This window comes from Citrobacter pasteurii (assembly GCF_019047765.1).
GTDB lineage: Bacteria > Pseudomonadota > Gammaproteobacteria > Enterobacterales > Enterobacteriaceae > Citrobacter > Citrobacter pasteurii.
In genome coordinates this window covers 4,366,669-4,597,354 of sequence record NZ_CP077262.1, presented here as the reverse complement: position 1 = coordinate 4,597,354, position 230,686 = coordinate 4,366,669, and the positions used below count along the sequence as shown (strand labels likewise).

The window sequence follows — 230,686 nt, the reverse complement described above, 5'->3', positions numbered from 1 at the left end:
GTGCGGTTCTTTGGCGAAGTAGAAGCCGCGCTGATTACTTCTCCCGACGATGAATTCCGTTTTCACAGCGGCGTGCCCGCTTAGCCTCCCTCTCTGACGCGCGGCAGACATTGCCGTGCGGTTTAACCCCCCTGTCCCCGTTAGCAAAATCTGGTGGCTGGCAATCGCTCGCTGCTGCCGTAATAATCAAAATACACGAAGGGGAAATATATCCCCGCAATAGCAACTGTTTGGCATAAGGATGGTTAATGAACTGGACACACGTATTGTTGGCGGGTTATATCGGGGCGGTGATTGCTATCGTCGTGGGAATGTTTCGCAAAAAAGGCTGGCTGGGCAAGCTCTCCGGCGTGGTGGTCTTTGTGGTGGCGATTATCGCGTGGAATCTGTTTGATGTGCACTACCTGATCCCACGCGAAAGCCCGGATTATGGTCTGACTGATGCGCAGAAATTTGAAAACGCGATGCTGTCCATGCCCGTTTATCAGGTGCTTAAGGAGCAGGAGCCAGCGCTGTGGCAGAACATCCTCACCCAGGCAACGCAGCTGAAAGAGGCGGGGAAAAGCGAGCAACAGATTATCGACGCTATTCAGCCGCAGATCCTGCAGGTACAGATGGCACGTTTGCAGCAGGCGCCTGATGCCAACGTGATCGAGTATATGAAGATTAATCTCGAACAGATTGCCGCGGTGGCAAAAGTGGGCAATGACGAATGTTTTCGCTTTTTGTTCCCGGCGGTGAAAGGCGGGATTAACCCGGTGCGTATTATTCCGCGCGAGCTCATGAACCGTCGTATGGCCAGCGATATGAGTATGATGCACGCGGCCTATGGCCCGAACAAACATACGGTTACGGCGGAAGAAAAACAGTTGGCGCTTCAGGATCTGCAATCCATCAGTCCGGGGCTGGTACAGCGCTTTGGACCGGATATCCAAATCATGGCCGATCCGAGTAAAGGCGTGGGCAAAGAGAAAGTCGTCTGTGAAATGGTGCAAGATTTATGGTCACAGGTGCTGAAACTGCCAACCGCGCGCGCGGCCGGCGTTATTCGACTAATGCTCTCAGCCGAGATGCAGTAACGCGGCTAAAGCCTCTCGGCGTAAGGTCAGAGGGGCTTTAACATCCGCACTTCACAATCTACGTGCCCGGTACAGCCCAGCGCTTCGCTGATGTGCTCAAAGCCTAAATGCTCATACAAGCGGATTGCCTCAGTCAGAAACGCCGTGGTTTCCAGATAGCACTGCTTAAAACCTTGCTCACGGGCATGTTCAAGCGCCATCAGCGCCAGTTTTTTCGCCAGCCCCTGACCGCGCGCGCTCGACAGGAAGTACATCTTTTGCAGCTCGCAAATGTCTGGTTCACTACATCCTAACGGTGCCACGCCACCGCCGCCCACGACTTCACCGTTTTGCTCAACCACCCAGTAGGCCGCGCCCGGCTGGCTGTAAACCTGGAACAATTCATCCAGATTAGGGTCGGCAACGGTGTAGCCTTTATCGGCGGTCAGGCCGTATTCAGCGGAAACTTTGCGGATAACGCGGGCAATTGCGGCGTTATCATCGGCAGAAATTCGGCGCAGCGTTGCCGCGACGGAGGTAATGGCACTCATAGCGAACTCATGACATAAAAGTGAGACATATGCAGTTAATACCACTGCGGTGAGGGGAAGCGCAAGCGAGGATAATTCAATAAAAAGCCTCTGAGCATATGCGTCAGAGGCTTTTATTGTCTGTGGTGTCGGATGCGCTACGCTTATCCGACCTACGTTGACGGTGCCTGTAGGCCGGATAAGCGCAAGCGCCATCCGGCAAACGGCTTTACAGCGCGGCGATGACCGCCTGCTGCTCAATCAGCTTCGCTTTCGCTTCCGCATAGCCGTCCAGCTTCTCACGTTCTTTGGCGATCACCGCTTCCGGGGCGCGAGCAACGAAACCTTCGTTGGAGAGCTTGCCTTCGATACGGGCAATCTCACCTTCGATTTTCGCCACTTCTTTCGCCAGACGCGCCAGTTCATCTTCTTTGTTGATGAGGCCCGCCATCGGGATCAGCAGCTCGGCGCCGTCGATGATTTTGGTTACGGAAACCGGACCTTTATCATCGGCTGGCAGCACGGTGATGCTTTCCAGACGCGCCAGGTTCAGCAGGAAGCTCTTGTTGTCGTTTACACGACGCATCGCATCCGCGCTGCAACCACGCAGCAACAGCTCCAGCGGTTTGCCTGGGGCAATGTTCATTTCCGCGCGGATATTACGTACGGCAACGATCGCCTGCTTCAGCCATTCGGTATCGGCCAGCGCCGCTTCGTCTACCTGCGCCGCGTTATATTCCGGGAACGGCTGCAGCATGATGGTATCTGCGGTGTTGCCACAAATCACTTTCACGCGCTGCCAGATGGTTTCGGTGATGAACGGAATGATCGGATGCGCCAGGCGCAGCAGACCTTCCAGCACGGTCACCAGCGTATTGCGGGTGCCGCGCAGTTCAGCATCAGTTCCTCCGGTCATCACCGGCTTGGTCAGCTCCAGATACCAGTCGCAGAACTGGTTCCAGGTGAACTCGTACAGGATGCCCGCGGCGATATCGAAGCGGAAGTTATCCAGCGCTTCGCGGTACGCTTTGATGGTCTGATTGAATTCAGCGAGGATCCAGCGGTCTGCCAGAGACAGGGTCATTTCGCCGCCGTTGAAGCCGCAGTCCTGATCTTCGGTGTTCATCAGCACAAAGCGGCTCGCGTTCCACAGCTTGTTACAGAAGTTACGATAACCTTCCAGACGCTTCATATCCCAGTTGATGTCGCGACCGGTAGAAGCCAGCGCCGCCAGGGTGAAACGCAGGGCGTCGGTACCGTGCGGTTCGATGCCGTTCGGGAACTGCTTCTCGGTACGTTTGGCAATCTTCTCAGCCAACTGCGGTTGCATCATGTTGCCGGTACGTTTTTCCAGCAGCTCCGGCAGCGAGATACCGTCGACCATATCCAGCGGGTCAATCACGTTGCCCTTGGATTTGGACATCTTCTGGCCTTCGTCGTCACGGATCAGACCGGTCATGTAGACGGTATGGAACGGAACCTGCGGCTTGCCGTTTTCATCTTTGATGAAGTGCATGGTCATCATGATCATGCGGGCAATCCAGAAGAAGATGATATCGAAGCCGGAAACCATCACGCTGGTTGGGTGGAACTGACGCAGCGCATCGGTGTTTTCCGGCCAGCCGAGGGTAGAGAAGGTCCACAGCGCGGAGGAGAACCAGGTATCCAGAACGTCTTCGTCCTGACGAAGCTGAACGTCAGCGCCGAGGTTGTTTTCCTGACGCACTTCGTCTTCGGTACGGCCAACGTAGACGTTGCCCGCTTCGTCGTACCATGCCGGGATACGGTGACCCCACCACAGTTGACGGGAAATACACCAGTCCTGAATATCGCGCATCCAGGAGAAGTACATGTTTTCGTACTGTTTCGGTACGAACTGAATGTCGCCGTTTTCAACCGCTTCAACCGCCGGTTTTGCCAGCACGTCGGCACGGACGTACCACTGGTCGGTCAGCATTGGCTCGATAACCACGCCGCCACGGTCGCCGTAAGGCACGGTCAGGTCGTGCGGTTTAATTTCTTCCAGCAGGCCGAGCGCATCAACGGCGGCAACCACCGCTTTACGCGCGGCAAAGCGTTCCAGCTTCTGGAACTCAGCCGGGATTTCATTGGAGTAGACGTCGGACTCTTCGCCTTTGGTATCGTACACTTCCGCGGTTTCGCGGATGTCGCCGTCAAAGGTCAGAATGTTGATCATCGGCAGGCCGTGACGTTTCCCGACTTCATAGTCGTTAAAGTCGTGCGCCGGGGTGATCTTCACGCAGCCGGTGCCTTTTTCCATATCGGCGTGTTCATCACCGACAATCGGAATACGGCGGTTGACCAGCGGCAGCACCACGAATTTGCCAATCAGGTCTTTATAACGCGGATCTTCCGGGTTGACCGCCACGCCGGTATCGCCCAACAGGGTTTCCGGACGAGTGGTCGCCACCACCAGGTAATCTTTACCGTCTGCGGTTTTCGCGCCGTCGGCCAGCGGATAACGGATGTGCCACATGGAGCCTTTAGACTCGCGGTTTTCCACTTCCAGGTCAGAGATGGCGGTGCGCAGTTTCGGGTCCCAGTTTACCAGGCGCTTGCCACGGTAAATCAGGTCTTCTTTATACAGGCGAACGAAGACTTCTTTCACGGCATTGGAAAGACCTTCGTCCATGGTGAAGCGCTCGCGCTCCCAGTCAACGGAGTTGCCGAGACGGCGCATCTGACGGGTAATGGTGCCGCCGGATTCCGCTTTCCACTGCCAGATTTTGTCGATAAACGCTTCGCGACCGTAGTCGTGACGGGTTTTACCTTCTTCAGCGGCAATCTTACGCTCAACCACCATTTGGGTGGCGATACCCGCGTGGTCGGTTCCCGCCTGCCACAGGGTGTTTTTACCCTGCATGCGCTGGTAGCGAATCATGGTATCCATGATGGTTTGCTGGAAAGCATGACCCATATGCAAACTGCCGGTGACGTTCGGCGGCGGGATCATGATGCAGAAGGACTCTTTGCTTTCATCGCCGTTAGGTTTGAAATAGCCCTGCTTTTCCCAGTGCTCGTAAAGCGGCTGTTCGATATCTTGTGGGTTGTATGTCTTTTCCATTATTTCCAGGTTGCCGTATTCAGGTTAAAACCAGCCACGCGGTAAGCTTTGTAGCGATCGCGTGCCGATTGTTTCAAAGAATCTTCGTAAGGAACGAAGTCTATCACTTCTGTGAAAGCGGTGGCAAAATCTGCAAAGCCAACGCGCAAACTGATGAGCAGGTCGCGCGGGCTGCTGTTGCGTTTTTCCGGCCAGGCAATCTCTACCGGGGCGCCGCCTCTGGGGCCTTCACCCGCCAGATTATGTGGAACAAAGCTTTCTGCTGGTCTTGCCCACAGGGCTTCATCCAGTCGAAGAGCCTGCTTTTCGTTTTCACAGGCGATCAGCACGCGCTTGCCAGCCCGCCAACGTTCTGCGGCAATTTCACACACCAGTTGTTCAACGGCGCTTAAGCCATCTTGTTGCGTGTCATTGTCCAGAAGATAGAACGTTGCGTTTCTCATATATGGGGCTTCTTGTGATGAATTTAAATGCAGAGCCCGGCGAGCCGGGCCTGCAATTTATTGCCGTATGTAGGCCGGATAAGGCGTTTACGCCGCCATCCGGCGATTGTGCGTCAACGCCTGATGGCGCTGCGCTTATCAGGCCTACATGTTGCAGGCTCGATAGCGTATTACTCTTCGCCGTTAAACCCGGCGCGATTGAGCAGGAACTGCGACAGCAGTGCCACCGGACGACCGGTTGCGCCTTTGGCTTTCCCGGAACGCCATGCGGTACCGGCGATGTCGAGGTGCGCCCAGTTGTATTTACGGGTAAAGCGCGACAGGAAGCAGCCTGCGGTAATGGCTCCGCCAGGGCGCCCGCCAATGTTTGCCATATCCGCAAAGTTGGACTCCAGCTGTTCCTGGAACTCATCACCCAACGGCAGACGCCATGCGCGATCGCCAGCCTGCTCGGACGCGCCGATCAGCTCATGCGCCAGCGGGTTATGGTTCGACATCAGGCCGGTGATGTGATGGCCCAGTGCAATCACGCACGCGCCGGTCAGGGTCGCGACATCAATCACTGCTTCCGGCTCAAAGCGCTCGACGTAGGTTAACACGTCGCACAGCACCAGACGGCCTTCGGCGTCGGTATTGAGCACTTCAACGGTCTGCCCGGACATGGTGGTCAGCACATCGCCTGGGCGATACGCGCGGCCACCCGGCATGTTTTCGCAGCCCGCCAGTACGCCGACGACATTGATGGGCAGTTGAAGCTCGGCCACCATGCGCATCACGCCGTACACTGCCGCCGCACCGCACATGTCGTACTTCATCTCATCCATGCCTTCGGCTGGTTTGATGGAGATACCGCCGGAGTCGAAGGTTAACCCTTTACCGACCAGCACAATCGGACGCGCGTCTTCGGACGGATTGCCTTTGTACTCGATGACCGACATCAGCGACTCATTTTGCGAACCGTGGCCGACGGCGAGGTAAGAGTGCATACCCAGCTCTTTCATCTGCTGTTCGCCGATCACGCGGGTCACAACATTCTTGCTGTAGCTGTCTGCCAGTTGACGCGCCTGGGAAGCCAGATAGGCGGCGTTACAAATATTTGGCGGCATGTTGCCGAGATCTTTCGCTGCTTTAATACCGGCGGCGATCGCCAGACCGTGCTGGATAGCACGCTCGCCGCTGGTCAGTTCACGGCGGGTAGGTACGTTGAAGACCATTTTACGCAGCGGGCGACGCGGCTCGCTTTTGTTGGTCTTCAACTGGTCAAAGCTGTACAGCGTTTCCTGGGCCGTCTCAACGGCCTGACGCACTTTCCAGTAGTTATTGCGCCCTTTGACGTGCAGCTCAGTCAGGAAGCAGACGGCTTCCATTGAGCCAGTATCATTCAGCGTATTGATGGTTTTCTGAATGACCTGCTTGTACTGGCGCTCATCAAGTTCACGCTCTTTGCCACAACCAATGAGGAGAATTCGCTCAGACAGAACGTTAGGAACATGGTGCAGCAACAGGGTTTGCCCCGGTTTGCCTTCCAGTTCGCCACGACGCAGCAGTGCGCTGATGTACCCGTCGCTGATCTTGTCGAGCTGCTCTGCAATCGGAGAGAGGCGGCGTGGTTCAAAGACACCCACGACGATGCACGCACTCCGCTGTTTCTCCGGGCTACCGCTTTTTACACTGAACTCCATGCACTACGCTCCTGAATCTTAAAGACAACAGCGGTGGCTACGGATAGAATTGCAAGCTTTCGTAACTCATACCCGCTGTTGCGGTGACTTCGTGTTAATCTTAACGTTATTACGGCATTGGCACGTCAGAACAATTTCTGAGAGGTGGATCCGTTGAGTATAATGATCTTAGCGACGATTTCGACGACTCAAGAGAATAAATGACGTTTAAGCCATGAAACAAGCTAAATTCCGGCAAAAGACGGGTTTTTACGGGCGTATTTAAAGTGATAATCATAAGATATCTGGTTCGGGAAACGCTCAAAAGCCAACTTGCGATCCTATTCATCCTGCTTTTGATCTTCTTTTGTCAAAAGTTAGTCAGGATCCTGGGTGCGGCTGTTGACGGTGATATCCCGGCGAATCTGGTGCTCTCGCTGCTGGGGCTGGGCGTGCCAGAAATGGCGCAACTAATCTTGCCCTTAAGCCTGTTCCTTGGGCTGCTGATGACGCTGGGCAAACTGTATACCGAAAGTGAAATTACGGTCATGCATGCCTGTGGGCTGAGCAAGGCTGTGCTTGTTAAAGCGGCGATGGTGCTGGCGTTGTTTACCAGTATTATTGCGGCGGTCAACGTGATGTGGGCCGGGCCATGGTCCTCCCGGCATCAGGACGAAGTGCTGGCGGAAGCGAAAGCGAACCCCGGCATGGCGGCGCTCGCTCAGGGGCAATTCCAGCAGGCAACGAACGGCAGTTCGGTGTTGTTTATCGAAAGCGTTGACGGTAGCAGCTTCAAAGATGTGTTCCTCGCGCAAATCCGCCCGAAAGGCAACGCCCGTCCTTCGGTGGTGGTGGCTGATTCCGGACATCTGACTCAGTTGCGTGACGGCTCTCAGGTCGTGACGCTGAACCAGGGGACGCGCTTTGAAGGGACCGCGCTGCTGCGCGATTTCCGCATTACCGATTTCCAGGACTACCAGGCGATTATCGGCCATCAGGCCGTGGCGCTGGACCCCAACGATACCGACCAGATGACCATGCGTACGCTGTGGACGACCGACACCGCTCGCGCCCGCGCGGAGCTGCACTGGCGTATCACATTGGTATTCACCGTATTTATGATGGCGCTGATGGTTGTGCCGCTGAGCGTGGTTAACCCGCGTCAGGGTCGCGTACTGTCCATGCTGCCAGCCATGCTGCTTTATTTGCTGTTCTTCCTGGTGCAGACGTCGCTGAAGTCGAACGGTGGCAAAGGTAAGCTGGATCCGGTGTTCTGGATGTGGGTGGTAAACCTGGCTTATCTGGCGCTGGCGATTGTGCTTAACCTCTGGGATACGGTGCCGATGCGCCGCTTGCGTGCCCGTTTTATGCGTAAAGGAGCGGTATAATGCAGCCTTTTGGTGTACTTGACCGCTATATCGGTAAAACCATTTTTACCACCATCATGATGACGTTGTTCATGCTGGTGTCGCTCTCCGGGATCATCAAGTTTGTCGACCAGCTGAAAAAAGCCGGGCAGGGGAGCTACGACGCGATGGGCGCCGGGCTGTATACCCTGCTCAGCGCGCCGAAAGATATCCAAATCTTCTTCCCGATGGCGGCGCTGCTGGGTGCTTTGTTGGGGCTGGGCATGTTGGCCCAGCGCAGTGAACTGGTGGTGATGCAAGCTTCCGGCTTTACCCGTATGCAGGTAGCGTTGTCGGTGATGAAAACCGCGATTCCGCTGGTGCTGCTGACGATGGCCATCGGCGAATGGGTGGCACCGCAGGGTGAACAGATGGCGCGTAATTACCGTGCGCAGCAGATGTACGGCGGTTCGCTGCTCTCTACCCAGCAAGGGCTGTGGGCGAAAGACGGTGACAGCTTTGTTTACATCGAGCGGGTGAAAGGCGACGCTGAGCTAGGTGGAATCAGCATCTACGCCTTTAACGACAAGCGTCGTTTGCAGTCCGTTCGCTATGCCGCCAGCGCGACGTTTGACCCGGAGCAGAAGGTCTGGCGTTTGTCGCAGGTGGATGAGTCCAACCTGACCGACCCGAAACAAATCACCGGTTCGCAGACCGTGAGCGGCACCTGGAAAACCAACCTTACGCCCGACAAGCTCGGCGTCGTGGCGTTGGATCCTGACGCGCTGTCGATTAGTGGTCTGCATAATTACGTGAAGTACCTGAAGTCGAGCGGACAGGACGCCGGACGCTACCAGCTCAATATGTGGAGCAAAGTGTTCCAGCCGCTGTCAGTGGCGGTCATGATGCTGATGGCGCTGTCGTTTATCTTTGGTCCGCTGCGTAGCGTGCCGATGGGCGTGCGTGTGGTGACGGGGATTAGCTTCGGTTTTGTGTTCTATGTGCTGGACCAAATCTTTGGCCCGCTGACGCTGGTGTATGGTATTCCGCCGATTATCGGCGCGCTGCTGCCAAGCGCCAGCTTCTTCCTGATAAGTCTGTGGCTGATGCTGCGTAAGTCGTAATCACAGTAATCGTAGGCCTGATAGCGCTGCGCTTATCAGGCCTGCCCATGACCCGTAGGCCGGATAAGGCGTTCACGCCGCCATCCGGCAACGTAACGCGGGTGCTAGCTTTTTCTCCCGCCCATCAAGCTTCCCAACATTCCGCGGATTATCTGATTAGTGACCTGTCTCGCCGCGCTTTTCGCCACGCTCTGTACCACGCCATCGCGCTTGCCGCCGCGCGGCCCTGTGCTGCCAAACAAAATATCCTTCAACCCACCGAGAATACCGTCGTCAACCTCGACCGCTTTACCGTTGGCGGGAGGCGTATTTTGCTGCCCGGTGCTGGCCTGAACGCCTTGCTGTAAGCGCTCATAGGCGGACTCACGATCTACCTCTTCCTCATATTTTCCGTACAGCGAAGAGTGATTAATCAGCCCGTTGCGCTCATCGTCCGTCACCGGTCCCATGCGGGAGCAGGGCGCAATCACCATTGCCCGCTCCACCACCGACGGGCTGCCTTTGGCATCCAGAAATGAAACCAGTGCTTCGCCGGTGCCCAGCTCCTGAATGGCTTTCTCGGTATCAAACGCCGGGTTGGCGCGCATGGTTTGCGCCGCGCTTTTCACTGCTTTCTGATCTTTCGGCGTGAACGCGCGCAGGGCGTGCTGCACGCGGTTACCCAACTGGCCAAGCACGTTGTCCGGAATATCCGACGGATTTTGCGAGACGAACCACACGCCGACCCCTTTCGAGCGAATCAGACGGATCACCTGCTCGATTTTATCCAGCAGCACCTGCGGGGCATCGTTGAACAGCAGGTGCGCTTCATCGAAGAAGAACACCAGTTTTGGCTTCTCCAGATCGCCCGCTTCCGGCAATTGTTCGTACAGTTCGGAGAGCATCCACAGCAGGCTGGCAGCGTACAGTTTGGGCATCTGGTAGAGCTTCTCGGCGCTGAGGATATTAATCATCCCTTTGCCGCTGGCGTCGGTACGCATCCAGTCTTTGATGTCCAGCATCGGTTCGCCAAAAAAGTGCGCCGCACCCTGTCGCTCCAGCGACAGCAGTCCGCGCTGGATAGCCCCGACCGAGGCGCTACTGATATTGCCGTACTGATTCTGGAAGGATTTGGCGTTATCGCCAATATACTGAGTGATGGCCCGCAGGTCTTTGAAATCGAGCAGCAGCAGACCCTGGTCATCGGCAATGCGGAAGATAATATCCAGTACGCCGGACTGCACATCGTTAAGGTTCAGCAAACGGGCCAGCAGCAGCGGACCGAGGTCAGATACCGTGGCTCGCACCGGGTGACCTTTTTCGCCGAAGATATCCCACACCGTGACCGGATTAGCATGCGGTTGCCAGTCGGTAATGCCGATATTTTTCAGGCGGGCGAGCAGCTTTTCAGAGGCCTGTCCTTCCTCGGCCACGCCGGTTAAGTCACCTTTCACATCGGCCATAAATACCGGTACGCCAATCTCGGACAACGATTCGGCCAGCTTTTGTAGTGTGACGGTTTTACCGGTCCCGGTCGCGCCGGTAATCAGCCCGTGACGGTTGGCCATGCCTGGCAGTAAAAACAGTTCGGTGTCCGACGTGCGGGCAATTAGCAGGGGTGCGCTCATTGAGATTTCCTCCATTTATCCTGCCTGGAGTATAGGCAATGTCCATCAAAGAGAGTATGCGATGGCGAGAGAAAATGACTTAAAGCGTATTGCCGTGATAAATCTGATACCCGAGATCGACGGTGTTGTGGTTATGGTCGTTGTTCTTGATTTTGCTCAGCAACATCTGCGCCGCCATACGGCCAATGTCAAAACGCGGGGTGATCACGCTGGCGAGACTTGGGATCATCTGCCTGCCCATTTCCAGCCCGTGAAAACCGGCAATTGAGATCTGTTCCGGAACGGCCAGCTCGCGCTCGCGGCACAGCAGCAGCGCGCCCATCGCAATATCGTCGTTAGTGCAAAACACGCCGTCTAAATCCGGATGCGCAGCCAGCGCGTCCCGCATCATCTGGGTGCCGAGATGAATGGACGAAATAGCGCGCGGATTGACGCGCAGCGGCACCAGACCACGACGCGTCATGGCATCGCAGTAGCCGCGATAGCGTTGTTCATCGCGGACATCATCTTTTGAACCAAGGTAGAGGATTTTGCGGCGCTGGCGTTTGTCCAGCATGGTGCTGACCATATCAAATGCCGCCTGACGGTTATCGAACCCTACTTCCATGTCCAGACGATCGCCCTGAATATCCATCAGTTCTACCACCGGTATGTTGGCTGAACGCAGAAATTTAACCGTGCGCAGAGTGTGATATTTCTCGGACAGGATAATGCCGTCGATATTATACGACAGCAGGTTGATCACCGACTCTTCCTCGGATTCCCGGTCATAATTGTAGTTGGCGATCAGCGTCTGATAGTTATGGTCCGAGGTGACTGACTCGATACCGGCCAGAATGTCAGCGAACAGCTGGTTTTGAAACGAGGGGATCAGCACGCCGAGCGTGTAGCTTTGCGCGTTAAGCAGCATCGCGGGCGCGCGGTTGGGGATGTAATTAATTTCCTCCATAATCTGCGCGATGCGTTCACCGGTTTCCTTTGCGACCTTTTTCGGCGAGCGAATGTAGCGGCTCACCGTCATTTTGGTCACGCCCGCCAGCGTGGCGATGTCTTGCAAAGAAATTCTGTGGTTCCTCATTTTCTCTCCAGTGCCGGGGAGCGCAGACCTGTGCTCCCCGGTAATACCGTCTTAATGCAGGATGGCGTTCAGCGCCAGAACCCCCAGCAGACCCATAATGGAAATCAGCGTTTCCATTACCGTCCATGTGCGCAACGTTTCGCCCACGCTGAGATTAAAATAGCCTTTAAACAGCCAGAATCCCGGATCGTTAACGTGGGACGCAATCACGCTGCCCGCGCCGGTAGCCAGCACCATCAGCGCCGGGTCAGCATGGGTGACGTTGATAATCGGCAGCACCACGCCTGCGGTGGTGATCGCCGCCACGGTGGCTGAACCGAGCGCGATGCGCAGCAAGGCGGCAACCGTCCAGCACATCAGCAACGGAGAAAGCGACGTGCCGGTCATCAGGTGCGAGATATATTGCCCCACGCCGCTGTCGACCAGAACCTGCTTAAACGCGCCGCCCCCGGCGATGATAAACACAATCATCGCAATTGCGCCGATAGAGTCGCCAATGATATCCATAATTTGCTCGATCGTACGTCCGTTACGTCGACCAAGGGTAAAAATGGCGAGTACGATAGCGATAAACAACGCGACCGCAGGGTTGCCGATAAACTCAAAGAACACCCGCACGCTGTTGGTTTTCGGCAGCGTAATTTCGCACACGGCGGCGACCGCCATCAGTATGACCGGGATTACCGCCGCAAAGATACTGTTCCAGAACGATGGCATCTCTTCTTCGGTGAACAGATGCGGGTTGAACAACCCTTCCGGCGGTGCTTTCTCAAAGCGGGTCAGCAGCTTAGAAAACAGCGGCCCGGCAACAATCACCGTCGGGATAGTAATAATAAATCCGTACAACAGGGTGGTACCGAGATTGGCCTCGAAAATGGTAGCAATCGCGGTCGGCCCTGGATGCGGCGGCAGAAAACAGTGGGTCACGGATAGCGCGGCGACCATCGGCACGCCGACATACAGCAGCGGCAGGCCGGACGAGGCCACCACCGTAAACACCAGCGGCAGCAGCAGAACAAAGCCGACTTCAAAAAACATTGCCAGACCGACCACCAGACCGGTGATCACCAGCGCCCACTGCACGCGTTTTTTACCGAACGTGCCAATCAGCGTGGTGGCGATGCGCTGGGCCGCACCGGTATCGGAAATCAGTTTGCCGAGCATTGCGCCGAAGCCGAGGATCATCGCCAGCCCGCCGAGCGTGCCACCGATCCCGTTTTGTATTGAGTGCAGAACGGCCTGTGCATCCATCCCTTCGGCAAAACCAACGACCGCCGCCACCAGAACCAGAGCAATAAAGCCGTTAACTTTAAAGCCAATCATCAGAACCAGGAGCAGCGCGACGCCTGCCGCAATTATTATTAATGGCATAATCGTTTCTCTTATATCCCCGTCATCCTGCAACTCGAATGATTTAGGGTGTCTGTGCCAAAAAGGCAGCGCCTGGGCGCTGCGTGATGTTGCGTTGTGTGGTATCAGACGGCGACCAGCATGCCGCCATCGACAAACAACAGGTGCCCGTTTACAAAATCGGATGCTTTAGAAGAGAGGAATACCGCCGCGCCGATCAGCTCCTGCGGATCGCCCCAGCGCGCGGCTGGCGTACGTTTGCACAGCCAGGAGGTGAAGGCTTCATCCTCGACCAGCGCTTTGGTCATCTCGGTTTTGAAGTAGCCCGGTGCGATCCCGTTGACCTGGATATTGTGGCGCGCCAGCTCAACGCACATTCCGCGGGTAAGCATTTTTACCGCGCCTTTCGAGGCGGCATACGGCGTGATGGTGTCGCGGCCCAGTTCGCTCTGCATGGAGCAGATGTTGATGACCTTCCCGGCCTGACGTTCCACCATGCGACGCGTTACCGCCTGCGAGACCAGGAATACCGCCGTCTGGTTAACGGCAATCACATCGTTCCAGTCCTGCTCCGGGAACTCGGTAAACGGATGGCGACGCTGGATACCGGCGTTATTCACCAGCACATCGATCGGGCCAATGTCTTTTTCGATATGGTCGATGGCGGCATCGATATCCTGTTTATGCGTAACATTGAACGGCGCGGCCACGGCGCGGATCCCTTCCTGCTGCAATTTGGCGACGGCGGCCTCCGCACGCTCCGGCGTAATGTCATTAACGATAATCTGTGCGCCATATTTACCCAGCCCGGTCGCCAGTAAATAACCAATACCCTGGGCTGAACCGGTGATCAGAATGTTTTTGCCGTCCAGTGAAAAAAGATCGTTCATCATGTTATTCCTTATTTTATGTCTTCGAAAACGAGCTGGACTTTCGCCGCCTGGGTTTTATCCCCGGCGAATATCAGCGCCTGTTCAAGCTCGGTAAACGGATATTCAGCGCTGAGTAACGGCAGCGGATCGATAACGTTATTCGCCAGCCACGACACCGCGGTGTTGAACTCGGTGGTAAAGCGGAACGAGCCTTTGAGCGCGATCTCTTTGCCGATCAGCATCATCATCGGGAAGTCCGGCACCGCGCCGCCCATGCCGACCTGCACCATCACGCCTCTCGCGCGGGTCACTTCCAGACAGGTGGTGATTGAGGACGGATGACCAGAGACTTCAAAGCTGACGTCGAAGTAGCCTTTCTCTTTTTTCCACGCGTCGAGCGAGTCCTGCTGCGGGTTAATCAGCGTATCGGCACCCATCTGTTGCGCCAGCGAGAGCGAGCGCGGGCTGATATCCGCACAGACGATTTCTGCCGCGCCGAGCGTTTTTACCGCGCTGACGATGAGGCAGCCGATAGGCCCGACGCCGGAGATAAACACGCGCTTGCCCTGCAGGTCGCCCGCTTCATGCGCGGCGTGGATCGCGACCGCCAACGGTTCGGCAAAGGCCATGACTTTTTCATCGGCCTCTTGAGGGTAGGGGATGCACTGCGCAGTATCGACGGTTTTAAACTGAGTGAAGCCGCCGTCGACGTGGGGAAAATACATGGCGCTGCCAAAAAAGCGCATTTCCGTGCACTGGTTTTCTTCATGCTGCAGACAGTATTTACAGTGGCCGCAGGGCTTCGACGGATTAATCGCCACCGACTGACCTTCATGTAATTCTGTTGAATCGCTGTGCACTACTTTACCAATAACTTCATGGCCTAAAATCATCGGCGCTTTAACGGTAAAATTACCGACTTTGCCTTCCTGATAATAATGTAAATCGGAACCACAAATTCCCCCGCGGGTAATTTGTACCAACGTTCCTTTATTATTCCATTCTATATTTTGGTCGGTAATGGCAACAGTTTTCTTACCCGCGACAACGCAGGATTGGGTTTTGACTTGCATAAATGCCTCACTGGTCAGGTAGTAACCTCGGCAGCATTTAAACGGTTTTAATTGTTATTATTTGTGATACAGATCACGCTGAGAAATTGTTACACTACAATGTTACGCATAACGTGATGCGCCCTGTAAATCTGCTCAGTCGCGGCAAAAAAAGGTGAGTTCTGCAATGTGGAAGGCGTAGTATCGCGCCATAGAATATGAATCTGGAGTTTTTTCAATGGCTGGGGAAAGTTATATTTTAATGGGCGTTTCGGGTAGCGGTAAATCTTTAATTGGCAGTAAAATTGCCGCTGTATTATCGGCTAAATTCATTGATGGCGACGATCTCCATCCCGCTAAAAATATTGATAAAATGTCTGAAGGTATTCCATTAACCGATGAAGACCGACTGCCGTGGCTGGCGCGATTAAATGACGCGTCATACAGTTTATTTAAAAAGAATGAGACCGGATTTATTGTCTGCTCGTCATTAAAAAAACAGTATCGCGATATATTGCGTCAGGGTAGCCCGAATGTGCATTTTCTGTGGCTGGACGGCGACTACGAGACCATTCTGGCACGCATGCAGCGTCGGGCAGGCCATTTTATGCCGGTGGGACTACTCAAAAGTCAGTTCGACGCGCTGGAATGTCCGCAGGACGATGAGAAAGATATTGCCCGCATCGACGTGAACCATGATATTGAGCATGTGACGGAACAGTGCCGCCAGGCGGTGCTCGCGTTTCGTAACGGGCAATAAGCCCAGCCCCTTGCGGGACTGAGCCCGGCATCAGAAGTCGGCTTTCAGCACCACGCGGTAGCGGGCCTTGCCATCACGCACGTGCTGGATTGCTTCGTTTATTTGCGACATCGGGTACAGCTCAGTGGTAGGCGACACCTTGCTGCGCCCGGCAAACTTCATCAGCTTGCGCAGCTCGAATGGCGTCCCGGTCGCCGAACCGGAGATGCTGCGATCCCCGACAATTAAGGTAAATGCCGGTACCGGCAGCGGCTTCAGCACTGCGCCGACGGTATGGAAGTTACCGCCGTAGGCCAACGCTTCAAAATAGGGCTGCCAGTCGAGATCGACGTTAACCGTGTTAATGATGAGATCGAACTGGCCCGCCAGCGCTTTTAGCGCATCCGGATCGCGGCTGTTGACCACCTTATCCGCTCCCATCGCCAGCACCTCCTGTTCTTTCGCCGGGTTGGAACTGAATGCGGTCACTTCACAACCCATCGCGTGTAACAGCTTAATGGCGATATGTCCCAGGCCGCCGATACCGATCACCCCGACGCGGCTGGTGGCGGTGATATGGTGCATCAGCAGCGGTTTGAACACGGTGATACCGCCGCACAGCAAGGGGCCAGCTGCCGCCAGATCGATACTCTCCGGCAGCGGGATCACCCACTGCCAGTCGGCTCGCAGCTTCTCGGCAAAGCCGCCGCGATTGAGAATAGTGGGAACGGAGCCTTCCAGGCAGTTAATCTGATTGCCGCTGATACAGGCGTCGCAATGCCCGCAACTGCGCGCCGTCCAGCCAATGCCGACGCGCTGACCAACCTTCAGACCCTTATCCTGCGCCGCGCTGCCGAGCGCTGCCACGCGACCAATCACCTCATGCCCGGCAACCAGCGGATACTGAGAGAATCCCCATTCGTTGTCGATCATCGACAAATCGGAATGGCAGATACCGCAGTAATCGACCTGGACTTCGACATCTTCCGGCTTAAGCTCGCCCGCATCATATTCATAGAGTTCGAGCTCGCTGCCCGCCGCTTTTGCGGCGTAGCTTTTTATCATCGACATCGTGTTTCCCTCAGTGTGGTGTTGAACTGGAAGTGTAGAGCATGGGGAAACGGGATGCTTCGCAGAAGGGGGGATTAAGGTGGTTGTTGCGGGGGATAAACTGTGATGGTGATTGCACGTGTGCAAGGTAATGCTGAAATTTTCAACACTTAGCAGGCCAGACACACGCTGGCGCTTGCATGGCGGCGCACGACAGGTATAATCCACAACGTTTTCCGCATCCCTTCCGTGCCGGAGTGGCGAAATCGGTAGACGCAGTTGATTCAAAATCAACCGTAGAAATACGTGCCGGTTCGAGTCCGGCCTTCGGCACCAAGTGATGCAATAATTAGCTACCTAATGGTGGCTTTTTTTGTGTCCATTTCCGTCCAAATTCGTCCATATCCATCTGTAATTCAAAGATAATTTATTTTTTGGTAATAGCCATATTTATTTTGTAGTCTTTCCGTGTTGGTCGTTTTTCATCCATTGACATCCACACGATTTGGGGGCCAAATTGGGGGCTTAGACGTAGTTCGATAATAGTGAGGCCCCCAAATGGCACTAACAGATCGCGCTATAGTCCACGCCAAGCCTTGTGGCAAGCCGTATAAGCTCAGTGACTCGCATGGACTTTACCTGCTGGTTAACCCTAACGGTTCAAAACGCTGGTACATCAAGTACCGCTTTGTAAACAAAGAGAAAAAGCTCGCTTTAGGACCTTATCCGCTTTTGACGCTTGCACAGGCAAGACGCATGCGTGAAGAGGCCCAATTACTGCTGATTTCCGGCATCGATCCGAGCGCACACCGAAAGGCTGAACGCCTTGCTATAACGCCGGAACATACGTTTGAGTCTGTGGCACGCGAATGGGTCACCAGTAATGTGAACTGGTCGGCAGAACATAAGAAGCGGGTGTTGCGTTATTTCGAGCTTTACGTCTTTCCCACGAATGGTAGCTGCGACATTACCAAAATGAAGGTCAAAGACCTGCTGGTACCCATCAAAGAGGTGGAGAAAGCGGGCAAACTGGATGTTGCTTCCCGGCTTCAGCAGCGCACTGCCTGCGTGATGCGCTACGCCGTCCAGAACGGCATTATCGATCATAACCCTGCATCGGATTTAACCGGCGCGGTCTCCACGCCCAAAGTGCGTCACCACCCTGCACTGGATCTTAATCTTATCCCTGATTTCCTGGAAAGGATCGACGATTACAAAGGCCGTCAACTGACTCAACTGGCGATAAAGCTGGCCCTGCTGCTGTTTATCCGCTCCAGCGAACTGCGCTTTGCCCGCTGGGATGAGATTGATCTGCGTAACGCCATGTGGACCATCCCCGCTGAGCGTGAGCCGATCCCCGGCGTTAAATATTCAGCGCGTGGTGCGAAGATGCACTCCCCACACCTGGTCCCATTATCACGTCAGGCCATCGAACTGCTGCACGAGGTGAGGCAGCATTGCAGACCGGGAACTGAATTGGTGTTCCCCGGCGATCATAACTACCGCAAACCGATGAGTGAAAACACCATTAACAAAGCGCTGCGTGTGATGGGCTACGACACCCAGAAAGATGTCTGCGGCCACGGTTTTCGCACTATGGCCTGTAGCGCGCTGGTGGAGTCAGGCCTGTGGTCAAGCGACGCGGTAGAGCGCCAGATGAGCCATCAGGAACGTAAGCGCGTGCGGGCAGCGTATATCCATAAGGCGCAGCACCTGGAAGAGCGCCGGGAGATGATGCAGTGGTGGGCGGATTATCTGGATGCAAACCGCTTCAGGCATGTGGTGCCGTATGGATTCAAAAAGTCGCCGGGAAGCACACTAGACCATATGAGCTTTCAGGAGCGCAATGACCGGCAACTGGAGGAGCTGAAAGTTAGAATACTGGCTGACTCGGAATGGCTGACGGCGTCTGAGTTATCGGCAAAAGCGGGTTTCCGTTCTGCCGATCCTGAGGCAGGCCCGAAAGGCTGGAAAGCCGCCGGGAAGATATTCTCGCTGAAGGTCGATGGGGAGGATTTGTACCCGGATTATGTTCTTGATGAGAAAATGCGGCCTCTTAAGGTTGTGAGGTTGATACTCTCGCTGTTCAAAGAACGCAAAACGCCGTGGGGGCTGGCAATTTGGTTTAGCTCCGCAAACCGCAGGTTGAGAGGTGGGAAGCCGAAAGATTTGCTGATTTCAAAGTCAGAATTGGTGCTGATGGCGGCGCAGGATGAGGTGGAGTTGGGGGAGTAGGAATGATGGTGGTATTTAGTTATTACTAGATTTGGGCTGTTTTTGCTGGGGGGTTGACAACAGGAACAATTGAATGAGTTCGAATTCTTTGATTTGAAAATCATTAAACGTTGCAAAAGATTTGGCCTAATTGTTTCTGTTGTTGGATTATTTTTACAGATTAATAAAAGTCGAGAATTCATTTTGTTGAAGCAAATCTTTCTTTAAGAATAAATACTTATTAAATAAGAGTGAATAAATATTTAGAATATTCGGTGTATTTATTATTAGGATGCTTGTATGGCCCTCTAAGGATCTCTGGTAATATTATATTTGCCGAAGTTTTTTATTCTGAGGCAGTATCAAAAAAATATTTAGATAAAAGCATTTGAAATATTTCTATTAAATTCTTGGCGCTTTTTTATACATATGATATTATTTGGTTTTAGTGTCGTTACAATCACCTTTGGATATTGATTTCTGCACTATTATGAAGAGGGTATTTTAGTTCAAATTGTACAAGGCTTATTGGCGTGGTTAATTTATGGACAATAAAATGGAAATCTTTTCGTGGGCAAATTTCGGAAATGTTCTAACTTGGTTGTCAGTATTTGCATCGATTGTTGGTGGCATATACACAATCTTGGTATATATCAGAGTGGCAGATATAGAAAATAAATATCTCGTTAAAGTTAGACTTCCTGAACTGATTTCAAAGCTTCAGGATCAAAATAAAGATTTACCAAAACTTCTTTCTGAATTTGAACAAGACAATACTAGTAATAAGAAAAAAAGCGCAGTATCCGCTTCTGTTCACTCAACAATAATAATATTGGAAGATGTTAAACGGAAGTTGGAACTTGATAAAAATCAGTTTAAATATTCAAGCCCTCCAATATCAAAATGGTTACTTTCAGTAACAGATGAAAAATTATCTAGAATGCTTAGCTCCAGACATCTCGACATTGAAGGATTATGGGGAATCCAATCAGAGTTAAGCAGTGTAATTATGCACTTAGAACAAATAAATTTAGATTTAGGATGGACGAGATCATGAGTGATAATATTATACAGTTGATCACGCAATTAAATAGATACACCTTGAATGGAAGTATATCTTGGAGGAGGGATGATGCTCCTTATAATATCACTCATGGTTCGGATTCATATATACCTCTATTTTTTAGCGTTAATTTCAATGGAACTAAGTTTGGGATCTATGAAGAGAAGTATAGATATTACACAGATGTCGATGAGTTTTACTGGACGTCTCAAATCGTTCTTTGCATCCTTGATGATAATAATCTTGAGGTATGGAAGTATAAAGAAAGATTTTCTGTCCTTAATGACCTTTTTGATAATGTTAGGTATAAGCAATCAGGGATTGAAGATATTTTAAGCAAGCTCCCAAAAAACTAAGTGTATAAAGCAGCTTTGAAAGGAGCTGCTTTTATATAAATTTCTTATTGGTTCCTAGAATATAAATTTCTATGGATTTCATTCATATATCATCTAATGTTAATATGGTTTTCAATCTAATTGACTTAGCTTTGTATGATAAAATGATTATCAATATAATAAGATATTAATCATGCCTGCTTCAGCTATCACATCGCCATTAATGTCAGGTTTTGCTAAGGTCATCATTAGTTCTGGAAAAATCTGAGCTAACACTAATTAATACACTTTACTGATTCAATTCCTGAACCAACCTGGTGTTGATATACAGCTTTTCTCGACCAACGCTCATTTCTTCCAGCACGCCTATCTCGACTAACTGTTTGAGATACGCTGATGCCGTCTGGCGTTTAGCGATACCTCGTTCAACAAGGTTATCGATCCGGCAATACGGTTGCGCATAGAGCACCTGGATGAGTTCATAGGTATATATTTTTGGTAGCTTCTCACGTACATACTCGGTCGTTTCTGCCATCAATGCCCGAACAACCGCAATCTTGTCAGTCGTCCATCGGGACGTGTTTTCTACGGCCTCCAGCATAAATAATATCCACGATTCCCAGTCTCCTTCATCTGTTACCCTACGCAAGAGCATGTAGTAATCACTACGTCTCTCCAGAATAAAGCGGGACAGGTACAGGATAGGCAGTGAAAGTAATTCATTTTGAATCAGGTAAAGAATATTCAGGATACGACCTGTTCGCCCATTCCCGTCCGGAAAAGGGTGGATGCACTCAAATTGATAGTGTGCAATAGCCATTTTCACCAATGGATCTAAATCATCATCGCCATGTATGAACTGCTCCCAGTTCGCCAATAAGTTACGGATAGTATCTTCACCCACCGGGGGCGTATACACCACGCTGTTATTCTGATCGCGCAGTACCGTGCCCGGTGTTTTTCTTATATCGGTCTGAACTGCGCGTAATTTGGTGCAGATAGCGATTGCTGTGTTTGTGCAAAGTGGATAGGTCTCAAGATGGGTATAACCATCATAAAGCGCCGTACGATAGCGCAATGCTTCTTTGGTTGCTGGATCTGCTCCGTCTGCACGATCAGCATACTGAAAGAGCTGATCGCTGGTCGTTACGATGTTCTCAATGCGTGAGGAATCTTTCGCTTCCAGCATCGGAAGAATGTTAATCAACAATCCCTGGTCGGGGATCAACTCACCCGCTGTTTTCAGCTCTGCAATTGCCGCACGCGCATTTATACACGCTTTTAGTACATTGCGAGTTTCAATTTGCTGCAGATCAGGCGGCAGTTTTGGCAGATCGTTGTAAGGGGCTTCGGGATTCCAGTTCATATATTTATAAAAACCGATTTCATCGACATATAGACATCATATGTCGATGCTATAAGCATGTCACGGCATCATGTTTAAAAAATCGTGTTTTATCGACATATCGCCGCAACGTGTCGATGGCATAAACATGTTTTGGCTATATGTTTAAAAAAATGCTTTTTATCGACATATCCTCAGACGCTTGGTGCAGACTGTCTGGATTTGTCTAGGAAGAGACTTCACTACCTGAGACTTATCGACCTTTAAATGGGTCTCTCGGCAAAACTTGCAAATGTGAAAAACGCCCCTATTTCATGGCCAATTAACCGCGAAATTCTAGCCATGGAGGATATTACCGATGTTACCCCGGACACACCGCCAGCTTGTGAGCGTTGAAGTGATGTGGCCTGCTCAGACGCTACCACTTCCTCTGCAACAGGTAGTCGAAGCATTGAATCAGGGCGAAACGCCTGATCAGATTATTATCCGCATGAATCAACAGGGTCTGCTGGCGTGGCGCGAAGGCGCATCAGAGCAGGATGCACACGATGTTTTTCAGGTGTGGCTGGACAACCAGCATGAGGCGCGGTTTCTCTGCCGCTACGTTACGTTGCCGCTGCACTGATACCCGTATTCCGGTAAGGCGAAATTGAAGAATGCTGTTTATCTCCGGATAAATTAATATGGTATAAAATAAAGAGTTAGCATATGTCGTTTCAGGGATGATGAGTTGTAAATGAAGAAGAAACTACCAGACCACCTTTCCAGGGAATGCATTATTGCGGCTATGCGCGCCTATGATGAAGGTGTACGCCACCAGTTCAGCGAGTCCCGGCTGTATGATGTGGTCTTTGAAGGGCGCAGTTATCCACCGAAAGCGATAGTCGGTATTGCTGCTTCAAATCTGAGAGGCGTTGAGTTTTCCCCTGAAGATTTTAGTGGTGGTATCAAGTCGAAATGCGTCAAGTTGCTTACCGATCAAGGGTTCCAGATCGTTGAGAAAAATGTGGGTAACGAGCAGCCCGCCAACAGCATTTTTCCTGATGAACTACCACCGCAGAGCGTATTTACTGAAGGTGCCGCTACGCAGGTAACGGTTAACCGCTACGAACGTGATCGTAAGGCCCGACAGGCCGCATTAGCCTGGCATGGTTGTCTGTGTAAAGTATGTGGTATTGATATGATGAAGGTGTATGGCGAGATAGCGAAAGGTTTTATCCATATACATCACCTGATTCCGCTATCAGACATCAAAGAGAATTACTCTCTGGATCCCAAAAAAGATCTTATTCCCGTCTGCCCTAATTGCCATGCCATGTTACATCGACGGAGCCCCCCATTTTCTCCAGAGGAGCTGGCAACAATCATACAAAAATATATGATCTCATAGACTCTATAACGGATCTCCTTTAAATTAGTGTGTTATTTGTGGAGGAATAAAGATTGAATGATGTATATGCTTTTGATCTAAAATTGGTCTGTGGTGGGTACGCTTATTTCTCGACAGATACTTTAGGTTCTGCTCCTGATGATCAAGGCCTGGAGTTCCGTACTCCATCGCCTGTAATAAGTGAGCGATTTTCTCGTGCATTGGAAGAGCTAGGCCAAACTTACACAATAATTAATGATACAAAGTCTCTTTATGAGTGGACATGTTTTCAGGGCTGGGCTCTTGTCGATATTTCTTTTGCTTATGAGCACATGCCTCATTGGTTGAGAAAAAAGAAATGCTTAATATCTCCTTTTGGTTCGTTTACAGATATTGCGTTGGCATCAGATTCCGTTAGGAAACGAACATTCCGAGGTAAATTTAAAAAAAGAATTCTTGATAGAGATAATAATCAATGTGTGATTTGTTCAAGCACAGAAAATCTTACTCTTCAACATGTTGTTCCTTATTCAAAAGGCGGGGAAACAAGCTACAGAAATTTAGTTACCCTATGTGAACCCTGTAATCAAAAACTTGGATCTGATTGTTATCGAGAGTTGTTCAGATTGGCGGGTTTAAAGGGCGATTACGAACCTTCACTTGTAAACAAAGCTATGCCGGATGATAAAGCACTTATTCGTGCAGTTCAATTCTCAAGTAATATTATGCATACACGTTGCGATCTTTATTGACCGATTAGCTATTAATCAAACTATTAAATCGGTAATAACTTCAGCCACGGGTTATTCACCGGTATTTTCTCTCCAAGCACCAGCCCAGGATCCTCCATCAGAAACCCTTTCAACTGACTACTTTTCTTTTGTGGAACCCGAACCTCGCAGGTCCAGATAAAACTGTCATCATTACAGCGCAGGGCCAGCCCTGACTCCTGAAACATTCGCTGTGCCAGTTTCCAGCCGTCGCCGCTATCGCCTGTCGTTTCTGCTGCATATATCTTAAAGATCCCCGGTGTGACCAAAAAAAGATGGTTTTCCACCACATGTACCTTGCCGTTCCGGGTATTCACCGTGGCTGAAGAACTGGTGTGGTTCTTCAGCCACTGCAGGAAGTTGTTATTGTCACCAAGCCTCGGGTCGTCTGCTATTTCCGGCAGCGGTTGAGTGGGCGCGCTAAGTTCAGGGACGGGTTCAGCTTCGCTTACCGGCGTCACATCACCGGCAAAACAGGCGGGACGTTGTTCGCCTGGCTCCCATATTGCAGACGGCGTCAGGCGCAGCAGCGTCAGCGGTTCAACGGGCGACCAGCCCTTATCTGATCGGATAATGCAGCGCCAGATCGCTTTATCCTCATTGGCAACGATAAGCTGATGTGCCAGCAGTTCGTCAAACAGGCGGTTATTATTTTCCGGTACGCTGGCTACGCCATGCTGGAGCAGCCAGGCCCGCACCCGGTCGGCGGTGGTTTTGCTGATAAGCCACAGCGCATCCTCCGTCAGCCAGCCATCCGATCCGCATTCGGGATTATTCAGCCAATAATCGTTCTGTACCAGCGACCGCAAGGCTGTAAGAAGCTGCTGGGGGAAGGACGAGGGCTTTTGCGCCAGCGCGGTTTTGATATCGCCGCCGAGGTATCGGGCAACGGAGGCTTTATCGGCCAACTGTACCAGTTCAGTCAGTGCGCCAGCCCGTTCGTAGTGTCCGGTAAGCTGATAAATCAGGGACGCAAAAGCCGTGGGGTATCCGGCCAGCCATTCCAGTAATGGCGAGGGTATCAACTGATTAATCAGCATTGCGCCAGCCGCAGGGTGCAGATGATAGTCGCGACCGTGGCTCTGGTACTGCCAGCGATAAGGCTGTGCCAGATTACCCTGCCACGGATGCCAGCGGGTGCCATCACGTTGATGAATCTCCATATCCACGGCGATTTTTCCCGTATCGTGCAGCAATGCCGCGCAGACTACCGTGACCGTCCATGCGCTGGCCTGCCGGGCCTGTTCTTCCGCCCCCGTTTCTGGTGGCAGCAGGTAACCCTGGCGAAGCCGGATGGCGTTGCAGGCAACTTCCAGCGAATGATCCAGTAGCCCCCGGCAATGGAATGATGATGACTTTGTGAGGCGGGCAGCAGTTGCACCAGTGCGGCGAAGTGGTGAATCGCAGTGAGGATCCAGCTATCAAACAGGGTATCCGGCAGCGGGGTCAGTTGCCGTAACTGCTGCAAACAGGACTGGCGTAACGGTGTCGCCAGCAATCGCTCTGCGGATTGCGGCGCAAACCAGCCCTCCGGCAGCGAAGCGTCTGGCGCAGGTGGGTGGCTCCGGGATGGTCTTTGTAGCCACTTCAGCATAATTCTCCTTTTCGGGCAGGCCCCTTTGCCCTTGTCGCCCTTCCTTTGCAGTGTCTTACTTGAAAATTTTTTGTACAGTATGTTTTTCCTATTTTAAATGATAATTTATAGATTGAATTATTCAATTCTTATATTTTTTTCCAAAAGAGTTGAGCTTTGTTTTATGAAAATGCTCGATCAATATATGGGGAGAGTTTGTCTATCCCAAATATATTTTCAAATTTCAATCTTCTTTCATTGAAGATGGAGTTAAGTTCAAGTTTGCAATATCCACCTCCCCAATCTTTTAAAATATACATAGAATCATCTGCTCTTTTCTCAAATTTCTTGTATACTCCGTTTGAAGGTAGAATCAATACTGTATCAAGTTGCCTAATTGTGAGCCTTGAAATTACTATTTCTTGCGGCAATATAGTTTTACTATTGTAATGAATTTGAGGTAGAACAGGGTGAGAGTGTTTTGTTTCCACATCACCCCATACTTCCGGGGTGTTATCTAAGTTTCTTGCTAGGATAATGAAGGAGTCGGTAGGTATTTTTTTGTGTTTTATTAGAGCATTTTTAATTCTTTGTTGAACTTTGAATGGTTTATTATCCAAACTGTTTTTTATAACTCTAAAAAAGTTAAAGTGACTCTTAAGCAACCATCCTAGATGCGCTTCCGTAAAAGGGATATTTAGAGGCTCATTTGACGTGGAGTTAATTAAATTTATAACTAGTTCTTTACCCGCATTGTCATAAATAGATAAGCTTATGTTATTGCATTTTTTGCAAACATCCCTAATGACTTGTTCATGGTTAAATAATATCTTATTATTATACACATCGGCTTGAGTTATACTTCCAGATTCTCTTTTGTTTAATTGTTTCAGAACGGAATTGGATATAACATGCTCTTTTGTTAATTGTTCTACACAGTGATGTCTCTGATTATAAAAACACTTCATTCTATTTCTCCCGAGGGTAATTCATACAGCGTTGACTATCACACGCACTATAATAATGTATAAATTTATTATGATAAGTTGTAAGATGTCTGTCAATAAAATAATAGGTTTGGATGTATAAACGATTGTTGTTAATTGTTGTTTGTTATGTGTCGCTTTTAAATTGTATCCATAGTCAATTTATTCTTGTTTTAACTTGTGTGGGAATATAAATCTGGAGTGATTTTTTGTATTGTAAGCATCGATGAATATAAAACATTAATTTATTTGAGTGTATTTGTTTTTTTTACACACACTTTGGTGCTCAGGCCCTAATTAGTATTTTAAATGAAAGGTTAATTGTATTCATATAGAGTTTATCTATTTGATTCTGCCTAATTGAATCTCGTAGCATGTTTATGTTTGCGAGGATTCACTGTGTCGCCACAGTTCTGTAATTCGAGTGATTGTGAGGGAATATTTAGAGATTGCTTCTCAATTGGTAACATATTTTACGGATAATTGATGGACATTAAATTAACTGGATTATGTTTAGATGTTGGGCAATCAGACTAAATAGCTTCGCAAAATAGTAGATCACTATGATGGAACTCAGTCCGAATTGAGCGATCTGATCAATCGCCAAATCAAAAAAATCACCAACCGGACTGAGCGATGCAGATCATAACAGCAATTCCTGATGAAGAACGACAACTGATGCGCAAAGAGGCCCAGCAAACCCACGACAAAAACCATTCCCGACGGCTTATCGCCATGCTGATGCTGCATCAGGGAATGACTGTCACCGACGTCGCCAGACTGCTCTGTGCTGCCCGCTCATCTGTCGGCAGATGGATAAACTGGTTTACTTTACATGGTGTTGAAGGATTAAAAAGCCTCAGACCCGGACGCGCTCCACGCTGGCCGGTCGCCGATATCCTTCAGGTTCTGCCACTGTTGGTACAGCGTTCCCCGAAGGATTTTTGCTGGCTGCGTTCCCGCTGGAGTACGGAGTTGCTGGCCCGCATCGTTAACCGGATTTTTAACGTAACGCTGCACAGCGCCACCCTGCACCGATACCTGAAACGGGCGGGTATTGTCTGGCGCAGGGCAGCACCAACGCTGAAAATCCAGGACCCGCTGTATGAAGAAAAACAGCGAGTCATCAGGCAGGCACTGGAACAGGAGCAGGCGGAACATCCGGTATTTTATCAGGATGAAGTCGATATCGACCTGAACCCTAAAATCGGTGCGGACTGGATGTCCAGAGGGCAGCAGAAACGTGTCGCCACGCCGGGACAGAACCGGAAGCATTATCTGGCAGGCACACTACACTCAGGGACCGGAAAAACTCACTATGTCAGTGGCATCAGCAAAAGTTCTGATTTATTTATCAACCTGTTAGAGACATTACGGCGCACATACCGACGAGCGAAAACCATTACGCTGGTACTTGATAACTACGTCATTCATAAAAGCCGCAAAGTGGAACGCTGGCTGGAAAAGAACACAAAGTTCCGGTTGTTGTTCCTGCCGACATATTCACCGTGGCTGAATCCGATAGAACTGTTGTGGTTATCCCTGCACGAAACTGTAACGCGAAACCATCAGTGCCGATATATGTGGCAGTTACTGAGACAGGTAAATCAGTTTATGACGGCTGCCTCGCCATTCCCCGGTAACCAACACGGACTGGCTAAAGTGGAGCGGTAATAGGCGAAGCTATTTAGCCCAAGCATGTTGCAGAATGGTTCGTATTTGGATTTCAAATTTTAATCCGGAAAATGATCTATATTCTTCCATTCCAGAACGAACATTACCTACATCACATATGAAATGTGTTGAACGATAGCCAATTCTATCTGTTGATAATCGTTGCATATTGTCTAAGCTATTTTCACGATCTATCTGAAAAATACTTTTGAGAATATCACACACCTTTATGACGCCATCTTCGACATAAAGTATTATTCTTATTCCAGATATGTCAGTAAGCTCATTTTGTGGATCTTTGTAATTTTTTCTTTTTATTTTTTCCATAATTCCATTAATGTCTTTTGTTCTGGAATCGACGGAAAAATAATCTATGTTGTTTTGCTTGAGTACATTTTCAATAACGGATGCAAGCTGAGAACTCATCAATTTAAAATAGGGTAGTTTTTCTACAATCCATTCTTCGAAATCAGTGGACATGATTTTCTCATCAAAAAGTTAAAATAGTATATTAATATTAATTTTTATAATTGGCTATGGCTGATGCCGCATCCACCTCACTGCACCCCGTCTCCTTCATAATCCGCATCCTTTCCGCCTTCTCATGCTTCTCGGTCATCGCCAGTGCCAGATACAACGCTGGCGGTACCACCCGAAACAGCGCCTCAACGCGCGGCGAGAGCACCACGCCCTCGGTATACTGCCCCGGCGATTTCACCGCTGAGCGCAGCAGTTGCCGCTGTTCTTCCGTCAGTGCCTTAAACCGGCAAACCTGTTCAATCTCTTCCGGCGGCATGACCAGCAGTTCCCACCACTCGATCATGTTGAGCAGCTTCTTCACCTCATCGGGAAAATCTGCCAGGTTCTGGGTGGCGAGCCACAGCCAGATGCCGAGCTTGCGCCACATCTTCGAGCCCTTGGTGAGAAAGCGCGCCAATAAGGGATTAACAGTGATGATATGCGCTTCATCGGTGATATTGACGATGGGTCGCGCCAGATGCTGGTCGCGTTCACCGAGGTTGTTGATATGGTTAATCAGCGAGATATAGCTGATGGCAAGCTGCGCTTCATAGCCTTCGCGGGCAAAGGTGGCGAGATCCACCAGGGTGATGTCTGCCTCCGGCCACATCTGGCCCTCGCGGTTAAACAGTTCGCCTTCAAACCCGGCGCAGAACAGGTTGATGGATTCCGCCATCTCATACGCCCGCTGGCGGCGGGCTTCCGGCAGGCTGCTGTCGCGGGAAAGGCCAAACAGCGCATCGCGGATATCCTGGGTCAGCGTCTGGCGTTTTTCCTCGTAGCAGGTATGCGCGGCGGCGATAATCGCCTGGCGGATCATCGCCCGGTCCGGGCGGGTGAGGCGTACATCTTCTTTCGCCTCGCCCCCGGTGATCATCAGCCTGGCGGTGATCTCCATCTCGCCGAGCACATCGCGCTGGTCATCGCTGTCGCTTTCTTCGTCCTCCGGCGGTTCGGCGTCGGTAACTGCCTGTTCCACCAGTCGCCACGCATCGGCGAACAGGGGCAGCGTCACGCTGGAACCGGGGCGCAGGCTGATTTTGTTTACCGTCAGACCGTGGGCGGCGGCATAGTCGGCCATCAGGCCAAATGAGTTTCCGGCCTCGATGATGAACAGGCGCGGGCGATGAAGAGCCATCAGTTGCGCGATTTTCGCGTTAAGGGTGGCGGATTTGCCCGCTCCGGTCGGGCCGAGCAGCAGCAGGTGGCCATTCTGCGCACGGTCAAGCTTGTTCAGCGGATCGAAGCATAGCGGCGCGCCGCCGCGGTTGAAGTAGCAAATCCCCGGATGCCCGGTGCCGGTTTCCCGCCCGTACACCGGCATCAGCCCAGCGATGTGCTGGACGAAGTTGAGCCGGGTATACAGCCCACGCGGATCGCGCAGGGGATCGAAACACATCGGTAACCAGCGGAGCCAGTGGCTGAGTGGGGCCACTTCGTGCTGCTCCTTCACTGGCACCAGCCCGGCGTTGAGCAACAGGCTGTGCAACTGACGCTGCTGGCGAAACAGGGCGTCGGTGTCGGGCGCATGCAGGTAAAACGCCAGCGTGCTGCGGTAGAGTTTATGGCCGTCTTTCAGATAGCTGCGCACTTCGTGGCAGTCGCTGCGGGTGTATTCCGAATCGGTGTTGTCGCCAATCGCGCGTTCGGAAAGGTGGCTGATGTGCTGCTCCAGTTTGTCCTGCGGATACACCACCACCGTCAGGTTCATGATGGTTCCCGATGGCAGCAGATCAAACAGGGCGTTGATGCCGTCGCCGCGCGCGGTTTCCCCGGTCAGCAGGCCCGGCGGAGGGGCTTTGCGCAGGCGGTCGACCACCACGACTTTATGCGGACGGTTATCCAGCCACCAGACGCCTTTCTCCGCATCCGAGAGAGGTTCGCTCGTCAGCAGTCGTTCAGCGAAATCGGTGATGACGGGCAGGGATTCTTCTTCCGGTAAATCCAGTTGTCGCCAGAAGGCTTTTTTATCTTCAACGGGCGGCGCGGGATTAAACCAGCGCACCAGCCAGCGGTGAATGTCCTGCTCATTCTGACGGACTGCGCTGATGCCCGCTGCTTTTAGCCCGGCGGTGAGACGCTCGCAGATGTGGTTCAGCGTCTCTTCTGGGGACGGTTCATCCGGTGAAAGGGCGGGAAGCCAGCGGTACACCACCATCCGCGTGCGCCGCCACGTCGCCCGCCAGCGGGTTCGGGTGACGGTGTTATCGAGAAACGGCCCCTCATCGCGGGTGAGGCTCGCCATATGGTTTGCCATCTGCGTGAGCCACTCGCGGGTAAAAGCGGAGTCGCGGATTTCCGGTGCGGCGTAAGCGGCAAGAGTCTCCAGCCACGTCTCGCTGTCGTCCTCGTCCTGACAGAAAAACTGCACCACCCACGGCGCGCGTACGTGCTCGTCAAAGGCATCCTGCAATGCGTCAGTGACGGTATCGCGGACCTGTTCCAGAAACGCCATCGAGCGGCCTTCGGTGCCAACAGGCGTTAGTTCGAATACTGCTCCCACCGAACGGCCATCCTCCAGCAGCAGCGTCTGCGACTCCGGAAAAAACTCCACCCACGGCAGCCAGTCGACAAATGATGGGCCCTTGCGGTAGCTGGCATTCAGTGCCTGTTCGGTCAGGCCGCGCCGTTCACTCATGGCGGCGTCAGGCGTTCGCCCGGCAGCGCATACTGCGGACGGGTATAGAAGGGGAAGACGGTGCTGTAACCAGGCACCGGCATGTTGCCATTGAGGTGCGGGAAAACGTACAACACCATATCCGGGTTGGGCAGGCGCGGAAACTGGCTGCGGATAGTGTCTGCCTCAGGCTGCGCCACCGGGCCATCTGGCGGGCGGCGTAGCTGGGCGCGGGCATCCAGTAGAGCCGCGTTGCCGCTGCTTTGCTGCTGCCACAGCGAGAGCATGCTGGCATCGGGGTCGACCGACATCAGTTCTTCCTGCGAGGTGCTGCATCCGGCCAGCAAAAACAGCAACATCAATATAGCGCGTATCATTCCAGTCCCCCCGGTGTGCTGGCCTGCTGGTATTTCACTTTGCGGCCTTCCGGCTCGTAGTCGATGGCCAGCGGTTCGGTGAGATGTAGCGCCACCTTATGGCCCGGCGGCACATACACGGCGTCGAACATCTGGCCGTAGTGCTGTTTCATCCAGTCGGCGGTCTCTTTTAATCCGCCGCCAATGGCCTGGCCGAGGACGTACTGGCCGTTGTTGCCTGTTACCGCGCTGGTGATGCTGCCGTCTTCCACCACGGTGGTGCTTTCGCCATTGGCGAAGGCCTGTGCCGCCGCGCCGGAACCCGCCAGCAGGAACTGCGAGGTCAGGTACTCCTTCGCATTGCTTTTACGCTCGCCGGGAATACATGGCAGCCCCTGGTTATCCGAGAGCCAGCCGATCTCCTGCTGCTTGTTGCCGGATTTGCCGCCCTGTGGGACGGTGCGGATTGTGCCGTCGTGAAACACAAAGGTCATCGAGGTGATTTGCCCGCGCACGCAGGAGAGTGTCCAGTCACCCGAGGCGATGCCGGAGACCACCGCGCCCGCCACGTCCGGCAGCTCAACGCCATTGGCGGTGAGGTTGTCCTCGCCAATCAGCAGCTTAAACGGGTAGGGATCGCTGACGGTGCCGTTGAGCGGTACGCGGCCAATCAGCGCCGTCATCGCGACCGATCCGGTCAGTGTGGCGTTCTGCGGCAGGGTATAGATCTTTACGTCAGGTTTCATCGGCGATTTGTCCGCCGCTTTCAGGGGGACACGCAGCAGCTTTTCATCTACAGGAGGGGGCGCATCCAGCGGCTCCAGCCAGCGGATATCCGGCTGTACGTCGGCGGGCAGTTCGCCGGGCGTCAGCCCCAGACCGGGCGGGATATCATCCGGGCGTTTCGCCATCAGACGGTCGAGTTTATCCAGCAACCCACGCTGGCTTTTCAGCAACTCATCGCGCATCTGATCCTGCTGTCTGCGCATATCGCCGCGTAACTCCGATACCAGCGTCGCCTGCTGGGCTTTCAGCCGCTTTTCGCGCGCCTGCTGGCTTTCATTATCGCTCTGGATTGACTGGAGTTCGCGGCGGTACTGCTTCATCTGGCCGACCAGCGTGGCGACGGTATCGGCAGGCGTGTCGCCATCGATGCCCAGATCGCGCAGTTCCTGCGGCGTTAAGGCTGCCACGGTGCGGGACGGGGATTTCTCAGTGGTGTTTTTGCTGGCCGGGCGCAGCAGTAACCAGACAGTGAGAAAGACAATCACAGGCAGCAGGATTTTCAGCAGGAGGCTCTGGCGCGGCATCATGGTTTCGCCTCCGACAGCAGGGCGCGGGAAACCGGGCCTTCCGTCACCAGGTACACCACGGTGGTATCTTCTGCCAGACCACGCGGGCCGAGCCAGTCATGCTGGAACGTGGCGGCGGTGAACTGCCCCTGAAGTTCGCGCGGATCGAGCGTGATGCGCTGTCCGCTCTGGTTTTGCAGGCGGATGGCGGTGACGGTGGTGGCGTTGACCTGCCATGACGCCAGCGGGGTGGCGGTAACAGGTTGCTCAGGCAGTAAGGTGGTGATGCGTTTCGCCAGTCGGACGGGGGCAGGCGTGACGCCGGGCAGGGCTTCGACGGTACGCAGCGGCGCATACAGGCTCTGCGCGGCATAGCGCACCAGCAGGACGGGCAGGGGCTCGGTTGATGCTGTTATTGGAACGGATGCTTTGGCTGTGGCAGGCGTTTGTGGCGCATAGCTAATTTGCACTGGTTCAAGTGTCGAAGTGCCTTGGGTGGCATGAATATCCAGCAGGATCAGCTCACCGTTGCCGGTATCACGTAACTGGATGCGGGTGGCTGGGAACGCCGTGTTCGCCAGCAGGAAGACCTTGCCGCCTGCGCTTTGCAGACGCACTTTGCCTTCCAGCGTGTCGGGATAGCCGATGCGCACCGGTTTACCCACGTCGACAATTCGCTCCTGCCCGACATGCAGCGTGACGGGCAGCGGGATGTTTTCCCACTGCACCACTTCCGTGGCGAAGGCGGGGAAACTGAACAATAAAGTAAAGAGGACTGGCCTCATGGTTTCTCCTCCGCCACCAGACGCTGCGGCGCGGCATCGGTACAGTCGATCGCCAGTCCCCACGGATTTTTCTCCGCATCAATGGCGTAACGCACCACCTGCAACGGGTAGCGCACCAGTGCTTTTTTCACCGGCTCGTTCTGGTAATACTCCTCAACCGCTACATCAAGTGTCACCCGCCAGGCATCCCGGCTTAAGGTCTCGACGCGGGGGAAGGGGCGTTTATCGCCGTCATGCACCAGGCTGCTGTAGCCGTGGCCGGGAAGCTCATACACGCCGCGTGTGCGTTCGCGCAGTTCACCGCCGTTGCGCCGCACCTGGAAATCGTGCTCCAGCCGGGTGTAACAGGCGGGCGTCAGGTAGGCGCGCAGCGAGCGGAGGTTGCGGGAATAGTCCTCCTCGCCGTTGTCCGGCCAGCGGTTCAGTTGCTGGAAAATATAAAAGGTGAAGGCGTAGACGCTGGCGGGAGGCACTTCCCACCACGGGCGGGTGCTGCCGCTGCGCAGGTCCGGCGGGAACCAGAGGGTGAGCTTTTGCGGCGCGCGGTACCAGCCGTAGCCGATGCCCGCCAGACACAGACACAACAGAATAATCACCGCCCGCAGCGTCAGAATATGGTTATCGCGCTCGGCCAGCGCATGGCGAAAGCGGCTCATCGCGGACTCCTGCGCACTACCCATACGGCGCTGTGCTGGATCAGTTGCGTACCCCGAAGATGATGGCGTTCCTGCCAGGCAAAGATTGCCTGTGGTAGCCAGGTGTCTGGCTTACCGCGTTTGGCGCGCGCCAGAATGCGCCCACCACCCTGAATCAACAATGCCGCGCCTGCCAGCGCCGAGCCGGGGATCAACGGCCAGTAACCGCTGAGCAGGGCCAGCAGAATGCCGGATATGCAACCGCCACCAAGACCGAGAGCCAGCGCCAGAAACAACTCGCTGGTGGTCAGACCGCGCCAGATCACAGGCTCGCGGTTGAGGCGGTCGGGGAGAAAGGGGATGCTCTCCATATCACAGGACGTCCGAAGCCTGGTTGAGCAGCCAGATGATAACCACCAACAGAATGCTGCCGACGCCCGCCATCGAGCCCAGATCTTTCCACTGCTTGCGTCCGCTCTGGATCTCCGAGTAGGTGGCAATGCAGTTGTTCGCCACCACCAGAAAACCGACGGCGCAGATGGCCAGCGCCAGCAGCACCACGATGTCAAAGCCGTAGTTTTGCAGCGTCTCCATAATGCCCTGACCCTGGCCGCGCGACGGATCTTCCATCGTTGGCAGGTCGGCGAAGGCGTTGAATGCAGCAAATAACAGTAACAACAGCCAGCGCATGATTCCTCCTCAGCTCAGTACCAGCCAGAAACTGACCAGCACCAGTAACAGTGAACGGGCCGCCACCGCGCCAAAACTCTGCCAGCTCAGACGCTGGCGGCAGACGCCCTGCCAGGCGACCATTAGCGTCCAGGCGCACCACAGCAGCAGGACGCTGGTAAACATGCCGAGCACCAGCAGGCTGACGGTCTCCGGTTTGCTCAGGCTTGCGGCCTGAAAGGCGGCGAGTTGGGAGTCAGTCATCGGGGTTCTCCCGCTGGTAGCTGGTGCTTAGGGGCTGGATGGCGCGTGGCTGCGCTCTTGCCGGGGTAAGGTAGCGGCGAATGCCCTGTTCAACGGCAGAGATGTCCTGCTGCGCCTGTAAGTAGTCGAAGAAGTAGCGCGATTGTGGATTGGTGCTGGAGCTGGTTTGGGCACGCTCCAGCGAGGTTTTCACGCCGTCGAGTTGTTTCAGCGCGAGGGCGAGCTGGGTGGATTCCGGGGAGGCCCAGGCCTGTTGTCCTATGAGCAAAACCAGAAACAAAAATAGCGGACTATGGCACATAGCAGCGTTCTCTGGGTTGTGTGTTCAGTGCAGGGTAGATGAGAGGCGTGAAACGTATCAGCGAAGAATTGTTTATATCGAGTAAAAGTTTTCAGGAGTGTCCGATATTTAACGTCACTCTCGAAGATGGTCATATATTCTATGACGTTTATAGACTAGGCTTCATCTGGCCACGTTCTATGTCAAACTTGATTGTCAGCTATGGGCTGATTAGCAGACATTTTAGTCTTATGAAATAGTTTCACAGCAATGACATTCCTAACAAAATGTGTATTAATTAATGGGGGGCAGACCCTCAAAAACACAGAGCAGACTTCAGCCTAATTGCACATAGAGTTGTCTAATTGATATTCAGATTACTAACATCATTGATATAAGAAATTATGGCCGTGATAACGGCCATGTGAGGTTATTGTTGTATATCTAAAATCAGCAAAAGCTGGCGCACCCACTGGGAAAACTTTAATACGCTCTTCAGTTATCCGCCAGATATCCGCAAGGCCATCTAAACCACAAACGCAATCGAATCGCTGAACAGCTTGATCCGGGCCGCGATTAAGAAACTTAAAGTGTTCTCCACGGATGACTCGGTGCGGAAAGTTGTTTATCGGGCGATCAAAGATGCGTCAAAAAAATGGAGTATGCCGATCCGGAACTGGCGACTGGCAATGAGTCGTTTTATAATTGAGTTCGGTGACCGCCTGAGCGACCACCTTTAATGAGTGGGTAGTTATACAGAATTACTGACAGGATCCAAATTTGTGGTGCGCCATTTGATATTTGCTAAAATTGTTACATAAGAATCAAGAGATTAGGTTTTTTATCACCCATCTCGCTTGGTTCTATCTGGTCAAGCATTATATTAAAGACATTAATGAGTTTTTCGTTTGCTTTTTTTTCTTCACTTGACATTAGGCTTATAACATCGTCAAAGTTCCGTTTGCAATCTGAAATGTTTTTAGGAATAGGTAGAATGTCCTCATCGATTTTCTCCTGAATAAGAGAGAGTTTTTCCTTCCAAAAACTCACGCAATTCTCATCTATTTGATTATTTTTCCTTAGTTTCTCTAATATTCTTAATGCCTTGGAAATTTCACCATTTTTAGTCAACGCCAACACTAATTTATCTAAATGATACATGTCATCATCAGAACGATAATTTATATCATTCAAATTTATTATTTTTCTCAAGACCCTTACTCTTACCGATGGAAGAAATGTTGAGAATAATGTACCTGTTACCTCTGTGGCTCTAAGGCCACCATCTTTCAAAAGATCAATTAATGCAAAATCAAATAACAAAAGAGATTTTTCGACGATATTATTAACTTCTTCTTCTTTAATAGTGCGACCGGGTTTATAATGGGATGCAATATCACCAAATTGCTTTATATGATTCAATGAATTGATCAGTTCAATAGAAACATAAGGCTTAATTATTTTTATTTTATCGCCTAAGGAAAGACTATTGAACTTATCCTCACCTAATTCCTCTTTACCTTTTTCACTGAAGAATAAATCAATCATCATTTCAGCGTACCACCTTGCAGTGCTAGCTTTAGTTTCTAGTGATGTTTTTTCAGAAAAGAGATCGTATAACCTATGCTCACCAACTTTGGGAACTAAATGTTCGCTCATAAACACTCCTTAATGATTGTTCATATATTAAAAACGTTACGGTAATGGACTTTGTATATCTATATCGATAACTGACTCTGATATCCTTAAACTAATACTGAAATTTTTTTATTTCAATGGATTAATTTCTATTCGCTATTCCAAATCACAAAATATTTATAAAATCAGTACAAAAATTATACTGAAATTTAATCTTCCATTGGCTCATAAAACCTCACTTGTATAGGATTTGAACGCGACCTGGTTACCGCTTCTGGCACCAGACTGCCTGCCAGATTAGCTCAGATCTGAGCTAATTCAGATGATGTATTTACAATGGTATCTGCTGATGGAAAGAGTATTACTAAGGTAACTGAAAGAAGTTGTCCATGCAGCGAACCTTACCTCTCGAAACGAGGAGGAGTAAAATTGAGTGAATAATTATAGCCACCTCTTAAAACTCCCTGCTGCCATCCATACCGTTATCCCAAACCATAAGGCGGCAGGCAGTAAAACCAGCATCGCAGGCAGAAACAGCGGCTGTGCCAGATAAAACACCCACAGCGTGGAGGCGACTGAACTGCCTGACCTGATGACATAACGGTGGAGAAAAACCGATTCCAGCCCGGAGCCAAACCGCCTCAAATCCCGCAGGACCAGTCCGTCTGTCAGTCCGATTAATACGCACAGACAGACCAGGGGGAGTATGGAGACGAGCCATACCAGGCGCTGCATAAAACTCACCAGCGTATGAGCCACGGCGGTGAACGGTTTTTGCAGGAGCCTGTTGGCCATAAGTACACGAGTTGTCCCTTTTTCCAACAGCACCAGAATTTCATTCCCCAGCGGATGCGATTGCAACGCAATAACCAGTTCCGCCCGCTCTTGTCTCATCACCTGAAAAACATGCCTGCCCCCCTCCTGCGGCCACCAGAAATACAGCCCCGCCAGCTCTAGTACGATCCTTAGAACCAGCGCGCCAATAACCAGCCCAATAAGCCGTCCGGCCAGCGACAGAAGCCAGCCAATCGGTCCTTGTGGCGGAAGTGATGGAGGCGGTTGCTGTTCACTCATTCCGGCTGTCCCCGCTGGCGCGCCTGCATCCAGGCCACCAGTTGTGCGACGGACTCCGGTAGTGGGCTGTGCTTATCTGCTACGGGCAGTGGCAGACGAATTTTCCACAGCTGCCCGCCCTCAAGCAGGGCAAAGGCCTGGCCTTTAGGAAGTTGAATCAACGCGGCGGTATCCAGCAGCGGTACATTGCGGGTGACCACCTGCTCGCGGGTGTTGCTGGTAAAGCTGTTGATGCCGCCCGGCGTGTCGGTGACACCGGAACTGACCTGGCGGCTGCGCACTTCTACCTGCGGCAGTTGCTTCGTCAGCAGTTCAGCTGTGGCGGTTTCACGGACCCGCAGCATAATCAGGTTATTAAAGTTGCCCACAACCTGGCCCGCTTTGGGCGCGCTGCCGATGCGGGCCTGAATATCACTCAGCGTCTGGGTGTAGGCGGTGACCTGAATACCCGCGCCGCCGCCCTTGTTGACCAGCGGGATAAACTCCTCGCCCATCAGTTCGTTAAACTCATCACAGTGCAGATTGACAGGCGGCGGTTTTTCACTGTTGCCGGGCAGTCCTTCATTGAGGCCAAATTTGTAGAGATGCCCGGCGACGCTCACCAGGTCGGCAAACATCGAATTGCCGACAGCGGCAGCAACCACTGCATCGGAGAGTGCATCCAGCCCGATATAGACCACTGCCTTCTGGCGGATCGCCTGTTGCCAGTCGAGGATCGATCGCATGTCGTCCAGATCGTGGTAATCCGGGGCGAGCAGGGCAGCGAGCGTGCCGGTGGTCAGCTTTTCCAGCAGCGGCAGCAGCGAGGCGACAATCTTGTCGAAGTAGGTTTTGTCATAGCGCACCGCCGAGAGCAGGCCGTCGAGGATCGGATCGTATAATTTCTCCGCGTTGAGGTACTGCTCCAGCGCCACCACGTGAGGATCGCGGCCCAGCATATGGCGTGATGTGTTTTTGTCGTTAACGCGCTCCGCCAGTTGCGCCACCACTTCCCACGCCCGCGGGTTGTGGCGTGGCAGCACGATGCGGGCATAGTCAATAAACAGGGCGTCGATATTGACGACGTGGCGGGATATCAACTGATAGTCGGGGCGCTGGCCGAGCGCTACCAGAGCGCGGGCGATGATGTTGACAAAGCGCCAGGCGAACTCGCGGAAGGCTGCCGAGTTACCTTCGCCGGAAAGCTGTCCGGTGAGGCGTGACGCCACCTCCGAAATGCGGCCAAAGCGCCCGATCGCGTTGTAGCGGGCAGAGATCTCCGGATACGCTAGGTGAAACAGGATAAAGCGGTTGCCGCGTCCGGCGCGCTGCGTCTCTGTCCACAGACGCTTCAGCAGATCCGCGTCGCCTTTCGGATCGAAAACGATCACCACTTCGCCACGGCGGATGTCCTGAGTGGCAAGCAGTTCCGCCAGCCGGGTTTTGCCGACGCGGGTGGTACCGAGCACCAGCGTATGGCCGGGGCGTTCACTGAGCGGCAGGGTGACGTCGCACTCTTTCAGCTCCACGCCGTGCAACCACGGATTGCCGCCGACGGGCGGCAGCGGACGTACTGGGTTCAGCCAGCGATCGGCGCTGAGCAGGCGGGCAAGACTGGGCAGGGTATGTTCACCGCGTTTTTCGATATGCCTTGCCAGGCGGTAACACCATCCCGGGCGCAGCCTGCGTGCGGCTTCCGGTTGCAGGCAGTCGTACAGACGCTGGGTGTGGATGGGCTGCCAGCGAAAGCCCTTACCGAGAAACAGCCTCTGGCGGCTGACCGGGATTTTCCGGCTGGTCAGCGCGTAGCGCGGCAGGCGCAGGAGGTTACGCTGGTAGCGTATGATTTGCCATCCCTGCCAGCCGCGTCGTAGGGCCAGCAGCATAAGGGCGCAGGCCATCAGGCGGGCTTGCCACGGCGTCAGCATCAGCAGCGGGGCTTGCGTCAGGCAGATTAATGCACCACAGCCAGCGGTGACGGTGCTGTAAAACTCCACAGGCGGGCGCAGCAGCGCTTCCAGCGCGTAGCGGCTCATGGTGATGTGGCCCGTTGCAGATGGCGACTGACCAGCTTGCGGTAGCGTGTGGCAGGCGCGCCGCCAGCAGGACGGTGATAGCGGGCGGCGGCATTGAGCCAGCTTCCGGGACGTTCGTCGTAGCGCTGACGCAGCAGTTGTGCGGTGAGCGACAGGTTCTGCAGGGGATGCAGGGCGTCGCAGGGAGAGTCAAAATACGCCCGGTGCCAGCCGATATTGATTTGCCCGAGCCCCACATCAATGCGCTTCGGGCTGGTGCGGCGGATGGCGGCCAGCAGTGCCTGACAGGCCTGCTCCCGGCTGGCGTAGCGGTAGCCGATGCCTTTGATATTGAGCGTCCACGGCCACGGGCGATGTCTGCCGTTCAGGTTTGCGCCGCTTTCGGTCTGTGTGACGGCCCACAGCAGTTCCGGCGGCACGCGGAAATGCTCCGCGGCGCGCAGGTACGCTTCCGGCAGAGGCTGTGCCAGCGCCAGACAGGGCAGTAGCAGGATCAGGGCAGGACCTCGCGCCATTGCTCCCCCTTACGTTCCAGCGCTACCGGGATTTTGCTCTGCCCTAAAAGCAGCCAGCGGCCCGCGTCGTGGTTAAGCGTGATGCTGTGTTCACTCACCAGCTTTGCGTCAATACCGTGCGCCATCGCCCAGCGGCGGACCCGGTTATCATCACCTTCGCTGTTGACCAGCCAGATATCCAGCGGACGCTGCTGCGCCAGCAGGGTACGTAGCAGGCTGTCGCAGGGCGGGCAGTCATCCTGGACAAACAGCGAAACGCGGGAAGTGCTGGTGGAGGTGGTTTTCAGCGGCGTCAGGCCCGGATAGAGGCGTTGCCAGGCGGCGTCATAGGCGCGCTGGAAGGCGAGTTCTTTCTCCAGCCGCTGGTATTCCTGCCTGACCAGCAGTTCGGCGAAGCGTTGACGTTCGTGGTCAGTGTCGGCTTCAACGCCCAGAGTGGTCAGCGGATCGAGCCCCGGCGACCAAACGCCGCGCACCTGTTGTTTCAGCATGAGATAGCGCTGCCACTCTTCCGGCGTGATACCCCAGGCGGTGGCCTGCTGTCGCGTGGTCAGCGGCCTGAGAGCGGAGTCCGCATTCTGGCTGGTCTGCACCTGAAGCGGTTGCGCCCACGCGCTGGCGGTGAACAGTAACAGAAGAACCAGGCGTTTCATCGCTTACTCCGGCATCTTCAGCGTTAGCTGGCGTTTGCCGTGACGGAATACCGCCCGGCGCTCATCAAACCGCTCCAGCCGCCAGCTACGCCACTGTTCTCCGCTGCGCAGCCACACCACCTGATGGAGGTAAACGGCTTCCGGCGGCACGATTACGGCCAGTCGGATATCGCCACGCTGTACGGTTCCGGCGAGAAAAAACGGGGCCGTTAACGGCCCCAAAGGGTGGAGGGACACGGGATGACGGTAAGCCACCGTCGGGGAGAGGGAATGGTCGCTGGCGAAACAGACTTCGCGGCGGTTTTCGTCGGTGGTTATTCGCCACGCCGGGCCCACCAGTAGTTGCAGGGCGGCCTTCAGGCGCAGCGGGCCGGTGTTGTACTGGCTCAGCGGTAACGGGAGGCTATAAAGCTGCGCCCGGCGCGCATCGGCGAGACACAAAGACCAGCCGCTGTCGCGCAGGAGGTACTGCAACGTTTCCCCTACCGTCGGATGAAAACCGGGCGGAACGGCCAGGGCGGTAAGCTGTTCGAGTGGCGGCTGTTGCGGTGACGTGCTGACCAGCAGATAGCGGTCGTAGCGGACGACTTCTGGCGTGGCAGGGGAGGCTGCGGCCACGCCGTTGAAAATAAACAGGAGCAGAGCTGTCAGTAGTCGTTTCATCACATCCTCCACAGTGCTTTGACAGGAGCGTGCAGGATGAGAGGACAAGGAACTACCGACAACTGTTTGCGGCGTCAAAAAATAGCGCCCGTTATTTCGGGCGCGAAATCAGTTCAGTAAGGGGATCTTTCCCCCATCAGCCCCAGAGTGGCGGCGATGGGGATGCCTTGCTCAGAAAAATGAACGCGTAATGTCAGCCTGACGGTTTGCTGCTGCGTGCTGCCGTTGGTTTTCTGCGTCAGCACCGAGCGGTAATCGATACGAATGGTGCGTTGCGGCGGTTGGTGGGAGATAAAGGCCACTACTACTGCCATTTCAACACCTTTCAGCAGGTCCCTGATGGCGTTGTCATTCCGGTCTTCAAGACAGTGCTTGTGGGCCGAAAGAGTTATGGCCAGATCCAGCGTCCAGCGCCTCGTCATCAAGGTTAATCAGTTTGCCTCGGTTAAGGGCTTCTTCGCGTGAGTTCAATACGGTATTCATCGTGCGTCTCTCCGGTAAAAGGCCTGGGAAACGCCCCGACGGGGAATTTCCCCGGCAGGGTGAATGCTGTGCGTCAGAACTGCGGTACAGGCTCTGTTGGCGGTGTGGCAGGCGCTGACTGTGAATCAGCTTCGCGCTCTGCCCGGTAAACTTCTTCACCGTCAATTTTGATGAGCCCGATATGCAGCAGATGGGCTTTCAGGCTGACGCCGGTTTCGCCTTTACGGTCGCCTTTGCTGTAGACAAAGGTGTCGGCATACAGATCGCCGAGGCGGAACTGGATCAGCACCTTGCGTTTCTGCTCGCAGGCGTCGATACAGCGACGCACCAGTTTCTGCGCTTCCTTGCCGCTGACGCGGCAGTCGAACTAGGTGTGCTCCGCGTTGCTGGCTTCGCCCCGTAGTGCGGCAATGTCGCAACACAGGAACGGTTCGCCTTTTTTCGGGGTCACTTCCCGGATCCGGTTTAGGTAGCCCAGACCGCTGGTGTACAGGTTAAAGTAATGGGTATCGTTCATGGTGGTGTCTCCGTGTTGAAGATACGGAGCTCCCCATGCGCGGGGATGCCCCGCTTCGGGTTTGGCTCATGGGCTGCAAGACCTCTGAGTTACTGGCAGTACGGGCATTCCGCGCTGTGCGCCTCCGCGTTTCAGGAATGCATGGCGGACTTTGGGTTGACCCGTTTAGTTGAATCTTTGGCAGGGGGAAGCGAAAGGGGGAATTGTTTTTAAGGCGTGAAAGTTGGTGGGGTTGGTAGCATAAAGGTCTTAGCTACTAAAATGCTGAAAGATCATAATACGTTATGGAATATGCTTTTATTGAAATGTTGACGTTCAATTTGTAAGGTTAATTGGGTTAACTTATGGAGAACAACAATGACGACTGAACAAGAAAAAAGAATTTCTGAAGAAGAGTTTGAAACGATGTACCCCCGTAGCAAGTATGATTACATTCGCACTCATCATCGAGAAAAAGGACATTTAGGACAAACCGAAATCGATAGCTATGATATCAAAGATAAAACAACTGGTGAGACGGTCTTAAAAGCCACCTATACCGATCACACCAATGTTAAAGGTTTACAATCTATAAGATACTGGGAGATTTAACTGGCAGGTTATTACTTTACCCATTTAGTAACGACTTAATCAGATCCGTGACGTTTTGCTCCTGCTGCGCGAGAAACGCCTCCAGCCCCATTTTCCCCGTCGCGATGTCATCCAGCATTTGCTCCCATAGCGCAGTGGTGCCCGGATCTTTCAGCGCTTCCGGCAGGGCGTCAATCAGCGTGCTGGCGGTATCCGTTGCCAGCAGAAAGCGTCGCTGCTTAATCAGATAACCGCGCTTAAGGAGCGTCTGGATAATCCCGGCGCGGGTGGCTTCGGTGCCGATGCCCGCGTTCTCTTTCAGCCGCAGCTTCAGGCGTTCATCGCTGACAAAACGGGCGGCATTTTTCATCGCGGCAATCAGCGTCCCTTCGGTGTAGTGCTCCGGTGGCTGGGTCTGGCGGGCGCGAACGTCCACCTGTTCTACCTGGCAGGTCTGTCCCTGTTGCAGAGCGGGAAGTGACTGCGTTTCTTCCGGTGAATGTGTTGCCACCTCGCGTAAAAACAGTTGCCGCCAGCCGCTGACAATCACGACTGAGCCACGGGCAGACAGCGTTTCCCCGGCGCAGTTCAGGCGCAACTCCGTTTTATCCACCTCATGCTCCGGCAGAAACTGCGCCAGAAAATGGCTGCGCACCAGGCCGTAAACCTTGCGCTCGCTGTCGTTCATCTGCGTCAGATCTACCGTTTTACGGGTCGGGATGATGCCGTGGTGGGCGGTGATTTTACTGTCGTCCCACAACCGGGAGCGTTGCTGCAGATTCAGTAGCGTGGCGAGGGGCTGGAGTGAGGCGTCGCTGGCGACCAGCGCGGCCAGCACCTGCGGTGCTTCAGCATGCATTGAGAGCGGCAAATAGCCGCAGTCGGTGCGTGGATAGGTGGTGGCCTTATGGGTTTCATACAGGCGCTGGGCGATATCCAGTACCTCCTGCGCGCCCATGCCCCACTGTTTTGAGCAGGCCTGCTGCAGGGCGCAGAGGGTGAAGGCCAGCGGTGGCGGCGTTTTCTCCCGCCGGGTGGTCACATCTAGTACCAGCGCGGTTCCGGCCTGTTGCAGACGCGCGGCGGCCTCGCGGGCGGCAGATTCGCGGATACAGCGTCCTTCATCGTCATTGTACGCACTATCCGGCTGCCACTGCGCCAGAAAGGAACAACCCTCAACATGCAAGCGGGCATCCACCCGCCACCAGGGGCGGGGCGCGAAACTGGCGATCTCCCGGTCGCGTTCCACCACCAGACGCAGGGTCGGCGTCTGCACCCGGCCGACGGAGAGCACGCCCTTGTGCCGCCGGTTCATCAGCGTGCAGGCACGGGTCATGTTGATGCCGACCAGCCAGTCGGCGCGGGCGCGCGCCAGTCCAGCCTGATACAGCGGATACGTACTGTCACCGGATCGCATCGCAGCAAGCGCCTTGTGGATACTGGCGTCATCCAGTGCCGACAGCCACAGCCGCTGGACCGGACCACGCCAGCGACATTGCTCCAGAATTTCACGGGCGATGGTTTCGCCTTCGCGGTCGGCGTCGGTGGCAATCACCACTGCATCCGCCTGTTTCAGCAGCTTTTCGATGATACGGAACTGCTTGCGCACCTCCGGGCGGATCACCAGCCGCCATGCCGGGGGAATAAACGGCAGATGCTCTGCCCGCCAGTGTTTCAGCGCCGGATCGTAATCCTCCGGCGCGGCCATGCTCAGCAGATGGCCGAAGCACCAGGTGATGGCCACGGTGGCGTTATGCAGGTAGCCGTCGCTGCGGTTACGGGCGTCAAGTACGCGGGCGATATCGCGCGCCTGAGAGGGTTTTTCGCATAGGTAAAGTTGCATGGGCTGTCTCCGGTGAAAGGGAGTTCAGCATGGTGTGCCGGAGGGATCAGGCGACAGGGGAAATTGGAGGGAGAAGGTAAAAATTGCATCTTAAAACGCGCATTAAACGGATAGTGCCTGTTTTAAGGTGCATGAGGTGAGTTTAAAATTTTCGCTAAAGTGACACTCAGGGTTTAACTTTGCACAAAATTTTAAACCAGCGTGGTTAAGGGCTGTATCCGGCGCAGCATAAACATCACCACCGAAAGCTGCGTATTCAGCACCTGCCGCCGCCATTCGAGCGCCATCAGCGCATCGCGCAGTTCATCGCTCGCGTCCGGCTGTTGAATGGCCTCCTGCAACGCCACGCCTCCCGAACGGTTGTTGTCCAGATTACGCCAGCGCAGATAGCTGACGCCGGAGCGCGCCGGGTTGCTGCACAGGATCAGTGGTACGTTGCGTCCCGGCAGTTCATACACCGCCTGTTTCAGCATCGGCTGGCGTTGTTGCAGTTGCGCGCGCAGCGCCTGTAATTCCCGCACCAGCGCTCGCAGCTCTCCCTTACCCTTAAAGGCCTTTAAAAGGCCCTTTAGCGAGCTTTTGCGGGCGGAGCGTTCATCATCATCGTCATTAAACATCGCGCTGGATCTCCGCAAGCATCTTTTTGGGCAGATTGCCGAGCTTATGCGTCATCGTCTGCGCCAGCGGACTGTTCACCCGCACGTCAGCGCGGGTTACGCCGGTGGTGCGAAAGCGGTTCACAAAGCTGAACGCCTGGAGCATCAGGCGTGGGATCATCGCAATGAAATCGCGCTTCTCCGCCTGGGTGATAAGGCCGAGGTGCCAGGCAAGCAGGGTGCGGCGGACCAGCAGATCGTAATCAATCAACTGTTGCAGCAGGCGTGAACCTGGCGGTGAGAACAGCGCCAGCGGCAGGATGAATTCGGTCGGGGACGGATTACTGACCTGCGTGGTGTGGATAGCGCTCGGCAGGCTGGCGAAGGCCTGGTCCAGCCGACGATTTTTTTGCTTCAGCAGGTGCGCGATCAGATTCAGGCGGATGCGCAGTTGCTTCAGCCAGTGGGCGGCCCACGGATCGTCGGCCTCTTCGGCGCGTAGCAGACGCCTGAGTAACGCCAGACAGAGCAGTATGCCAGTGGGATGCGCCTGCCATAGCCGGGCGGCGACGCGGGTGTGCAGGGTGATGCGGATATCGCTGAACAGGGTTGTGCCAGGCATCGGAAATTCTCCATGGATTCAGATGCCCGCAGTGTCGGTCCGCGCAATGAGTCAGGCGACGGGAAACCCATCTGGTCCGCAGAAAGTTGATTTCGTCGATGAATGAGGTTTGATTGATAGCTGGTACACCGGCTTTATGCGGTGCGCATAAAATCAGGGCTATCTGCGCCTGCGCCGAAGCTGATTGAACTCGCCCCGTCTGGCCTTCTCCAGCGTTGCCAGCAGATAGGCGAGGGGGCGGTGAATATCGTGGGCGGCGATCCGCCACAGGCAGTCGTCCAGCACCTGCTGGCAGAGGGCGGGATCCAGATTACGCATCGCGCGTTCGGCGGCGTGGCGCTCGCTGGCGCTGAAGGGATTATCCACAGGCCAGTGCAGCAGTTGCGTACGCTTTTGATGTTTATTGTTTAAATCTGTACCAGTATGTACGCAATGCGGCTCAGGTTGCCCGCCAGCCCCCGCCACATCACTGAGTCTTAATTGAAGACTAGGGCATTTTTTACTGAGTCTTCGATTAAGACCAGGGGCGGTCTTCAATGGAGACTCAGTGCAGGTTCGTCCACTGTCCACAGGTTGTTGCAGAGAGAGCAGTAACCCGATGGCAGTGGTGCGGATACGCCGGTTGCGGTGGTGGGAGCTGGCGGTGAGCAGCGCCAGATATTCGCTGTCCATCCGACAGGCATCGGCATGAGTCAGTGGCGCATCATGCAGGGCGTAGAGGTTGCCGGTGATCCTACCGCTTTGTTCGTCCCGTAGTCGCTGGCACAGGCTCAGCCAGCGGGTGATCCGCAGCATCATCAGCGCGTTGCTGACGGTACTGCGTGAGGCCTTCTCATCCTCAGGCTGGTCGGAGAGCCAGCCCTGCAGTTCGTTGTATGACGGGAAGACGCCGCTACCGTCGTCGCGGGCGTACAGACGCAGCAGTTGCCACGCGAACTTGTCGCGCGGGGAGAGGTTGCGCGCCAGCAGCAGGCGCTTCGGCACGCTCTGCTGCGGGTTGCCGAGAAACAGCAGCCGATCGTCACTCTTCATGCAGTAGTTTCTCCTGAGTCCACTGGCGCAGCAGGTTCCAGATAACCGTCAGCGACAGGTCGTGCTCACGGGCCATCGCCATCATGGTGGTCAGCGCTTCGGGTGAGTCGAGCTTGTTCACGCCTGTTTTCTGCCACTCGTTCCATACCAGTGTCTCCATCTGCTCATCCGGAGCATTGTTGCGCCCTTGCCGGACAAACAGGCCAATCAGACGTCGCCGGGCACAGACCTCCGGCGTGGAAAGGCCAAAATAGTGGTTGATGAATTCGATGGACGCGCCGAGCGACAGCGCTTCCTCCAGACGCTGTTGGAACAGCCGCTCCTGCTCCATCCTCGCCAGCATCCGGCCCAGCATATTGTGGTCAATGTGGGTGGTGATGAACTGCACCGCGCTGTTGCTGAGAAACAGGATGTCATCGGCGGTAAGGCGCGTCAGTTCGCACAGCTCCTGCGGGCTGAAGCCGAGCGATTCGCAGTAGCGGATCTGCCCCTCCTTCAGCGCCTGGACAATGTGGGTGAGCACGGCCTGGTTAACTGAGGGCGTCATGGTGAACCTCCCGCAGCCGTCGCTGGCGGCACAGGCTGATAAGCTGCATCAGTTGCTGGATCTGGGCGTTGTCGTAGTCCGGCGACAGTAACAATTCGAGGGCGGGCATCGGCGTGCTGGTGTCACCGTTCAGGGCGGCCAGCACCTGGTAACAGCGCTGTGCCGCCGGATGGGGAAAATCGTCGCAGGGCGCGAGGGTGAAACCGGCCGGAGCGCTATCGTCCGGCTGGATACAGGCGTCGAGTCCCCAGCAGGCAAACAGCGACCGTGCCGTATGCACCAGCGGCGAGGGCTTTGGCTCGCCGGGCGCGGCGGGTACAGTCGGTAGCTCTGTCTCTGGAAGCGGTGCTTTTTCTGGTTCGGGCGGTGGCGGCCAGAGGACCTTTTCGGCTGGCGGTCCCAGCAGCGCCTGCCGCTTGCTCTGACCATCGGTCAGTTCTGCTAGAAGCGTATTCCAGCTCATGCCGCTGCGACAGCTCATCTCGCCGAGCAGTTCGTCCTGCACCAGTTGCGGTACCACGGCTTCCGGCTCGCTGTTGAAGGTGGCGAGGGCGGTGCTGAACAGGTCGGCAAATTCCGGCTGGCGTTCCAGCGGCATCAGCTTTGCCCAGACCTGTTCCGCTGCGCAGCGTAGCGCCAGCAGGCGATCAATAACCTTTCGGGTCAGGCCGCCATACAATGCGTTAGGGATGCAGGGCAGCAGCCAGTCCACGGTCTGTAGCATCCGGCTGATTTGCGACTGGCTGACGGGATAGCCGTCGCGGGTGAGTTGTTCCGCCAGCGCCTGTTGCGTCACGCATTCAATACCTGCCTCGTGGTAAAGATCGCGCAGGTGCAGGATCCCTTCCGCGCGTTCGATAAACATCAATCCGTTATGCAGGTCGCTTTCCGCCAGATGGCCGATCAGGCACTGGACTTCGCCCTGCTGCGGTGACAGCGTTTCCGGCCACGGTCTGAACGGCCAGCAGACGCGGTGGTAACGCTCATCCTGCGTCTCCCGCCACAATTCATTGAGGATGGCGAGGCGCGTGTTCCCACCGCTGGCGAGCATATATTTTTCATCACCAGGACGGCGGGTCAGTACCGGCGGGTTATCCAGCCCGCGGGCGAGAATTGACGCTTTCAGTATGTCATAGCCGGGGTTGCGGGTGACGCGGGGATTGAGGGAGAACGGCTGGATTTGCTCCAGACTGACCTGGACCATCTCCTGTTCTCCGTTATTGCTGGCACCGTGAAGCCAGCGGTTGAGCAGGTGTGAAGCGCACATAATCTTCCTCCGGCATTCAGACATCGCGGGTAAGCCGGATGCGTTGGTGGATCCAGGCATCCACCTCGCTTTCCAGCCAGGCGACGTGGCGGCTGTTGAGTCGGATGGATGGCGGAAACTGTTGCAGCTGTATTTGCTGATAAATCCAGGATTTACCAAAGCCGATTTTGTCTTCCACCTGGCGTAAGCGTAAAAATCTGTCGCTATTCATAACCATTCCTCCTGTGTCCAGATTCGTTCACATCAGCACGTTGGGCGTGGGTATCAAAGCAGCAGCGTCCCTGCGAGGCAGTAAAAATCCTTATCTGGGTTAGTGAGAGTTGTTAGTTGAAAGGGTTAGTTGATCGCGTTAAGGCGGTGCGCCGCGCTGGAGTGCGGTTTTCAATGTTTCACCGCTCAGCGGCAGGTGCATACCTTCCTCACGCGCCCAGCATTCGAAAATGTTCAGCAGTTTATAAGGATGCTCCAGCATTTCATCGTCCAGTTGCGGGTTGCGCTTGCAGGCCAGCCACAGCAAACGGGAAAGCGCGGAGGTGATCCGCTCCTTTGATTCTGGCTGATGACGGGTCAGGAAGGCTTCGAGATGCGTGCGGCGGATGACGAACAGTGCGTCAGGAGGTAGCGTGTCCTGCAGATAGCAGACGGACAGACTGAGCCGGGATTTCAGGTCATTGCGGCCATTGCCATATAGCTGGCCAATCAGCAGATGAAGCTCTTCCTGGAGATTGTTTTGCGTGGCGAGCAATTCCAGTAAAAGCTCCCGCAACGATTTGCGGCAACAGAGTTGGTAATAGCTGTCGTTCTCATCGCAGACCACGATGCCAATCTGGTTGCAGCAGTGGGTATCTTTGGGGCAAGGACGATTCAACGTTTTCGCCAGTTGCTGGTGGAGCAGCAGGCGCTCAAGGCCGATTAACGGCAAATTCCACAGATGGCTGGAGGTCAGTTGCAGAGTCGGGTCGCGTCTGCATGGTGGAGAGTTCGCCATCACTTTGCGGTTGCCGGGTTTGTTGCACTGCGAAGGTGGAAAGGGCGGCTTGCTGGATCGGCAGGCAAAGCGGCAAGGAGGATTGAGTGGTCTCAGCAGAACGGGCGAAGGGAAGTAGACCGAGAGCGACAGATCGCCGTGCAGGGCATGGCGGATCAGGTCGGCGGGCAGCAACGTGATGTTGTGCTGCCGGATGACTTCTGCGGCCTCATCCAGCGTCAGCCACTCCTGGCGGATTTTGTGTGGGGGCATGGGGCGTTCCTTTTTGTGTTGTGGGTTGCGTGTCGTGCTTGTTGATGGTGAAAACCGGTGTGAGATATTTTTGCTAAAACAACTAACCTGATCAGTTTAGTTAACGATCTTTTCAGACATAATCTGGTGATGAATTACGCTGGAAAAACAGTGCATATCACGAAGATTCGGTATATCAGAGGGAGGAAGGGCTTAATTGGTTTTGTCATGATGGTTGATTTCAGGGCATGCGTTTCTAAAACGTGGACTGAACCCACGCCTGTAGACATATTCTGTCTTCATGACGAGGTCTGTCGAAAGGGCACCAGGATAAGGTCATACCGCAGCGTAACAGGCTGGTTGGAAATTCACTGACGAGATGATGGGAGCTAGGCAGAATTTTTGACAGGTTTTGTTTAACTACTTAGCAATACTGCTAAGATAAATATCTACCTAGCTCTGCAAACAGAAACTATTACTAGAAGATGAACTCTCAATCATTTAAGCAACTAATCAAACAGATTCAAATTGGAAAACAACTCCCTGATGCGGTTTATTTGCATAGAGACGCCATGCATGAGCTTCCATCTGAATTGCAAAAATTTATACCAGCTGTGGCCCGAGCAGTGAACTTACCGGATGAACAATGGAACCTAATCAAGTTGTTTAAGAACGAATTTCGCTTATCATTACTCAACTACCCCAACTTTTATAGCGACTCGTACCCTGTCTTGGAACAAAGTCTCAACGTAGATTTGAGCAAACTCAGTCATAAAGTAACTTGCTACCGTTCTTCTGATAATCCACCTATTTTACACCGAAAGGAAACCATGATTTTGCCGGGGAGTGACTACTATGAACACTTCACTACATTGACAGAAGAAGGGGAGAAGGCCGGGTTGTACGAAAACACCCGTACTATAGGATTCAAACGTTCTTGGCTAAATTTGATTCACAAAAAAGGTTACCAGCTAGTTGAAGGGCGGTTACTCAGAGCAGATAGCGCACCTCCGAGTATTGGCGCTTCGGAACCTGGCATCGATCGCTACAAGACTGCTATTGTCCGCTATGAGTTATCCGGGCCGATGAAAACGTTAGCTAAGCAAGGCTATCTAGATGGCCGTTTTTCTATTTTTGACTATGGGTGCGGTCGAGGAGATGACCTAAGGGAGCTTGAGGCAAATGGTCTTGATGCTTTAGGTTGGGACCCTGTATTTTCTCCTGATAACGACAAAGTAAAGTCTGATATTGTGAACTTAGGTTTTGTTCTAAATGTTATCGAAGATCAAGATGAACGCCTCGAAGCTCTCTTGAGTGCTTGGGATCTAGCGGACAAAATACTTGTCGTATCAGTAATGTTAGCTAACGAGGCGTATATCGAGCAGTTTCAGCCTTATAAAGATGGCGTAATTACTTCTCGAAATACCTTCCAAAAGTATTATGCGCAATCGGAGTTCAAAGAGTACTTAGAACGTTCCTTGCAAGATGATGCTATTGCAGTCGCGCCTGGTATTTTTTACTTGTTCAAAGATAAGTTAGAAGAACAACGTTATCTTCAGAGTAAGTATCAAAGACGTTATAATTGGCAACAACTCACTTCTCCTCAACCCATTGAGAGTAAAGATCGAGCAAAACTTGTTATTACCCAAAATAGGGAGATCTTTGATAATTTTTGGAATGTTTGTCTAGAGCTTGGTCGTATACCGGCAAACGATGAGTTCAAGAGTTCTGAAGAGGTGAGAAACTTGATTGGATCTCACAAAAAAGTCTTTGGCCTGCTTCAGGAAATGTTTGGTGCTCATGAATTTGCTAATGCACAAAAATCCCATAAGGAAGATCTACTAGTATATTTTGCTATGGGATTATTTGAGAAAAGGAAACCATATACTCATCACCCTGAAAATCTAAAACGTGACATCAAAGCTTTATTTGGTGATTACCGAACGGCGAATAATCTTGCGAAAGAATTACTTTTTGCGATTGCAGATACGCATTTAATTGAAGAAGAATGCATAAAAGCACACGAGCAATTGCCTGCAAGTATTCTTAATAATGGACACTCTTTGATTCTCCATAAAGACTATATTGAGGCGCTGCCACTCTTATTGCGTGTTTATGTCGGTGCTGCATTGCAACTTTACGGAGAACTAGACGACACCGTTGAACTAGTTAAAATACATATTAACTCTGGTAAACTCACGTTGACACGCTACGATGATTTCAGCAAATCTGTTCCTTATTTGATAGAGAGAACCAAAATAAAAATGGTTAATCAAAATATAGATTTCTTTGACTATCTAGATGAAAGTCGCCGCCCGCCACTGCTCAATAAGCATTTGCTACTAAGTAATAAACACGAACAATATGAAAAACAAAAGAACTTTGATGAACGATTGTCAAAGCTCTTGGGAACAACAGCCACGGGCGAGGTTATCTTGAACAGGCAGATATTTGAGGAACGGTTAGCGCTAACCGGAAAGCACGTGGCTGGCTTTAGGCTAATTTGTCATTAATCTTATACGGCGGAAGACTAATGCGGTAAGTGCGACGCGCTACTTGTTCCGACATCCCCATTGCTGTTAAAACATGGGAAGCTACATTTGAAAGAGCATTGCACGCTGAACCTTGAGATATGAACCATGGACAATCATTCGTAAAACGTTTTACCTCCTCATCGGAGGGAAAGGTTACACTCCAGATTGTCGGTACCACTGCCTCGCTACCGTTTCTTATGAAATCATATTGCACCATAAGATCTAGAAACTGCTTTTCGATTGGGCTTGCTTGAGTAGGGTAGCACTCTACTGCAGCTGCAAGCCCTACTATCAAGGGAGTAGGCGATGTGCCGCCACGTAACCCAGCCTCTTGTCCCCCGCCATGAATAAGGGGAACTAATTCTGCGTTTCTAGCATTACGCACGTAAAGTGCGCCAATCCCTTTAGGTCCATAAATTTTATGGCCAGACAGTGAAAGCATATCGATATCCATATCATCGACATTAATATCGCATTTGCAGAAGCTCTGTGCTGCATCAGTGTGAAAAGGAATGTTGTGCTCAAAAGCTATCGCACCAAAGTCTTTAATGGGCTGAATTGTCCCTAGCTCATTATTTACATGATGGATTGAAATAAGGATAGTATTTTCTCTTATCTCCGCAGCGAGTGAGGATGGCGATATGCAGCCTCTCCTGTCAGGGGGGAGATAAGTCACTTCGAAGCCAATCGACTCCAGAAATGCACAAGTATTGAGAATACATTTGTGCTCTATAGCTGAGGTAATAATGTGGCCTTTGGTATTAAGATGTTTGAAAGCTACTCCTTTTAAAGCCAAGTTGTTAGCTTCACTAGCGCCACTGGTAAAAATAATCTCACTAGGAAGTGAACCTATTTTATCTGCAATTAGCTCTCTTGCTTGTTGGATTGCTTGAGAGCTCAGCCTTCCTGCTTGATGCGCAGAAGAAGCATTCGCAAAATTTTCGGTCCCCCAAGGTCTCATCGCCTCTAGAACTCGCGGAGAAACTGGTGTAGATGCAGCATAGTCGTAGTAATTATTCATTTTCAACTAAGTACTCTAATGTTTGATTAAATATAATATTAGTCACTAGTGGCTCACCAATATTATTCATTATCCAACTATCAATGATTTTGAGACCACTATTGCAATATCCCTCAAAAATATCAATTGCTTGTCTTAAATTTTCATCTTTGAGAATGTCTAGAGATGACGCTTTTGTTAACGCAAGAAGATAGATATAAGCATCATGTCCTGTTGTTGCATAAGTATCCAACAGGATCGGCGTGGTTTTAATCTTAGGCTCAAGTGGTTGATATGCATCTAGTTGATATCCCACTAACGCAGCAAAAACCATTAGTTCTTTGACTGTACTAAACATCCGGGAGTCATTGTTAGCTCCTTTTGTCGAGCAAAATCGTTCTTCTAAAGATTCGAAACGAGAATCCCGGTGAACCTGTAACTTACGCCAGTCTAAAATTTCAGCCATAGGTAGGAATCTCCTCGATAGTTACTTTGTCAAAATCACTACCAAAACGAACAACTTCGTAATTAACGCCATTCACCGTAAGTTGCGTCGGATACTGGCCTTTAAATTCTTCCTTGGTAAGCACTGTATGTTGAACAAGATTATACTCCTTACCTATTTTATGCCGTATTCCTTTGTCGGTATGTGTTTCAGTCCACTGAGCTTGAGAAAACAAAAAGATTGACTGTTCAACTTTTTCCGCGATGTAACGAACAAGCTCTCGACCGTTATCTGGGCCGATAAAGGCAAGAATAGAGTCTGCAATAAATGGGGCAATAGTACCAGGGGTAAGAAGATGCTGCTTGTTATATGCGCGAACCTTCGAGAACTCAATTAATGCGACGATAAAAGATATCGCAAGCATAGCTTGATATCCGTTACCAGCGGCTGCACGTTTGCCTTTATTATCAACAATTGCCCATGTAAAGCTCCCTGATTTTCCGTTGGTGTCCTTTTGAACCGTGTAGCCATTAAAAGCAACTTGACTAAACAATGATTGCATCTTTTTCAATAATAATTGCTCAACTCCATTTTGCGAGGAATTCATAGCTTCCTCATATAACTCGATTATCTTGTCTGTCGCTAGAATCAGGTTGCGGACTTTCTGGGCCTTGGGCTGAGTCGATGACAAACTGCTCACTCGGCGATCAATTTCTTTAATATCGATATCTTTTTTACGGATATTCTGCTCTAACTGAGGAATCTGTCCTTTAAGTTGGTCACACTGAGATTTAGCCAAATCTTTGGCACGTTCGATAATCTTAATATCATCAATGTCAGACTCGACAATCGTAAAACTTAACTCTTTTATACTGTGTTCAAGTTCCTGCATACCAACTTCGTAGTCATCAATATCAGCTAATAATTTTTCCATACTAGCTTTTGGTAGCTGCTGACTGCTAATTCTTTGTTGTAGCTTGGTCGCTCTCACCCAACGGTGCTTAAGATCAGGGTCAACGGCATGTTTACCGAGTTCCTCTAAAAGCCGTGCCGCTGAGCTGTCTTTTTCAATATGAGTGCCGCAAATACATTCGTTATTGTGTACAATCTCACGTAACAATTGCCTGTCTACGGTATAACGTAATGACTTATTGAGCTCTTCAGTATTAATTGCTGAAACATCGAACGAAGCAAGCTTTTGGCTAAATGTCGTCAATGCCCAGTCAGGTGTTTTTGAGATTTTTTCAGACAGGAACTGCTTATGCTGCCGTGCGTAGTCACTAAGTAACTCTGTTTTCTGTTTGCGAAGCTTAAGTTGTTCATCAATTGTTGTCTTATCAAAACGAGCAAGTTTACCTACTTGAGTTTCATATTCTTTTTCCGCAATCTCTAGCTCACGTTGCTTTTTTTCCAGTAGCATCTTGTCACGTTCTAAACTTGAAACTAAAGTATCTTTGTTTGTCAATAAAATATCAATTTCATTGTTTGTATCATATTGCTTGAGATCTTTTTGATAACTTATCTTAACGGCAGACAAGTGTCTTAGTGTTGTTTTAGCAACCGTTAGGCCTAAAACTTTTTCGATAGCATCTTTGATGTGAGAGAAATCATTTTGACTACTTAAAGTACCGGTTCCTTCACCTTGATAGAAAAAGTACTGAGACATTTCTTTTGGTAAAAAAGTATTGATTAACGTATTCGGGTTTTCTTCAGCTTTTTCTGCATAGCAACCATCAATAATTTCATAAACATGTAAGTTACTGCTACCACTATTCTTATCTTGAATCCTTCGAACGTCAAGTAAGCGATTCTCATGTTCTAGTTGAACAGAAACACTGAAAGTATTCTTACCTTGAGATTCTGCATGCTTATTGAGAAGATTTTTAGGGTCGAGTAAGTTTTCAGTGGTTTCCTCATAAAGGCACCAACGAAGCGCATTAAGCAACGCTGTTTTGCCACCATTATTCTCACCATGAATTAGTGTAACTCCGTGATCAGGATCTACAGCGAAATCTATAGACTGCTTTCCATAAAATTGACGGAAATTATTTATCTCAAGTCTTATTAGTTTCATTTATGATATCTTCCACATTAGCCTCAATAATATCTTTGATCTTCTGAAGATGACGACTTTGCACTAAATCTCCATAGTAAAGCTCTTTCTCAAATTGCATAACCTGCAGTGCTGCTTTATGCACAGCAGATTTCTTTGAGTAATCCAGATGAGCGATCTGGGTATCTTTATCGACTTGCTTTAACAAAGCTTTAAAGGCATCAAGGTCCATTAATAGAGTCCTAATTCGATGATTTTTTTATCAATCTCTTCGGGGTTTATAGCGGTTAACTTGAAGTCATCTATTCTTTTCAACTCCGCACGTCGTAAATTTTGACTAATATTATTCACTACTCCCGGTAATGGAAGAACAACAAAATCCACAATTAAGGCTTCATTTTTATCCAAAGATTTTCGAAGAACACGACCTCTTCTCTGGATATATTGTCTGGGATTACGGGTGCTTGCCAAAATAAAAGCGCTTCGACATACCGGCACATCAATCCCTTCATCCAATACCTTCATGGCCACTAAAGAATCAATGCGTTGTTCTTTGAAACTTTCCATAATCATACGTCGCTCCGACGATGTCTCTTGGGAAGTAAATTTTGAAACTTTATAGCCATGTTCATGTAGGCAATTAGTGACCTTAGTTATATATGGTATACTTTCCCCCGGTGCAAAACCTTCTCCGACATAGATTAACGAGTGTGTTAACGACAAAGTCGGATGATCTTTTAAATAATAGAGTAATGCCGGTAATTTTCCTGAACTAGTGGCCAGTAGCCTTGATCTTGCACCACACAAATTGGTCAACATTGACTGCTCATCAGTTGATAATTTCGTTGATTGAGCTCTTAAAATTAGCTTCTGAATCTTTGCAGAATAGTCTTCATAGGCCTCTTGCTCTTGCATATCAAGATAAACTGGAACAAGATCATACCGATAAGGAGAAAGTATTCCATCTTTAATAGCATCACTCAGTGAGTATTCACTTATAATGCCTTTAAAGTATGAAAGCAAATTCTGTCTGATTTTATCAGGGAATGGTGCGCCCTCAACCTCATCATCATCGGTGCGAAAAGGCGTAGCGGATAATCCTATTCGATAACGAGCTGGGGGCAGCGCATCGAAATAACCTTGGCTACCAAGGTGGTGACATTCATCGCCGATTAACAACATATCCTCAAATGGTATTTTGGCTATCTTTGATTGAAATAACTCTGATGACAGGGTCTTATTAACAGCAATGACACAGATAAAATCTAAAGTTCCGCTTCGAAAACGTAGTATTTTCTTATCTAATGCAGCAGCCCAATTATTAGAGCTATCGTAACATTGAATAGGGATGACATTAAAAGGGGCTAGCTCTTTTACCCATTGATTAGCCAATTCGATATAAGGGACACTAATAATAACAAAGGTTGCGTTACCATTCTTATGACGTTCTTCATACAATTCAACCATCGCAGAGATGGATGTGAATGTCTTACCTGAACCTGTGGCTAATTTAAATAGACCGTTATAATCTGCCTTTCGCCAGCTTTCTATCGCTTCGACTTGATGTGGAAACAACTCAAACGCTCTATCTTTCACTACCAATGGCTTACGAGGTATTTTCACTTCAATATTTAGTTTTGTTAACTCTTGTTCTGATTTAGGGAAGCTATACGAGAAGAAAGGTTTGGTCTTATTGGGATGAGGGGATGCCGGAAATAATTCTTTACTTAACACGTCCAGATCAACACCAGCTCGGATTTTTTGGTAAGCATCTGAATCAATTGCAACAACTTTCACTCGCTTCTTGTTATTATTCCAAAGAGCATTGAAATTGTCTACTTCGACTTGGCCATAATCAGCAAAAGATTCACGCCAACTGAAAAATAGAGAAATTTCCTCAGAATTATACTTCGATAACCCAGCTATAGTTTCATTCGCGGAGCCGCTGAAAACAACGGTTTCATTTTGTTGATAAAAGATCCCAATTTTTTTGTGGAACATACCTTGATGCGTGAAAGCGAACTTAATCTCAAGTAGCCCTTTAGCCACTAAATACGTTAGCAGCTTTAGGTTTCGTTCTGTGCTTTCAAGCAACAAATCTGCTAGTTGAAGTGATAGAGCTCTAACAGGATTTGATACCCCTTCCATCACCGCCTCAAACTCATCGTCAGATAGTGGATCTCCAATGATAAGGCGCATTTTGCCTTCTGAATGGATAAACTTATCCAGACCTTGCGCTGCAGAAACCAATACATCGGACGAAAAGTATCCCACGGCCCTATCATAGCGATCTGCGCGAGCAAGCAAGGGGATATGTACACATTCAAGTATACTTTCTTCATCTGAGTCATACTTAGCTTTGAGTTCAAGGTCTGAGAACCGCATTTTTACTCCCAATCAAGCCATTTAGTAAGATTGCGCCATGCGTTACTCAGGAGTAATGAACTGCGTTCATCAATCTGCTGCTTTCCCCATTTATCGGCGAACGTTATATCACCAAATTTTTTCTCTAGCATCAAGACTGAAGCATGACTTTTAGCATGCTCAGAAATATGGCACTCTGATGATAAGATATCTTCAATATCGTTAATTGAATCGTTAGCTAAGGCCTGAAGTAAATGTTGCTTTAGATTATACCAAGACGGTGAATTGGAGCTGGAAACTCCGTCCCTGACATCAATTAATACGTTACCAATCTTGTTATAAATTTCTGGGTTTGCAATCTCCTCATCCCCCCAGCCTTCTGTAGAACCACCATTGAAGACCTTCTTAATAGCGTTTTTCCGAGAAATTAATTCCCACATCGTGGTTGTTAGGAAGTCAGTACTCAATTTATTTGAGATCTGGTGATCAACGCCTTCAAGTTCAACACCATGCAAACCAGCTAAGAGCAACATCTTGATACTCTTCGGTTTGGTTAGAATTTGCTGTTTCGAACAGATATCAAGCCATTTTTCATCTACTGTATCTTTTGGAGAACCTTTTGTAATAATTTTATTTACAAGTTCTTCTCTGAAAAACTGATTGATAATATCTGGATTAAATCGATCCGACGTCAGAGAGCCGTGACCTAATGTGAACCCTTTTTGATCTGCATTCACACCGCGTTCATGTAATTTTTTGTAAACCGCATCAATACCATCAGCTCCGCCACTCATTGCTCGCCAAAGTACACTAAACGCTGTTACAGACTTAAGCACTTTTGCGAAGTCAGAATGTTCTGTCCCTGTTGCTTCAAATTTCTCATCAATTAATACAAATTGTATCAATAGACTTTGAACAATATCATGCTTCATATCCACAAGGTATCGAAGACATAAATTAGAAATATCTAAAACGCTAGAGTCAACTAATTTCCCAACATTTGGTACTACTACTTGCCAATGATCGAACAAAAAGTTGGCAGATGTTGCCAGCTGGCTTAAGTAAACGCCTTTGAGATCATAGTCGCAATTTTCATAACTCTTAAGCATTGCATCTCGCTGATCTCTTAAACTCGTAACTTTTACTTTTCCTTCAAAAGCTCGTACAAATGCCAGTATTAACGCTTTAGTTTTAAGGTTTTTTTCTTTACTATCGATGATATTTTCAAAACGCTCAGTTATGGAATTGAGAACATCCATTGCTGCTTCCAGTTCTTCTTCTGGAGCCCCCTCTTTACGCTTTTTACCTATGAATTCAATAGCTTTTGGTACAAATGTTTCAATCGCTGTGAGTGGTTCGCCCGTAGTATTCAAAGCTTCAAACATATCGAATGCATACGATTCATTGTTAACTTCAACGTATGTAAGGCAAACGCGATGAAGCAAAAATTTCGCAAATACGGCGATGTAAATAACTTCTGCAACTTTAGGATACGATTCAGCAACCAATGCCAAATTTTTATCAACAGGGAAATCTAAACACACATCCAATGTTTCAACATCGACTAAGTCACTAATATTAATTTTTTCTTCAGTTTCGCTATCAGGAAATTGAAATTGAAAGCCTTTTTGTACACAGTCAAGCTGTTTTCTAATTTCTTTAACGTTATTAACGACACGTTTTGCAGAAGTACTCATCAATGATAAGTCTAAAGGCTTAAACACTGAATTATCACGTTGCTCCATAATGTGACGCTGATACACATACAACAATTCAGCTATTGGACTGTCATATAGAGCGTTTTTCTCACTTCTACCCCAACAATCGACCTGTGAACGAATAATTTTAGGGAGATATTTGTATACTTCATGTTCTGCAGTTGTCTCTACAACCGTATTCGAAGTGTCGATCTCTAGCTGGGAAACTACTTGGCGTAATTCATCAAGGACGTCTTTTATTTCTTCATCTTGTTCTGAGTTAATTGCTTTTTTCAAACTCGGTAAAAGTATTCTTAATCTTTCGTTAATACAGAGTATTATCAACATCAAAGTCGAAAGGCGCTGTTGTCCATCGATGATAAGTTTGATTTCTTCCGGTTTATCCCTTTTTACTAAAGGGTAAATGGTTAGGGCAATGCTATCGTCTACACTGAGTATGGAACCGAGGAAAATAATCGCATCATGAGAATCAAGAAGATTTCTAAATACGTTTTCACAATCAGAAAACAAATCTCTAATATGACTTTCTTCCCATGAATATGGTCTCTGATAAGCAGGCATATAAAAGCCTGTTGTTTTACGTTTGCAGATGACATCAAATACTGATTGAGGTTCAGCTTTAAATATATCCAGAGACTTTTGCATCAATGTTTTCCTAGGTTACTGATATGCTTCGAAAATACCCTATTTATATCATTAAATCTAAGGATATTCTATGATCTTGACCGGGCATTTAAGTATAGTGAGCCTGGCGTTTCACTGGCCGCAGAGATTCCAGTCACAAAAGACAGCTAGTTGAGTGGTTCGATGAGCTGAACATTGTTCTGAAAGCCACAATATGCTAGGAAAAGCACATGAAATCAAGGTCATTTTTAGAGACAAGCATCACGCTGGATTGAACATCAAGCTTTGCACAGGGCATAGTTTTCATTTCCCATGAAACAAGCACGGTACAACAACTTTACGATTCATGTTGTCAGTAGCTGGGCAGGGCAATGATGCACTATCATTGATGCCTTTAGTTTATGCCGTTTATATGATGTGTTTTGATTTTATGTTTTTTTAGTGATATATTCTTACATTCTTGATTTTCATGGTGTAATGAACTTCTGAATACAATGAACTTCTAGATGCAATGGCCTTCTGATACAATGTTGTTTCCGTTTGGATAAAATCTCCAATTCAGCAGTAAGGTAACTACATTGAGCATCGAATCTACGATACTAAAATTCTCCGGACATCAAACTTTTCCTATCCGTTACGGCTGGATTTATAAAATAATTCAAGAAATTGTAAAAGGTGAGTCCATCTCGAGTAAGTTGAATATAGAGAAGCAGATGCAGTCAATGGGGATGGGAAAGAACATGGTACTTTCTGTCCGGCACTGGATTCGTGCACTGAATTTGGTGATATGCGTTGATAACAAAGAACAAATTTATCAACTGACACCGCTTGCTGAACAGTTATTTACTCATAAAAACGGTAGAGCAGCGTATGATGAATACCTTGATAAGATCGGGACGATCTGGTTACTACATTGGCTATTGCAATCCATTGATACAAGAAATGCTGAATTAAATGCGTCTCGTTTTTTATTTAATTATTTCAATGGGATAAAAGTAAAGAAAGAATTTTTAGCAAATGAAATCAAAGATGCACTAACTAATCACGAGAAAGAGCTTACTGAAGAAACTCTAAACAAAGATATCGACTGTCTGTTGCAGATGTATGCACATAAGTCATTGCAATCCAAAAAAATTAATGAGGACAGCTTTGCTTCACCTTTCACAGAGCTAGGTTTGTTGAAGCAAGAAGATGCCAGGAGCTACCTGGCAGAACTTTCTCGGCGTCCTTCACTGCCCGTAGAGGTCTTTACCTATGCCCTCATTGACTATATGCAGAGAAAACACCAAGAGAGTAAGGTAAACACGTTGTCTTTTGAAGCATTACTGAATGACGTAGGCTCTCCTGGTCGAGTATTTCGTTTATCTGCTGCCGGGCTTAGTGACAAACTTGATCAAGTTGAAACATTAACCGAAGGCAAAATAGCCTGGACAGATACCCAAGGTTTAAGGCAAGTACAGCACTGTTTCGAAGATATCAATAATATTAAAGCTGATCAGTACCTTAAGCATTACTATCAACCAGAAGGAAAATAAGAGTGACTCTTAGTAAACTTTACTCTATCGCTACACGCCATCAACGTTCTACCCGTATCGATAGTGATTTGAGCGCCGATTTCTTTCCTGGTTTGGTTTACCATGGAACTGCACAATCTTCCTTAGAAACGCTCTTCCGGCAGTACAAACAAACCGGACAGAGCGCCTATACACTTACTGGTGCTTATGGTTCGGGTAAGTCGACGGTTGCGTTGCTTGTAGCTGGTTTACTGCATGCTGATATTAATATTCGTAGTGAAGCACTCATTACTATAAATGATGAGTCTAAAATTCTATTAGAAGAAAGTGTCCCTTACCAGGAAGGGTGGTTACAAATACGCTCCGTAGGTGGAGTGAGAGGTCCTATAGAATCATTTTGGAATGCAACTCTTAGAGCACTCGAAGAACATCCAAAGACATGCAAATCCAGCATACTCAATAAGTATAGCAAAGTGAGCGTAGAGAGTGACAGTGAGCTCCTTAACTCATGGAAAACCCTGTTTGAAGACATTGCTCCATACGTTGATGGTGTACTTATCATCGCAGATGAAATGGGCAAAAGCCTAGAGTACATTAACCGAAATGGTGGTGATTTACATTTATTTCAGGATATCGCAGAAGAGCTATCTAGGATTAACACTCCAGTTATTTTTTTAGGATTGTTACATCAGGCATTTAGTGAATATGCTAAAGAACGTGGCACCAAGTTACAGGATGAATGGGGTAAGATTCAAGGACGCTATAGCGATATTCTTTATAACGTATCAACTGATGAAACGGTTGCATTAATTAGTAGCTCGATAAAAACAATATTACCGAAAAACGATGGTGATCAGCTCGTTAAACGTGTACTTGCAGCCCTTGAAGATAAGCGACAGCGTAAAGAGCTGCTACTTACACGATTGGAGCAATGTATTCCACTTCATCCATTAACCGCATTGCTATTAGGGCCTATTGCCAAGCGAAGATTTAGTCAAAACGAACGCAGTACGTTTAGTTTTTTGAATTCTCATGAACAGTTCAGTTTTCAACTTTTCTTACAGCAAACAAGTGACCAAAACGCTCGATATGATCTTAGTCATCTTTGGGATTATTTAGAAGCCAATATGGAACATGCTATTTTGGGATCCCCTGATGGTCATGGTTGGGCGACAGCAGCTGATGCAATAAGAAAAGCCTTGAAACAAGACTTTTCACCGCAATGCATCAAGCTGCTTAAAAGCATAGCTTTGATTACCCTGTTTGGTAAATCTGCCAACCTCACCGGCACTGAGAAGATACTGCTTACCGCAACCGAGATTACACAGCAAGAACAGCTTAATGCGTGTCTACAACAACTAAAAGACGCTTCCTGTATTGTATTTAGAAAATATTTATCCTCTTGGGTGGTGTTTGAGGGGTCTGATCTCGATATTGCTGGTTTAGTTGAAGAAAAACTTGACCAACTTCATAATAGTCATGAAGCGATTGAACGTATTAATTTTAGCTCCCAAGTTATTGCGAAAGGCCATTATCATGAATTTGGTACATTACGATGGGCTGCTCAATCGGTAGCAATGCAACTTAGTAGTATCGAAATTGGTTCGTTACTTACATCTCGAAATGGTGAATTCGCGAATTTCTTACTATTACTAAAAGAAGAATCGGAAGCGCGATTGAAGGAGTTGACACGAAACAACAAGTCACTAATGCTTGCTTGTGCACCAAATGCTAATGAAATTATTAACCTTGCGAATGAAAAATACGCGTTAGATCTTATCCAGAGTGATAAAATAACTGGAGCTGCGCTTACTCATGACAAAGTAGCTCGCGAAGAACACAATGCTCGTACTTTTAATGCACAATCAGCCCTTGAAACCGCTTTAACCTATGCATTCAACAACGCGGTTTGGTTTCACAACGGAGTTGCTTATGACAAAGAGACCATTAGTGAAATAGCAACCTTCGCTGCCGACAACATATTTTTCCAAACACCTAAAATCCTCAACGAGCTTGTTAATCGTAATAAGTTGTCTGGTACCGCAGTTTCTGCTTTAAAAAAGCTTCTCGAAGCCATGCTTGATAAAGAAGACTGTGAAGATTTAGGTATTGAGGGGTTTCCTCCAGAGAAATCCATGTATATAAGCTGCTTAAAAAATACATCTATTCACTCGGCCGAAGGTGAAAAAGGGCAGCATTGGTTCAGAGATTATTTGGATACAAATCTCAGTGCCGTGTTTGCCGCGGCTGAACAACTATTGAAAGATCGCAAAGGTAGTGAAGTTGGTTTGTCTGAAATCGCCGAATTATGGGGTAGTGCACCCTTTGGTTTAACGAAAGGTGTTATTCCGATTTTCATACTCGCTTTTTTGAAATCAATGGGTGAACAAATCGCATATTATGAAAAAGATATGTCTGGCGAATTTGCCTTTATCGCAGAGCCAGACAGTGACTATGTTCATAAACTGATCAAGAACCCAGGCGATCTTGCCGCGAAATATATCGTATTAGCAACTGACGAAAAAGAGTGGTTGCAAAACCTTGCGATTTTCGCTGCAGCGGAAACCAACCGTAATATTTCAAATAATATATTATCAGTTGCGACACCATTAGTTACCACAATACATAATCTACCGCAGTGGGTAAAAAATGCACACCATATTGTGCCAGATAATGATGCACGTAATAAAACCTATTTGAGAGTGCGAGATCTTTTTTTGCAAGCAAATGATCCACATACTCTACTTATTAAGAAGTTACGGAAAGAGCTGGTAGATTTTGGTGCTAATGATTTTACGAGTCAAATTGATCTCTTGGAAGACTGTTTTAAAACTCTCAGGCAAAAGCACGAGCAAATGTTAGTTTCGATCAAGACCAGAGTAAAAAATATTTTTCCAGAAAATGGTGAAGAATTAGCTCAAATGTGCCGGTACGTTGAGACAAATTCAGGTGACTTGCGCTTAAAAGCTTTTGCTAGAGAGCTCGCCAAAAGTGATACTGGATTATTACAGTGGCTAGAGAGCATAATTCAAATTGTCACTGGGCGCGGAAAACAAAACTGGAACGAAGGAATTCTTCAAACAGCATCAAACAAAATCAGTGACTACGCACAAGATTTTTTGAGTGTGGTAAAGTCGCAGCATAATGACGAAGCTAACTCTAGCTCTGGTAAAACAAAATTGGTCTCCTTAGTATTAGAAGGCGATGATGGTAAGTTAACCTCATTTAAGCGAGAAATTAGAGTTGTTGAAATGGATGAATTGCAAAACACAATGAATACTATTGAAGGTCATCTTTCTGGGCTTGATGAATTCCATAAAATCAATGTGTTGCAGCAATTGCTGAGAAAGTCCCTTGAAGCAAAAAGTTAAATAAACAGGTATTACTCATGAGTGATGAACGCAAGGTGAAACATGTTCTTGGCCTATCAGGAGGTAAGGACAGTGCTGCTCTCTCGGTGTATATGGCTAGGAACTATCCTGAGCTCGACATTGAGTATTTCTTTACTGATACGGGCAAAGAATTACCTGAAGTTTATGAATACTTGGAGCAACTAGAAATTGTTCTAGGTAAACCTATTCTGCACATAAACGACAAAAAAGGATTTGATTATTGGTTAGAGCAACACAATAATTTTCTTCCTGCAGGACAACAACGGTGGTGTACCATCCGTATGAAACTCGAGCCATTTGAGAAATGGATTCGCCCTTTCCTCAACGATGGCTATGAAGTTATTTCTTATGTGGGTATTCGCGCTGATGAACCTTGGCGCGATGGTTATCGTCCCAATGAGAACCAAAAATATCTCACAATCAAAATGCCGTTTGCTGAGGACGGCATTAAAAAGCAGGGTGTACTCGATATATTAGATAGTGCAGGGCTTGGTTTACCGAAATACTACGAATGGCGTTCTCGTTCTGGTTGTACCTTCTGCTTCTTCCAGAGAAAAATTGAATGGGTACGGCTACGTGAAGAGCATCCTGAGGCTTTTGAAGAAGCTAAGTCTTATGAAAAAAGAGCTGAGACTAGTGAGAATGGCGAAACTTTTTTCTGGATGGGGCCAAATGAACCATTAGAAACACTGGAGGACCCAGAGCGTGTCAAGCAGATTAAGGAAAACCACGAGAAGGTAAAAGCTCGTTTCGAGAAGAAAAAACAGCGCGAGAGAAAACGTCGATTAGGTATGCATGCAATGGTGGATGAAAGCATGATTATTGACACGTTAGATATGGACGCGATGTATGATCTTGAAGAGGGTGGCGGCGCTTGTATTACATGTTATAAGTAGCACTGTTGTGTATGATGCATAAACATCAGTTTACTATAAATGGTAGAAGCACTCCGAAGAGAGTGCTAACTGGAGCTGATTATTTTGCGGGCTTGCCTGTCAGTATTTCTGTGTATATGCCCACTTTTTAAGGCAATCGCTTAGATTGCTATGGCTACCGGACCTGACAATAAAATAACTAATTGTCAATTGTAACTCCCAAAAGGTAATTTTTCAGGCTTGATCCGGACAATGCTATGTGAGCGTCGGTTGCTGCTCTAGAGGCCTGTGCAATTGTAAGTGTCTGCGTAAAATCGCCTAGAGGCCTTCCATCCATAATGTTTATGTCATCTGAGGAGATCTCTAAGCGTAACATCCAATTCATCGAGCACCAGATTGACGCCGTTATGAACCCTGTCGAAGCTGGATATAGTGATAGATCATGAGTTCGTCAGCTATCTGACGACGCAGTTTACGATAAGAATACGGCAATCATACAAGATATTATCGCTGAGTAGGGCAGTATTTTGTTATCAACCGGATACGCAACGTGATGAACGTGTTAATCAGATGGACACAAGCTGGAGCTGCATGCGGGAGATTTAGCATCTAGACTGGCGCAATGCCGTGAGAAGCCTTACTCTGGAATGCGTTTCGGATCTGGAAAATAATCACGCAACTTTGTGATCTTCCACGCAGTATTCAATTTTAAGTCCCATTCTGGGGGCGAATCCCCAAACTAAAATCTCACAACCCATTAATTTTCAATAAATTAAAAGAAAAGGCGAGTCCGGCCTTCGCACTCACCCTCTAAACACCTCCTTCCTGTGCCATTCCACAAAGCCTTCTTTTGGATAATTCTCGTGCATCATCGGTAGCGCTATCGATTTACCTTCGAAACCCCAGAATAGTCTGCCCACTATGCCGCTGCCATTCACTGCGGGGGACACCTGAACCCGCATACTTTCATCCAGCCCAATCGAACCTTTATCAAAGGCTTTATGGTGAATTGCACACAGCGCCAGACCGTTTGAAATCTCGCACGGGCCGCCGTGCTGTTTCCATTTGATATGGGCGGCTTCCAGGGCGACTGAGGTGCTGTCGTGGCGCATATTGAAGCCACAAATGGCGCATTCATAGTTATACGCACGCAGAACCTGCTGGCGGAACAACGGGTCTCGCTGTTTACGGATTTGCAGGATATCAAATCCCAGTTCATCCGCGATCTCTTCCTGAATGCTTTCGGTGAAGTGCGCCTCGAGGATTTGCTGGGCCAGGGAATTAATGAGGTTTTTGTTCTTTTTCAGCAGGGCAAAATGTTGTTCACCAAAGCCTCCGGCAACGTTGTGCGTTACCAGTTCCCCGGCAGGGGGCTGTTTGCTGCTACCGGATGTTGAACAATGCTCGGCGTTTTGTAGCTCCCAGAATCCGTCTCCCTGTAAGCGCCAGAAAGGCATATCCGGGCGATACTGTGCGCGCTGTGGTCCAAATCGCTCCAGCAGGCTATGCAACGAGTCGCGAACTTCCGAACCGTAGTCAAACAGGCGACCATGACCCTGCTGATAACCCGCCAGCACATGAAGCAGCAGCAGAGGCTTATGCGGCGCACGCTGCTCGCCTTTACGCCAGATGGTGATGTCGGCAATCGCCTGTTGCAGGGTTTTACTGGAATTCATTGATTTCATTATCAGGTAAATAATTGCGATGATGCTCGCAAAATATCACCTGATCAAGCAAAGACGGGTTGATGCGCTACCGACATCACTTTTATGTTTTCTGAAAAACACATACGCCATGGCGTTTACCGTTCCCCAAACTGGAGACGCAGGAGTACAATAAGTAAGCAAATTATTGCATATCGAAGGATCTTTGATGGTGAAGGATAACGAGGTATTGGAATTTTTTCGGGGGGAGTTATCTCTCGCGGTAACGTTTACTTTCAAGCTTATCCCGATTGAACTTGATACGCCGCTGCAAGGTTACGCTGAATGGGATGAATTACCGTATGCCATTGAAGATTTTGGAGAGAAATATAACGTTGAGGTTTCAGTCATTGATTTCGAAGCCTATTACCCCAGGGAAAGAGAATCGGTCTATCGAAAGTGGTTTACGAAAGAACCCATCAAACAAGTGTCAAAACCGCTTACTGTGCGTATGTTCGCAGAATCAGCCAGAGCAGGTCACTGGTTATATGATTGACTGTATGCTTACAGAGGATACTGACGCAATTAGATGTTGATTGCATTGACAAAATCTGGGAAATAATTATACGAAGAATAATGGCAGTATCAGTTTACTCAAAAGTTTTGGTGGTGTATCTCGCTGTTTATTAGAGAGGAATGACCTCGTTTGTTCATAAAACGTATGCTTTCACCACCAGCACATTCTTTCTGTGCTGGTGAGGTACTCAATGGCAGTGACGAAATTACTCTGTGATTCCAGGCATCCTTATAAATGATATTTCCATCGCAGTGCTTCCATGTAATAGCCTCATATCTTAGCTGAATAGTTTCATTGTGGGTTCCTGTTCCCGAACCGGGGAATAAGTTTGGTGTGATTCCTGTCACTTTTACATTTTCTAAAATGATATTGAAATATTCACTTTCAATACCAACCTCCAGAATTTGATACATTTTTATTGTGGCTGATTTTAATGTCTGGCTTTCACTTAACGCTTTATACAAAAGGGGCGTTGTTTTATCAAACTCCTTCTGTATTGTAATCGGCGCGTGCACACGCGTTCCTGTCAGTCTACCTGTATTTCCATCTACAGGGACAGACAGGTGATGAGTGACTGCTTTCAGTTCAATAGCACCAATGCGTCCAGCGACTTGTGAGCTTCCCATTACGGGGGGAGCCATTTGCATCGGTTAACCACAGATAGGCTGGGTTTGACATGATTAGTCCTTATCTATATTTATACGGGAAGGGAAATAAAGCATGATGAGAATCCAAACGAATGTTCCAATAATTTTTATGGGCCAGGGTTCAATAAAAGCGAAACAGGCGAGGACCCCTGCGATTAGCAATGGACCGGATAATAGTTCAAGAACTCCACCCATCAGGTGTATCTTTGTTGGTAAGAACCTATTGGCTATAAAGGCGATAATATAAGCACTTCCAACGATGATAATAATGGCAAGGATTTTATCCTGCCATGAATCGAATTCGATGAGAGAAATTAAAGAAAGAGTGGCAATATAACCACAAAACAATAAATTTATTATTGGGGTGATAAGTTTTTTCATGTTACCAGTCCTTTGATTTACCGTTTAAATGTTCTCCCACTAACTCAATAATTTTTATAAAAAAAGCTTGTCTTCTGTATGTCCAGTATGTATAGAATCAACAAAAGATTGTACTGTATCAGGTAGAATGATAATATTATAGATCCTTCTCGCAATACCTTCTATATCGGCCATGGCAATCCTTTAATAAAATAAGATGCCTAGAAATGAAAGCATGTAAATAACAAAAATTGATGGTGAAATAGTTGACCTGAGTAACAGTTTCTCAAATAACATTAAGAATATAGATATGGATTATTAATTAGAGATATTCATCATTGAAATAAATATTATTGTGCTGATATAAATAATCACATGAAAATTCGTCACCAATAAAGGCGCCCGCAGGCGCCTCAATTATAATGACAATCACACACTCACCCCTTCAACGCTTTCCCCGCAATCACCCCGATAAACTCCAGTACCTGCTTTTGCTTACGCGCGGAGAGCTTTTCCACGGCGCGCAGGGATTTCATCAGTTCTGACTCTTCGGGTTCGGCGGTGCGGGCGGTTAATACGATGCAGCCTTGCATCACCCGCACATCAACGTCGGTGCCGGTGTCGAATCCGGCGGCTTTCAGCCACTGGCCCTTCATCACAATGGACGGAAACCGGACGTACTTCACCGGAATACGACTGTAATCAGGATAACGGCTCGCATAACCCACCTTCAGGCGACGGTTATCTGCGGCGTGGACTTCTGGATCAAATGAAACTGCAATACAATGCGTATCAGTCATGGCTGCTATTCTCTATTAATAGTTGCTGTGATTAGCGACGCGGAGGTGTTGGCGCACCTTCGCATCGCGCTAAAAAAACCCCTGTAAATGACCCCAGTGTCCTGGGGGAAGTCCAGATGTAAATAAGATGAAATAAGCGCGAATAGCACGCTTTCGGAATAAATAGAAAACTCCGCCATCCCAATAAATCCGGTATTATTCACCGTATAAATTCATTCCCATCCAGTCCGCCAAACACCTGCCATTTCCAGAAAATAACGCTCCTCTGCGTCAGGCCAAAAATGCGATCTCACTCACTGAAGCAAATAGCAAACTCTGAAACAACACCGTTTTGTACACTTTGCTTTACACTTTTGGTGATGTGAATCACAAATATAAGCCCGTGAAGTGATCCGACTCTCACAAAATGGCGTGTACTCATTCACGAATACATTATGAGAACAGCCTGGAAAGTTATGTTTTCAGTATTTCCACTCTCCGCAGACACACTACGACGAATGGCAAATCGAAACGCAAAAAAAAACTTGTTGAATATTAACGGGTAAAAAAATGACGTGTGATTTGCATCACCCACATTTACAGCTTTTTAAATTATTGCCAGTGATTAATGTTGACCGGGCTATTTCCATAATCAATCAAATCTTGCATAGTGCCTCCACATTATTTCTCCCCCTGACTCAGGAGGCGAATAGTTATATTTCATCAGGATTTGTTGATGAACCAGGTATGATTTACTTCACATTAATACGTACATGACCACTGTTACTGGAGAAACAAAATGAATTATCCGGCAGAACCCTTCCGTATTAAAAGCGTTGAAACTGTATCTATGATCCCGCGTGATGAACGCCTCAAGAAAATGCAGGAAGCGGGTTACAATACTTTCCTGTTAAATTCGAAAGATATTTATATTGACCTGCTGACAGACAGTGGCACTAACGCAATGAGCGACAAGCAGTGGGCCGGAATGATGATGGGTGATGAAGCTTACGCGGGTAGCGAAAACTTCTATCATCTGGAAAGAACCGTACAGGAACTGTTTGGCTTTAAACATATTGTTCCTACTCACCAGGGGCGCGGCGCAGAAAACCTGTTATCGCAACTGGCTATTAAACCGGGGCAATATGTTGCCGGGAATATGTATTTCACCACCACCCGTTATCATCAGGAAAAGAATGGCGCGGTGTTTGTCGATATCGTTCGTGACGAAGCACACGATGCCGGTCTGAATATTGCTTTTAAAGGTGATATCGATCTTAAAAAATTACAAAAGCTGATTGATGAAAAAGGCGCAGAGAATATTGCGTATATCTGCCTGGCAGTCACGGTTAACCTCGCAGGTGGGCAGCCGGTCTCGATGGCCAACATGCGTGCAGTACGTGAACTGACGGAAGCGCACGGCATTAAAGTGTTCTACGACGCCACCCGCTGCGTTGAAAACGCCTACTTTATCAAAGAGCAAGAGCAGGGCTTTGAGAACAAGAACATCGCCGAGATCGTGCATGAGATGTTCAGCTACGCCGACGGTTGTACCATGAGTGGTAAAAAAGACTGTCTGGTGAACATCGGTGGCTTCCTGTGCATGAACGATGACGAAATGTTCTCTTCTGCCAAAGAGTTAGTCGTGGTGTACGAAGGTATGCCATCCTACGGCGGCCTGGCCGGACGTGATATGGAAGCGATGGCGATTGGCCTGCGCGAAGCCATGCAGTATGAGTACATTGAGCACCGCGTGAAGCAAGTTCGCTACCTGGGCGACAAACTGAAGGCCGCTGGCGTGCCGATTGTTGAACCGGTAGGTGGTCACGCGGTATTCCTCGATGCGCGTCGCTTCTGCGAGCATCTGACACAGGACGAGTTCCCGGCGCAAAGCCTGGCGGCGAGCATCTATGTGGAAACTGGCGTGCGCAGTATGGAACGCGGAATTATCTCTGCGGGCCGTAATAACGTGACCGGTGAACACCACCGACCGAAACTGGAAACCGTGCGTCTGACTATTCCACGCCGCGTTTATACCTACGCGCATATGGATGTTGTGGCTGACGGTATTATTAAACTTTACCAGCACAAAGAAGATATTCGCGGGCTGAAGTTTATTTACGAGCCGAAGCAGTTGCGTTTCTTTACTGCACGCTTTGATTACATCTAAACAATCATTATGGCCCCATCTCAGGATGGGGCTTTTTTGTATTCCTTTTCTATGAACAGGAAGCCTTTGCGGTGCCCGTTACCGTGACATAACTAAAAAAGAGTAAACCCTGACTCCGACATTTTTATTATCCGCATGATGTACAAATGACAGCTGTAATTATAACGAATAGTCTACAGGAACATTTATCATGGATATTAATGCCATTGAGCGACAGAGTAGTACCCCCGGACTGATTAGCGGAACCATGCTGGTTATCGCAACCGTCGTGGGCGGCGGAATGTTTTCCCTGCCGATTGCGATGGCCGGTGTATGGTTTCCCGGTGCCTCTGTTATTCTGCTTTTTGTTGCCATCATGATGTTATTAACCGGCCTGATGCTGGTTGAAGTGAACCTGCATTACGGTGCCGGTGCCAGTTTTAATACCTTTACTCAGGATTTATTAGGCCGAAAGTGGAATATCGTGGTCGGTATCGCTTTTGGTTTTGTGCTGTATATTCTGACCTATGCCTATATCTCCGGTTCGTCGGCGGTAATGGCACAAACGGTATTCAAATATAGCGGCGTGCGCTTTCCGGCGAATATCTCGGTGGTGATCGTCAGTATGCTGGTTGGGGCGATTGCCTGGTACAGCTCCCTGCTGGTTGGACGCATCACTACCGTGTTGATTATTGGCAAATTTATCGCGTTCTTTGCCACGTTCTCCGGGCTGATTGGCCATATCGAAGTGGCAAAACTCATCGACAGCGTGGCGGTGGCGTTGCCCAATTCGCAGTATCTGCCGTACATCCTGATGACGCTGCCGTTCTGTATTATCTCGTTTGGTTTTCACGGTAACGTGCCGAGCCTGGTCAAACTGTATGGCACAAGCGGAGTCTCGAATATTACGCGTTCGATTATCATCGGTACGCTGTTTGCTCTGCTGCTGTATATTTTCTGGCTGGGCGTGACGATGGGTAACATCAGCCGTTCCTCATTCCCGCCGATTATCGCCAAAGGCGGCAATATCGATGTGTTTGTCGAGGCCATCAGCGGGCTGTTCACCAGCCGATATATGGATCTGATCCTCACCTTTTTCGGCAACTTCGCAGTAGCCAGTTCCCTGCTGGCGGCGACGCTTGGCCTGTTCGATTACATCGCTGACCTGTTTCACTTCCCGGACGACGGCATGGGTCGCCTGAAAACCGCGCTGGTGACCTACTTCCCGCCAGCCGCCGTGTGCTTCTTCTTCCCGAACGGTTTTGTGCACGCGATTGGTTACGCCGGTCTGGCCTTTACCATCTGGAGCGTGATCCTGCCGCCGTTCCTGGTGAAAGCCGCGCGGAAACGTTTTCCGACCAGCAACTATACCGCGCCCTGTAATAACACCGTGCTCAATCTGGTGATCGTCTGCGGGGCGGTTGTCTATCTGACGGTTGTTCTGGACGTATTTGGTCTGCTGCCGACGTTTCGTTAGACGGAGTCAAAATGAAAAACGTGTTGTCTGTTCAGTCGTCGGTTGTTTATGGCTATGCCGGAAATAAAGCCGCTGTGTTGCCGATGCAGCTCTCGGGGATCGATGTCTGGCCGTTTTACACCGTACAGTTTTCCAACCACACCCAATATGGGATGTGGCAGGGCATGGCGATGCCGCATGGCGAGCTGAGCGCGATCATCAGCGGGCTGGATGACCTGCAAAAGCTGGCGCAATGCGATGCCGTATTGTCCGGGTATCTTGGAGATAAACGCCATTGTGAAGAGGTGAAGCACGCGGTCACCACCATTCGTCAGCGTAATCCGCAGGCGCTCTATTTTTGCGATCCGGTAATGGGCGACCCGCAAAAAGGCTGCATTGTCGCGCAGGGCGTGGAGTCATTTTTTGTCGATGACGCCATTCAACTGGCCGACATGATGGGACCGAATCTCTATGAGCTGGGCGTGCTGACGGGCAGACAACTGCGTAGTTTTGACGAGGTGGTGGAAGCGGCGCGGCAGCTGGTGTCGTGGGGCGTAAAGAAGGTGCTGGTGAAGCATCTCGGCGACTGTTCGCGGGACAAACAGGCGTTTGAAATGCTGCTGGTGACGCCGGAACAGACGTTACACATTGCCCGGCCGCTGTATACCTTTGCCAAAATGCCGGTCGGCGTTGGGGATCTGATTTGCAGCGTGATGCTGGCCTCACTGCTCAATGGTTATGAGGACAAGCAGGCACTGGAGCGGACCACCAGTGTTGTTGACGCGGTAATGCGGCTGACGAAAGAGCATGATTCGTATGAACTGCGGCTGATAGACGCGCGCCACCAGATTATGGACCCACAGGTTCGCTATCAGGCAACGGTGATCTGACGCCGCAAGGGGGCTCTGTGTTTCTGACATTGCTGAGGTTTCAGCATCCGCTGGTCTACCGTTTTGCGTGGCTTCGTATTTGGGTTGTGATGTTAAGAGCGTGCGGACTGCGTAAGAGAAAGGGGTGAACATTTTACGCTGCTGCCGGATGCGGCTAGCGCCTTATCCGGCCTACAAATGAGCGTGAAACGCAGGCCTACAAATGAATGCGAAACGTAGGCCTGATAAGCGAAGCGCCATCAGGCATAAGTGCCCAGTATTACACGCGGAAGTAGCGTGGTGGAATCAACGCGGAAAAGGCGTCGAACTTCTTCACCATCTTTTTCCAGAACAACATAACAACAATCCTCGATTTGAAACATCGGCGCTATTGTAGTCAGCGCCGACAAATCGTAAAGTCTGTCGCCTCGTTCCGTTCCCGGGGAGGTGTAAACCTTTTTGGTCACCGCGTCGTCAAATACGGTTGCCGCAAATTTGACGGGGTTGACAATGGTTTACGCCATAAACCAGTAATAAAAGAGGCCAACCTTTAAGCCGAGGATCACGATATAGGCGCAGCAGTATTTCATGGTGCCAGACATAATCTGGTTGGCCTGACCGTCCATTTTAGTGGCTGAAACCGCAATGGCGATACTCTGCGGCGAAATCATTTTTCCCCCCGTTGCGCCAGAGGTGTTGGCCGCCGCCAGCCAGTTGGGATCGATATGCAGTTTGCTGGCGGCAATGGTTTGCAGTTTTCCGAACAAAATGTTCGAGTTGGTATCGCTGCCGGTAACAAACGTGCCCAGCGCGCCAATCACCGGGGCGAGGAAGACGTACGAGCTGCCGGTCAGATCGACAATCGACTGCGCCAGCGTGGAGATAATCCCGCTGAGATCCATCACCGTGGCCAGCGCGACGATCGCCATAATTGCGACGATAGAGTTTTTAAGCTGGAAAATGGTTTTGATAAACACTTCCAGCATCCCGCGCGCGGACGCTCCCTGAATAAAACCACCGATAATGGTCGCAAAGATGATCAGCATCCCCGGCGTGGTCACCCATTCAACCTTCAGCGCCAGCGTTTTGCCGTCGGCAAGCGTGAAATGCAGCACCGAGGCCAGTTGCGAGGCTGCGCCTTTTATCGTCGGGAACAGCGGCGAACACATCAGGATAAAGACAAAAATGAACAGATAGATAGAACCCACGCGGAACAACACTTTTGCCGAACGCGGCGTGGTTTCGCGGTTATGGCTGACTTCAATGCGCCACTCGGGATCTGTTTTCCCTTTGCGCAGGCGGCTGACCATCGCCACGGCAAACAGGCTGACCAGGCTACCGGCAAAGGCGGGTAATTCAGCACCGAGATGAATAGCGACAAAATACTGCGGAACCAGCGTGGTAATACCGCAAATCAACGTGATCAGAAATACGCCGCGAATGGCTTTCAGGCCACCGCCAATAATGCAGATAATCACAAATGGCAGCAGAATATTAAACAGCGCAAGCTGCAGAATAATGGTTCCGCCCAGGGTATAAACCGGCAGGTTAACCTGTTCCGCCAGAATTGAAACCGGGATCCCGACTGCGCCGAATGCGGTAGGAACGGTATTTGCCACCAGAGAGGCTATTGCCGCCTTCAGCGGGTTGAAACCCAGTGCGATAAGAATACCGATCGGAATGGCGACTGCTGTACCATAACCCGCCGCGGCTTCAAGAAATCCACCGAAACACCATGAAATCAGCAGCACCTGAATACGCTTATCTTCGCTAATGCTGGCGAGAATATCGCGCAGAATATCCAGCGCTTTGGTCGCCTGCATGACGTTATAACTGAAGATAGCGCCGAGGATCACAATCACAATCGGCCATAATCCCTTCAGTGCGCCATAGCCTATCGCGGCTTTTAGATTCTGTACGGGCATCTCCCAGAACACAGCCGACAGCGCCGCGGTGAATACTAAAGAGATCAGCACGGAATAATGGATAGGCATTTTCAATTTCAATATTAAAAATACCATCAGTAGTAACGGAGAGAGTGCCAGGGCAAACATAAAATATTCGTTCATTGCTATTCCTGATTGGTTTATTAAACCTGATTTATATTTATGGTGGGAAGGCTATATTGCCGGGTAAATAAAAGATGCAAACTGAATCGCTTCAGTGAATAAAGTAATTATGATTAATAGTTTTGTAACTATTGTAATCTTTTAATTAAAAATCAATGCCAGGTAAATATACTTAAGAGCAGGCTAAGTACCTATAAATAGTTATTTAATAACCTTTTTATTAATGGTAGTGACAGGAATGGTTATCACCTGAAACTATTTTTGACCGACTCATAACGCGGTGGTTTTCAATATAAAAATGTGAGCGAGGCCGAAAGAAATAAACCAGGGTATTGCATGTACGAGTTGATTGGAGGATTATTTGATTTTGTCATACAAATGAAAATACAGGCATTTAGGATGGTCCTGATATAAGAAGCGGAAATCGGCCATCTCAGGAGCATGATCCAACAAACACCATGAACCCAGACATCGGCAAAACCAGCAAACAGAAGACTGGGCGTGATATAGCGGTATCAAGCGCAATAAACAGAAATGAAGCAATGGAGTAGTTATTGTGAATGTAAATTTCTTTGTTACCTGTATTGGTGACGCCCTGAAATCACGGATGGCAAGAGACTCCGTATTGCTGCTGGAAAAACTGGGCTGTCACGTTAATTTCCCCGAGAAGCAAGGGTGTTGCGGTCAGCCAGCCATCAACAGCGGTTACATCAAAGAGGCGATCCCCGGAATGAAAAACCTGATCGCCGCCCTGGAAGACAACGACGATCCGATTATCTCCCCGGCAGGCTCCTGCACCTACGCGGTAAAAAGCTACCCGACGTATCTGGCGGATGAGCCTGAATGGGCGCTGCGCGCTGAGAAGGTTGCCGGACGCATGCAGGATCTCACCTCTTTTATCGTCAACAAACTGGGCGTGGTGGATGTCGGCGCCAGCCTGCAGGGCCGCGCGGTATATCATCCTTCCTGTAGCCTGACCCGCAAGCTGGGAGTGAAGGAAGAGCCGCTGACGCTGCTGAAAAACGTGCGCGGGCTGGAACTGATGACGTTTGCCGATCAGGACACCTGCTGCGGCTTTGGCGGGACGTTCTCGGTCAAGATGGCCGAGATATCTGGTGAGATGGTGAAAGAGAAAGTCTTACATCTGATGGATGCGAAGCCGGAGTTTTTGATCGGCGCTGACGTCAGCTGCCTGTTGAACATTGGCGGCCGACTGCAACGCGAAGGCCAGCCGGTCAAAGTGATGCATATTGCTGAAGTGCTGATGAGCCGCTGAGGGGAAAGAGATGTCGATAAAAACCAGCGATGTAGAGTTTAAACTGCGCATTCGTCAGCAGATCGAAGATCCGATCATGCGCAAAGCCGTGGCCAACGCGCAGGAGCGTATAGGTGCGAATCGGCAGAAAATGGTTGATGAGCTAGGCCACTGGGAAGACTGGCGCGATCGTGCCAGTCAGATCCGCGATCACGTTCTGAGCAACCTCGATGCTTACCTGTATCAACTCTCCGAGAAAGTGACGCAAAACGGCGGCCACGTTTATTTCGCAAAGACCAAAGAAGACGCTACCCGCTACATTTTGCAGGTCGCGCAGCGTAAAAATGCGAAGAAGGTGGTGAAGTCCAAGTCGATGGTGACCGAAGAGATCGGCGTCAACCATGTGCTGCAGGATGCCGGAATTCAGGTGATCGAAACCGATCTCGGCGAATATATCCTGCAGCTGGATCAGGATCCGCCTTCGCACGTTGTGGTCCCGGCGATTCATAAAGATCGCTATCAGATCCGCCGCGTGCTGCACGAGCGTCTGGGTTACGACGGCCCGGAAACCCCGGAGGCGATGACCTTATTCATCCGCCAGAAGATCCGCGAGGATTTCCTCAGTGCCGAAATCGGTATTACCGGCTGTAACTTCGCGGTGGCGGAAACCGGCTCTGTATGCCTGGTGACCAACGAAGGCAATGCGCGGATGTGCACCACGCTGCCGAAAACGCACATTGCGGTGATGGGCATGGAACGTATCGCGCCGACCTTTGCCGATGTGGATGTGCTGATCACCATGCTGGCGCGCAGCGCCGTGGGCGCGCGTCTGACGGGCTACAACACCTGGCTGACCGGCCCACGCGAGGCGGATAACGTCGACGGACCGGAAGAGTTCCACCTGGTGATTGTCGATAATGGCCGCTCGCAAGTGCTGGGTTCGGCGTTTCGCGATGTGCTGCGCTGCATCCGCTGCGGGGCCTGTATGAACACCTGCCCGGCGTACCGTCACATTGGCGGACACGGCTATGGTTCTATCTACCCCGGCCCTATCGGCGCGGTGATCTCTCCGCTGCTCGGCGGCTATAAAGATTTTAAAGATCTGCCATACGCCTGTTCATTATGCACGGCCTGCGACAGCGTTTGTCCGGTTAAGATCCCGCTGTCAAAACTGATCCTGCGGCATCGCCGGGTGATGGCCGAGGAGGGCATTACCCCGAAAGCCGAGCGGCGAGCGATAAAAATGTTCGCGTATGCCAATAGTCATCCGGGGCTGTGGAAAGTCGGGATGATGGCGGGCGCACATGCGGCGAGCTGGTTTATCAACGGCGGCAAAACCCCGCTCAAGGTTGGCGCGATTGGCGACTGGATGGAGGCGCGCGATCTTCCTGATGCCGACGGCGAGAGCTTCCGCAGCTGGTTTAAGAAACATCAGGCGCAGGAGAAAAAGAATGGATAACCGTACCGCGTTTTTAAACACCATCGCCCAGGCGCTGGGGCGCCCGCTGCGTTTTGAGCCGCAAGCGGATGCCGCGCCGGTGAACAACTATGCCAACGAGCGCCTGACCGAGCTTAGCCCGCAGCAGCGCTGCGATGCGTTTATCCAGTTTGCCAGCGAGGTGATGCTGGCCCGCTGCGAACTGACCCGCGAGGAACAGGCCGCAGAAGCCGCGCAACGCCTGTGCGAAGAGTTGGGGCAGCCGGTGGTCATCAGCGGCGACGGTCGGCTGGTGGAACTGGGCATCACCGAACGTCTGCAGCAGGAATGTAACGCCGTGGTCTGGGACCCGGCGCGAGGCAGCGAAAATATTACCCAGGCCGAGCAGGCGAAAGTGGGCGTGGTGTATGCCGAGTATGGCCTGACCGAGTCCGGCGGTGTGGTGCTGTTTTCCGCGCCGGAACGCGGGCGTTCAATCAGCCTGCTGCCGGAGTCCTCGATTTTCGTGCTGCGCAAAAGCACTATCCTGCCGCGCGTGGCGCAACTGGCAGAAAAACTGCATCAGAAGGCGCAGGCCGGTGAGCGTATGCCATCGTGCATTAACATCATCAGTGGACCCAGCTCGACGGCGGATATTGAGCTTATTAAGGTGGTTGGGGTGCATGGCCCGGTGAAGGCGGTGTATCTGATTATTGAGGATTGTTGAGGCAGGATGGAAAACCGCTCTGGCGCTGCGGGCCAGAGCGGTATCGACGTTATGCAATCATGCTGATGATCAATACGATAATCAGGCCAACCACGGAGTTCACCAGCTCCAGCAGACCCCAGGTTTTCAGCGTATCCTTCACCGACAGATCAAAGTAGCCTTTGAACAGCCAGAACGAGGCATCGTTGATATGGGTCAGGGTGTTGGAGCCCGCCGCCGTTGCCAGTACCAGTAACGCCGGATCGACGCCCACCAGTTGACCGGTTGCCGGGTCGAGGATGGCGGCGCTGATAATCCCTGCCGCCGTCATGGCGGAGACCACGCCCTGTCCGGTTGCCAGACGAATAAGCACGGTTATCAACCACGCCATGATGTACGGAGAGATATTACCGTGCGACATCAGCATGCCGATGGTATCGCCAATGCCGGTATCAATAATGGTCTGCTTCAGCACGCCACCTGCGCCGATGATCAGGATCACCATGGCGATGCTTTTCACCGCATTTTCAAAGGCGTTCATCACCCACTGCATGTCGTGACCACGCGCGGTACCAAACAGCACGAAGGCGACAACCATGGCGATAAACATCGCAATCGGCGATGAGCCTAAGAAGTTGACCACTTCCCACGCCTGCGTCCCTTTCACCAGCCAGATGTTGGCGATGGTGGTGGAGATCATGATGATTGCCGGGATCAGCGGCACCAGAATAGACACGCCGAAGGAGGGCAGATTGTTCTGGTCAACCGGTACGTCGGCCTTCATGAATGACGGTGTAGGGCGATCGAGGTTGCCGAGGAACTTCGGCAGGATAAGCCCGGCGCAGATCACGCTCGGAATGGTCACCAGAATACCGTAGATGTAGACCATGCCCATGTCTGCGCCGTAAGCGTTAACCAGCGCAACAGGACCCGGCTGTGGTGGGAACAGCGAGTGAGCGGTGGTGGCGGCGGCAACGGCAGGGATCGCCAGCTTGAGGAACGGGATCTTCGCCTCCGCGGCAATGACGATCACCAGCGGCGCCAGCATAATAAATGCCACTTCATAGAACATCGCCAGGCCGAAGATCAGACCAATAATGATCACTGACAGTTGCACATAACGCAGGCCGAGTCGCGCCAGCAGCGTATGGGCAATCTGGTGCGCCGCCCCGGAATCAACCATCAGCTTACCGATGACCGCCCCGAATACCACGATAATCGCCAGCTCACCCAGCGTGCTGCCAAAACCGGATTTCATGGTGTGCAGCAGCTCCATTAAATCCATACCCGCCAGCATGCCGACCGAGAGCGCCGCCAGCAGCAGGGCGACCATCGAGTTTATTTTGAATCTTAGATTGAGCACCAGCATCAGACCGATGCCGAATACGACCCACAGAATATTGAGAACGTGCATATAACGTCTACCTTTATTGGTTGAACCATTATGATTTTGGTTGAGATGTTACATGTATTGGTTAACCATTGATGCGATGAATGTCACATTGCGTTACATGTTTACAGTCTTACCGGGCTGCATGGCCGTAAAATGGCGATCTCATCAGCATAAATCGTGATGTGGTTAACCAATTTTAAGCCTTAGGTTGACATGTCATACCAAAAGGAGGAATTTATGTGCCATATCGTCGAGTCCATAACGTAACGAGGAATAAAACATGGAACAGACATGGCGCTGGTATGGTCCTAACGATCCGGTCACCTTAGCGGATGTACGTCAGGCGGGTGCCACAGGCGTTGTCACCGCCTTGCACCATATCCCGAACGGGGAAGTGTGGACAGTTGATGAGATCCAAAAGCGCAAAGCCATTGTCGAGCAGGCGGGCCTGGTCTGGTCGGTCGTCGAAAGCGTACCGATCCACGAAGACATTAAAACCCGTTCCGGCAACTATCTGCGGTGGATCGCCAACTACCAGCAAAGCCTGCGTAACCTGGCTCAGTGCGGTATTCGTACCGTGTGCTACAACTTCATGCCGGTTCTCGACTGGACCCGTACCGACCTGGAATACGTCCTGCCGGACGGCTCCAAAGCGCTGCGTTTTGACCAGATCGAGTTTGCCGCCTTTGAGCTGCATATCCTCCAGCGTCCGGGCGCGGAAGCGGATTACACCGCCGAAGAGATTGCTCAGGCGAATGAACGCTTCGCCACCATGAGCGATGAAGACAAAGCACGTCTGACCCGCAACATCATCGCCGGTCTGCCGGGCGCGGAAGAGGGCTACACCCTCGACCAGTTCCGCCAGCATCTGGCGCGCTATAAAGATATCGATAAAGCCGCGCTGCGTGAGAATTTCGCCGTCTTCCTGAAGGCGATTATTCCGGTGGCGGAAGAAGCTGGCGTACGTATGGCGGTACACCCGGACGATCCGCCGCGCCCGATCCTTGGCCTGCCGCGCATTGTTTCCACCGTGGAAGATATGCAGTGGATGGTCGATACGGTCAACAGCATGGCGAACGGTTTCACCATGTGTACCGGCTCCTACGGCGTTCGGGCGGATAACGATCTGGTCGACATGATCAAACAATTTGGCCCCCGCATTTACTTCACCCATCTGCGCTCCACGCTGCGTGAAGATAACCCGAAAACCTTCCATGAGGCGGCGCATCTGAATGGCGATGTCGACATGTACGAAGTGGTGAAAGCGATCGTTGAAGAAGAGCAACGCCGTAAGGCCGAGGGTAAAGAGGATCTGATCCCGATGCGTCCGGACCATGGCCACCAGATGCTGGACGATCTGAAAAAGAAAACCAACCCAGGCTACTCCGCGATTGGTCGCCTGAAAGGGCTGGCGGAAGTGCGCGGCGTTGAGATGGCTATCCAGCGCGCTTTCTTCAGCCGCTAAAGCGAGTTGCCGGCCACCTGTCTGGCCGGCGTTTTTCTTTTCTCATCCGTTGGCCTTTCAACGGGTTCTGGAGTTCACGATGACAACGACAATTGCCAATAGCGACCTGCCGGTTGCGCGCCCTGCATGGGACAGCTCGCGCCTGCAATCCCGCATTGTTCACCTGGGATGCGGCGCTTTTCACCGCGCGCATCAGGCGCTGTACACCCATCATTTGCTGGAAACCACCGACAGCGACTGGGGGATCTGTGAAGTTAACCTGATGCCGGGTAACGACTGCGTACTGATTGAAAATCTGCGCAAGCAGCAACTGCTGTATACCGTGGCGGAAAAAGGCGCGGACAACACCGTGCTGAAAGTGATCGGCTCAATGAAAGAAGCGCTGCACCCGGATCTTGACGGCTGTGACGGTATTTTACAGGCGATGGCGCGCCCGCAGACGGCAATTGTTTCGCTGACGGTCACCGAAAAAGGCTACTGCACCGATGCGGCCAGCGGTCAGTTAGATCTCAATAACCCGCTGATTAAACACGATCTGGCGAACCCGACCGCGCCGAAATCGGCGATTGGTTACATCGTACAAGCGCTGTACCTGCGCCGTGAGCAGGGGCTGGCGGCCTTTACCGTGATGTCCTGCGATAACGTGCGTGAAAATGGGCATGTGGCGAAAGTCGCGGTACTGGGGCTGGCGCAGGCGCGCGACCCGCAACTGGCGCAGTGGATTGAAGCTAATGCGACTTTCCCGTGCACTATGGTCGACCGCATTGTTCCGGCGGCAACGCCGGAAACGTTGCAGGAGATTGCCGACCAGTTGGGCGTTTACGATCCATGCGCTATCGCCTGTGAACCGTTCCGTCAGTGGGTAATTGAAGACAATTTTGTCAACGGTCGTCCTGACTGGGACAAGGTTGGCGCCCAGTTCGTGGCCGACGTGGTGCCGTTTGAAATGATGAAACTGCGCATGCTCAACGGCAGCCACTCTTTCCTCGCGTATCTGGGCTATCTCGGCGGCTATGAAACTATCGCCGATACCATGACCAATCCGGCGTACCGCAAAGCGGCGTTTGCGCTGATGATGCAGGAGCAGGCGCCGACGCTCTCGATGCCAGAAGGCACCGATCTCAACGCCTACGCGACGCTGCTGATCGAGCGATTCAGCAACCCGTCTCTGCGCCATCGTACATGGCAGATTGCGATGGACGGCAGCCAGAAACTGCCGCAGCGCCTGCTGGACCCGGTACGTCTGCATCTGCAAAACGCCAGCGGCTGGCGTCACCTGGCGCTGGGCGTGGCGGGCTGGATGCGCTACACCCACGGTGTGGATGAGCAGGGGCAGGCCATTGATGTTGTCGACCCAATGCTGGCTGAATTCCAGTGCATTAACCAACAGTACCAGGGAGCCGAGCGTGTGACGGCGCTGCTGGGGCTGTCTGGCATTTTTGGTCATGATCTGGCGGAAAACACCGACTTTGTGGAGACCATTATTGCGGCGTATCAACAGCTATGTGAACACGGCGCACGTGAGTGCGTTGCGGCATTAAGCGCTGACGCATAACCTCCGAACTATGACGGGTCAATCAAAATAGTGGTTTGGTTGACCCGTTTTCTGTTTTTGCCCTCCCGCTAATGCTATAGTTCAGGCGAAAAAACGTTATTTGTAGGCCTGATAAGCCGCGTCAGCGTCGCCATCAGGCAATGGCGCAGATGCCGGATGGCAGTGCTCGCGCCTTATCCGGCCTACGGATCTGAATTGACGCATCTGACGGACGTAACACGATGAAATCGAACACTTCTCAGCAAAGACCCTACCAGGAAGTGGGTGCCATGATCCGCGATCTGATTGTTCAGACGCCGTACCAGCCCGGTGAACGCTTGCCGCCAGAGCGTGAAATTGCCGAGATGCTCAATGTCACTCGCACGGTGGTTCGCGAAGCGTTAATCATGCTGGAAATTAAAGGCCTGGTGGACGTGCGCCGCGGCGCCGGGATCTACGTGCTCGACAATGCGGATGCGCAGACTATCGACAGTACGGATGCAAATCATTGCAATGATGCAGGTCCGTTTGAGCTGCTGCAGGCGCGACAACTGCTGGAAAGCAATATTGCCGAATTTGCCGCGCTGCAGGCTACCCGCGAAGATATCGTCAAAATGCGCCAGGCGTTGCAACTGGAAGAGCGGGAGCTGGCTTCCAGCGAGCCGAACGGTTCTGAAAGCGGCGACATGCAGTTCCATCTCGCCATCGCCGAAGCCACGCATAACAGCATGCTGGTGGAGCTGTTTCGCCAGTCATGGCAGTGGCGTGAGAACAACCCGATGTGGATCCAGCTCCATAGCCACCTCGACGATACCCATTACCGCAAAGAGTGGATGGGCGACCATAAACAGATCCTCGCGGCATTAATCAAAAAAGATGCTCGCGCGGCCAAGTTGGCCATGTGGCAGCATCTGGAAAACGTCAAACAGCGCTTGCTGGAGTTTTCAAATGTTGATGATATTGATTTTGATGGTTATCTGTTTGATTCCTGGCCGCTGGATAAAGTTAACGCCTGATTTTCCTTCCTTTTATACGCGGGCTATTGCGGCCCGCACCGCACTTTTCCGCATCCTTATTCATTGTCCAACCCGGCCGCTAGTCACGTTTTCAACGACACGTAAAAAATTGTTTCCATCGCCTCGGATGCCATGTTGATAACAAAAACAGAAGCAATAGTACTGGCCAGTAAAATAATAATGATCTGTATTTGGGCTACCTCCGGGAACTTTTCGGAAGCCCACTGCCACAAGAAAACGGTTGTTAGCATAAATAAAATAAACAATCCTGCTGCACCAGGTAGACCAAAGTTTTTATAATCGCCCACCGTACTAATTAAACCAACCAGAATAATCAACCCAGGTATGAATTTTTAACCTCGACATGTACTCTTCCCGGAAGTGTTGTTGCAATGTAATTAATATGTCCATTTTTACGCATGTGCTATCAGCAAAAATATATACGTAAAAGTGAATTTCAAAATTTTTAGAGAAGTGTTCGACCGTTATTTACAGGTTATTAAATGCTGACATTTAATTGCAGAACAAGCTGATGAAGATATACTTATGGCGTTAGCGAAGTGATGGTCTTTACAGACTATAAGCTGTTGTTTAAACCCTGGATAATTCGAGTATATATCAGCGTTTCGCGCTAATCAGGCGTGTTCAGGAGGCGGGGAACGCGGCTATACAGCGCCAGTCTCCGTTTTCCTGGCGGTAGATAGATTCGGTATGACCTGGGATCACCCATTCTTCTTCCATGCCAGTAGCACAGTCGATGTAGATACAGAGTCCGCAGCCACCGCGTAGCTCGCGGGGAATATCCGCCACCCGAAAGCAGACCCCTGCGGCCTGCAGCGTCTTGCGCATTTTGATGACACCGACGGTGGAATGAAACAAGAACAGCGTTTCCTTCACTGACGTTTCCCCTGACGCTGGCCTATCAACGCCGCTCCGATTGCACCGGCAAACTGTGCGTCGGGATGCGTGTGTACGGGAATGCCTACATGGTCTTCAAGCATACGGGCAAAGGCGTGGCAGTGGCTGACTCCGCCGGTAAATAGCAGCGGCGCCTGGGCTGAAAGCCGCCCGATGAAGTTCGCGCTGCGTCTGGCCATCGCGTTGATCACGCCAGCCAGAATCGCCTCTGGCGCGATGCCCGCAGAGCGCAGGCTAATGACTTCTGACTCGGCAAATACTGTACACATGCTGGTGATAGCATGTGGTTCGACGCCAGCAGTAATCGTATCCAACTGCTCTACGCTGGCTCCGAGGGTGCGTGAGATGACGTCCAGAAACCGCCCGGTTCCGGCAGCGCACTTGTCATTCATTAAGAAATCGCTGAGATTGCCATCGTCATCCAACTGGATGACTTTACTGTCCTGGCCACCGATATCAATGACTGTGCGGGTGCCGGGAGCCAGCAATCGCGCACCAAGTCCGTGGCAGGAAATTTCAGTGACCTGTTTGTCGGCATAATCGACGAGCTGCCGCCCGTATCCGGTGAGAGTTAAAAATGGTCTGTTCTCCAGCCCGTCCTGCAACGTTTCCCATGCCTGCGCGATTGCGTCTGCGGGGCGAAAAGGCGTTGGGCAAAGGAAGCGGCGTCTGATGACGTTACCTTCCAGCAAAACGCCTTTTGTCGCCGTGGATCCAGAATCAATCCCTATTGAGTATGTCATCCGCGTTCCTCACAACATTTCAATGAATGCGGCGACGCGGGTACTGAGCTGGCCGATATCTGCGCTGGAATAGTCGGTTTCAATCGCGATATAAGGAATGTTGTGCTGTTGGCGTACGTGACGCTTAATAGCGAGCGATTCAACGGCGTAGGTGTGGCAAGCCTGCAAAATGACATCGACGACGCCGTCAGCCTGGTACTCTTCAACCATTTGACTGAGCATTTTCAGTCGTTGATCGTTAGGAGAAATACAGGAGCAGCCGATGGCGAGGTATTTATCAGTCAGCGCGTCGTAGACATCGCCGGTTTCCGCCACGCATTGTTCGGTGGCCTTTGCGCCGGTGCAGTTTTCATAACCCACGACCCAACCACCGTTTTCTTCAATGGCACGAACGACTTTCTCTGCCGCGCCGCCAATGGGGCAGCCGGTTATCAGGATGCGCGGACGTGACGCCAGACGTTTTCCTGCCTGCCATTCCAGATGTACGCGCTCGGCCATGCTATTAAGCTCGTCGATCAACGCTTCTTTATCAAAGCGGAAGGTGGCGCCGTAGACGACTTTCAGAATGTCACTGCCGCTAAGTGCGGGTGGGTTAAGTTGACCAACGCGGTAGAAATTCGCCAGCGCCCGACGTTCCTGGTTTTTGAGAATAACGGCTTCACGCAGCGCAGCTTCGGTAATGGCTGTGCCAAAACGGGCTTCGATGGCCTGCTGTAGACGCCGGATCTCGGCTTTCCATAGTGCACGGGAAGCTGCATCGCTGGCGCTGTTGGGCAGTTGCATTACATGTACCGCTTTAAATTCGGCCATGTACTCGTACATTTTCTTTTTACCATCGCAGGTGGTTTCGCCCACCACCAGGTCTGAGAAATAGAAGTAGGGGCATTTGTCGGTTTTGCCAAACCCGTAGCTGCTTTTTATTAGCGGACACAGGTTCCGCGGCAGATCTTTTTCGGCCTCTTCAATGGTTTCATCAGAGGTTGAGCATAGGGAAACGACGACCGCGCCCGCCGCCATCGCAATCTCCTGCGGCATAAAGGTGCAATAGGTCCCAACGAGCGGAATACCTTGCTCTTTAAGATCCATTACGGTGAGAAAACCTTTCTGACGGGCGTCGGAGAATTGATTGAAAATAGCGGGTAAATCGGTGATTAGCGACATGATTTTCCTACTCCGTAACACGGGAGACAGTAAAAAGACGCCGCATTATAACCCTGTAATATGTCAGGTTATATTGATGTGCAACAATTGCGCGTTTACAGGTTACGGCTGTAGACCCGCGAGGCTTCTCCCCACGGATGATAGCCCTGCCCGTTGAAGTAAAACCCTGCTTTCTCGTATAAACCTTCCAGGTCAGTACACAGATGGAGCTGCGTAAAACCCAGCTGTCTGGCCTGCTGTGCAATATGTTCGATCAGGCGAAACGCCAAACCGTGACCACGATAACGAGGATCGATATAGAGCGCGCATAGCCACGGCCACAATTCGCCGCGACTAATAAAATCATTGGTGATCAATCCGGCGCAGCCAACAATGCTGTCGCCATCCTGCAACCAATACCACTGCGGTAGCGGGTTCTTTGCGCCAATGCAACGATGCAGCGCATCCTCGTAAACCTTCATTGAATCTTCTGAGGCCCATTGTTGTTGAAAGTAAGCGGTGACTTCGTGCCGCTTTTCCGGCGTCTCGCGCAGGGAAAAAATGCGGATGTTCATCGTCATTGAATTTTTCTCCTTAAAAATTCGCCAGCGTCAGCAGGGACGGAATTTGCGACAACAGATATAACACCAGCCCGATTGAACCGCCAACCAACGTGCCGTTGACGCGAATAAACTGCAAATCTTTACCGATGTTTAACTCAATTTGCTGCGACATATCGCGTGCATCCCAACTTTTCACCGTGTCGCTAATATGGCGCGTCAGGAAGCTGGCGAACTCTGGCGCTACCTTATGCGCGGCCTGCTCCAGATGCCCATTCAGTGAGGCACGCAGGGCGCTGTCGGCTACCAGCGTTTCGCCGAACCACTGCCCGGCGCTGGCGATGCGCTGCTTCACGCGGGAATCGTCGGCGTTAATGTCAGTTTTTACCCACTGGCGTAGATCCGACCACAGTTCGCCGAGATAACAGTTAAAGGCTTCGTCTCCCTTCAGATAGCTTTTGAGGCTCTCTGCCCGCATGGCCATTTCCGGATCATGTTTGAGCCTCTCGATAAGCTTAAACGTGGCGCGATCGAACGCGTGGCGGATCTGATGCGCCCGATCGCGGCTGATGTCATCCAGTAAGGCGTTAACGGCATCTGACACCAGCTCGGCGCTGTGTTCGCCCAGCCATTCGGTCGGCAGGATCTTCGCTTTCAGCGGATGTTCGGTCTCCAGCCAGTGCACTACTTGTCTGGCGATAAACGCTCGTGAGCTGTCGCGCTGGAGCAGGGCGATCAGTTGGGCGATCAGCGTATCGAGCAGCACCTGATGGCGATTGTTTTTGGTCATGCTTTCCAGCATCAGCGCGCTGGTTCCGGAGAGATCGACCTTGTCTATAGCCTTGTGCACCGCCCGCTTGATCAGCCGCTGAATGCGCGAGTCGTCGGTCAGTTCGAGAAAACCGCTCATGATCTGCAACAGATGCTGGCCGATGCGCTGGGCGTTTTCCGGCTGGCTGAACCAGTTGCCGATCAACAACGCCGGTTCATGGCGGCGGATCAGGGCTATCAGCGACTGGGTATCGAGGAATTTCTCTTGTACAAACTGACCAAGATTTTCGCCGATCCGATCCTTATTGCGCGGGATAATAGCCGTGTGTTGCGAGATAAACGGGATCGGCACCCGGCGAAAAAGCGCCACCACGGCAAACCAGTCCGCCAGCGCGCCGACCATCGCCGCTTCGGCGATTGCTTTGAGCCCGAGTACCCAGAAGTTAGGTGGCAGAAACAGCGTGATGACGAACGTCGCGGCAGCGATCAGCAGCAGAGAGAGCGCCAGTCGCTTGGCACGTTTGAGTTCAGCAATTTTATTCATAGGCTTAAGGATAGAGCCAGACGGGGGGATCGCGCAAAAAATGTGGTGCGCCTCCCATTTTCAGGTGGGCTGGGTTTACTCCGGGATCCAGTTATCCCACGCCGGTAAGGGACCAAGTTCTGCGACCAGAAAATCGATAAACGATCGCACCTTCGGATTGCTGTACTTGCTGGGAAAGTACAGCGCATACAGGGCATGAGTTTCACAGGTGATGGTGCCGTCGAGCATCAGCGGCGTGATCTCCTCTTTTTGAATATGATCGCCAATCAAATAAGTGGGCAAATATGCCACCCCCTGATCTTCTAACACCGACTTCAACAGCACCAGACTGCTGTTGGCCTGGATCGGCATATGCAGTTTCAACTGATGCAGTCGATCCTGTTCATCTGCCACCTTCAGTACCGGCGTGAGGCCCGGGTAAACCAGGCAATCATGATCTACCAGATCGCTGCGACGCTGGGGCATGCCTTTTTTGGCGAGGTAGCCGGGTGAGGCACAGTACGCCCAGCGAACGGGCACCAGCTTGCGCATCGCATAGTTTTGCGGCGGCGCGGTGGAAATCCGCAGGGCAATGTCGAAATCCGTTTCGTTCAGATTAACGAAGTTATCGTTGAGATCGATATACAGATTCACATCCGGGAACTGGGAGCGATATTTATCCACCAGGTTCACCAGCCGGGAATAACCAAACGCAATGGAGCAGGTTATACGTAATTCACCCTGCGGGTTATGGTAATAACCGGAGGTAGTGTTCAGCGTTTCATCGAATTCTTTCAACAGCTTGTTGGCGCGATTAAAGAGATATTGCCCGGCATCGGTCAGGGTAATACTGCGGGTGGTGCGTTTAATTAATGTTGTGCCTAACGTATCTTCCATCGCCGCCAGGCTTTTACTGACCGCAGACGGCGAGACGTTGAGCTGCGCCGCGGCTTCTGACAATCCCCCGCAGTCGACAATTTTAGTAAAAAACTCCAGATGCTTGAGTGAAATCGGCGTACTCATAATTTCCTTAAATTCACAAGTGATTTGCAAAAACGGTACGAATAAGCCGTTACATTCGACTTTTAAACATGCAACTATTGAATCACAGGAAACAACTTGCTGGCAAAATGAAAAAATAACAACTTAGGTGAGTTACGTCACAAAATAAAAGGAGGCGAAACGGAAACTCATCACATTGTGAATTTAATCTCATTAATTATTATTCTAAAGGTACCGATTATGTGGTCACGACTCGAACCCTACAGATCGTCGATTATTTTATTAGTTGCTCTGGTGATTGGCGGCTTATTAGGTATTTATGCCCCATCGTTTGCAGGTAAACTTCAGCCAATAGGTCAGATTTTTCTAAACCTGTTATTCATGATTATTGTGCCGCTGGTGGGGATCAGCGTCATGTCTTCCATCGCCAGTATGACCGACCTGAAAAGGCTAGGGCGCATCATGGCGATTATCTTCATTGTTTCGATCGCAATGGCCTTTATTCCGGCGGCTGGGATTGTGGCACTAGCGTTATGGTATAACCCGGCACAGGGCGTCACTATCGATCTCTCGCAGTCGGTGCAGGCGGGCAGCGGAAAGATGGATTTTGTCAGCATGATCACCACCAGCGACTTTATTGGGTTGTTCTCTAAGTCCAATATTCTGGCGCTGATCGTAATGGCGATTATCGCCGGTGTGGCGATTGGGCAATCGGATCAGGCGGGTAAACGCATTGCGTCGCTGCTGGAAGATGCCAATACCGTGATCATGAAGATCGTTTCGATCATTATGAAGGTGGCGCCGGTTGGTCTGGGCTGCTATTTCGCGGCCACCATGGCCAGCCAGGACTCTGCACTACTGTTAACCTTTGCCCGCGCCATCGGCCTGTTTATGGTCGCCACGCTGGTCTACTTCGTTTTTGGCTCGATTCTCTATTCGTATATTGGCGGTGGCATTCCGGCGGTCAGAGCCTTCTGGCGTAATGCGATTGAACCTTCAGCCACCGCGCTGGGGACCTGCTCTTCACTGGGGACGCTCCCGGTGACGCTGCGTGCCGGTAAGGCGATGGGGATTAACCCGGAAATCGTTGATGTGTCCATTCCGCTGTTGGTTAACCTGAACAAAGGCGGCGTGGCGATGATTGCCGCGCTGAAAATTGTCTTTATCTATTCCGTGCTCGGCATGGAGTTCACCACCGAAACCTTCTTCCTGACGATGCTGATTGCGGTGCTCTCCGCCATTATCGTTGGCGGCGTGCCGGGTGGGGCGTTCCTCGGTGAAATCTTTATCGTCACCACGCTGGGCCTGCCAATGGAAGCGATTCCGATGCTGGTGGTGCTGGGCACCATTACCGATGCGCCAGCCACGCTGATTAACGTAATCCATGATTTGAATGCGGCGCAGATTGTTGAACGGTTCGCTGGAAAAAAGCAGACCAACACTGAAATAAACTCTACTGCTGCGGTGGTATAGGTTTCACACGGATTAAGAACAGGAGATGTTATGAAAGACGCAATGAAGCTTGAAACGCACCTGATTGTTGCGGGTCGCGACAAACGTTATACCCAGGGAGCGGTGAATCCGGTGATCCAACGCGCCTCTTCGCTGGTGTTTGATACCGTGAAAGATAAGAAATTTGCCACCGCCAATCGTGCGAACGGCGAACTGTTTTACGGTCGTCGAGGGACTTACACTCACTTTGCTTTCCAGAAGGCCATGAGCGAACTGGAAGGCGGTGTTGGCTGCGCGCTGTACCCGTGCGGCGCGGCGGCGGTCACTAATGCGATTCTGGCGTTCGTCCAAAGCGGCGATCATATTCTGATGACGGGTGCGGCCTACGAGCCAACCCAGGATTTTTGCAATAAGATCCTGAGTAAATTTAATGTGGAAACAACGTATTACGATCCGCTGATTGGCGCGGGTATCGTCGATCTTCTGCGTCCGGAAACGAAGGTTGTATTCCTTGAGTCACCAAGTTCTATTACCATGGAAGTGCAGGACGTGCCGGGAATGGTGAAGGCTATCCGCGCGGTGAACCCGGAGATTGTCATTATGATCGATAACACCTGGGCGGCGGGCGTGCTGTTCAAAGCGCTGGATTATGGCGTGGATATTTCCGTTCAGGCGGGAACGAAGTACACCATCGGTCATTCGGACGGCATGCTGGGCACGGCGGTGTCTAACGCCCGTTGTTGGGATCGTCTGCGTGAGAACTCTTATCTGATGGGGCAAACGCTGGATGCCGATACGGCCTACAACGGTAGCCGCGGGCTGCGTACGCTGGCGGTACGTCTGAAGCAGCATCAGGAGAGCAGTATCCATATTGCTCGCTGGCTGTCGGCCAGACCGGAGGTGGCGCGGGTAAATCACCCGGCATTAGCGGAATGCCCGGGGCACGAGTATTTTCAGCGTGACTTTTCCGGAAGCTCGGGTCTGTTCTCGTTTGTGCTGAAAAAGAGACTCACCGACGAGCAGATGGCGAATTTCCTCGATAATTTCTCGCTGTTCCATATGGCCTATTCGTGGGGCGGATTTGAGTCGCTCATTCTGGCGAATCAGCCGGAGGAACTGAACAGCATTCGCCCGGCCGGGAATGTCGATTTCAGCGGCACGCTGGTCAGGGTGCATATTGGCCTTGAGGATATTGGCGACCTGATTGCCGATCTCGATGCGGGATTTGCACGCATCGCATAACGTAATGTGATTAATGCCGGATGACGTTGATGAACGTTTATCCGGCAAGTTTTAACGCAGATCCTCATCAATATCAGTTTTCACCTCATACAAATAGTCAAAACGCATCACGAAAAATCAAATTAAATCATTTTTTGTCAAAAATAATCTTTGTCACAATTTTTATCCTCTCTCACGGGTAGCATAAACGCGGATTTTCAGTGTTACTTTCATATGTAAGGGATGATGAATTTATGAAGTTGAATGAGCTGTTCACAAGAACCCCACCGGATCGTCGTCACTATGGTGTCGCCGTCTTAATTGGCATCGTTTCAGGCGTACTTTCTGCATTTGTTAAGTGGGGAGCCGAAGTTCCCCTTCCGCCCAGAACGTTTTCTTTGGGGCGAAATGAGTTTAATCCGCCGTATCTTTTTCTCAGAGACTATTTAGGTATCGACCCCACGCAAACGGTCTATACCTTTTCTGAACATGTGATTAATCCTGTTATGGTCACACACATCATATTTTCATTAGTGTTTGCAGTGGGATATTGCGTCATCGCTGAAATTTTTCCGAAAGTTAAACTTTGGCAGGGGATCATGGCTGGTTTGATTGTGACGGTGGCGGTTCATGGTGTATTCATTCCTGCATTGCATCTCTCTCCGCCATTAACTCAGCTCCCCTTCGATGAATACGTTTCTGAAATTGTGGGACATATTTTTTGGTTTTGGGTGATTGAAATGATTCGTCGCGACCTGCGTAATCGGATAACACATGAACCTGATGCTGAAATCCCGTTACATTCCGCCAGGTGACTAAAAGCAGATGTGCTGTTTTGGATTGCCCCCGAACGTTAAACACGCATTTGGGGGCTGTTCATAAAGATTTAGCTCTCAGTGGCTAACGTCGTTGCCTCATGCTGGCGCACCCGTTTGAGCAAGGCTGCCAGCGTGAACACGACAGCGATCCCCGCCGCAACCGCCAGCAGATGAAAAGAAATCCGGCCGCCGTTAAACCACAGCCAGCGCCCTACTTCGACAGAAACGGCCATCACCGTCAGGATCACCATGTTCAGTGATGCGGAGACCGTACCTTTCGGCAAATTGTTGGAAAACAGCGTAAAACGAAACAACGTTGGGAAGATCATTCCAATGCCAAACGCATACAGGCTGGTTCCCAGCACCGACCACAGCCAGATGTGCGGCCACAGCAAATTACCAGCGATCAGCACCGCTAACCCACTCAGTTGAACAGGTGCAGCCCGCCAGATAAAGCGCGGTCGGGTCGGATCTTTCACAAAACGTACGACGACCATGTTGGCGACGATCACGGCGCCAAACACCGGCGCCTGCGCCCAGGCAAACTGCGATGTAGTCATGCCGCCCGCATCAATCAGGATCACCGGTGAGACCGCCACCCAGCTCATCATCGGGATATAGCTTAGCGATAGCGTGGCTGCGCCAAACAGGAATACCCGGTTGCGGAAAACGTCGCGGAAATCGCGCAGTACGCTGCACGCGCTGAACGGCACTGCGCCGCGCTGGACGGTTTCCGGCATGGCTAACGCTAATCCAATCAGGGCGATAAGCCCCATGGCGGCAATGATGGCAAACAGGATCTTCCAGTGGACAAAGTGCATCAGCGCAGCCCCGGATAGCGGGCCGATAACCGGCGCAACCAGCACAATGGAGGTGATTATCGCCATCAGCTTAATGGCCTTCGTTTGCCCAAACGCCTCCTGTACCGTGACATAACCCACAGTGGCGATAAAGCAGATGCTGGTGCCCTGCACGAAACGCGCAACCAGAAATTGCGTCATCGAAGTGGTGAACAGCGTGGCCGCGCAGGCGAGCGTAAAGATTAACGCCCCCGCGATCAGCACCGGTCGGCGGCCAATCCGGTCGGAAAGCGGGCCTAACAGCCACTGCAGCGCCATGCCGCCTGCCAGATACAGACTGACTGCAGCGGGGGCCAGGCTGACATCGGCGTTGAAATCGCGCACGACATTAATGATGCCGGGCTGGATCAGATCCGTCGACAGATAGGCGGCGAAGTCGTACAGAATCAGCGCGATGGGGAAAAATAGCGTCGTGGCGCGTTGGGAGAAAAACGCGAAAATCCGTTGCATAAAACAGCTCCTTGTCGGGAGAAAACCCTCAACGGGAATAGCGAAATTCAATACCGTCTTTGAGACGTCAGGCCGATGGCAGAAAACAGCAGACTGCAAATGTACTGAATTTCATGTAATCAAAAACGCTGCCCGCGCGAGGCGCAAACAGGAGAAACGTTTTCAGACTCGGGTCAGAAAACGTAACGATTACAGGTAACAATCAGCACATCGCACCTCGGGAAGAATTGGTTGAATGGATAATAGCCACCCAAAGTGTAATGCGGATTGGATATTAATTAAACGAGTTTAGCGGGTTAGTGTGTAGAAATTAAAGGAAGTTAACGCGGGAATGTACATTGAAGCCGCGTTTCTGCGTGATGTTTTCCAGACAAATGCAGACGTTGCAACGGGACGTTTTTATCTCTGATAACGCTTCGCAAAGAGAGGATATCGCAGGTGAGAGTGTGATTTTCTGACGCTAAAGTCATGGCATCTTATTTCCAGGTGACGGGCCGCCATGAATACAGCAGCGACTTCCACACCGCATGATGCGGTCTTTAAAACATTTTTACGTCATCCTGAGACTGCCCGGGATTTTCTACAAATACATCTTCCCGCTTCGCTGCGCGAACTTTGCAATTTTCAAACCCTGAAACTTGAGCCTGACAGTTTTATTGAAGAGGATTTACATGCGTATTACTCCGATGTGCTGTGGTCGGTGAAAACGACTGAAGGGGATGGATATATTTATGTGGTGATTGAACACCAAAGTACACCGGATGCGCACATGGCATTCAGATTGATGCGCTATGCGATAGCGGCTATGCAGAAACATTTAGATGCCGGGCATCAGCAATTGCCACTGGTGGTGCCGATGCTTTTTTATCATGGTGCTAAAAGCCCGTATCCCTGGTCATTGTGCTGGCTGGACGAGTTTGCTAACCCGAAGCTGGCTCGTCAGTTGTATGCTGCCGCGTTTCCGCTGGTAGATATTACCGTTATTCCGGATGACGAAATTGTGCAGCATCGACGCATGGCGCTGCTGGAGTTAATCCAAAAACATATCCGTCAGCGCGACCTTATGGGACTGGTAGAGCAAATTGTTTCCCTGTTGGTTACTGGACTGACTAATGACAGCCAGCTAAAGACGCTGTTTAATTATATTTTGCGAACCGGCGATGCGCCCCGCTTCAATGCGTTTATCAGGGAGATTGCCGAACGTTCACCGCAGCATAAGGAGCATTTGATGACGATCGCAGACAGATTACATGAGGCAGGTTTTCAAAAAGGATGGCTCAAAGGTCAGCAGAAAGGCAAACAGGAAGGCAAACAGGAAGGGCTGATAGAGGGGCAACGAACTGAGGCGCTCCGTATTGCCTGCACCATGCTGGCAGACGGTATTGATATCAGCACGGTACAAAAAATTACCCGACTTTCCGCTGAGGATATCCAGGGGTTAAGCCACCAGGCAGAGGTTTAGCCGGGTGTAGCGATTTACTCCATCGCCACCTTCACTGCTTCACCGAGTTTTTGCATCACTTCCTGATGCTTCTCGTTTGGCGGTAACGCACAGTTAATACGCACGCAGTTGCGATACTTTCCGGATGCGGAGAACAGCGAGCCAGGCGCGACCTGGATTTTCAGGCGACAGAGCTGTTTAGCCACGCAGACCATATCGACCTGCTGCGGCAATTCCACCCACAGCATAAAGCCGCCTTTTGGTCGGGTGACGCAGATCCCGCAGGGGAAGTACTCCCGTACCCAGCAGGTGTAGATCTCCATATTGCGCTGATAAATCTGGCGCATGCGTCGGATATGACGATGGTAATGCCCCTCGCGCACGAAGGTGGCGGCCGCCAGTTGCGTGGCAGGAACGTTGGTGCCAATGACGGCGTATTTCATATGCAGCAGTTTGTCATAATAGCGACCGGGAATGACCCAACCGACGCGCAAACCTGGTGCTACGGATTTGGTAAACGAACTGCACAGCATAACCCGACCGTCACTGTCCCAGGAGTGAATGGTGCGTGGGCGCGGGTACTCCGTTGCCAGTTCGCCATACACATCATCTTCAAAAATCACGATATCGTGGCGTTGGGCGAGGGCGAGTACCGCCCGCTTCCGCGCATCCGGCATAATAAATCCGAGCGGGTTGTTGCAGTTGGGAACCAGCAGCACGCCTTTGATCGGCCATTGATCCAGTGCCAGTTCCAGTGCTTCAATGCTGATCCCGGTATCCGGATCGGTCGGGATCTCAATGACTTTGATCCCTAAGCCGCGCAGCAGCTGCATTGTGCCGTAGTAGGCGGGGGATTCAACGGCAACAATGTCTCCAGGCTGGCAGACCGTCAGCAGCGCCAGCGACATTCCGCTCTGGCTGCCGCTGGTGATGACAATATCATCCGCATTGACGACAGAGCCGCTGTCCAGCATCAGGCGCGCAATCTGGTGACGCAGCTCACGGCACCCGGAGATTTCATCGTAGCCCAAAATTGCCTTGAGATTATGCTGCGCCACGCGGCTTAACTCGCGCCACAGTGGCTTCAGGCTGGGTTGATTAATATCGGGCACGCCGCTGCTGAAAGGTGTGATGGATTTGTCCGCGTTGCCTTTCAGCATATCCAGCACCTGATCCCACTGGGTTATCTCCACTGGACGCTGTACCGGGCGCGACATCAGCGGCACGGGCGGCTTTGCTTTTTGCGGCGCGACAAAATAACCGGAACGTGGCTGGGGGGTGATCAGCTGTCGCTGTTCCAGCGTCTGATAGGCCTGCTGTACGGTGCTGATGCTGACCCCGTGCTCCTGACTCAGGCTGCGTACCGAAGGCAGTTTTTCGCCATGGCGATACAGCCCTTGCTCAATGCGTTCGGCCAGCAGATTGGCCAGATGTTGGTAACGCGTCATGCTGTATCCCTCATGGGTACCATACAGATTAAAAAACCAGTACAGATTGGCGTGAAAAAAGCGATGCAGAGCTCTTTTTAACCAATCTGTATGTTAAAGAAAAGTACTTTGTGAGTCTGTATTGTACCTGGCCAAATCCGTGAAGATAAAGTCTCTGGCAAGACGGGGAGGCAAGGTATGGAATTTCACGAGAACCACGCAAAACAGCCGTTTGTTGGGTTTGTGCAGATCTGGCAGGTGATAAAACGGTGGCAACTTCGGGCGCAAACGCGACGTGTATTGCAACAGATGAGCGATGAACGGCTGCGGGACGTCGGGTTGCGACGTGATCAGGTGGAGTGATTTTTTTTTCACCAACAAAGGCCGGGGACTACTGCCCCGGCCTCTTTTATATTCGCGGTATTTATCAATTTATGCTTCTGGTTAGTCCGTTTCTTGATACTTACCCTGATAAGTATTATTTTCTTCTCAGCGATGAGGGGAAGGAAACATGACTGAAGATGAACGGTTTGCCCGCCGCCCGATGGGGATGCGCATGGCAATGGTGGTGCGCCAGTGGCGGGCCATTATTGACGCAGCCATTACTGATACTGGCCTGACGCAGTCAAGCTGGACGGTACTGATGCAACTGTATCAACTGGGAGACAACGTCTCGGTCAGTGAACTGGCGGAGGTGCAGGGTATTGAACTGCCGCCGCTGATGCGTACCCTCTCACAGCTGGAAAAGCACGGCTATCTGCTGCGTTCCACATCGCCTTATGACAAACGCATTCGCCTGCTCACGCTGACCGCGCAAGGCCGCTTAAGGCTGGAAGAACTCAACCGGGTGATAGAGACATACCAACATCGCGTCACGTGTACTATCCCAGAAGCGGAGCTTGCCGCCTTCAGCGCAACCTTAAATCAACTCGCCTGCAATTTGCGGACAATCCGCGAAGAAGACAATCAACACTAAAAAACTATGATGACCCCAGAACAAAAATTTGCCCGTTGGGTAAGGGTGAGTATTGCCGCTTTCCTGGTCATATTCGCCTGGTTTATCGTTGCCGATATCTGGATCCCGCTGACGCCGGACTCCACGGTGATGCGCGTGGTAACGCCGGTTTCCTCACGCGTATCCGGCTACGTCTCGCAGGTGCATGTACACAATAACAGCCCGGTGAAGAAGGGCGATTTGCTGTACGAACTGGATCCGACGCCGTTTATCAATAAGGTCGAGGCCGCGCAAATCGCCCTTGAGCAGGCGAAGCTGAGCAACCAACAGCTGGATGCGCAGATCGCTTCTGCGCGCGCCAACCTGCGCACCGCGCAATTCAACGCCTGGAACGACAAGACCACCTTTGACCGTTATCAGCGCCTGAGCGCCATGCAGAACGTGTCGCAAGCCGATCTCGACAAGGTGCGCACCACCTGGCAAACCAGCGAGCAGTCGGTGTCGGCGCTTAATGCCAGTATTCAGAACCTGCTGATCCAACGCGGCGAGCGCGATGAAAACCGCAACGTGACGCTGCAAAAATACCGTAATGCGCTGGAAGAGGCGCAACTGAACCTCGGCTGGAGCAAAGTCTATGCACAGACCGACGGCACGGTGAGCAACCTCCAGCTTAGCCCCGGACTTTACGCCACTGCCGCCACGCCATTGCTGGCGTTGGTCAGCCACCAGACCGACATTGTGGCTGACTTTCGCGAGAAAAGCCTGCGCCACACCCGGGTGGATACCGATGCCGCCGTGGTGTTCGACGCCATGCCGGGCAAGGTTTTCTCTGCCCGCGTTACCAGCAGTGATGCCGGTATTCTGGCAGGACAGGAGCAGGTTAACGGCCAGCTGTCGCAACCGGAACAGTCCACCCGCTGGGTGCGCGATGCCCAGCGTATGCGTATTCACGTCGCGCTGAACGAACCGCTCGACACGCCGTTGCCGACCGGGGCGCGCGCCACGGTACAGCTGTACAACAGCGAGGGGATGTTCGCCCGCACCTTTGCCGGGGCGCAGATCCACCTTGTCAGCTGGCTGCACTATGTCTATTAACACCCTGGCCCACGTCTTTACGCCGCACGGGAATATTGTCTACACCGCCAATGATTTTCGCCAGACCCTGCGTATCTCGGTTGCCGGCACAATCGCGCTGAGTATCTCGACCTTCTACAACGTGCAGTACGGCGTGTTCTTTGTGGTTTATCCGCTGATGCTGCTGTCGCTGGTACCAGTGTTCAACCGCCATGTGGCAAAACAGTTTGTGTTCAGCGCGGCGGTGAACTGCGTCGAAATGGTACTGATTGTCGGCTATCTCTCACAATGGCCGCTGATTATGACGCTGGTGGTATTTGGCCTGTACGTGATGCGTTTTCGGTTGATGAGCAAAGGACCGCTGTTTCTGTTCGGCTCAATGGGCGTGGTGTGCCAGAGCACGATGCTCAACTTTATGAGCTATCCCACCACCAACTGGCATACGCTGATGTTCTCCAATATGGAAGCCTGCGTCATGGCGGTGGCGCTGAGCGCGCTGCTGCATTATCTGATCCCAGATGCGGATCCCCGCCATCCGCCGCCGCGTATTGAGAAAGATGCCGCCCGGGTTCGCCACGAGTCGCTGCTTTCCGGTTCGGTGGCGACAATGATTTTTGTGGTCTTTCAGGTTTGTGACCTGAGCGATTCGCTGTCGGCGCTGATGGCGGGCATTTTGATCCTGTTTCCGATGCATTATCGCGGCGCGGTGTTGAGTTCTGTCTGGCGCGTGGTCGGCGTGGTACTGGCTTGTCTGTACATTCTGCTGGTGCAGCTGCTTATTTATGATTTCAGCAACCATATGCTGCTGATGATGCCGCTGATTGGCCTCGGGCTGGCGTTCAGCGCCCGCCTGCACGTAATGGAAAAAGTCGGCGCGGGCGTGGGTTTTGCCAGTATCACCACCATCGGCATTATGTTTGGCCAGAACCTGCACCCGGATCAGGATCTGGTGTTCAGCGATCTCTACCGCATCACCTCCGTTACCGTCGCGCTGGTAGCTACGCTCACCATGGTATTTCTGGTGCACCGGATATTGAACTGCTTTGCGGCGACACGATTTGTGATCACCGAGTGAGTGGGGCTGTGAGTGCAGGATGGCAGCTGAGCCTTATCCGGCCTACGGGAAGCAGAATTTCCAGGCCCGGTAAGTGTAGCGCCACCGGACATCTGCGAGGTTATTTCTGCTGCGGTTCTCCGCTAAAATAACCGCGGCTGTCAAATTAGTGGAACACCTGCGGCATCAGGCCGGGATGCCAAACCGGTTACCACCAGTGAACAGTGGGTTGTAACGCAGCAGGGAGTGTTGAAATAGGATTCACCCCTCTCCGCTGTAGGGAGAGGGGAATGTTTACGGATTCCTGGCGTGGCTCCGTTAGAAAGCCTTCGCGCTATTTTCGTAGGTGTTGAGAAGATGGTCGCGCAAGCTCCCTGTTCCGTGCATTGTCACCAAAAGATTCTGGCGCGCGCGGGTAAATCCGACATACAGACGCTTGATGTCGTCACTCAGATCTTCCTCATCCCTTTCCTTTGCGGCATCCATAATAGCCACTGAGTGAAATTCAAGCCCCTTACTGCTTGGTAAAGGCATTACACAAAGGAAATCATTTTGCGGCGACCAGTGCTTTTTGTCATCGCTGGTCACAATCATTTGGTAGGGGATGCTACGCGCCGCGAGACGTGGCCCCAGCATCCCCGAAATGCTGTATGTTGAAGGGCACAGTATGGCGATCTCTGACCATGCAATACCTTGTTGTCGCTGCTTTGTCACCCAATCGAGCACGTGAGTAATCTCCTCGTCCTGATTATCAAAGCTGGCCAGTGCCGGATAAGTGCCGGACAAGCCTCCGGCATCGGGTTGCTGGTACTTGAGCGCCTCTTCAATGTGATTATTGAGATAATTAAAGGCAATGTTGCTGGCAAAATGGAGTATTTGCCGGGTATTACGATAGTTGGTATTCAGGATCGTAGTACGGCCGAGGGCCTTAATATTGACACTAGAGAGTGTGAAGTCGAGGGCTTTCTTTTTCTGGTAGATAGACTGGGCGTCATCGTAGAGGAAAAGAAGGGAGTTATCTTTGTTGTCTGGCATACGTGCGAGTATTCTCAGCCACTCCGGTTTGAAATCGTGTCCCTCGTCTATTAGGACTGCGCTGTATTGCTCCGGTTTTATAATCCCCTCTTCAAATGCCACCGTCAGCGCATTTTCCATCAGCTCAATAAAGTTTTTGCTTTTCGGCGGAAGACAATGATGTGCATTTAGCTGTTGATAACACCAGGCATGAAAATGGATGACTTCGACGGGAAGTCTTAAAGTGTGCTGCTCAAGCTGTGATTTGAGTTTTTTGGCCAGCGTGATGTTGTAGCAAATCACCAGGATCGGCTTGGTGTTTTCAATATTGTTGGCAAGCTCAATACAACGGTGGTGCAAAATGAGCGTTTTACCGGATCCTGCCACGCCATGAATAACGCGGTGCCCTGCACCCATGCTTCTGGCGAGTTGTTCCTGGTTCCTGTCCATCATGCAAACCACATCGGGGGTGTGGAACGTAAAATTGTCCAGATCAACATGCGTAACGGATGCGTTAATGCGTACATCGGGATATAGATGCCATCGGATACGGTCGAGTTGCTGTGGTGTTGTATGATGAGTGAAGTTATGTCTGAGAAGGGATTCGAGCCGGGCAGAGATTTGTTCCCTGGTCATAAACTCGCTGAGCTCGTCTTTGCAAATAACCTGACTGGCTGGGAATAGTTCATTTATCGCTTCGGGTGGAAAACTCTTTTCTAGCTGTGCTCGGGTGATATTGCTTAAATAAACACCAAATCCATACGGCATAATAAAGCTGCCTTCATAATCTCCTTGTTGCTGACGGAGCAGCGGATCTTTTTTTAGGCTATCGATAGTGTGAAAGGTATATTGACGAACCTGTTCGAGTGGATTCTTGAACGGTTGAATGCCGTCTTTAGTTTCATAATGAATATGTAATTTGTTGGCGGATTTAATTTTTGTAATAAACCAGTCTTTCACTTCTATAAATAACAAACCTTTTTCGGGGGTTAGAATTACAAAATCCGGATGCTCTTGCTTGTCTCCCATTCGGGTGTCATACCAGCAGGTACACTGTTCGCTGAGTCCCCCCTCAAGAAGTCTTGCCAGTCTTTTTTCGCCGGCAGTAATTTTCTCGCTACAACTGCTTATTGTGGGAATAATGATTGCCATGTTACACCTACCAATTCATGAAAATTATATAAATATGTTAAATTAATATTCTGAGGGATATTAATAAAAACATGAATTCATCATGGTTAATGACATTAACAGACAATATTACAAACAGAAAGCGTGATGCGAGATATTTGCTTCAGAGATATTTGCTCCCTTTCACAAATAAAAGGGAGCGGCTGTTTACTTCTTCAACCCCGCAAACGCTGCTCGGATCTCGTCTTCCGGCAGGTTAATGCCGATAAACACCAGCAGGCTGTGCGGTTGTTCGTCGCCCCACGGGCGGTCCCAGTCGGCGCTGTACAGGCGCTGGACGCCCTGGAACAGCAGGCGGTTCGGTTCGCCTTCAATCCACAGCATTCCTTTATAGCGCAGCAGCTTCTCGGCGGATTCCAGCAGCAGGTTTTCCATCACCCTGGACACGTCGCTGATATTGACCGGGTAATCCAGCTCGACGACGATCGAGGAGATATCGTTTTGCTTGTCGGCGATAAAGTGGAAGCGCGGTTTGGCGCTGACCACGTTTTCTTCCAGCATAAAACCGTTGGTGTCGAACAGCAGCGAGAGATCGATATCGCCATGCGTGACGGTATACACCGGGGCGCGGGCGTTGATGCGCGCCAGGCGCTCACGCAGTTTTTCGCTTTCACCGGCTACGTCGGTTTTGGTCAGCAGAATACGGTCGGCATAGCCTACCTGCGACTGGGCGATGGTGAATTGGTTCATCTGTTCGTCGGCATGCACCGCGTCAACCAGCGCAATTACGCCGTCCAGCAGGTAGCGTTCGCAAATTACTTCATGGGAGAAAAAGGTCTGAATAATCGGGCCAGGATCGGCCATGCCGGTGCATTCGATCACCAGACGATCAAAATTGATGGCGCCTTTGTCGAGGTTGTCGAGCAGATCGAGCAGCGCGTCTTCCAGCTCACTGGAGCGGGTACAGCAGATGCAGCCGTTGGTCAGGGTTTTGATCTGCGTGGCACGGTCGCCAATCAGCTGATCGTCTACCGAGACTTCGCCGAATTCGTTTTCGATAACGGCAATCTTGAAACCGTGCTGCTCGTTGAGAATATGGCGCAGCAGGGTGGTTTTTCCCGCGCCAAGAAAACCGGTGAGTAGGGTAACTGCAATCGGGGTCATTCACTTCTCCTTCTAACAGCAACTGCTTCCGCCGCTACCGTAGCGGGCTTCCTGGCGCTCGCGGAAGAATTCTTCGTAGGTCATGTACGGCTTATCGGGATGGTTGGTCTTCATGTGCTCGACGTAGTTGTCGTAGTCCGGAATGCCAATCAGCATCTTCGCCGCCTGACCGAGATATTTTTTTGCCTGACCTAAAGTACCAAACATTCTGCCGTCCTGTTAATGAATAAAGCCGGATGGCGGCTTGCGCCTTATCCGGCCTACATACTGCACATTTTGTAGGCCGGATAAGCGCAGCGTCATCCGGCAATTACGGCTTAATGATGTGAAGAGGTTTTCACGCCACCTTCTGGCACCGGTACATACGGTGTCTCTTTATCAGAGCGACCGTTGATGGTGCGGGCTTTCTGCCAGGTACGGAACCCGTAGAAAATGATGCTGTACACCACCACCAGGAACAGAATACTTAAGCCTGCGTTGGTGTAGTTGTTGATGACAATATGGTTCATATTGGCAATCTGCTGTGCGGTCAGTTCGCCGCCGTTAGCAATCTTCTCTTTGTACTGATTCGCCATGAAGAAGAAGCCTTCCATCTGCGGGTTGGTGCTGAACAGTTTCAGACCCAGCGCCCAGGTGGTACAGATCAGCAGCCATACTGCCGGAATCACGGTCACCCAGATGTATTTGGTACGCTGCATTTTAACCAGTACCACGGTGCCCAGAACCAGCGCCACAGCCGCCAGCATCTGGTTAGAGATACCGAACAGCGGCCACAGGCTCTTCACGCCGCCCAGCGGGTCAACCACGCCTTGATACAGCAGGTAGCCCCACAGGCCTACGCAGCCCGCAGTACCGACGACACCGGCAACCAGGGAGTCGGTTTTCTTCAGGAACGGGACGAAGTTACCCAGTAAATCCTGCAGCATAAAGCGGCCAGAACGGGTACCCGCATCCAGTGCGGTCAGGATGAACAGTGCTTCGAACAGAATACCGAAGTGGTACCAGAAGCCCATGTCCGCCATCGGCAGGACTTTGTGGAACACGTGGGCGATACCGACAGCCAGCGTTGGTGCGCCACCTGCGCGGTTCAGAACGGACGGTTCACCGATGTCTTTCGCGGTTTGCAGGATCTGCTCAGGCGAAATCACGAAGCCCCAGGAACTGACGGTTGCCGCCGCGTGTGCGGTGACGTCTTTCAGTTGCGCCATAATCAGCGGCGCGTTCTCTCCACCCATTTCATGCAGGTTCGGCATGGTGATGCCAAGGCCCGCAGGCGGGGTGTTCATTGCGAAGTACAGACCCGGTTCGATGATGGACGCAGCAACCAGCGCCATAATCGCCACGAAGGATTCCATCAGCATCGCGCCATAACCAATGAAACGCGCGTCGGTTTCACAGGCCAGCAGCTTCGGTGTAGTACCGGAGGCGATCAGCGCGTGGAAGCCAGATACCGCACCACAGGCGATGGTAATGAACAGGAACGGGAACAGAGCGCCTTTCCACAGCGGGCCAGTACCATCAACGTACTGGGTCATCGCCGGCATTTTCAGTTCCGGGTTGAGGATAACAATCCCCACCGCCAGACCAACGATAACGCCGATTTTCAGGAAGGTCGCCAGATAGTCGCGCGGGGCGAGGATCAGCCATACCGGCAGCAGCGCAGAGATAAACGCGTAACCGATCAGGGTGAAGGTAATGGTGGTGTCTTTAAAGGTCAGCGCCGGGCCCCAGTACGGGTCGTGCGCAATCACGCCACCGAAGTAGATAGAAGCAACCAGCAGCACAATACCAATCACCGACACTTCGCCCACGCGTCCTGGGCGCAGGAATCGCATGTAGATCCCCATGAACAGCGCGATAGGTACGGTTGAGCAGACGGTGAACACACCCCACGGGCTTTCAGCCAGTGCTTTCACCACGATCAGTGCCAGCACCGCGAGGATAATGATCATGATTAAGAAGCAGCCGAACAGCGCAATGGTTCCCGGCACCGGGCCCATCTCTTCTTTGATCATCTCACCCAGAGATGCGCCGTTACGGCGAGAAGAGATAAACAGCACCATGAAGTCCTGCACCGCACCGGCCAGCACCACGCCGGCCAGCAGCCACAGCGTGCCGGGCAGGTAGCCCATCTGCGCAGCCAGTACCGGCCCAACCAGCGGACCTGCACCGGCGATAGCAGCAAAGTGGTGACCAAACAATACGTTACGGTTGGTTGGGACGTAGTTCAGACCATCATTGTTGATGACCGCTGGCGTGGCACGCGTTGGGTCAAGTTTCATCACCTTTTGAGCGATGTAGAGACTGTAGTAACGATAGGCCACCAGATAAACGGAGACAGAGGCGACCACGATCCACAGGGCGCTGATGTGTTCACCCCGACGTAATGCCACTACCGAGAGGCAGAATGCACCGATGATTCCGAGAATGACCCAGGGTATGTGCTTGAATATCTTTTTCGTATCCATAGTAAAACCTAATAATTGGCCGAGGCCGCTGGGGGGTTGATTGTGTGTTTGAGGAGATAAGTTGACTGCTATGTTGGGAGGATCTTGCCAGAGAGTTACGCGCGTAAAGTAAGGTAAATAAGTGAGTGGTTGTATGTCAGCTTAAGCGGTTCCAAGTGTCAGTGAGCGGTTCCAGGTGCCGGTGAGTGGGGATAATTATGTGATTGAGATCACTGATAAACGCCTTTAGATCCTTGGTTGATTGCGGGGATCGACGAATCGTCGATGCTGAGATCGATTCAGTTAGCACGAATTCCATAAAGTTTTCCCTTTCCAGGCCGAAAATTCTGACATCTGTCTAGCGGAAAGAGAAAACATGTTAAAACGAATGAAGATTGTTACCAGCTTACTGCTGGTATTGGCGCTATTTGGCGTTTTACAACTGGCCTCGGGCGGGTTGTTCTTTAACTCACTGAAGAATGACAAAGAGAACTTTACCGTTCTGCAAACCATTCGCCAGCAACAGTCTGCGCTGAATGGGACCTGGGTTGAACTGCTGCAAACGCGTAATACCCTTAACCGGGCGGGTATTCGTTACATGATGGATCAGAGCAATATCGGCAGCGGCGCGACCGTTGCTGAGCTGATGCAGGTGGCGAGCAATGCGCTGAAACTGACGGAAAAAAACTGGGCGATTTACGAGTCGCTGCCACGCGATCCGCGTCAAAGCGAAGCCGCATTCCAGGAGATCAACCGCACCTATGACATCTACCACGGCGCGCTGGCGGAACTGATCCAGTTGCTGGGTGACGGGAAGATCAACGCGTTCTTTGATCAACCGACTCAAAGCTATCAGGATGGTTTTGAGAAAGCCTATGTCAACTACATGCAGCAAAACGATCGCCTGTATGACATCGCGGTGGCCGATAACAACAGTTCTTACAGCCAGGCGATGTGGGTGCTGGTGATTGTGCTGATTACCGTACTGGCAGCGATTATTGCGGTCTGGTTTGGTATCAAACTGACCCTTATCTCTCCAATGAACCGTCTGATTGACAGCATTCGTCATATCGCCAGCGGCGATCTGGTGAAGCGTATTGAGGTGGAAGGTTCCAACGAGATTGGGCAACTGGCAGAAAGCCTGCGTCACATGCAGGGTGAACTGATGAACACCGTGGGTGATGTGCGTAATGGTGCTAACGCTATCTATAGCGGTGCCAGCGAGATTGCGATGGGCAATAACGATCTCTCCTCGCGTACCGAACAGCAAGCGGCCTCTCTGGAAGAAACCGCGGCCAGCATGGAACAGCTGACGGCGACCGTGAAGCAGAACGCCGAAAACGCCCGTCAGGCCAGCCATCTGGCGCTGAGTGCCTCAGAAACGGCGCAGAAAGGCGGAAAAGTGGTGGATAATGTGGTGCAAACCATGCGTGATATCGCTTCCAGCTCGCAGAAAATTGCCGATATTATCAGCGTGATCGACGGCATTGCCTTCCAGACTAACATTCTGGCGCTCAACGCCGCGGTAGAAGCCGCGCGTGCGGGTGAACAGGGTCGTGGTTTTGCGGTAGTGGCGGGTGAAGTTCGTAACCTGGCCCAGCGTAGTGCGCAGGCCGCGCGCGAGATCAAGAGCCTGATTGAAGACTCGGTCAGCCGCGTGGACGTCGGTTCAACGCTGGTTGAAAGCGCCGGTGAAACCATGGATGAGATCGTCAATGCGGTGACCCGCGTGACCGATATTATGGGTGAAATCGCCTCCGCTTCTGACGAGCAGAGCCGCGGGATCGACCAGGTGGGTCTGGCAGTCGCCGAGATGGATCGCGTGACGCAGCAGAACGCCTCGCTGGTGGAAGAATCCGCTGCTGCCGCTGCGGCGTTGGAAGAACAGGCCAGCCGTCTGACTCAGGCCGTTGCGGTGTTCCGTATTCAGCATGAGCAACAACGTGCTCGTGATGTTGCGACCGCAAAACCCGCTTCAGCAACCGTACAACCACGTAAAGCCGCGGCAACGGATGCCGGTGATAACTGGGAAACGTTCTAAGCCTGTGCTGCCGGATGGCGCTGTCGCTTATCTGGCCTACGGGAATGTTACGTGATGCCGGATGGCGCTATCGCTTATCCGGCCTACGGGAAAGTTATGTGGTTGCTGGATGGTGCTATCGCTTATCGGGCCTACGGGAATGTTACGTAGGCCCGATAAGGCGTAGCCGCCATCGGGCAATCAACGTAACATCAGGCGCATGGCGCAGCGTGACTCATACGCCAGCCCGTGCGCCGCTTCTTCTTCTCTTTTCTGGCGCAGTGGTGTAGAAAGCGCCTCATCAGTCAGCATCTCAAACCCCAGACCGGCATAGAAGGGCGCGTTCCATGGCACATCGCGAAAGGTGGTCAGCGTGAGTGATGCATACCCTTTTTCCCGCGCCTGTTCAGCGACGTAGCGAATCAACCCCCGACCAATCCCTTTCCCCTGCCAGTCCAGATGCAGAGAAACTTCAGCAATAAACAGCGATGATGCAATCGGTTCTGCCAGCAAAAAGCCAACGGGCGAGTTATCTGCCAGTGCCAGCCAGCTCATCTCGCTGTCAACATAGTGCTGATGTTGGGAGAGCGTAACGGTGTGACCATCGGCGAGCCATGCCAGCGAAGGAATGTGCAGGAAGCGCTGACCTGCGGAGCGTTCGATGCCCGGCAGGATAGGGGTATCGACCTGGGTTGTGGAGCGGAAAGTGATTTTCATGGAGGCAGTATAGCGGGGTTTCACGCAGGTCCGGTAATGTACGATTACCGGACCCTTACAGAGCATCACTCCTGACGTGGGTCGCTGATTGGCTGACGAACCAGGAAGATATAGGCGAGTGCGCCTACCATGGTGACGCAACCGCAGATGATCAGCGCCAGGCGGAAAGAGTTGGTGGTATCAACAATAAATCCGGTGACGATCGGCGCGAATGATGCGCAGATAAAACTGGCAAAGTTCTGAATACTGCCCACAGAGGCGGTCATACGTGAAGCCACTGCAACGTGGATCAGACCCCAGCAGGACGTTCCGGCGAAGTGGATGCAGAACAGCGCCATACCGATCAGGAGTACCGCAGCCATTGATGTTGTTGCCTGTGGCACGACAAACGTGAAGGCTGCAGAGCAGAACATCCCGGCGATAATACAAATTTTACGGCTCTTAATCGGCGCCATACCGCGTTTCACCAACCCGTCGGTGACAAAACCGTTGATCAGCATGCCTGCTGCGCCAAACAGGAACGGGATGGCGGCCATTAATCCGGTGCTTTTTAAATCCAGGTTGTAGGAGGTTTGCAGGTAGCCCGGCAGCCAGGCCAGATATAACCATGCGGTGTAGTTGATGCCGCTAAAGCCCAGCATCATGCCCCACATGGTACGGTTGCGGAACAGGCTGCGCCATTCGGCAAAGCTCAAAGGATCGCGACGCGCATTGACACTGCCGGCGTTCAGATACGCCTGTTCGGTAGCGCTCAGCGCAATCTGTTCGCGGTTGCGGTACAGCATATACCAGCCGATAGCGAGGAAAATACCCAGCACGCCGATGGTAATAAACATCCAGCGCCAGCCCATGACCAGCATCATGGCAGCCAGAATCGGCGGGCTAATGGCCACACCGATGGTGGACGCTGCGTTGAATAACCCCATCGGGCGGCCGCGCTCTTTGATGTTAAACCAGTCGTTGATGACCTTTACGCCACAAGGGTTCATTGGCGCTTCGCCGATCCCCATCCCGATACGTACCAGTACAAACTGGGTGAAGCTGTGCACCATGCCAGACATCGCCTGGAACAGCGACCAGAAGAACATCCCCAGTCCCAGCATGATGCGCGGACCTTTACGATCCAGCAGCGGGCCGCAGGGAAGTTGTGCAATACCGTAAGCGAGAGAAAAAACCGACAGCAGTACGCCGATTTGTGTGGCGCTGAGTCCCAGTTCTTCGCGAATGGTTAAGTTAGCGACCGACAGTGAACTGCGGTCGAGGTAATTAATCACCGCAGCCAAAAATAATAAAATCATTGCTGTGGTCTGAATGCGCTTTATTCGACTACTGCGTTGCACCATGCCTTCTGGCGGAACATTAATATCCGCAGATGACGAGGTGCCAAACGAAGAACTCGGGTCGAGGGTAATATTATTTTTTTCCACGCCGGACTCCTGAACCTCAATAATTTATTTTTACACAGCGGCAGGCTGTGCTGTATTGAAAAAGTACCGGTGATAAATCAACTTTTTTCATCACCGCTCACGAAAGTTTTTAATGCAGTCGACTTAGCGTGAGCATAGGCAAGAGGTATTTTTCCGGCGTTTTTATTTTTATAAAATCGTGCTCCCGGTAATGGTTTGCTGTTTTTAATCTGTTCTTAATAAACATTATGGCGACGTTGGGTGATGGAGCGAATCATCGATTGTTTGGCTGAATTCAAATGGTTACACAGCGCCAGGGTGGCATCCAGGTCACTGCGGCAAATCAGCGCGCTGAGGATGGTCATATGTTCATCAATAGCAATGATGTTGCGCTGCTTAAGGTCGCTTTCATCCCATTGATAGTGGAAGTGGAAAATTACAGAAATAATCTCAAGTGATTGATTAAAAAATATATTATCGGCTGCGGAAAGCAGTAAAGCATGAAATTCACGATCCAGCTGCGAAAACATGCGAAAGCTACTGCCGATGCTGTCACGCAGTATCCGGTGGCGCTCCAGCAGCGTTTTGGCCTGCAGCCAGCGAGGATCATCGTCAGGCAGGTTGAGGAAATGCTGCAGAGAGTGAGTCTCCAGCATTTCTCGTAGTTCGAACAACTGCTCGGCGTAGGCCTGATCGAACTGCTTCATGCTCCACTGACCGCGCTTTTCATTTTTAATCAGATTGTAACGCTCGAATTTTAAAAGATATTCCCGTACCACGACCGGGCTGACACCCGCAGCTCTGGCCAGTTGCAGTTCAGAGAAGCTTTCACCCGCACGCAGCTGGCGCTGGTTAATCATGGTGAAAAAGGCTTGCTCAAAAATTCGATTTTGCTCAGCCATGGACGCCGTGGTACACGAAAAACCATCATCATGGTTTGGTTTGCGTACGATAACGTAGTGACTACCGACCTGCGTCAGTACGCCGCATTCACCTAAGTGGCTCAGCATATGGCGCACGGTGGTGCGGCTGATGTTGTACATTTCTGCCAGCGCGCTTTGCGAAGGCAGCGGGGAAGGGATATGACCCCGCGCCATATCATCAATTATCTGGTTAATCACATTGTGGCGTAAGTTCTGCGAACGGCTCATGGCTTCTCCTTTTTGCCTATTAAAACCCGATTTAAAACATTTTTATGCGTTGAGATTCACAGATTATGTTTCCGCTTTCTCCAGCGTTTTTATTTTCGTTGATATCTGAGGCAACAAAAAAACAGGAGAGCAGAATCATGTCTACGATGAATACGTTGATTTGCCAGGAACCTAAAAAATTAGTCTGGAAAGAACGCGAAATACCTATTCCGGGTGAGGGCGAAGCATTAATTAAAATTAAATCCGTAGGGATTTGTGGAACTGATATCCATGCCTGGGGCGGCAATCAACCTTTTTTCAGCTATCCACGTGTGCTAGGCCATGAAATATGTGGTGAAATTGTCGGGCTGGGGAAAAATATACAAGACCTGAAAAATGGTCAGCAGGTAGCCGTTATTCCTTACGTGGCCTGCCAACAGTGTCCGGCGTGCCAGAGCGGACGTACTAACTGCTGCGAGAAGATTTCGGTGATTGGTGTGCACCAGGATGGTGGCTTTAGCGAGTACTTATCCGTTCCGGTGACGAATCTACTGGATGCACAGGGGATTGACCCGCATGCCGCGGCATTGATCGAACCTTATGCCATCAGCGCCCATGCGGTGCGTCGGGCGGCGGTGGTACCTGGCGAGCATGTTCTTGTTGTCGGTGCCGGCCCGATTGGGCTCGGTGCCGCGGCGATAGCCAAAGCGGACGGTGCACAGGTGGTTGTCGCGGATACCAGCCTGGCACGCAGAGAGCATGTGGTTTCCCGATTAGGGCTCCCGGTTATCGATCCGTCCGCTGAAGATTTTGACGCGCAACTGCGTGACCAGTTTGGCGGTTCGCTGGCGCAAAAAGTCATTGATGCTACGGGGAATCAGCACGCGATGAACAACACGGTGAATTTGATTCGCCACGGCGGCAGCATCGTTTTTGTCGGGCTGTTCAAAGGTGATTTACAGTTCTCCGATCCGGAGTTCCACAAGAAAGAAACCACCATGATGGGCAGTCGCAACGCCACGCCGGAAGATTTTGCCAAAGTCGGGCGTCTGATGTCGGAAGGCAAACTGACGGCTGACATGATGCTCACGCACCGCTATGCGTTTGACACTCTGGCAGAAATATACGAGCGGGATGTGATTAACAACCGTGAACTGATTAAAGGCGTGATCACGTTCTGAGAGGTTAATGCGATGAACACATTGAATCGACTTGATTTTCCGGGGGCCAGCTACCCAACGCGCGTGATCCAGTTTGGAGAAGGTAACTTTCTGCGGGCGTTTGTCGACTGGCAACTGGATATCCTCAACGAGCATACCGATCTGAACGCGGGCGTGACCATCGTTCGGCCAATTAATACCGATTTTCCGCCGTCGCTGAATACCCAGGACGGGCTGTATACCACGCTGATTCGTGGCCTGAACGAACAGGGTGATGCCGTGAGCGAAGCGCGGCTGATCCGCTCGGTCAATAACGAGATCAATCCGTATCAGGACTTCGCCGCGTATCTGGCGCTGGCGCACAATGCGGATATCCGTTTTGTATTTTCGAATACCACCGAAGCCGGAATAAGCTATCACCCGGCAGACTGCGTGGATGATACGCCACCGGTGAGCTTTCCGGCCAAACTGACGCGCCTGCTGCTCGAACGCTTTAATCACTTTGAGGGCGCGGCAGATAAGGGCTGGGTGATTATCCCGTGCGAGCTTATCGACTATAACGGTGAGGCGCTTAAAGCTCTGGTGTTGCAATATGCGCAGGCCTGGCAGCTTCCTCCGGCGTTTGCCGATTGGGTGGAAACAGCCAATACCTTCTGTTCCACGCTGGTCGACCGCATTGTGACCGGCTACCCACGTGAGGAAGCCGCTACGCTGGAGGAAACGCTGGGCTATCACGATGCGTTTCTCGATACTGCGGAGCATTTTTATCTGTTTGTGATTCAGGGGCCGCAGTGGCTGGCAGAGGAACTGAAGTTAACGCAGTGCCCGCTGAACATCCGCGTGGTGAGCGATATCAAGCCATACAAAGAGCGTAAGGTGGCCATTCTTAACGGCGCACATACGGCGCTGGTGCCGGTGGCCTGGCTGTGCGGGCTGGAAACCGTCGGCGAGGCGATGCAGGATGCCGATGTCCGCCACTTTGTCGAGCGGGCGATTGGCGAGGAAATTATCCCGGTGCTGGATCTTCCGGCTGATGAGCTACGTGAATTTGCTGGCGCCGTGAGCGGGCGTTTTCAGAATCCCTACATTCGTCACCAGTTGCTTTCCATTGCGCTTAACGGGATGACCAAATTCCGCACCCGAATTTTGCCGCAACTGCTGGCGGGTGAGCAAAATGGGCGCTGGCCCGTACGGTTAACGTTTGCCCTTGCTGCATTGTTGGCATTTTATCGCGGGGAACGCGCGGGCGAACGCTACCCACTACAGGATGATGAGCAGTGGATAAGCCTGTATGCCAGTCTGTGGCCGCGAGTCGGCAGCGATCTGACGCTGCGTGAACTGGTGGACACTGCGCTCGGCGATGCGGCGCACTGGGGAGACGATTTGACGTTGCTGCCCGGGCTTGCCGGGCAGGTAACGGCCAACCTGGAGATGATTCTGGTGCAGGGTATGCGTCAGGCGGTGAAAAGTCTGGAATAAGGTTGCCATGCAGCGCCCGGTGTGGTGTTGGGCGCTGTTTTTTTTATCCCTGAGCAGCCACTACTTTGATTTCAACCATCCCGATCCCCAGCTTACGCGGCGAGTGGCCGAGAATATTGCCCTCGTTGGTGGCAACCGGATCGGGTGGGACAATCACCAGCGTATCGGCGTCCGCCGGATTATCAAAATGCAAGGTGGTGGTGGTGACATCATGGCCTAACACCAGCATCTGTTCCTCGTTGCCAACGCGCACGGGAATAGGGCGATTTGCGTTGTCGCCGAAGGCTTTCGCGGTGATGACCAGATCGAATTTCTTCGGCAGCGGGGCCTTGTATTCGATGGTTACCTCTTTGCTGAGCTGCGCATTGGACCAGCGTCCCCAGGATTCAGGGCGTGAAATTCCGCTAAACTGTTTCACCTCTTCCGGTGCGCCCGCCACGTTGAAGACGAAGCTGTCGGCTTTGTAGCGAATGTTGTTATCGACAATTTTCAGCGAATCGATGTTTCCTTTGTAGCGCTCCATGTCGATCACCGTGTCTTTAAATACGGTTTTACTTTTCCAGTTGGCTTTATCGACAAGCTGCACGATCTGCTGCCCGCCCAGTTGCCCCTGTGAAACGCACCAGTCGGTAGAAAGCGCCAACTCCGGCGCCCACAGCTGCGCCATTTTGTAACAGCGGTCTATCCAGACAAAGTTGTCACGCGGGGCAAAATCAGCCAGCTGGAAGCGCAGCGGGGCTGAATATTCACTTTCCGGCAGCGGTTCGACGCGTTGATCCGACACTCGGAGCAGCAGCGGCAGACGGAAATGGCTGCCGGAGAAAGCGATCATCTCTTTGTCCCGATCGATGGTGAATGCTTTCATCTCTTTCGGGAAATTCCATAAACGGATGATGTTGGGCTTCCACGCCAGCATTTTCTCTTTTATGTTCAGGAACACTTCCGATACTGATTCGCTGGACAAGCTGCTGCGTCCAAGGCCGATAAAGTTATCGCCGCCCAGAATATCCAGTACAGTAGCACCGTTATCCATGGTATTACGTTTCACCGCCAGCGTCTCCTGCTGGGGCTGATCGCCGCGTAGTACGAAGAACAGGTTGTTACGATCTTGCTTGTTGAGATACTTCCATGCGGTGTTGTTCATTGCCAGATGATCGGAAGAGACGACGATCACGGTATCTTTAAACCACGGTGAGGCTTTAATTTTATGAATAAACTCGGCGATATTTTCCTGGCTGCAGCTGACCGCGCTGAACGACTGGTTGGTTTTACCGTCAATATCATAACGCTTACGGTTACAACTGCGTGAGATGAAACCGTCCGGGTGGTGAGTATCCACGGTCAGGGTAAACAGTGAAAAACGCTGCCCTGAACGTGACAGTTCTTCGAATTTTTTCCATGCTTCATCCAGTACGGTGTCATCATAAAAGCCCCAGTCGTTGCGATAAGCAGGGTCTGCAACGACGCCCTTTAACTCTTCAGCGCCGTACAGATAATCAAATCCGTGAGATTTCAGGAATACATCTTTCCCGGCAAAGCGCAGGTTGGCACCCTGCACAAAATAGTTCTGATAACCGGAGTTCTTCAGGATATCGCCCAGACAGATGTTGTTGGGGAAGAAGCTGGAAACCGATGCTGAGGCGTTGCCTTCAAATGGCGCAAACAGCGGAATGCCACACTGTGAGGCGACCATGCCGGCGATGGTGTAATCTGTACCCGGCAGCTGCATGGTGTTGCTGAAATCCAGACCTTCGTTTTGCAACGCGCCGAGTTCCGGGGTCAGATCCGGGAAGGCGTCGTTGTTAAAATAAGTACGCTCCAGACTTTCACCGTAGATATAAACCAGATTCAGCTTCGGATTGGGGATCGTTTTTGATGGCTCTTTGTAATAGGCCGCAAAATCGGGATCGCCATCGCGTGACTGGGATTTGACCAGCTCAGTTATCTGGTGGAACGCCGGGCTGGCATCAACGGAAGCCAGCGCCAGCAGCAGGGCCAGTAGACTGTAACCGACATGATGCGGATGATGGCGACGGCGACGCAGTATCCAACCCAGCGTGACAAAAACGGTCGTCAGCGCCAGAGCTATCCCAACGCCCGGCAGGATATATTTTCCGATACCCGCGCCAGTCAGGCTGCTGGTCAGGGTGTACAGAACCGCATCGTTGATGCCGTCACCCGTGAAATAGTCACTGGCATACAGCGTGATGTTTAAGACAATAAAGATCCCCAGCACCGTTAACGTGGCGGCGAACCACCAGGTGTTGCGACCCGCTTTCCAGGCATAAATCAGTACCGAAGCGAGAAACAGAGTAATGGAGAGCAATTCTGACAACGGTCTATCCTCAGTAACACCGGGCAATTGCCTGGCAGGCTAATCATTTTTTGAGAGTACAATGTAATAGCGTTGTTATATTGCTGCAATTGTAGTGACATTAAATGGGATTGTTATTCAGAATTGGTTTAGATATACGGGGTTTTGCGGGCAATTACTCCGCATTTGGTAGGTAAATATCTTCGTGGGATTGATTGCTGCCGCGCCAATGGTGAAATGGTCGGGCGCGGCATTTGTTGCATCAGGAAATGAAGTTTATTCCCTGTTTTAATACCAGATCGCAGGCCTTGGTTTTGACCTTCTCGGCCAGCGGGGTGCTGCCAATGTTGCTCAGGTTAAGCTGCTGACCATCTTTGGTATTGAGCATTCCCTGAATACCATCCAGATAGTTGGTATCTTTTTTCTGTTCAGCCGTGCTCAGACCCAGTTTATCCAGCACCTGGTTTTTGACGTTTTGCGCGTCAGTGACCGAAGCCAGTTTCTGTTTTGCACAGTATTCCAGAATCCCTGCTGCGTTATTCATGCTGCTGGACGTCAGAGACTGATTGCTGCCGTTCAGCAGGCTGGTCAGGGAAGAAATTGAGGCGCTGCCCTGCGAGGTGGAACTTTGTTTGCTCAGTTCGCTGGCCGCGCTGGAGAGCGAATCTTGCCAGGACGCGGCAAATACGCTGGTGGAGATGAGCGTGCTGGCGACAACCGCGCAGCACAGCAGACGTTTGGTAGTTTTCATCATTATGTGTAACTCGTGTTATGCATTTTCAGCGCAGTATAGCGCTGGCTGCCTTAGGAGTGTTCCCAATACGCTAATACTCTTTGCCGGTGACCCGACTCCGGTAGCTTTCCCAGTTAAAGATCACCCACAGACTCTTGCCCAGACGCATACGGTCCATCACCCGCTCACCCAGCAGTTTGTTCATTTCATCCATATTGCTGTTGGTCAACATACCGGTCGGGCGTTTTGAAGACGAACGGCGATCGACGATCTGGTTGATGATCACTTTTTCGTAGCGGGATTCGGTCTGCATGCCGATCTCGTCGATCACCAGTAGATCCACATTGCTGAGATCGTTGAGCAGTTGCTCTTCACTGGTCTCACGATTGCTGAACGTTTCTTTCATCGCCGACATGATATCGGCCACGGTAATAATCAATACCGACTTGCCGCGCAGTAGCAGTTCGTTGCAGATGGCGGCGGCAAGATGGTTTTTACCTGTGCCGGGTTTGCCAGAGAAGATAAAACTGGCGATGTTGCCGTCAAACTCTTCAACATACTGGCGGGCTTTGCTCAGGGCGTTCATCTGACCTTCGCACTCGACGCGATAGTTCTCGAACGAGCAGTTCTGGTGTAGTGGACGGATACCGGAACGGTTGAAGGTTCTTTGCATTTTCATGGCCCGATTTTCACGCGCCAATGCAGCGGCACGAATTTCACCTTGCTCCTTTTGCCACGCCAGCAGCTCCTCGCTTGTTTTGAAGGCTGGCTCAACATTGGGCGGCATCATTTTTTGCAAACGTTTCATCAGGTCGCCAACGTTTTTCATCGTTATCCCCTAAAACCTGGTGGAATATGGCTGTCAGGTTCGCTGACACTGTTAACATCGCGCTTGGGCATCCCGCCATTGCTGGCCCGGCCTATTTGTATGCTGCGTGCCAGTTTTTGCTGCCACTGGATATGGTGAAAGACTTTGCCTTCGGCTTGCCAGTAGGCAACAAATGAAGCCAGTTCTTCAGCGGTGACGGGCTCTCTTAGCGCCACTCCCCATAACGCCGCCTGACGCTGGAAGTCAGCATCGGGCTGCCAGTCAGCGTACATCGCAAATTTACCCATTGGCACGGCAACCGGTGCCACTTGCGGCTCTTCATAGAATTGGGCATCTAAGGTTACATCGCTTCCCGGGCGTGACAGCTTCTCTTCAAGCGCCAGCAACTCTGCCAGCCGTGCTGGGGTTACTGCGTAAAAAGCAGGCGCATTATTGGCAAAAACAGCCACTGCGCCAGCCGTCGACTTCGCCAGCACCGCGTTGTGATCGTGTAATAAGGCGTCAATACTGATGACGTCCGGAGTCAAAATTTTGCAGGACATAATGTTTCTCAATACTGAACAACAACCGAGAAGGGACTGCTTTTATAGTAACACAGAGAAAGAGGAGAGCAGCAGATGAGGGAAGGTTCCCCCATCTGCGAAGGGGTAAACAGGTTCACTCGTTACACGCGCGGACGTTTGCGATACAGCCATAATCCTGGCACGGAAAGCCCAATTGAGAGTGCGCCCACAATCGATGATGCTTTCAGGAAGTTGGTCAGCAGGGTGATCATCAGCGCTTCGCTATAGCCGAAATGACCGATCTTTACGGCGGATATCATGGCAGTGTAGGCGGAGATCCCAGGAAACATAGGGATCACTGCCGCAACGGTGAAGACTTTCGGGTGTGCCAGATACCAGCGCGACCACTGGATCCCAATGCAGCCGACCAGCAGCGAGGCCATAAAGGTGGACCATTCGATGTTGAGTCCAGCGGTCATCATAACCATTCGGGAACCGTGTCCCAGGGCACCCAACAACGCACACCAGGGAAGCGCCCGATGTGGCACATTAAAAACCATGGCAAATCCTACTGCCGGAATGGCAGAAAGGAGCATGTCCTGTATGAGTGCAAAAATAAAATCGATTACGCCCATCCGCGAAGCCCCCATAAGGTCATAGACATCACCACGCCAATGCAGGTTGCCAGCGTAAGCAGACTGGCAATCGCCCAGCGAGCGAGGCCGGTGTTAATGTGCCCTTTAAACATATCCGCAACCGAATTGATTAACGGAAAACCGGGGACCAATAACAGCACGCTGGCGGCCATGGCTACGGTAGGCGTGTGATTAAACGTCGGTAGCGTAAGCAGCAGGCCGGATATGGTGGTCGCGACAAAAGCGGTAATACAAAAGTTGATTTGTGGATGCAAATGCCGGGACGCCAGAATCTGGCGGATATACATGGCGATCATGCTGGCGAAAAAGGTGATCATCGCGCCATCCCAGCCGCCGTTATTGAGTTTACAAAAGCAGGCGCAGGACAATCCTACCATGAAAGCAACCAGCCATCTGGGATAGCGCAGCGGTTTGATTTGGTTAAACCGTTTCTCTACCCCTTTTTCATCCAGCAGATTATGCTCTGCCAAAATAACGATGTGTTGCACTTCCGTCACAACATGCATGTTGATGCCACGATCCTGATTTTTTCGGGTCGATGTCAGGCATTGTCCGTCTTTGATCGTCGTCAGGACGATGGCATTGGATGATATGGCACTTTCTACACTGTCCATCCCAAGCGCCAGACCCAGGCGGGTGGCGAGTTCATCGACCAACGCGCTTTCTGCGCCATGTTGCAGTAAAAAAAGTCCGCATTGTATACATAACCGTGTAACCGTTCTTTGTGACGACTGCTCTGTTTGCATAGCTCGCTCTGACTAAAAGATGCTCTCTTAATGAATAATATCTTCTTTTTATCATGAAGCGTGAGTCCGTTGGCTCTGGCTAAGATCAATCTTTGTGTTGAAAAAAGAAACAGGTCACTTGGTGGTTGTAGGAAATCGTATCGTGGGAGTCCCTCTTGAATCAGGGCTAAATTTTTCGAGATGAACAGTAATTACGTAAGGAATGCTAATAATTTAATGTAGTTATTTTAATTGTACAATGAATGTACATGTGCGTGATTATGACATGATAGATTTATAGTGTGATGCTATTGGGAACGTAGCATCGCCATTTTCTATTTAGAATAAGGATAAATAATTCATCCTGTCTATTGTTTAACGCATGCCTATTTATTAATTATTTTATTTGATTGTAGGTGATACTTGCGCGCACAAGATTTAAGACATGTGAATATGGAGGAGTTATGTTGCCAGGACGCTGCAAGAACGCAATTATTATTAGTAAATTACCTATCATACAAATTGGGCTTAAAGGGGTAATGCAAGCGCATTTCTCCGATTACAAACTGACCTACTGCCGCGCCGTAGAAGAACTGACATTGATGCAACTGCGACGTTCAGATCTGGTTATCGCTGATTTAACCGGAGACTGCAGTCATCCGCGTGCGATCTGCGAACAATATTATTCTTTGTTACATCAATACCGTGATATTCACTGGGTCTTTCTCGTTTCTCGAAATTATTATCCTGTGGCCGTTGAGCTGCTGATGTGCCCAATCAGTACGCTGCTATCTGATGCCGAACCGATCGATAGTTTAGTAAATGTTATTGATGCAGGGAATGTTTATGCCGACAGAATTAGCCCGGTATTGCTCTCTCCGGTAATAGCACCAGAAAGACAGAATCATAGCGTACACTCAATTATTCTGACGCTATCTGAACGGAAAGTGCTACGGCTTCTGGGAAAGGGCTGGGGGATTAATCAGATTGCCACATTACTTAAAAAAAGTAATAAGACAATCAGCGCTCAAAAAAATAGTGCGATGCGTCGTCTGTCAATACACAGCAATGCGGAGATGTATGCCTGGATAAATAGTTCTCAAGGAGCACGAGAATTGAATCTACCTTCAGTTTATGGAGCGACCACGGAATGGAAGACAGAAGTATCAAAAGAAATGTCGCACTGGTAGAAAAGTGTGTAATGAGCAGTGTGGGTATTTATAATTTATTTAATGCCAGACCGAACAACCAATACCAACTTCATCTCTTTTCAGGACTGCCAGCCTTAAGCCAGGCTATGTCACAGACGTCATTTTCCGCGGTTATTTTTTCACTTTCCGCGAAAAGAACCGATCGCCGCACCGGATTGGCTTACATGACGGAGCTGGCGGTGAAAAACCCTCGCATCAAGCGGGTGGTCATTGCCGATGATGATGGCGAGGCGCGGCTAATTGGCTCGCTGTCACCGTCACCACTGGATGCCGTGATTAGCAAAGCATCCACGCTGAGTGTGTTACAGGAAGAATTATTTGCAGTGCTGGATTGCGCCAGAGGGGAAACAGAAGACACGAAGAAACTCTGGTATATCAATCAATGCCGTATGCTTAGCCCAACCGAGCGCGAAATTCTGCGCTATATGTCGAATGGTTATTCGATGCTGCAGATCGCGATTGAGCTTGAGCGAAACATTAAAACGATTCGCGCGCATAAATTTAATGTGATGTCCAAACTGGGCGTTAGTTCAGATGCCGGATTACTGGATGCTGCCGATATCCTGCTACATGTACGCTCTGCAGAACCGTCATCTTTTCGTCGTACTGCCCCGTTATGGCGTGCTTGAAAAGATGCGTATCGGCGTAGTCATTGGTATGGAAAGGTAAATCGATCACTGGCACACATCAACCCAGGTTGCCGCAGTCAGTTCTGCAATTCTCTCTGGCGCAATGCGAACTGCGCTGTGAGTAGCTCCAGCCGCAGGGAGCACTTCAGTATAGTGTTTCAACGAGACATCACAGTACACCGATATAGGTGTCTCCAACCCGAAAGGACATACGCCTCCTACGGGATGACCTGTTGCGTTGATCACTTCATCGCTACTCAGCATGCGTGCTTTGGCGCCAAACGTATTTTTCAGTTTTTTATTATCGAGGCGAGCATCGCCTCTGGCGACGACCAGGATAATGTCGTTTTTCACCTTTAGTGACAGCGTTTTTGCTATCTGCCCTGGTTCGACGTTATGGGCCCTGGCTGCCAGATCGACGGTGGCGGTGCTTTGATCTAATTCGATGATTTCAATATCTGGCGCATGTTGTGCTAAAAACTGCCGTACTGATTGTAAACTCATTCTTCTCTCCCTCTCGCTTATCCGCAGTCCTGCATAGCAGAAAACCGCCTGGCGTAATTTGTCATAGGGGCAGCGTTACTGTAAATATTTTATTGTAACAACACAGCAACATTGGCAGTTTTTCGATCACCTTCACAATCAAAGAAACCGGTTACAGTAACCGGTTGCAGAATGCTGAAATGGCGATTAATACTGATGTTGTCACTTCCTCTGTATCACATAATAAGAGCCATCTATGAAACTTAACTCAAAAAGCGGTAAGGCTGGTTTTTCTCCCGGCATGGTTGTGAATAGTTGGAATGGGTTTTACGTGGTGGTGTTGATACCAGCACGGTTGCAGGGTTTCGCACAACGGGAGAACAGCTATGTCTACTAACCATGCTGTATTTAATGCGATTTTCCGCTTTGTTGAAAATTACGTCAGCCCCGTGGCCGGGCGTATTTCTTCACAGCGTCATGTCATGGCAATTCGTGATGGTTTTATCTCGGCGATGCCTTTTATGATTGTAGGCTCGTTTCTGCTGGTTTTTGCCTACCCGCCTTTTTCTCCGGATACCACCTGGGGATTCGCCCGTACGTGGCTGGATCTGGCAAAACAGTTCGAAGGCCAGATACTCACACCGTTTGATATGACGATGGGGATCATGTCGGTCTACATCTGTGCCGCCATTGCTTATAACCTGGGTAAACACTATGTGAAGTCGCATCAGGTGGATCCATTTATGTGCGCGATGCTTTCCATCATGGCGTTTTTGCTGATTGCCGCACCGAAAACCAAAGGTACGATGCCGGTTGATAGCCTGGGAGGGACGGGGATCTTCACCGCCATCCTCGTGGCGATTTATTGCGTTGAAATGATGCGCTTCCTGAAGGCGCACAACATCGGGATCCGCTTACCTGATCAAGTGCCGCCAATGATCAAAAACTCCTTCGATCTGCTGATCCCGGTGCTGGTGGTGGTGCTGACGCTGTACCCGCTGAGCCTGGTCATACAGTCCCAGTTTGATATGCTAATCCCGCAGGCCATCATGGCCATCTTTAAACCACTGGTGTCCGCTGCGGATTCTCTGCCGGCGATACTGTTGGCAGTACTGATCGGCCATCTGCTGTGGTTTGCCGGTATTCACGGTGCGGCGATTGTGTCGGGAATGCTGCAAATGTTCTGGCTGACCAACCTCGGCATGAACCAGTCGGCGCTGGCGCAGGGCGCGCCTTTGCCGCATATCTTTATGGAAGCATTCTGGACGTTCTTCATCGTCGTGGGGGGATCGGGGGCGACGATGGGGCTGGTGATTTGCTACCTGCGTAGCCGCTCGGCCCATCTACGATCGATTGGGCGTTTGAGCGTGGTCCCCAGCATTTTCAACATTAACGAGCCGGTGATTTTCGGTACGCCGATTGTCATGAATCCGGTGTTCTTTATTCCCTTCCTGCTGGCCCCAATGGTGAACGCGGTGCTGGCCTGGGCTGCGATGAAACTGGATCTAATTGGGCGGGTGATTTCAGTGGTTCCCTGGACCGCACCGGCACCCGTTGGCGCCGCATGGGCGTTAGGTTGGGATTATCGCGCGGCGATCCTGGTGGTTCTGCTGGCGCTGGTGTCGGCTGTTATCTACTTCCCGTTCTTTAAGGTTTACGAAAAGCAGCTATTAGCGCAGGAAAACGAAGAAGCACAGCGTATAGAAGAGGAAAATCAGCAGGTTGCATAAAGTGTTGGCGGGGGGGTTACGACTCCTCGCTTACTTCAGCGTGCAGTCGCCGCATTGCTGAACATCGGGCAGACGATAGCGCTGGCAGCAGGTTCTGCGTACTAACAGTCCCTCGCGTGGAACAACGGTACGCCACAGAGGGTTATCCTGGCCGCAGGAGAGTTGTTTTTCAAAAAAGCAGGTCTGGCGCAGCGTGTTCAGCAATTCTTCACCTAACAGCGGCTTCATTTCCGTTAAGTACCAGTGAATTAAGTACCCCGTGTTGCTCCAGATAAGCTTCGCGTTGATCTCGCCTGTCGCTTCCAGCGCCTGCACAACCGGCGTCAGAGCTGAGAGAATCAGTGTTTCCATACGTTGTTGAGGAGACAGGGCTGTGGCCTGCTGATCCTGATGCACGTCGATCCAGAAGCAGGCTGCGCGACCCGTTTCGTGGAATTCTACGTGCATGTGTTCAGGAGAGACGTCGATGGCCTCTTTTTGCGTCAGTAGGGCCACCATCAGCGGAGGCATCATCAGACCGATATACCACTGCGCCCAGAGAGAAATCAGCGGCTTATTTTCGCGTGGCAGCGTGGGCTGATTGCGATAAATATGGTCTGAATAAACAGCCAGCAATGAACTTAGTGTCGTCGGTTGCGTCCATTCATGCAACGTCATTGCACCAGGCACAGGCGTTTCGTCCAGACGAATGAAGTCCAGCAGGTGTTCACGGGTTTTGGCTATCGTTGCACGCACGGAAGCCGCCAGCGAGGGCATCTTTGCAGGGAGATGACTACGCCAGATGACATCTTCAACGATCGGTGCGGAACGATAGGCCATGTTGATATAAGGATGTTAATCTAAATGATAATGATTGCTAATCCTATAAGCGAGGGCAAACGATGGCAAGATCTTTGTTGCAATACCGGGCAGTTCTGCACGGAAAACTCAGGAAGAGGTGTAGTTTATCCGCAGCTCATCGCTGACCAGGGTGTTGTTTCGACCCATATTCTTGGCCTCATAAAGCGCTTTGTCTGCCCTGGTAATAGCGGAGTCAATATCCTGTTCCACTAAAGGCGCAATACCGATGCTGACCGTCACATTGGTTGCTACGCTCTCATTAAACATATGAGGAATCTTAAGGTCGTATACTTTCTGGCGGATGCGCTCGGCTGCGGCCTGCGCCTGTTGTGGATCGACGGCGGTCAGTAACACCATAAATTCTTCGCCACCAAAACGTGCGACCACATCCCGGGAGCGTACGGAATCACGAATCGCGGCAGAAACGCGAATCAGCGCCTGATCGCCCATCATGTGTCCGTAATGGTCGTTATAGGCTTTGAAATGATCGATATCCAGCAATAAGACGTAATGCTTCGCGTTGCTCAGTGCCAGTAACGTATCGAGCCGGTGTTGCAGCCCTCGACGGTTATACAGCCCCGTCAGCGGATCGAGCATACTGAGGCCGTTCAGGGTTTCCCGTTCTTCCAGCAGTTTGTACATCAGCTGTTGGGCGAAGCCGTCGTAGCGCTTTTGGATCACGTGTTGAATGGCAATACCGGCCATGGGCAGCGCCATAAAATAGAAAATTCGCAGACCATGCTCGCTACCGTTAAGCCATAAACAGACGACGACTGAGGGTAACGAATGTAGCGTAAAGGCGATGATATTGTTGGCAAAAGCGATAGAGCCAATAAACAGCACGCTGAGAAGTGCAATTAACAGAAAATAATAATCATTATTACCCAGTGTTGTGAATTTCAACACAATATGAGCTGCCCACAACAAGCCGAAAATGATTGAAATAAAAGGAAGATTAATTCTTTTATTCGCATATTTTCCATGCCATACAAACAGCAATGTACTGGCGGCCAGGATGAGCAACGCCGGGACAGATACGGATTTGACGGCAAAAAGTGGGAAAACAAGCGTAAACAGCGCGGAGACTGCATTGAGAAGCAGAAACAGACGTAAAGAGAGTTGATATTTCTTAGTGCGCAGAGTTCGCCAGGATTGTACTGTCATAGGTAAATATTATTATTTATCTGCAATATACGAAGGTGTGTTTGTAAGGAAAAATGATGAGCGAAAAATCATTCGTTCTGGTCATTATTGTTTTTTGATGAAAAGCTAACCGGCGAGCAATTTATCACCTTAAACTATTTATGTCATCAATCGTTAAGTAAAACTCATATAATTGATAGTGCCTCACGGCTGACAAATGAGAAAATTTATCATATGATATTGGTTATCATTATCAATGTCATAGGTGGTACCATGTTGCAACGTACGCTGGGCAGTGGATGGGGAGTTCTGCTGCCGGGAATACTTATTGCCGGGCTGGCATTTACTGACCTGTCACTCGACGCATGGAAGGCGATGATTGTATTAGGATTACTACTGACTTCACTCATGTTATACCACAAGCGTTTACGGCACTTTGTTTTATTACCTTCATGCGCGGCGCTGATCGGCGGCATTGTTCTGGTGATGATGAACTGGAATCAGGGATGAGCAAAACAGGGAAGAAAATCGAGAGGGAAATAAGATAATTGGTGCGAGGGGGGGGACTCGAACCCCCACATCCTAAGGACACTAACACCTGAAGCTAGCGCGTCTACCAATTCCGCCACCTTCGCACAGTCATCTTATTTTTTTGATATCGCCTCGTTGGTGCGAGGGGGGGGACTCGAACCCCCACATCCTGAGGACACTAACACCTGAAGCTAGCGCGTCTACCAATTCCGCCACCTTCGCCCAGTGCGAGCAATATCAACGTGGATTATGGTGCGAGGGGGGGGACTTGAACCCCCACGTCCGAAAGGACACTAACACCTGAAGCTAGCGCGTCTACCAATTCCGCCACCTTCGCATACCATCGACACTCAAAAAGTATCGTTACCACGGAGGCGCATTCTAGTTGTTTTCAACTTTTCGTCAATAGTTAATTGTACAGGCCGGGCCGATTGATGCAAAAACGGCCATGTGAATGGCCGTTCACTGCGAGACAATTACGCTTTTTTCGCCTGACGCGTCATGACGGTGCGATAGACCTTGAAGCGCCCGGTCTGCGCGATAACTTCGTGGAAGCCAAACACTTCATCCAGTACTTTCGGATAAGGCAGGAAGGCGTTGGCTACAATACGCAGTTCGCCACCGCTGTTAAGGTGACGCACTGCGCCGCGAATCAGCGTTTGCGCGGCATCCAGGCTAGTCTGCATGCCATCGTGGAACGGCGGGTTGGAGATGATCATATCAAAGCGACCCGTCACGTCAGAAAAGACGTTACTGGCGATGACGTCACCTTCAATACCGTTGGCGGCAAGCGTTGCGCGGCTGGCTTCAACAGCGGCTGCGCTAACATCGCACAGGGTTAAGCGCACTTTTGGCGAGTGGCTGGCAAGCGCGACGGAGAGAACCCCTGCGCCACAACCGACATCCAGAACTTTGCCTTTGGTGTGCGGCGTCAGCGTAGAGAGCAGCAGTTGGCTACCAACATCCAGGCCGTCACGGCTGAATACGCCCGGCAGCGTTTTGATGGTCAGATTGTCGGTCTGGTATTCGTCCCAGTATTTTTCAGCATCAAAAACCGGCTGCTTTTCCAGACGACCGTGGTACAGGCCACAGCGGCGTGCGCTGTCGACTTTGTTCAGCGGTGCGTATTCGGCCAGCATCTGCTCTGCGCTACGTACGCCGCTGCGGTTCTCACCAACAACAAAAATATCGGTACCCACCGGCAACAGCGAAAGAAGGTTCATCAACTGGAACTGGGCTTCAGGTTTATTCTTCGGCCAGTAGTAAATCAGCGTATCGCTATCGCCGACGTCATCGGCTTGAGCGACGAGGCTGAAGCGGACGTTGTCGCCCATCTGGCGGTTAAGCACCTGCCAGTGGTGAAGTTGCTGAGTGTGCGCACGGCTGGCGGCGCTTTCAAAATGGGCAGGCAGGTCATCCTGCAAATCACCGGCAAACAGAATACGGCTTTGTTCGAAATCATCACTGTGGCGCAGCAAGACTTCACTTGCCGGGGTAAAAGCAGACATGGAGTGCTCCTTAAATTGTACAGCGGGGGATTATAGTTGTTTGATGGCACGGATTCGACAAATTTGCTATATTTGCGCCCCTGATTACAGGAGCGTTTCGCTATGACATCCCGACGAGACTGGCAGTTACAGCAACTGGGCATTACGCAGTGGTCGTTGCGTCGTCCTGGCGCACTGCAGGGCGAAATCGCGATTTCCATTCCTGCGCATGTCCGTTTGGTGATGGTTGCTGCACAGTTACCCGCGCTAACCGAACCATTGATGAGCGATATTTTACGCGCATTAACCGTCAGCCCGGATCAGGTTTTACAACTGACGCCTGACCGTGTCGCCATGCTGCCGCAGGGCAGCCGCTGTAATAGCTGGCGGCTGGGAACCGAAGAGCCGCTGCTGCTGGAGGGCGCTCAGGTCGCGAGTCCTGCGTTTAATGAATTACGGGAAAACCCCGCGGCCCGCGCCGCGTTATGGCAACAAATCTGCGCATATGAACACGATTTCTTCCCTCGAACCGACTGATTTACCTGCAGCATTTCAGATTGAAAAACGCGCCCACGCTTTCCCGTGGAGTGAAAAAACCTTTGCCAGCAACCAGGGCGATCGTTACCTCAATTTTCAGTTGAGGGTTGATGACGTGATGGCGGCCTTTGCGATTACGCAGGTCGTGCTGGATGAAGCTACGCTGTTCAATATTGCCGTCGATCCTGACTTTCAGCGCCGGGGCCTGGGGCGTGAGCTGTTGGAGTATTTGATCGATGAGCTGGAAAAACGTGGAATTTTGACGCTGTGGCTTGAGGTTCGCGCCTCGAATGCTGCGGCAATCGCATTGTATGAAAGCCTTGGCTTTAACGAGGCGACGATTCGGCGCAATTACTATCCGACAGCCGATGGTCACGAAGATGCCATCATAATGGCATTGCCAATCAGTATGTAAGACAAGGTGTAATGATGATGAAGTGGGACTGGATTTTCTTTGATGCCGACGAAACGCTGTTTACGTTTGACTCGTTTACTGGCTTACAGCGGATGTTTCTCGACTATAGCATTACCTTTACCGCTGAAGATTTTCAGGACTACCAGGCCGTGAATAAACCGCTGTGGGTGGATTATCAAAACGGTGCGATTACCTCATTACAGCTGCAGCACGCCCGTTTCCAGAGCTGGGCTGAGCGCCTGAAGGTCGAGCCAGGTCAGCTAAACGATGCATTTATTAATGCAATGGCGGAGATCTGCTCGCCGTTGCCAGGGGCGGTTTCGCTGCTCAATGCGATTCGTGATAAAGCGAAAATCGGCATTATTACTAACGGCTTCACGGCGTTGCAGCAAATCCGCCTTGAACGGACGGGACTGCGCGATTATTTCGATCTGCTGGTGATTTCTGAGCAGGTTGGCGTGGCAAAACCTGACTCCCGCATTTTTGACCATGCGCTGGAGCAGGCGGGCAATCCTGACCGTTCCCGCGTGCTGATGGTGGGCGACACCGCAGAGTCCGATATCCTTGGCGGCATTAACGCCGGGCTCTCCACCTGCTGGCTCAATACGCATCATCGCGAGCAGCCTGCGGGCATTCAGCCGACCTGGACGGTCACGTCATTAAGCGAACTGGAGCAGCTCCTGTGTAAACACTGATTGCCTCCCCCCCGTTGATGGGTAAAATAGCCGCAATTTTTCGTATTCAACTTGCACGGCCCGTTGCCGTGCTTACCTAAGAAGATTTGACTATGACGTTGTCTCCTTATTTGCAAGAGGTGGCCAAACGCCGCACTTTTGCCATTATTTCTCACCCGGATGCCGGTAAAACGACAATTACTGAAAAGGTACTGTTATTCGGACAGGCGATTCAGACCGCCGGCACGGTAAAAGGCCGTGGCTCCAGCCAGCATGCGAAGTCTGACTGGATGGAAATGGAAAAGCAGCGTGGGATCTCCATTACCACCTCCGTGATGCAGTTCCCGTATCATGACTGCCTGGTGAACCTGCTGGACACCCCGGGGCACGAAGACTTCTCCGAAGATACCTATCGTACCCTGACGGCGGTGGACTGCTGTCTGATGGTCATTGATGCCGCGAAAGGCGTTGAGGACAGAACCCGTAAGCTGATGGAAGTTACCCGTCTGCGCGATACGCCGATCCTGACCTTTATGAACAAACTCGACCGTGACATCCGCGACCCGATGGAGCTGCTGGATGAAGTCGAGAACGAACTGAAAATCGGCTGTGCGCCGATCACCTGGCCGATTGGCTGCGGGAAGTTGTTCAAGGGCGTCTATCACCTTTATAAAGACGAAACTTACCTGTATCAGACAGGTAAAGGCCACACCATTCAGGAAGTTCGCATTGTTAAAGGTTTGAACAACCCGGAACTTGATACTGCCGTGGGTGAAGACCTGGCGCAGCAGCTGCGCGACGAGCTGGAACTGGTGCAGGGCGCGTCCAATGAGTTCGACCATGAGCTGTTCCTCGCGGGCGAAATCACTCCGGTCTTCTTTGGTACTGCGCTGGGTAACTTCGGCGTTGATCATATGCTGGATGGCTTAGTGGAGTGGGCGCCTGCGCCGATGCCGCGTAAAACCGACACCCGCGTTGTGGAAGCCTCTGAAGAGAAGTTCACCGGATTCGTGTTTAAAATTCAGGCTAACATGGACCCGAAACACCGTGACCGCGTGGCGTTCATGCGTGTGGTGTCCGGCAAGTATGAGAAAGGCATGAAAATGCGCCAGGTGCGCATTGGTAAAGACGTGGTGATCTCCGATGCGCTGACCTTTATGGCCGGTGACCGTTCTCATGTGGAAGAAGCGTATCCTGGCGATATTCTTGGTTTGCATAACCACGGCACGATCCAGATCGGCGATACCTTTACTCAGGGTGAAATGATGAAGTTCACCGGTATTCCGAACTTTGCACCGGAACTGTTCCGCCGTATCCGTCTGAAAGATCCGTTGAAGCAGAAGCAGTTGCTGAAAGGGCTGGTTCAGCTGTCAGAAGAGGGCGCAGTGCAGGTCTTCCGTCCGATTGCCAACAACGATCTGATTGTAGGTGCCGTCGGTGTGCTGCAGTTCGACGTGGTGGTTTCTCGTCTGAAGAGCGAATACAACGTCGAAGCGATCTACGAGTCGGTCAACGTGGCGACTGCGCGCTGGGTAGAGTGTTCTGACGTGAAAAAATTCGAAGAATTTAAGCGTAAAAACGAAATTCAGTTGGCGCTGGATGGCGGTGATAACCTCACCTATATCGCGCCGACCATGGTTAACCTGAATCTCACCCAGGAACGTTACCCGGACGTTCAGTTCCGTAAAACACGCGAACACTAATCGACCTTCCAGGGCACGGTATCCGCCGTGCCCTGCAACTTTCCCTGTCTTTTAAATCCCTTGCGGAATGTTCTTAAAACCTCGCGTTTTTCTTTTTTCTGCCTGTTTTTTAGCCAGTTTGGGCTGCGATCACGAAATCCTGAACTATATTTAACAATGTGGTGACATAAATATCGGCGTTAAATGCTTTTTAGGCTGCCTGTTGCAGCTTCTATTGCTGATATTTATTCCACTTACAAAATTAGTTGCTGGTTCAGGCCGTATAACGGCAGAGCTTGGCTTTTAGCAAAACATACAGGAATACATCGATGACAATGACAGGACTTAAGATTTCTAAAACGCTGCTGGCCGTGATGCTGACCTCCGCTGTTGCAACGGGTTCTGCTTATGCAGAAAACGCCACAATGGATAAAGCGCAATCCGGGCTCGAAAGTGCGGGGCAGAAAGTCGATAGCTCTATGAACAAAGTCGGTAATTTCATGGATGACAGCACCCTCACCGCCAAAGTAAAAGCCGCGCTGGTGGATCACGAAAGCATTAAGAGCACCGATATCTCCGTCAAAACGGACCAGAAAGTGGTGACGTTAAGTGGCTTCGTTGAAAGCCAGGCTCAGGCCGAAGAGGCCGTTAAAGTCGCGAAAGGCGTTGAGGGTGTGACCTCCGTTAGCGACAAACTGCACGTGCGTGACAGCAAAAATACCTCCGTAAAAGGCTATGCCGGTGATACGGCCATCACCAGCGAAGTGAAAGCCAAGCTGCTGGCCGATGACATTGTCCCTTCTCGTAAAGTGAAAGTAGAGACGACCGATGGTGTGGTCCAGCTTTCAGGAACCGTTGAATCACAGGCTCAAAGCGATCGCGCTGAGAGTATTGCTAAAGCAATTGATGGCGTGAAAAGCGTCAAAAACGACCTCAAAACTCAGTAATTCGACTTAATTCGTCCTCCTGACGTTTGTCGGGAGGCGTATTGTGCACCACACTAAAAATATCGCCGATGAGCTGCCTGAGCGCTCATATCAAGCGGTCGACATTAACTATGGTAAAGGAGAAGCATATGTTTCGATGGGGCATCATATTTCTGGTTATCGCGTTAATTGCCGCCGCTCTGGGATTTGGTGGACTGGCGGGTACCGCAGCAGGTGCTGCAAAAATTGTTTTTGTGGTAGGGATCATTCTGTTTCTGGTCAGCCTGTTTACCGGTCGTAAACGACCCTAGCATGCAACTGCAAAGAAAACCGTAAAGATAACTTGCTACTAAGCCAGTCAACCGGACTGGCTTTTACGGTTTTAGCGCCAGGCAATTTGCGTTACCTTGTTGCTCTATTACAAAAAACAGGAAGGCAGAGGTGGGGCAGAGAATACCCGTCACGCTCGGTAATATAGCGCCGTTATCGTTACGTCCATTTCAACCAGGCAGTATGGCGCTGGTATGCGAAGGTGGAGGGCAGCGGGGGATCTTTACTGCCGGCGTACTGGATGAGTTCATGCGCGCTCAGTTCAATCCTTTCGATCTCTTCTACGGGACATCTGCTGGCGCGCAAAATCTGTCGGCCTATCTCTGTAACCAACCCGGCTACGGGCGCAAAGTGATCATGCGCTACACCACCCGACGTGAGTTTTTTGACCCGGTACGCTTTGTGCGCGGGGGGAACTTAATCGACCTCGACTGGCTGGTGGATTCGACCTCGTCCCAAATGCCGCTGGCAATGGATAACGCCGAACGCCTGTTTGCCGCAGGGAAAACGTTTTATATGTGCGCCTGTCGGGGTGATGACTACACGCCAGGCTATTTTTCGCCGAACCGGCACAATTGGCTGGATCTCATTCGCGCATCCAGTGCGATTCCCGGGTTCTATCGCACTGGGGTTGCGCTGGATGGGGTGAATTACCTGGATGGGGGAGTCAGTGACGCCATACCCGTTCAGGAGGCGGCGAAGCAAGGGGCGAAAACGCTGGTGGTGATCCGCACCGTGCCTTCGCAAATGTACTACACCCCACAATGGTTCAAACGTATGGAGCGTTGGCTGGGGGAGAGCAGTCTGCAGCCGCTGGTGAATCTGGTTCAACATCATGAAGCCAGCTACCGCGCTATTCAGCGCTTTATCGAAAAACCGCCGGGCAAGCTGCGTATTTTTGAGATCTACCCACCAAAGCCACTCCATAGTATGGCACTGGGGAGTCGCATTCCGGCATTGCGTGAAGACTACAAAACCGGACGCCTGTGTGGGCGCTATTTTTTGGCAACGATTGGTAAACTGCTGGCGAAAAACGCGCCACTGCCTCGTCAGGCGCCGAAGATTGTGGTGCCCAGCCCGGTGGTGGTTCCACCTGCCCCCGTTGCCAACGATGCCCATGCGTCCGTTGCGAGCAGCGCGCCCCAGGCCAACGATACGACGTTTAATAATGAGGATCTGGCGTGAGTCTCCGGTTTATCGATACGCATTGTCATTTTGATTTTCCCCCCTTTACCGGCGATGAGCCAGCCAGTCTTCAGCGTGCGGCTGACGTCGGTGTGCACCATATTATTGTTCCGGCAACGCAGGCGATGAACTTTTCACGCGTATTGGCGTTAGCGGAAAGTTATCCTTCGTTGTATGCCGCGCTGGGCCTGCATCCCATTGTTATTGAAGATCACGATGATGACGGTCTGGACAGGTTGCAACAGGAATTGGAGCAACGACCGCAGAAGCTGGTGGCGGTCGGTGAGATCGGGCTGGATCTCTGGCGTGACGATCCGCAGTTTGATAAGCAGGAAAGGGTGCTGGAAGCACAGCTTAAGCTGGCGAAGCGGTACGATCTTCCGGTGATCCTGCATTCGCGACGCACGCATGACAAGCTGGCGATGTACCTTAAACGCCATGCTTTGCCACGAACAGGCGTGGTGCATGGATTTTCCGGGAGTTTTCAGCAGGCTGAGCGCTTTGTGCAACTGGGCTACAAAATTGGCGTGGGTGGCACCATTACCTATCCCCGCGCCAGTAAAACCCGCGAAGTGATGGCGCGATTGCCGCTGGAGTCGCTGTTGCTGGAAACCGACGCGCCGGATATGCCGCTCAACGGCTTTCAGGGACAGCCCAACCGTCCTGAACAGGTCGTCAGAGTATTTGACGCCTTATGCGAGCTGCGCCCTGAACCTGCGGAGGTGATAGCCGAGGCGCTATACCGCAATACAAGGGCGTTGTTTAATGTGTGATTGTTGAGTGCCGGATGCGATGCAAAAGCGTCTTATCCGGCCTACGGGTCGAAGGCATGGGTAGGCCAGATAAGGCATAGCCGCCATCCGGCATTTCACAGATACAAAGCCGGGAAAATCAAATTATCCACCCCGCGCTCGCGCAATCTTTGTGCCAGGTGCTCCACATCCTCCGGCGTGGCGCTCGGCCAGTCTTTTGCTTCGCCGTAAACCCCGTGCGCATGAAAGGCATTTAGCCGCACCGGCACGTCACCTGAACGCTTGATAAACGCCGCCAGCGCATCGATGTGCTGGAGATAATCCACCTGACCAGGAATTATCAGCAGGCGCAGTTCCGCCAGTTTCCCTTGTGCGGATAAAAAGGTAATGCTTTGTTTAATCAGCGTGTTATCGCGGCCTGTCAACTGACGATGGCATGCGCTATCCCAGGCTTTTAAGTCGAGCATCACGCCGTCGCACACCGGTAGCAGCTTCTGCCAGCCGGTTTCGCTCAGCATGCCATTGCTGTCGACCATACAGGTCAGGTGTTGCAACTGCGGATCGGTTTTGATCGCACTAAACAGCGCCACAATAAATGGTAACTGGGTCGTCGCTTCGCCGCCGCTGACCGTCATTCCCTCAATAAACAGTGCTGCTTTGCGAATAGGCTGCAGTACTTCATCAATGCTCATGGTCTGCGCCATCGGCGTAGCCTGCTGTGGGCACATGTGCAGGCAGGTGTCACATTGCTGGCACTCCTCGGACTGCCACCACACTTTTCCCGCACTCAGGCTGAGCGCCTCATGCGGGCAATGCAGGACACACTCCCCGCAATCGTTGCAGCGTCCCATCGTCCACGGGTTGTGGCAATTTTTACAGCGCAGATTGCACCCCTGCAGAAACAGAGCCAGGCGACTGCCCGGCCCGTCGACGCAGGAGAAAGGGATAATCTTACTTACCGAAGCGCATCTGCTGTTCATGGCTAATCACACGAGGTTGTCGTTCCAGAATGCGCGTATTGCGCGCGGCTTCTTCGCCCAGCCAGGTGGTGTTGGTGCGAGAACCTGCGGCACGATATTTTTCCAGATCCGACAGACGCACCATATAACCGGTGACGCGAACCAGATCGTTGCCGCTCACGTTGGCGGTAAACTCACGCATCCCGGCTTTAAATGCGCCGAGGCACAATTGCACCAGCGCCTGAGGATTACGTTTGATGGTTTCGTCCAGCGTGAGAATGTCGCTGATACCGGCGTGATAATACGCGTGATGCGGCGCAACGGTCTGCAGGTGGGTGATCGGGTCCGGTTCATCACCATAAGGCAGGCGAGCGCCCGGCGTGGTGCCGATGTCAGAACTGATCCCCGACTGTGCATGCAGCATCGCGCGCTGCTTCCAGCCATATTTCACCGGCGTGCTTTCTACAAATTCCGCCAGTTGGGCGCTAATGCGATAGCCGAGCTGATTGGCAAACTCATCTTTGCCGTAGCGCGCGTTGCGTCCTGCTTGCTCACACAGCAGGTTTACGGCTTCTGCCAGGCCGTACATGCCAAACATAGGCACAAAACGTTCGGGATCGATCAACCCTTCCTGCACCAGGAAGCTATTCTCAAAGAAATGTGATTTCTCGTAGAGGAATTCACATCGTGAATCAATGATGGCGATTTGCTGTTGGCAATAGTGCGGTAGGGTGCGCGTAAAGAAGTCATCGACAGAGGTGCTGCGCTCTGCGATGGCTTTCAGATTCAACCTGACCAGCGTACTTCCGCCGCCAGCCAGCGGCAGTGAGTTGTAACAACTGACAACCCCATAATGGCCTTTTGTGAAAATTTTATCATTTTCAGGGCCGTTAGAAATATGCGGTTTACTGCATTCACAAATATTTTGCGCCACGTTGAGCAGCAGATCGTCAGGGGTGATTTGCGGATCATAAATAAAGGTAAGATTAGGTGAAACCTGCTTTAACTCTGCGTCTGCGCGTAAAATCGCGCGTGTAATCGGCGTGTCGGCCGGGCCAATGTTGGCATGCATAAACGCGTCTGGCAGCGTTCTGTCGAGATAACGCCAGAAACGTTTTATTCGAATATCGATCTCATCTTGTGTTAGAATTCTAACATACGGTTGCAGTAGAGCATCGAGCTGACCGAGATAGACCGGCATCGACGTCACTGACGGAACGTGATGGTACAGGATGGTGAGTAAGGATAATGCGTCATCGAGATCCTTTGCGCCTTCCAGTTCCAGCCATGATGAACCGTTGGCCAGAAAACGCGCGTAATCGGGTAAAACGTAGCGCGGTTTGAACGGGGCATGACCTTCGTACATATCGCAGATTACCCCATCATCCAGCGCCTGACGTGCCTGTGCAGGTAGTTGCGGATAAGGCAGCGCGTTTTCAGCTTCCAGCGCCAGAAAGTGGCGTTTCTGCTCAGGGCTGAGCACCGGGCTGGTCACGATTTGTTGGCAACGCTGTTGCAGCGCGAGTTCGCTTGAAGTGGGCATCGTTGATTCCTTTTTGTCCCGAAGGTGTAACGCCATTGTAGAAAGCAACGCAGTGCCAACCTTTGATCCGGATGCGCCTGATGCCACCGGATGCCACCAGTAAAGGTCATTTATTTGAAGTAGATCTCATTAGAGTAATGCAAATCTGTATGTGGTTTTCATTAACTGTGATGTATATCGAAGTGTAATAGCGAGCGGATGTTAGAATACTAACAAACTCGCGAGGTGAAATTTTATACGGCGATGCCGTTGGAGAATGTTATGACCGATTTAACAGCAAGCAGCCTGCGTGCACTGAAACTGATGGACCTGACCACCCTGAATGACGACGACACCAATGAAAAAGTGATCGCGCTGTGTCATCAGGCGAAGACCCCGGTTGGCAACACTGCCGCAATCTGTATCTATCCGCGTTTCATCCCTATTGCGCGTAAGACTCTGAAAGAGCAGGGTACGCCGGACATCCGCATTGCAACCGTCACCAACTTCCCGCACGGCAACGACGACATCGAGATTGCGTTGGCGGAAACCCGCGCGGCGATCGCCTACGGTGCTGATGAAGTTGACGTGGTGTTCCCGTACCGTGCGCTGATCGCCGGTAACGAGCAGATTGGTTTTGATCTGGTTAAAGCTTGCAAAGACGCGTGTGCGGCGGCAAACGTGCTGCTGAAAGTGATCATCGAAACCGGTGAGCTGAAAGAAGAAGCACTGATTCGCAAAGCGTCTGAAATCTCCATCAAAGCCGGTGCTGATTTCATCAAAACTTCTACCGGTAAAGTGCCGGTCAATGCGACGCCGGAAAGCGCACGCATCATGATGGAAGTGATCCGCGATATGGGCGTACAGAAAACCGTGGGCTTTAAACCGGCGGGCGGCGTGCGTACTGCAGAAGATGCACAGCAGTTCCTGGCGATTGCCGATGAACTGTTTGGCGCTGACTGGGCTGATTCTCGTCACTACCGTTTTGGCGCATCCAGCCTGCTGGCTAGCTTGCTGAAAGCGCTGGGTCACGGCGACGGTAAGAGCGCAAGCAGCTACTAAGCCCGTAGGCCGGATAAGGCGCAGCCGCCATCCGGCATCAATACGACTGCCGGGTGGCGCGTTGCTTACCCGGCTTACAACGGCCTTCTACTCTTTTCCCCTGGGGGTTACCGTGTTTCTCGCACAAGAAATTATTCGTAAAAAACGTGATGGTCATGCGCTGAGCGATGAAGAGATTCGTTTCTTTATCAATGGGATCCGTGACAACACCATCTCTGAAGGGCAAATCGCCGCCCTGGCGATGACCATTTTCTTCCACGATATGACAATGCCTGAGCGTGTTTCACTGACCATGGCAATGCGTGATTCAGGAACCGTGCTGGACTGGAAAAACCTGCAGTTGAACGGCCCGATTGTGGATAAACACTCTACCGGTGGCGTGGGTGACGTGACGTCACTGATGTTAGGCCCGATGGTTGCAGCCTGCGGTGGCTTTATTCCGATGATTTCCGGGCGTGGCCTGGGACATACCGGCGGCACGCTGGATAAACTGGAAGCGATCCCGGGATTTGACATCTTCCCGGACGACGCCCGTTTCCGTGAAATTATTAAAGACGTGGGTGTGGCGATTATTGGGCAAACCAGTTCGCTCGCACCGGCGGATAAACGTTTTTATGCCACCCGCGATATTACCGCGACGGTGGATTCCATTCCGCTGATTACGGGTTCCATTCTGGCGAAAAAGCTGGCGGAAGGGCTGGATGCGCTGGTGATGGATGTGAAAGTCGGCAGCGGCGCCTTTATGCCGACCTACGAGCTCTCTGAAGCCCTTGCCGAAGCGATAGTTGGCGTGGCGAACGGCGCGGGTGTACGTACCACCGCGCTGTTAACCGATATGAACCAGGTGCTGGCTTCCAGCGCGGGTAACGCGGTCGAAGTCCGCGAAGCTGTGCAGTTCCTGACCGGTGAATACCGCAACCCACGTCTGTTAGACGTCACCATGGCGCTGTGCGTGGAAATGCTGATCTCCGGCAAGCTGGCGAAAGACGATGCCGAAGCGCGTGCGAAATTGCAGGCGGTGCTGGATAACGGTAAAGCGGCAGAGATTTTTGGTCGCATGGTTGCGGCGCAGAAAGGCCCGACCGATTTCGTCGAGAATTATGCGAAGTACCTGCCGACGGCAATGCTCAGCAAAGCGGTATATGCTGATACCGAAGGCTTTGTCAGCGCGATGGATACCCGTGCGCTCGGAATGGCGGTTGTTTCCATGGGCGGCGGTCGTCGTCAGGCATCGGACACCATTGATTACAGCGTTGGCTTTAGCGATATGGCGCGTCTGGGCGACAGCGTAGACGGACAGCGCCCACTGGCGGTGATCCACGCCAAAGACGAAGCCAGCTGGCAGGACGCGGCGAAAGCGGTCAAAGCGGCAATTAGCCTTGACGATAAAGCGCCAGAAATTACACCGACAGTCTATCGTCGTATTACCGAATAACTGTATACTGATCTGATCGCTTTTTTGCGGCGCAGATGTATGGAGAACAAGATGAAACGTGCATTTATTATGGTGCTGGACTCCTTTGGTATTGGTGCGACTGAAGATGCGGATCGCTTTGGCGACGTAGGCTCAGACACTATGGGACACATTGCAGAAGCCTGTTCGAAAGGTGAAGCTGACAATGGTCGCAAAGGCCCACTGAATCTGCCTAACCTGACCCGTCTGGGCCTGGTGAAAGCTCACGAAGGTTCTACCGGCAAAATTGCTGCCGGCATGGACGGTAATGCGGAAGTGATTGGTGCCTACGCCTGGGCGCATGAACTCTCTTCCGGGAAAGATACGCCGTCTGGTCACTGGGAAATCGCGGGTGTGCCGGTTCTGTTTGACTGGGGTTACTTCTCCGATCATGAAAACAGCTTCCCGCAGGAACTGCTGGATAAGCTGGTAAAACGTGCCAACCTGCCGGGCTACCTCGGTAACTGCCACTCTTCCGGTACCGTGATTCTGGATCAGTTGGGTGAAGAGCATATGAAAACCGGCAAGCCGATTTTCTATACCTCCGCTGACTCCGTGTTCCAGATTGCCTGTCACGAAGAGACTTTTGGCCTGGATAAGCTCTATGAGCTGTGCGAAATCGCCCGTGAAGAGCTGACCGAAGGTGGTTACAACATCGGTCGTGTTATCGCCCGTCCGTTTATCGGTGATAAAGCCGGTAACTTCCAGCGTACCGGTAACCGTCACGACCTGGCCGTTGAGCCGCCAGCACCGACCGTGCTGCAGAAACTGGTCGACGAGAAAGATGGCCACGTGGTTTCCGTTGGTAAAATCGCGGATATCTACGCTAACTGCGGCATCACCAAAAAAGTGAAAGCCACCGGTCTGGACGCGCTGTTCGATGCCACCATCAAAGAGATGAAAGAAGCGGGTGATAAGACCATCGTCTTTACTAACTTCGTTGATTTCGACTCTTCCTGGGGCCACCGTCGCGATATCGCCGGTTATGCCGCCGGTCTGGAGCTGTTCGACCGCCGTCTGCCTGAGCTGATGGAGCTGGTGGGTGAAGATGACATTCTGATCCTGACCGCTGACCACGGCTGCGACCCGAGCTGGACCGGCACTGATCATACCCGTGAACACATTCCGGTACTGGTTTACGGCCCGAAAGTGAAACCGGGTTCTTTAGGCCACCGTGAAACCTTCGCGGATATCGGCCAGACGCTGGCGAGCTACTTTGGTACGTCGCCGATGGACTACGGTAAAAACATGCTCTGATGCAATTGCCCGGTGGCGCTTCGCTTACCGGGCCTACGGTTTTGTAGGCCGGGTAAGGCGCAGCCGCCACCCGGCAAAAACAACAATATAAAAGGAACTGAAGATGGCAACTCCACATATTAATGCAGAAATGGGTGATTTCGCTGACGTCGTATTGATGCCGGGCGACCCGTTGCGTGCGAAGCATATTGCTGAAACTTTCCTCGAAGATGTCCGTGAAGTGAACAACGTTCGCGGCATGTTAGGTTTCACCGGTACCTACAAAGGCCGTAAGATCTCCGTGATGGGCCACGGTATGGGTATCCCGTCTTGCTCCATCTACACCAAAGAGTTGATCACCGATTTCGGCGTGAAGAAAATCATTCGCGTAGGCTCCTGTGGCGCCGTGCGTATGGACGTCAAACTGCGTGACGTGGTTATCGGCATGGGTGCCTGCACCGATTCCAAAGTTAACCGTATCCGCTTTAAAGATCATGATTTCGCTGCCATTGCTGACTTCGACATGGTGCGTAACGCCGTTGATGCGGCAAAAGCGCTGGGCGTAGACGCGCGCGTGGGTAACCTGTTCTCCGCTGACCTGTTCTACTCTCCGGACGGCGAAATGTTCGACGTCATGGAAAAATACGGCGTGCTGGGCGTGGAAATGGAAGCGGCGGGCATCTATGGCGTTGCGGCTGAATTTGGTGCGAAAGCGCTGACCATCTGCACCGTGTCCGACCATATCCGTACTCACGAACAGACCACTGCCGCTGAACGTCAGACGACCTTCAACGACATGATCAAAATCGCACTGGAATCCGTTCTGCTGGGCGATAAAGAGTAAGTGTTGTGTTGCCCGGTGGCGCTGCGCTTACCGGGCCTACAGCAGTATGTAGGCCGGATAAGGCGCAGCTGCCATCCGGCAATTTTTCGCACTAACTGCGAGCCTCCTTCCTGAATTATCCTCTTCGTATTGCCATTGACTATTAACCCGTTATGTTCGAGCTTTGTTTAAGGAATAAACAAAATGTCGAACTATCGTCGTTATTACATCAACGGTGGAACCTGGTTTTTCACCGTGAATCTGAAAAACCGGAAAAGCGATTTGCTTGTCCGCCAGATTACGGAATTACGCTCTGCTATTCGCCGAGTGCAAGAGACAAAGCCTTTTCAGATAGATGCGTTTGTCGTGTTACCTGAGCATTTGCATTGCATATGGACGCTTCCTGAGCACGATTGTGACTTCTCGTCCCGTTGGCGAGAGCTTAAAAAATTTTTTACCAAATCGATAATGTGCCATGAGATGTGGCAACCTCGCTTCTGGGAACACGCAATTCGTGATGACGAAGATTATCGTCGCCATAAAGATTACATCTACATCAATCCAGTGAAACATGGCTGGGTGACACGTGTGCAGGATTGGCCGCTTTCGACGTTTCATCGCGATGTTCGGGAAGGGATTTACCCCATTGATTGGGCGGGGGAAATGAGCGATTTTGAGGCCGGGGAGCGTCGGTAATGCCCGGTGGCGCTGCGCTTACCGGGTCTACGGGAATGCCGCTATTAATGCCTGATGGCGCTTCGCTTATCAGGCCTACGGGAGCGGTCTTGTAGGCCGGATAAGGCGCAGCCGCCATCCGGCAATTCGCCACCAATCGCTTAACGCACGGCCTTCGTTACCCACGCTGCCAGCTCACGCAACTCGCTTTCCTGATCCGGATATTCCGCAACCAACGCTTCACAAGTCTGCTGTAAAACATCGGCACGATACTGGCAACCCTGTAGCCGCTCTGCCAGTACTTCCAGCGGCGCGGGATTGAGGCTATCGGTGTAGACCTGGGTGCGGGTAATCACGCCTTTTTCAACGTCGAAATGCAGCTCAACGCCGCCCCAGGTGAAACGCTCGTCCAACAGGTGCGAGAAGGCAGGCGCCTGACCAAAATTCCACTCCCAACTGCTCTGGCGGGCAAAGGTTTCGGCAAAGTTCGGCAGATCCGGCGCTTTGTCCGGGGAGATAATCTCGGCTTCTACGCGTTCGCCGTAGTGGGCGAAAAAGGCTTCCGTAATGGCCTGACAGACCTGTTGATGAGTGATGCCCGGTAACAGCTCGGTCAAATTCGCCACGCGCGAGCGAACCGAGGTGATGCCTTTAGCGGCAAGTTTCTTTTTATCGGGATTGAGATAGTTTGCCAGGCGGCTGAGATCGGCATTCAGCAATAGCGTACCGTGGTGGAATCCGCGATCTTTCGTTTCGCGATAGGCAGAACCAGAGACTTTACGATCGCCGTCCGGCGTTTTCACCACCAGATCGTTACGCCCGGAGGCATCAGCCTCTACGCCCAGCGTATTCAGCGCATTGAGGACTATTGCCGTGGAGATGGTTTTGTCGTATTCCGGTTTACCGGCCATAAAGGTAAAGCAGGTATTACCTAAGTCATGGAACACCGCGCCGCCGCCGCTGCTGCGACGGGCGAGCCGCACGTTGTCCTCTTCCATTCGGCGGGTATTACACTCTTTCCACGGGTTTTGCGCCCGGCCAATCACCACCGTATCGGCGTTACGCCACAAGAACAGGACGCGCTGCGTGGCGGGCATCTGGCGGAAAATGCACTCTTCAACGGCCAGGTTAAACCAGGGATCGTGAGAGTCAGAGATAAGCAGGCGTAGTGTGGTCATGGTCGATTTCCTTTCTTTGAATTACTCTTTTTTCTCGTTGTCTTCTTCCTGTACCGGTTTGTTGGCGGTCAGCAGGAAAGGGGATTGCTGCCAGCGGGTACGCTTGCCTTGCAATAATGTACGTGTGAGGACTACACCAATAGCCAGTGACAGAAGCAGCATCAGGCGTAAGATGTTGGTGGTGTTGTCTACCTGCTTCGCTTCGGTGGCAAGCGTGTGGGTATCCAACGTCAGGCGCAGATAACCCAGCGGGCCGTTTCTCCCCTGAATGGGCTCAACGATTTGCTGATTAAAATAGCCCCCGGCTTTTTTGCCATCGAGTGCCAGCCGGTCACGGACATCGACACTCTCACCAGTGCGGGTAATCAGATCGCCCTGCTCATCGTACACGCCCGCATCCAGAATACGGCTACTCTCCGTCAACTGTGTGAGCACCGTTTTAATGCGCTTTTCATCCGGCGTTTCGGTACGCATCAGCGGGGCGACGTTTAACGCAACCTGGCGAGCCAGCGTGCGGGCCAGCTCTTCGAGCTGCGGATTACGCTGCTGCTGGTGGCTTTGACTGAACCAGGATGCGCCCTGCATCAGCGCGACGAGCAGCGCAAGGCAGGACAATACAATCACTGCACGATGAAGTCGGAATTTCAGTTTTGTGCGAGCCATATTCCACCTGCTGAAAATTTGAGACTTAATGTTGCCAGAAGCGCTGGTTACAGGGTAGCCTCATGCGTTATTTTCCCCTGATGATTCCGACCCGAACGATTTTACAGGAGCTTTAATGCCTAACATTACCTGGTGCGATCTACCTGAAGATGTCTCTCTGTGGCCAGGTCTGCCCCTCTCTTTAAGCGGTGATGAAGTCATGCCGCTGGATTACCACGCGGGCCGCAGTGGCTGGCTGCTGTACGGTCGTGGGCTGGATAAACAACGTTTAACGCAATACCAGAGCAAACTGGGCGCGGCGATGGTGATCGTGGCGGCGTGGTGCGTTGAGGATTATCAGGTGATTCGTCTGGCGGGCTCGTTAACGCCGCGTGCGGCAAAACTGGCGCATGATGCCAAACTGGATGTTGCCCCGTTGGGTAAAATTCCGCATTTGCGCACGCCGGGTTTGCTGGTGATGGACATGGATTCAACGGCTATCCAGATCGAATGCATTGATGAAATTGCCAAACTGGCCGGGACCGGTGAAATGGTTGCCGAAGTCACCGAACGTGCGATGCGCGGCGAGCTGGATTTTACCGCCAGCCTGCGCAGCCGCGTGGCGACGCTGAAGGGGGCTGATGCCAACATTCTGCACCAGGTACGCGAAACATTGCCGCTGATGCCTGGCCTGACTCAGCTGGTGTTAAAACTGGAAACGCTCGGCTGGAAAGTGGCTATCGCTTCCGGCGGGTTTACCTTCTTTGCCGATTATCTGCGTAACAAACTGCGCCTGACGGCAGCTGTAGCGAATGAGCTGGAGATCATGGACGGTAAATTCACCGGCAACGTGATCGGCGATATTGTTGATGCGCAGTACAAAGCCAGTACTCTGACCCGCCTGGCGCAAGAATATGAGATCCCGATGGCGCAGACGGTGGCGATCGGCGACGGTGCCAACGATCTGCCGATGATCAAAACGGCCGGGCTGGGCATTGCGTATCATGCGAAACCGAAAGTGAATGAAAAGACGGAGATTACTATCCGTCACGCTGACCTGATGGGCGTGTTCTGCATTCTCTCCGGCAGCATGAACCAGAAATAATGAGGTAAAACGTGGCAAAAGCTCCTAAACGCGCCTTTGTTTGTAATGAATGTGGGGCCGATTACCCGCGCTGGCAGGGGCAATGCAGCGCCTGTCAGGCCTGGAACACCATAACCGAGGTGCGCCTTGCCGCGTCGCCAACGGTGGCGCGCAACGAGCGACTCAGCGGTTATGCCGGAAATGCGGGCGTCGCAAAAGTGCAGAAGCTCTCTGACATCAGCCTTGAGGAACTGCCGCGTTTTTCCACCGGATTTAAAGAGTTCGACCGCGTGCTGGGCGGTGGTGTGGTACCCGGCAGCGCCATACTGATTGGCGGTAACCCCGGCGCGGGTAAATCAACGCTGCTGTTGCAAACGCTGTGCAGGCTCGCCGAGCAGATGAAAACCCTGTACGTCACCGGCGAAGAGTCGCTGCAACAGGTGGCGATGCGCGCGCATCGACTTGGCCTGCCGACGGCAAACCTGAACATGCTGTCTGAAACCAGTATCGAACAAATTTGCCTGATTGCGGAAGAAGAACAGCCGAAGCTGATGGTGATCGACTCCATTCAGGTGATGCATATGGCGGACATTCAGTCTTCGCCGGGCAGCGTGGCGCAGGTGCGTGAAACCGCGGCTTACCTGACGCGCTTTGCCAAAACGCGCGGCGTAGCGATTGTGATGGTCGGCCACGTTACCAAAGACGGCTCGTTGGCCGGGCCGAAGGTGCTGGAGCACTGTATTGACTGCTCGGTGTTGCTCGACGGTGACGCCGATTCCCGATTTCGCACTCTGCGTAGCCATAAAAACCGCTTTGGCGCGGTGAATGAGCTGGGCGTCTTCGCTATGACCGAACAGGGGCTACGCGAAGTCAGCAACCCGTCTGCAATCTTCTTAAGCCGTGGTGATGAAGTCACTTCCGGTAGTTCGGTGATGGTGGTCTGGGAAGGTACGCGCCCGCTGCTGGTAGAGATTCAGGCGCTGGTCGACCACTCAATGATGGCGAACCCACGTCGCGTGGCGGTTGGTCTGGAACAAAACCGTCTGGCGATTCTGCTGGCGGTGTTACATCGCCATGGCGGTTTGCAGATGGCGGATCAGGACGTGTTCGTCAATGTGGTGGGTGGCGTAAAAGTCACTGAAACCAGCGCCGACCTGGCGTTGCTGCTGGCGATGGTTTCCAGCTTACGCGACAGACCGCTACCGCAGGATCTGGTGGTCTTTGGTGAAGTGGGGCTGGCGGGAGAAATCCGCCCAGTGCCCAGCGGTCAGGAGCGTATTTCGGAAGCGGCGAAGCACGGCTTTCGCCGGGCGATTGTTCCTGCCGCCAACGTACCGAAAAAAGTGCCGGAAGGGATGCAGGTCTTTGGCGTTAAGAAGCTTGCTGATGCGTTAAGCGTGTTTGATGACTTATAATTCTCTGTATGCACTGATGTTGTATAATTTCCAGGATGGCGACGCAATGCGTCTTATCCGGCCTACGGATTGATGTTGTAGGCCTGATAAGCGCAGCGCCATCAGGCATTGTTACATGTTTTTTCAGCAGGAGGCTCTTGTGTCATTTGATTATCTGAAAACCGCCATTAAGCAAAAGGGCTGTACCCTGCAACAGGTGGCGGATGCCAGTGGCATGACCAAGGGATATCTAAGCCAACTGCTGAATGCCAAAATCAAAAGCCCCAGCGCGCAAAAGCTGGAGGCGTTGCACCGTTTTCTCGGACTGGAGTTTCCGCGTCAGCAGAAAAATATCGGTGTGGTATTCGGTAAGTTTTATCCGCTGCATACCGGCCATATCTATCTTATCCAGCGCGCCTGTAGCCAGGTAGATGAACTGCATATCATTATGGGCTATGACGACACGCGCGATAGAAGCCTGTTTGAAGACAGCGCCATGTCACAACAACCCACGGTTCCCGATCGTCTGCGTTGGCTGTTGCAGACCTTCAAATATCAGAAAAACATCCGTATCCATGCCTTCAATGAGGAAGGCATGGAGCCTTATCCGCACGGTTGGGATGTGTGGAGCAACGGCATCAAAACGTTTATGCAGGAGAAAGGGATCCAGCCAAACTGGATCTACACCTCTGAAGAATCTGATGCTCCGCAATATCTTGAACATCTGGGCATTGAAACGGTACTGGTTGATCCCAAACGGACGTTTATGAGCATCAGCGGCGGGCAAATCCGTGAGAACCCGTTTCGCTACTGGGAATATATCCCGACTGAAGTGAAGCCGTTTTTCGTGCGCACCGTGGCGATCCTCGGCGGGGAGTCGAGCGGTAAATCGACGCTGGTGAATAAGCTCGCCAATATCTTCAACACCACCAGTGCGTGGGAATATGGGCGTGATTACGTCTTTTCCCATTTGGGTGGTGATGAGATGGCGTTACAATATTCCGACTACGATAAAATCGCTCTGGGACAAGCGCAATACATTGATTTTGCAGTTAAGTATGCAAATAAAGTGGCGTTCATCGACACCGATTTCGTGACCACTCAGGCTTTCTGCAAAAAATATGAAGGGCGTGAACACCCGTTTGTGCAGGCGTTGATTGATGAGTATCGCTTTGACCTGGTGATCCTGCTGGAAAACAACACCCCGTGGGTGGCAGATGGCTTGCGCAGCCTTGGCAGCTCAGTTGACAGAAAAGCGTTTCAGACGCTGCTGGTCGAGATGCTGCAGGAGAACAATATCAATTTTGTGCACGTTCAGGACCCGGACTACGATGGTCGCTTCCTGCGCTGCGTGGAGTTGGTGAAAGAGTTGATGGGCGAACAGAGATAGTTTAAATGCCGGATGGCGCTGCGATTATCCGGCCTACAAGTCGCACTAACCTCGTAGGCCAGATAAAGCATCACGCCAGCATCCGGCGCTTAGCGCTAATTACTTAGAAATACGCTTGTACTTGATACGCTTCGGCTCCAGCGCATCCGCACCCAGCGTGCGTTTCTTGTACTCTTCGTATTCGGTAAAGTTACCTTCGAAGAATTCCACCTTACCTTCATCCTGATAATCCAGGATGTGGGTCGCGATACGGTCAAGGAACCAACGGTCGTGCGAGATAACCATCGCGCAGCCCGGGAACTCCAGCAGGGCGTTTTCCAGCGCGCGCAGGGTTTCGATATCCAGGTCGTTGGTCGGTTCATCGAGCAGCAGCATGTTGCCGCCAACCTGCAGCAGCTTCGCCAGGTGCAGACGACCACGCTCACCGCCGGACAGTTCGCCGACGCGTTTGCCCTGATCCACACCTTTGAAGTTAAAGCGGCCTACGTAGGCGCGGCTTGGCATTTCGGTGTTGCCGATACGCATGATATCCAGCCCGCCGGACACTTCTTCCCACACGGTTTTGCTGTTGTCCATGGCATCACGGAACTGGTCAACAGACGCCAGCTTCACGGTTTCACCCAGCTCAATGGTGCCGCTATCAGGCTGTTCCTGACCGGACATCATGCGGAACAGGGTGGATTTACCTGCACCGTTCGGGCCGATGATACCGACAATTGCCCCTTTTGGTACTGAGAAGCTCAAATCGTCAATCAGTACGCGATCGCCGTAGGATTTACGTAGATTGGTCACTTCAACGACTTTATCACCCAGACGAGGTCCTGGCGGAATAAACAGTTCGTTGGTTTCGTTACGTTTCTGGTATTCGGTGTTGTTCAGCTCTTCAAAGCGTGCCAGACGGGCTTTGCCCTTAGACTGACGGCCTTTCGCGCCCTGACGAACCCACTCCAGCTCTTTCTCAATGGATTTACGGCGAGCCGCTTCCTGAGAGGCTTCCTGGGCCAGACGCTGATCTTTCTGCTCCAGCCAGGAGGAGTAATTGCCTTCCCACGGAATGCCTTCGCCGCGGTCAAGTTCCAGGATCCAGCCGGCAACGTTGTCGAGGAAGTAACGGTCGTGGGTAATCGCCACCACGGTGCCTTCAAAGTCATGCAGGAAGCGTTCCAGCCACGCGACGGATTCGGCATCCAGGTGGTTAGTCGGTTCGTCGAGCAGCAGCATGTCTGGTTTTTCCAGCAGCAGGCGGCACAGCGCGACGCGGCGGCGTTCACCACCGGAGAGCTTCTCAATTTTGGCATCCCAGTCCGGTAGACGCAGGGCATCGGCGGCGCGTTCGAGCTGTACATTCAGATTATGACCGTCGTGCGCCTGAATGATCTCTTCAAACTTGCCCTGTTGCGCGGCCAGCTTATCGAAGTCAGCGTCCGGTTCGGCGTACTTCGCGTACACTTCATCCAGGCCTTTCAGCGCGTTAACCACTTCGGCAACCGCTTCTTCAACGGATTCGCGAACGGTATGTTCCGGGTTCAGTTTCGGTTCCTGCGGCAGGTAACCGATTTTAATGCCAGGCTGTGGGCGAGCTTCCCCTTCGATATCGGTATCAATACCAGCCATGATGCGCAGCAGGGTAGATTTACCCGCACCGTTCAGACCGAGTACACCGATTTTGGCGCCAGGGAAGAAGCTCAGTGAGATGTTTTTAAGAATATGACGTTTCGGCGGAACGACTTTGCCGACACGATGCATGGTATAAACGAATTGAGCCACGTGGACTTCGCCTCTTTTATAGTGATGAGTAGAGTTTTCAAAGGCGAAGTGTAGCCTTTTTCATTGCTCAATCCCAGCCAGCAGATCTCACTCGCAACAAAAGTAAAAAAGTGTCCGTGACGTGGCGCATTCTGCAATGTCTGGTTAGCATGAATGAATTAAGCGGCACGATGCTGCACAGACGTAAACGACAAGAGGAAGAGCTTGTGGACAAAGCCAAACAATTTACCTGGCGCCTGCTGGCTGCCAGCGTATGTCTGCTGACGGTCAGTCAAGTAGCGCGAGCGGATTCCCTGGATGAGCAGCGCAATCGCTATGCGCAAATTAAGCAGGCCTGGGATAACCGACAGATGGATGTCGTCGAGCAGATGATGCCTGGCCTGAAGAACTATCCTCTGTATCCGTATCTGGAATATCGCCAGATTACTGACGATCTGATGAATCAGCCGACCATTACCGTCACCAATTTTGTGCGCGCCAACCCGACGCTGCCGCCCGCGCGTACTTTGCAATCGCGTTTCGTGAATGAACTGGCGCGCCGCGAAGACTGGCGTGGGCTGCTGGCGTTCAGTCCGGAAAAACCGGGCACCACCGAAGCGCAATGTAACTATTACTTCGCGAAATGGAGTACCGGACAAACTGAAGAAGCCTGGCAGGGGGCGAAAGAACTGTGGCTGAGCGGAAAAAGTCAGCCGAACGCCTGTGACAAATTATTCGGCGTATGGCGGGCTTCAGGCACCCAGGATCCGCTGGCGTATCTGGAGCGTATTCGTCTGGCGATGAAAGCCGGGAATACCGGGCTGGTCACGGCGTTGGCCGGACAGATGCCCGCAGAATATCAAACCATCGCTTCAGCGATCATCGCGCTGGCCAACGATCCGAATTCGGTAATGACCTTTGCGCGGACAACCGGAGCAACAGATTTTACGCGCCAGATGGCGGCGGTGGCTTTTGCCAGCGTGGCGCGTCAGGATGCGGAAAACGCCCGCCTGATGATCCCCTCGCTGGTGCAGGCGCAGCAGCTGAATGACGAGCAAACCCAGGAGCTGCGCGATATTGTTGCCTGGCGCCTGATGGGTAATGATGTGACCGACGAGCAGGCCAAATGGCGCGATGATGCCATTATGCGCTCGAATTCCACAACGCTTGTGGAGCGGCGTGTGCGCATGGCGCTGGGAACCGGCGATCGCCGTGGCCTGAATACCTGGCTGGCGCGTCTGCCAATGGAAGCCAAAGAAAAAGATGAGTGGCGCTACTGGCAAGCGGATCTGCTGCTGGAGCGCGGACGCGATGCGGAAGCCAAAGAGATCCTGCACCAACTCATGCAGCAGCGCGGTTTCTATCCGATGGTGGCGGCACAGCGCCTGGGCGAAGAGTACGTGCTGAAAGTGGATAAAGCGCCGGACAACGTTGACTCTACGCTAACTCAGGGGCCAGAAATGGCGCGCGTACGCGAGCTAATGTACTGGAACATGGACAATACCGCGCGCAGTGAGTGGGCGAATCTGGTCACCAGCCGTACCAAGTCCGAGCAGGCTCAGTTGGCGCGTTACGCGTTCAACAATCACTGGTGGGATCTAAGCGTACAGGCGACGATCGCCGGTAAGCTGTGGGATCATCTGGAAGAGCGTTTCCCTCTGGCCTACAAGGATCTGTTTACCCGCTATACCAGCGGCAAGGATATTCCGCCAAGCTATGCGATGGCGATAGCACGTCAGGAAAGCGCCTGGAATCCAAAGGTGAAATCGCCGGTTGGCGCCAGCGGACTGATGCAGATTATGCCGGGCACGGCGACGCATACGGTGAAAATGTTCTCGATTCCAGGTTACAGCAGCCCGAGCCAGCTACTGGATCCTGATACCAACATCAACATTGGTACCAGCTATTTACAGTATGTGTATCAGCAATTCGGCAATAACCGCATTTTTGCATCGGCGGCTTATAACGCCGGACCGGGGCGCGTTCGTACCTGGCTTGGCAATAGCGCGGGCCGTATCGATGCCGTCGCGTTTGTCGAGAGCATTCCGTTCTCAGAAACGCGGGGCTATGTGAAGAACGTGCTGGCTTACGATGCGTACTATCGCTATTTCCTCGGCGATCAACCGGAATTGATGAGCGACGCAGAATGGCAACGTCGTTACTGATCGTGTCGGTTGTGTTATGCTATTGTACTCGTTAAAGAGTACAAAGGGGGAAGCAAGCACGCTTCCCCCCGCAACGATGGCGATAACTTATGACTCAGCAATCACCCTATTCAGCAGAGATGGCAGAACAGCGTCACCAGGAGTGGTTACGTTTTGTCGATCTGCTTAAACACGCCTATGAACAAGACTTACACCTGCCGCTGCTCAACTTGATGTTAACGCCGGATGAGCGCGAAGCGTTGGGCACGCGCGTGCGGATCATAGAAGAGCTGCTGCGCGGCGAGATGAGCCAGCGCGAGCTGAAAAATGAGCTTGGGGCGGGGATTGCCACCATTACGCGGGGTTCAAACAGCCTCAAATCCGCACCGGTGGATCTGCGTCATTGGCTGGAGCAGGTGTTGCTCGGGAAAAATTGATCCGCCGGATGTGGCTTTGCCTTATCCGGCCTACGATTGAACATCCGGCACAATGCTATAAATACACCGCGTTATGAAACGGACTGAGCGCCAGAATCACCGCCTGGTGGTAGACGCTTGAGCGCGTCAGCTTGCCCGCGGTAAAGACACCGATTGCGCCCTCTTTACGGCCGATCTCGTCAATGCCCGTGTACTGCGACATTACCGGGCCGAGCGCTTCACCCAGGCGTACTCTGTCGAGAATGACAGCAGGCAATGGCAACGTGGCTGAACGGGCTTCACCGCGCTGGACGCCGTTATCAATCACCACCCAACTGAAGGTGGCGTCATCGTCGATTCCCGCTTCAATCGCGACCCAGAAATCAGCCTGCGGGTGCAGACGACGCGCGTTATCAACGCGATTTCGTGCGCCAGTGCGCGTTTCCTGGCTTCCGAAAGGCTGTTCCGGCACGCCACTCTCGACGGCGACGGGTTCAATATGGCAGGATCCTTCCCCGAAAATCTCTTCAAATGCCCGCAGAATTGCCTGAATTTTGGCAGGATTGGTGGTCGCAGAGATAACCTTGTGCATAATTAAGCTCAGTTTGAAAATTCATCGCAGAGTCTACTCAAAGTACGACGAGTATATAACGGAAAAAAAGCATGTTACAGGTATACCTTGTTCGCCATGGCGAAACGCAGTGGAACGCCGAGCGACGTATTCAAGGCCAGTCAGACAGCCCACTGACCGCTAAAGGTGAGCAGCAAGCCATGCAGGTGGGTGAACGCGCCCGCTCGTTTGGTATTACGCATGTCATCAGTAGCGATTTAGGTCGTACACGACGCACCGCAGAAATCATCGCCCAGGCCTGCGGCTGTGATATCACCTATGACTCTCGTTTGCGCGAACTGAATATGGGCGTGCTGGAGCAACGCCATATCGATACGTTGACGCCGGAGGAAGAGGGCTGGCGTCGCCAGTTGGTGAACGGTACGGTGGATGGTCGTATTCCTGAAGGGGAATCGATGCAGGAACTGAGCGATCGCGTTAACGCGGCGCTGGCATCCTGTCTGGAACTGCCGCCGGGGAGTCGTCCGCTGCTGGTCAGTCATGGTATCGCGCTGGGTTGCCTGGTGAGTACGATTCTGGGATTACCAGCATGGGCTGAACGTCGCCTGCGTCTGCGCAACTGTTCTATTTCTCGCGTCGATTATCAGGAAAGTTTGTGGCTGGCGCCGGGATGGGTCGTTGAAACGGCAGGGGACATCTCTCATCTGGACGCCCCTGCGTTGGATGAACTGCAGCGTTAGCGGCGAATCGGAATCAGGAATTCGCAGCGCAGGTTGATCGGGCGATCTCCCGCTTTGGCATCTTCTGCCGGGTAGTATCGCTCGATATCCTGCCCTTTACGGCGCGTCAGGTTCAGCATTGGCATGCATGTGCCGTAAACCGTCAGGATAAACTCCTGCACGCCCGTCCCCAGACCCTCATAGGTAAACATCACATATTCGCCGCCCTGTAACAGGATGGGTTGCGCCGACTGCACGTATCCGTTGGCCTGCTCTGGTGTGAGCGCGGTGGTATAAAACACTTCCTGTTCGTCATCTTTCTCAATGCTGGGGCGCGTTTCATTGAGTCCGTACAGAACCTGCGGGATCGCAGGAGCATGAGCAAGGAAGTCGCGCCAGAACTGGATCCGCATTTCATGACGGAAATCTGAAATCTGCTCAAGCGAGCAGGAATAACTCTGCGTGGTACCCAGCAGTGGTGTATCTTCCAGCGTTACGAATTCATGCGCTGGCATGGCAAATTCCCCGAGGCGCATCGGCGGGCGAATACCGAAAGCGCTCCATTCCGGTGAACGACGATACAGCGCAGGCGTCTGAGAAAACTGTTTCTTGAACGCGCGGGTAAAGGTTTGTTGAGAGTCAAAGCGATACTGCAGGGCGATGTCCAGTATTGGACGCGCAGTCAGGCGTAGCGCCACTGCGGACTTCGATAAACGACGGGCGCGGATATAGGCGCCAATAGCATGGCCCGTCACGTCCTTGAACATTCTCTGCAGATGCCACTTGGAATAGCCTGCTTTTGCCGCCACATTGTCAAGCGACAAAGGCTGATCCAGATGGCCTTCCAGCCAGATTAAGAGGTCGCGAATAATGCCAGCCTGATCCATAAAATATCCTCATCCTTTCAACAACGAGTACCTGACGTCAGGTATGAGGATAATAGCATTTTTTGCTGTTTTAGCATTCAGTGTTTTTTTTGCTCATAAATGCTTTTTTCGAACATACGAAAGCGTGATTATTGTAATCCTGTGATCTGTATACGTTTTATCTTAGAATGTCGAATAATTGCACAGAGTAACTTTTAAAAATGGTAACAATATGAAATATAAGAGCTTAATCATTTCCTCAATTCTGCTGATGATGGCGCAGGTTGCCCATGCGGAGCAGATTGGATCTGTCGATACCGTGTTCAAAATGTTTGGACCGGATCATAAAATTGTGGTCGAGGCATTTGATGATCCTGATGTCACCAATGTGACCTGCTACGTGAGTCGGGCGAAGACCGGCGGCATCAAAGGTGGGCTGGGGCTGGCGGAAGATACCTCCGATGCCGCCATTTCCTGTCAGCAGGTGGGGCCAGTAGAACTGAGCGACAGAATCAAGAACGGCAAAGCGCAGGGCGAAGTGGTCTTTAAGAAACGGACATCGCTGGTGTTTAAATCTTTACAGGTCGTGCGTTTTTACGATGCGAAACGCAACACGCTGGCCTATCTGGCCTATTCCGATAAGGTGGTTGATGGATCGCCCAAAAATGCTATCAGCGCGGTACCCATCATGCCGTGGCAGCGATAACAGGTAGGCAAAATGCAACAGGCGCTGATTTGGTTGGTTGAGGACGAGCAGGGGATTGCGGATACGCTTATCTACATGCTGCAGCAGGAAGGTTTTAGCGTCGAAGCGTTTGAGCGCGGGTTACCCGTGTTGGAAAAATCTCGCCAGCGATGCCCTGATGCGATCGTTCTGGATGTCGGGCTGCCGGATATCAGTGGTTTTGAACTGTGTCGACGCTTGCTGGAACGCCACCCGGCATTACCGATCCTCTTTCTGACCGCACGCAGCGATGAGGTGGATCGCCTGCTGGGACTGGAAATTGGCGCGGATGACTATGTTGCCAAGCCTTTCTCGCCGCGCGAGGTGTGCGCCCGCGTGCGTACGCTGCTGCGGCGGGTGCAAAAATTCTCCGCGCCTTCATCAACGACGCGCTGTGGGGATTTCGAACTTAATGAGCTGGCCGCGCAGATTACCTGGTTCGGTACGTCGTTAAACCTGACGCGCTATGAATTTCTGTTGCTGAAAACGCTGCTGATGTCGCCGGGGCGCATTTACTCTCGCCAGCAGTTGATGGATTCGGTCTGGGCCGATGCGCAGGACACCTTTGACAGAACGGTTGATACCCACATCAAAACGCTGCGCGCCAAGCTGCGGGCGATCAATCCTGAGCTTTCCCCCATCAATACGCATCGCGGTATGGGATATAGCCTGAGGAGCGTCTGATGCGCATTGGCATGCGTTTGCTGCTCGGCTATTTTCTGATTGTTGCCGTCGCTGCCTGGTTCGTTCTGTCGATCTTTGTGCAGGAAATTAAGCCAGGCGTCCGTCGAGCGACTGAAGGCACATTGATTGATACCGCCACGCTGCTGGCTGCGCTGGCGCGTGATGACTTACTCTCTGACACCCCCGCCAACGGCAAGCTGGCGCAGGCCTTTTCGCAACTGAATAACCGCCCATTCCGCGCCAATATCAGCGGCATTAACAAAGTCCGTAATGAATACCATGTCTACATGACGGACGCGCAGGGCAAGGTGGTGTTTGATTCCGCTAATAAAGCCGTTGGCGAAGATTATTCCCGTTGGAACGACGTATGGTTAACGTTACGCGGGCAATACGGCGCTCGTAGCACGCCGCAAACCCCGGACGATCCGGAAAGTTCGGTGATGTACGTTGCCGCGCCGATCGTTGACGGTGGGCGTATTATCGGGGTGCTGAGCGTCGGTAAGCCGAATGCAGCGATGGCGCCGGTAATTAAACGCAGTGAACGGCGGATGCTGTGGGCCAGCGCCGTATTGCTGGGCATCGCCTTAGTGATTGGCGTCGGGATGGTATGGTGGATAAATCGCTCGATTGCCCGGCTGGCACGTTATGCCGACTCCGTTACCGAGAATCGCCCCGTCCCATTGCCCGATTTAGGCAGCAGCGAGCTGCGTAAACTGGCGCAGGCGCTGGAAAGTATGCGTCTGAAGCTGGAGGGCAAGAATTATATTGAGCAATATGTGTATGCGTTAACGCATGAACTGAAAAGCCCGTTGGCGGCCATTCGCGGTGCAGCTGAAATTTTGCGCGAAGGGCCTCCGCCTGACGTAGTGGCACGTTTCACCGAGAATATTTTGACGCAGAATGCCCGCATGCAGGCGCTGGTCGAAACTCTGCTACGCCAGGCGCGACTGGAGAATCGACAGGACATTACGTTGACGCCCGTGGCGGTAGATGCACTTTTTACCCAGCTTAACGAGGCGCGTAGCGTGCAACTGGTCGCAAAAAACATCACGCTTACCATTGTACCTTCATCGCTGACGGTTGCCGCCGATGCCGCACTGTTGGAGCAAGCGTTGGGTAATCTACTGGATAACGCCATCGATTTTACGCCGGAGAACGGGGCAATTGTATTGAGCGCGCATCCGCAGGAGGACCGCGTCACAATTCAGGTCAGTGATAACGGCAGTGGCATACCTGACTTTGCGTTGCCGCGCATTTTTGATCGCTTCTATTCGCTGCCCCGCGAGAATGGGCATAAGAGTAGTGGGCTGGGGCTGGCGTTTGTCAGTGAGGTTGCGCGATTGCATCGAGGTGACGTGACGTTATGCAACCGACCAGAAGGCGGGGCGCAGGCCTCGTTTACACTTCACCGTTACTTCACATAACTTCAAATTCCCCGCACATAGCTGTTTTACCTTGCTGATATTGCAAAGGAGAACGCTATGTTTAAATCCCCCCTGTTTTGGAAAATCGTCACCTTAGGTGGCGCTATGCTGCTGCTGTTAATTCCACTGACGATGGTCAGGCAGATTATTGTTGAGAGGTCGGACTATCGTAGTGAGGTAGAAGATGCTATCCGACAGAGCACCAGCGGACCGCAAAAGGTGGTAGGCCCGCTGATTGCCGTCCCGGTGACGGAACTGTATACCGAGCTGGAAGGTGACAAACAGATCCCGCGAAAGCGGAGCTACATCCACTTCTGGTTGCCGGAATCGCTGGTTGTTGAGGGTAACCAGAACGTTGAAGCGCGTAAGATAGGTATTTATGAAGGACAGGTCTGGCACAACGATTTATCGGTGAAGGCCGAGTTTAATGCTGAACGGTTGAGCGATTTAAACCATCCCAATGTCAGCGTCGGCAAACCGTTTATTGTGGTTGGCGTGGGCGATGCGCGCGGGATTGGCGTGGTAAATACGCCACAGGTCAATGGAACGTCGTTGGCGGTTGAGCCGGGGACGGGGCTGGATGGACGTGCTCAGGGGATCCACATTCCGCTACCGGATGCCGGCTGGGCGGAAAAAAATCTCAGCGTCGTGTTGTCGCTTAATCTGAGTGGAACCGGTGATTTTTCTGTCGTCCCGGTTGGTCGTAATAGCGAAATGACTGTAACCAGCAACTGGCCACATCCTAATTTCCTCGGTGATTTTCTTCCGGCTAAGCGTGAAGTCAGTGAATCTGGGTTTAAGGCGCAATGGCAAAGTAGCTGGTTCGCGAATAATCTGGGAGAACGCTTCGGCGATGAGAAGATTGGATGGCTGGGGATGCCCGCATTTAGCGTCGCTGTGGCTACGCCTGCGGATCAGTATCAACTGACAGATCGGGCGACAAAGTATGCCATTTTATTGATTACACTGACTTTCATGTCTTTCTTTGTGCTCGAGAGTATGACCAGCCTGCGTCTGCACCCGATGCAATATCTGTTGGTGGGATTATCACTGGTGATGTTCTATTTGTTGTTATTGGCGCTGTCGGAGCATGTGGGTTTTACTGCCGCGTGGATTGTCGCCAGCCTGGTTGGCGCGCTGATGAACGGCGTGTATTTACAGGCGATACTACAGGGATGGCGTAACAGTCTGTTTTTTACCGCAGCATTGCTGGGATTGGATGGCGTGATGTGGGTGCTGCTGCGTTCACAGGACAGCGCGTTACTGCTGGGAACGGGTGTGCTGTTACTGGCGCTTTGTGGGGTCATGTTCCTGACGCGTCATCTTGACTGGCACGCGCTTGCACAGCCAAAGCCCAAAAAGGAGAACGCAACTGAGGATGATGAATTACGGTTGTGGAAATAGGGGCGTAGTGAAATGAAAAACGGCGCATAAGGCGCCGTTTTTATACCAGTCAGGATGACATTAATCCTGCAGGTCGCCGCAGAAACGGTAACCTTCACCGTGAATGGTAGCGATGATTTCTGGTGTATCCGGCGTGGATTCGAAGTGCTTACGAATACGGCGGATTGTTACGTCAACGGTACGGTCATGCGGCTTCAGTTCGCGACCGGTCATTTTTTTCAGCAGTTCTGCGCGAGACTGGATCTTGCCCGGATTCTCGCAGAAGTGAAGCATGGCACGGAATTCGCTACGTGGCAGTTTATACTGCTCGCCGTCAGGGCCAATCAGAGAGCGGCTATTGATGTCCAGCTCCCAGCCATTGAACTTGTAGCTTTCGACGCTACGACGCTCTTCGCTCACTGTGCCCAGATTCATGGTACGGGACAGCAGGTTACGAGCACGGATAGTCAGTTCGCGTGGGTTAAACGGCTTGGTGATGTAATCGTCAGCGCCGATTTCGAGGCCGAGAATTTTATCGACTTCGTTATCACGGCCCGTCAGGAACATCAGTGCAACGTTAGCTTGTTCGCGAAGTTCGCGCGCTAACAGCAGGCCATTTTTACCTGGCAGATTGATATCCATAATCACAAGGTTGATGTCATATTCAGAGAGGATCTGATGCATTTCCGCGCCATCTGTCGCCTCGAATACATCATAGCCTTCCGCTTCGAAAATGCTTTTCAACGTGTTACGTGTTACTAACTCGTCTTCAACGATAAGAATGTGCGGGGTCTGCATGTTTGCTACCTAAATTGCCAACTAAATCGAAACAGGAAGTACAAAAGTCCCTGACCTGCCTGATGCATGTCGTAAATTAACATGATCGGCGTAACATGACTAAAGTACGTAATTGCGTTCTTGATGCACTTTCCATCAACGTCAACAACATCATTAGCTTGGTCGTGGGCACTTTCCCTCTGGACCCGACAGTGTCAAAAACGGCTGTCATCCTAACCATTTTAACAGCAACATAACAGGCTAAGACGTACCGGACACCCAATAAAACTACGCTTCGTTGACATATATCAAGTTCAATTGTAGCACGTTAACAGTTTGATGAAATCAACGTATCTAAATGGTAGCTTTCATCACAAAATTGCAATATTACAACTAGTTGCACGCGCTAATTAATAAATGTAATGAATCCAATCTATGAGAACCATTCTAAATCAAATTATCATGGATAAACAGAAGGATATGCAACTTCTGTTAACATAAAAAGCAATAGTACATGCAGGAAATAGTTTAGCATTTTTTACTGAATGTGAAATGCTTTTTCAGTGATTTCTGTTAAAAATATGTAAATTCGCGCTGCGTAATATGTTGATGCACATCACATAATTATCTACAGGCCGGTTAAAAAGAGTATCAAAATGCGTTTAACAATTATTCTGGTTGCTCCAGCCAGAGCCGAAAATATTGGCGCGGCAGCTCGTGCTATGAAAACCATGGGATTCACGCAATTGCGGATCGTTGATAGCGAGGCTCATCTGGCGCCTGCGACGCGATGGGTGGCACATGGTTCAGGTGACATTATTGATAATATTAACGTTTTTCCAACGTTAGCCGATGCGTTGCACGACGTTGATTTTACCATTGCCACCACGGCGCGTAGTCGCGCGAAGTTCCATTATTACGCCACTCCGGTCGAGCTGGTTCCCCTGTTGCAGGAAAAATCAACGTGGATGGATCACGCCGCGTTGGTGTTCGGTCGTGAAGATTCAGGCCTGACAAACGAAGAGTTGGCGCTAGCGGATGTGCTAACCGGCGTGCCGATGGTGGCTGACTATCCTTCACTCAATTTGGGTCAGGCGGTGATGGTGTATTGCTATCAATTAGCAGGTTTAATACAACAACCGGCAAAAAACATTGAGGTGACGGATGAGCTTCAGCTGCAGGCGTTACGTGCCCGGGTTTTGCAATTATTAGCCACGTTGAACGTTTCTGACGACATTAAGTTGACGGACTGGCTGCAACAGCGAATGGGTCTGTTAGGACAGCGAGACACGGCAATGTTGCACCGTTTTTTACATGATATAGAAAAAAAACTAACAAAATAAAGTGTTGGTCTGTTTTTGTTGTGTGGTGTTTTATTCTGGTTTCAAGTGGGCGGGACACGCTGTATTGGTTGAAAGTAAAAGGGCAAGCAGTCGCTCGTGAACAAGTTTCGGAATGTGATCAATTTAAAAATTTATTGACTTAGGTCAGCAGATACTTTAACCCTAAAAGAATACAAGACAGGTCATAAATAATTACAGAGCACACAACATCATGAAACGCATCAGCATCACTATTACCACAACCATCACCATTACCACAGGTAACGGTGCGGGCTGACGCGTACAGGAAACACAAGAAAAAGCCCGCACCTAAACAGTGCGGGCTTTTTTTTCGACCAAAGGCAATGAGGTAAACCATGCGAGTGTTGAAGTTCGGCGGTACATCAGTGGCAAATGCAGAACGCTTTCTGCGGGTAGCCGATATTCTGGAAAGCAATGCCAGACAGGGGCAGGTCGCGACGGTTCTTTCTGCCCCCGCAAAAATTACCAACCATCTGGTGGCGATGATTGAGAAGACCATCGGTGGTCAGGATGCTTTAGCCAATATCAGCGACGCCGAACGTATTTTCTCTGAGCTGTTGGCGGGTTTGGCCGCCGCGCAGCCGGGTTTTCCGCTGGCTCCGCTCAAAGCCTTTGTTGAACAAGAATTCGCCCAGATTAAACATGTCCTGCATGGCATCAGCCTGCTGGGACAGTGCCCGGACAGCATTAACGCTGCGCTTATTTGCCGTGGCGAAAAAATGTCGATCGCTATCATGGCAGGCCTGTTGGAAGCACGCGGTCATCACGTTACCGTTATCGATCCGGTCGAGAAATTGCTGGCGGTAGGCCATTACCTCGAATCTACCGTTGATATCGCCGAATCTACGCGCCGCATTGCCGCCAGTCGTATTCCAGCAGATCATATGATTTTGATGGCAGGCTTTACTGCCGGGAATGAAAAAGGTGAGTTGGTGGTGTTGGGGCGCAATGGCTCTGACTACTCTGCCGCTGTGCTGGCTGCCTGTTTACGCGCGGACTGTTGTGAGATCTGGACCGATGTCGACGGCGTATATACCTGCGATCCGCGCCAGGTACCCGATGCCCGACTGCTGAAGTCGATGTCTTATCAGGAAGCGATGGAGCTTTCTTACTTCGGCGCCAAAGTTCTGCATCCGCGCACCATTACCCCAATTGCCCAGTTCCAGATCCCGTGCCTGATTAAAAATACCGGCAATCCACAAGCGCCTGGCACGTTGATCGGCGCCAGCAGTGATGAAGACGATTTGCCGGTAAAAGGTATTTCTAACCTCAATAACATGGCGATGTTTAGCGTCTCCGGCCCTGGAATGAAAGGCATGGTAGGCATGGCGGCGCGCGTTTTTGCCGCGATGTCGCGTGCGGGCATCTCGGTGGTGCTGATCACGCAGTCTTCTTCTGAATACAGCATCAGCTTCTGCGTTCCGCAGGGCGACTGCGCGCGTGCGCAACGCGCGATGCAGGATGAATTCTATCTCGAACTGAAAGAAGGCCTGCTGGAGCCGCTGGCGGTGACTGAGCGTCTGGCGATCATCTCGGTTGTGGGTGATGGCATGCGCACGCTGCGCGGCATCTCGGCGAAATTCTTTGCCGCGCTGGCCCGCGCCAACATCAATATCGTGGCCATCGCCCAGGGGTCGTCTGAGCGTTCTATTTCGGTGGTGGTGAATAACGACGATGCCACCACTGGCGTACGCGTCACCCATCAGATGCTGTTCAACACCGACCAGGTGATTGAAGTGTTTGTCATTGGCGTAGGCGGGGTGGGTTCAGCACTGCTTGAGCAGCTCAAGCGCCAGCAAAGCTGGTTGAAGGGCAAACATATCGATCTGCGCGTGTGCGGTGTGGCGAACTCGAAGGCCTTGCTGACCAACGTCCATGGTTTGAATCTGGAAAACTGGCAGGCGGAACTGGAAAGCGCGAAAGAGCCATTCAACCTTGGGCGCTTAATTCGCCTGGTGAAAGAATATCATTTGCTTAATCCGGTGATCGTCGACTGTACGTCTAGCCAGGCGGTGGCGGATCAATATGCTGATTTTCTGCGCGAAGGCTTCCATGTGGTTACGCCGAACAAAAAGGCCAACACCTCGTCGATGGATTACTACCATCAGTTGCGTTTTGCCGCCGCGAAGTCCCGGCGTAAATTCCTCTACGACACCAACGTGGGCGCGGGCTTGCCGGTAATTGAAAACCTGCAAAACCTGCTCAGCGCAGGTGATGAACTACAGCGTTTCTCCGGCATTCTTTCCGGCTCGCTGTCATTTATTTTCGGCAAGCTGGATGAGGGGATGAGCTTCTCTCAGGCCACCACCCTGGCGCGTGAACTGGGTTACACCGAACCCGATCCGCGTGACGATCTTTCCGGCATGGATGTGGCACGTAAGCTGCTGATCCTCGCCCGTGAGACCGGTCGTGAGCTGGAGCTTTCAGACGTGGTCATTGAGCCAGTTCTGCCAAAAGAGTTTGATGATTCCGGTGATGTATCCGCGTTTATGGCGAAATTGCCGCAGCTGGATGACGTCTTTGCCGCGCGCGTGGCGAAAGCTCGTGATGAGGGAAAAGTATTGCGCTATGTTGGCAATATTGAAGAAGACGGCGTCTGTCGCGTGAAAATAGAGGCAGTAGACGGCAACGATCCGCTGTTCAAAGTGAAAAATGGTGAAAATGCGCTGGCGTTCTACAGCCATTACTATCAGCCATTACCGCTGGTGCTGCGCGGATACGGTGCGGGTAATGATGTCACCGCGGCAGGTGTATTTGCCGATCTTCTTCGCACCCTTTCATGGAAGTTAGGAGTCTGACATGGTGAGAGTTTATGCCCCGGCTTCCAGTGCCAATATGAGCGTCGGGTTTGATGTGCTCGGGGCGGCGGTAACCCCGGTAGACGGTTCGCTGTTGGGAGATGTGGTGTCCGTCGAGGCGGCAGACCAGTTCAGCCTGAACAACCTTGGGCGCTTTGCGAATAAGCTTCCGTCAGCGCCGCGGGAAAATATCGTCTACCAGTGCTGGGAGCGTTTTTGTCAGGAGCTGGGTAAAAGCGTTCCGGTGGCAATGACGCTGGAAAAAAATATGCCGATTGGTTCCGGGTTAGGCTCCAGCGCCTGTTCCGTTGTGGCCGCACTGGTGGCGATGAACGAATATTGCGGTAAACCGCTCAACGATACGCGACTGTTGGCGATTATGGGTGAACTGGAAGGGCGTATCTCCGGCAGTATTCACTACGATAATGTCGCCCCGTGCTTTTTGGGCGGCATGCAGTTAATGATCGAAGAAAACGGCATTATCAGCCAGCAGGTGCCAGGCTTTGATGAGTGGCTGTGGGTACTGGCGTATCCGGGGATTAAAGTGTCGACGGCAGAAGCGCGGGCGATTTTACCTGCGCAATATCGTCGTCAGGACTGTATTGCCCACGGGCGGCATCTGGCTGGGTTTATCCACGCCTGCTATTCCCGTCAGCCGGGGCTTGCCGCGAAGCTGATGAAAGATGTTATTGCTGAGCCGTACCGTACCCGCTTGCTGCCTGGCTTTAGTCAGGCGCGTCAGGCGGTAGCGGAAATCGGCGCGCTGGCCAGCGGCATTTCCGGATCAGGTCCGACGCTGTTCGCCTTATGCGATAAGCCGGATACGGCACAGCGCGTAGCAGACTGGCTGGGTAAAAATTACCTACAAAATCAGGAAGGCTTTGTTCATATTTGCCGGCTGGACACGGCGGGCGCACGGGTACTGGGATAATCAATGAAACTCTATAATCTGAAAGATCACAACGAACAGGTCAGCTTTGCGCAGGCCGTCACGCAAGGGCTTGGCAAGAATCAGGGATTGTTTTTTCCGCACGATCTGCCGGAATTTAGTCTGACAGAAGTGGATGAGATGCTGAACCAGGACTTCGTTAGCCGCAGCGCTAAGATCCTTTCCGCATTTATTGGCACGGAGATCCCACAAGAGATCCTGGAAGAGCGTGTGCGTGCGGCGTTTACCTTCCCGGCACCTGTCGCTCAGGTCGAAGGTGATGTCGGCTGTCTGGAGCTGTTCCATGGTCCGACACTGGCGTTTAAAGATTTTGGCGGGCGCTTTATGGCGCAAATGCTGACGCATATCAGCGGCGACAAACCGGTGACTATCCTGACTGCGACATCCGGAGACACCGGGGCAGCAGTTGCACATGCTTTTTATGGCCTGAAAAATGTGCGTGTGGTGATCCTCTACCCAAATGGCAAGATCAGTCCATTACAAGAAAAACTGTTTTGTACGCTGGGTGGCAATATTCAAACCGTTGCGATTGATGGTGACTTTGATGCCTGCCAGGCTCTGGTGAAACAGGCGTTTGATGATGAAGAGCTGAAGATGGCTCTGGGGCTGAATTCGGCTAACTCAATCAACATCAGCCGTCTGCTGGCGCAAATCTGTTACTACTTCGAGGCCGTGGCTCAACTGCCGCAGGAAGCGCGTAACCAACTGGTTATTTCTGTTCCCAGCGGTAACTTTGGCGACCTGACAGCCGGTCTGCTGGCGAAATCACTGGGCTTGCCGGTGAAGCGCTTTATTGCGGCAACTAACGTTAACGATACGGTTCCGCGCTTTCTTGCCGAAGGCGAGTGGGCGCCGAAAGCGACCCAGGCAACGTTGTCGAATGCGATGGATGTCAGCCAGCCAAACAACTGGCCGCGAGTGGAGGAACTGTTCCGCCGTAAAATATGGCGTCTGAATGAGCTGGGTTACGCCGCCGTTGACGATGCCACGACGCAGGACACGATGCGTGAGCTGCATGAGTTAGGCTACACCTCTGAACCGCATGCTGCGGTGGCATATCGTGTACTGCGTGACCAGTTGAACCCGGGCGAATATGGCCTGTTCCTTGGCACCGCACATCCGGCGAAATTTAAAGAAAGCGTTGAACAGATTCTGAATGTCACGCTGGATCTACCAAAAGAGCTGGCGGAACGTGCAGACTTACCGCTGCTCTCTCATCATTTGCCTGCTGATTTTGCGCAACTGCGTAAGCTGATGATGACCCGCAGTTAACGGTGGTGCCCGCTGGCGCTTTGCTTAGCGGGCCTACAAAACCTGTAGGCCGGATAAGGCGTTAGCCGCCATCCGGCATGTACACTACTGCTCGTGACGCTTGAACACCAGTTCACCTTTCCGTGATGCCTCTTCATCAAAGAAATAGCCTTCGCTGTTAAAAGCGGTCAACTGTTCTGGCTGTGTTAAGCGGTTTTCAATGATGTAGCGACTCATCAGGCCGCGCGCTTTCTTGGCATAGAAGCTGATGACTTTGAACTTGCCGTTCTTCTCGTCAAGGAAGACAGGCTTAATCAGCTCGGCATTGAGCTTTTTCGGCTTCACGGATTTAAAATACTCATCCGAAGCGAGATTAATCACCACGCTGTCGCCTTGCGCTTCCAGCGCTTCGTTAAGTTTATCGGTGATGGTATCTCCCCAGAACTGGTAGAGATCTTTACCCTTCGCATTGGCCAGACGAATGCCCATCTCCAGACGGTAGGGTTGCATCAAATCCAGCGGGCGCAGAACACCATACAGCCCGGACAGCATGCGTAAGTGCTGCTGAGCAAAATCGAAATCCGCCTCGCTGAAGGTTTCAGCCTGCAGTCCGGTATACACGTCGCCCTTGAATGCCAGAATAGCCTGGCGCGCATTTTCCGGGGTGAAGTCAGGCTGCCAGTCATGGAAACGGGTCGCGTTGAGATCCGCCAGCTTATCGCTAATTCCCATCAGCTTGCCGATCTGCGGCGCAGAGAGCTGACGCGCCACGTGGATTAACTGCTGGGAGTGGTCCAGCAGTTCAGGCTGCGTATGGCGTGTGGTAGCCAGCGGACTTTGGTAGTCGAGCGTTTTTGCAGGTGAAATCAGAATCAGCATATCCAGTCCTTGCAGGAAATTTACTGCGACTTTAGCAAAAAAAACGACAGAATTGATCGATGGTTGCGATTGCCGCGCTATCCGCGCGGCGTTTCATCCCAGCTTTCGGGCGCAAGCTGTTGTCTGATATCAGGATAACGACGCGGATCAAATTCCGGTCTTACGCCAAGTTTACGCTGGCGCAGATAGTCGCTGGCGATGGTATGGACAACCGGAGAAAGCAGCAGAATCGCTGTCAGGTTAGTGATGGCCATACAAGCCATAATGATATCGGCCAACTGCCAGACCAGCGGGAAGCTGACTAACGTTCCGCCGATAACGGTGCTAACGGTGGCGATGCGCAACAGCCAGATGACGCGCATATTGTCCAGTTTCAGGAAGACGAGATTGTTTTCCGCATAGATGTAGTTGGCGACGATCGAGCTAAAGGCAAACAGAATCACAATAAAAGCCACAAATCCGGCTCCCCATTCTCCCGTCAGCGTTACCATTGCTTTCTGGAGTAACTGGATGCCTTCCATGGGCACATAGCTGGCGCCACTGCCTGCCAGCAGAATAATCATCGCGCTGGCCGTACAGACAACGAGAGTGTCGCCTAATACCCCAATCATTTGCACAATGCCTTGTGCCGCCGGATGCGGTGGCCAGGAGGCGGCTGCAGCTGCTGCGTTAGGGGTTGAGCCCATCCCCGCTTCATTAGAGAACATACCGCGTTGAAAACCGCTGGCAATGGCCTGACTCAGCGTATACCCGGCCGCACCCGCTGCGGCTTCTTGCCAGCCAAAGGCGCTTTTTATAATGATGACGATAATGTCGGGAAGCTGCCCGATATGCCACAGACTGATGATGATGCTACATCCAACCCACAGCAGTGCCATCATCGGCACAAACCATTGCATCAGACGGGCAACACCTTTAATACCGCCAATGATCACCAGGAATGACAGTATCGCCAAAGTGATGCCGGAAGTGAGGGGAGGGATGTCGAACGCAAATGCCAATGCGCGGGAGACAGAGTTTGCCTGTACGCTGTTAAAAATCAGGCCGTATGCGATAAGCAAAAAGAGGGCAAAAAGGACGCCCATCCAGCGCATGCCCAACCCACGTGCCATATACCACGCAGGGCCACCGCGGAACTGTCCTTTGCTATCGCGTTCTTTATACAGTTGCGCGAGTGAGCACTCGGCGAATGACGTTGCCATACCAATGACCGCTGAAACCCACATCCAGAAAACGGCTCCAGGGCCGCCAGCGGCGATCGCCAGGGCAACACCGGCGAGGTTTCCGCTACCGATACGCGCGGCAAGACTGGTACACAATGCCTGAAACGAGGTTAAGCCACCCGGCTGCGGGCTAATGCTGTTTTTAAGACTTTTGCCAAAATGGCGAATGTAGCGGAACTGCACGAACCCGGTACGCCAGGTGAACCAACATCCTGCGCCAAGCAGGAGGTAGATCATCACCGATCCCCAGAGTATTTCATTAATAAATGAGAAAAAATCAGGCATTAACATCCCTCTTGTTGATGCCGGTACGCGCTAATATTCCCATGTAAGCGCTACCAATTATCGAACAGTATATACCTTGTCAGGAGATTGATTGCGGGAGTTTACCATAACAATGGGGATAACCCTTAATTGCGCATCAGGGGCTTTAAGATGCGTAATCGGGAATGAGCAGTGAGTTGGACAATCCCGGCGGTTGCGCTGAGAGTGCGTCGTGCTATCATCAGGGAAGATCGGTTACATCCCCCTAACAAGCTGTTTAAAGAGAATCGCTATCATGACGGACAAATTGACCTCCCTTCGTCAGTTCACCACAGTAGTGGCCGACACCGGAGACATCGCGGCAATGAAGCTGTATCAGCCTCAGGATGCCACAACTAACCCTTCTCTCATTCTTAACGCAGCGCAGATCCCGGAATACCGCAAGCTGATCGATGACGCTGTGGCATGGGCTAAGCAGCAGAGCAACGACCGCGCACAACAGGTCGTCGACGCGACTGACAAACTGGCAGTCAATATCGGTCTGGAGATCCTGAAACTGGTCCCGGGTCGTATCTCTACTGAAGTTGATGCTCGCCTGTCCTACGACACCGACGCGTCTATCGCGAAAGCAAAACGCCTGATCAAACTGTACAACGATGCTGGCATCAGCAACGATCGCATTCTGATTAAACTGGCTTCAACCTGGCAGGGTATCCGTGCCGCTGAGCAGCTGGAAAAAGAAGGCATCAACTGTAACCTGACTCTGCTGTTCTCCTTCGCGCAGGCGCGTGCATGTGCTGAAGCTGGCGTATACCTGATTTCTCCGTTCGTTGGCCGTATTCTTGACTGGTACAAAGCCAATACTGACAAGAAAGAGTACGCACCGGCAGAAGATCCGGGTGTGGTTTCCGTAACGGAAATTTACGAGTACTACAAACAGCACGGTTACGAAACCGTAGTCATGGGCGCGAGCTTCCGTAACATCGGCGAAATTATTGAGCTGGCAGGCTGTGATCGTCTGACGATTGCTCCGGCACTGCTGAAAGAGCTGGCGGAAAGCGAAGGCGCTATCGAACGTAAACTGTCCTTCTCCGGTGAAGTGAAAGCGCGTCCTGCACGCATCACCGAAGCTGAGTTCCTGTGGCAGCACAACCAGGATCCGATGGCTGTAGACAAACTGGCGGACGGTATCCGTAAGTTTGCTGTAGACCAGGGTAAACTGGAAAAAATGATCGGCGATCTGCTGTAATCATTAGAGCGTGGCCCTGATAGGGGTCACGCTACCTCTTCTGAAACCTGTCTGTCCTTCCTTTCGCAGTGTATCATTCTGTTTAACGAGACTGTTTAAACGGAATAATCATGAATACTTTACGCATTGGCCTGGTGTCCATTTCTGACCGTGCTTCCAGCGGCGTTTACCAGGATAAAGGTATCCCGGCCCTGGAAGAGTGGCTGGCGTCTGCCCTTACCACCCCCTTTGAACTGCAAACGCGGTTGATCCCGGATGAACAGGCGATCATCGAACAGACCTTATGCGAACTGGTGGATGAAATGAGCTGCCATCTGGTGCTGACAACCGGCGGAACGGGTCCGGCACGTCGCGACGTGACACCCGATGCTACGCTTGCCGTCGCTGACCGTCAGATGCCGGGCTTTGGCGAACAGATGCGCCAGATAAGTCTGCACTTTGTGCCAACAGCGATCCTCTCTCGTCAGGTCGGCGTGATTCGTAAACAGGCGCTGATCCTGAACCTGCCAGGGCAGCCGAAATCGATCAAAGAAACGCTGGAAGGCGTAAAAGATGCTGACGGTAAGGTTATCGTGCCGGGCATTTTTGCAAGTGTACCGTATTGTATACAGCTATTGGATGGGCCGTATGTCGAAACCGCACCGGCTGTCGTAGCATCTTTTCGTCCGAAAAGCGCAATACGCGATACAAACGCCTGAAAGTAGCCCGATCGTGGCATAAGTGCCAATGACAGTGGAGTATTGAATTGTTTACGATATAGTAATTTTTGCTTTACATATATCGACAGACAGATTCAATAACTCCACTGACTGATGGTTTGCTATGTCACAACACACTCGACCGCTGAATCGCCAGGATTATAAAACCCTTACGCTTGCTGCCCTCGGTGGGGCGCTTGAGTTTTATGATTTCATTATCTTTGTCTTCTTTGCCGCTGTTGTTGGCGAGCTCTTCTTCCCCGCTGACATACCGGAATGGCTACGTCAGGTGCAAACCTTCGGTATTTTTGCCGCGGGCTATCTGGCGCGTCCGCTGGGCGGCATTATCATGGCGCACTTTGGCGATCTGGTCGGGCGCAAGAAAATGTTCACCCTGAGCATTTTACTGATGGCGATACCGACACTGGCAATTGGTTTGCTACCCACTTACGCCTCAATGGGGATCGTCGCGCCGTTGCTATTACTGCTGATGCGTATTTTGCAAGGCGCAGCCATTGGGGGCGAAGTGCCGGGCGCGTGGGTGTTCGTGGCGGAACATGTACCGGAGCGTCGCATCGGCATCGCCTGCGGAACGCTGACCGCCGGGCTAACGGTGGGAATTCTGCTGGGGTCGGTAGTCGCGACGTTGGTGAACACCAGCTTTACGCAGCAGGCGGTGCATGACTATGGTTGGCGTATCCCTTTCCTGTTGGGGGGCGCGTTTGGGCTGGTGGCAATGTATCTGCGCCGCTGGCTGCAGGAGACGCCCATTTTTCTTGAAATGCAGCAGCGTAAAGCCCTGGCGCAAGAGCTGCCGGTGAAGTCGGTGGTGAGCAAACATAAAAAAGCGGTGGTGGTGTCAATGCTACTGACCTGGCTGCTCTCAGCCGGGATTGTGGTGGTGATCCTGATGTCCCCCGTTTGGCTGCAAAAACAGTATGGTTTTGCCCCTGCGCTGACGTTACAGGCGAACAGCGTCGCCACCATTATGCTGTGCGTCGGTTGTTTGCTGGCTGGGTTTATTGTCGACCGGGTCGGTGCCAGCAAAATCTTTATTGTCGGCAGCCTGTTGCTGGCCTGTTCGAGCTGGTTTTTCTATCACCTGACCGGCAGCCATCCTCAGCACTTGTTCCTGTTATACGGGCTGGTGGGGTTATGCGTTGGCGTGGTCGGCGCAGTGCCTTACGTGATGGTGCGGGCGTTTCCGGCGGAAGTCCGTTTTACCGGTATCTCCTTTTCCTATAACGTCTCGTATGCCATTTTCGGTGGTTTGACACCAATCGCAGTAACGGTGTTGATGAGTGTGTCGCCAATGGCTCCGGCCTGGTACGTACTGGCGCTTTCGCTGGTAGGATTAGGGCTGGGGATTTGGCTGCGTCAGGATATTTATCATCGCGATTCGAACGTACAGGCAGCGTTACAGCGTCTGTAAGGATTATCCCCCCTTGCGGGGGGATAAAGGCAGATTAGTGCGCTTCACCAATCGGCAGGATGGTGCGGCCAAACTGTTCGTTCAGCACTTCACCCATCGCCAGGTAAATGGCGCTTGCGCCACACACTAAGCCAACCCAACCCGCTACGTGAATGATTGCTTCGTTACCTGCAATGTTGCCAACGGCCAGCAGGGCGAACAGCACGGTCAGGCTCAGGAATACGAACTGCAGCATGCGCGCGGCTTTCAGCGTACCGAAGAACATGAACAGAGTGAACACGCCCCACAGACCCAGGTAAGCGCCCAGGAACTGACCATTTGTTGCATCTGCCAGGCCCATTTTCGGCATCAGCAGGATCGCAACCAGCGTCAGCCAGAACGAACCGTAGGAGGTAAAGGCGGTTAAACCGAAGGTGTTGCCTTTTTTATATTCCAGCAGACCGGCAAAAATTTGCGCGATACCGCCGTAGAAAATGCCCATCGCCAGAATAATAACATCTAAAGCGAAGAAACCCGCGTTGTGCAGGTTAAGCAGAATGGTGGTCATGCCAAAGCCCATCAGGCCCAGCGGTGCCGGATTAGCCAACTTAGTGTTGCCCATAATTCCTCAAAATCATCATTGATTGAATGGTGAAATAGTTTCCCCGAATAACGATCGCTGTCTTCGGGGCGCGGCATAATAATCAGGGGAGAGGGCACTGTCTATGATCTAACGAAGGGAAAACGAATTATTTTCCCTGTGATGGTCATCACGCTTGTGTGTGGTTGAGCATTCTGCGCAGGCAGGCGATGTGGAGTACCGCTGGGATCGTCACGCGATAGGCGCTGCCGCTTACCGCTTTAACCCCGTTTAAGGCCGCACCTACCGGGCCGCCAAGTCCGGCCCCGCGCAGTAACCCGTGCCCGATTACGCTGACGGCGGCGTGGGTTCGCAGAATTTTGGTTAACTGGCCGGAGAGCAGGTGAGAAACGCCTTTTGCCAGGTGACGATCCTTCAATAATAACGGTAGCAGTTCTTCCAGTTCATAAACTTTTGCATCGACCGCCTGCAGAAATTCTTGCTTGTGCTCTGCATCCATTTTTTGCCAGGCATTGCGTAAAAAGTGCTCCAGCAGAGACTGTTCAATTTCGAACGTGGACATCTCTTTATCAGCTTTAATCTTCAGACGCTTCGAAACGTCCAGCAAAATCGCCCGATACAGTTTTCCATGTCCACGGAGTTTATTGGCAATGCTGTCGCCCCCATAATGCTGCAGTTCGCCAGCGATCAGTTGCCAGTTGCGGCGGTGCTGTTCCGGATGTCCTTCCATCGATTTAAATAAATCGTTGTGGTTGAGAACGCTCGACAGACGGGCTTTCCCCTTTTCATTATGTGTAAGCAGGCGGGTAATATTGGCGAGCTGTTCCTCACTGCAATGCTGAAGAAAGTCGAGATCGTCGTCATTCAAATAGGTGACATTCATGTTTCTATGGCTTCTGAATAAAAGTATACGGAATTAGTCGTCGCCGATGATTTTCAGCGTCGCCATATCAGAAGAGTTCACCGTATGGCCGGAGAAGGTAATTTTTTTCACGCAGCGCTTATTGTCGTTGTCGCTATTGATGTTGATCCAACTGGTCGTTTGCCCTTCTTTGATGGACGAAGGCACGTTCAGACTCTGGTTGGACATGCGGGCAGCCTTGAAATAAACCGATGCACCACTGAGCTGTAAATCACCATGATCGGCCGTAAGTTGAATGCGTTTCACCACGCGGCAAACGGGAAGTTTCAGCGTCAGATCGTTGGTTTCATTACGGGGCATGGCGATCACGCCGAGGACTTTATGATCGTTCGCTTGTGCGGCGCCGCTTAGCAGCAGGCCCATAAGCAGGCTGGCGGAAAGGGTTAATACGGATTTCATGGAATTTCTCTTTGACGGCTGTAAAAGTGTGTCGTTTCAGACCATCTTACCGCTGTCAGAATCACGATTCATGCTTGTAATCTTTTCTTTTTATTACAATTTTATCGTGAATGATTTTGTCAATTTAATTGGTTTTATGAATTAATTTTAATTGGCGACTATTCATTTTTTTCGGCTTTTTGCCTTTTTTATACGATTTTATCGCCACGACGCTAAAAAAAATTTTCATGCCCCCCTTGATGACGTGGGTTACGACCCCATCTTGTAAGCAACCGCAGTGGTGAGTCTGAAAAAAAACGATTCAGGGTAGTTGAAACCGCACGTTTCGCCCTTATTACAGATTCACAACCACATGATGACCGAATTTTTAGTGGAGACGTTTAGATGGGTAAAATTATTGGTATCGACCTGGGTACTACCAACTCTTGTGTAGCGATTATGGATGGCACTACTGCACGTGTGCTGGAGAACGCCGAGGGCGATCGCACCACGCCTTCTATCATTGCTTATACCCAGGATGGTGAAACTCTGGTTGGTCAGCCGGCTAAACGTCAGGCAGTGACAAACCCGCAAAACACCCTGTTTGCGATTAAACGCCTGATTGGCCGCCGCTTCCAGGACGAAGAAGTACAGCGTGATGAAGCCATCATGCCGTACAAAATCATCGGTGCTGACAACGGTGATGCATGGATTGACGTAAAAGGTCAGAAACTGGCACCGCCGCAGATTTCTGCTGAAGTGCTGAAAAAAATGAAGAAAACCGCTGAAGATTACCTGGGTGAACCGGTAACTGAAGCCGTTATCACCGTTCCTGCATACTTTAACGATGCTCAGCGTCAGGCAACCAAAGACGCCGGTCGTATCGCAGGTCTGGAAGTAAAACGTATCATCAACGAACCAACCGCAGCTGCGCTGGCTTACGGTCTGGATAAAGAAGTCGGCAACCGTACTATCGCGGTATATGACCTCGGTGGTGGTACTTTCGATATCTCTATTATCGAAATCGACGAAGTTGACGGCGAAAAAACCTTCGAAGTTCTGGCAACCAACGGTGATACCCACCTGGGTGGTGAAGACTTCGACAGCCGTATGATCAACTACCTGGTTGACGAGTTTAAGAAAGATCAGGGTATCGACCTGCGTAATGACCCGCTGGCGATGCAGCGTCTGAAAGAAGCCGCTGAGAAAGCGAAGATCGAGCTGTCTTCCGCTCAGCAGACCGACGTAAACCTGCCGTACATCACTGCAGATGCGACCGGTCCGAAACACATGAACATCAAAGTGACTCGTGCAAAACTGGAAAGCCTGGTTGAAGACCTGGTTAACCGTTCTATCGAGCCGCTGAAAGTTGCTCTGCAGGATGCTGGCCTGTCCGTATCTGATATCAACGACGTTATCCTCGTTGGTGGTCAGACGCGTATGCCGATGGTGCAGAAAAAAGTCGCTGAGTTCTTCGGTAAAGAGCCGCGTAAAGACGTTAACCCGGACGAAGCCGTAGCAATCGGTGCTGCTGTTCAGGGTGGTGTATTGACCGGTGATGTTAAAGACGTGCTGCTGCTGGACGTTACCCCGCTGTCTCTGGGTATCGAAACCATGGGCGGCGTGATGACTCCGCTGATCGCGAAAAACACCACCATCCCGACCAAGCACAGCCAGGTGTTCTCTACCGCTGAAGACAACCAGTCTGCGGTAACCATCCATGTGCTGCAGGGTGAACGTAAACGTGCTGCTGATAACAAAGATCTGGGGCAGTTTAACCTGGATGGTATCAGCCCGGCTCCACGCGGTATGCCGCAGATCGAAGTTACTTTTGACATCGATGCCGACGGTATTCTGCACGTTTCAGCGAAAGACAAAAATAGCGGTAAAGAGCAGAAGATCACCATCAAGGCTTCTTCTGGTCTGAACGAAGAAGAAATTCAGAAAATGGTTCGCGAAGCAGAAGCGAACGCAGAATCTGACCGTAAGTTTGAAGAGCTGGTTCAGACCCGCAACCAGGGTGACCATCTGCTGCACAGCACTCGCAAGCAGGTTGAAGAAGCAGGCGACAAACTGCCGGCTGACGACAAAACTGCCATCGAGTCTGCACTGACCGCGCTGGAAACTTCTCTGAAAGGTGAGGACAAAGCGGATATCGAAGCGAAAATGCAGGCGCTGGCACAGGTTTCCCAGAAACTGATGGAAATCGCTCAGCAGCAGCACGCACAGCAACAGGCTGGTGCAGCAGGCGCTGATGCTTCTGCAAATAACGCGAAAGATGACGACGTTGTCGACGCCGAGTTTGAAGAAGTGAAAGACAAAAAATAATCGCCCTTTGAACGGGTAATTACTGGCACGGGCGAAGAGGTTTCCTCTCCGCCCGTGCACGCATGTTAGGGGCAGATAAAAAGAGATGGCTAAGCAAGACTATTACGAGATTTTAGGCGTTTCCAAATCAGCGGAAGAGCGTGAAATCAAAAAGGCCTACAAGCGCCTGGCCATGAAATATCACCCGGACCGCAACCAGGGTGATAAAGAGGCCGAAGCCAAGTTTAAAGAGATCAAAGAAGCGTACGAGATCCTGACCGATGCACAAAAACGTGCGGCTTACGATCAGTACGGCCATGCAGCCTTTGAGCAAGGCGGTATGGGCGGCGGCGGCGGTTTTGGCGGCGGGGCTGACTTCAGCGATATCTTTGGTGACGTGTTTGGCGATATCTTTGGCGGCGGTCGTGGTCGTCAGCGCGCCTCACGTGGTGCTGATTTACGTTACAACATGGATCTCACTCTGGAAGAAGCCGTGCGTGGCGTCACCAAAGAGATCCGTATTCCTACGCTGGAAGAGTGTGACGTTTGCCACGGCAGCGGCGCGAAATCAGGCACTCAGCCGCAGACTTGTCCAACCTGTCACGGTTCCGGTCAGGTGCAGATGCGCCAGGGCTTCTTTGCCGTACAGCAGACCTGTCCACACTGTCAGGGCCGCGGTACGCTGATCAAAGACCCATGCAACAAATGCCACGGGCATGGCCGCGTTGAGAAGAGCAAAACGCTGTCCGTTAAAATCCCGGCAGGGGTTGATACCGGCGACCGTATCCGTTTGTCTGGTGAAGGCGAAGCGGGTGAGCATGGCGCACCGGCAGGCGATTTGTACGTTCAGGTGCAGGTTAAACAGCACCCAATCTTCGAGCGTGAAGGCAATAACCTGTACTGTGAAGTGCCGATTAACTTTGCAATGGCAGCCCTGGGTGGCGAGATTGAAGTCCCGACGCTGGATGGCCGTGTGAAGTTAAAAATTCCGGGTGAAACGCAAACGGGCAAACTATTCCGCATGCGTGGCAAGGGCGTTAAATCTGTTCGCGGCGGCGCACAGGGCGACCTGCTGTGCCGTGTGGTTGTTGAAACCCCGGTGGGCCTCAACGACAAGCAGAAACAGCTGCTGAAAGATCTGCAGGATAGCTTTGGTGGCCCGACGGGTGAACAAAACAGCCCACGTTCCAAAAGCTTCTTCGATGGCGTGAAGAAATTCTTTGACGATTTGACGCGCTAAAATAAAAGTAGAGAAAAGGCCATTTCAGCGATGAGATGGCCTTTTTGTTACCAGGCAGACGGATATCCAGACCCTTATTGGCATCGGAAATATTATCTTACCTTATTGGGATAGTATGATGTGTGGAGTAGTGCTACGGTTTTAGAACTAACATCTTTTTTGGTTATTCACCGCCGCATACCTGGTTGATGTGATTGTTTTAACATCAATAAATAATCACGATCCACCTAATTTAAAAGGCAACTACAGTTATATTTCTGGCGAAATAATTACTTATCTCCTCTCAAACAACATATTCTGACACTCTTCCAGTAATAACGATCTACCTTCCTTGATGTGAGATTTACATCACTATCCTGTCATTATATTCCATTATTATTTTTCACCGCAGCAATACAATATTTATTGATGGATTAATTATAATTGTGGGGAATACATTCAATGCCTCGGATAAAAAATGGACTATTAACTTGTCTTATACTTACAGTGCCCTCTCTTTTTAGCCATGCAGCACAAGCTCTGGAGTATAAAAATTCTTTTGGATCGATTAATGCCGGTTATGCCGACTGGAATAGCGGATTTGTCAATGTACATCGTGGCGAGGTTTGGAAAGCAACAGCTGATTTTGGTGTCAATTTCCGAGAAGCCGAGTTTTACTCATTTATTGAAAGTAATGTTTTAAATCATGCTGTTGCCGGTCGAAATCATACAGTGTCGGCGATAACCCATGTGCGTCTTTTTGATTCTGATTATACCTTCTTTGGCAAGATTTATGGCCAGTGGGATAACGCATGGGGCGACGATCTGGATATGTTTTATGGGCTGGGTTATCTCGGCTGGAGCGGAGATTGGGGGTTTTTAAAACCTTATATAGGTTTGCATAATCAATCTGGCGATTATGTCTCGCAACGATACGGACAAACCAGCGGCTGGAATGGCTACGTTATTGGCTGGACTGCGGCTTACAACTTTACCTTATTTGGCGAGAAATTTGTTTTATCTGACTGGAATGAAATTGAGCTTGATAGGAATGATGCTTATGCGGAGCAGCAATTTGGCCGGAGTGGATTAAATGGCGGTTTAACACTGGCGTGGAAATTTTATCCACGATGGAAAGCTACGATGACGTATCGTTATTTTGAAAACAAATTGGGTTATGACGGTTACGGGGATCAGATGATTTATATGATTGGGTATTCATTTTAAATAAAACCAAAGGATCGGAAATGAAAAAAACAGTCGTGGCGAGTTTGGTTGGACTGGCATTATGTGCCGGGAGCACATTACAAACAACATATGCAGCTTCAGCAAAACAGCCTAATTTAGTGATTATTATGGCTGATGATTTGGGTTATGGCGATCTCGCGACTTATGGCCATCAAATCGTCAAAACGCCTAATATCGACAAGCTGGCGCAGGAAGGGGTGAAATTTACCGACTACTATGCGCCCGCGCCACTGTGCTCTCCTTCTCGTGCTGGTTTATTAACGGGACGTATGCCATTCCGTACAGGGATCCGTTCCTGGATCCCTGAAGGCAAAGATGTCGCGTTGGGACGGAATGAACTGACGATTGCCAACCTGTTAAAGCAACAGGGGTATGACACGGCGATGATGGGGAAATTGCACCTGAATGCCGGGGGGCACTGATCAACCGCAGGCGAAGGACATGGGGTTTGACTACACCCTGGTAAACCCGGCGGGATTCGTCACGGATGCTACGCTTGGTAACGCAAAAGAGCGTCCCCGCTATGGCATGGTGCATCCTACTGGCTGGATTCGTAATGGACAGCATATTGGTCGTGCGGACACCATGAGCGGCGAGCTTGTCAGTTCTGAAGTCGTCAACTGGCTGGATAACAAGAAAGACGACAAACCGTTCTTCTTATATGTCGCGTTCACGGAAGTTCACAGCCCGCTGGCCTCGCCGAAAAAGTACCTCGATATGTATTCGCAATATATGAGCGCTTACCAGAAACAGCATCCGGATCTGTTTTATGGCGACTGGGCGGATAAGCCGTGGCGAGGAACGGGTGAATACTACGCGAACATCAGCTATATGGATGCTCAGGTCGGTAAAGTAATGGATAAGATCAGGGCAATGGGGGAAGAAGATAACACCATTGTCATTTTCACCAGTGATAACGGCCCAGTGACACGCGAGGCTCGCAAAGTGTATGAACTGAACATGGCGGGTGAAACGGATGGGCTTCGCGGTCGTAAAGATAACCTTTGGGAAGGCGGTATACGTGTTCCGGCAATCATCAAGTACGGTAAACATATTCCGCAGGGGATGGTAACGGATACGCCAGTTTATGGTCTTGACTGGGTGCCGACGTTAGCAAACATGATGAATTTTAAACTGCCAACAGATCGTACCTACGATGGGCAGTCTCTGGTTCCATTACTGGAACAGAAAACGTTAGCACGTCAGAAGCCACTCATCTTTGGCATTGATATGCCGTTCCAGGATGATCCTACTGACGAATGGGCGATCCGTGATGGTGACTGGAAGATGATTATCGATCGTGAAAATAAACCCAAATACCTCTACAACCTGAAAAAAGATCGCTTTGAAACTCTTAATCAGATTGGGAAACAACCTGAAATCGAGAAACAACTGTATGGCAAGTTCCTGAAATACAAACAGGATATTGACAACGATTCGCTGATGAAAGCTCGCGGTGACAAGCCAACGCCAGTCACCTGGGGCTAATTGAATAATTACAAGAAACATAAGGTATGCCACTTAGGGCTATGCCCGCCTGGTTCAGCGCTTTTGTGTTGAGCCAGGTTCTTTTGTTTATGGAACTATCGCGATGCAAACAAAAAGTTGTCAGGTCATGATTAAACCGACAGGCTCGGTATGTAATCTGGACTGTAAATACTGTTTTTATCTGGAAAAGGAGATGCTTTATCCGGATAGAAAAGCGAATTACAGAATGTCAGATGACATGCTCGAGTTATTCATCAAACAGCATATTGCCGCGCAGGATGTGAATGACGTGATTTTTGCGTGGCAGGGGGGAGAACCTACGCTGATGGGGCTGGTATTTTATCGGCGAGCGCTAGCATTGCAGCAGCGTTATTCTGGCGGTAAAACGATTATAAATACCTTCCAGACTAACGGCATATTGATTGACGACGAATGGGCTATTTTTTTTAAGCAGCATGCCTTCCTGGTGGGCGTTTCTATTGATGGTGATGCCGCGTTACATGATGAATGGCGGGTTACTCGTTCGGGTAAACCGACGCATGGGAAAGTTGAACAGGCCGTTAAATGCCTGGTACGCCACGGTGTAGAATTTAATACGCTGACGGTGGTGAATCGCACGAATATGCTTCACCCGGTGCGGGTCTATAACTATCTGAAAAGCATTGGCAGCCGCTATATGCAGTTTATTCCGCTCATCGAAAGAAGCGCTGAAGAGGGCTATGTTGGTCTGGCACATCCTGAAGGCGGACAAACAAGAATGATGCCGTGGTCGGTTGCTTCATTGCAATTTGGCCATTTTCTCAACGCTATTTTTGATGTCTGGGTCCGTAACGATATTGGTGATATCGGCATACAAATGTTTGAGCAGACGCTCGCGGCGTGGTGTGGGTTACCGCCACAGGTATGCGTGTTTGCGCCAACCTGCGGTAGCGCATTCGCAATGGAAATGAACGGTGATGTGTATAACTGCGATCACTTTGTGTATCCACAATATAAGTTGGGGAACATTCAAGATTCGACGCTGCGCGCGATGAACAATAGCGAAAAAAACCGGCAGTTTGGCGAGGATAAGCGACGCACAATGGCACAAGAGTGTGACGCCTGCTCATGGCAGTTCGCCTGTTATGGCGGTTGTCCTAAGCACCGTTTTTTGCCGTCAATATCAGGTAAAAGAAATCACAACTATTTGTGCGCGGGATATAAGGCGTTTTTCTCTCATACCGCAATGACGATGAGTGCCATGAAAACACTCTACGAAAATGGTTTTTCACCTGTAGAGATAAAATCAGTATTTGCTTGAACTTATCGTATTCGCAGGGAGTGAATATGTTTTCTTGGATTAATGTCGATAGTTGTAAAACGCTCGGTTGCAAAAATATGGGTATGTTGAACAGCCCGGATTACCAAAACCAAGGGAAAAATATACTATGCCGGGCCTGCGGTTTTCTCTTCCCCATTATTTCGGAACGGTCGCTCAACCGTTTTTGTCAGTCGGTCAATCAGGCATGGAAAGGGCTGATAAAATCCTGCCCTCATTGCGGGGGGATTTCACTCAAAAAGTACGGTTTTTCTGCGCAAGGAGAACCGCGTATTTACTGTCAGCGTTGTCATAAAACATTTATTTCTCCTGTCAGGCAGAAAACAGATGCACGTCAGGATTATCTCGCTACGCTGATTCAGGAAGGTGCGACGCTTTCGGATATTCGCAGCGCGCTCGTGCTGGATAGCACCGGGTTGAATCGGGAGTTACAGAAACTCTCTCGCAGCGCAAATCTGGCAGAACGCGAATTTACTTTTCCTACATTTGATATCGCCATGAGCACGCGCGCTTTTCGGATCAAATTTAACGGTGGTGATAGTTTTCTGTATGTGTTGGTCACTGCAGAAGAGAATACTGGTCGAATTGTTGCCGTGACCACAAATTACTCAGCTCATCCCGTAGAAGCTGAGTATCAGTATTATTCTAACTATGAAGAACGCCTTCCCCCCGGTACGTTGGTGCATATTGTGCAACGTAAAGAAGTGATAACGATGCGGCGGGAGACGCTTTTTGATGTGGATTACGGCCCCGCAATATTGCACAAAAATGATCCGGGGATGTTAGTTAAACCCGTTTTACCAGCTTATCGCCATTTCGAGTTGGTTAAAATGCTCACGGATGAACGCTCTCTCAATATTCAGCATTACCTCGATCAGGAATGCTTTATCCTGGGAGGATGCATGATGGCGAATATACAGCATGTTCAGCAAGGGCGTTGCCATATTGCTTTTGTGAGAGAACGCGGAGAATCAGCACCGCAAAAAGATATTCCGCCAAGGTTGTTTCTGGGGGGCGGCATCCGTAATAACGTTTGGCGAACATTCTCCACGCGTGACTACGCGCTGGCAGTGTGTAACCTAACGCAGAACCGAAAAACGAGTATGCAGCGCAGCGCCACGCTTGTGAGTGCGACCCGCTTTATCCATTTTATCGATACACATCCTTTTCTGGCACACCTCAACCGTATGTCTCCGGCAAATGTGACGGCAACACTGAACCATCTAAGATACGCGTTTAATGCGAGGCATCACTCAGATGCAGACTAACTAATACTGTGCTCTCTCATTAGATAATGCTCGGAAAAACCGATTCATACATCATAAATAATCTAATTTTAACGAGCTTTTTGGGGGTGTAAGATAGTAATTACGAAGTATTCACCCAATAGAGAGAATAAAAGTGAAACATCTGCATCGTTTTTTTAGTAGCGACGCCTCGGGAGGCATCATTCTGATCATCGCTGCCGTGGTCGCTATGCTGATGGCAAATATCGGGGTTACCAGTGGATGGTACCACGCCTTTCTGGAAACACCTGTCCAACTGCGGGTTGGCGCACTTGAGATCAACAAAAATATGCTGCTGTGGATCAACGACGCGTTGATGGCGGTGTTTTTCCTGTTGATTGGTCTGGAAGTGAAGCGTGAGTTAATGCAGGGGTCGCTTGCCAGCCTACGTCAGGCGGCGTTTCCGATCATTGCCGCTATCGGGGGCATGATTGTCCCGGCGTTGCTGTATCTGGCATTCAACTATGCCGACCCTATCACTCGTGAAGGATGGGCAATTCCGGCAGCAACGGATATCGCTTTTGCGCTCGGTGTGCTGGCACTGTTGGGTAGTCGCGTTCCGCTGGCACTGAAAATCTTCCTGATGGCGCTGGCGATTATCGACGATCTCGGCGCGATTGTGATCATCGCACTGTTCTATACCAGCGATCTTTCCCTGCTTTCATTGGGGGTTGCCGCGTTCGCAATTCTCATTCTGGCGGTGTTGAATCTGTGCGGTGTCAGACGTACCGGTATTTATATTCTGGTTGGCGTCGTGCTATGGACGGCAGTGCTGAAGTCCGGCGTACATGCCACACTGGCGGGCGTGATCGTTGGTTTCTTCATCCCGCTGAAGGAAAAGCATGGTCGCTCTCCGGCGAAACGTCTGGAGCACGTCCTGCATCCGTGGGTGGCTTATCTGATTCTGCCACTGTTTGCCTTTGCTAACGCAGGTGTTTCGCTGCAGGGCGTTACGCTGGATGGATTGACCTCGATTCTGCCGCTGGGAATTATCGCTGGCCTGCTCATCGGTAAGCCGCTGGGGATTAGCCTGTTCTGCTGGCTGGCGCTCCGCCTGAAACTGGCACAGTTGCCAGAAGGCACGAATTTCCAACAGATCATGGCGGTGGGTATTCTGTGCGGCATTGGCTTTACGATGTCGATTTTCATCGCCAGCCTGGCGTTTGGCAGCGTTGATCCAGAGCTGATTAACTGGGCAAAACTGGGGATCCTGATCGGTTCTTTACTGTCGGCAGTGATCGGTTATTGCTGGTTACGCACTCGATTGAACGTGTCAGCCTGATCGGCTGACGCTTTGGCGACAATTTTCAGGGAGAGAGTATGTCTCATATCAATTACAACCACCTGTATTACTTCTGGCATGTGTATAAGGAAGGTTCGGTGGTGGGGGCAGCCGAAGCGCTTTATCTGACGCCGCAGACCATTACCGGGCAGATCAAAGCGCTTGAGGAACGCTTACAAGGGAAGTTGTTTAAGCGTAAGGGGCGAGGGCTGGAACCCAGTGAGTTAGGCGAATTAGTTTTCCGTTATGCGGATAAAATGTTCACCTTAAGCCAGGAGATGCTGGATATCGTGAACTATCGCAAAGAGTCTAATTTGCTGTTTGATGTCGGCGTGGCGGATGCATTATCGAAGCAACTGGTTAGCAGCGTGCTGGATGCTGCGGTGGTTGAGAACGAGCAAATCCACCTGCGCTGTTTTGAGTCAACGCACGAGATGCTGCTGGAGCAGCTCAGCCAGCATAAGCTGGATATGATTATCTCCGATTGCCCGATCGACTCGACGCAGCAGGAAGGGCTATTCTCGGTGCGGATTGGCGAATGCAGCGTGAGCTTTTGGTGCACCAAGCCGCTGCCTGAGAAGCCGTTTCCGGCCTGTCTTGAGGAGCGTCGTTTACTGATACCGGGTCGTCGCTCAATGCTCGGACGTAAGCTACTGAACTGGATTAACTCACAAGGACTGAACGTTGAAATCCTTGGCGAGTTTGATGACGCCGCGCTGATGAAAGCGTTTGGCGCAACGCATAACGCTATATTCGTTGCCCCTACACTGTATTCACACAATTTCTATGCTGATGATTCTATTGTTGAAATTGGACGCGTTGAGAATGTGATGGAGGAGTATCACGCCATATTCGCGGAGAGGATGATCCAGCATCCGGCGGTGCAGCGTATTTGCAATGCGGACTATTCCGCACTCTTTACGCCAGTGAGCAAATAAGCAGACATAAAAAAACCCGCTTACGCGGGTTTTTTCACAAAGCGACAACAAGCAGGCGATTAAGCCAGTTTGTTGATCTGTGCAGTCAGGTTTGCTTTATGACGTGCAGCTTTGTTTTTGTGGATCAGACCTTTAGCAGCCTGACGGTCCACGATTGGTTGCATTTCGTTAAATGCTTTCAGTGCAGTAGCTTTGTCGCCAGCTTCGATAGCTGCGTATACTTTCTTGATGAAAGTACGCATCATAGAGCGACGGCTAGCGTTGTGCTTGCGGGCCTTTTCAGACTGAACGGCGCGCTTCTTAGCTGATTTGATATTAGCCAAGGTCCAACTCCCAAATGTGTTCTATATGGACAATTCAAAGGCCGAGGAATATGCCCTTTTAGCCTTCTTTTGTCAATGGATTTGTGCAAATAAGCGCCGTTTAAATTCCAGCACTCGTTGCGTAGTGATGGCGCAGGATTCTACCAGCTTGCGTGGCGTGAATACAGCTTTTCCACGAGAAAAATTGCATTGGTGTGCCCGTGAAGGGCGTCAATTTGTTTCATAACAATGAAAACCATCCTCTTTCTGTTTCGTAGAAACAATCGCCGGTTAACGTTGACCGCGGTACAGGGTATACTTTCACGATTTTCACTGTTTTGAGCCAGACATGAAGCTGATACGAGGCATACATAATCTCAGTCAGGCCCCGCATGGGTGTGTGCTGACTATTGGTAATTTCGACGGCGTGCACCGTGGCCACCGTGCGTTGCTGCAGGGGTTGCGGGAAGAAGGGCGCAAACGCAATTTACCGGTAATGGTGATGATTTTTGAGCCGCAGCCGCTGGAGCTGTTTGCGACGGACAAGTCGCCTGCGCGCCTTACACGCCTGCGGGAAAAACTGCGTTATCTGGCGGAATGCGGCGTGGATTACGTACTGTGCGTGCGTTTTGACCGACGTTTTGCCGCATTAACGGCGCAGACCTTCATCAGCGACCTGCTGGTGAAGCGCCTTGGTGTACAATTTCTTGCCGTTGGCGATGATTTCCGCTTTGGCGCTAGCCGTGCGGGTGATTTCTTGTTATTACAGGAAGCGGGCGCTGAGTATGGTTTTGATATCACCAGCACCCAAACCTTCTGTGAGGGCGGTGTGCGTATCAGCAGCACCGCGGTACGTCAGGCGCTGGCAGACGATAACCTGCAACTGGCCGAAAGCCTGCTTGGGCATCCTTTTACTATCTCAGGACGCGTAGTTCATGGTGACGAGTTAGGGCGCACTATCGGTTTTCCGACGGCAAACTTACCGCTGCGTCGCCAGGTGTCTCCAGTGAAAGGGGTTTATGCGGTTGAAGTGATGGGACTGGGTGATAAACCTTTCCCCGGCGTCGCCAACATCGGCACCCGTCCGACGGTAGCAGGCGTACGCCAACAGTTGGAAGTGCATCTATTGGACGTTGTAATGGACCTGTATGGTCGCCATATAGATGTAGTACTGCGTAAAAAAATACGCAGCGAACAGCGATTTGCCTCGCTGGATGAACTAAAAGCGCAGATTGCGCGTGATGAGTTGACTGCCCGCGAATTTTTTGGGCTAACAAAACCGGCTTAATGCCTATACGAGTTTTAAATACGGAACCGAGAATCTGATGAGTGACTATAAATCAACCCTGAATTTGCCGGAAACAGGGTTCCCGATGCGCGGCGATCTCGCCAAGCGTGAACCGGGAATGCTGGCGCGTTGGACTGATGATGACCTGTACGGCATCATTCGTGCGGCCAAAAAAGGCAAAAAAACCTTCATTCTGCATGATGGCCCTCCTTATGCGAATGGCAGCATTCATATTGGTCACTCGGTTAACAAGATTCTGAAAGACATTATCGTGAAGTCCAAAGGACTCACGGGCTATGACTCGCCTTATGTTCCGGGCTGGGACTGCCACGGTCTGCCTATCGAGCTGAAAGTAGAGCAGGAATACGGCAAGCCGGGCGAGAAGTTCACCGCCGCCGAGTTCCGTGCCAAGTGCCGTGAATACGCTGCTACCCAGGTTGACGGTCAGCGTAAAGACTTTATCCGTCTTGGCGTGCTGGGCGACTGGTCGCATCCGTACCTGACCATGGACTTCAAAACTGAAGCCAACATCATTCGTGCGCTGGGTAAAATCATCGGCAACGGTCACCTGCACAAAGGTGCGAAGCCGGTGCACTGGTGCGTTGACTGCCGTTCCGCGCTGGCGGAAGCGGAAGTTGAGTATTACGACAAAACCTCCCCGTCCATCGACGTGGCGTTCCACGCCGCCGACCCGGACGCAGTAAAAGCAAAATTTGGCGTTTCTGACGTCAACGGCCCGATCTCTCTGGTTATCTGGACCACTACCCCGTGGACGTTACCGGCGAACCGCGCAATCTCTCTGGCACCTGATTTTGACTATGCGCTGGTGCAGATTGACGGCCAGGCTGTGATTCTGGCGAAAGATCTGGTCGAAAGCGTCATGCAGCGTATTGGCGCGGCTGAATACACCATTCTCGGCACCGTGAAAGGCGCTGAGCTGGAACTGCTGCGTTTTACCCATCCGTTTATGGGCTTTGATGTGCCGGCAATTCTGGGCGACCACGTGACGCTGGATGCAGGTACTGGTGCGGTACATACCGCAGGCGGCCATGGTCCGGATGACTACGTCATCAGCCAAAAATACGGTCTGGAAATCGCTAACCCGGTCGGCCCGGACGGCGCATACCTGGCGGGTACCTATCCGGATCTGGACGGTGTGAACGTCTTTAAAGCCAACGACAAAATTGTTGCGCTGCTGAGCGAAAAAGGCGCGCTGCTGCATGTCGAAAAAATGCAGCACAGCTACCCATGCTGCTGGCGCCACAAGTCGCCGATCATCTTCCGTGCGACCCCGCAGTGGTTCGTTAGCATGGATCAGAAAGGCCTGCGCGCGCAGTCGCTGAAAGAGATCAAAGGGGTACAGTGGATCCCGGACTGGGGCCAGGCGCGTATTGAATCAATGGTTGCCAACCGTCCTGACTGGTGTATCTCCCGTCAGCGTACGTGGGGTGTGCCGATGTCTCTGTTTGTCCATAAAGACACCGAAGAACTGCATCCGCGCGCTATCGAACTGATGGAAGAAGTGGCCAAACGGGTTGAAGTTGACGGCATCCAGGCGTGGTGGGATCTCGATCCGAAAGATATTCTCGGCGACGAAGCTGACCAGTATGTCAAAGTCCCGGATACGCTGGACGTGTGGTTCGACTCTGGTTCAACTCACTCATCCGTCGTAGACGTGCGCCCAGAGTTTGCAGGGCATGCGGCAGATATGTATCTGGAAGGTTCCGACCAGCACCGTGGCTGGTTCATGTCTTCTCTGATGATCTCCACCGCCATGAAAGGCAAAGCGCCATACCGTCAGGTACTGACTCACGGTTTCACCGTGGATGGTCAGGGCCGTAAGATGTCCAAGTCTATCGGTAACACCGTTTCTCCGCAGGACGTGATGAACAAACTGGGCGCGGATATTTTGCGTCTGTGGGTCGCTTCTACCGACTACACCGGTGAAATGGCCGTTTCTGATGAAATCCTGAAACGTGCTGCCGACAGCTATCGTCGTATCCGTAACACCGCGCGCTTCCTGCTGGCGAACCTGAACGGGTTCGATCCGGTTAAAGACATGGTGAAACCGGAAGAGATGGTGGTGCTGGACAGGTGGGCGGTAGGTTGTGCGCAAGCGGCGCAGGAAGAGATCCTGAAAGCTTACGAAGCGTATGACTTCCACGAAGTGGTACAGCGACTGATGCGCTTCTGCTCCGTAGAAATGGGTTCGTTCTATCTCGACATCATTAAAGACCGCCAGTACACCGCGAAAGCGGAAAGCCGGGCGCGTCGTAGCTGCCAGACTGCGCTGTTCCATATTGCGGAAGCACTGGTTCGCTGGATGGCGCCGATCATGTCCTTCACCGCCGATGAAATCTGGGGTTACCTGCCGGGCGATCGCGAGAAGTATGTCTTCACCGGTGAGTGGTACGAAGGTCTGTTTGGCTTAGGCGAAACCGAAGCGATGAACGACGCTTTCTGGGATGAACTGCTGAAAGTGCGTGGCGAAGTGAACAAGGTTATCGAGCAGGCGCGTGCGGATAAGAAAGTCGGCGGTTCTCTGGAAGCGGCAGTGACCCTGTACGCTGAACCTGAACTGGCGGCGAAACTGACCGCGCTGGGTGAAGAGTTGCGTTTTGTACTGCTGACCTCTGGCGCGACGGTTGCGGATTATGCAGCGGCTCCAGATGATGCTCAGCAGAGCGAACTGCTCAAAGGTCTGAAAATCGTACTGAGCAAAGCCGAAGGTGAGAAATGCCCGCGCTGCTGGCATTACACTACCGACGTCGGCCAGGTGGCGGAACATGCAGATATCTGCGGACGCTGTGTCAGCAACATCGCCGGTGATGGCGAACAACGTAAGTTTGCCTGATGAGTAAGCCTCTCTGTTCAACAGGGCTACGCTGGCTGTGGCTGGTGGTAGTCGTGCTGATTATCGATTTAGGCAGCAAGTACCTGATCCTCCAGAACTTTGCTCTGGGGGATACGGTGTCGCTGTTTCCGTCGCTTAATCTGCACTACGCGCGTAACTATGGTGCGGCGTTTAGCTTCTTAGCTGACAGCGGCGGCTGGCAACGTTGGTTCTTTGCCGGTATCGCCATCGGTATTTGCGTCATCCTGATGGTGATGATGTATCGCTCGAAGGCGACGCAGAAGCTGAATAACATCGCATATGCGTTAATCATTGGCGGTGCGCTGGGCAACTTGTTCGACCGCCTGTGGCACGGCTTCGTGGTTGATATGATTGACTTTTACGTCGGCGACTGGCATTTCGCGACCTTCAATCTGGCCGATACAGCTATCTGTATCGGGGCGGCATTGATTGTGCTGGAAGGCTTCCTGCCGTCGAAAGAGAAAAAAGCCGCATAAAAAAATGCCGGATGGCGCTATGCTAATCCGGCCTACAATTTACTGCGATCCTTGTAGGCCCGGTAAGCGTAACGCCACCGGGCACACAGGTGGCAGCAATTTTAAAGAGCAACCTGCATGTCTAAATCAGTACAGAGTAACAGTGCGGTGCTGGTGCACTTCACCCTTAAGCTCGACGATGGCTCCACCGCAGAGTCAACCCGCAATAACGGCAAGCCTGCGCTGTTTCGCCTGGGCGACGGTTCTCTGTCTGAAGGACTGGAGCAACACCTGCTGGGGCTAAAAGAAGGCGATAAAACCACCTTTGCTCTGGAGCCGGATGCCGCCTTTGGCGTATCAAGTCCAGACTTAATTCAGTATTTCTCGCGTCGGGAATTTATGGACGCGGGCGAGCCAGAAATTGGCGCTATCATGCTCTTTACCGCAATGGACGGCAGTGAGATGCCAGGTGTTATCCGCGAAATCAACGGTGACTCGATCACGGTTGATTTCAATCATCCACTGGCTGGGCATACCGTTCATTTTGATATTGAAGTGCTGGAAGTCGAACCGGCACTGGAGGCGTAAAATGCAGATCCTGTTGGCCAACCCGCGCGGTTTTTGCGCTGGCGTAGACCGCGCTATCAGCATTGTCGAAAACGCGCTGGCTATTTATGGCGCGCCGATTTATGTCCGTCATGAAGTGGTGCATAACCGCTATGTGGTGGATAGCCTGCGTGAGCGCGGGGCTATTTTTATTGAGCAAATCAGCGAAGTGCCGGATGGCGCGATCCTGATCTTCTCTGCCCACGGCGTGTCTCAGGCGGTGCGTAACGAAGCCAAAGGCCGCGACCTCACGGTTTTTGATGCAACCTGTCCGCTGGTGACCAAAGTACATATGGAAGTCGCCCGCGCCAGCCGTCGTGGCGAAGAGTCGATTTTGATTGGTCACGCCGGTCACCCGGAAGTCGAAGGCACGATGGGCCAGTACAGCAACCCGCAAGGGGGAATGTACCTGGTTGAATCACCGGAAGATGTGCTGAAACTGAATGTGAAAAATGAAGGCAAATTATCCTTCATGACGCAGACCACGCTCTCCGTTGATGACACCTCTGACGTCATTGACGCGCTGCGCCAACGCTTCCCGAAAATCGTCGGGCCGCGCAAAGACGATATCTGTTATGCCACCACCAACCGTCAGGAAGCGGTTCGCGCGCTGGCGGAACAGGCCGATGTGGTGCTGGTGGTCGGCTCGAAAAACTCCTCTAACTCCAACCGTCTGGCTGAACTGGCCCAGCGAATGGGGAAAGCCGCGTATCTGATTGATGATGCGACTGATATCCAGGAAGCGTGGGTGAAAGCCGCGAAATGCGTGGGCGTGACTGCCGGAGCCTCGGCGCCGGATATCTTGGTGCAAAACGTGATTGCTCGCCTGCAGGAGTTGGGCGGTGGAGAGGCTATCCCGCTGGAAGGCCGCGAAGAAAACATTGTTTTTGAAGTGCCGAAAGAGCTGCGTGTGGATGTTCGTGAAGTAGAGTAAGTCTTTCAGGTTACGATTATGCGAAGATGCCAGACCTAACGTCTGGCATTTTTTTATGGAGAAACCATGCGCTTACCGATCATTCTTGATACCGATCCCGGCATTGATGATGCTGCCGCTATTGCCGCCGCGCTGTTTGCCCCTGAGCTGGATCTGCAACTGATGACCACTGTCGCAGGCAATGTGTCGGTGGAAAAAACCACCCGTAATGCGTTGCAACTGCTGCACTTCTGGAATGTGGATATCCCGCTGGCGCAGGGGGCATCAATGCCGTTGGTGCGGCCGCTGCGCGATGCTGCTTCCGTACACGGTGAGTCCGGTATGGAAGGATATGATTTTGTCGAGCACGACCGCCAGGCGATGGCAAAACCCGCATTCCAGGCCATTCGCGATGCGCTGATGCATGCCTCACAGCCCGTGACGCTGGTGGCAATTGGCCCGCTGACAAATATTGCGTTGCTGCTGACCCATTATCCTGAATGCGTATTTAACATTAAGCGCCTGGTAATTATGGGCGGTTCTGCCGGGCGCGGGAACTTCACGCCAAACGCCGAGTTTAATATTGCTATCGACCCGGAAGCGGCAGCGAAAGTCTTCCAGAGTGGGCTGGAGATCGTAATGTGCGGCCTGGACGTGACCAACCAGGCTATGCTCGCCCCGGACTACCTGGCGACGTTGCCTCAGCTTAACCAGACGGGAAAAATGCTGCACGCGCTGTTTAGCCATTACCGTAGCGGCAGTATGAATACGGGGCTGCGCATGCACGACCTGTGCGCTATTGCCTGGCTGGTGCGCCCGGATCTCTTTACGCTCAAGCCCTGTTTTGTCGCCGTTGAAACGCAGGGGGAATATACCTCTGGCACAACGGTAGTAGATATCGAAGGGCGGCTGGGGCAACCTGCTAATGTCCAGGTGGCACTGGGGCTGGATGTCGAGGGTTTCCAGCAGTGGGTGGCGCACGTTCTGGCGCTGGCCCCCTGATTTCCACGCTATATAACAATATGACGCTGCTTATTCCGTGGCGTCATGCCTTTTACTGATATCTTTCCCTGTTTATCATTAAATTCTAATTATCGATGTTTTCGGCTGGCGGCGCAGTGATACGCTGGTTAATCTGAAAACGATTTACGTAAAATTAACAAAAGAGAATAGCTATGCATGATGCACAAATCCGCGTTGCCATCGCGGGAGCCGGAGGACGCATGGGGCGTCAGTTGATTCAGGCCACGCTGGGTATGGAAGGCGTACAGCTTGGCGCGGCGCTGGAGCGCGAAGGCTCTTCCTTACTGGGCAGCGATGCCGGAGAGTTAGCCGGAGCCGGGAAAACGGGCGTTACGGTACAAAGTAGCCTTGAAGCGGTGAAAGATGATTTCGATGTTTTCATCGATTTTACCCGCCCGGAAGGCACGCTGGCGCATCTGGCGTTTTGCCGCCAGCACGGCAAAGGCATGGTGATTGGTACTACCGGCTTTGATGACGCGGGTAAACAGGCTATTCACGATGCCGCACAGGATATTGGCATCGTCTTCGCCGCGAACTTTAGCGTGGGCGTCAACGTCATGCTTAAGCTGCTGGAGAAAGCCGCGAAAGTGATGGGTGACTATACCGACATTGAAATTATTGAAGCGCACCACCGCCATAAAGTGGATGCGCCGTCAGGCACTGCGCTGGCGATGGGCGAAGCGATCGCCGGGGCGCTGGATAAAGATCTGAAAGACTGCGCGGTCTATTCCCGTGAGGGTTACACCGGCGAGCGCGTACCGGGCACGATCGGTTTTGCTACGGTGCGTGCGGGAGATATTGTTGGGGAACATACCGCGATGTTTGCTGATATTGGTGAGCGAATTGAGATTACCCACAAAGCCTCCAGCCGTATGACATTCGCTAACGGTGCAGTAAGATCGGCGGTTTGGCTTAAATCTAAGTCAAATGGCCTTTTTGATATGCGAGATGTGCTTGATTTACGCAATTTATAATGTTTACTACCCTTCGTGATGTGGTTATTGTAGTCGTAATTATTTGATTACATAGGGCAATATTTTATTGCCCTTTATTTTATCAATTTCAAGTCGATTTTGTATTGGGTTTTCTATTTTTATATGATTTCATATCATTTTGTGTTGGTGAAATGTGAATTTTGACCATTTGGTCTACTTTTTATCTCTTTCTCATGAGATTTAATACTCTTCCTGCTCCGCAAGCGTTTTCCACTCTAAGTTAGTTGATCTTTTTGATGCCTGGGGGCGGGTTAATTCGTCAGTGGCGCAAAATAATAATAAAAATTGTCCTTTTGGGTAGACTTTTACGTGGGCTATCTCTAGAATGCCGCCGTTTGCCAGAAATCCATAGGTAAGCAAATTTGCATTGATTCATGATGTGTTAATGAATTAATATGCAAATAAAGTGAGTGAATATTCTCTGGAGGGTGTTTTGATTAAGTCAGCGCTATTGGTTCTGGAAGACGGAACCCAGTTTCACGGTCGGGCCATAGGGGCAACAGGTTCGGCGGTTGGGGAAGTCGTTTTCAATACTTCAATGACCGGTTATCAAGAAATCCTCACTGATCCTTCCTATTCCCGCCAAATCGTCACTCTTACTTATCCTCATATCGGTAATGTCGGCACCAATGAAGCCGATGCAGAATCTTCTCAGGTACATGCGCAAGGCCTGGTCATCCGTGACCTGCCGCTGATTGCCAGCAACTTCCGCGATACCGAAGACCTCTCTTCTTACCTCAAGCGCCATAACATTGTGGCGATTGCCGATATTGATACCCGTAAGCTGACGCGTTTGCTGCGTGAAAAGGGCGCACAAAACGGCTGCATCATCGCGGGCGATAACCCGGATGCCGCGCTGGCGCTGGAAAAAGCGAAAGCGTTCCCAGGACTCAACGGTATGGACCTGGCGAAAGAAGTCACCACCGCGGAGCCGTATAGCTGGACGCAAGGTAGCTGGACGTTGGCCGGTGACCTGCCGGAAGCAAAATCTGCCGATGAACTGCCGTTCCACGTTGTGGCCTACGATTTCGGCGCTAAACGTAACATTCTGCGTATGTTAGCGGACCGCGGCTGCCGCCTGACGGTGGTTCCAGCGAAAACCGCAGCAGAAGACGTTCTGAAGATGAATCCGGACGGTATCTTCCTGTCCAACGGCCCTGGCGACCCGGCGCCGTGCGACTACGCGATTACCGCGATTCAGAAATTCCTCGAAACCGATATTCCGATATTTGGTATCTGCCTTGGCCATCAACTGCTGGCGCTGGCGAGCGGTGCGAAGACCATTAAGATGAAGTTTGGCCATCACGGCGGTAACCATCCGGTAAAAGATATCGACAACAACACGGTGATGATTACCGCGCAGAACCACGGTTTTGCGGTAGATGAAGCCTCCATGCCGGCCAATCTGCGCGTGACCCACAAGTCGCTGTTCGACGGCACCCTGCAAGGGATTCATCGCACCGATAAGCCAGCGTTCAGCTTCCAGGGTCACCCTGAAGCGAGTCCGGGTCCGCACGACGCTGCACCGCTGTTCGACCACTTTATCGAGTTAATTGAGCAATACCGTCAGTCCGCGAAATAATCAGGAGTAAAAGAGCCATGCCAAAACGTACAGACATAAAAAGTATCCTGATTCTGGGCGCGGGTCCGATTGTTATCGGCCAGGCGTGTGAGTTTGACTATTCCGGCGCACAGGCGTGTAAAGCCCTGCGTGAAGAGGGTTACCGTGTCATTCTGGTGAACTCCAACCCGGCCACCATCATGACCGACCCGGAAATGGCCGATGCGACTTACATCGAGCCGATTCACTGGGAAGTGGTACGCAAAATCATTGAGAAAGAGCGCCCGGATGCGGTGCTGCCAACCATGGGCGGCCAGACGGCGCTGAACTGTGCGCTGGAGCTGGAACGCCAGGGCGTACTGGCTGAGTTCGGCGTGACCATGATTGGCGCGACGGCGGATGCCATTGATAAAGCGGAAGACCGTCGTCGCTTCGACATCGCGATGAAGAAGATTGGTCTCGACACCGCGCGTTCAGGCATCGCTCACACCATGGAAGAAGCGCTGGCGGTTGCCGCTGACGTTGGCTTCCCGTGCATTATCCGCCCTAGCTTCACCATGGGCGGCACCGGCGGCGGTATCGCTTACAACCGTGAAGAGTTCGAAGAAATCTGCGAACGCGGTCTGGATCTTTCCCCAACCAACGAACTGCTGATTGATGAATCGCTGATTGGCTGGAAAGAGTACGAGATGGAAGTGGTGCGTGATAAAAACGACAACTGCATCATCGTCTGCTCCATCGAAAACTTCGACGCGATGGGCATCCATACCGGCGACTCCATCACCGTAGCACCTGCCCAGACGCTGACCGACAAAGAATATCAAATCATGCGTAACGCCTCGATGGCGGTACTGCGTGAAATCGGCGTGGAAACCGGCGGTTCTAACGTCCAGTTTGCGGTAAACCCGAAAAACGGTCGCCTGATTGTTATCGAGATGAACCCGCGTGTCTCCCGCTCCTCTGCGCTGGCCTCTAAAGCCACCGGTTTCCCGATTGCTAAAGTTGCCGCCAAGCTGGCAGTTGGTTATACCCTCGACGAGCTGATGAACGATATCACCGGTGGCCGCACTCCGGCTTCGTTTGAGCCGTCCATCGACTACGTTGTGACCAAAATTCCACGCTTCAACTTCGAGAAGTTCGCCGGTGCTAACGACCGTCTGACCACGCAGATGAAATCTGTTGGTGAAGTGATGGCGATTGGCCGCACCCAGCAGGAATCGCTGCAGAAAGCGCTGCGCGGTCTGGAAGTCGGCGCGACTGGCTTTGACCCGAAAGTAAGCCTGGACGACCCTGAAGCGCTGACCAAAATTCGCCGGGAGCTGAAAGATGCGGGCGCTGAGCGTATCTGGTATATCGCCGATGCCTTCCGCGCGGGTCTGTCCGTTGACGGCGTGTTCAACCTGACCAACATCGACCGCTGGTTCCTGGTGCAAATTGAAGAGCTGGTGCGCCTGGAAGAAAAAGTAGCCGACCTTGGCATCAACGGCCTCGACGCTGACTTCCTGCGCATGCTGAAGCGTAAAGGTTTCGCCGATGCGCGTCTGGCGAAACTGGCCGGCGTTCGCGAAGCGGAAATCCGCAAGCTGCGTGACCAGTACAACCTGCACCCGGTCTACAAGCGCGTGGATACCTGCGCGGCAGAATTTGCCACCGACACCGCTTACATGTACTCCACTTATGAAGAGGAGTGTGAAGCGAATCCGTCCGTCGACCGCGATAAAATCATGGTGCTGGGCGGCGGTCCAAACCGTATCGGCCAGGGTATAGAGTTTGACTACTGCTGCGTACACGCCTCGCTGGCGCTGCGCGAAGACGGTTATGAAACCATCATGGTCAACTGTAACCCGGAAACCGTTTCTACCGACTACGACACCTCCGACCGTCTGTACTTCGAGCCGGTAACGCTGGAAGACGTGCTGGAAATCGTGCGCATCGAGAAGCCGAAAGGCGTTATCGTGCAGTACGGCGGCCAGACCCCGCTGAAGCTGGCGCGCGCGCTGGAAGCAGCAGGCGTGCCGGTAATCGGTACCAGCCCGGATGCCATCGACCGTGCGGAAGACCGTGAGCGCTTCCAGCACGCGGTTGACCGTCTGAAGCTGAAACAACCGGCGAACGCCACCGTCACGGCCATTGAACAGGCTGTTGAGAAGGCAAAAGAGATTGGTTACCCACTGGTGGTACGTCCGTCCTACGTTCTCGGTGGTCGCGCGATGGAAATCGTCTATGACGAAGCCGACCTGCGTCGCTACTTCCAGACTGCGGTCAGCGTTTCTAACGATGCGCCGGTGCTGCTGGACCGTTTCCTTGATGATGCGGTTGAAGTGGACGTGGATGCTATCTGCGACGGCGAAATGGTGCTGATTGGCGGCATCATGGAGCATATCGAGCAGGCGGGCGTACACTCAGGTGACTCCGCGTGTTCTCTGCCTGCCTACACGCTGAGCCAGGAAATTCAGGATGTCATGCGCCAGCAGGTACAGAAACTGGCCTTTGAACTACAGGTTCGCGGTCTGATGAACGTCCAGTTCGCGGTGAAGAATAACGAAGTTTACCTGATTGAAGTGAACCCGCGTGCGGCACGTACCGTGCCATTCGTCTCCAAAGCGACGGGTGTACCGTTGGCGAAAGTCGCGGCGCGCGTAATGGTCGGAAAAACGCTGGCACAGCAGGGCGTCACCAAAGAAGTTATCCCGCCGTACTACTCGGTGAAAGAAGTGGTGCTGCCGTTCAACAAGTTCCCGGGCGTTGACCCGCTGTTAGGGCCAGAAATGCGCTCTACCGGGGAAGTGATGGGCGTGGGGCGTACCTTCGCGGAAGCGTTCGCCAAGGCACAGCTGGGTAGCAGCTCCACCATGAAAAAACAGGGTCGTGCATTGCTCTCCGTTCGCGAAGGCGATAAAGAGCGCGTGGTTGACCTGGCGGCGAAGCTGCTGAAGTTTGGTTTCGAGCTGGATGCAACGCACGGCACGGCGATTGTGTTGGGCGAAGCGGGTATCAATCCACGTCTGGTGAACAAGGTGCATGAAGGGCGTCCGCATATTCAGGACCGTATCAAGAATGGCGAGTACACTTACATCATCAACACCACCGAAGGTCGTCAGGCGATTGAAGACTCTAAGCTGATTCGCCGCAGCGCACTGCAGTATAAAGTGCATTATGACACTACCCTGAACGGCGGTTTCGCGACGGCGATGGCGCTGAATGCCGATGCCACTGAGAAGGTGACCTCGGTGCAGGAAATGCACGCGCAGATCAAAAAGTCATAAACAAAGAGTCCGGTGATAATTGCGTTAACCGGACCTGCAATATAATCTTGAAAGGGTTTCTGTAAAGAAACCCTTTTTTTATCTCTCGTAAGGTCATTCCTGGCCAAATGCAGTTTCATAACCACATTTTCAATGTAATAAGCACGATATTGCTCACACTAATCAACATTCAAGTCGCATACTATCTTTTATATCCACAATTTTAATATGGCTTAGTTTTTATTAATTTGGACAGGCCGTAGCCAGATTTTTAATTTGTGAAATGGTGTGCTTATGTGTGAAAAATATGTTGAAAGACCGCTCTATTTGTTAATTGCTGACTGGATGATGGCTGAAGATCGTTGGATCACCGCAAAGGAGATTTCCCGCCATTTTGATATTGAACACTGCAAAGCAATTAATACGCTCTCTTATATTCTGTCGGAAGTGGGAGAAATTGTTTGTGAAGTTAAGATGATCCCTAACCAGATAGCAGGCCGGGGCTGCCAGTGCCAGCGTCTGGTAAAAGTCATCAGTATTGATTCTCACCTCTACAACCGATTGAGCCACAATTTGCAGGAAAAAAAGGTGAGTGTGGCGAAAACACCGCGACTGTCTGCCGTTCCCCCAACAGAGCTCAACCGTGAGCAGAAATGGCAGATGATGCTCTCCAAGAGTATGCGTCGCTAATTGTCAGTTGCCTGATGGCGGCATAAACGGTGGTTGACGCGTAGGCCGGATAAGCGTGAGCGCATCCGGCATCAATTACTGTGCTGATTTGGGTTTTACGTCCGTCGTGCCTTTCAGGCGCGGCCGGTTTTTTTCGACCCGCGTTAATGGCTGTGTTTCGCGTAAACCTGCCCGACAGCGGATCGCAAGATCCTGATACTCTTTGGTGTTCAGCCGTTTCCAGTGCAACTCCTGGTCCGTGACTTCGCGCAGTACGCGAGCAGGTGAACCGACCAGCAGTTGCCTTGCCTCCCCCTGAAACCCGGCTTTGACAAAGCTCATGGCGGCGACAATGCTCTCTTCGCCAATCACCGCGCCGTCCATAATCACGCTGTTCATTCCGATCAGCGCGTCCGTGCCCACCACGCAACCGTGCAGGATTGCGCCATGGCCGATGTGCCCATTCTCATGCACGATAGTGTCAGTGTCGCAATAACCGTGCATGATGCAGCCATCCTGCACGTTAGAACCTGCCTCCAGAATCAGGCGACCATAGTCACCGCGCAGTGAGGCATGTGGGCCGACGTAGACGCCAGCCCCCACGATCACATCACCAATCAACACGGCGCTGGGATGAACATACGCCTCTGGATGCACTACCGGAATCAGGCCTTCAAAGGCGTAATAGCTCATAGTTGCTCCTCGATTTTTTTTGCCGGATGGCGGCGTAAACACCTTATCCGGCCTACGGTTGTGCATGTGTTGTAGGCCGGATAAGTGAAGCGCCATCCGGCATAGTCACATTAACGACCTTTCCACACCGGATCGCGTTTTTCTGCAAATGCCAGCGGTCCTTCGAGCGCATCTTCGGAGTGCAGCACTGACGGATAGTGCTTCAGCACACCGCTGCGGATGTAACGGTAGCCTTCTTCCACCGGCATTTCGCTGGTTGCACGATAAATCTCTTTCAGCGCGGCGATCGCCAGCGGGGCGCTATTCACCAGCTGCTGCGCCAGTTCGCGCGCGCTATCCATCAGTTCGCTCTGGCTGACAACGCGGTTGACGATACCCCAACGTAGCGCTTCTTCGGCACTCATTCGTCTGCCGGTCATCACCATTTCGTTGACGATAGCCGGTGGCAGCAGTTTAGGCAGACGCAGTACGCCGCCGCTGTCAGGCACGATCCCCAGTTTGGCTTCTGGTAACGCGAAGCTGGCATTTTCCGCACAGACGATAAAATCCGCTGCCAGCGCCAGCTCAAAACCGCCCCCAAACGCATAGCCGTTGACCGCGGCGATAACCGGCTTATCGAGGTCGAAAATTTCGGTTAAACCGGCGAAACCGCCTGGGCCAAAGTCGGCATCCGGCGCTTCACCTTCGGCCGCCGCTTTTAAGTCCCAGCCCGCAGAAAAGAATTTCTCACCGCCGCCGGTGATAATCGCGACGCGTAATTCCGGGTCATCACGAAAATGAAGAAATGCTTCCCCCATGGCAAAACTGGTTTTTGCGTCAATGGCATTGGCTTTAGGTCGGTCGAGGGTAATTTCCAGGATCGGGCCATTACGGGTCAGATGTAATGATTCACTCATAGTTCATCTCCAGATAAATAGATTTCCCGACAGGAGGAATTCCAGCCGGAAGGGTTATTTCAGATTTTTTTTGATTATTTTTCCTGAACAATTGCGCGGCAGATCGGTTCTTATCTCCATAAACGAGGGAACCTTGAATTTCGCCATATTGTTTTCGCAGAAACTGAAGAACTCAGCTTCGCTTAATGTTTCACCTTCATTAAGGACGATAAAAGCTTTAATGGCTTCATCACGGATCGAATCTTTAATACCGACAACCACAATGTCCTGAATTTTCGGATGCGCAGAAATAATATTTTCCAGCTCGACGCAGGAGACATTTTCCCCGCCGCGTTTAATCATGTTGCAGCGCCTGTCGACGAAATAAAAAAAACCGTCCGCATCCTGGTAACCCGAATCTCCGGTATGTAACCAACCCTCAGGTTCCAGTGCTTTGGCGGTAGCCTCCGGCTGGGCATAGTACTCTTTGAAGATGGTTTTGCCCGGCACGCCTTTAATGCAGATTTCGCCAATTTCTCCGGCGGGCAGGGGACGGTTGTGATCGTCACGGATTTCGGCTTCATAGCTAAAACCCACGCGACCAATAGAGGGCCAGCGCCGTTTGTCTCCAGGGCGATCGCCAATAATGCCGACGATGGTTTCGGTCATACCATAGGAGGTCAGCAGCCTGACGCCAAAACGTTCGGTAAAGGCGTCTTTTTCCTGCTCGGATAAATTGAGATAGAACATCACTTCGCGCAGGTGATGCTGTCTGTCCGTTGGTGCTGGGGGTTGAACCATCAGCGTTCGGATCATCATCGGAATGCATTCGGTGACCGTCGCCTGGTATCTACGTACCTGATCCCAAAACGCCCTGGCGCTGTATTTTTCCAACAGCACAAAGGTGCTGCCTGCGGAGAATGCCGCCATGGCTGCCGTACACTGACAGTCGATATGAAAAGCGGGCATCACCGTCATGTAGACGTCGTCATCGCGCAGGGCGATTTGCCAGGAAGTGTAGTAGCCGGCAAATCGCAGGTTGTAGTGGGTAATCACCACCCCTTTAGGCCGTGAGGTGGTGCCAGAGGTAAACAGAATTTCCGCCGTATCGTCCGTGGATAATGCGGGCGTGTAGCACAGCGTGGCGGACTGGCGGGATTGCAGTTGGGTAAAGTGGCTCACGCCGTCGTCAACCGGAAGCTGTTCGCCAATCAGACAGATATGATTAAGCGGTGTGGTATTTTCCAGCCGTATCTGGCGGTACATAGGATAAAACTGGGCGCTGGTGACCAGCAGGCTTACCTGGCTGTTTTGCAGGATCCAGGCGCTTTCTTCACCCAGCAAACGGGCATTAATTGGTACCATGATGGCGCCAATTTTTGCCAGCCCAAACCAGCAAAAGATGAATTCCGGACAGTTATCCAGATGCAACGCGACCTTGTCGCCTTTGCGGATCCCTAAGCAATGGAAAAGGTTCGCCGTGCGGTTAATCTCTTCATTGAGCGAGGCATAGCTAAACTGCCGAACGTTTCCTTCGCAGGATTCGAAAATTAACGCCGTTTTATCTCCGTACACCCCGGCCAGGTCGTCCCACATCAGACGTAAGTTTTGTCCGCCAACGATATCCATATTGCTTTATCCACTGAAATCAGGCGTGAGCGCTAACCCATTCGCGGGTCAGCGCGTCGCGTTTATTCCTCAACTCTGGCCAGGCCTTTGCCGACCAGCTCATTTATGTCTGCTTCGCTATATCCAATGTTTTTCAGAATGGCGGCGGTATCCATGCCGTGTGACGGCATGCCACGCCAGATTTTCCCTGGGTTGTTTTTAAATTTCGGCATGATATTCGGTCCTTTGCAGGTGCGACCGTCCATCGTTTGCCACTGAGTAATCGATTCACGGGCAACGTACTGCGGGTTGCCTTCCAGTTCCGGAATGGTCAGCACCTTCGCGCAGGCGATATTCAGCTCAGCAAAGCGCGCCTGGACTTCGGCGATGGTGTGCGTTGCCAGCCATGCGTCCAGTTTCTCTTCCACGAGCGGGCCGTAAGGGCATTCCACGCGATGGATAAGCTGGGTACCTTCCGGGACTTCCGGTGTGCCAAGAATGTGGGCGAGGCCAATATCGTTGAAGCACTCGTTGATTTGTGTGATGCCGACCAGCTCCATGACGATATAACCATCGGCGCATTTATACAGGCCGCAGCCAGCGTAATACGGGTCTTTGCCTTTGGTCATACGTGGGCAAATTTCGCCGCCGTTAAAGTAATCCATCATGAAGTACTGACCCATGCGCAGCATGACTTCGTACATGGCGATATCAATGCTTTCACCTTTGCCCGTTTCGCGTACTTTGTGCAGGGCAGCCAGCGCCGCTGTCGTTGCGGTCATCCCTGAGAAGTAGTCGGCGGTGTACGGGAAGGCAGGCATTGGCTGATCAACGTCGCCGTTTTGGATCAGATAGCCGCTGAACGCTTGTGCGATAGTGTTATACGCCGGAAGATTGGTGTACTCCTCGGTACCAAACTGGCCGAAGCCGGAAAGGTGGGCGATAACCAGTTTTGGGTTATGTTGCCACAGCACTTCATCGGTAATACCGCGACGGGCAAAGGCCGGGCCTTTACTGGCTTCAATGAAGATATCGGTGGTTTCCATGAGCTTCAGAAACGCTTCCCGACCTTCATCTTTGAAAATATTGAGCGACAGGGCGTGCAGGTTACGACGTGAGAGCTGCGGATAGTTAGGCTGTACGCGGATGGTATCGGCCCACGCCACGTTTTCAATCCAGATAACCTCAGCACCCCATTCAGCGAACATCTGCCCGGCGAACGGACCGGCAATCTCGATCCCTGAAAAGACAACGCGTACCCCGGCAAGTGGGCCAAAGGTTGGCATTGGTAAGTGATCCATAATTTTGCTCCTGGCATTTTTTTGCGGTATGTAGGCCGGATAAGCACAGCGCCATCCGGCATAATTGCCTGATGGCGACGCGAGCGTCTTATCAGGCCTACAAGGGGTCGATTAACGGTATTGCTTGAGTACCGCACGACCCAACGTCAGGATCTGCATTTCGTCAGAACCACCGGAAACGCGGTCAACGCGCAGGTCACGCCAGAAGCGCGTGATGCGATGGTTACCCGCGATTCCCACGCCACCCAGCACCTGCATGGCGGTATCTACCACTTCAAATGCCGCGTTGGCGCAGAAGTATTTGCACATGGCCGCATCGCCCGAGGTAATGGTGCCGTTATCCGCTTTCCATGCAGCTTCCAGTAGCATGTTTTTCATGGAGTTCAGTTTGATCGCCATATGCGCAAACTTCTCCTGAATCAGCTGGAAACGGCCGATAGCTTCGCCAAACTGCACGCGCTGATTGGCGTAGCGCGCGGCGTCTTCAAACGCGCACATTGCCGTACCGTAGTTGGTCAGTGCAACGAGGAAGCGTTCATGGTCAAACTCTTCTTTCACGCGGTTGAAACCATTACCTTCCCGACCGAACATGTCTTTCTCGTCCAGCTCAACGTCGTCAAAGGTGATTTCACAGCAGCTATCCATGCGCAGACCGAGTTTCTCCAGTTTGTTGACCTTGATACCCGCTTTGCTCATGTCAACGAACCACTCGGTGTAAACAGGTTTATCCGGCGATGCGCCATCTCTCGCCATCACCACGATGTACGGGGTATAGGCGCTACTGGTGATAAAGCACTTACTGCCATTAAGATAAACCTTACCATTTTTACGTGTATAAGTGGTTTTCAGGCTGCCAACATCCGATCCCGCTCCCGGCTCGGTGATTGCAGAGTTCCACATCTGCTTACCGGTTCCCTGGAACGCCATGATTTTATCGATTTGTTCCTGAGTCCCTTCACGCAGGAAGGTGTTAAAACCCCCCGGTAACTGGTACAGCACATAGGTTGGCGCGCCGAGGCGGCCGAGTTCCATCCAGACGGCGGCCACGGTGACAAATCCCGCTTCCAGTCCACCGTGTTCTTCCGGAATCAACAGGCTATCGATGCCCATATCCGCCAGCGCTTTCACAAAACGCTCAGGGTAGACGCTGTCGCGATCGCACTCGGCAAAATAAGCTTCCCAGTTCTCACTGGCCATCAGTTCACGAATACCGGCGACAAACAGCTCCTGCTCGTCATTTAAGTTGAAATCCATCTTTCAGCCTCTTGATCAATTGAGTTAATGAGAATTACTTGTCTTTCCAGTGCACTTTGGCGTCTTTAATAAAGGACAGCGTCACCATGATGTTGACGAAGAACAACGGGCATCCTCCGGCGATAATCGCCGTCTGGATGGGCTTCAGCCCGCCCAGCGCCAGCAGAACGATGCCGATGACGCCGACCAGAACGGACCAACCGATACGCACCAACAACGGAGGTTCTTCACCATCACGGACTTCGCGACAGGTGGACATCGCCAGGGTGTAAGAGCAGGCGTTAATCAGCGTGACGGTGGCAATAAAGCAAAGGATGAAGAAGCCCCACATGGTGGCGGTGCTGAATGGCAAGGCGGCCCAGGTTTCGATAATGGCGCGCGCCACACCGTGCTGTTCAATCAGCTGTGGGATGTTGAGAATGTTTTTATCCATCAGCAGCAGGGTATTGCTGCCAAGGACTGTCCACAGGATCCAGGTGGAGGCGGTCAGGCCCAGCACCATCCCGAAGCACAGTTCACGTACGGTACGACCACGAGAAATACGCGCCAGGAAGATGCTCATCTGGATGGCGTAAATGACCCACCATGCCCAGTAGAAAACAGTCCAGCCCTGCGGGAAGCCGCCTTTGCCGATGGCATCGGTATAGAACAGCATACGCGGCAGATACATCAGCAGCATGCCGACCGAGTCGGTGAAGTAGTTCATGATGAAGCTGGCGCCGCTGACGATAAACACCCAGCCCAGCATCAGGAAGCTCAGGTAGCTACGCACGTCGCTGGCGATCCTGACCCCTTTTTGCAGGCCACAAGCCACGCAAATGGCGTTCAGAATGATCCAGCAGGTAATGATGATGGCATCTAATTGCAGCGTATGCGGAATACCGAACAGCCATTGCATACACTCGGTTACCAGCGGCGTCGCCAGACCGAGGCTGGTACCCATTGCAAAAATCAGCGCCACCAGGTAGAAGTTATCAACGATGGTGCCGAACAGCCCTTTCGCATGCTTTTCGCCCACTAACGGTACCAGCGTGGAACTGGGGCGGATGACGTCCATCTTGCGCACAAAGAAGAAGTAGGCGAAGGCCACGGAAAGGAAGCTGTAGGTTGCCCACGGCAACGGCCCCCAGTGGAACAGGCTGTACGCCAGGCCTATTTCTTTCGCACCTGTAGAGTTAGGGGCGAGAGCAAAGGGGGGAGTAGAGATATAGTAGTAGATCTCGATGGAACCCCAGAACAGCACTGCGGCGGATGTACAGGAAGCGAACATCATAAAGATCCAGCTGGCGGTACTAAACTCCGGTTTTTCGTCGCCTAATTTCTTTTTGGCATATGGGCCAAAAACCAGCCAGAACCAGCCAAAAAGCATGACGACCATATACCATTCAAATGCCCAGCCCCAGACATTGGTGACATAACTGAATACCGCATTAATAACGACGTTAGCGGCATCAAGATCTCTTACTGTTAGCCAGCAAAGTATTCCAACTATTATTAATGGCGGAAAAAAAACCTTCGGTTCAATTCCCGACTTTCTCTTTTCATTTTTCATGAGTGAATTCCAGTGTGAAAACGAAATTTATTTAGCGAGCCCGTGCATGATCTTTTGTTTATTTGTTATTAATGATTTGTTGATAACTTTTAACCTCTGGGAACGCCTCAGTGAGTAACTCATAATGAGTATTCATTTCGGGCGATTCTGTTACCTGTGTCACACTTTTCTACGCTGGTTAATTCGCTTGGATATTCTGTATTTTTTGTTATTTATCAATGTGTTGTTTGTGGTTTTTTAACTTTTTTAAGTGACTGGCGTTCAATATTGTTGAACCCGCAGACAATATTGAAAATTTTCATATTTGACGTAATTCTTTCAATATTGGTGAGGTACGTAACACTATTGAAAGTTACGAATTTCAATGTGTGACATTTTCAATATTGGTGATTAAGGTTTTATTTCCGAATTAAAGAGCGTGATATCTGTATTTAACACCGCCGATATAAATACGTTTCCTTCATGATTTCTGGAGATGCAATGAAGATAATTACTTGCTACAAATGCGTACCTGATGAACAGGATATTGCGATTAATAATGCTGATGGTTCGCTCGATTTCAGCAAAGCGGATGGCAAAATCAGCCAGTACGACCTGAATGCGATCGAAGCGGCTTGTCAGTTAAAACAACAGGCAGGCGAGGCCCAGGTTGTGGCCATGAGCGTCGGCGGCAAAGCGCTGACCAATGCAAAAGGGCGCAAAGATGTGCTTTCCCGTGGCCCTGATGAACTGATTGTTGTCATTGACGATCAATTTGAACAGGCGCTGCCGCAACAAACTGCCACTGCGCTGGCTGCCGCCGCGCAAAAATCAGGTTTTGATCTGCTTATTTGCGGCGACGGTTCTTCCGATCTTTATGCTCAGCAGGTTGGTCTGCTGGTGGGCGAAGCGCTGAACGTTCCCACGATTAATGGCGTGAGTAAAATCCTCTCTCTTACCGATAGCACGCTGACGGTAGAGCGTGAACTGGAAGATGAAGTCGAAACACTGAGCATACCGCTGCCAGCGGTGATTGCGGTCTCAACTGACATCAACACCCCTCAAATCCCTTCCATGAAAGCCATTCTTGGCGCGGCGAAAAAACCGGTTCAGGTTTGGTCGCCTGCAGACATTGGGCTGAACAGCGTGCAGGCGTATTCCGCACAGCAGGTTGCTGCGCCGAAACAGCGCGAGCGTCAGCGCGTTGTGATTGAAGGTGACGGTGAAGAACAGATTGCCGCGTTTGTCGAGAATCTTCGCAAAATCATTTAATTATCAGGGGATGTTATGAACAAGTTTTCCAGTGTCTGGGTATTCAGCGATACCCCTTCTCGTCTGCCGGAACTGATGAAAGGTGCGCAGGCTTTAGGTGAAAAAGTTAACACGTTTGTGCTCAGCGATGCGGACAGCGCAACGGCATGTCATTTGGGTGCAGATCATGTCTGGTTGCTCAGCGGCAAACCAGAAGACCGTATGGTTGAAGAGTACGCCGATGTGATGGCTCAGACCATTCGTCAACACAGCGAGGGCGGCGCAGTGCTGCTGCCGAATACGCGTCGTGGCAAGCTGTTAGCGGCAAAACTGGGTTTTCGCTTGTCGGCAGCCGTTTCAAACGACGCCAGCGCAGTCGCCGTGCAGGACGGTAAAGCTGCGGTCAAACATATGGTTTACGGCGGCCTGGCGATAGGGGCAGAAACCATCGCTTCGCCGTTTGCCGTGGTAACGCTCAGCAGCGGAACGTTTGACGCGCAGCAACCGGATACCGCTCGCAGCGGTGAGGCGCACACCGTCCAGTGGCAGGCTCCGGCCATTGCCGTAACGCGTACGGCAACTCAGGCGCGTCAGAACAACAGCGTTGATCTCGATAAAGCCCGTCTGGTGGTCAGCGTGGGACGCGGTATCGGCAGCAAAGAAAATATCTCGCTGGCCGAAGCGCTGTGCCAGACGATTGGCGCTGAGCTGGCCTGTTCCCGTCCGGTGGCGGAAAACGAGAAGTGGATGGAGCACGAACGCTACGTCGGTATCTCCAACCTGATGCTCAAGCCTGAACTGTATCTGGCGGTGGGGATCTCCGGGCAGATCCAACATATGGTCGGCGCCAACGGCGCACAGACGATTTTCGCCATTAACAAAGATAAAAATGCGCCGATTTTCCAGTATGCGGATTACGGCATCGTTGGCGATGCGCTGAAGATCCTGCCTGCGCTGACGGCTGCCTTAGCGCGTTAAACCATTCGGGCAGGATGCGAAGGTGTCCTGCCGCTGACAGGAGTACATATGTCCGAAGATATCTTTGATGCCATCATCGTGGGTGCAGGTCTGGCTGGTTCGGTTGCGGCGCTGGTGCTGGCTCGGGAAGGCGCACAGGTGCTGGTTATCGAGCGCGGCAATTCTGCTGGCGCGAAGAATGTCACCGGTGGGCGCATGTATGCGCATAGCCTGGAGCGCATTATCCCAGGTTTTGCAGAGCAAGCCCCGATTGAACGCGTGATTACCCACGAAAAACTCGCCTTTATGACCGACAAAGGGGCGATGACCATCGACTATTGCAATGGCGAAGACGCCGCATCGTCGCAGGTTTCTTATTCCGTCTTACGCAGCAAATTTGACGCCTGGCTGATGGAACAGGCCGAAGAGGCGGGAGCTCAGCTCATCACCGGTATTCGCGTGGATAACGTTGTGCAGCGCGAGGGTAAAGTCGTAGGCGTGGAAGCCGATGGCGATATTCTGGAAGCCAAAGTCGTGATCCTTGCTGATGGCGTAAATTCTCTGTTGGCGGAAAAGCTGGGCATGGCAAAGCGCGTCGAGGCATCACATGTTGCCGTCGGTGTAAAAGAGCTGATCGAATTGCCAAAATCAGTGATTGAAGATCGTTTCCAGTTACAGGGGAACGAAGGCGCAGCCTGTCTGTTTGCCGGGTCGCCAACCGATGGATTGATGGGCGGTGGCTTTCTCTATACGAACGACACAACCCTTTCTCTGGGGCTGGTCTGCGGCCTTCATCATCTGAAAGACGCGAAAAAATCGGTCCCGCAAATGCTGGAAGATTTCAAACAGCATCCGGCGGTTGCCCCGCTGATCGCCGGTGGCAAGCTGGTGGAATATGCCGCGCATGTCGTGCCGGAAGCCGGTATCAACATGCAGCCAGAACTGGTGGGTGATGGCGTACTGGTTGCCGGTGATGCAGCCGGAATGTGTATGAACCTCGGCTTTACCATTCGCGGTATGGATCTCGCCATTTCCGCAGGCGAAGCGGCGGCGAAAACGGTGCTTTCAGCCATGAAGCGCGACGACTTTAGCAAGCAGTCGCTGGGTGAATACCGTCAGCATCTGGACGATGGCCCGATGCGCGATATGCGTATGTACCAGAAGCTGCCTGCTTTTCTTGATAACCCGCGCATGTTTACCGCCTATCCCGAAATGGCGGTCAGTATCGCGCGCGACCTGTTCACCGTGGATGGTTCCGCCCCGGTGCCAATGCGCAAAAAAATCCTGCGCCATGCGAAGAAAGTGGGCTTCATCAACCTGATGAAAGATGGCCTGAAAGGAGTGACCGTATTATGACATCTCCCGTCAATGTGGACGTCAAACTGGGCGTCAATAAGTTCAATGTCGATGAAGACAGCCCGCACATCATTCTCAAAACCGATCCTGATAAACAGGCGCTGGAGGTGCTGATTAAGGCCTGCCCGGCTGGACTGTATAAAAAGCAGGACGACGGCAGCGTACGTTTTGATTACGCCGGGTGCCTGGAGTGTGGGACGTGTCGAATTCTTGGACTCGATACGGCGCTGGAGAAATGGGAATACCCGCGTGGGACGTTTGGCGTGGAGTTCCGCTACGGCTAATAAGTACCAGGTTGTGCACCCGTAGGCCGGATAAGATGCGGTAGCGTCGTCATCCGGCAATCATGTGGCGCCAATGCCGGATGGCGGCGTAAATGCCTTATCCGGCCTACAGATGACGCTTTGTCCGTGTTGAAACAGGAAGTCGCTATGCAGCAGCCCAGGAACTTTGATGACATCAAATTTACCTCTATTCACCGCCGGATAATGCTGTGGGGCAGCGGTGGGCCATTCCTGGATGGGTATGTGCTGGTGATGATTGGCGTGGCGCTGGAACAGCTCACGCCAGCGTTGAAACTGGATGCCGAGTGGATTGGTCTGCTGGGGGCCGGTACGCTCGCCGGTCTGTTTGTCGGGACGTCGCTGTTTGGCTACATTTCCGATAAGGTCGGACGCCGCAAAATGTTTATCATCGATATTATCGCCATTGGCGTGATATCGGCGGCAACCATGTTTGTCTCCTCGCCCGTTGAGTTGTTAGTGATGCGGGTGCTAATCGGGGTGGTGATCGGCGCTGATTACCCGATCGCGACCTCGATGATTACCGAGTTCTCCAATACCCGTCAGCGCGCTTTCTCCATCGGTTTTATCGCCGCGATGTGGTATGTCGGTGCCACCTGTGCCGATTTGGTCGGCTACTGGTTGTATGATGTTGAGGGCGGGTGGCGTTGGATGCTCGGCAGCGCGGTGATCCCCTGCATTTTGATCCTGATTGGGCGTTTCGATCTTCCTGAATCGCCACGCTGGCTGTTGCGAAAAGGTCGGGTGAAAGAGTGCGAGGAGATGATGATCAAACTGTTTGGCGAACCGGTGGTGTTCGACGAAGAAGCGCCGCAGGAAACGCGCTTTCTCCAGTTGTTTAATCGCCGACACTTCCCGTTTGTCCTGTTTGTTGCCGCCATCTGGACCTGCCAGGTGATTCCGATGTTTGCCATTTACACCTTTGGTCCGCAGATTGTTGGCTTGCTGGGCCTTGGTGTTGGAAAAAGCGCCGCATTGGGCAATGTGGTAATCAGCCTGTGCTTTATGCTGGGGTGTATTCCTCCCATGTTCTGGCTCAATAGCGCGGGCCGTCGACCGCTGTTGATTGGCAGCTTTATTATGATGACGCTGGCGCTGGCCGTGCTGGGGCTAATCCCTGATATGGGTGCATGGCTGGTGGTGTTGGCGTTTGCCGTGTACGCGTTTTTCTCAGGGGGCCCCGGAAATCTGCAGTGGCTATACCCTAACGAACTGTTCCCCACCGATATTCGTGCCTCTGCCGTCGGGGTGATTATGTCGTTAAGCCGTATCGGCACCATTGTTTCAACCTGGGCGCTGCCGGTATTCATCACCAAATACGGTATCAGCAATGTCATGCTGATGGGCGCGGGAATTTCGCTGGTTGGCCTGCTCGTTTCCATCGCTTTCGCCCCGGAAACGCGAGGTCTGACGTTGGCGCAAACCAGCCAAATGACGATTCGTAGTAAGCCGGTGGTCAGGGCAGGCTATTAGGAGTGTTCTGTATTTTCCCTGCAACTCAGTCAGTTAGACTACAGTTAACCGGGTATATCACTGAAAATGACTGAAAAGCAGGGAGAACACCATGCAAAAACATATCCTGATCACATCCATTTTTACCGCCGCAGCACTGTTTACGGTAGCCGGTTGCTCCTCAAACCAGGCGGTCAAAACCACCGATGGTAAAACCATCGTCACCGATGGGAAACCACAAGTGGATGAAGATACGGGCCTGGTCTCGTATAAAAACGCGCAAACGGGTAAGACGGAACAGATTAACCGCGATCAGGTTAAGGATATGAGCGAGCTGGACAACTAACTCAGATTTTTCCATTTATCTACTCAATAATATTGGCTGTTAGCCTGTGGATTAAGTGACTAAACTCACTGTTATTACAATAATGCAGTGACACAGGCTAATCATGATTCTCATCATTTATGCGCATCCCTATCCGCAGCATTCGCATGCGAATAAGCGGATGCTTGAACAGGCAAGGACGCTGGAGGGGGTGGAGGTTCGTTCGCTCTATGAACTCTATCCCGATTTCAATATCGATATCGCCGCAGAACAGGACGCGCTGTCACGTGCGAGTCTGATTATCTGGCAACATCCCATGCAATGGTACAGCACTCCTCCGTTACTCAAATTGTGGATGGATAAGGTCCTCTCCCACGGCTGGGCGTATGGTCACGGCGGTACCGCGCTGCATGGCAAACACCTGATGTGGGCAGTAACCACCGGCGGCGGCGAAAACCACTTTGATATCGGCTCCCATCCTGGTTTTGACGTGCTTTCCCAACCTTTGCAGGCCACGGCATTATATTGCGGTCTCAAATGGCTGCCGCCGTTTGCGATGCACTGTACGTTTATCTGTGATGACGAAACGCTGCAGGCGCAGGCGCGCCACTATAAACAACGTCTGATGGAATGGCAGGAGGAACACCATGGATAGCCATACGCTGATACAGGCGCTGATTTATCTCGGATCGGCGGCGCTGATTGTCCCCATCGCCGTGCGGCTGGGGCTAGGGTCGGTACTGGGGTATCTCATCGCCGGGTGCATCATTGGTCCGTGGGGCTTAAGACTGGTGACGGATGCCGAATCAATTCTGCATTTTGCGGAGATCGGCGTGGTGCTGATGCTGTTTGTCATCGGCCTGGAGCTGGATCCGCAACGTTTGTGGAAACTGCGGGCTTCGGTGTTCGGCGGCGGCGCGCTACAGATGGTAGTTTGCGGCGGTTTGATTGGTTTGTTCTGTATGTTCCTCGGCCTGCGCTGGCAGGTGGCGGAGCTGATTGGCATGACGCTGGCGCTTTCCTCGACGGCCATCGCGATGCAGGCGATGAATGAACGCAACCTGATGGTGTCGCAACTGGGGCGTAGCGCATTTGCCGTACTGCTGTTCCAGGATATCGCAGCCATTCCTCTGGTGGCAATGATCCCCTTACTTGCAGCGAGCGGTGCATCGACCACGCTGGGGGCATTTGCATTGTCTGCTCTTAAGGTAGCGGGCGCGCTGGTGCTGGTGGTGCTGTTAGGGCGTTATGTCACCCGTCCTGCCTTGCGTTTTGTTGCGCGTTCGGGTCTGCGGGAAGTGTTCAGCGCCGTTGCGCTGTTCCTCGTTTTCGGTTTTGGTCTGCTGTTGGAAGAGGTTGGCCTGTCGATGGCGATGGGGGCGTTTCTGGCCGGCGTGCTGCTGGCGAGCTCAGAGTATCGCCACGCGCTGGAAAGTGATATTGAGCCGTTTAAAGGGCTGCTGCTGGGACTGTTTTTCATTGGCGTGGGGATGTCTATCGACTTTGGTACACTGATTGATAATCCCTTGCGCATTATCATTTTGCTGGTCGGTTTCCTGGTGATTAAAACCGTCATGCTGTGGTTGATAGCGAAACCGTTGCAGGTGCCGAACAAGCAGCGTCGCTGGTTTGCCGTATTGTTAGGGCAGGGCAGTGAGTTTGCCTTTGTGGTGTTTGGCGCGGCGCAAATGGCAAATGTGCTCGATCCTGACTGGGCGAAAGCGCTGACGCTGGCGGTCGCGCTGTCGATGGCGGCGACACCGATTTTACTGGTTGTCCTGACGCGTCTGGAAAAATCAGCTACCGGTGAAGAACGTGAAGCGGATGAAATTGATGAAGAACAACCGCGGGTAATCATCGCTGGATTTGGACGCTTCGGCCAGATAACCGGTCGTCTGCTGCTGTCGAGTGGCGTCAAGATGGTGGTCCTTGATCACGATCCGGATCATGTTGAGACGTTGCGCAAATTTGGTATGAAGGTTTTCTATGGCGATGCGACGCGTATGGATCTGCTGGAGTCTGCGGGAGCAGCCAAAGCGGAAGTGATCATTAATGCCATCGACGATCCGCAAACCAGCCTGCAACTGACCGAGATGGTGAAAGATCACTTCCCGCATTTGCAAATTATTGCCCGTGCGCGCGATGTGGATCACTACATCCGTCTGCGCCAGGCCGGGGTGGACATGCCGGAACGTGAAACCTTTGAAGGCGCATTAAAAACCGGGCGACTGGCGTTGGAAAGTCTAGGGCTTGGGCGCTATGAGGCGCGTGAGCGGGCCGACGTCTTCCGGCGTTTTAATATATTGATGGTTGAGGAGATGGTGAAAGGCGAAGATGACGCGATTTCCCGTGCAGCGGTTTATAAGCGCACCAGTGCAATGCTGAGTGAAATTATTGCCGAAGATCGTCAGCACTTATCATTGATTCAACGCCATGGCTGGCAAGGCACGGATGAAGGTAAACATACGGGCGACGTCGCCGATGAGCCGGAAGTGAAACCGTCAGCATAGGGTAAAAAATGTGATGTTCTGCAAACTTTACTGCTAATTGGCTGTTTTTGAACTACTGTAATGCTGGGAGTCCACTCAGAAGTCGCGGACTCACCAGCAGAACAGAAAATTTTCCTGCACATCTTCCTTTGGCTAGTCGACGAAAGATTGCGCTTTCCGTATAGTGGCGACAATTTTTTTGTATCCGGGAAATATTCAATGATCAGTCTGATTGCGGCGTTAGCGGTAGATCGCGTCATCGGTATGGAAAACGCCATGCCGTGGAACCTCCCTGCCGATCTCGCCTGGTTTAAACGTAATACCTTAAACAAGCCGGTTGTCATGGGACGCCACACCTGGGAATCCATCGGGCGACCGTTACCTGGGCGTAAAAATATCGTCATCAGCAGCAAGCCTGGCACTGACGATCGTGTGCAGTGGGTGAAGTCTGTTGATGAAGCCATTGCGGCCTGCGGTGATGAACCAGAGATTATGGTGATTGGCGGTGGGCGCGTGTATGAGCAGTTCCTGCCAAAAGCGCAGAAGCTGTATCTGACGCACATTGATGCTGAAGTCGAAGGGGATACCCATTTCCCGGACTACGAACCGGATGACTGGGAGTCGGTGTTCAGTGAATTCCACGATGCCGACGCGCAAAACTCTCACAGCTACTGCTTCGAGATTCTGGAGCGTCGTTAATCCTGTAAGTGCCGGATGGCGGCGAAACGCCTTATCCGGCCTACTCTTGTGCCAGATGTAGGCCTGATAGGCGTAGCGCCATCAGGCATAAATCTATCAGGCGTTGACCGCTTCGCCAGGATCCAGATTCAGATGGCGATTTGATGGCTGCACAAAGTACTGTTTGTCTTCCCAGCGCAGACAGGTGAGATCGCCTCCCCAGCAACACCCCGTATCCAGCGCGTAAATACCTTCTGGTGTGCCTTTGCCTTCCAGCGATGCCCAGTGCCCGAATGCAATGCTGTACGCTTCACTGACAGGTCCAGGAATGGCAAACCATGGCTTCAGCGGGGCAGGCGCGTCTTCTGGTGACTCTTTGCTGTACATATCCAGTTGACCGTTGGGGAAGCAGTAACGCATGCGTGTAAAGGCGTTGGTAATAAAACGCAGGCGCGCCAGCCCGGTCAGCTCCGGGGTCCAGTTGTTTGGCATGTCACCGTACATTGCATCGAGGAAAAACGGATACGAGTCGCTCGACAACACGGCTTCAACATCGCGGGCACAGTCTTTCGCGGTCTGCAAATCCCATTGAGGGGTAATGCCAGCGTGCGCCATGACCAGTTTTTTCTCTTCGTCTACCTGCAGCAACGGCTGACGACGAAGCCAGTTGATTAATTCGTCAGCATCCGGCGCTTCGAGCAGCGATGTGACTCTGTCTTTTGGTTTATTACGGCTGATGCCGGCAAACACGGCCAGCAGGTGTAAATCGTGATTACCCAATACCAGGCGCACGCTGTCGCCCAGCGATTTAACGTAGCGTAAAACGTCTAACGAACCCGGCCCACGCGCGACCAGATCGCCGGTGAGCCATAAGGTGTCTTGTGCGGGATTAAAGTCTACCTGGTGCAGCAAGGCTACCAGTTCATCGTAACAACCGTGAACGTCGCCAATGAGGTATGTTGCCATAGCTATTGTTTTAATGAATGAGTGTTGGAACGGCGAGTCGGAACACGGGAATGTCGATGGTAAAGGCGATCCCTTGTTCATCGATCATTTCGTAATGACCCTGCATGGTGCCCAGCGGCGTTTCAATAACGGCGCCGCTGGTGTACTGGTACTCTTCGCCAGGTTCGATGTGTGGCTGAACGCCAACCACACCTTCACCCTGAACTTCGGTTTCGCGCCCATGACCATTGGTTATCAACCAATAACGTCCCAACAGCTGCACTGGCGCTCGCCCCAAATTGCGGATAGTCACGGTATAAGCAAAAACGTAACGTTCATCATCAGGTGAGGATTGCGCCTCAATGTAGACGCTTTGTACCTGAATGCACACTCGGGGCGAATTGATCATGTTTAACTCTCCTTCGATGGCGCGTTTTCCGACAGATAGTTAGCCATCCGGCAGTATTGCGCGACAGAGATATTTTCCGCTCGCATTGCCGGGTCAATGCCCAACTCTGTGAGTACTTCAACGCTGAACAGATTACCGAGGCTGTTACGTACCGTTTTACGACGCTGATTAAACGCTTCAGTGGTAATACGGCTCAGCACACGAACATCTTTAACCGGGTACGGCATTGTCGCGTGAGGGACCAGACGCACAACCGCAGAATCGACTTTAGGCGCGGGCGTAAATGCCGATGGCGGCACTTCAAGTACCGGGATCACATTGCAGTAATATTGCGCCATGACGCTTAATCGACCATACGCTTTACTGTTTGGCCCTGCAACCAGACGATTGACCACCTCTTTTTGCAACATGAAATGCATGTCGGCAATGGCATCAGTATAGGTAAAAAGATGGAACATCAGCGGCGTGGAGATGTTGTACGGCAGGTTGCCGAACACACGCAGCGGCTGCCCCATTGTTTGGGCAAGTTCGCCGAAGTTCATGGTCATGGCATCTTGCTGATAAATCGTCAGCTTCGGCCCTAAAAACGGGTGCGTTTGCAGGCGCGCGGCGAGATCGCGATCCAGCTCAATGACCGTGAGCTTGTCCAGGCGTTCGCCTACTGGCTCGGTTAACGCAGCCAGGCCCGGGCCGATTTCGACCATAGCCTGACCTTTCTGCGGGTTGATAGCAGAGACAATACTTTCGATCACAAACTGATCGTTGAGGAAGTTTTGCCCGAAACGTTTACGGGCTAAGTGGCCCTGATGGACTCGATTATTCATTGGTATTAACAATCATTTTGATGGCGAGATTAAGCGCCGTAATAAAACTGCCGACATCTGCTTGCCCACGTCCCGCAAGTTCAAGCGCGGTACCGTGATCGACGGATGTGCGAATAAAGGGCAGGCCCAGCGTGATATTCACCCCGCGACCAAATCCCTGGTATTTTAGCACGGGGAGGCCCTGATCGTGGTACATTGCCAGCACGGCATCCGCGTGGTCGAGATATTTGGGCTGAAACAGCGTATCTGCGGGCAGCGGGCCATTTAATTTCATCCCCTGCGCACGCAGTTCATCGAGAACCGGGATAATGGTGTCTATCTCTTCCATTCCCATATGGCCGCCTTCACCGGCATGCGGGTTAAGGCCGCACACCAGAATATGCGGATCGTTCAGGCCAAACTTAGTGCGCAAATCATGATGCAGAATGCCGATCACTTCCCGCAATAATGCCGGGGTAATGGCGTCAGCAACGGCTTTAAGCGGCAGATGCGTGGTCGCCAGGGCAACACGCAGCTCTTCCGTTGCCAGCATCATCACGACTTTCTTCGCCTGTGAACGCTCCTCAAAAAACTCGGTATGCCCGGTAAACGGCACGCCAGCGTCATTGATGACGCCTTTGTGAACGGGGCCGGTTATCAGCGCTGCAAATTCGCCCTGTAGACAACCATCGCAGGCGCGAGCCAGCGTGTCGACTACATATTGCCCATTCTCTACCGCCAGTTGGCCCGCGACGACAGGGGCGCGCAGCGCAACCGGCAATAGCGTCAGCGTACCGGCTGATTGCGGTCGGGCTGGGGTATCTGGAGTATAGGGGAGAAGTGAAAGCGGTAAACCGAGCAGGGTTGCCCGGTCACGGAGTAGCGCGGCATCAGCACAAACAACGAGTTCTACCGGCCACTCGCGCTGTGCTAGCTGGACCACAAGATCCGGACCAATCCCGGCGGGTTCGCCGGGAGTGATCACAACACGTTGAGTTCGAGTCATTAGTTGCTCAAAATTTTAACGTACGCACTGGCGCGCTGTTCCTGCATCCAGGTCGCTGCTTCTTCTGAGAATTTACGGTTCATCAGCATGCGATAAGCTCTGTCTTTCTGTGCCGCGTCAGTTTTATCAACGTTACGCGTATCCAGCAGCTCGATCAGATGCCAGCCGAAAGAGGAGTGCACCGGGGCGCTCATCTGGCCTTTATGAAGTTTGGTCAGCGCATCGCGGAAAGCAGGATCGAAAATATCGGCTGCAGCCCAACCCAGGTCACCGCCCTGGTTTGCTGAACCCGGATCCTGAGAAAACTCTTTAGCGGCTGCTGCAAAGGTCGTTTTACCGCTCTTAATATCAGCTGCAATTTGTTCCAGTTTCAGACGAGCCTGCTGATCGGTCATGATCGGCGACGGTTTCAGCAGAATATGGCGGGCGTGAACTTCAGTCACGGAGACGCTCTGGCTCTGGCCACGCATATCGTTGACTTTCAAAATATGGAAGCCGACACCTGAACGAATCGGGCCAATAATATCGCCTTTTTTCGCGGTGCTTAACGCCTGAGCAAAGATACCTGGCAGTTCCTGAATACGTCCCCAGCCCATCTGGCCGCCTTTCAGCGCCTGCTGGTCAGCAGAATAAGTGATGGCCAGCTTGCCAAAATCGCTACCGTTACGCGCTTCGTCAACCACAGAACGTGCCTGGCTTTCCGCTTCGTTTACCTGATCGGAAGTTGGGTTTTCCGGCAGTGGGATCAGAATGTGGCTCAGGTTCAGCTCAGTGCTGGCATCATTTTGGTTGCCAACTTGCTGCGCAAGGGCATCAACTTCCTGTGGCAGGATCGTGACGCGACGGCGAACTTCATTATTACGCACTTCAGAGATGGTCATCTCTTTACGGATCTGGTTGCGATAGGTCGAATAACTCAGACCATCCTGAGCCAGACGGCTGCGCATTTGATCCAGCGTCATATTGTTCTGCTTGGCAATGTTGGCAATCGCCTGATCCAACTGCTCATCAGAGATTTTTACGCCCATCTTCTGACCCATCTGCAGAACGATTTGATCCATGATCAAACGTTCCAGGATCTGATGACGCAGCGTGGCATCGTCCGGTAATTGCTGACCTGCCTGACCCGCGTTCAGTTTTACTGACTGCATTAAGCCATCGACGTCGCTTTCCAGAACGACGCCGTTATTGACGACGGCTGCGACTTTATCGACTACCTGTGGGGCAGCGAAACTGGTATTCGCGACCATGGCGATACCGAGAAGCAGCGTTTTCCAGTTCTTCATACTTTTTCCATTATCAATTAACCGCAATGCGGATTACGTTTTATACCCTTCGTCTTTCAAGCCGCATTTTTGTTGGCTGCTGAGTTACTCGTCTCATCCATGAGACTCGCCCTTATGGGCCGTCGCTGTGCGACGTTCAAATCTGTTCCTGACAGATTTGTCACTCACCCCAGTCACTTACTTATGTAAGCTCCTGGGGATTCTCTCAGTTGCCGCCTCAATGCAGCTCGAAATCCATTGGGTATCAATTAATCAGATCATAAAGAGCTTTGATACGGCAAAATGTTCGAACGCAGCATCTGGTTGGTGCCAAGGCCATAGTTGGAGCTCAGGCCACGCAGTTCGATATTAAAGCCGATCGAGTTGTCATATACCGCGTGTTTCTGGGTGTCATCCCAACCATTCAGCTTACGTTCGTAGCCGACGCGAATGGCATAACAGCAGGAGTTGTACTGCAAGCCCAGCATGGAATCCGCCACTTTGTTCACATTGGTATCGAAGTAGTAAGCTCCGACGATTGACCAACGCTCAGCGATCGGCACGCTCGCCACTGCACCCACCTGAGAAATCCCGTTTTTATACTGATCTGCCGTAGAGTAATACGACGGCAGTGTCGCCTGGATATATTCCGGGCTGGCATAGCGGTAGTTCAACTGCAGCATACGGTTTTCGTCGCGGCGGTACTCGATGCTGCTGCTGCTGGTGGCGACACTGTCCAGACGCGTGTCGTACTGGATCCCACCGCGTAAACCCCAACGATCGGAGATGCGCCAGTAGGTATCACCTGCCCATACCAATGAACCGGTTTTGTCGTCATTCTCCCATTTTATGTTGTCATCGCCAGTGCGAGACTCGGTGAAATAGTAGATTTGACCCACAGAAATATTAAAACGTTCAACGGCCGCGTCATCATAAACGCGAGATGTGACACCTGTCGTTACCTGGTTAGCGGAGGCAATACGATCCAGACCGCCATAGGTACGGTCACGGAACAGGCCACTGTAGTCAGCTTGCAGCAGGGAAGAGTCATAGTTATAGATATGACTTTGGTTGCGATATGGCACATACAAATACTGCGCACGCGGCTCCAGCGTCTGGGTATAGCCTGGCGCCAGCATTTCCATGTCACGTTCGAATACCAACTTACCGTCGACTTTGAACTGCGGCATGACGCGGTTAGCGGAGTCGTCGAGCTTATTTACGTTACCCGGATTGTTGTTGTACCAGTCCAGATTGGTCTGTTGGTAGTGCGTCGCCATCAGCTTCGCTTCAGTGTTGATACTTCCCCACTGATTGGATAGCGGCAGATTGATGGTCGGCTCAAGGTGAACACGCGTCGCTTCCGGCATGTCGTCATTGGTATTGACGAAATGCACCGCCTGTCCATAAATACGGGTATCAAATGGACCAACGTCATTCTGATAGAAGTTAACGTCTAACTGCGGTTCTGCGGAATAACTGCTGTTGTTCTGATCGTCAAAAACCTGGAATTTCTTGGTTGAGACCGTCGCATCAAAGTTTTGCACTGCATAGCCAACACTGAATTTCTGTGTCGCATAACCGTCGGTGCTGGAACCGTACTTATTGTCAAAATCATTAAAGTAGCTTGAGTCGCTGACTTTGGTGTAGTCGACGTTGAAACGCCACACCTGGTCCATGACCCCAGCGTGCTGCCAGTAGAACAGCCAGCGACGGGAATTGTCATCTTTCGGATGTTCGTCGTCGTAGACCCGGTCGGAATTCAGATAATCGAGTTCCATCAGACCTGTGCCCGCCTGGGTCAGGTAACGGAATTCGTTCTCCCACATAATGCCGCCACGGCGATGCATATAATGCGGCGTAATGGTGGCGTCCATGTTGGGCGCGATATTCCAGTAATACGGCAGGTAGAACTCAAAATAGTTCTTGGTGGAGTATTTTGCGTTCGGGATCAAGAAACCGGAACGGCGCTTATCGCCGACAGGGAGTTGTAAATAGGGGCTGTAAAACACAGGAACTGGGCCCAGCTTAAAACGGGCGTTCCAGATTTCAGCGACCTGTTCTTCACGGTCATGGATCACTTCGCTACCGACGACGCTCCAGGTATTGGAACCCGGAAGACAGGAGGTAAAACTGCCGTTTTCCAGAATGGTATAGCGATTCTCACCGCGCTGTTTCATCAGGTCTGCTTTCCCGCGCCCCTGGCGTCCCACCATCTGGTAGTCACCTTCCCAGACGTTGGTGTCTTTCGTATTCAGGTTTGCCCAACCCTTTGGTCCCTTCAGAATGACCTGGTTGTCATCATAATGGACGTTGCCCAGCGCATCGACGGTACGAACGGGAGCGGGTTGACCTTCGGCCTGCTTTTGATGAAGCTGCACTTCATCGGCTTGTAGGCGGCTGTTACCCTGCGCAATATCCACGTTGCCGGTAAACACGGCGTCATCAGGGTAGTTCCCTTTCGCGTGATCGGCATTGATGGTGACGGGTAATTCATTGGTCTCGCCCTGCACCAGAGGACGGTTATAGCTTGGCACGCCTAACATGCACTGTGAGGCGAGATCGGCTGCCAGACCCTGTTGGCTATAAAGGGCGCTGGCAATCATGGTGGCCAGAAGAGTGGGAATACGTTTTTTCATACGTTGTATTTATTGTTCCATCATCAGTAGCGTCGCGCGTGACAAACGGTCACAGCCTAACTTATCTCATCTTCACTGCGCTAGTGTTAATCCTGCCGATTAAGGCTCCGTGGTGTTAGGCACGGCATTGAATGACAGGTATGATAATGCAAATTATAGGCGATGTCCCACAATTGACCGCAGCCGTAAAACGGTAAAAGCACCTTATATTGTGGGACATAGCCTGGCCAAGAGCATAAAGATTTGGGGAATGTATGCAGTATTGGGGAAAGATTATTGGTGTGGCCGTGGCCTTAATGATGGGCGGCGGCTTCTGGGGTGTGGTGTTAGGCCTGTTAGTTGGCCATATGTTCGACAAAGCCCGCATGCGCAAAATGGCGTGGTTCGCCAACCAACGAGAGCGTCAGGCGCTGTTTTTTGCCACCACTTTTGAGGTGATGGGGCATCTGACCAAATCCAAAGGACGCGTCACGGAAGCCGATATTCATATCGCCAGCCAGCTGATGGACCGCATGAATTTACACGGCGACTCGCGTACAGCCGCGCAACACGCGTTCCGGGTGGGAAAATCGGATAATTACCCATTACGTGAAAAGATGCGTCAGTTTCGCAGCGTCTGCTTTGGGCGATTCGATCTGATCCGCATGTTCCTGGAGATTCAGATTCAGGCGGCATTTGCCGATGGATCGTTGCACCCTAACGAGCGTGAAGTGCTGTATGTGATTGCTGAAGAATTGGGGATCTCACGGACCCAATTTGATCAGTTCCTGCGTATGATGCAGGGCGGCGCGCAGTTTGGCGGTGGATATCAGCAGCAGTCCGGCGGCGGTGGCTGGCAGCAGGCGCAACGTGGCCCGACGCTGGAAGACGCCTGCAATGTGCTGGGTGTGAAAGCGACCGATGATGCGACCACCATTAAGCGCGCCTATCGTAAGCTGATGAGCGAGCACCATCCGGACAAACTGGTTGCGAAAGGTCTGCCGCCAGAAATGATGGAAATGGCGAAGCAAAAAGCGCAGGAAATTCAAAAAGCCTACGAGCTAATTAAAGAACAGAAAGGCTTTAAATAATCGTTATGCCGGATGCGGCTAGCGCCTTATCCGGCCTACGGTAATGAATGTAGGCCGGGCAAGCGAAGCGCCCCCGGCATAAATTGGCTCAGAATTTAAAAATCCGCCGGGACTTTAAACGTCATACTGTTGCCGTATTCGGGATGGGTGATGGTTAACATCTCTGCATGCAGCAGCAGTCTCGGTGCCATTGCCAGCGCCTCCGGTGGCGCATAGAAGCGGTCACCCAGAATTGGATGCCCTAACGCCAGCATATGCACGCGTAGCTGATGGGAACGTCCAGTAATGGGTTTGAGCACCACCCGGGCGGTATTATCCGCGGCAAACTCCACGACTTCGTATTCTGTTTGCGCTGATTTTCCGGTTTCATAACACACTTTCTGCTTTGGCCGATTCGGCCAGTCGCAAATCAGTGGTAAATCTACCAGCCCTTCAGCGGGGGACGGATGTCCCCACACGCGTGCGACATACTGTTTCTTCGGTTCGCGTTCGCGAAACTGGCGTTTTAGCTCGCGCTCTGCCGCTTTCGTTAGTGCCACTACAATCACGCCGCTGGTGGCCATATCCAGACGATGGACAGATTCAGCCTGCGGATAGTCGCGCTGAATACGCGTCATCACGCTGTCTTTGTGTTCATCCAGACGACCCGGCACGGACAACAAGCCGCTCGGCTTGTTGACCACCATAATATGCTCATCCTGATACAGGATAACCAGCCAGGGTTCCTGCGGCGGATTGTAGTTTTCCATCCCCATGTATGGCTCCGTTACTGATGCGTCACGACGATCAGGCGCAGGGCATCCAGACGCCATCCCGCCTGATCCAGGCTTTCCATCACCTGCTGACGGTTGCTTTCAATTGCGCTGAGTTCGTCATCACGGATGTTCGGGTTAATGGCGCGCAGCGCTTCCAGACGGGAGAGTTCTGCCGTCAGTTTTTCGTCCGCTTCTTTACGCGCCGCGTCGATCAGCGCGCGAGCCGATTTTTCCACCTGCGCTTCACCGAGTTGCAGAATGGCATGAACGTCCTGCTGCACGGCGTTGACCAGTTTACTGCCGGTGTGGCGGTTAACGGCGCTGAGCTGACGGTTAAAGGTTTCGAATTCAACCTGTGCGGCAAGGTTATTGCCGTTTTTATCCAGCAGCATACGTACCGGCGTTGGCGGCAGGAAGCGGTTTAACTGCAGCTGTTTCGGTGCCTGCGCTTCAACCACATACACCAGCTCAACCAGCAGAGTGCCGACCGGCAATGCTTTGTTTTTCAACAACGAAATGGTGCTACTGCCGGTATCGCCGGAGAGGATGAGATCCAGACCATTACGGATCAGCGGATGCTCCCAGGTAATAAACTGCGCGTCTTCACGCGACAGGGCGACATCACGTTCGAACGTGATGGTGCAGCCATCTTCCGGCAATCCAGGGAAATCTGGCACCAGCATATGATCGGACGGCGTCAGCACGATCAAATTGTCACCACGGTCATCCTGATTAATACCAACGATATCAAACAGGTTCATGGCGAAGGCGATCAGGCTGGTATCGTCGTCCTGCTCTTCAATGCTCTCAGCCAGTGCCAGCGCTTTTTCACCGCCGTTAGAGTGGATCTCCAGCAGACGATCGCGACCTTGCTCCAGTTGCGCTTTCAATGCGTCATGTTGTTCGCGGCAGGTTTTGATCAGATCATCAAAGCCATCGGTATTTTCTGGCTCCGCCAGGTAGCCGATCAGGTTGTTATATACCGTGTCATAGATGGTACGTCCGGTCGGGCAGGTGTGTTCGAACGCATCCAGACCTTCGTGGTACCAACGCACCAGTACGGATTGCGCGGTTTTTTCCAGGTACGGAACGTGAATCTGAATATCATGCGCCTGACCGATACGGTCCAGACGACCAATACGCTGTTCCAGCAGGTCCGGGTTGAACGGCAGGTCAAACATCACCAGATTACTGGCGAACTGGAAGTTACGTCCCTCGGAGCCGATTTCGGAGCACAGCATTACCTGCGCGCCGCTATCTTCTTCGCTAAACCAGGCCGCAGCGCGGTCACGTTCAATGATCGACATCCCTTCATGGAACACGGCGGCGCGGATACCTTCACGCTCGCGCAGCACCTGCTCCAGTTGCAGCGCGGTGGTGGCTTTTGCACAGATAACCAGTACTTTTTGCGAGCGGTGGCTGGTCAGATAGCCCATCAGCCATTCCACGCGCGGATCAAAGTTCCACCAGGTGCCGGTGTCGCCTTCGAATTCCTGATAAATCTGTTCCGGGTAGAGCATGTCGCGCGCCCGGTCTTCTGCACTCTTACGCGCGCCCATAATGCCGGAGACTTTAATCGCCGTCTGGTATTGGGTTGGCAGCGGCAGCTTGATGGTATGCAGTTCGCGTTTCGGGAAGCCTTTCACGCCGTTACGGGTGTTACGGAACAGCACGCGGCTGGTGCCGTGTCTGTCCATCAGCATTGAAACCAGCTCCTGACGCGCGCTCTGGGCGTCTTCGCTGTCGCTGTTTGCCGCCTGCAATAACGGTTCAATGTCCTGTTCGCCAATCATGTCACCTAACATGTTCAGCTCATTGTTGCTCAGCTTGTTGCCTGCCAGCAGCATAGCGACGGCATCGGCGACCGGACGGTAATTTTTCTGTTCTTCAACAAACTGGGCGAAATCGTGGAAACGGCTGGGGTCCAGCAGGCGCAGGCGCGCAAAGTGGCTTTCCAGGCCTAGCTGTTCCGGCGTTGCGGTCAGCAGCAGGATGCCCGGTACGCGTTCTGCCAGTTGTTCAACGGCCATATATTCACGGCTGGGCGCGTCTTCGCTCCACACCAGGTGATGGGCTTCATCGACAATCAGCAGATCCCATTCGGCGTCACACAGATGCTCCAGGCGCTGTTTACTGCGACGGGCAAAGTCCAGCGAACAGATAACCAACTGTTCGGTTTCAAACGGGTTGTAGGCATCGTGCTGCGCTTCTGCATAACGCTCATCATCAAACAGCGCAAAGCGCAGGTTGAAACGACGCAGCATTTCGACCAGCCACTGGTGCTGTAACGTCTCCGGGACGATAATCAGCACGCGCTCTGCGGCGCCTGACAGCAGCTGTTGATGCAGGATCATCCCGGCTTCAATGGTTTTACCTAAACCTACTTCGTCAGCCAGCAATACGCGAGGAGCATGACGACGGCCGACGTCGTGGGCGATGTTGAGCTGGTGGGGGATCAGGCTGGTACGTTGACCACGCAAACCACTCCACGGCATACGGTACTGTTCGCTCTGAAATTTACGCGCACGATAGCGCAGCGCAAAGCGATCCATACGGTCAATCTGGCCGGCAAACAGGCGATCCTGTGGTTTGCTGAATACCAGCTTGCTGTCGAGCAGAACTTCACGCAGCGTTACACCGGTTTCTTCGGTATCAAGGCGGGTTCCGATATAGGCAAGCAGACCGTTTTCTTCTTTTACTTCATCGACATGCAGTTGCCAGCCTTCATGGCTTGTTATCGTATCACCAGGATTGAACATCACGCGGGTCACGGGGGAATCACTGCGCGCATACAGACGGTTTTCGCCCGTCGAAGAGAAAAGTAATGTGACGGTTCGCGCATCCATGGCGACAACGGTACCAAGTCCCAATTCGCTTTCTGTATCGCTGATCCAGCGTTGACCAAGTGTAAAAGGCATATATGTTCGGCTCTATATCTTTAGTTGCAGGCAATACTCACCCTCTGCCAGAGTAAAGTGGCAGCAAGTGTATTGGGGTCCAGGAATGGAAAGGGCGCTATGGTACTGGATGGCGACGGTTTCGTCACGCGTCAAAATAACCCCAGTTGCCCTGTGAGTAGTGTAGCAAAGTTATCATCGATAAAGGGAAGTATTCCCTCGGCTACGGGCTGGATCTGCCGGGTCAAATAGTGCTCGTAGTCAAGGGCTGAAAGCTGATAATCCACGGGTTCTGGACCATTTATCGTCCAGACATATTTAATGGTGCCGCGATTCTGATACTGCGGCGGACGTCCCAGCTTTACATTTTGCTCATCGGCGAGGCGCGCGGCGCGCACGTGTGGCGGCACATTGCGCTGGTATTCGCTTAACGGGCGACGCAGGCGTTTGCGATACACCAGTTGGTCGTCCAGTTCACCCGCCATCAGACGGTCGATAGTCTCGCGAACAAACTCCTGGTAAGGCTCGTTGCGAAAAATTCGCAGGTACAGCGCCTGCTGAAACTGCTGAGCCAGCGGCGTCCAGTCAGTTCGTACCGTTTCCAGGCCCTTAAATACCATGCGCTGCTCTGTACCTTCCTGAATCATCCCGGCGTAGCGCTTTTTGCTGCCGGTATCAGCGCCGCGTATGGTCGGCATCAGAAAGCGACAAAAGTGGGTTTCAAACTCCAGCTCCAGCGCACTGGTCAGTTTTTGTTGTTTCAGCGACTGCGCCCACCAGTCGTTGACGTAGCTCACCAGTTCCCGCCCAATCCGGGCCGCATCGGCTTCCGAATGCGCTTTTTTAAGCCAGACAAAAGTGGAGTCGGTATCGCCATAGATGACGTCGTAACCCTGAGCTTCAATCAGCGCTTTGGTCTGACGCATGATCGCGTGGCCACGCATGGTGATGGACGAAGCCAGCCTCGGGTCGAAAAAGCGGCAGGCGGTGGTTCCCAGCACGCCGTAAAACGCATTCATGATGATTTTCAGCGCCTGCGAGAGCGGTTTATTGCCGTGGCGTTTTGCTTCTTCGCGCCCATGCCAGATCCGGGTCACGATTTCCGGCAGGCAGTGCTTTTCACGAGAGAACCAGGCGTCAAGGAACCCTTCGGTACTGTGCTCCTTATCCGGATGCGCCATCCCTTCGATAAGCCCCACTGGATCGATCAAGAAAGTACGAATAATTGACGGGTACAGGCTTTTGTAATCCAACACCAGCACGGAGTCGTACAGACCCGGGCGTGAGTCCATCACGTAGCCGCCGGGGCTGGCGTGGGCAGGGATTTCACCCAGATTCGGTGCCACATAGCCCGCCCGATGCATGCGCGGCAGGTAGAGATGACCAAAGGCGGCGACCGAACCGCCGTGCCTGTCGACCGGCAGGCCGTTAACCGTTGAACGCTCCAGCAGAAACGGCATGATCTCGGTTTTATGAAAAATGCGGGTGACCAGTTCACAGTCTTTGAGATTGTAGGTGGCAAGCGCGGGCTTATCGTGGGCAAACCGGCGATCGATTTCGTCCATTCTGTCCCATGGGTTATCGATCGACTTCCCTTCACCCAGTAGCTCCTGCGACACCGTTTCCAGCGAAAATGACGAGAAATTCCAGAATGCGGATTTGAGCGCCTCAATGCCGTCAATAATCAGACGACCTTTAGCCTGCGCG

The 230,686-nt window shown here is 51.9% G+C and carries 205 protein-coding genes, 4 tRNA genes, 6 pseudogenes and 1 other annotated feature (2 of these 216 running past the window's edge); of the genes and pseudogenes, 106 read left to right on the top strand and 109 right to left on the bottom strand.

Going from position 1 to position 230,686, the window contains the following annotated elements; translation table 11 throughout:
• Both miaE and I6L54_RS22170 read left to right on the top strand, forming a co-directional pair.
• Positions 1-84, top strand: partial view of a tRNA isopentenyl-2-thiomethyl-A-37 hydroxylase MiaE gene (gene miaE, locus I6L54_RS22175; RefSeq protein ID WP_040230336.1) — the 3' end only. 675 nt of this gene lie to the left of the window's left edge; the window shows 84 of its 759 coding nt (coding positions 676-759); the start codon falls outside the window, past its left edge; it ends in the stop codon at positions 82-84.
• Between the two features lie 164 nt (positions 85-248).
• A complete protein-coding gene (locus I6L54_RS22170) occupies positions 249-1,079 on the top strand; it encodes a hypothetical protein (RefSeq protein ID WP_040230335.1) in 831 nt (276 codons plus the stop codon).
• 26 nt (positions 1,080-1,105) lie between these two features.
• On the opposite strand, the gene I6L54_RS22165 is transcribed toward I6L54_RS22170, so the two are convergent.
• The 4 genes from I6L54_RS22165 to pepA form a co-directional block, all read right to left on the bottom strand.
• Positions 1,106-1,609, bottom strand: coding sequence for a GNAT family N-acetyltransferase (locus I6L54_RS22165; RefSeq protein WP_003025856.1), 504 nt, complete (start codon positions 1,607-1,609; stop codon positions 1,106-1,108).
• 208 nt (positions 1,610-1,817) lie between these two features.
• Complete coding sequence (locus I6L54_RS22160) at positions 1,818-4,673, bottom strand: valine--tRNA ligase (protein WP_040230331.1); 2,856 nt, start codon at positions 4,671-4,673, stop codon at positions 1,818-1,820.
• A complete protein-coding gene (gene holC, locus I6L54_RS22155) occupies positions 4,673-5,116 on the bottom strand; it encodes a DNA polymerase III subunit chi (protein ID WP_005134173.1) in 444 nt (147 codons plus the stop codon). Before holC ends, I6L54_RS22160 begins: the two co-directional genes overlap by 1 nt.
• 170 nt (positions 5,117-5,286) lie before the next feature.
• Entirely contained in the window at positions 5,287-6,798 is a 1,512-nt protein-coding gene (gene pepA / locus I6L54_RS22150; RefSeq protein ID WP_005134172.1) for a leucyl aminopeptidase, read from the bottom strand.
• Between the two features lie 153 nt (positions 6,799-6,951).
• Here pepA and I6L54_RS22145 point away from each other — a divergent pair, with 153 nt between their 5' ends.
• The 3 genes from I6L54_RS22145 to lptG all read left to right on the top strand — a co-directional run bounded on the left by I6L54_RS22145 (position 6,952) and on the right by lptG (position 9,247).
• A complete protein-coding gene (locus I6L54_RS22145) occupies positions 6,952-7,002 on the top strand; it encodes a hypothetical protein (protein WP_212723231.1) in 51 nt (16 codons plus the stop codon).
• A gap of 62 nt (positions 7,003-7,064) precedes the next feature.
• Complete coding sequence (gene lptF / locus I6L54_RS22140; protein ID WP_040230328.1) at positions 7,065-8,165, top strand: LPS export ABC transporter permease LptF; 1,101 nt, start codon at positions 7,065-7,067, stop codon at positions 8,163-8,165.
• The gene (lptG, locus tag I6L54_RS22135; RefSeq protein ID WP_005134170.1) at positions 8,165-9,247 is read left to right on the top strand and encodes an LPS export ABC transporter permease LptG; all 1,083 of its coding nucleotides are present in this window, start codon (positions 8,165-8,167) and stop codon (positions 9,245-9,247) included. The genes lptF and lptG overlap by 1 nt, the downstream gene beginning before the upstream one ends.
• Before the next feature lie 104 nt (positions 9,248-9,351).
• Here the strand turns inward: lptG and I6L54_RS22130 are convergent, their stop codons facing one another.
• The 5 genes from I6L54_RS22130 to idnD form a co-directional block, all read right to left on the bottom strand.
• On the bottom strand, positions 9,352-10,854 hold the full coding sequence (locus I6L54_RS22130; protein ID WP_040230326.1) for a helicase HerA-like C-terminal domain-containing protein: 1,503 nt from the start codon (positions 10,852-10,854) through the stop codon (positions 9,352-9,354).
• Between the two features lie 79 nt (positions 10,855-10,933).
• Positions 10,934-11,932, bottom strand: a complete 999-nt coding sequence (idnR, locus tag I6L54_RS22125) for a DNA-binding transcriptional regulator IdnR (protein WP_040230325.1) — start codon at positions 11,930-11,932, stop codon at positions 10,934-10,936.
• Between the two features lie 51 nt (positions 11,933-11,983).
• Positions 11,984-13,303, bottom strand: coding sequence for a gnt-II system L-idonate transporter (gene idnT, locus I6L54_RS22120; RefSeq protein WP_016155581.1), 1,320 nt, complete (start codon positions 13,301-13,303; stop codon positions 11,984-11,986).
• 104 nt (positions 13,304-13,407) lie between these two features.
• Positions 13,408-14,172 carry a gluconate 5-dehydrogenase gene (idnO, locus tag I6L54_RS22115; protein ID WP_040230320.1) on the bottom strand — a complete coding sequence of 255 codons (765 nt, stop codon included), beginning with the start codon at positions 14,170-14,172 and terminating at the stop codon, positions 13,408-13,410.
• An 11-nt stretch (positions 14,173-14,183) separates the two neighbouring features.
• A complete protein-coding gene (gene idnD / locus I6L54_RS22110; protein ID WP_005134164.1) occupies positions 14,184-15,227 on the bottom strand; it encodes an L-idonate 5-dehydrogenase in 1,044 nt (347 codons plus the stop codon).
• 217 nt (positions 15,228-15,444) lie between these two features.
• Between idnD and idnK the strand changes: the two genes are divergently transcribed.
• Positions 15,445-15,966: a gluconokinase gene (gene idnK / locus I6L54_RS22105; RefSeq protein WP_040230318.1), complete on the top strand. Its 522-nt coding sequence runs from the start codon at positions 15,445-15,447 to the stop codon at positions 15,964-15,966.
• A 30-nt stretch (positions 15,967-15,996) separates the two neighbouring features.
• On the opposite strand, the gene ahr is transcribed toward idnK, so the two are convergent.
• On the bottom strand, positions 15,997-17,016 hold the full coding sequence (gene ahr / locus I6L54_RS22100; protein ID WP_040230316.1) for an NADPH-dependent aldehyde reductase Ahr: 1,020 nt from the start codon (positions 17,014-17,016) through the stop codon (positions 15,997-15,999).
• Between the two features lie 230 nt (positions 17,017-17,246).
• On the opposite strand from ahr, the gene I6L54_RS22095 reads away from it, so the two are divergent.
• The 4 genes from I6L54_RS22095 (at position 17,247) to I6L54_RS22080 (ending at position 20,628) form a co-directional block, all read left to right on the top strand.
• Positions 17,247-17,331: transfer RNA gene (locus I6L54_RS22095), tRNA-Leu, on the top strand.
• Positions 17,332-17,553: 222 nt separating this feature from the next.
• The gene (locus tag I6L54_RS22090) at positions 17,554-19,230 is read left to right on the top strand and encodes a tyrosine-type recombinase/integrase (protein ID WP_072041412.1); all 1,677 of its coding nucleotides are present in this window, start codon (positions 17,554-17,556) and stop codon (positions 19,228-19,230) included.
• A gap of 523 nt (positions 19,231-19,753) precedes the next feature.
• A complete protein-coding gene (locus tag I6L54_RS22085; RefSeq protein WP_040230314.1) occupies positions 19,754-20,266 on the top strand; it encodes a hypothetical protein in 513 nt (170 codons plus the stop codon).
• On the top strand, positions 20,263-20,628 hold the full coding sequence (locus tag I6L54_RS22080) for a hypothetical protein (RefSeq protein WP_040230313.1): 366 nt from the start codon (positions 20,263-20,265) through the stop codon (positions 20,626-20,628). The genes I6L54_RS22085 and I6L54_RS22080 overlap by 4 nt, the downstream gene beginning before the upstream one ends.
• 268 nt (positions 20,629-20,896) lie before the next feature.
• Here I6L54_RS22080 and fic read toward each other — a convergent pair whose 3' ends face one another.
• A complete protein-coding gene (fic, locus tag I6L54_RS22075) occupies positions 20,897-21,973 on the bottom strand; it encodes a protein adenylyltransferase Fic (RefSeq protein ID WP_040230312.1) in 1,077 nt (358 codons plus the stop codon).
• A 337-nt stretch (positions 21,974-22,310) separates the two neighbouring features.
• Here fic and I6L54_RS22070 point away from each other — a divergent pair, with 337 nt between their 5' ends.
• The 3 genes from I6L54_RS22070 (at position 22,311) to I6L54_RS22060 (ending at position 24,073) form a co-directional block, all read left to right on the top strand.
• Positions 22,311-22,577, top strand: a complete 267-nt coding sequence (locus I6L54_RS22070; RefSeq protein WP_040230311.1) for a hypothetical protein — start codon at positions 22,311-22,313, stop codon at positions 22,575-22,577.
• A 111-nt stretch (positions 22,578-22,688) separates the two neighbouring features.
• Positions 22,689-23,342 (top strand): HNH endonuclease, encoded by a 654-nt coding sequence (locus tag I6L54_RS22065; RefSeq protein WP_032724019.1) that lies wholly within the window; start codon positions 22,689-22,691, stop codon positions 23,340-23,342.
• A gap of 53 nt (positions 23,343-23,395) precedes the next feature.
• A complete protein-coding gene (locus tag I6L54_RS22060) occupies positions 23,396-24,073 on the top strand; it encodes an HNH endonuclease (RefSeq protein ID WP_072041411.1) in 678 nt (225 codons plus the stop codon).
• 23 nt (positions 24,074-24,096) lie between these two features.
• Here I6L54_RS22060 and mobH read toward each other — a convergent pair.
• Both mobH and I6L54_RS22050 read right to left on the bottom strand, forming a co-directional pair.
• Positions 24,097-25,685: pseudogene (gene mobH, locus I6L54_RS24690) on the bottom strand (MobH family relaxase).
• 161 nt (positions 25,686-25,846) lie between these two features.
• Positions 25,847-26,632: a hypothetical protein gene (locus I6L54_RS22050; RefSeq protein WP_040230309.1), complete on the bottom strand. Its 786-nt coding sequence runs from the start codon at positions 26,630-26,632 to the stop codon at positions 25,847-25,849.
• A 654-nt stretch (positions 26,633-27,286) separates the two neighbouring features.
• On the opposite strand from I6L54_RS22050, the gene I6L54_RS22045 reads away from it, so the two are divergent.
• The gene (locus tag I6L54_RS22045) at positions 27,287-28,324 is read left to right on the top strand and encodes an IS630 family transposase (protein WP_040230307.1); all 1,038 of its coding nucleotides are present in this window, start codon (positions 27,287-27,289) and stop codon (positions 28,322-28,324) included.
• A gap of 9 nt (positions 28,325-28,333) precedes the next feature.
• On the opposite strand, the gene I6L54_RS22040 is transcribed toward I6L54_RS22045, so the two are convergent.
• Genes I6L54_RS22040 through I6L54_RS21995 form a run of 10 tightly spaced genes read right to left on the bottom strand, consistent with a single transcriptional unit; the run spans position 28,334 to position 35,729 of the window.
• Positions 28,334-28,804 carry a GTP pyrophosphokinase gene (locus I6L54_RS22040; RefSeq protein WP_040230378.1) on the bottom strand — a complete coding sequence of 157 codons (471 nt, stop codon included), beginning with the start codon at positions 28,802-28,804 and terminating at the stop codon, positions 28,334-28,336.
• A gap of 37 nt (positions 28,805-28,841) precedes the next feature.
• Positions 28,842-31,481: a conjugative transfer ATPase gene (locus tag I6L54_RS22035; RefSeq protein ID WP_040230305.1), complete on the bottom strand. Its 2,640-nt coding sequence runs from the start codon at positions 31,479-31,481 to the stop codon at positions 28,842-28,844.
• Complete coding sequence (locus tag I6L54_RS22030; RefSeq protein WP_040230303.1) at positions 31,478-31,837, bottom strand: TIGR03751 family conjugal transfer lipoprotein; 360 nt, start codon at positions 31,835-31,837, stop codon at positions 31,478-31,480. Before I6L54_RS22030 ends, I6L54_RS22035 begins: the two co-directional genes overlap by 4 nt.
• Complete coding sequence (locus I6L54_RS22025; protein WP_040230302.1) at positions 31,834-33,129, bottom strand: TIGR03752 family integrating conjugative element protein; 1,296 nt, start codon at positions 33,127-33,129, stop codon at positions 31,834-31,836. Before I6L54_RS22025 ends, I6L54_RS22030 begins: the two co-directional genes overlap by 4 nt.
• Entirely contained in the window at positions 33,126-33,893 is a 768-nt protein-coding gene (locus I6L54_RS22020; protein ID WP_040230301.1) for a TIGR03749 family integrating conjugative element protein, read from the bottom strand. The genes I6L54_RS22025 and I6L54_RS22020 overlap by 4 nt, the downstream gene beginning before the upstream one ends.
• Positions 33,890-34,549: a PFL_4703 family integrating conjugative element protein gene (locus I6L54_RS22015; protein ID WP_040230300.1), complete on the bottom strand. Its 660-nt coding sequence runs from the start codon at positions 34,547-34,549 to the stop codon at positions 33,890-33,892. The genes I6L54_RS22020 and I6L54_RS22015 overlap by 4 nt, the downstream gene beginning before the upstream one ends.
• On the bottom strand, positions 34,546-34,899 hold the full coding sequence (locus tag I6L54_RS22010) for a TIGR03750 family conjugal transfer protein (RefSeq protein WP_040230298.1): 354 nt from the start codon (positions 34,897-34,899) through the stop codon (positions 34,546-34,548). The genes I6L54_RS22015 and I6L54_RS22010 overlap by 4 nt, the downstream gene beginning before the upstream one ends.
• A 1-nt stretch (position 34,900) precedes the next feature.
• Positions 34,901-35,218, bottom strand: a complete 318-nt coding sequence (locus I6L54_RS22005) for a TIGR03745 family integrating conjugative element membrane protein (RefSeq protein ID WP_023212783.1) — start codon at positions 35,216-35,218, stop codon at positions 34,901-34,903.
• A gap of 9 nt (positions 35,219-35,227) precedes the next feature.
• The gene (locus tag I6L54_RS22000) at positions 35,228-35,461 is read right to left on the bottom strand and encodes a TIGR03758 family integrating conjugative element protein (RefSeq protein ID WP_040230297.1); all 234 of its coding nucleotides are present in this window, start codon (positions 35,459-35,461) and stop codon (positions 35,228-35,230) included.
• Positions 35,454-35,729, bottom strand: a complete 276-nt coding sequence (locus tag I6L54_RS21995; RefSeq protein ID WP_246600988.1) for an integrative conjugative element protein, RAQPRD family — start codon at positions 35,727-35,729, stop codon at positions 35,454-35,456. Before I6L54_RS21995 ends, I6L54_RS22000 begins: the two co-directional genes overlap by 8 nt.
• A gap of 458 nt (positions 35,730-36,187) precedes the next feature.
• Here I6L54_RS21995 and I6L54_RS21990 point away from each other — a divergent pair.
• Positions 36,188-36,481: pseudogene (locus tag I6L54_RS21990) on the top strand (transposase); the annotation flags it as partial.
• Positions 36,482-36,554: 73 nt separating this feature from the next.
• Here the strand turns inward: I6L54_RS21990 and I6L54_RS21985 are convergent.
• From I6L54_RS21985 to I6L54_RS21950, 9 genes and pseudogenes are all read right to left on the bottom strand, one after another.
• Positions 36,555-37,400, bottom strand: a complete 846-nt coding sequence (locus tag I6L54_RS21985) for a hypothetical protein (RefSeq protein WP_040230294.1) — start codon at positions 37,398-37,400, stop codon at positions 36,555-36,557.
• 420 nt (positions 37,401-37,820) lie between these two features.
• Positions 37,821-38,453, bottom strand: a complete 633-nt coding sequence (locus tag I6L54_RS21980; RefSeq protein WP_040230293.1) for an IncC plasmid conjugative DNA transfer DtrJ family protein — start codon at positions 38,451-38,453, stop codon at positions 37,821-37,823.
• Positions 38,450-40,468 (bottom strand): type IV conjugative transfer system coupling protein TraD, encoded by a 2,019-nt coding sequence (gene traD / locus I6L54_RS21975; protein WP_040230292.1) that lies wholly within the window; start codon positions 40,466-40,468, stop codon positions 38,450-38,452. The genes I6L54_RS21980 and traD overlap by 4 nt, the downstream gene beginning before the upstream one ends.
• Positions 40,465-40,983: a transglycosylase SLT domain-containing protein gene (locus I6L54_RS21970; protein ID WP_040230291.1), complete on the bottom strand. Its 519-nt coding sequence runs from the start codon at positions 40,981-40,983 to the stop codon at positions 40,465-40,467. Before I6L54_RS21970 ends, traD begins: the two co-directional genes overlap by 4 nt.
• Positions 40,962-41,636 (bottom strand): TIGR03759 family integrating conjugative element protein, encoded by a 675-nt coding sequence (locus I6L54_RS21965; RefSeq protein WP_040230290.1) that lies wholly within the window; start codon positions 41,634-41,636, stop codon positions 40,962-40,964. Before I6L54_RS21965 ends, I6L54_RS21970 begins: the two co-directional genes overlap by 22 nt.
• 3 nt (positions 41,637-41,639) lie before the next feature.
• Positions 41,640-42,299: a PFGI-1 class ICE element type IV pilus protein PilL2 gene (gene pilL2, locus I6L54_RS21960; protein ID WP_040230289.1), complete on the bottom strand. Its 660-nt coding sequence runs from the start codon at positions 42,297-42,299 to the stop codon at positions 41,640-41,642.
• A gap of 113 nt (positions 42,300-42,412) precedes the next feature.
• Positions 42,413-42,613, bottom strand: coding sequence for a hypothetical protein (locus I6L54_RS24415; protein ID WP_245163421.1), 201 nt, complete (start codon positions 42,611-42,613; stop codon positions 42,413-42,415).
• 46 nt (positions 42,614-42,659) lie between these two features.
• A complete protein-coding gene (locus I6L54_RS24475) occupies positions 42,660-42,782 on the bottom strand; it encodes a hypothetical protein (RefSeq protein WP_256376053.1) in 123 nt (40 codons plus the stop codon).
• Positions 42,783-42,855: 73 nt separating this feature from the next.
• Positions 42,856-43,299, bottom strand: a pseudogene (locus I6L54_RS21950) (STY4534 family ICE replication protein).
• 357 nt (positions 43,300-43,656) lie between these two features.
• Here I6L54_RS21950 and I6L54_RS21945 point away from each other — a divergent pair.
• Positions 43,657-43,890: a hypothetical protein gene (locus I6L54_RS21945; RefSeq protein ID WP_040230288.1), complete on the top strand. Its 234-nt coding sequence runs from the start codon at positions 43,657-43,659 to the stop codon at positions 43,888-43,890.
• A 16-nt stretch (positions 43,891-43,906) separates the two neighbouring features.
• On the opposite strand, the gene I6L54_RS21940 is transcribed toward I6L54_RS21945, so the two are convergent.
• The 8 genes from I6L54_RS21940 to I6L54_RS21905 form a co-directional block, all read right to left on the bottom strand.
• Positions 43,907-45,712: a DNA topoisomerase III gene (locus I6L54_RS21940; RefSeq protein WP_040230287.1), complete on the bottom strand. Its 1,806-nt coding sequence runs from the start codon at positions 45,710-45,712 to the stop codon at positions 43,907-43,909.
• A 191-nt stretch (positions 45,713-45,903) separates the two neighbouring features.
• The gene (locus I6L54_RS21935) at positions 45,904-46,329 is read right to left on the bottom strand and encodes a DUF3158 family protein (protein WP_040230286.1); all 426 of its coding nucleotides are present in this window, start codon (positions 46,327-46,329) and stop codon (positions 45,904-45,906) included.
• Positions 46,322-46,930: a PFL_4669 family integrating conjugative element protein gene (locus I6L54_RS21930; protein ID WP_040230284.1), complete on the bottom strand. Its 609-nt coding sequence runs from the start codon at positions 46,928-46,930 to the stop codon at positions 46,322-46,324. Before I6L54_RS21930 ends, I6L54_RS21935 begins: the two co-directional genes overlap by 8 nt.
• A 159-nt stretch (positions 46,931-47,089) precedes the next feature.
• Entirely contained in the window at positions 47,090-47,962 is an 873-nt protein-coding gene (locus tag I6L54_RS21925; protein ID WP_040230282.1) for an STY4528 family pathogenicity island replication protein, read from the bottom strand.
• Positions 47,952-48,509 carry a DUF2857 domain-containing protein gene (locus I6L54_RS21920; protein WP_040230281.1) on the bottom strand — a complete coding sequence of 186 codons (558 nt, stop codon included), beginning with the start codon at positions 48,507-48,509 and terminating at the stop codon, positions 47,952-47,954. The genes I6L54_RS21925 and I6L54_RS21920 overlap by 11 nt, the downstream gene beginning before the upstream one ends.
• The gene (locus I6L54_RS21915; RefSeq protein ID WP_040230280.1) at positions 48,493-49,776 is read right to left on the bottom strand and encodes a ParB family protein; all 1,284 of its coding nucleotides are present in this window, start codon (positions 49,774-49,776) and stop codon (positions 48,493-48,495) included. The genes I6L54_RS21920 and I6L54_RS21915 overlap by 17 nt, the downstream gene beginning before the upstream one ends.
• A gap of 16 nt (positions 49,777-49,792) precedes the next feature.
• A complete protein-coding gene (locus I6L54_RS21910; protein ID WP_040230279.1) occupies positions 49,793-49,987 on the bottom strand; it encodes a helix-turn-helix transcriptional regulator in 195 nt (64 codons plus the stop codon).
• Between the two features lie 138 nt (positions 49,988-50,125).
• Positions 50,126-51,016 (bottom strand): hypothetical protein, encoded by an 891-nt coding sequence (locus I6L54_RS21905; protein WP_040230277.1) that lies wholly within the window; start codon positions 51,014-51,016, stop codon positions 50,126-50,128.
• A gap of 464 nt (positions 51,017-51,480) precedes the next feature.
• On the opposite strand from I6L54_RS21905, the gene I6L54_RS21900 reads away from it, so the two are divergent.
• Positions 51,481-53,508 carry a DNA phosphorothioation-associated putative methyltransferase gene (locus tag I6L54_RS21900; RefSeq protein WP_040230274.1) on the top strand — a complete coding sequence of 676 codons (2,028 nt, stop codon included), beginning with the start codon at positions 51,481-51,483 and terminating at the stop codon, positions 53,506-53,508.
• On the opposite strand, the gene I6L54_RS21895 is transcribed toward I6L54_RS21900, so the two are convergent.
• From I6L54_RS21895 to I6L54_RS21870, 6 genes are read right to left on the bottom strand one after another with little or no spacing between them, the layout of a single operon-like run.
• Positions 53,489-54,550 (bottom strand): cysteine desulfurase family protein, encoded by a 1,062-nt coding sequence (locus I6L54_RS21895; RefSeq protein WP_040230272.1) that lies wholly within the window; start codon positions 54,548-54,550, stop codon positions 53,489-53,491. The two genes, I6L54_RS21900 and I6L54_RS21895, sit on opposite strands and share 20 nt — an antisense overlap.
• A complete protein-coding gene (locus I6L54_RS21890) occupies positions 54,543-54,995 on the bottom strand; it encodes a DNA phosphorothioation-associated 4-like protein (protein WP_040230271.1) in 453 nt (150 codons plus the stop codon). The genes I6L54_RS21895 and I6L54_RS21890 overlap by 8 nt, the downstream gene beginning before the upstream one ends.
• Positions 54,988-57,048 carry an AAA family ATPase gene (locus I6L54_RS21885; protein ID WP_040230270.1) on the bottom strand — a complete coding sequence of 687 codons (2,061 nt, stop codon included), beginning with the start codon at positions 57,046-57,048 and terminating at the stop codon, positions 54,988-54,990. The genes I6L54_RS21890 and I6L54_RS21885 overlap by 8 nt, the downstream gene beginning before the upstream one ends.
• On the bottom strand, positions 57,029-57,259 hold the full coding sequence (locus tag I6L54_RS21880; protein ID WP_040230269.1) for a CxC ATPase DNA modification system associated small protein: 231 nt from the start codon (positions 57,257-57,259) through the stop codon (positions 57,029-57,031). The genes I6L54_RS21885 and I6L54_RS21880 overlap by 20 nt, the downstream gene beginning before the upstream one ends.
• Complete coding sequence (locus I6L54_RS21875) at positions 57,259-59,412, bottom strand: DEAD/DEAH box helicase family protein (protein ID WP_040230268.1); 2,154 nt, start codon at positions 59,410-59,412, stop codon at positions 57,259-57,261. The genes I6L54_RS21880 and I6L54_RS21875 overlap by 1 nt, the downstream gene beginning before the upstream one ends.
• A 2-nt stretch (positions 59,413-59,414) precedes the next feature.
• Positions 59,415-61,754, bottom strand: a complete 2,340-nt coding sequence (locus I6L54_RS21870) for a DUF262 domain-containing protein (protein ID WP_040230266.1) — start codon at positions 61,752-61,754, stop codon at positions 59,415-59,417.
• A gap of 557 nt (positions 61,755-62,311) precedes the next feature.
• Here I6L54_RS21870 and I6L54_RS21865 point away from each other — a divergent pair.
• Genes I6L54_RS21865 through I6L54_RS21855 form a run of 3 tightly spaced genes read left to right on the top strand, consistent with a single transcriptional unit; the run spans position 62,312 to position 67,535 of the window.
• Positions 62,312-63,268, top strand: coding sequence for a DUF4007 family protein (locus I6L54_RS21865; protein WP_072041410.1), 957 nt, complete (start codon positions 62,312-62,314; stop codon positions 63,266-63,268).
• Between the two features lie 2 nt (positions 63,269-63,270).
• On the top strand, positions 63,271-66,618 hold the full coding sequence (locus I6L54_RS21860; RefSeq protein ID WP_040230265.1) for a hypothetical protein: 3,348 nt from the start codon (positions 63,271-63,273) through the stop codon (positions 66,616-66,618).
• Between the two features lie 17 nt (positions 66,619-66,635).
• Positions 66,636-67,535 (top strand): phosphoadenosine phosphosulfate reductase domain-containing protein, encoded by a 900-nt coding sequence (locus tag I6L54_RS21855; RefSeq protein WP_040230264.1) that lies wholly within the window; start codon positions 66,636-66,638, stop codon positions 67,533-67,535.
• A gap of 782 nt (positions 67,536-68,317) precedes the next feature.
• Here I6L54_RS21855 and I6L54_RS21845 read toward each other — a convergent pair.
• On the bottom strand, positions 68,318-69,190 hold the full coding sequence (locus I6L54_RS21845) for a phosphorothioated DNA-binding restriction endonuclease (RefSeq protein ID WP_040230262.1): 873 nt from the start codon (positions 69,188-69,190) through the stop codon (positions 68,318-68,320).
• A gap of 196 nt (positions 69,191-69,386) precedes the next feature.
• On the opposite strand from I6L54_RS21845, the gene I6L54_RS21840 reads away from it, so the two are divergent.
• Positions 69,387-69,713 (top strand): DUF1493 family protein, encoded by a 327-nt coding sequence (locus I6L54_RS21840; RefSeq protein ID WP_040230261.1) that lies wholly within the window; start codon positions 69,387-69,389, stop codon positions 69,711-69,713.
• 230 nt (positions 69,714-69,943) lie between these two features.
• Here the strand turns inward: I6L54_RS21840 and I6L54_RS21835 are convergent.
• The 3 genes and pseudogenes from I6L54_RS21835 to symE all read right to left on the bottom strand — a co-directional run.
• Positions 69,944-70,412 (bottom strand): annotated as a pseudogene (locus I6L54_RS21835) (Hcp family type VI secretion system effector); the annotation flags it as partial.
• A gap of 2 nt (positions 70,413-70,414) precedes the next feature.
• Entirely contained in the window at positions 70,415-70,762 is a 348-nt protein-coding gene (locus tag I6L54_RS21830) for a hypothetical protein (RefSeq protein WP_040230258.1), read from the bottom strand.
• 416 nt (positions 70,763-71,178) lie between these two features.
• The gene (gene symE, locus I6L54_RS21825) at positions 71,179-71,541 is read right to left on the bottom strand and encodes an endoribonuclease SymE (protein WP_040230256.1); all 363 of its coding nucleotides are present in this window, start codon (positions 71,539-71,541) and stop codon (positions 71,179-71,181) included.
• A gap of 778 nt (positions 71,542-72,319) precedes the next feature.
• Here symE and I6L54_RS21820 point away from each other — a divergent pair.
• From I6L54_RS21820 to pdxY, 3 genes are all read left to right on the top strand, one after another.
• The gene (locus tag I6L54_RS21820; RefSeq protein ID WP_040230254.1) at positions 72,320-73,690 is read left to right on the top strand and encodes a tyrosine phenol-lyase; all 1,371 of its coding nucleotides are present in this window, start codon (positions 72,320-72,322) and stop codon (positions 73,688-73,690) included.
• 190 nt (positions 73,691-73,880) lie between these two features.
• Complete coding sequence (locus I6L54_RS21815; protein ID WP_040230252.1) at positions 73,881-75,146, top strand: aromatic amino acid transporter; 1,266 nt, start codon at positions 73,881-73,883, stop codon at positions 75,144-75,146.
• An 11-nt stretch (positions 75,147-75,157) separates the two neighbouring features.
• Positions 75,158-76,015 (top strand): pyridoxal kinase PdxY, encoded by an 858-nt coding sequence (gene pdxY, locus I6L54_RS21810; RefSeq protein ID WP_003837157.1) that lies wholly within the window; start codon positions 75,158-75,160, stop codon positions 76,013-76,015.
• Positions 76,016-76,509: 494 nt separating this feature from the next.
• On the opposite strand, the gene I6L54_RS21805 is transcribed toward pdxY, so the two are convergent.
• Positions 76,510-78,063, bottom strand: coding sequence for an L-lactate permease (locus I6L54_RS21805; protein ID WP_040230247.1), 1,554 nt, complete (start codon positions 78,061-78,063; stop codon positions 76,510-76,512).
• 556 nt (positions 78,064-78,619) lie between these two features.
• Here I6L54_RS21805 and I6L54_RS21800 point away from each other — a divergent pair.
• The 3 genes from I6L54_RS21800 to I6L54_RS21790 are packed head-to-tail and all read left to right on the top strand — an operon-like array spanning position 78,620 to position 81,462.
• Positions 78,620-79,339: a (Fe-S)-binding protein gene (locus I6L54_RS21800; protein ID WP_005134137.1), complete on the top strand. Its 720-nt coding sequence runs from the start codon at positions 78,620-78,622 to the stop codon at positions 79,337-79,339.
• A 10-nt stretch (positions 79,340-79,349) separates the two neighbouring features.
• On the top strand, positions 79,350-80,777 hold the full coding sequence (locus I6L54_RS21795) for a LutB/LldF family L-lactate oxidation iron-sulfur protein (RefSeq protein ID WP_005134136.1): 1,428 nt from the start codon (positions 79,350-79,352) through the stop codon (positions 80,775-80,777).
• Positions 80,770-81,462: a LutC/YkgG family protein gene (locus I6L54_RS21790; RefSeq protein WP_005134135.1), complete on the top strand. Its 693-nt coding sequence runs from the start codon at positions 80,770-80,772 to the stop codon at positions 81,460-81,462. Before I6L54_RS21795 ends, I6L54_RS21790 begins: the two co-directional genes overlap by 8 nt.
• Before the next feature lie 49 nt (positions 81,463-81,511).
• Here I6L54_RS21790 and gntP read toward each other — a convergent pair whose 3' ends face one another.
• The gene (gene gntP / locus I6L54_RS21785; RefSeq protein WP_003033260.1) at positions 81,512-82,855 is read right to left on the bottom strand and encodes a gluconate permease GntP; all 1,344 of its coding nucleotides are present in this window, start codon (positions 82,853-82,855) and stop codon (positions 81,512-81,514) included.
• 259 nt (positions 82,856-83,114) lie between these two features.
• Between gntP and uxuA the strand changes: the two genes are divergently transcribed.
• The 3 genes from uxuA (at position 83,115) to uxuR (ending at position 86,849) form a co-directional block, all read left to right on the top strand.
• On the top strand, positions 83,115-84,299 hold the full coding sequence (gene uxuA, locus I6L54_RS21780; protein WP_005134132.1) for a mannonate dehydratase: 1,185 nt from the start codon (positions 83,115-83,117) through the stop codon (positions 84,297-84,299).
• Between the two features lie 79 nt (positions 84,300-84,378).
• On the top strand, positions 84,379-85,854 hold the full coding sequence (locus I6L54_RS21775; RefSeq protein WP_005134131.1) for a fructuronate reductase: 1,476 nt from the start codon (positions 84,379-84,381) through the stop codon (positions 85,852-85,854).
• Between the two features lie 221 nt (positions 85,855-86,075).
• Positions 86,076-86,849, top strand: a complete 774-nt coding sequence (gene uxuR / locus I6L54_RS21770) for a Uxu operon transcriptional regulator (RefSeq protein ID WP_003033268.1) — start codon at positions 86,076-86,078, stop codon at positions 86,847-86,849.
• Positions 86,850-87,494: 645 nt separating this feature from the next.
• Here the strand turns inward: uxuR and I6L54_RS21765 are convergent.
• From I6L54_RS21765 to I6L54_RS21740, 6 genes are all read right to left on the bottom strand, one after another.
• Positions 87,495-87,746 carry a putative Se/S carrier protein gene (locus tag I6L54_RS21765; protein ID WP_040230245.1) on the bottom strand — a complete coding sequence of 84 codons (252 nt, stop codon included), beginning with the start codon at positions 87,744-87,746 and terminating at the stop codon, positions 87,495-87,497.
• Positions 87,743-88,510, bottom strand: a complete 768-nt coding sequence (gene yjiL / locus I6L54_RS21760; RefSeq protein ID WP_040230242.1) for a putative 2-hydroxyacyl-CoA dehydratase activator YjiL — start codon at positions 88,508-88,510, stop codon at positions 87,743-87,745. The genes I6L54_RS21765 and yjiL overlap by 4 nt, the downstream gene beginning before the upstream one ends.
• Before the next feature lie 9 nt (positions 88,511-88,519).
• Positions 88,520-89,671, bottom strand: a complete 1,152-nt coding sequence (locus I6L54_RS21755; RefSeq protein ID WP_005134125.1) for a double-cubane-cluster-containing anaerobic reductase — start codon at positions 89,669-89,671, stop codon at positions 88,520-88,522.
• Positions 89,672-89,766: 95 nt separating this feature from the next.
• On the bottom strand, positions 89,767-90,231 hold the full coding sequence (locus tag I6L54_RS21750) for a GNAT family N-acetyltransferase (RefSeq protein WP_005134124.1): 465 nt from the start codon (positions 90,229-90,231) through the stop codon (positions 89,767-89,769).
• Positions 90,232-90,244: 13 nt separating this feature from the next.
• Complete coding sequence (locus I6L54_RS21745; protein ID WP_040230240.1) at positions 90,245-91,525, bottom strand: DUF445 domain-containing protein; 1,281 nt, start codon at positions 91,523-91,525, stop codon at positions 90,245-90,247.
• Between the two features lie 75 nt (positions 91,526-91,600).
• Positions 91,601-92,527 carry a LysR family transcriptional regulator gene (locus tag I6L54_RS21740; protein ID WP_005134122.1) on the bottom strand — a complete coding sequence of 309 codons (927 nt, stop codon included), beginning with the start codon at positions 92,525-92,527 and terminating at the stop codon, positions 91,601-91,603.
• A 219-nt stretch (positions 92,528-92,746) separates the two neighbouring features.
• Between I6L54_RS21740 and I6L54_RS21735 the strand changes: the two genes are divergently transcribed.
• The 3 genes from I6L54_RS21735 (at position 92,747) to I6L54_RS21725 (ending at position 95,994) form a co-directional block, all read left to right on the top strand.
• Positions 92,747-93,979, top strand: coding sequence for a dicarboxylate/amino acid:cation symporter (locus I6L54_RS21735; protein WP_005134121.1), 1,233 nt, complete (start codon positions 92,747-92,749; stop codon positions 93,977-93,979).
• A 30-nt stretch (positions 93,980-94,009) separates the two neighbouring features.
• Positions 94,010-95,200, top strand: coding sequence for a cystathionine beta-lyase (metC, locus tag I6L54_RS21730; protein ID WP_040230238.1), 1,191 nt, complete (start codon positions 94,010-94,012; stop codon positions 95,198-95,200).
• Positions 95,201-95,433: 233 nt separating this feature from the next.
• A complete protein-coding gene (locus I6L54_RS21725; protein WP_005134119.1) occupies positions 95,434-95,994 on the top strand; it encodes a YagU family protein in 561 nt (186 codons plus the stop codon).
• A 71-nt stretch (positions 95,995-96,065) separates the two neighbouring features.
• Here I6L54_RS21725 and mdtM read toward each other — a convergent pair whose 3' ends face one another.
• Positions 96,066-97,307 carry a multidrug efflux MFS transporter MdtM gene (gene mdtM, locus I6L54_RS21720; protein WP_005134118.1) on the bottom strand — a complete coding sequence of 414 codons (1,242 nt, stop codon included), beginning with the start codon at positions 97,305-97,307 and terminating at the stop codon, positions 96,066-96,068.
• A 499-nt stretch (positions 97,308-97,806) separates the two neighbouring features.
• Between mdtM and I6L54_RS21715 the strand changes: the two genes are divergently transcribed.
• On the top strand, positions 97,807-98,769 hold the full coding sequence (locus I6L54_RS21715; RefSeq protein WP_005134113.1) for an Rpn family recombination-promoting nuclease/putative transposase: 963 nt from the start codon (positions 97,807-97,809) through the stop codon (positions 98,767-98,769).
• A 14-nt stretch (positions 98,770-98,783) separates the two neighbouring features.
• Here the strand turns inward: I6L54_RS21715 and I6L54_RS21710 are convergent, their stop codons facing one another.
• Positions 98,784-100,196: an aminotransferase-like domain-containing protein gene (locus tag I6L54_RS21710; RefSeq protein ID WP_040230236.1), complete on the bottom strand. Its 1,413-nt coding sequence runs from the start codon at positions 100,194-100,196 to the stop codon at positions 98,784-98,786.
• 177 nt (positions 100,197-100,373) lie between these two features.
• Here I6L54_RS21710 and I6L54_RS21705 point away from each other — a divergent pair, with 177 nt between their 5' ends.
• The 4 genes from I6L54_RS21705 (at position 100,374) to I6L54_RS21690 (ending at position 103,279) form a co-directional block, all read left to right on the top strand.
• On the top strand, positions 100,374-100,538 hold the full coding sequence (locus tag I6L54_RS21705; RefSeq protein ID WP_072041408.1) for a DUF1127 domain-containing protein: 165 nt from the start codon (positions 100,374-100,376) through the stop codon (positions 100,536-100,538).
• Between the two features lie 148 nt (positions 100,539-100,686).
• Complete coding sequence (locus tag I6L54_RS21700) at positions 100,687-101,151, top strand: MarR family winged helix-turn-helix transcriptional regulator (RefSeq protein ID WP_005134110.1); 465 nt, start codon at positions 100,687-100,689, stop codon at positions 101,149-101,151.
• A 6-nt stretch (positions 101,152-101,157) separates the two neighbouring features.
• Positions 101,158-102,225, top strand: a complete 1,068-nt coding sequence (locus I6L54_RS21695) for an HlyD family secretion protein (RefSeq protein ID WP_040230235.1) — start codon at positions 101,158-101,160, stop codon at positions 102,223-102,225.
• Positions 102,215-103,279 (top strand): DUF2955 domain-containing protein, encoded by a 1,065-nt coding sequence (locus I6L54_RS21690; protein ID WP_005134108.1) that lies wholly within the window; start codon positions 102,215-102,217, stop codon positions 103,277-103,279. The genes I6L54_RS21695 and I6L54_RS21690 overlap by 11 nt, the downstream gene beginning before the upstream one ends.
• A 297-nt stretch (positions 103,280-103,576) precedes the next feature.
• Here the strand turns inward: I6L54_RS21690 and I6L54_RS21685 are convergent, their stop codons facing one another.
• From I6L54_RS21685 to btsT, 4 genes are all read right to left on the bottom strand, one after another.
• Positions 103,577-105,424, bottom strand: coding sequence for a UvrD-helicase domain-containing protein (locus I6L54_RS21685; protein WP_005134107.1), 1,848 nt, complete (start codon positions 105,422-105,424; stop codon positions 103,577-103,579).
• Between the two features lie 186 nt (positions 105,425-105,610).
• The gene (yjiA, locus tag I6L54_RS21680) at positions 105,611-106,567 is read right to left on the bottom strand and encodes a GTPase (RefSeq protein WP_040230234.1); all 957 of its coding nucleotides are present in this window, start codon (positions 106,565-106,567) and stop codon (positions 105,611-105,613) included.
• Between the two features lie 12 nt (positions 106,568-106,579).
• Positions 106,580-106,774, bottom strand: a complete 195-nt coding sequence (locus I6L54_RS21675; RefSeq protein WP_003830038.1) for a YbdD/YjiX family protein — start codon at positions 106,772-106,774, stop codon at positions 106,580-106,582.
• 110 nt (positions 106,775-106,884) lie between these two features.
• The gene (gene btsT / locus I6L54_RS21670; RefSeq protein WP_040230232.1) at positions 106,885-109,035 is read right to left on the bottom strand and encodes a pyruvate/proton symporter BtsT; all 2,151 of its coding nucleotides are present in this window, start codon (positions 109,033-109,035) and stop codon (positions 106,885-106,887) included.
• 355 nt (positions 109,036-109,390) lie between these two features.
• Here btsT and tsr point away from each other — a divergent pair, with 355 nt between their 5' ends.
• Entirely contained in the window at positions 109,391-111,055 is a 1,665-nt protein-coding gene (tsr, locus tag I6L54_RS21665; RefSeq protein ID WP_005134628.1) for a methyl-accepting chemotaxis protein, read from the top strand.
• A 180-nt stretch (positions 111,056-111,235) separates the two neighbouring features.
• Here tsr and I6L54_RS21660 read toward each other — a convergent pair whose 3' ends face one another.
• The 3 genes from I6L54_RS21660 to I6L54_RS21650 form a co-directional block, all read right to left on the bottom strand.
• On the bottom strand, positions 111,236-111,751 hold the full coding sequence (locus I6L54_RS21660) for a GNAT family N-acetyltransferase (RefSeq protein ID WP_040230371.1): 516 nt from the start codon (positions 111,749-111,751) through the stop codon (positions 111,236-111,238).
• Between the two features lie 65 nt (positions 111,752-111,816).
• Complete coding sequence (locus I6L54_RS21655; protein ID WP_040230231.1) at positions 111,817-113,178, bottom strand: MFS transporter; 1,362 nt, start codon at positions 113,176-113,178, stop codon at positions 111,817-111,819.
• 215 nt (positions 113,179-113,393) lie between these two features.
• Positions 113,394-114,308, bottom strand: coding sequence for a GntR family transcriptional regulator (locus I6L54_RS21650; protein WP_005134644.1), 915 nt, complete (start codon positions 114,306-114,308; stop codon positions 113,394-113,396).
• Positions 114,309-114,445: 137 nt separating this feature from the next.
• Between I6L54_RS21650 and I6L54_RS21645 the strand changes: the two genes are divergently transcribed.
• Entirely contained in the window at positions 114,446-115,468 is a 1,023-nt protein-coding gene (locus tag I6L54_RS21645) for a zinc-binding alcohol dehydrogenase family protein (RefSeq protein WP_005134646.1), read from the top strand.
• A 12-nt stretch (positions 115,469-115,480) separates the two neighbouring features.
• Positions 115,481-116,926, top strand: coding sequence for a tagaturonate reductase (locus I6L54_RS21640; RefSeq protein WP_040230230.1), 1,446 nt, complete (start codon positions 115,481-115,483; stop codon positions 116,924-116,926).
• Positions 116,927-116,969: 43 nt separating this feature from the next.
• On the opposite strand, the gene opgB is transcribed toward I6L54_RS21640, so the two are convergent.
• From opgB to I6L54_RS21610, 6 genes are all read right to left on the bottom strand, one after another.
• Positions 116,970-119,261 carry a phosphatidylglycerol--membrane-oligosaccharide glycerophosphotransferase gene (gene opgB, locus I6L54_RS21635; RefSeq protein ID WP_040230229.1) on the bottom strand — a complete coding sequence of 764 codons (2,292 nt, stop codon included), beginning with the start codon at positions 119,259-119,261 and terminating at the stop codon, positions 116,970-116,972.
• Positions 119,262-119,502: 241 nt separating this feature from the next.
• Positions 119,503-119,994, bottom strand: coding sequence for a YjjA family protein (locus I6L54_RS21630; protein ID WP_040230228.1), 492 nt, complete (start codon positions 119,992-119,994; stop codon positions 119,503-119,505).
• Between the two features lie 70 nt (positions 119,995-120,064).
• Positions 120,065-120,802, bottom strand: a complete 738-nt coding sequence (gene dnaC / locus I6L54_RS21625) for a replicative helicase loader DnaC (RefSeq protein ID WP_040230227.1) — start codon at positions 120,800-120,802, stop codon at positions 120,065-120,067.
• A 2-nt stretch (positions 120,803-120,804) separates the two neighbouring features.
• The gene (gene dnaT / locus I6L54_RS21620) at positions 120,805-121,344 is read right to left on the bottom strand and encodes a primosomal protein DnaT (protein WP_040230226.1); all 540 of its coding nucleotides are present in this window, start codon (positions 121,342-121,344) and stop codon (positions 120,805-120,807) included.
• Between the two features lie 122 nt (positions 121,345-121,466).
• Positions 121,467-121,940 carry a threonine/serine exporter gene (locus I6L54_RS21615; protein ID WP_040230225.1) on the bottom strand — a complete coding sequence of 158 codons (474 nt, stop codon included), beginning with the start codon at positions 121,938-121,940 and terminating at the stop codon, positions 121,467-121,469.
• Positions 121,931-122,707 (bottom strand): threonine/serine exporter family protein, encoded by a 777-nt coding sequence (locus I6L54_RS21610; RefSeq protein ID WP_040230223.1) that lies wholly within the window; start codon positions 122,705-122,707, stop codon positions 121,931-121,933. Before I6L54_RS21610 ends, I6L54_RS21615 begins: the two co-directional genes overlap by 10 nt.
• A 443-nt stretch (positions 122,708-123,150) precedes the next feature.
• Here I6L54_RS21610 and I6L54_RS21605 point away from each other — a divergent pair, with 443 nt between their 5' ends.
• Both I6L54_RS21605 and bglJ read left to right on the top strand, forming a co-directional pair.
• On the top strand, positions 123,151-123,876 hold the full coding sequence (locus I6L54_RS21605) for a helix-turn-helix transcriptional regulator (RefSeq protein WP_040230222.1): 726 nt from the start codon (positions 123,151-123,153) through the stop codon (positions 123,874-123,876).
• Positions 123,837-124,526: a DNA-binding transcriptional activator BglJ gene (gene bglJ, locus I6L54_RS21600; protein ID WP_040230221.1), complete on the top strand. Its 690-nt coding sequence runs from the start codon at positions 123,837-123,839 to the stop codon at positions 124,524-124,526. The genes I6L54_RS21605 and bglJ overlap by 40 nt, the downstream gene beginning before the upstream one ends.
• A gap of 45 nt (positions 124,527-124,571) precedes the next feature.
• Here the strand turns inward: bglJ and I6L54_RS21595 are convergent, their stop codons facing one another.
• Positions 124,572-125,030, bottom strand: a complete 459-nt coding sequence (locus I6L54_RS21595) for a YbaK/EbsC family protein (protein ID WP_005134662.1) — start codon at positions 125,028-125,030, stop codon at positions 124,572-124,574.
• Positions 125,031-125,395: 365 nt separating this feature from the next.
• Here I6L54_RS21595 and I6L54_RS21590 point away from each other — a divergent pair, with 365 nt between their 5' ends.
• Positions 125,396-126,739: a PTS sugar transporter subunit IIC gene (locus I6L54_RS21590; protein WP_040230220.1), complete on the top strand. Its 1,344-nt coding sequence runs from the start codon at positions 125,396-125,398 to the stop codon at positions 126,737-126,739.
• Positions 126,740-126,769: 30 nt separating this feature from the next.
• On the opposite strand, the gene fhuF is transcribed toward I6L54_RS21590, so the two are convergent.
• Together fhuF and I6L54_RS21580 are read right to left on the bottom strand one after the other, a co-directional pair.
• Positions 126,770-127,558, bottom strand: coding sequence for a siderophore-iron reductase FhuF (gene fhuF, locus I6L54_RS21585; RefSeq protein WP_005134664.1), 789 nt, complete (start codon positions 127,556-127,558; stop codon positions 126,770-126,772).
• A 108-nt stretch (positions 127,559-127,666) separates the two neighbouring features.
• On the bottom strand, positions 127,667-128,743 hold the full coding sequence (locus I6L54_RS21580) for a GGDEF domain-containing protein (protein ID WP_005134665.1): 1,077 nt from the start codon (positions 128,741-128,743) through the stop codon (positions 127,667-127,669).
• A gap of 252 nt (positions 128,744-128,995) precedes the next feature.
• Here I6L54_RS21580 and I6L54_RS21575 point away from each other — a divergent pair, with 252 nt between their 5' ends.
• A complete protein-coding gene (locus tag I6L54_RS21575; protein ID WP_082031706.1) occupies positions 128,996-129,232 on the top strand; it encodes a DUF1435 domain-containing protein in 237 nt (78 codons plus the stop codon).
• Between the two features lie 39 nt (positions 129,233-129,271).
• Here the strand turns inward: I6L54_RS21575 and I6L54_RS21570 are convergent.
• The 4 genes from I6L54_RS21570 to rsmC form a co-directional block, all read right to left on the bottom strand.
• Positions 129,272-129,357 (bottom strand) — tRNA-Leu (locus I6L54_RS21570).
• A 32-nt stretch (positions 129,358-129,389) separates the two neighbouring features.
• Positions 129,390-129,475 (bottom strand) — tRNA-Leu (locus tag I6L54_RS21565).
• A 28-nt stretch (positions 129,476-129,503) separates the two neighbouring features.
• Positions 129,504-129,590, bottom strand: a tRNA-Leu gene (locus tag I6L54_RS21560).
• A 139-nt stretch (positions 129,591-129,729) separates the two neighbouring features.
• Entirely contained in the window at positions 129,730-130,761 is a 1,032-nt protein-coding gene (rsmC, locus tag I6L54_RS21555) for a 16S rRNA (guanine(1207)-N(2))-methyltransferase RsmC (RefSeq protein WP_040230218.1), read from the bottom strand.
• A 102-nt stretch (positions 130,762-130,863) separates the two neighbouring features.
• On the opposite strand from rsmC, the gene holD reads away from it, so the two are divergent.
• The 8 genes from holD (at position 130,864) to I6L54_RS21515 (ending at position 137,262) form a co-directional block, all read left to right on the top strand.
• The gene (holD, locus tag I6L54_RS21550; protein ID WP_005123886.1) at positions 130,864-131,277 is read left to right on the top strand and encodes a DNA polymerase III subunit psi; all 414 of its coding nucleotides are present in this window, start codon (positions 130,864-130,866) and stop codon (positions 131,275-131,277) included.
• The gene (gene rimI / locus I6L54_RS21545; protein WP_005123887.1) at positions 131,246-131,692 is read left to right on the top strand and encodes a ribosomal protein S18-alanine N-acetyltransferase; all 447 of its coding nucleotides are present in this window, start codon (positions 131,246-131,248) and stop codon (positions 131,690-131,692) included. Before holD ends, rimI begins: the two co-directional genes overlap by 32 nt.
• Before the next feature lie 17 nt (positions 131,693-131,709).
• Entirely contained in the window at positions 131,710-132,387 is a 678-nt protein-coding gene (gene yjjG / locus I6L54_RS21540) for a pyrimidine 5'-nucleotidase (protein ID WP_005123888.1), read from the top strand.
• 92 nt (positions 132,388-132,479) lie between these two features.
• Positions 132,480-134,069, top strand: coding sequence for a peptide chain release factor 3 (gene prfC / locus I6L54_RS21535; RefSeq protein ID WP_005123889.1), 1,590 nt, complete (start codon positions 132,480-132,482; stop codon positions 134,067-134,069).
• 308 nt (positions 134,070-134,377) lie between these two features.
• Positions 134,378-134,995, top strand: coding sequence for a molecular chaperone OsmY (gene osmY, locus I6L54_RS21530; protein ID WP_040230217.1), 618 nt, complete (start codon positions 134,378-134,380; stop codon positions 134,993-134,995).
• 128 nt (positions 134,996-135,123) lie between these two features.
• A complete protein-coding gene (locus tag I6L54_RS21525; RefSeq protein ID WP_003019081.1) occupies positions 135,124-135,285 on the top strand; it encodes a DUF1328 domain-containing protein in 162 nt (53 codons plus the stop codon).
• A gap of 130 nt (positions 135,286-135,415) precedes the next feature.
• The gene (locus tag I6L54_RS21520) at positions 135,416-136,489 is read left to right on the top strand and encodes a patatin-like phospholipase family protein (protein ID WP_040230216.1); all 1,074 of its coding nucleotides are present in this window, start codon (positions 135,416-135,418) and stop codon (positions 136,487-136,489) included.
• Positions 136,486-137,262, top strand: coding sequence for a metal-dependent hydrolase (locus tag I6L54_RS21515; RefSeq protein WP_040230214.1), 777 nt, complete (start codon positions 136,486-136,488; stop codon positions 137,260-137,262). Before I6L54_RS21520 ends, I6L54_RS21515 begins: the two co-directional genes overlap by 4 nt.
• 95 nt (positions 137,263-137,357) lie before the next feature.
• On the opposite strand, the gene I6L54_RS21510 is transcribed toward I6L54_RS21515, so the two are convergent.
• Positions 137,358-138,221, bottom strand: a complete 864-nt coding sequence (locus I6L54_RS21510) for a YjjW family glycine radical enzyme activase (protein ID WP_040230212.1) — start codon at positions 138,219-138,221, stop codon at positions 137,358-137,360.
• Positions 138,193-139,743 carry a YjjI family glycine radical enzyme gene (locus I6L54_RS21505; RefSeq protein WP_040230211.1) on the bottom strand — a complete coding sequence of 517 codons (1,551 nt, stop codon included), beginning with the start codon at positions 139,741-139,743 and terminating at the stop codon, positions 138,193-138,195. The genes I6L54_RS21510 and I6L54_RS21505 overlap by 29 nt, the downstream gene beginning before the upstream one ends.
• 261 nt (positions 139,744-140,004) lie before the next feature.
• Between I6L54_RS21505 and deoC the strand changes: the two genes are divergently transcribed.
• The 5 genes from deoC (at position 140,005) to I6L54_RS21480 (ending at position 144,992) form a co-directional block, all read left to right on the top strand.
• Positions 140,005-140,784 (top strand): deoxyribose-phosphate aldolase, encoded by a 780-nt coding sequence (gene deoC, locus I6L54_RS21500; RefSeq protein ID WP_199947458.1) that lies wholly within the window; start codon positions 140,005-140,007, stop codon positions 140,782-140,784.
• Between the two features lie 112 nt (positions 140,785-140,896).
• The gene (deoA, locus tag I6L54_RS21495; RefSeq protein WP_040230208.1) at positions 140,897-142,219 is read left to right on the top strand and encodes a thymidine phosphorylase; all 1,323 of its coding nucleotides are present in this window, start codon (positions 140,897-140,899) and stop codon (positions 142,217-142,219) included.
• A 51-nt stretch (positions 142,220-142,270) separates the two neighbouring features.
• Positions 142,271-143,494 carry a phosphopentomutase gene (gene deoB / locus I6L54_RS21490; protein ID WP_040230206.1) on the top strand — a complete coding sequence of 408 codons (1,224 nt, stop codon included), beginning with the start codon at positions 142,271-142,273 and terminating at the stop codon, positions 143,492-143,494.
• Between the two features lie 103 nt (positions 143,495-143,597).
• A complete protein-coding gene (gene deoD, locus I6L54_RS21485) occupies positions 143,598-144,317 on the top strand; it encodes a purine-nucleoside phosphorylase (protein ID WP_000224864.1) in 720 nt (239 codons plus the stop codon).
• Positions 144,318-144,500: 183 nt separating this feature from the next.
• Positions 144,501-144,992: an REP-associated tyrosine transposase gene (locus tag I6L54_RS21480; protein ID WP_040230203.1), complete on the top strand. Its 492-nt coding sequence runs from the start codon at positions 144,501-144,503 to the stop codon at positions 144,990-144,992.
• Positions 144,993-145,132: 140 nt separating this feature from the next.
• Here I6L54_RS21480 and lplA read toward each other — a convergent pair whose 3' ends face one another.
• Both lplA and I6L54_RS21470 read right to left on the bottom strand, forming a co-directional pair.
• Complete coding sequence (lplA, locus tag I6L54_RS21475) at positions 145,133-146,149, bottom strand: lipoate--protein ligase (RefSeq protein WP_040230200.1); 1,017 nt, start codon at positions 146,147-146,149, stop codon at positions 145,133-145,135.
• Positions 146,150-146,170: 21 nt separating this feature from the next.
• Complete coding sequence (locus I6L54_RS21470) at positions 146,171-146,812, bottom strand: YtjB family periplasmic protein (RefSeq protein ID WP_040230199.1); 642 nt, start codon at positions 146,810-146,812, stop codon at positions 146,171-146,173.
• A 115-nt stretch (positions 146,813-146,927) separates the two neighbouring features.
• Between I6L54_RS21470 and serB the strand changes: the two genes are divergently transcribed.
• The 3 genes from serB (at position 146,928) to nadR (ending at position 150,659) form a co-directional block, all read left to right on the top strand.
• A complete protein-coding gene (gene serB, locus I6L54_RS21465) occupies positions 146,928-147,896 on the top strand; it encodes a phosphoserine phosphatase (RefSeq protein ID WP_003019027.1) in 969 nt (322 codons plus the stop codon).
• A gap of 11 nt (positions 147,897-147,907) precedes the next feature.
• Positions 147,908-149,290: a DNA repair protein RadA gene (radA, locus tag I6L54_RS21460; protein ID WP_001728171.1), complete on the top strand. Its 1,383-nt coding sequence runs from the start codon at positions 147,908-147,910 to the stop codon at positions 149,288-149,290.
• Between the two features lie 139 nt (positions 149,291-149,429).
• Positions 149,430-150,659 (top strand): multifunctional transcriptional regulator/nicotinamide-nucleotide adenylyltransferase/ribosylnicotinamide kinase NadR, encoded by a 1,230-nt coding sequence (gene nadR / locus I6L54_RS21455; RefSeq protein WP_371414855.1) that lies wholly within the window; start codon positions 149,430-149,432, stop codon positions 150,657-150,659.
• A 99-nt stretch (positions 150,660-150,758) separates the two neighbouring features.
• Here the strand turns inward: nadR and ettA are convergent, their stop codons facing one another.
• Complete coding sequence (ettA, locus tag I6L54_RS21450; RefSeq protein ID WP_005123940.1) at positions 150,759-152,426, bottom strand: energy-dependent translational throttle protein EttA; 1,668 nt, start codon at positions 152,424-152,426, stop codon at positions 150,759-150,761.
• A 206-nt stretch (positions 152,427-152,632) separates the two neighbouring features.
• Here ettA and sltY point away from each other — a divergent pair, with 206 nt between their 5' ends.
• Both sltY and trpR read left to right on the top strand, forming a co-directional pair.
• On the top strand, positions 152,633-154,570 hold the full coding sequence (sltY, locus tag I6L54_RS21445) for a murein transglycosylase (RefSeq protein WP_005123943.1): 1,938 nt from the start codon (positions 152,633-152,635) through the stop codon (positions 154,568-154,570).
• 89 nt (positions 154,571-154,659) lie between these two features.
• Entirely contained in the window at positions 154,660-154,986 is a 327-nt protein-coding gene (trpR, locus tag I6L54_RS21440) for a trp operon repressor (protein WP_005123945.1), read from the top strand.
• A gap of 55 nt (positions 154,987-155,041) precedes the next feature.
• Here trpR and yjjX read toward each other — a convergent pair whose 3' ends face one another.
• Positions 155,042-155,557, bottom strand: a complete 516-nt coding sequence (gene yjjX / locus I6L54_RS21435) for an inosine/xanthosine triphosphatase (protein ID WP_005123947.1) — start codon at positions 155,555-155,557, stop codon at positions 155,042-155,044.
• A gap of 71 nt (positions 155,558-155,628) precedes the next feature.
• Between yjjX and gpmB the strand changes: the two genes are divergently transcribed.
• A complete protein-coding gene (gpmB, locus tag I6L54_RS21430; protein ID WP_005123948.1) occupies positions 155,629-156,276 on the top strand; it encodes a 2,3-diphosphoglycerate-dependent phosphoglycerate mutase GpmB in 648 nt (215 codons plus the stop codon).
• Here gpmB and robA read toward each other — a convergent pair.
• Complete coding sequence (robA, locus tag I6L54_RS21425; RefSeq protein ID WP_040230196.1) at positions 156,273-157,142, bottom strand: MDR efflux pump AcrAB transcriptional activator RobA; 870 nt, start codon at positions 157,140-157,142, stop codon at positions 156,273-156,275. The genes gpmB and robA overlap by 4 nt on opposite strands.
• Before the next feature lie 211 nt (positions 157,143-157,353).
• Between robA and creA the strand changes: the two genes are divergently transcribed.
• The 4 genes from creA to creD are packed head-to-tail and all read left to right on the top strand — an operon-like array spanning position 157,354 to position 161,357.
• On the top strand, positions 157,354-157,827 hold the full coding sequence (gene creA / locus I6L54_RS21420; RefSeq protein WP_005123953.1) for a protein CreA: 474 nt from the start codon (positions 157,354-157,356) through the stop codon (positions 157,825-157,827).
• 12 nt (positions 157,828-157,839) lie between these two features.
• On the top strand, positions 157,840-158,529 hold the full coding sequence (gene creB / locus I6L54_RS21415; RefSeq protein ID WP_005123955.1) for a two-component system response regulator CreB: 690 nt from the start codon (positions 157,840-157,842) through the stop codon (positions 158,527-158,529).
• Positions 158,529-159,953, top strand: a complete 1,425-nt coding sequence (gene creC / locus I6L54_RS21410; protein ID WP_005123957.1) for a two-component system sensor histidine kinase CreC — start codon at positions 158,529-158,531, stop codon at positions 159,951-159,953. Before creB ends, creC begins: the two co-directional genes overlap by 1 nt.
• A gap of 57 nt (positions 159,954-160,010) precedes the next feature.
• Complete coding sequence (gene creD, locus I6L54_RS21405; RefSeq protein WP_005123959.1) at positions 160,011-161,357, top strand: cell envelope integrity protein CreD; 1,347 nt, start codon at positions 160,011-160,013, stop codon at positions 161,355-161,357.
• 60 nt (positions 161,358-161,417) lie between these two features.
• On the opposite strand, the gene arcA is transcribed toward creD, so the two are convergent.
• Positions 161,418-162,134, bottom strand: coding sequence for a two-component system response regulator ArcA (arcA, locus tag I6L54_RS21400; RefSeq protein WP_001194359.1), 717 nt, complete (start codon positions 162,132-162,134; stop codon positions 161,418-161,420).
• A 95-nt stretch (positions 162,135-162,229) separates the two neighbouring features.
• Between arcA and yjjY the strand changes: the two genes are divergently transcribed.
• The 6 genes from yjjY (at position 162,230) to thrC (ending at position 168,496) form a co-directional block, all read left to right on the top strand.
• Complete coding sequence (gene yjjY / locus I6L54_RS21395; protein ID WP_001541509.1) at positions 162,230-162,370, top strand: YjjY family protein; 141 nt, start codon at positions 162,230-162,232, stop codon at positions 162,368-162,370.
• Between the two features lie 399 nt (positions 162,371-162,769).
• Positions 162,770-163,456, top strand: a complete 687-nt coding sequence (locus tag I6L54_RS21390; protein ID WP_040230195.1) for a tRNA/rRNA methyltransferase — start codon at positions 162,770-162,772, stop codon at positions 163,454-163,456.
• Between the two features lie 206 nt (positions 163,457-163,662).
• Positions 163,663-163,789, top strand: a sequence feature (Thr leader region).
• Positions 163,668-163,733, top strand: a complete 66-nt coding sequence (gene thrL, locus I6L54_RS21385; protein ID WP_032337689.1) for a thr operon leader peptide — start codon at positions 163,668-163,670, stop codon at positions 163,731-163,733. Its footprint overlaps the feature before it by 66 nt.
• A gap of 23 nt (positions 163,790-163,812) precedes the next feature.
• Positions 163,813-166,275, top strand: coding sequence for a bifunctional aspartate kinase/homoserine dehydrogenase I (gene thrA, locus I6L54_RS21380; protein ID WP_040230194.1), 2,463 nt, complete (start codon positions 163,813-163,815; stop codon positions 166,273-166,275).
• A gap of 1 nt (position 166,276) precedes the next feature.
• On the top strand, positions 166,277-167,206 hold the full coding sequence (gene thrB / locus I6L54_RS21375) for a homoserine kinase (protein ID WP_005124056.1): 930 nt from the start codon (positions 166,277-166,279) through the stop codon (positions 167,204-167,206).
• A gap of 3 nt (positions 167,207-167,209) precedes the next feature.
• Positions 167,210-168,496, top strand: coding sequence for a threonine synthase (thrC, locus tag I6L54_RS21370; protein ID WP_005124058.1), 1,287 nt, complete (start codon positions 167,210-167,212; stop codon positions 168,494-168,496).
• Between the two features lie 84 nt (positions 168,497-168,580).
• Here the strand turns inward: thrC and yaaA are convergent, their stop codons facing one another.
• Together yaaA and I6L54_RS21360 are read right to left on the bottom strand one after the other, a co-directional pair.
• A complete protein-coding gene (yaaA, locus tag I6L54_RS21365; protein WP_005124060.1) occupies positions 168,581-169,354 on the bottom strand; it encodes a peroxide stress protein YaaA in 774 nt (257 codons plus the stop codon).
• Between the two features lie 77 nt (positions 169,355-169,431).
• Entirely contained in the window at positions 169,432-170,862 is a 1,431-nt protein-coding gene (locus I6L54_RS21360) for an alanine/glycine:cation symporter family protein (RefSeq protein WP_005124062.1), read from the bottom strand.
• 274 nt (positions 170,863-171,136) lie between these two features.
• Here I6L54_RS21360 and tal point away from each other — a divergent pair, with 274 nt between their 5' ends.
• From tal to I6L54_RS21345, 3 genes are all read left to right on the top strand, one after another.
• A complete protein-coding gene (gene tal, locus I6L54_RS21355; protein WP_005124064.1) occupies positions 171,137-172,090 on the top strand; it encodes a transaldolase in 954 nt (317 codons plus the stop codon).
• A gap of 110 nt (positions 172,091-172,200) precedes the next feature.
• Positions 172,201-172,788, top strand: coding sequence for a molybdopterin adenylyltransferase (gene mog / locus I6L54_RS21350; RefSeq protein ID WP_003018973.1), 588 nt, complete (start codon positions 172,201-172,203; stop codon positions 172,786-172,788).
• A 124-nt stretch (positions 172,789-172,912) separates the two neighbouring features.
• Positions 172,913-174,220 carry an MFS transporter gene (locus I6L54_RS21345; RefSeq protein ID WP_040230192.1) on the top strand — a complete coding sequence of 436 codons (1,308 nt, stop codon included), beginning with the start codon at positions 172,913-172,915 and terminating at the stop codon, positions 174,218-174,220.
• Between the two features lie 34 nt (positions 174,221-174,254).
• Here I6L54_RS21345 and satP read toward each other — a convergent pair whose 3' ends face one another.
• From satP to I6L54_RS21330, 3 genes are all read right to left on the bottom strand, one after another.
• Positions 174,255-174,821 (bottom strand): acetate uptake transporter, encoded by a 567-nt coding sequence (gene satP / locus I6L54_RS21340; RefSeq protein ID WP_003018969.1) that lies wholly within the window; start codon positions 174,819-174,821, stop codon positions 174,255-174,257.
• A 148-nt stretch (positions 174,822-174,969) separates the two neighbouring features.
• On the bottom strand, positions 174,970-175,683 hold the full coding sequence (msyB, locus tag I6L54_RS21335) for an acidic protein MsyB (RefSeq protein ID WP_040230191.1): 714 nt from the start codon (positions 175,681-175,683) through the stop codon (positions 174,970-174,972).
• Positions 175,684-175,716: 33 nt separating this feature from the next.
• Positions 175,717-176,121, bottom strand: coding sequence for a DUF2541 family protein (locus tag I6L54_RS21330; RefSeq protein ID WP_005124069.1), 405 nt, complete (start codon positions 176,119-176,121; stop codon positions 175,717-175,719).
• Between the two features lie 384 nt (positions 176,122-176,505).
• Between I6L54_RS21330 and dnaK the strand changes: the two genes are divergently transcribed.
• The 8 genes and pseudogenes from dnaK to nhaR all read left to right on the top strand — a co-directional run bounded on the left by dnaK (position 176,506) and on the right by nhaR (position 187,186).
• On the top strand, positions 176,506-178,428 hold the full coding sequence (dnaK, locus tag I6L54_RS21325) for a molecular chaperone DnaK (protein ID WP_003018959.1): 1,923 nt from the start codon (positions 176,506-176,508) through the stop codon (positions 178,426-178,428).
• Positions 178,429-178,513: 85 nt separating this feature from the next.
• Entirely contained in the window at positions 178,514-179,647 is a 1,134-nt protein-coding gene (gene dnaJ / locus I6L54_RS21320) for a molecular chaperone DnaJ (RefSeq protein ID WP_005124072.1), read from the top strand.
• 441 nt (positions 179,648-180,088) lie between these two features.
• Positions 180,089-180,853: an outer membrane protein OmpK gene (locus I6L54_RS21315; protein ID WP_040230187.1), complete on the top strand. Its 765-nt coding sequence runs from the start codon at positions 180,089-180,091 to the stop codon at positions 180,851-180,853.
• 20 nt (positions 180,854-180,873) lie between these two features.
• Positions 180,874-182,362 (top strand): annotated as a pseudogene (locus I6L54_RS21310) (sulfatase family protein).
• 103 nt (positions 182,363-182,465) lie between these two features.
• Entirely contained in the window at positions 182,466-183,662 is a 1,197-nt protein-coding gene (locus I6L54_RS21305) for an anaerobic sulfatase maturase (RefSeq protein WP_040230186.1), read from the top strand.
• Positions 183,663-183,688: 26 nt separating this feature from the next.
• Positions 183,689-184,948, top strand: coding sequence for an IS1/IS1595 family N-terminal zinc-binding domain-containing protein (locus tag I6L54_RS21300; protein ID WP_040230185.1), 1,260 nt, complete (start codon positions 183,689-183,691; stop codon positions 184,946-184,948).
• A 133-nt stretch (positions 184,949-185,081) separates the two neighbouring features.
• Complete coding sequence (nhaA, locus tag I6L54_RS21295; protein WP_040230184.1) at positions 185,082-186,248, top strand: Na+/H+ antiporter NhaA; 1,167 nt, start codon at positions 185,082-185,084, stop codon at positions 186,246-186,248.
• Between the two features lie 38 nt (positions 186,249-186,286).
• Positions 186,287-187,186 carry a transcriptional activator NhaR gene (nhaR, locus tag I6L54_RS21290; RefSeq protein ID WP_040230182.1) on the top strand — a complete coding sequence of 300 codons (900 nt, stop codon included), beginning with the start codon at positions 186,287-186,289 and terminating at the stop codon, positions 187,184-187,186.
• Between the two features lie 59 nt (positions 187,187-187,245).
• On the opposite strand, the gene rpsT is transcribed toward nhaR, so the two are convergent.
• A complete protein-coding gene (gene rpsT / locus I6L54_RS21285; RefSeq protein WP_003018940.1) occupies positions 187,246-187,509 on the bottom strand; it encodes a 30S ribosomal protein S20 in 264 nt (87 codons plus the stop codon).
• A gap of 117 nt (positions 187,510-187,626) precedes the next feature.
• Here rpsT and I6L54_RS24405 point away from each other — a divergent pair.
• The 11 genes and pseudogenes from I6L54_RS24405 to caiF all read left to right on the top strand — a co-directional run bounded on the left by I6L54_RS24405 (position 187,627) and on the right by caiF (position 201,139).
• Positions 187,627-187,830: pseudogene (locus I6L54_RS24405) on the top strand (DUF2575 domain-containing protein).
• 7 nt (positions 187,831-187,837) lie between these two features.
• Positions 187,838-188,776, top strand: a complete 939-nt coding sequence (gene ribF, locus I6L54_RS21280) for a bifunctional riboflavin kinase/FAD synthetase (protein ID WP_040230181.1) — start codon at positions 187,838-187,840, stop codon at positions 188,774-188,776.
• A gap of 37 nt (positions 188,777-188,813) precedes the next feature.
• On the top strand, positions 188,814-191,630 hold the full coding sequence (gene ileS, locus I6L54_RS21275) for an isoleucine--tRNA ligase (protein ID WP_040230179.1): 2,817 nt from the start codon (positions 188,814-188,816) through the stop codon (positions 191,628-191,630).
• Positions 191,630-192,127 carry a signal peptidase II gene (gene lspA, locus I6L54_RS21270; protein ID WP_003018932.1) on the top strand — a complete coding sequence of 166 codons (498 nt, stop codon included), beginning with the start codon at positions 191,630-191,632 and terminating at the stop codon, positions 192,125-192,127. The genes ileS and lspA overlap by 1 nt, the downstream gene beginning before the upstream one ends.
• A gap of 117 nt (positions 192,128-192,244) precedes the next feature.
• Positions 192,245-192,694: an FKBP-type peptidyl-prolyl cis-trans isomerase gene (gene fkpB, locus I6L54_RS21265; protein WP_003018929.1), complete on the top strand. Its 450-nt coding sequence runs from the start codon at positions 192,245-192,247 to the stop codon at positions 192,692-192,694.
• Position 192,695: 1 nt separating this feature from the next.
• Entirely contained in the window at positions 192,696-193,646 is a 951-nt protein-coding gene (gene ispH / locus I6L54_RS21260; RefSeq protein WP_005124087.1) for a 4-hydroxy-3-methylbut-2-enyl diphosphate reductase, read from the top strand.
• A 66-nt stretch (positions 193,647-193,712) separates the two neighbouring features.
• A complete protein-coding gene (gene rihC, locus I6L54_RS21255; RefSeq protein WP_040230178.1) occupies positions 193,713-194,627 on the top strand; it encodes a ribonucleoside hydrolase RihC in 915 nt (304 codons plus the stop codon).
• Positions 194,628-194,800: 173 nt separating this feature from the next.
• Positions 194,801-195,622: a 4-hydroxy-tetrahydrodipicolinate reductase gene (gene dapB, locus I6L54_RS21250; RefSeq protein WP_005124090.1), complete on the top strand. Its 822-nt coding sequence runs from the start codon at positions 194,801-194,803 to the stop codon at positions 195,620-195,622.
• Between the two features lie 454 nt (positions 195,623-196,076).
• A complete protein-coding gene (carA, locus tag I6L54_RS21245) occupies positions 196,077-197,225 on the top strand; it encodes a glutamine-hydrolyzing carbamoyl-phosphate synthase small subunit (protein WP_040230177.1) in 1,149 nt (382 codons plus the stop codon).
• Positions 197,226-197,242: 17 nt separating this feature from the next.
• A complete protein-coding gene (gene carB / locus I6L54_RS21240; RefSeq protein ID WP_005124094.1) occupies positions 197,243-200,470 on the top strand; it encodes a carbamoyl-phosphate synthase large subunit in 3,228 nt (1,075 codons plus the stop codon).
• 273 nt (positions 200,471-200,743) lie between these two features.
• On the top strand, positions 200,744-201,139 hold the full coding sequence (gene caiF, locus I6L54_RS21235) for a carnitine metabolism transcriptional regulator CaiF (protein WP_003018912.1): 396 nt from the start codon (positions 200,744-200,746) through the stop codon (positions 201,137-201,139).
• A gap of 75 nt (positions 201,140-201,214) precedes the next feature.
• Here the strand turns inward: caiF and caiE are convergent, their stop codons facing one another.
• From caiE to caiT, 6 genes are all read right to left on the bottom strand, one after another.
• Positions 201,215-201,811 (bottom strand): carnitine operon protein CaiE, encoded by a 597-nt coding sequence (gene caiE, locus I6L54_RS21230; protein WP_040230176.1) that lies wholly within the window; start codon positions 201,809-201,811, stop codon positions 201,215-201,217.
• 110 nt (positions 201,812-201,921) lie between these two features.
• Positions 201,922-202,707 carry a crotonobetainyl-CoA hydratase gene (caiD, locus tag I6L54_RS21225; RefSeq protein WP_040230175.1) on the bottom strand — a complete coding sequence of 262 codons (786 nt, stop codon included), beginning with the start codon at positions 202,705-202,707 and terminating at the stop codon, positions 201,922-201,924.
• A gap of 54 nt (positions 202,708-202,761) precedes the next feature.
• Positions 202,762-204,315 carry a crotonobetaine/carnitine-CoA ligase gene (caiC, locus tag I6L54_RS21220; protein ID WP_040230172.1) on the bottom strand — a complete coding sequence of 518 codons (1,554 nt, stop codon included), beginning with the start codon at positions 204,313-204,315 and terminating at the stop codon, positions 202,762-202,764.
• A 62-nt stretch (positions 204,316-204,377) separates the two neighbouring features.
• Positions 204,378-205,595 carry an L-carnitine CoA-transferase gene (gene caiB, locus I6L54_RS21215; protein WP_040230171.1) on the bottom strand — a complete coding sequence of 406 codons (1,218 nt, stop codon included), beginning with the start codon at positions 205,593-205,595 and terminating at the stop codon, positions 204,378-204,380.
• Between the two features lie 111 nt (positions 205,596-205,706).
• On the bottom strand, positions 205,707-206,849 hold the full coding sequence (gene caiA, locus I6L54_RS21210) for a crotonobetainyl-CoA dehydrogenase (protein WP_005124373.1): 1,143 nt from the start codon (positions 206,847-206,849) through the stop codon (positions 205,707-205,709).
• A 34-nt stretch (positions 206,850-206,883) separates the two neighbouring features.
• Positions 206,884-208,401: an L-carnitine/gamma-butyrobetaine antiporter gene (caiT, locus tag I6L54_RS21205; RefSeq protein ID WP_040230170.1), complete on the bottom strand. Its 1,518-nt coding sequence runs from the start codon at positions 208,399-208,401 to the stop codon at positions 206,884-206,886.
• 480 nt (positions 208,402-208,881) lie between these two features.
• On the opposite strand from caiT, the gene I6L54_RS21200 reads away from it, so the two are divergent.
• From I6L54_RS21200 to folA, 9 genes are all read left to right on the top strand, one after another.
• Entirely contained in the window at positions 208,882-209,652 is a 771-nt protein-coding gene (locus I6L54_RS21200; RefSeq protein WP_040230169.1) for an electron transfer flavoprotein FixA, read from the top strand.
• Positions 209,653-209,667: 15 nt separating this feature from the next.
• Positions 209,668-210,609: an electron transfer flavoprotein subunit alpha/FixB family protein gene (locus I6L54_RS21195; protein WP_040230168.1), complete on the top strand. Its 942-nt coding sequence runs from the start codon at positions 209,668-209,670 to the stop codon at positions 210,607-210,609.
• Positions 210,610-210,657: 48 nt separating this feature from the next.
• Entirely contained in the window at positions 210,658-211,944 is a 1,287-nt protein-coding gene (locus I6L54_RS21190; protein ID WP_040230167.1) for an FAD-dependent oxidoreductase, read from the top strand.
• On the top strand, positions 211,941-212,228 hold the full coding sequence (fixX, locus tag I6L54_RS21185) for a ferredoxin-like protein FixX (protein WP_000203736.1): 288 nt from the start codon (positions 211,941-211,943) through the stop codon (positions 212,226-212,228). The genes I6L54_RS21190 and fixX overlap by 4 nt, the downstream gene beginning before the upstream one ends.
• 147 nt (positions 212,229-212,375) lie before the next feature.
• Positions 212,376-213,719, top strand: coding sequence for an MFS transporter (locus I6L54_RS21180; protein ID WP_005124490.1), 1,344 nt, complete (start codon positions 212,376-212,378; stop codon positions 213,717-213,719).
• Between the two features lie 91 nt (positions 213,720-213,810).
• Positions 213,811-214,044 carry a YgdI/YgdR family lipoprotein gene (locus I6L54_RS21175; RefSeq protein ID WP_040230165.1) on the top strand — a complete coding sequence of 78 codons (234 nt, stop codon included), beginning with the start codon at positions 213,811-213,813 and terminating at the stop codon, positions 214,042-214,044.
• Between the two features lie 103 nt (positions 214,045-214,147).
• Positions 214,148-214,678 carry a glutathione-regulated potassium-efflux system oxidoreductase KefF gene (gene kefF, locus I6L54_RS21170; protein WP_040230164.1) on the top strand — a complete coding sequence of 177 codons (531 nt, stop codon included), beginning with the start codon at positions 214,148-214,150 and terminating at the stop codon, positions 214,676-214,678.
• Positions 214,671-216,533, top strand: a complete 1,863-nt coding sequence (gene kefC, locus I6L54_RS21165) for a glutathione-regulated potassium-efflux system protein KefC (protein WP_005124496.1) — start codon at positions 214,671-214,673, stop codon at positions 216,531-216,533. The genes kefF and kefC overlap by 8 nt, the downstream gene beginning before the upstream one ends.
• Before the next feature lie 198 nt (positions 216,534-216,731).
• Positions 216,732-217,211, top strand: a complete 480-nt coding sequence (gene folA / locus I6L54_RS21160; protein WP_003018873.1) for a type 3 dihydrofolate reductase — start codon at positions 216,732-216,734, stop codon at positions 217,209-217,211.
• Between the two features lie 96 nt (positions 217,212-217,307).
• Here the strand turns inward: folA and apaH are convergent, their stop codons facing one another.
• From apaH to lptD, 6 genes are all read right to left on the bottom strand, one after another.
• The gene (apaH, locus tag I6L54_RS21155; RefSeq protein WP_040230162.1) at positions 217,308-218,156 is read right to left on the bottom strand and encodes a bis(5'-nucleosyl)-tetraphosphatase (symmetrical) ApaH; all 849 of its coding nucleotides are present in this window, start codon (positions 218,154-218,156) and stop codon (positions 217,308-217,310) included.
• Positions 218,157-218,166: 10 nt separating this feature from the next.
• Positions 218,167-218,544, bottom strand: coding sequence for a Co2+/Mg2+ efflux facilitator ApaG/CorD (gene apaG, locus I6L54_RS21150; protein WP_003018867.1), 378 nt, complete (start codon positions 218,542-218,544; stop codon positions 218,167-218,169).
• Between the two features lie 2 nt (positions 218,545-218,546).
• A complete protein-coding gene (gene rsmA, locus I6L54_RS21145; protein WP_005124503.1) occupies positions 218,547-219,368 on the bottom strand; it encodes a 16S rRNA (adenine(1518)-N(6)/adenine(1519)-N(6))-dimethyltransferase RsmA in 822 nt (273 codons plus the stop codon).
• Positions 219,361-220,353 (bottom strand): 4-hydroxythreonine-4-phosphate dehydrogenase PdxA, encoded by a 993-nt coding sequence (gene pdxA / locus I6L54_RS21140; protein WP_040230160.1) that lies wholly within the window; start codon positions 220,351-220,353, stop codon positions 219,361-219,363. The genes rsmA and pdxA overlap by 8 nt, the downstream gene beginning before the upstream one ends.
• Positions 220,353-221,639: a peptidylprolyl isomerase SurA gene (gene surA / locus I6L54_RS21135; protein ID WP_005124505.1), complete on the bottom strand. Its 1,287-nt coding sequence runs from the start codon at positions 221,637-221,639 to the stop codon at positions 220,353-220,355. Before surA ends, pdxA begins: the two co-directional genes overlap by 1 nt.
• A gap of 257 nt (positions 221,640-221,896) precedes the next feature.
• On the bottom strand, positions 221,897-224,257 hold the full coding sequence (gene lptD / locus I6L54_RS21130) for an LPS assembly protein LptD (RefSeq protein ID WP_040230159.1): 2,361 nt from the start codon (positions 224,255-224,257) through the stop codon (positions 221,897-221,899).
• Positions 224,258-224,511: 254 nt separating this feature from the next.
• Here lptD and djlA point away from each other — a divergent pair, with 254 nt between their 5' ends.
• Positions 224,512-225,327 carry a co-chaperone DjlA gene (gene djlA, locus I6L54_RS21125; RefSeq protein WP_005124510.1) on the top strand — a complete coding sequence of 272 codons (816 nt, stop codon included), beginning with the start codon at positions 224,512-224,514 and terminating at the stop codon, positions 225,325-225,327.
• 95 nt (positions 225,328-225,422) lie between these two features.
• On the opposite strand, the gene rluA is transcribed toward djlA, so the two are convergent.
• From rluA to polB, 3 genes are all read right to left on the bottom strand, one after another.
• The gene (gene rluA, locus I6L54_RS21120; RefSeq protein WP_040230158.1) at positions 225,423-226,082 is read right to left on the bottom strand and encodes a bifunctional tRNA pseudouridine(32) synthase/23S rRNA pseudouridine(746) synthase RluA; all 660 of its coding nucleotides are present in this window, start codon (positions 226,080-226,082) and stop codon (positions 225,423-225,425) included.
• 11 nt (positions 226,083-226,093) lie between these two features.
• Positions 226,094-229,000: an RNA polymerase-associated protein RapA gene (gene rapA / locus I6L54_RS21115; protein ID WP_040230156.1), complete on the bottom strand. Its 2,907-nt coding sequence runs from the start codon at positions 228,998-229,000 to the stop codon at positions 226,094-226,096.
• A gap of 131 nt (positions 229,001-229,131) precedes the next feature.
• On the bottom strand, positions 229,132-230,686 hold the 3' portion of the coding sequence (gene polB / locus I6L54_RS21110) for a DNA polymerase II (protein WP_040230155.1). Its footprint extends 797 nt past the window's final position; the window shows 1,555 of its 2,352 coding nt (coding positions 798-2,352); the start codon falls outside the window, past its right edge — the gene reads right to left on this strand; its stop codon occupies positions 229,132-229,134.

What these genes read in the sequence shown, in the direction of transcription:
- I6L54_RS22170 (WP_040230335.1), top strand. Translation starts at nt 249, where the DNA reads ATGAACTGGACACACGTATTGTTGGCGGGTTATATCGGGGCGGTGATT.
- I6L54_RS22165 (WP_003025856.1), bottom strand. Translation starts at nt 1,609, where the DNA reads ATGAGTGCCATTACCTCCGTCGCGGCAACGCTGCGCCGAATTTCTGCC.
- I6L54_RS22160 (WP_040230331.1), bottom strand. Translation starts at nt 4,673, where the DNA reads ATGGAAAAGACATACAACCCACAAGATATCGAACAGCCGCTTTACGAG.
- holC (WP_005134173.1), bottom strand. Translation starts at nt 5,116, where the DNA reads ATGAGAAACGCAACGTTCTATCTTCTGGACAATGACACGCAACAAGAT.
- pepA (WP_005134172.1), bottom strand. Translation starts at nt 6,798, where the DNA reads ATGGAGTTCAGTGTAAAAAGCGGTAGCCCGGAGAAACAGCGGAGTGCG.
- lptG (WP_005134170.1), top strand. Translation starts at nt 8,165, where the DNA reads ATGCAGCCTTTTGGTGTACTTGACCGCTATATCGGTAAAACCATTTTT.
- I6L54_RS22130 (WP_040230326.1), bottom strand. Translation starts at nt 10,854, where the DNA reads ATGAGCGCACCCCTGCTAATTGCCCGCACGTCGGACACCGAACTGTTT.
- idnR (WP_040230325.1), bottom strand. Translation starts at nt 11,932, where the DNA reads ATGAGGAACCACAGAATTTCTTTGCAAGACATCGCCACGCTGGCGGGC.
- idnT (WP_016155581.1), bottom strand. Translation starts at nt 13,303, where the DNA reads ATGCCATTAATAATAATTGCGGCAGGCGTCGCGCTGCTCCTGGTTCTG.
- idnO (WP_040230320.1), bottom strand. Translation starts at nt 14,172, where the DNA reads ATGAACGATCTTTTTTCACTGGACGGCAAAAACATTCTGATCACCGGT.
- idnD (WP_005134164.1), bottom strand. Translation starts at nt 15,227, where the DNA reads ATGCAAGTCAAAACCCAATCCTGCGTTGTCGCGGGTAAGAAAACTGTT.
- idnK (WP_040230318.1), top strand. Translation starts at nt 15,445, where the DNA reads ATGGCTGGGGAAAGTTATATTTTAATGGGCGTTTCGGGTAGCGGTAAA.
- ahr (WP_040230316.1), bottom strand. Translation starts at nt 17,016, where the DNA reads ATGTCGATGATAAAAAGCTACGCCGCAAAAGCGGCGGGCAGCGAGCTC.
- I6L54_RS22090 (WP_072041412.1), top strand. Translation starts at nt 17,554, where the DNA reads ATGGCACTAACAGATCGCGCTATAGTCCACGCCAAGCCTTGTGGCAAG.
- I6L54_RS22085 (WP_040230314.1), top strand. Translation starts at nt 19,754, where the DNA reads ATGGACAATAAAATGGAAATCTTTTCGTGGGCAAATTTCGGAAATGTT.
- I6L54_RS22080 (WP_040230313.1), top strand. Translation starts at nt 20,263, where the DNA reads ATGAGTGATAATATTATACAGTTGATCACGCAATTAAATAGATACACC.
- fic (WP_040230312.1), bottom strand. Translation starts at nt 21,973, where the DNA reads ATGAACTGGAATCCCGAAGCCCCTTACAACGATCTGCCAAAACTGCCG.
- I6L54_RS22070 (WP_040230311.1), top strand. Translation starts at nt 22,311, where the DNA reads ATGTTACCCCGGACACACCGCCAGCTTGTGAGCGTTGAAGTGATGTGG.
- I6L54_RS22065 (WP_032724019.1), top strand. Translation starts at nt 22,689, where the DNA reads ATGAAGAAGAAACTACCAGACCACCTTTCCAGGGAATGCATTATTGCG.
- I6L54_RS22050 (WP_040230309.1), bottom strand. Translation starts at nt 26,632, where the DNA reads ATGAAGTGTTTTTATAATCAGAGACATCACTGTGTAGAACAATTAACA.
- I6L54_RS22045 (WP_040230307.1), top strand. Translation starts at nt 27,287, where the DNA reads ATGCAGATCATAACAGCAATTCCTGATGAAGAACGACAACTGATGCGC.
- I6L54_RS22040 (WP_040230378.1), bottom strand. Translation starts at nt 28,804, where the DNA reads ATGTCCACTGATTTCGAAGAATGGATTGTAGAAAAACTACCCTATTTT.
- I6L54_RS22035 (WP_040230305.1), bottom strand. Translation starts at nt 31,481, where the DNA reads ATGAGTGAACGGCGCGGCCTGACCGAACAGGCACTGAATGCCAGCTAC.
- I6L54_RS22030 (WP_040230303.1), bottom strand. Translation starts at nt 31,837, where the DNA reads ATGATACGCGCTATATTGATGTTGCTGTTTTTGCTGGCCGGATGCAGC.
- I6L54_RS22025 (WP_040230302.1), bottom strand. Translation starts at nt 33,129, where the DNA reads ATGATGCCGCGCCAGAGCCTCCTGCTGAAAATCCTGCTGCCTGTGATT.
- I6L54_RS22020 (WP_040230301.1), bottom strand. Translation starts at nt 33,893, where the DNA reads ATGAGGCCAGTCCTCTTTACTTTATTGTTCAGTTTCCCCGCCTTCGCC.
- I6L54_RS22015 (WP_040230300.1), bottom strand. Translation starts at nt 34,549, where the DNA reads ATGAGCCGCTTTCGCCATGCGCTGGCCGAGCGCGATAACCATATTCTG.
- I6L54_RS22010 (WP_040230298.1), bottom strand. Translation starts at nt 34,899, where the DNA reads ATGGAGAGCATCCCCTTTCTCCCCGACCGCCTCAACCGCGAGCCTGTG.
- I6L54_RS22005 (WP_023212783.1), bottom strand. Translation starts at nt 35,218, where the DNA reads ATGCGCTGGCTGTTGTTACTGTTATTTGCTGCATTCAACGCCTTCGCC.
- I6L54_RS22000 (WP_040230297.1), bottom strand. Translation starts at nt 35,461, where the DNA reads ATGACTGACTCCCAACTCGCCGCCTTTCAGGCCGCAAGCCTGAGCAAA.
- I6L54_RS21985 (WP_040230294.1), bottom strand. Translation starts at nt 37,400, where the DNA reads ATGAGCGAACATTTAGTTCCCAAAGTTGGTGAGCATAGGTTATACGAT.
- I6L54_RS21980 (WP_040230293.1), bottom strand. Translation starts at nt 38,453, where the DNA reads ATGAGTGAACAGCAACCGCCTCCATCACTTCCGCCACAAGGACCGATT.
- traD (WP_040230292.1), bottom strand. Translation starts at nt 40,468, where the DNA reads ATGAGCCGCTACGCGCTGGAAGCGCTGCTGCGCCCGCCTGTGGAGTTT.
- I6L54_RS21970 (WP_040230291.1), bottom strand. Translation starts at nt 40,983, where the DNA reads ATGGCGCGAGGTCCTGCCCTGATCCTGCTACTGCCCTGTCTGGCGCTG.
- I6L54_RS21965 (WP_040230290.1), bottom strand. Translation starts at nt 41,636, where the DNA reads ATGAAACGCCTGGTTCTTCTGTTACTGTTCACCGCCAGCGCGTGGGCG.
- pilL2 (WP_040230289.1), bottom strand. Translation starts at nt 42,299, where the DNA reads ATGAAACGACTACTGACAGCTCTGCTCCTGTTTATTTTCAACGGCGTG.
- I6L54_RS24415 (WP_245163421.1), bottom strand. Translation starts at nt 42,613, where the DNA reads ATGGCAGTAGTAGTGGCCTTTATCTCCCACCAACCGCCGCAACGCACC.
- I6L54_RS24475 (WP_256376053.1), bottom strand. Translation starts at nt 42,782, where the DNA reads ATGAATACCGTATTGAACTCACGCGAAGAAGCCCTTAACCGAGGCAAA.
- I6L54_RS21945 (WP_040230288.1), top strand. Translation starts at nt 43,657, where the DNA reads ATGACGACTGAACAAGAAAAAAGAATTTCTGAAGAAGAGTTTGAAACG.
- I6L54_RS21940 (WP_040230287.1), bottom strand. Translation starts at nt 45,712, where the DNA reads ATGCAACTTTACCTATGCGAAAAACCCTCTCAGGCGCGCGATATCGCC.
- I6L54_RS21935 (WP_040230286.1), bottom strand. Translation starts at nt 46,329, where the DNA reads ATGTTTAATGACGATGATGATGAACGCTCCGCCCGCAAAAGCTCGCTA.
- I6L54_RS21930 (WP_040230284.1), bottom strand. Translation starts at nt 46,930, where the DNA reads ATGCCTGGCACAACCCTGTTCAGCGATATCCGCATCACCCTGCACACC.
- I6L54_RS21925 (WP_040230282.1), bottom strand. Translation starts at nt 47,962, where the DNA reads ATGAAGAGTGACGATCGGCTGCTGTTTCTCGGCAACCCGCAGCAGAGC.
- I6L54_RS21920 (WP_040230281.1), bottom strand. Translation starts at nt 48,509, where the DNA reads ATGACGCCCTCAGTTAACCAGGCCGTGCTCACCCACATTGTCCAGGCG.
- I6L54_RS21915 (WP_040230280.1), bottom strand. Translation starts at nt 49,776, where the DNA reads ATGTGCGCTTCACACCTGCTCAACCGCTGGCTTCACGGTGCCAGCAAT.
- I6L54_RS21910 (WP_040230279.1), bottom strand. Translation starts at nt 49,987, where the DNA reads ATGAATAGCGACAGATTTTTACGCTTACGCCAGGTGGAAGACAAAATC.
- I6L54_RS21905 (WP_040230277.1), bottom strand. Translation starts at nt 51,016, where the DNA reads ATGCCCCCACACAAAATCCGCCAGGAGTGGCTGACGCTGGATGAGGCC.
- I6L54_RS21900 (WP_040230274.1), top strand. Translation starts at nt 51,481, where the DNA reads ATGAACTCTCAATCATTTAAGCAACTAATCAAACAGATTCAAATTGGA.
- I6L54_RS21895 (WP_040230272.1), bottom strand. Translation starts at nt 54,550, where the DNA reads ATGAATAATTACTACGACTATGCTGCATCTACACCAGTTTCTCCGCGA.
- I6L54_RS21890 (WP_040230271.1), bottom strand. Translation starts at nt 54,995, where the DNA reads ATGGCTGAAATTTTAGACTGGCGTAAGTTACAGGTTCACCGGGATTCT.
- I6L54_RS21885 (WP_040230270.1), bottom strand. Translation starts at nt 57,048, where the DNA reads ATGAAACTAATAAGACTTGAGATAAATAATTTCCGTCAATTTTATGGA.
- I6L54_RS21880 (WP_040230269.1), bottom strand. Translation starts at nt 57,259, where the DNA reads ATGGACCTTGATGCCTTTAAAGCTTTGTTAAAGCAAGTCGATAAAGAT.
- I6L54_RS21875 (WP_040230268.1), bottom strand. Translation starts at nt 59,412, where the DNA reads ATGCGGTTCTCAGACCTTGAACTCAAAGCTAAGTATGACTCAGATGAA.
- I6L54_RS21870 (WP_040230266.1), bottom strand. Translation starts at nt 61,754, where the DNA reads ATGCAAAAGTCTCTGGATATATTTAAAGCTGAACCTCAATCAGTATTT.
- I6L54_RS21855 (WP_040230264.1), top strand. Translation starts at nt 66,636, where the DNA reads ATGAGTGATGAACGCAAGGTGAAACATGTTCTTGGCCTATCAGGAGGT.
- I6L54_RS21845 (WP_040230262.1), bottom strand. Translation starts at nt 69,190, where the DNA reads ATGAATTCCAGTAAAACCCTGCAACAGGCGATTGCCGACATCACCATC.
- I6L54_RS21840 (WP_040230261.1), top strand. Translation starts at nt 69,387, where the DNA reads ATGGTGAAGGATAACGAGGTATTGGAATTTTTTCGGGGGGAGTTATCT.
- I6L54_RS21830 (WP_040230258.1), bottom strand. Translation starts at nt 70,762, where the DNA reads ATGAAAAAACTTATCACCCCAATAATAAATTTATTGTTTTGTGGTTAT.
- symE (WP_040230256.1), bottom strand. Translation starts at nt 71,541, where the DNA reads ATGACTGATACGCATTGTATTGCAGTTTCATTTGATCCAGAAGTCCAC.
- I6L54_RS21820 (WP_040230254.1), top strand. Translation starts at nt 72,320, where the DNA reads ATGAATTATCCGGCAGAACCCTTCCGTATTAAAAGCGTTGAAACTGTA.
- I6L54_RS21815 (WP_040230252.1), top strand. Translation starts at nt 73,881, where the DNA reads ATGGATATTAATGCCATTGAGCGACAGAGTAGTACCCCCGGACTGATT.
- pdxY (WP_003837157.1), top strand. Translation starts at nt 75,158, where the DNA reads ATGAAAAACGTGTTGTCTGTTCAGTCGTCGGTTGTTTATGGCTATGCC.
- I6L54_RS21805 (WP_040230247.1), bottom strand. Translation starts at nt 78,063, where the DNA reads ATGAACGAATATTTTATGTTTGCCCTGGCACTCTCTCCGTTACTACTG.
- I6L54_RS21795 (WP_005134136.1), top strand. Translation starts at nt 79,350, where the DNA reads ATGTCGATAAAAACCAGCGATGTAGAGTTTAAACTGCGCATTCGTCAG.
- I6L54_RS21790 (WP_005134135.1), top strand. Translation starts at nt 80,770, where the DNA reads ATGGATAACCGTACCGCGTTTTTAAACACCATCGCCCAGGCGCTGGGG.
- gntP (WP_003033260.1), bottom strand. Translation starts at nt 82,855, where the DNA reads ATGCACGTTCTCAATATTCTGTGGGTCGTATTCGGCATCGGTCTGATG.
- uxuA (WP_005134132.1), top strand. Translation starts at nt 83,115, where the DNA reads ATGGAACAGACATGGCGCTGGTATGGTCCTAACGATCCGGTCACCTTA.
- I6L54_RS21775 (WP_005134131.1), top strand. Translation starts at nt 84,379, where the DNA reads ATGACAACGACAATTGCCAATAGCGACCTGCCGGTTGCGCGCCCTGCA.
- uxuR (WP_003033268.1), top strand. Translation starts at nt 86,076, where the DNA reads ATGAAATCGAACACTTCTCAGCAAAGACCCTACCAGGAAGTGGGTGCC.
- yjiL (WP_040230242.1), bottom strand. Translation starts at nt 88,510, where the DNA reads ATGACATACTCAATAGGGATTGATTCTGGATCCACGGCGACAAAAGGC.
- I6L54_RS21755 (WP_005134125.1), bottom strand. Translation starts at nt 89,671, where the DNA reads ATGTCGCTAATCACCGATTTACCCGCTATTTTCAATCAATTCTCCGAC.
- I6L54_RS21750 (WP_005134124.1), bottom strand. Translation starts at nt 90,231, where the DNA reads ATGACGATGAACATCCGCATTTTTTCCCTGCGCGAGACGCCGGAAAAG.
- I6L54_RS21745 (WP_040230240.1), bottom strand. Translation starts at nt 91,525, where the DNA reads ATGAATAAAATTGCTGAACTCAAACGTGCCAAGCGACTGGCGCTCTCT.
- I6L54_RS21740 (WP_005134122.1), bottom strand. Translation starts at nt 92,527, where the DNA reads ATGAGTACGCCGATTTCACTCAAGCATCTGGAGTTTTTTACTAAAATT.
- I6L54_RS21735 (WP_005134121.1), top strand. Translation starts at nt 92,747, where the DNA reads ATGTGGTCACGACTCGAACCCTACAGATCGTCGATTATTTTATTAGTT.
- metC (WP_040230238.1), top strand. Translation starts at nt 94,010, where the DNA reads ATGAAAGACGCAATGAAGCTTGAAACGCACCTGATTGTTGCGGGTCGC.
- I6L54_RS21725 (WP_005134119.1), top strand. Translation starts at nt 95,434, where the DNA reads ATGAAGTTGAATGAGCTGTTCACAAGAACCCCACCGGATCGTCGTCAC.
- mdtM (WP_005134118.1), bottom strand. Translation starts at nt 97,307, where the DNA reads ATGCAACGGATTTTCGCGTTTTTCTCCCAACGCGCCACGACGCTATTT.
- I6L54_RS21715 (WP_005134113.1), top strand. Translation starts at nt 97,807, where the DNA reads ATGAATACAGCAGCGACTTCCACACCGCATGATGCGGTCTTTAAAACA.
- I6L54_RS21710 (WP_040230236.1), bottom strand. Translation starts at nt 100,196, where the DNA reads ATGACGCGTTACCAACATCTGGCCAATCTGCTGGCCGAACGCATTGAG.
- I6L54_RS21705 (WP_072041408.1), top strand. Translation starts at nt 100,374, where the DNA reads ATGGAATTTCACGAGAACCACGCAAAACAGCCGTTTGTTGGGTTTGTG.
- I6L54_RS21700 (WP_005134110.1), top strand. Translation starts at nt 100,687, where the DNA reads ATGACTGAAGATGAACGGTTTGCCCGCCGCCCGATGGGGATGCGCATG.
- I6L54_RS21695 (WP_040230235.1), top strand. Translation starts at nt 101,158, where the DNA reads ATGATGACCCCAGAACAAAAATTTGCCCGTTGGGTAAGGGTGAGTATT.
- I6L54_RS21690 (WP_005134108.1), top strand. Translation starts at nt 102,215, where the DNA reads ATGTCTATTAACACCCTGGCCCACGTCTTTACGCCGCACGGGAATATT.
- I6L54_RS21685 (WP_005134107.1), bottom strand. Translation starts at nt 105,424, where the DNA reads ATGGCAATCATTATTCCCACAATAAGCAGTTGTAGCGAGAAAATTACT.
- yjiA (WP_040230234.1), bottom strand. Translation starts at nt 106,567, where the DNA reads ATGACCCCGATTGCAGTTACCCTACTCACCGGTTTTCTTGGCGCGGGA.
- I6L54_RS21675 (WP_003830038.1), bottom strand. Translation starts at nt 106,774, where the DNA reads ATGTTTGGTACTTTAGGTCAGGCAAAAAAATATCTCGGTCAGGCGGCG.
- btsT (WP_040230232.1), bottom strand. Translation starts at nt 109,035, where the DNA reads ATGGATACGAAAAAGATATTCAAGCACATACCCTGGGTCATTCTCGGA.
- tsr (WP_005134628.1), top strand. Translation starts at nt 109,391, where the DNA reads ATGTTAAAACGAATGAAGATTGTTACCAGCTTACTGCTGGTATTGGCG.
- I6L54_RS21660 (WP_040230371.1), bottom strand. Translation starts at nt 111,751, where the DNA reads ATGAAAATCACTTTCCGCTCCACAACCCAGGTCGATACCCCTATCCTG.
- I6L54_RS21650 (WP_005134644.1), bottom strand. Translation starts at nt 114,308, where the DNA reads ATGAGCCGTTCGCAGAACTTACGCCACAATGTGATTAACCAGATAATT.
- I6L54_RS21645 (WP_005134646.1), top strand. Translation starts at nt 114,446, where the DNA reads ATGTCTACGATGAATACGTTGATTTGCCAGGAACCTAAAAAATTAGTC.
- I6L54_RS21640 (WP_040230230.1), top strand. Translation starts at nt 115,481, where the DNA reads ATGAACACATTGAATCGACTTGATTTTCCGGGGGCCAGCTACCCAACG.
- I6L54_RS21630 (WP_040230228.1), bottom strand. Translation starts at nt 119,994, where the DNA reads ATGATGAAAACTACCAAACGTCTGCTGTGCTGCGCGGTTGTCGCCAGC.
- dnaC (WP_040230227.1), bottom strand. Translation starts at nt 120,802, where the DNA reads ATGAAAAACGTTGGCGACCTGATGAAACGTTTGCAAAAAATGATGCCG.
- dnaT (WP_040230226.1), bottom strand. Translation starts at nt 121,344, where the DNA reads ATGTCCTGCAAAATTTTGACTCCGGACGTCATCAGTATTGACGCCTTA.
- I6L54_RS21615 (WP_040230225.1), bottom strand. Translation starts at nt 121,940, where the DNA reads ATGGGCGTAATCGATTTTATTTTTGCACTCATACAGGACATGCTCCTT.
- I6L54_RS21610 (WP_040230223.1), bottom strand. Translation starts at nt 122,707, where the DNA reads ATGCAAACAGAGCAGTCGTCACAAAGAACGGTTACACGGTTATGTATA.
- I6L54_RS21605 (WP_040230222.1), top strand. Translation starts at nt 123,151, where the DNA reads ATGTTGCCAGGACGCTGCAAGAACGCAATTATTATTAGTAAATTACCT.
- bglJ (WP_040230221.1), top strand. Translation starts at nt 123,837, where the DNA reads ATGGAAGACAGAAGTATCAAAAGAAATGTCGCACTGGTAGAAAAGTGT.
- I6L54_RS21595 (WP_005134662.1), bottom strand. Translation starts at nt 125,030, where the DNA reads ATGAGTTTACAATCAGTACGGCAGTTTTTAGCACAACATGCGCCAGAT.
- I6L54_RS21590 (WP_040230220.1), top strand. Translation starts at nt 125,396, where the DNA reads ATGTCTACTAACCATGCTGTATTTAATGCGATTTTCCGCTTTGTTGAA.
- fhuF (WP_005134664.1), bottom strand. Translation starts at nt 127,558, where the DNA reads ATGGCCTATCGTTCCGCACCGATCGTTGAAGATGTCATCTGGCGTAGT.
- I6L54_RS21580 (WP_005134665.1), bottom strand. Translation starts at nt 128,743, where the DNA reads ATGACAGTACAATCCTGGCGAACTCTGCGCACTAAGAAATATCAACTC.
- I6L54_RS21575 (WP_082031706.1), top strand. Translation starts at nt 128,996, where the DNA reads ATGTTGCAACGTACGCTGGGCAGTGGATGGGGAGTTCTGCTGCCGGGA.
- rsmC (WP_040230218.1), bottom strand. Translation starts at nt 130,761, where the DNA reads ATGTCTGCTTTTACCCCGGCAAGTGAAGTCTTGCTGCGCCACAGTGAT.
- holD (WP_005123886.1), top strand. Translation starts at nt 130,864, where the DNA reads ATGACATCCCGACGAGACTGGCAGTTACAGCAACTGGGCATTACGCAG.
- rimI (WP_005123887.1), top strand. Translation starts at nt 131,246, where the DNA reads ATGAACACGATTTCTTCCCTCGAACCGACTGATTTACCTGCAGCATTT.
- yjjG (WP_005123888.1), top strand. Translation starts at nt 131,710, where the DNA reads ATGAAGTGGGACTGGATTTTCTTTGATGCCGACGAAACGCTGTTTACG.
- prfC (WP_005123889.1), top strand. Translation starts at nt 132,480, where the DNA reads ATGACGTTGTCTCCTTATTTGCAAGAGGTGGCCAAACGCCGCACTTTT.
- osmY (WP_040230217.1), top strand. Translation starts at nt 134,378, where the DNA reads ATGACAATGACAGGACTTAAGATTTCTAAAACGCTGCTGGCCGTGATG.
- I6L54_RS21525 (WP_003019081.1), top strand. Translation starts at nt 135,124, where the DNA reads ATGTTTCGATGGGGCATCATATTTCTGGTTATCGCGTTAATTGCCGCC.
- I6L54_RS21510 (WP_040230212.1), bottom strand. Translation starts at nt 138,221, where the DNA reads ATGAACAGCAGATGCGCTTCGGTAAGTAAGATTATCCCTTTCTCCTGC.
- I6L54_RS21505 (WP_040230211.1), bottom strand. Translation starts at nt 139,743, where the DNA reads ATGCCCACTTCAAGCGAACTCGCGCTGCAACAGCGTTGCCAACAAATC.
- deoC (WP_199947458.1), top strand. Translation starts at nt 140,005, where the DNA reads ATGACCGATTTAACAGCAAGCAGCCTGCGTGCACTGAAACTGATGGAC.
- deoB (WP_040230206.1), top strand. Translation starts at nt 142,271, where the DNA reads ATGAAACGTGCATTTATTATGGTGCTGGACTCCTTTGGTATTGGTGCG.
- deoD (WP_000224864.1), top strand. Translation starts at nt 143,598, where the DNA reads ATGGCAACTCCACATATTAATGCAGAAATGGGTGATTTCGCTGACGTC.
- I6L54_RS21480 (WP_040230203.1), top strand. Translation starts at nt 144,501, where the DNA reads ATGTCGAACTATCGTCGTTATTACATCAACGGTGGAACCTGGTTTTTC.
- lplA (WP_040230200.1), bottom strand. Translation starts at nt 146,149, where the DNA reads ATGACCACACTACGCCTGCTTATCTCTGACTCTCACGATCCCTGGTTT.
- I6L54_RS21470 (WP_040230199.1), bottom strand. Translation starts at nt 146,812, where the DNA reads ATGGCTCGCACAAAACTGAAATTCCGACTTCATCGTGCAGTGATTGTA.
- serB (WP_003019027.1), top strand. Translation starts at nt 146,928, where the DNA reads ATGCCTAACATTACCTGGTGCGATCTACCTGAAGATGTCTCTCTGTGG.
- trpR (WP_005123945.1), top strand. Translation starts at nt 154,660, where the DNA reads ATGACTCAGCAATCACCCTATTCAGCAGAGATGGCAGAACAGCGTCAC.
- yjjX (WP_005123947.1), bottom strand. Translation starts at nt 155,557, where the DNA reads ATGCACAAGGTTATCTCTGCGACCACCAATCCTGCCAAAATTCAGGCA.
- gpmB (WP_005123948.1), top strand. Translation starts at nt 155,629, where the DNA reads ATGTTACAGGTATACCTTGTTCGCCATGGCGAAACGCAGTGGAACGCC.
- robA (WP_040230196.1), bottom strand. Translation starts at nt 157,142, where the DNA reads ATGGATCAGGCTGGCATTATTCGCGACCTCTTAATCTGGCTGGAAGGC.
- creA (WP_005123953.1), top strand. Translation starts at nt 157,354, where the DNA reads ATGAAATATAAGAGCTTAATCATTTCCTCAATTCTGCTGATGATGGCG.
- creB (WP_005123955.1), top strand. Translation starts at nt 157,840, where the DNA reads ATGCAACAGGCGCTGATTTGGTTGGTTGAGGACGAGCAGGGGATTGCG.
- creC (WP_005123957.1), top strand. Translation starts at nt 158,529, where the DNA reads ATGCGCATTGGCATGCGTTTGCTGCTCGGCTATTTTCTGATTGTTGCC.
- creD (WP_005123959.1), top strand. Translation starts at nt 160,011, where the DNA reads ATGTTTAAATCCCCCCTGTTTTGGAAAATCGTCACCTTAGGTGGCGCT.
- arcA (WP_001194359.1), bottom strand. Translation starts at nt 162,134, where the DNA reads ATGCAGACCCCGCACATTCTTATCGTTGAAGACGAGTTAGTAACACGT.
- yjjY (WP_001541509.1), top strand. Translation starts at nt 162,230, where the DNA reads ATGACTAAAGTACGTAATTGCGTTCTTGATGCACTTTCCATCAACGTC.
- I6L54_RS21390 (WP_040230195.1), top strand. Translation starts at nt 162,770, where the DNA reads ATGCGTTTAACAATTATTCTGGTTGCTCCAGCCAGAGCCGAAAATATT.
- thrA (WP_040230194.1), top strand. Translation starts at nt 163,813, where the DNA reads ATGCGAGTGTTGAAGTTCGGCGGTACATCAGTGGCAAATGCAGAACGC.
- thrB (WP_005124056.1), top strand. Translation starts at nt 166,277, where the DNA reads ATGGTGAGAGTTTATGCCCCGGCTTCCAGTGCCAATATGAGCGTCGGG.
- thrC (WP_005124058.1), top strand. Translation starts at nt 167,210, where the DNA reads ATGAAACTCTATAATCTGAAAGATCACAACGAACAGGTCAGCTTTGCG.
- yaaA (WP_005124060.1), bottom strand. Translation starts at nt 169,354, where the DNA reads ATGCTGATTCTGATTTCACCTGCAAAAACGCTCGACTACCAAAGTCCG.
- I6L54_RS21360 (WP_005124062.1), bottom strand. Translation starts at nt 170,862, where the DNA reads ATGCCTGATTTTTTCTCATTTATTAATGAAATACTCTGGGGATCGGTG.
- tal (WP_005124064.1), top strand. Translation starts at nt 171,137, where the DNA reads ATGACGGACAAATTGACCTCCCTTCGTCAGTTCACCACAGTAGTGGCC.
- mog (WP_003018973.1), top strand. Translation starts at nt 172,201, where the DNA reads ATGAATACTTTACGCATTGGCCTGGTGTCCATTTCTGACCGTGCTTCC.
- I6L54_RS21345 (WP_040230192.1), top strand. Translation starts at nt 172,913, where the DNA reads ATGTCACAACACACTCGACCGCTGAATCGCCAGGATTATAAAACCCTT.
- satP (WP_003018969.1), bottom strand. Translation starts at nt 174,821, where the DNA reads ATGGGCAACACTAAGTTGGCTAATCCGGCACCGCTGGGCCTGATGGGC.
- msyB (WP_040230191.1), bottom strand. Translation starts at nt 175,683, where the DNA reads ATGAATGTCACCTATTTGAATGACGACGATCTCGACTTTCTTCAGCAT.
- I6L54_RS21330 (WP_005124069.1), bottom strand. Translation starts at nt 176,121, where the DNA reads ATGAAATCCGTATTAACCCTTTCCGCCAGCCTGCTTATGGGCCTGCTG.
- dnaK (WP_003018959.1), top strand. Translation starts at nt 176,506, where the DNA reads ATGGGTAAAATTATTGGTATCGACCTGGGTACTACCAACTCTTGTGTA.
- dnaJ (WP_005124072.1), top strand. Translation starts at nt 178,514, where the DNA reads ATGGCTAAGCAAGACTATTACGAGATTTTAGGCGTTTCCAAATCAGCG.
- I6L54_RS21315 (WP_040230187.1), top strand. Translation starts at nt 180,089, where the DNA reads ATGCCTCGGATAAAAAATGGACTATTAACTTGTCTTATACTTACAGTG.
- I6L54_RS21305 (WP_040230186.1), top strand. Translation starts at nt 182,466, where the DNA reads ATGCAAACAAAAAGTTGTCAGGTCATGATTAAACCGACAGGCTCGGTA.
- I6L54_RS21300 (WP_040230185.1), top strand. Translation starts at nt 183,689, where the DNA reads ATGTTTTCTTGGATTAATGTCGATAGTTGTAAAACGCTCGGTTGCAAA.
- nhaR (WP_040230182.1), top strand. Translation starts at nt 186,287, where the DNA reads ATGTCTCATATCAATTACAACCACCTGTATTACTTCTGGCATGTGTAT.
- ribF (WP_040230181.1), top strand. Translation starts at nt 187,838, where the DNA reads ATGAAGCTGATACGAGGCATACATAATCTCAGTCAGGCCCCGCATGGG.
- ileS (WP_040230179.1), top strand. Translation starts at nt 188,814, where the DNA reads ATGAGTGACTATAAATCAACCCTGAATTTGCCGGAAACAGGGTTCCCG.
- lspA (WP_003018932.1), top strand. Translation starts at nt 191,630, where the DNA reads ATGAGTAAGCCTCTCTGTTCAACAGGGCTACGCTGGCTGTGGCTGGTG.
- fkpB (WP_003018929.1), top strand. Translation starts at nt 192,245, where the DNA reads ATGTCTAAATCAGTACAGAGTAACAGTGCGGTGCTGGTGCACTTCACC.
- ispH (WP_005124087.1), top strand. Translation starts at nt 192,696, where the DNA reads ATGCAGATCCTGTTGGCCAACCCGCGCGGTTTTTGCGCTGGCGTAGAC.
- rihC (WP_040230178.1), top strand. Translation starts at nt 193,713, where the DNA reads ATGCGCTTACCGATCATTCTTGATACCGATCCCGGCATTGATGATGCT.
- dapB (WP_005124090.1), top strand. Translation starts at nt 194,801, where the DNA reads ATGCATGATGCACAAATCCGCGTTGCCATCGCGGGAGCCGGAGGACGC.
- carB (WP_005124094.1), top strand. Translation starts at nt 197,243, where the DNA reads ATGCCAAAACGTACAGACATAAAAAGTATCCTGATTCTGGGCGCGGGT.
- caiF (WP_003018912.1), top strand. Translation starts at nt 200,744, where the DNA reads ATGTGTGAAAAATATGTTGAAAGACCGCTCTATTTGTTAATTGCTGAC.
- caiE (WP_040230176.1), bottom strand. Translation starts at nt 201,811, where the DNA reads ATGAGCTATTACGCCTTTGAAGGCCTGATTCCGGTAGTGCATCCAGAG.
- caiD (WP_040230175.1), bottom strand. Translation starts at nt 202,707, where the DNA reads ATGAGTGAATCATTACATCTGACCCGTAATGGCCCGATCCTGGAAATT.
- caiC (WP_040230172.1), bottom strand. Translation starts at nt 204,315, where the DNA reads ATGGATATCGTTGGCGGACAAAACTTACGTCTGATGTGGGACGACCTG.
- caiB (WP_040230171.1), bottom strand. Translation starts at nt 205,595, where the DNA reads ATGGATCACTTACCAATGCCAACCTTTGGCCCACTTGCCGGGGTACGC.
- caiA (WP_005124373.1), bottom strand. Translation starts at nt 206,849, where the DNA reads ATGGATTTCAACTTAAATGACGAGCAGGAGCTGTTTGTCGCCGGTATT.
- caiT (WP_040230170.1), bottom strand. Translation starts at nt 208,401, where the DNA reads ATGAAAAATGAAAAGAGAAAGTCGGGAATTGAACCGAAGGTTTTTTTT.
- I6L54_RS21200 (WP_040230169.1), top strand. Translation starts at nt 208,882, where the DNA reads ATGAAGATAATTACTTGCTACAAATGCGTACCTGATGAACAGGATATT.
- I6L54_RS21195 (WP_040230168.1), top strand. Translation starts at nt 209,668, where the DNA reads ATGAACAAGTTTTCCAGTGTCTGGGTATTCAGCGATACCCCTTCTCGT.
- I6L54_RS21190 (WP_040230167.1), top strand. Translation starts at nt 210,658, where the DNA reads ATGTCCGAAGATATCTTTGATGCCATCATCGTGGGTGCAGGTCTGGCT.
- fixX (WP_000203736.1), top strand. Translation starts at nt 211,941, where the DNA reads ATGACATCTCCCGTCAATGTGGACGTCAAACTGGGCGTCAATAAGTTC.
- I6L54_RS21180 (WP_005124490.1), top strand. Translation starts at nt 212,376, where the DNA reads ATGCAGCAGCCCAGGAACTTTGATGACATCAAATTTACCTCTATTCAC.
- I6L54_RS21175 (WP_040230165.1), top strand. Translation starts at nt 213,811, where the DNA reads ATGCAAAAACATATCCTGATCACATCCATTTTTACCGCCGCAGCACTG.
- kefF (WP_040230164.1), top strand. Translation starts at nt 214,148, where the DNA reads ATGATTCTCATCATTTATGCGCATCCCTATCCGCAGCATTCGCATGCG.
- kefC (WP_005124496.1), top strand. Translation starts at nt 214,671, where the DNA reads ATGGATAGCCATACGCTGATACAGGCGCTGATTTATCTCGGATCGGCG.
- folA (WP_003018873.1), top strand. Translation starts at nt 216,732, where the DNA reads ATGATCAGTCTGATTGCGGCGTTAGCGGTAGATCGCGTCATCGGTATG.
- apaH (WP_040230162.1), bottom strand. Translation starts at nt 218,156, where the DNA reads ATGGCAACATACCTCATTGGCGACGTTCACGGTTGTTACGATGAACTG.
- apaG (WP_003018867.1), bottom strand. Translation starts at nt 218,544, where the DNA reads ATGATCAATTCGCCCCGAGTGTGCATTCAGGTACAAAGCGTCTACATT.
- rsmA (WP_005124503.1), bottom strand. Translation starts at nt 219,368, where the DNA reads ATGAATAATCGAGTCCATCAGGGCCACTTAGCCCGTAAACGTTTCGGG.
- pdxA (WP_040230160.1), bottom strand. Translation starts at nt 220,353, where the DNA reads ATGACTCGAACTCAACGTGTTGTGATCACTCCCGGCGAACCCGCCGGG.
- surA (WP_005124505.1), bottom strand. Translation starts at nt 221,639, where the DNA reads ATGAAGAACTGGAAAACGCTGCTTCTCGGTATCGCCATGGTCGCGAAT.
- lptD (WP_040230159.1), bottom strand. Translation starts at nt 224,257, where the DNA reads ATGAAAAAACGTATTCCCACTCTTCTGGCCACCATGATTGCCAGCGCC.
- djlA (WP_005124510.1), top strand. Translation starts at nt 224,512, where the DNA reads ATGCAGTATTGGGGAAAGATTATTGGTGTGGCCGTGGCCTTAATGATG.
- rluA (WP_040230158.1), bottom strand. Translation starts at nt 226,082, where the DNA reads ATGGGGATGGAAAACTACAATCCGCCGCAGGAACCCTGGCTGGTTATC.
- rapA (WP_040230156.1), bottom strand. Translation starts at nt 229,000, where the DNA reads ATGCCTTTTACACTTGGTCAACGCTGGATCAGCGATACAGAAAGCGAA.